Here is a 223,248-nt window from a genome sequence, read left to right as displayed (position 1 = left end):
TGATGCAGAAGGCCCAGGACGAATGCGCCGCCGCACAGGCCGCCATGACCGACAGAGACGCCGAAAATGTTGACGCGCAACTGCGCTTTGTCACGGACCCGTTCAACGGGCAGCGATAGCCGCCCAGGACTCCCACAAGGCCCGTCAGAGGCCCGTCCAGGTTCCCGAGAGGGCAACCCACCTGAGGCCGGAGAGGGCCGCCCAGTGACTCTCTCCACGCTTCCCACGCAGTCCCTCGAAAATTCAGTGAGCTGCCCGCCGCCCCGAGGCGCGTGTTTCCCGTTCCTTGTCCGCGCCCCGAGCGGGCCAGTGGTGAGGCATGGGCGGCTCTCTCGATTGCCGGGAAGGCTCCACCCCGAACGATCACACCACCACGATGCACAGATCAAGGAAACGATCATGAACAACATACCCGCCGTCACGACCGCCGACACCCGCTTTGGCAATCTCCGCAGCGTGACCATCGACCATCAGGTCTGGTTCGTCGCCTTTGATGTTTGCAAGGCCCTCGGGTTGACACACACCACGAACGCACTCGCCAACTGTAATTCAAGTGATGTTGGGGAAGCCCGTCTCTCTGATCGCGGCGGACGCCCTCACAAGCTGGTCAGCGAAAGCGGCCTGAATGATCTGGTCCTACAGTCGCGCAAGCCCGCAGCCCGTGCGTTCCGCCGCCTCCTGACCTCCGAAGTCATCCCGTCCATCATGAAACACGGGGTCTACGTCGCTGGGCAGGGCACCATGACCGATGAACAGCTTCGCGCCGCCGTGGGCGAACGGGCCGAACGCCTGATCGAAGGCACCCGCGCCGAGCGCCACGCCCGGATTGCAGCCGACACAGCCCGCTTTGTCGAGATGCACGGCAGACAGCCGACCTCTCGGGAACGCTTCTTCCTGGAGAAGCCCTGACACCGCCCGCAGGACTCGCCCAGCGCCCATATAGGCCCCTTCCGTCTCTCCCTTGGGTGGCACCATGCCGGAGACCGAGAGGGGCCTCTGTAGGGGCACCTGGGAGAGTATTTGCGAGGAGGAGGACACGAGGAGGAGATTTCCCCTCAGCATCGGAGAGGGGGGTCCCCTAAACATGTTACTTAACGTTTATGGGGATGCTCAAAGTGGGAACCTAGACAAGCACCTCGGGGTGCAGCCTCGTCTACGTCTCTCCCTCTCGCGTTTCCTCGCTGGTCTGCCGCATATCGGCATCCGACAACGGAATGCCCAGCGCCTTCTTCATCGCCCGAGTGGTCTTGCGCAACTTGGCCAAGCTGCCGCCGTAGACGCGATCTCCGACTCCGCCCAATGCGTGACCCAGGATCAGGTTCTGATCGAGAGAGGGAATTTCGGCGAGGATGAAGTTATCCTTCATGTTGTGCCGCAGCGAGTTGACGACCAGCTTGGGGTCTGTGGTCACAAGCCGGACATGCTTCATCAGCGCCGCAGACGCCGCTGTCGGCCCACCTTTCCGGCCATATGATGGGAACAGCATGGTCCCTTCCCGGGCTACGGCGAGGGCAACCTTTGCGGCCTCAAGCGCGTCCCCAACGACCGGCACATGCCGAATTGACGCCTTGGTCTTTACCCTCCGGTTCTCATGCCACGCCACGCGGATATGCGGAAACTGCGCACCGATATCGCCGGTCAACTTAACATCATCGACGCGAAGTCCGGTTATCTCTGCGAGGCGGCAGCCGGTCCCTTCCAGCAAGCGCCAGATTAGCGCTAGTTCGGGGCTGGCACTCTCGCGAACACGCTCACACACGGACTTGAGCACCTTCGCAGGAAAGGGATGGCGCTTCTCGGATTCAGCTTCGTCGTTGTCACTCGCGCCCAGGTCCAGCTTGTTGAACGGATTTCGGGTCGTCTCTGGCAGATCAAATTCCGCGATCCCGAAATTGATCACCGCTTTGAGCGTCGTCATCTCCCGTTTGACCGAAGCAAAGGAAAGCTTCTCGCCGTTCGATTTTACCCGACCAAGCATTCGGTCACGAACCTTCCGGGCATCCTCGCGCGTCAGAGAGGTCATGAGCGGGTTCCTTCCCAGCGCTTCGACGGCGATCCCGACGACACGGTGGAGGCGTCCGACCGTCCTACTGTCAGAGCGCCCCTCGTCCCCGAGTTTCTCTGCGATGTATAGCCTCAAGGCGTCTTGGAGATTTGGCTCCGGGGCCTTGTAGCGGTCAGGCCCGAGGCGCAGAAGGTTGATCGTATGGTGCTCGACGGGTGGCACCCCGACAGGTTCCCATTCGTCCTGAGGGTAGGCGTCCGCCATGCTGTCCGCAGTCAGGGCCAGCCCTTCCTCTGATACGCCCGCTGAAATCAGGTCCGCCCGCCGTCGCAGCGCCTCCGCATAGGCTTCGCGTTCCGACGCCCCCGGCTGACTGGCAGCCACCGCACCGGCAAGCCGCAGCTTCGCGTCCGCAATCTCCCGCTCGACCTGAGCGTGATACCGGGGATAGGCGGCAAGGGCTTCGCGCTCGGAATCGCCCAGTTTCCGCTTGAACTCCCGCTTGGTGATGATTGCGGCAACGTCTCGCGGAACTCTCCGTCGATACTGAAAGCTGCCTGATTTGGTGCGCTCGACGTGCTTCAAGACTAGACCCATGTGTGCTCCGTGTGTGCCGCCTTGTGCACCGGAGGGAACGCCATGTCACGGAAGTCTTTGAATAATTTACCCTTGGTAGCAGGTAAATGGTGCCCAGAAGAGGACTCGAACCTCCACGCCTTGCGGCACTGGTACCTGAAACCAGCGCGTCTACCAATTCCGCCATCTGGGCCGATGTCGTGGGCCGCGATGTATAGGGGCCTGCTGGCGGTGTCAACGGGGTCCGATGCAAAATCGCGCGGCATCTTTGCGCCTTGTTTGACTGGGGCGTAGCCGCTAATCAGGGGCGCAAGCGGCTTTGCGGAGGTGTCCATGTCCAAGCTCGTCACCATCTACGGCGGATCGGGATTCGTCGGACGGCAGATCGCACGCAAGATGGCCAAGCTCGGCTGGCGCGTCCGCGTCGCCGTTCGCCGTCCGAACGAGGCGATCTTCGTGCGGCCCTACGGCGCGGTCGGCCAGGTCGAACCGGTTCTGTGCAACATCCGCGACGACGCCTCGGTTCGCGCGGCAATGCAGGGCGCGGACGCGGTGGTGAACTGCGTGGGCATTCTCAACCGGTCCGGCAAGAACACCTTCGACGCCGTCCAGGCCGAGGGCGCCGCGCGCGTGGCCCGGCTTGCGGCCGAGGCGGGCGTGACCAACCTCGTCCAGATTTCCGCCATCGGTGCGGATGCGAAAAGCCCCAGCGCCTACCAGCGCAGCAAGGCCGCGGGCGAGGACGCGGTGCGCGCGGCCTTCCCGGATGCGGTGATCCTGCGCCCCTCGGTCATCTTCGGCGCCGATGACACCTTCTTCAACCGCTTCGCCTCGATGTCGCGTTTTGGCCCGGTCCTGCCGGTCGTGGGCGCGGGCACCATGTTCCAGCCCGTCCATGTCGAGGACGTCGCCGAGGCGGCGGCGCGCGCGGCGACGGGTCAGGCCTCGGCCGGCGTCTACGAACTGGGCGGCCCGGATGTGCAAAGCTTCCGCGACTGGATGCACACGATGCTGCGCGTGATCGGGCGGCGTCGGCTGGTCCTGAACCTGCCGTTCTGGATCGCCCGCATTCTGGGCGGGGTCCTGGATTTCGTGCAGGTGGCGACCGGCGGGCTTTTTGAGAACCGCATGCTGACCCGCGACCAGGTGCGCAGCCTCGGCAAGGACAATGTCGTCTCCAAGGGCGCGCGGACGCTGGCCGATCTTGGGATCGAGCCGACCCCTGCCGCCGCCGTCCTTCCGGACTACCTGTGGCGCTTCCGCCCCTCGGGGCAATATGACGCGATCAAGGCCTCGGCCAAGAACCTGCGGAAGCATCCCTGATGTATGAAACCACCGTCGTTCCGCTTCTCCTGGGGTTCCTGGAGGGGCTGACGGAGTTCATCCCGGTGTCCTCGACCGGGCACCTGCTGATCGCGGGCCATTTCCTCGGGTTCGAGAATTCCGGGCGCACCTTCGAGGTTGTGATCCAGCTTGGCGCGATCCTTGCGGTGGTTCACCTGTACCTGGGTAAGATCGTCCGCACGGTCGGCGGCCTTGGCCATGACCCCCAGGCGCGGCGTTTCGCGGCATCCGTGCTGATCGCCTTCCTGCCTGCCGTCTTCGCGGGCCTGCTGCTGCACGACTTCATCAAGCACATCCTGTTCGAAAGCCAGGCCGTCATCGCGACCGCGCTGATCGTCGGTGGGGTCGTGCTGCTTTTGATCGACAAGCTTCCGATCCGCCCGCGTCACCTGGACGCTGAGCGGTTTTCGCTGCCCATGGCGTTGGGGGTCGGGATCGCGCAGTGCCTGGCGCTGATCCCCGGCGTTTCCCGCTCCGGCGCGACAATCGTCGGCGCGCTGCTCATGGGGGCCGACCGTCGCGCGGCGGCGGAGTTTTCGTTCTTCCTCTCGATTCCGACGATGGTGGCCGCGGTCGGCTATGACATCTGGAAGAGCCGAAGCGAGATCGACCTGACCGCCGTTCATGAGATCGCCATTGGTTTCGTCGCGGCATTCGTGACGGCAATCATCGTCGTGCGCTGGCTTCTGTCTTACCTTGGAAGCCACGGATTCGCGCTGTTCGGGTGGTGGCGAATCATCGTCGGCGTGGCCGTCTGGATCGCGCTTCTGGCGGGGTGACTTCTAATTAGTAAGTGTTCCTGACCTAAATTTTACTGAAACCACCACCGCACTGCGGTCCGTGTGTGAAAAATCGTGAAATTAGGTCAGCCGTGCTGACTTTTATTTCGTATCCCGCCAGAGTAGCAATGCGCACCCGGAATTTGCCCAAGGGAGGCGTTGTCATGGCTCAGGAACGGATGCTCAAATTCGTGACCGTCGCGAAGGAGATGCCCGAAAAGCGTGACGCGAGCGTGCGCGCCCAGGACTTCAACGAGATCTACCGCGAATACGCCGAGGCCAAGGCCGCCGAGCAGGCCAGCCGCTGCTCGCAATGTGGCGTGCCCTATTGCCAGACGCACTGCCCGCTGCACAACAACATCCCCGACTGGTTGCGCCTGACCGCCGAGGGCCGGCTTCAGGAAGCCTATGAGCTGTCGCAGGCCACCAATACCTTCCCCGAGATCTGTGGCCGCATCTGCCCGCAGGACCGGCTTTGCGAAGGCAACTGCGTGATCGAACAGTCGGGGCACGGCACCGTGACCATCGGCTCGGTCGAGAAATACCTGACCGACACCGCCTGGGATCGGGGCTGGGTCAAGCCGGTCCGCCCGCAGGCGGAGCGCACCGAAAGCGTTGGGATCATCGGGGCCGGGCCCGCGGGTCTCGCCGCCGCCGACGCGCTGCGCCGCGCCGGCATCCAGGTCACGGTCTATGACCGCTACGACCGGGCTGGCGGGTTGCTGACCTACGGCATCCCCGGCTTCAAGCTGGAGAAAGACGTGGTGATGGCGCGCATCGCGCAGCTCGAACAGGGCGGCGTGAGTTTCGTGCTGAACTGCAACGTGGGCGAGGACCTCAGCTTCGACGCGATCCGCGGCAAGCATGACGCCGTCCTGATCGCCACCGGCGTCTACAAGAGCCGCGAGCTTGAGGGCGACGGCGCCGGCGCCGCCGGCATCGTGCGCGCGATCGACTACCTGACCGCCTCGAACCGCAAGAGCTTCGGCGACGAGGTGGCGGAGTTCGACAGCGGGGAACTGAACGCCGAAGGCAAGCGCGTTATCGTGATCGGCGGCGGCGACACGGCGATGGACTGTGTGCGCAGCGCCATCCGCCAGGGCGCGCTGTCGGTGAAATGCCTTTATCGCCGCGACCGCGACAACATGCCGGGGTCCCAGCGCGAGGTGACGAATGCCGAGGAAGAAGGCGTGGAATTCGTCTGGCTGTCCGCGCCCAAGGGCTTCGTCGTCGGCGCGGGCGTCGAGGGTGTGACGGTGCAGAAGATGCGCCTGGGCGCCCCCGACGCCTCGGGCCGCCGCAGCCCCGAGGTCATCCCCGGCGCCGACTATGTCGAACCGGCCGAACTGGTCATCAAGGCGCTGGGTTTCGAGCCGGAGGCGCTGCCGAAGCTCTGGGGCGTCGAAGGGCTTGACGTGACCCGCTGGGGCACCGTGAAGGCGAACTTCGCGACCCACGCGACCAGCCTCCCCGGCGTCTACGCCGCCGGCGACATCGTGCGCGGCGCAAGCCTGGTGGTCTGGGCGATCCGCGACGGGCGCGAGGCCGCCGACGCGATCCTCGAATACCTGTCGCAGCCCGCACAGGTCGCAGCCGAATAGACCCGGCACAAGGTTCATCCCGGTTCGGCGGAGCTCCGGCGAACGGCAGCACGAAGAGGAGATCGACATGACGTTCCTGCGCACCGTCCTCGTCCTTGGCGCGTGCAGCCTGTCGTCGGCCGCGGCGGCGGGGCAGTTTCCGCTGCCCCAGGGCTGCACCGCCTTTGCCACCGTGCAGATGCGCTCCTGCCTCGTGTCGCAGCACTACCGCTGCGCGGGCGAGCCCGAGGGCAACCAATGGGCGGTCCAGTCCGACGGGCAGGGCCCCTATTTCGCCAATCTGATCGACGCCGAGACGCGCTGGCTGCAAAGCTACGACCTCTACACCGGCGAACAGGACCAGCTGGCCGAAGAGAAAGACCCGGCCTCGTTCAGCGAATTGCTCGAACGCGGGCAGGACGACTTCGACTTTTTCACCGAAAGCTCCTTCGGCGAACTGCGCCGCTATGTCGGGCAGGACCGGCTGACCGGCCGAACCGAGACCATCGACGGCATCGTGCTTGAGCAGACCGCGTTCGAGCTGTCCGCCTTCGACGCCGACGGCGGGCTGATCTGGACCCGCAAGGGCAACCAGTACATTCACCGCGGCTGGCGGATCTTCTTCCCCGGCACCGAACATTTCGAGAATTCCTTCGGCGACAAGGTCGACACGGTCGAAACCCCCGTCGACTTCGCATTGCCAGGCGACAAGGGCTTTCTCGAAAACGAACCGAAATACGACTGCGACGTGCTGAGCGCTTCGTTGCAGCTTCCCCGCATGGATGGAGGACCAAGGCCATGACGATCTATGACCAGGACTGGGTGCAGGCCGAGGAAACCAAGCGCCGCTGGATGAACGAAAACAGCCTCTGGCGCGAAGAGGACGAGCACTCCTCCTGCGGGGTAGGGCTCGTGGTTTCGCTCGACGGGCGCGCTTCGCGCAAGGTGGTGCAGAACGGGATCGACGCGCTCAAGGCCGTCTGGCACCGGGGCGCGGTCGATGCCGACGGAAAGACCGGCGACGGCGCGGGCATCCATGTGCAGATCCCGGTCAAGTTCTTCTACGACCAGGTCCGCCGCACCGGCCATGAGCCCGACATGGAGAAGCTGATCGCGGTCGGCCAGATCTTCCTGCCGCGCACCGATTTCGGCGCCCAGGAACGGTGCCGAACGATCGTCGAAACCGAGGTCCTGCGGATGGGCCACTACATCTACGGCTGGCGCCACGTTCCGGTCGATACCTCGGTGCTGGGTGAAAAGGCCAACGCCACCCGGCCGGAGATCGAGCAGATCCTGATCCGCTGCGAAAAGGACATCGACCAGGTCCAGTTCGAGCGCGAGCTTTACATCATCCGTCGGCGGATCGAGAAGGCGGCGCTGGCCGCCCATATCGCCGGCATGTATCTCTGTTCGCTGTCCTGCCGCTCGATCATCTACAAGGGCATGATGCTGGCCGAACAGGTCGCGGTCTTCTATCCCGACCTGCTGGACGAACGCTTCGAAAGCGCCTTCGCGATCTATCACCAGCGTTATTCGACCAACACTTTCCCGCAATGGGCGCTGGCCCAGCCCTTCCGCATGCTGGCCCATAACGGCGAGATCAACACACTGAAGGGCAACATCAACTGGATGCGCAGCCACGAGATCCGGATGGCCTCCTCGACCTTCGGCGAGATGGCGGAGGACATCAAGCCGATCATCCCCGCCGGAACCTCGGATTCGGGCGCGCTTGACGCGGTGTTCGAGGCGCTGGTGCGCGCGGGCCGTTCGGCGCCGATGGCCAAGACGATGCTGGTGCCGGAAGCCTGGTCCAAGACCGCGGTGGAAATGCCGCAGGCCTGGCAGGACATGTACGCCTATTGCAACAGCGTGATGGAGCCCTGGGACGGCCCCGCCGCGCTGGCGATGACCGATGGCCGCTGGGTCGTCGGCGGGCTTGACCGCAACGGCCTGCGCCCGATGCGCTACGTTCTGACCGGTGACAACCTGCTGATCGCGGGGTCCGAGGCCGGCATGGTTCCGGTGGACGAGATCACCGTGCGCGAAAAGGGCGCCCTGGGTCCGGGCCAGATGATCGCCGTCGACATGGCGGAGGGGCGGCTTTACCGCGACACCGACCTCAAGAACCGTCTGGCCGCCAGCCAGCCCTTCGGCGAATGGGTCGAAAAGGTGGTCGAGCTGAACCAGCTGATGCGCGATGTGCCGGAAAAGGCGCTGTTCGAAGGCGCCGAGCTGCGCCGCCGCCAGATCGCCGCGGGCTACACGCTTGAAGAGCTTGAGCAGGTGCTGGCCCCGATGGCCGAGGACGGCAAGGAAATGATCGCCAGCATGGGCGACGACACGCCGCCCGCTGTGCTGTCCTCCAAGTACCGGCCGCTGTCGCACTACTTCCGCCAGAACTTCAGCCAGGTGACGAACCCGCCCATCGACAGCTTGCGCGAAAGCCGGGTGATGAGCCTCAAGACCCGTTTCGGCAACCTGACGAACGTGCTGGCCGAGGATTCGAGCCAGACCGAGATCCTGACGCTCGACAGCCCCTTCATCGCCAATGCCGAGTTCGACGAGATGGTGCGCCAGTTCGGCGACCGCGTCGCCTTCATCGACTGCACCTTCCCCGGCAATGCGGGCGACGACACGCTGCGCCACGCGGTCGAACGGGTGCGCGCGGAGGCCGAAGATGCGGTGCGTTCGGGCGCCGGGCATCTGGTCCTGACCGACGAGCATCAGGGTGAGGGCAAGGTCGCCATGCCGATGATCCTGGCCACCTCGGCCGTGCACAGCTGGCTGACCCGCAAGGGGCTTCGCACCTTCACCTCGGTCAACGTGCGATCCGCCGAATGCATCGACCCGCATTACTTCGCGGTGCTAATCGGCTGCGGGGCGACGACCGTCAACGCCTACCTCGCGCAGGATTCGATCGCCGACCGCATTCGCCGCGGGCTGATCGAGGGCAGCCTTGTCGAGGCGATGCGCCGCTACCGTGCCGCCATCGACGCGGGTCTTCTGAAGATCATGTCGAAGATGGGGATTTCCGTCATCTCCTCCTACCGCGGGGGCCTCAACTTCGAGGCCGTGGGGCTGTCGCGCGCGCTGGTGGCGGAATACTTCCCCGGCATGCAGAGCCGCATCTCCGGCATCGGCATCACCGGCATCCAGCACAAGGTGAGCGAGATCCACGCCAAGGGCTTCCAGGGCGGCGCCGACGTGCTGCCGGTCGGCGGCTTCTACAAGGCGCGCCGCTCGGGCGAAAGCCACGCCTGGGAAGCGCAGACGATGCACATGCTGCAATCGGCCTGTGATCGCGCGTCCTATGACATGTGGAAGCAGTATTCGGCCCGGATGCGGGCGAACCCGCCGATCCACCTGCGCGACCTTCTGGACATCAAGCCCATCGGCCGCTCGGTTCCGATCGACGAGGTGGAATCCATCACCTCGATCCGCAAGCGCTTCGTGACGCCGGGCATGTCGCTGGGGGCGCTGAGCCCCGAGGCGCACATGACGCTGAACATCGCCATGAACCGCATCGGCGCCAAGTCCGACTCCGGTGAAGGCGGCGAGGATCCGGCGCACGCGCACCCGCTGCCCAACGGCGACAACCCCTGCGCCAAGATCAAGCAGGTGGCCTCGGGCCGATTCGGCGTGACGGCGGAGTATCTCAACGCCTGCGAGGAGCTGGAGATCAAGGTCGCCCAGGGCGCCAAGCCCGGCGAGGGCGGCCAGCTGCCCGGCATGAAGGTGACCCAGCTCATTGCGCGGCTTCGCCATTCGACGCCGGGGGTGACGCTGATCTCTCCGCCGCCGCACCACGACATCTACTCGATCGAGGACCTGGCGCAGCTGATCTACGACCTCAAGCAGATCAACCCGCGCGCCAAGGTGACGGTGAAGCTGGTCGCGTCCTCGGGCGTCGGCACGATCGCGGCGGGCGTGGCCAAGGCCAAGGCCGATGTGATCCTGATCTCGGGCCACAACGGTGGCACCGGCGCCAGCCCCGCAACCTCGATCAAATACGCGGGCCTGCCGTGGGAAATGGGCCTGACCGAGGCGCATCAGGTCCTGGCGATGAACAAGCTGCGCGACCGGATCACGCTGCGCACGGACGGCGGCCTGCGCACCGGGCGCGACATCGTCATCGCGGCGCTGATGGGGGCCGAGGAATTCGGCATCGGCACCGCCGCGCTGATCGCGATGGGTTGCATCATGGTGCGCCAGTGCCAGTCGAACACCTGCCCGGTGGGCGTGTGCACCCAGGACGAGCGCCTGCGCGCCAAGTTCACCGGCTCGGCCGACAAGGTGGTGAACCTCATCACCTTCTACGCCCAGGAAGTGCGCGAGATCCTGGCCGAGATCGGCGCGCGGTCGCTTGATGAGGTCATCGGGCGCGCCGACCTGCTGACCCAGGTCAGCCGCGGGCACGCCGACCTTGACGACCTCGACCTCAACCCGCTGCTCATCACCGTCGACGGGTCGGACCGCATCGTCTACGACCGCTCGAAGCCGCGCAACGCGGTGCCCGACACGCTGGATGCGGAGATCATCCGCGACGGCGCGCGCTTCTTCGACGACGGGGAAAAGATGCAGCTGTCCTATGCGGTGCGTAACACCCACCGCACCATCGGGACGCGCGCGTCGAGCCACATCGTCAAGAAGTTCGGGATGCGCAACAACCTTCAGCCGGACCATCTGACGGTAAAGCTGACGGGCTCGGCCGGGCAGTCGCTAGGCGCCTTCGCGGCGCCGGGACTGAAGGTCGAGGTCTCGGGCGATGCCAACGACTACGTCGGCAAGGGCCTTTCGGGGGGCACGATCGTCGTACGCCCGCCGATGGCCTCGCCGCTGGACGCGGGTCAAAACACGATCGTCGGCAATACCGTGCTTTACGGGGCGACCGACGGCCATCTCTTCGCCTCGGGCCGCGCGGGGGAGCGCTTTGCCGTCCGCAACTCCGGCGCGAAAGTGGTCGTGGAGGGCTGCGGCTCCAACGGGTGCGAATACATGACCGGGGGTGTGGCCGTGATCCTGGGCGGGATCGGCGCCAACTTCGGCGCCGGGATGACCGGCGGCATGGCCTATGTCTGGGACCCGGAGGGTGAGGCCGAGGAGCTGATGAACCTCGATTCCATCGTCACCTCGGCCATCGGCCACCCGCACTGGGAGGCGGAGCTGAAGGGCCTGATCGAGCGCCATCTGGCCGAAACCGGCAGCCGCCGCGCGGCTGGCATCCTCCAGCGCTGGGAGACGGAGCGGGCCAACTTCATCCAGATCTGCCCGAAAGAGATGCTCGCGCGCATCCCGCACCCGCTGAGCGACGAGGCCCAGGCCGTTCCGGCGGAATAACGCGGCCGCAAAACGCCGCCCAAGACAAAAGGCCCGTGTCGGAGTTCCCGATACGGGCCTTTTGCGCCCTGACATGCTGATCTCTCCGGGGCAGTCCCGGTCTGGCGGGGCATCCTGGCCGAGATCATCTTTGACGATCGGCTCGATCTGTTCGACCCGCCACAGCCCCCACCAACCGGGGCACATCTCAGCGTCTACGGCACGCTTCTCTACCTCGCAGATGGCCGCGTGATGTTCGCACCCACTGACGGCAGCGTGCTTTTTTGGCGCAAGCTTCGACAGCTCCACCCGCCAGCCCGTCACCAGCATCCGGTATTCCGGCAAGACCAGGGTCTGGTGGCGGCCAAATACGGGGTCGGCCAGCCCCGCGTGCATCGCGCCCCGCAGGCGCAGATCGACAAGCTGCACTTCATGCCTGACCGGCACGAGATCGTGCTGGCCGCGGGCGCGGGCGGCGAAAGCTTTCATCCCGTCGGAGACCAGATCGTGGGCGACGCGGCGTTGCGCCCGGAAATCCTCGCCATCTTTTCGGAGGTCGCGACGCTTGCCGCAACCTTCCTTGCCCCGGCCGCGCGCATCGTGACGGGGCGCGAGGCCGGGGTTCTGCGCGGCTGATCCGGAGCAGGGCCGGTCTGGCCCTTGACCCCGGTGCCGAAGCCATGGCTAAGGTCGGGCGATGGCGAAGAAGGCGACAAGATCCCGGGCGAAGAAGGGCCGCAAACCTGCGGCCACAGCGGCGCGCGTGCCGAGCGCGCGGCAGATCCTCAGATGGGGAACACGGGCGCTTGGCGGTCTCGTGGCGCTGTTTCTGGCGTCTGTGCTGGCCTACAGCGTCATCAACCCGCCGACCACCGCCTATATGCTGGCTGAAAGCATACGCTACGGCGGCATCCGGCACGACTGGGTGGACCTGGAGGAGATGTCGCCCGAGGTGCCCCGCGCCATCGTCGCGGCGGAGGACGCGAACTATTGCCTGCACTGGGGCTTCGACATGGCGGCAATCCGCGAGGCGATCGACCAGGGTGGCACTCGGGGCGCCTCGACCCTGTCGCAGCAGACCGTGAAGAACGTCTTTCTCTGGCAGGGACGCAGTTGGCCGCGCAAGGCGCTTGAGGCCCTGATGACCCCGGTGGCGGAGCTCGTCTGGACCAAGCGGCGGATGCTTGAGATCTACCTGAATGTCGCGGAATTCGGGCAGGGCGTGTTCGGGATCGAGGCGGCCGCGCAGCATTATTTCGGCACCTCCGCCAAGGAGCTTTCTGGCGGGCGCGCCGCGCTGCTTGCCGCGGCGCTTCCCAATCCGAAGGAGCGCAATCCCGCCGAACCCTCGGCCTTTCTGCGCAAGCGCGCGCGCCAGATCGCCGAGGGCGCCGATACGATCCACGCGGATGGCCGCGCCGACTGTTTCCAAGGTTGAACGCCGCAAGGGGCGCGGCTATCACGGGATCAAACCGAGGCCCCCGCGATGACACGTCTTTATCACGTTCCCCTGTCCCCGTTCTGCCGCAAGGTCCGCCTGACGCTCGCCGAGAAGAAGGTCGAGGTCGAGCTGGTCGAGGAGCGCTACTGGGAACAAAGCCCCGAGTTCCTGCGGCGCAGCCCCGCGGGCAAGGTGCCGGTGCTGAAGATCAACGGCCGCTTCCTGAGCGAAAGCCAGGCCATCTGCGAATACCTTGAGGAAACCATCCCCGAGCCCCGCCTGATGCCGCGCGAACCCGAGGCGCGTTGCGAGGTCCGGCGGCTTTGCGCCTGGTTCGACGACAAGTTCCATGAGGAAGTGACCTCCAAGCTGCTTTACGAGCGGGTCAACAAGAAGCTCATGGGACAGGGCTATCCCGAAAGCCGGAACGTCAAATCCGGGGCCCAGAAGATCAAGTTCCACCTCGATTACCTCAGCTGGCTTCTGGAGCAGCGGCGCTGGCTGGCGGGCAACGAGATGACGCTGGCCGATTTCGCGGCGGCGGCGCATCTGTCGAGCCTCGATTACATCTCGGACGTGGACTGGAACCGCAGCCAGAACGTCAAGGACTGGTACGCCAAGATCAAGTCGCGCCCGGCCTTCCGGTCGATCCTGGCCGACCAGGTGCCGGGCTTCCCGCCGCCCGCGCATTACGCCGACCTGGATTTCTGAACGGAAGCCGCCGGGGGCGCTGCCCCCGGACCCCCGGGATATTTGCGAAAAGAAGAAGGAGGAGGCGTGGAGTCCGGCATGCTCAGCGCGCGGCTGGTCGAGGTGGCGCAGGCCGAAGGGTTTTCGGCTGTGGGCTTCTGTCGGCCAGATGCGATCCCGGATGCTGCGGGCCGGCTGGAGGCCTTCGTCGAAGCGGGGCGACACGGGCAGATGGCTTGGATGGCCGAACGGATGCACTGGCGGGGCGACCCATCCGCGCTTTGGCCGGAGGCGCGAACCGTGATCATGCTGGCCGAGCTCTATACCCCCAAGGACGATCCCCTTGCGGTGCTGAGCGAGAGGGACTGCGGTGCGGTTTCGGTCTATGCCCAAGGGCGCGATTACCACGACCTGGTCAAGAAGCGGCTGAAGCGGGTCGGGCGGTGGCTGATCGCGGAGGCCGCGCGGCAGGGTGTCGAGGCGGAGATCAAGGTATTCGTCGATACGGCACCGGTGATGGAGAAACCGCTCGCGCAGGCCGCCGGCCTTGGCTGGCAGGGCAAGCACACGAACCTTGTGAGCCGGGACTTGGGAAGCTGGTTCTTCCTGGGCGCGATCTTCACCACGCTCGATCTGCCGAAGGACGCGGCGGAGCGCGATCATTGCGGGTCCTGCCGGGCTTGCCTGGATATTTGCCCGACCGGGGCGTTCCCCGCGCCCTATCAGCTCGATGCGCGGCGCTGCATTTCCTACCTGACCATCGAGCATTCCGGGCCGATCGATGAGGCCCTGCGCCCGCTTCTGGGCAACCGGATCTATGGCTGCGACGACTGCCTCGCCGTCTGCCCGTGGAACAAGTTCGCCCAGGCGGCGCGGGAGGCTGGCTATGCCGCCCGTGTGGGGGCACCGCCGCTTGCGGAACTGGCGGCGCTGGATGATGCGGCATTCCGCGCGCGGTTTTCCGGCAGCCCAGTCAAGCGCATCGGACGCAACCGCTTCGTTCGCAACGTCTTGTACGCAATCGGCAATTCCGGATCCCCGGCGCTGAGGCCGGCCGCCGCGGCGCTGACCGGTGATCCCGACCCCGCAGTCGCGGACGCAGCACGCTGGGCCTGTGCGCGGCTGGAACAGTGATGACCCGTTGCCCTGCGGGCGGAAAAGCGGCCGAACTTCGCTCATTTCACGGCCTCTTGTCCCACGGGTAGCCAAAGGACGCATTTTGTTTCATGCTGGAAGAATCTTCGAGAGGAAGACAGACAAGAACCGCAAGGAGGATAGCATGAGCCGGCATATCACCGACCGTCGCACCCCATCCGAAGGGGGGCGTCTCAAGAAATTCACCGAGGTCGAGCGCGTGTCGGGCGACGACCGCCATCCGGCAACCCGCGCCCTGCACGAGCGGGCGGGAACGCGTGATGACGCGGTGAGGATGCGGGAGTATCTGCGGATCGAACGCGGCGAGACCGCCTGAATGAAAACGGCGCGCCCGAAGGCGCGCCGCCGATCCCCGGATGGGGGGTCCGCTTAGCTGCGAACCAGCTTTTCGTATTCGGTCGCCACACGCCGGGTCAGATCGCCGACTTCGAAATTGTAGGTGCCGATCTGGCCCACGGGCGTCACCTCGGCTGCGGTTCCGGTCAGCCAGCACTGTTCAAAGCTCTCAAGCTCTTCGGGCATGATGTGGCGTTCATGCACCTTGATCTGCATGTCCTTCAGCATCTGGACCACCGTCTGGCGGGTGATGCCGTTGAGGAAGCAGTCGGGCTTGGGCGTGTGAACCTCCCCGTCCTTGACGAAGAAGATGTTGGCGCCGGTCGCCTCGGCCACGTAGCCGCGGTAATCGAACATCATCGCGTCCGAGCAACCCTTCGCCTCCGCGGCGTGCTTTGACATCGTGCAGATCATGTAAAGGCCTGCGGCCTTTGCCTCGCACGGGATGGTGGCCGGGTCGGGGCGGCGCCACTTCGCGATGTCGAGCTTGGCGCCCTTCATCTTGGCGTCACCGTAATAGTTGCCCCATTCCCAGGCGGCGATCGCCACGCGGACCGGGTTGCGCTTGGCCGCGACCCCCATGTCCTCGCCCGAACCGCGCCAGGCGATGGCGCGCACATAGGCGTTGTCCCAGCCGTTGGCCTTCAGAACCGCGTCCTTGGCGATGTCGAGTTCTTCGGCCGAATAGGGGATTTCCATGTCCAGAAGCTCGGCCGAGCGGCGCAGGCGCAGGGAATGTTCGTGGCCCTTGAAGATCTTGCCGTCGTAGCAGCGCTCGCCCTCGAACACGGAGGAGGCGTAATGCAGCGCATGCGTCAGGATATGCACCTTGGCATCGCGCCATTCGACAAGCTTTCCGTCCATCCAGATCTTGCCGTCGCGATCGTCGTAAGCACCGGCCATGTCGTCCTCCTCGGGTGGTCCCGTTTTGCGAAAATTGCGCCCATTTGGTCCGAAGCGGACATAATATTGCGCGAAATCTGGGATTCGCTATCAGTTGAGACTTGGAAAGTCAACAAGGCTGACATAAAATCACTCCGGGCCTCAGGCAGGGGCGTGGAGGGGGCATGTCGGTAAGCGGCGGTGCGGCGCAGGGGGGCGAAAGCCTTCTGTTCCTGACGGACGAGCAGCTGCGCAAGGGGATCGAGGCGATGTTCTTCGCCTATCGCGGCTTCACCGCCGATCCGGATCGGATTCTCGAAAACTACGCCTATGGCCGCGCGCACCACCGGGCGATCCATTTCATCCATCGCCAGCCGGGATTGACGGTCAACACGCTGCTGAGCGTTCTGGGCGTCACCAAGCAGTCGTTGAACCGCGTCCTGCGGGCGCTGGTCGAGGATGGGCTGGTCGAATCCCGCGTCGGCCGGCGCGACAAGCGCGAAAGGCACCTGTTCCTGACTGAGAAGGGCGCGGCGCTGGAACGCGAATTGTCGGATGCGCAGCGGGCACGCATGCGCGCGGCCTATCGCGCGGCCGGGCCGGCGGCCGTGGCCGGGTTCCGCCAGGTGCTTGAGGCGATGATGGACCCCGACCTGCGCCGCTTTTACCAGACCATGAAGGACGGCGGTGCATGAGCGACCAGCCCGACACCCATCTTCTGATCGTCGATGATGACGAGCGCATCCGGGGCCTGTTGCAGAAGTTCCTGGCACGTCACGGCTTCTGGGTCACGGCGGCGCGCGATGCGGCCCATGCCCGCAGGCTTTTAGCGGGGTTGGAGTTCGATCTGATCGTCATGGACGTGATGATGCCAGGCGAGGATGGCGTCACGCTCACGCGCGAGCTTCGCGGCAGCATGGACACGCCGATCCTGCTTCTGACCGCGAAGGGGGAAACCGCCGATCGCATCGCGGGGCTTGAGGCCGGGGCAGATGATTACCTGACCAAGCCGTTCGAGCCGCGCGAGCTTCTGCTCAGGATCAATGCGATCCTGCGGCGCGCGCCCGCACCCTCGGTCACCGAGAAGGTGCCAAAAGTGCTGCAACTGGGTCCGGTCCGCTACGATATCGACCGCGGGGAGATGTGGCGCGGCGATGCCCTGGTCCGGTTGACCGCGACCGAGGCCGCGTTAATGCGGATCTTCGCCGCCCAGCCGGGCGAGCCGATCAGCCGCGCCAAGCTGGTGGAGGATCTGGGCCGCAGCGCCCCGGACGGGGGCGCGCAGGAACGCGCGGTCGATGTCCAGATCACGCGCCTGCGCCGCAAGTTCGAATCCGACCCCAAGCAGCCCCGCTACCTTCAGACCGTGCGGGGCGCGGGCTACATGCTGGCACCGGAATAGCGGCCCGGCCCCTTGCCGATCCGGCTTGGCCCTCGCCGATCCGGCTTGCCCTTGCCGCCAAGACCAATATGGTGCGGCGATGGCAACGCTGTTCTTCACACATCCCCAGGCGCTTGAGCATGTGAACCCGCCCGGCCACCCCGAACAGGTGGCGCGGCTTGAGGCGATCTACGAGGCGTTCCGGCACCCGGATTTCGACGCACTCGACCGGCGCACGCCACCCCTTGCCGCCGAGGCAGAGGTGCTGCGCTGCCACCCGCAGGACTACCTCGACCGGGTCAAGGCAGCACGTCCGGCCGAGGGTTGGTCGCGCCTCGACGGCGACACTTTCATGGCGCCCGGGTCCTTTGATGCGGCCCTGCGCGCGATCGGCGCGGCCAACGCGGCCGTGGACGCGGTTCTGGACGGCGCGGCACGGAACGCCTTCGTCGCGATGCGCCCGCCCGGACATCACGCCGAAACCGCGACCGCGATGGGCTTTTGCCTGTTCGGGACGGTTGCGATCGCCGCGAAATATGCGCTGGACCATCACGGGCTGGCGCGCGTCGCGATTCTAGATTTCGACGTCCACCACGGCAACGGGACACAGGACCTGCTGTGGAGCGAGCCGCGCGCGATGTTCGTGTCCTCACATCAGATGCCGCTTTACCCCGGTTCGGGCTACGCCAGCGAGCGCGGCGCCCATGGCCAGATCCTGAACCTGCCGCTGCCACCCGGCTCGGGTCGGGCAGAGATGCGCGCGGCCTGGGAGGGTGCCTTGACCCACGTCCGGGCCTTCGCGCCCGAGCTGATCCTGGTTTCGGCGGGTTTCGACGCCCATCGCGCCGACCCTCTTGCGAACCTCGACTGGACCGAGGCGGACTTTGCCTGGATCACCCATGCCATCTGCGACCTGGCCGACGATTGCTGCGGGGGGCGGGTGGTATCGTCGCTGGAGGGCGGATATGATCTGCCCGCGCTCGCGGCCTCGGTCGCCGCGCATGTCAGGGTTCTGTTGGAGCGGGGCGAATGAGCGATATTGCCGCAATGAGTTTCGAGGATGCGATGAAGGCGCTGGAGGACTTGGTCCGGCAGCTGGAATCGGGCAATGTCGAGCTGGAAAAGTCCATCGCGCTCTATGAACGCGGCGCGGCCTTGAAGGCGCATTGCGAAAAGAAGCTGAACGAGGCGGAGGAGAAGGTGCAAAAGATCACCCTTGCCGCCGGGCAGCCCGTGGGCACGACGCCGGCCGAAGGGTTGTGAGTGTTTCCCGATCGTCTGAAACAGGTCCAGGCCGGGGTTCAGGTCGCGCTGGATGATGCGCTGGCCCGGCTTGCCGACGTCCCTGTGGTGCATGCGATGCGCTACGCGCTTCAGGGCGGCAAGCGCATCCGCGCCTTCCTGGTGATCGAGGGCGCGGCGCTGTTCGGCATCTCCATGGCGCAGGCCATGCCCGCCGCCGCCGCGGTCGAGGCGCTTCACGCCTATTCGCTGGTGCACGACGATCTGCCCTGCATGGACGACGACGATCTGCGCCGGGGTCAACCCACGGTGCATGTCAAATGGGACGAGGCAACGGCGGTGCTTGCGGGCGATGCGCTCCAGACGCTGGCGTTCGAGCTTTGCTGCGATCCGTCGCTGGGGCCAGCCGACCGGCGGCTGGACCTTGTACGGGCGCTCGCGCGCGCGTCTGGCGCCGAAGGCATGGTGCTGGGCCAGGCGCTGGACATCGCCGCCGAAACGGCGGACGCGCCCTTATCGCTGGCCGAGATCACCGCGCTTCAGGCCGGAAAGACCGGGGCGTTGATTTCCTTCGCGGCAGAGGCGGGGGCGATCCTTGCCGGGGCCGACCGCGCGCCGCTGGCGACCTACGCGAAGGCGCTGGGGCTTGCCTTCCAGATCGCCGACGACATCCTTGATGTCGAGGGCGATCCGGCCAAGGCGGGCAAGCGGCTGGGCAAGGACGCGGGCGCCGGCAAGGCGACCTTCGTGTCGCTTCTGGGGCTCGAAGGCGCGAAATCCCGGGCCCGCGCGCTGATTGAAGAGGCCGAATCCGCGCTTTTACCCTATGGTGCGACAGCGGAGAACTTGAGACAGGCGGCGCGCTTCGTTATCTCGCGCGAGATGTAGCCTCTGGAATCCCGATGAGCGACCGACCGATCACACCCGTCCTGGACCGCGTAGACGTCCCCGCCGACATGAAACAGCTGTCGGACCGGGAACTGCGCCAGCTTGCCGACGAGGTGCGCGCCGAGACGATCAGCGCGGTCTCCGTCACCGGCGGTCATCTGGGCGCCGGGCTTGGCGTAGTGGAACTGACCGTCGCGCTGCATGCCATCTTCGACACGCCGCGCGACAAGATCATCTGGGATGTCGGCCATCAGTGCTACCCGCACAAGATCCTGACCGGACGGCGCGACCGGATCCGCTCGCTGCGCCAGAAGGGCGGGCTGTCGGGCTTCACCAAACGTTCCGAAAGCCCCTTCGACCCGTTCGGGGCGGCGCATAGCTCCACCTCGATCTCGGCCGCGCTGGGATTTGCCGCCGCGCGCGATCTGGGCGGCGCGCCCGGCGACGCCGTGGCGGTCATTGGCGACGGCTCGATGAGCGCGGGAATGGCCTATGAGGCGATGAACAACGCGGGCCATCTGGGCAAGCGGCTGTTCGTGATCCTCAACGACAACGAGATGTCGATCGCCCCGCCGGTCGGCGCGATGTCGGCCTACCTGTCGCGGCTTTACGCGGGTGCGCCCTTCCAAGAGTTGAAAGCTGCCGCCAAGGGCGCCATCAGCCTGCTGCCGGAGCCGTTCCAGGAAGGGGCGCGGCGCGCGAAGGAAATGCTCAAGGGCATGACCGTCGGCGGCACGCTCTTCGAGGAACTTGGCTTTTCCTATGTCGGCCCGATCGATGGCCATGACATGGACATGCTGCTGACCGTGCTGCGCACGGTTCACGCGCGGGCGACCGGCCCGATGCTGATCCATGTGCTGACCAAGAAGGGCAAGGGCTACGCCCCGGCGGAGCGCGCCGCCGACAAGGGTCACGCGACCGCCAAGTTCGACGTGCTGACCGGCGAGCAGAAAAAGGCGCCGTCAAACGCGCCCGCCTATACCAAGGTCTTTGCCCAGAGCTTGGTCAAGCAAGCCGAGCGGGACGACAAGATCGTGGCGATCACCGCCGCGATGCCGGACGGCACGGGGCTGAACCTGTTCGCCGAACGCTTCCCCAAGCGCTGTTTCGACGTGGGGATCGCGGAACAGCATGCCGTGACCTTCGCGGCCGGCATGGCGGCGGCGGGGCTGAAGCCCTTCTGCGCGCTCTATTCGACCTTCCTGCAACGCGGCTACGACCAGGTCGTCCACGACGTGGCGATCCAGCGGCTTCCGGTGCGCTTCCCGATCGATCGCGCGGGGCTGGTGGGGGCCGACGGGGCAACGCACGCGGGGTCCTTCGACATCGCCTTCCTTGCGAACCTGCCGGATTTCGTCGTCATGGCCGCCGCGGATGAGGCGGAGCTGGTCCATATGGTCGCGACCGCCGCGGCGATCGACGACCGCCCCTCGGCCTTCCGGTTCCCGCGGGGCGAGGGTGTGGGCGTCGACATGCCCGAACGCGGCACGCCGCTGGAGATCGGCAAGGGCCGCATTGTGGCCGAGGGCGGGCGCGTCGCGATCCTGTCCTTCGGCACCCGCCTGGCCGAGGTCCTGAAGGCGCGCGAGGCGCTGGCCGCGCGCGGGCTTGCCCCGACGGTCGCCGACGCGCGTTTCGCCAAGCCGCTCGACCGCGACCTGATCTTGCGGCTTGCGGCCGAGCATGAGGCGCTGATCACCATCGAGGAGGGCGCCATCGGCGGCTTTGGCAGCCACGTCGCGCAGCTTCTGGCCGAGGCGGGCGTCTTCGACCGGGGGCTCAAGTTCCGATCGATGGTGCTGCCCGATATCTTCATCGACCAGGCCAGCCCCGAGGACATGTATGCCGTCGCCGGCATGAACGCGCCCGAGATCGAGGCCAAGGTGCTGGAGGTTCTGGGCGTGGCGCGCGTGGGCGCCAAGCGGGCCTAACCCTCGTCAACCTCGTCGGCCAGCAGCGCCCGAAGCCCGGCATGGTAGTCGGGATAGGCAAGCCGCACCCCCAGATCGCGCTTCAGGCGGTCGTTCCGAACGCGCTTCGATTCCGCGTAGAAGCTGCGGGCAAGCGGCGTCATCTCCGCATCGTCGAAGGCGACCTCGGGTGGGGGCGGAAGGCCCAGAAGCCGCGCCGCCTCGGTCAGGACATCCTCGGGCGGGGCGGGGTCGTCGTCGGCCACATTGTAGATCGCGCCCGGATCGGGCCGCGTGATCGAGGCCTGTAGGGCTGCGGCGATGTCATCGACATGGATGCGGCTGAAGAACTGGTTTTCGCGGATGATACGCCGCGCGGTGCCGTTCTTGACCTTTTCAAAGGGTCCACGGCCCGGCCCGTAGATGCCGGCCAAGCGGAAGATGTGAAGTGGAAGCCCCGCCCGCGCGGCCAGCGCCTGCCACTGCCCTTCGGCCAGCACCCGCGCCTTGCCCCGCCGGGTCGAGGGGGTCAGGGCCGTCGACTCATCAACCCAACCCCCGGCATGATCGCCGTAAACCCCGGTGGTCGAAAGATACCCCACCCATTGCAGGTGCGGCGCGGCGGCGGCGATCCCGGCCGCCAGCGTCCGCAGCACCGGGTCGCCGTCGTCATCGGGGGCCACGGAAACCAGGATATGGCTCGCCGCGGCGATGGCCGGACCCAGATCCTCGCCCGGCCACATCAGCGCCTCAAGCCCCGCGTTTCGCAGCCGTTCGGCCTTTTCCGCGCGGCGCGTGGTTCCGATGATGCGCCAGCCGGAAAGCCGCCGGGCGAGTGCTGCGGCCGAATAGCCATGGCCGATGGAAAGCAGGGTCGAAGTCATGGCGTGACTATCCGCCGGAAGCGTGCCCTCTGCAAGGCCGCTTGACGCGGGGCCCGCGCCGTGGCCCCATGGGGCATGGGCAACAAGGACTTCGATCTGGACGATGCCTACGGGCTGAAAACGCCCGAGGAACTCCTGCGCTATTATCGCACGCTGGCGCCGAGCTACGACGCGGACTTCGCGGCGGCCATGGATTTCCGCGTTCCCCAGCTGATCGCCGAGGCCTATGCCGCCGAAGCCATCGGGCCCGTCCTTGACGTGGGGGCCGGCACCGGCCTTCTGGCGGCGGAGCTGCACAAGCGCGGCGTGACCCCGGTGGACGGGGTCGATATTTCGCCGGAGATGATCGCGGTGGCCCGCGGAAAGGGCGTCTACCGTGACCTGCACCTTGGCGACGTGACCACGCGGATGGACTTTCCCGACAGTTCCTACCTCGGCTGCGTCAGTTCGGGGACCTTCACCTTCGGCCATGCCGGGCCGGAGGCGATTGAGGAGATGCTCCGGGTAACCGAAAGCGGCGGGCTCTTCGCGCTGTCGGTGCATTCGGGCGTCTACGCCGCCGCAGGCTTCGCGGCGCGTTTCTCCGCGTTGGAGGAGGAGGGCAGTATCATGTGCTTCCGGGCCGCCGACATTGCCTTTTATGGCCCCCGCGCCACCGGGCCGCACGCCGGCGACCACGGGTTCCTGGTGACCTTCCGCAAGGTCTGAGGCCTAGACGATCACCGCCTGCGCCGCCTGTTCGCCAACGCCGAAGACGCGCTTGTAGCGCTCGATTTCTTCGGCGGGGCCCATGGCCTTGTTGGGGTTGTCCGACAGCTTGACGGTCGGGCGGCCATTGGCGCTGACCGCCTTGCACACCAGGCTGAAGGGCGAAAGCCCGTCATTGGGCGCAAAGCCCCGGAAGTCGTTGGTCAGAAGCGTGCCCCAGCCGAAGGACACCTTGACGCGACCTACGAAGCGGGCATGCAGTTCCTCGATCTTGTCGGTGTCGAGCCCGTCCGAGAAGATCACCAGCTTTTCGCGCGGGTCCTCCCCGCGTGACTTCCACCACGCGATCGCGGTTTCCGCGCCCGTCGAAGGGTCGCCCGAATCGATACGGATGCCGGTCCAGCCCGCAAGCCAGTCGGGCGCGTGGGCCAGGAACCCCTCGGTCCCATAGGTGTCGGGCAGGATGATACGCAGGTTGCCGTCGTGTTCCTCATGCCAGTCGGCCAGGACGCGGTAGGGCGCCTGGCGCAGGTCTTCGTCCGTGTCGGCAAGCGCGGCGAGCACCATCGGCAGTTCATGCGCGTTGGTTCCGATCGCCTCGATGTCGCGGCGCATGGCGATGCGGCAGTTCGAGGTGCCGACGAAGGCCGGGCCCAACCCCTCGATCAGGGCCTGGACACACCAGTCCTGCCAGAGGAAGGAATGCCGGCGCCTTGTGCCGAAATCCGCGATCCTGAGGCCGTCGATCTTCTTCAACCGCTCCAACTTTTCCCAAAGCCTGGTCATGGCGCGGGCGTAAAGCACCTGAAGCTCGAACTTGCCCATCGTGGCCAGCACCGCGCGCGAGCGCAGTTCCATCAGCACGGCCAAGGCGGGAATTTCCCAAAGCATGACCTCTGGCCAACTGCCTTCGAAGGTCAGCTCATACTGATCGCCGACCCGCTCCAGGTGGTAGGGCGGCAGCTTCAATGTCTCGAACCACTCCATGAAGCCGGAGGAAAACATCTGCCGCTTGCCGTAGAACGTGTTGCCGCGCAGCCAGGTGCTTTCGCCGCGCGAAAGCGAGAGCGAGCGCACATGGTCGAGCTGTTCGCGCAGCTCCCCCTCGTCGATGAGCCGCGCCAGCGGGATCCGCGTCGTCCGGTTGATGAGCGAGAAGGTGACCTGCGTATCCGGTCGATTCCTGAGAATGGACTGACACATCAACAGCTTGTAAAAGTCCGTGTCGATCAGCGACCGGACGATCGGGTCGATCTTCCAGTTGTGATTGTAGACCCGCGTGGCGATATCGACCATGTGACGATCCTTTCTGTCCGCCTCTTACGCGAGGGCAAGGGGGCGGGTCAAAGGCTGATCAGGCAAGCACGACGCCCGCGTCGGTCATCGCTTCGCGCTGTGCCTCCAGCGAGCCATCAAGGTCGATGGCCCGGCAGGCGCTTTCGATCACCGTCACGCCGAAGCCCAGGCGCGCCGCGTCGATCGCGGAATAGGCGACGCAGAAATCGGTGGCGAGCCCGACCAGCGTCACATGGCTGACCCCCCGGGTGCGCAGATAGCCCTCCAGCCCGGTTGGCGTGCTTTGGTCATTCTCGAAAAAGGCGGAATAGCTGTCGATGCTCGCGCGGAACCCCTTGCGCAGGATCAGGTCCGCGGGCGCGGTGCGAAGCCCGGCATGGAAGGCCGCGCCCGAGGTGCCCTGAACGCAGTGCACCGGCCAGAGAACCTGCGGACCGTAGGGCATATCGACCACGGAGAAGGGCGCGGCCCCGGGGTGGTTCGCCGCGAAGGAACTGTGGTTGGCCGGGTGCCAGTCCTGGGTCAGGACGCGGACCTGGAAGCTGTCCATCAGCGCATTGACCTCGGGGATGATCTCGTCCCCTCCGGTGACCGCCAGGGCGCCGCCGGGGCAGAAATCGTACTGGATGTCGATGGCGATCAGCGCTTCGGTTGCCGGGCGCATGGGAACCTCCATTTTTTTCAATGCGTAGGGGCGGCGGAGGCGCCGGTCAATCCCGCCCTTGCCGTGCGGGACCGCCGGGCGTATCAGCGCGCCATGCTCACGGTTGCCGCCCTTTATCATTTCACCCGCTTCGAGGACCCTGCAACCCTGCGCGGGCCGCTTCTGGACCTTTGTGCGCGCGAGGGGGTCAGGGGCACGCTGCTTCTGGCTCGAGAAGGGATCAACGGCACCATCGCGGGCCCGCGCGCTGGCATTGATGCGGTGCTGACGCATGTGCGCGCCTTGCCGGGCTGCGCGGACCTCGTCTGGAAGGAAAGCGAGGCCGAAACGATGCCCTTCGGCCGCATGAAGGTGCGCCTGAAGCGCGAGATCGTGACGATGGGAGAGCCCGAGATCGACCCGCGCGCCGCCGTCGGGCGCTATGTCGAACCGGCGGAGTGGAATGCGCTGATCCGCGCCAACGATGTCGCGCTCATCGACACCCGCAATGATTACGAGGTCGCCATCGGCACCTTCACCGGGGCGATCGATCCCGGCACGAAAACCTTCCGGGAATTTCCGGACTGGTGGCGCGCGAACGCCCATCGCTTCGAGGGCAAGCGCGTCGCCATGTTCTGCACCGGCGGCATCCGCTGCGAGAAATCAACGAGCTTTCTCGTCTCCGAAGGGGTGGAGGAGGTGTTTCACCTGAAGGGCGGCATCCTGAAATACCTGGAGGATGTCCCCGAGGACGAGAGCCTTTGGCAGGGCGGCTGTTTCGTCTTCGACGGCCGCGTCAGCATCGGTCATGGCCTGCGCCCGACGGGCCACGATCTGTGCCATGCCTGCCGCCGGCCCCTGAGCGAAGACGAAAAGGCCCGCCCCGAATACGAGGCGGGCGTCAGCTGTCATCGCTGCATCGGCGAATTCGACGACGGCGACCGGGCGCGGTTCCGAGAGCGCCAGCACCAGGTCGAACTGGCCGAGGCCAGGGGCGTGCGCCACATCGGCGGCTGATCACCAGAGCGCGACAAGATCCGCCGCCGTCGTTCCGGTGGCCAGCACCCGCCGGACCCGGATCGGCAGGGTCGAACCGGCGGCGACACCTCGCAGCGTCACCGACTGGCCTCCCGCCATGGTCACCGCGACATCGCCAGCGGTTCCGACGAAGATCGCGCGCGGAAGGCTCGCCAGATCGTCGCCATCGCTGGGCACGATCGCGGCAGCCTCGCGCGCCGGTGCGGTCAGGGTCGTGGGTAGGTCGGAATACTTGTCCATCTGGGGCCTCCGGTCGGAAATCAGGCTTTGGCGCGGCCCTCTTGGTCGCGCTTGCAGTCCGAGGTTCTGCGGCAAGCCGGTTAAGATTTCCGATGCGGGGCGAACGCTGGCCTAGTCGTAGTAGGCATACCCGGCGGTATCGTCGGGGTAGCGGCACTTGTTCAGGACGATCCCCATGACATTGGTCAGCTGCCCAAGTTCCTTTTCGCAGAAATCGACATTGGGCAGCTTGCTCATCTCTGCCGCGACGACGAGAAGCGCGCAGTCGACCCGGCCCATGAGGCTGACGTGATCGTCGGAGGCCATCATCGGCGGCGTGTCGAAGATCATCACGTCCGGTTGCCAGTCGCGCTGGATCAGGTCGAGGACCTCCCGGAAGCGCTCGCTCTGGAACAGTTCGGCCGGATTCTTGCCGGACTCCGCGTTGAGGCCCAAGATCAGGTTCTCCGTGATCCGGACCGCGATGTCGTAGAAGGGAACCTCGCCGTTCAGCACCTCGTGCATCGAATGCGGCGGGACATGGCCCACAAGCTTGTGCAGGTTCGGGCGGCGAAAGTCGAAATCGAAAAGCATCACGCGCAGATCCTTCTGCCGCGCGAGGCTGAGCGCGAGGTTCAGCGCGATGGTCGACTTGCCGCAAGCCGCTTCGGGCGAGGTGACCGCCAACCTGCTCCATTTGTTCTCCTGCATCAGCCGCAGCGCACGCGAGCGCAGAAGATCATAGGGCGTGGCGTCCCGCCCGCCCAGAAGCGCGCTGATGCGGAACCGCCGGGCGCGGGCGGCCACGAAGGGGATCTCCGGCACGGTCGACCAGTCCGCCGCCTGCCCGGAACGCTGGGTCACGGTGACCGAAGTCTTGCTGGAAGGCGCGGCCGCTTCACGCAGAACCGCCTTGCGCCGTTCCCGGGCTTTCGCCATTGCCGCTTCGAGCTTTTCCATCGTCCGCTCCGAGTTGGGGCTAGAGCCTTACGCCCAGCCGTGCCGCGATATTCGCCAGGATCTGGTCGAGCGGCATGTAATAGGTGTGAATAGCATAGACCGCGCCTGGCAATCCAATACCGACGATCACCAGCGTCATCGCGATGATCGTGCGCCGCGCCTGGATCTCTCCGGGCGTCTGCATATAGGGAATCGTCGCAATCGGCATGATGCCGAAACTGTCGATCAGGTCCTTTGGCCGCCGGACCGAACGATTCAGGAGTTCGATCAGCAGCACCAGGCCAAGACCCGCGCCAATCCCGCCGACCAGGCCCATGAGGGCGATGCGCCGCCGCTTGGGCTTGCTCGGACCGTCGGGCCTGGTCGCGGGTTCCAGAAGCGACACGCGGGCACCCTTGGACAGAACCTCGATCCGCTCCCCTGTCGAGGCCGAGGCCAGGTTGGCCACGGCCGTGTTGTACTGCTGCTGGATATTGGCGTATTCGCGCTCCAACCCATCAAGGCCGATCTTGACCTCGGGGGTACGGTCGATCGTGTCCTTCAGGGCTTCGATCTGCTTGCTCAGCTCCTGCTTCTGGGTCTCAAGCTGGGTCAGCTTGGTCTCGATATCGGCGATCTGGAATTTCAGCGTCGTCGTCGCCCCGCTGGGCCCGGCGTCGGAAGCGCCCGTTTCCGTCTGCCGACGCACCGTATCCTCCAGCACCTTCACCTTTTCTTCCAGGATGCGGACGCGGGGGTTGCTTTCGGAGTAGATGATCCGCGCCTGCGCAAGCTGATCACGCAGCAGCGACAGTTGGCGCGCCTCGTCGGTCTGGGGCAGGGCGCCGATCCCTGCGGAAACCGCCGCATCGAAAATGGCGTTCAGCCGACCTTTCTGGTCACTGGATAGTTCGATCTCGCGTTCTGATGCGGCCAGCCGTTCCTGAAGTTGCGCGAGCTGGGTCATCCGGAATTGGAGGGTGTCGGGCAGGGCGTCGGCGTTGGCGTTCTGATACTGCAGGATCTCGGCGCTGAGCTGCGACAGAAGACCCGACAGGCGCGTGGTTTCCTGCTGGAAGAAGTCCAGCGTGTCCTTCGCCGCCTCGACCCGCACATCGACATCCGCGCTCAGCACCAGCTCGACATAGTCACTCACCACCGCCGAGGCGACTTCGCTCGAACGGGCGGTAAAGTTGATGAGCATTAATGTGGCCTGCTGCTGGCCGCCGCGAATGCTGATGTCTGTTTGCCTGATCATCGCTCCGACGATCTGGTTCGGGGTCATCTCCTCGATGTCCTTGAAGACCTCCCGCGCCCGCGCGATCTGAAGCAGGTTTTCACGCGTCATCAGCCGCTGTTCGAGAACCTGGAGCTTTTCGAGCGAGGCGGACTGGACGGTCGGGGCCGCCATCGCATCCGGAATCTGCGAAGATTCCAGGAGCAGCTTGGCCTCGGATTCATATTGCGGCGGCAGCACGATCGCGACGGCCAAGGCCGCTGCCGTGATGACGATCACCGTCGCGAGGAAGTAGGGCAGTCGCCTGCGGAAAACCGCGAAGTAGAAGGCCAGGTCCAGGTTCATCGTCTTTTCTCGTCCTCTGCCTGGATCTGTGCGGCGAAGAAGACGCCGTCATCCAGAACCGATTGGACGACATGTTCGTCCACGCGGTGATTGTCCGTCGTCCAGGCATAAAGCAGGGCCATGTCGCAAAGCTGGTTCATCAACCGCGGAACGCCATGGGTCACGGCGAAAATCCGCCGGATGGCCTGATGCGTGATTTCTTTCCCGGTACCACCGGCGGAGATGAGCCTGTGCGCGATCAACTCGCCGGCGCCCTCTTCGTCCAGGGGTTTCAGGTGGAAGCTGGCGGCAATCCGTTGCGCCAATTGCCGCAACGCCGGATCGAGCACCATTTCGCGCAGCTCCGGCTGACCGACCAGTACGAGCTGGATGACCTCGTCCTTGCCGGTGTTGATATTGGTGAGCATCCGAAGCTCTTCGAGGCTTTCGCGCGACAGGTTCTGCGCCTCGTCGAAGATCAGAACCGCCCGGCGGCCGGCGGCATATTCCTCGATCAGGAAATCCTGAAGGCGCTGGAACATCTGCACATAGCCCTCAGACGGGTCGAACCTGACGCCGAGGGCGTTGAGCACCCACTGGATCAGCTCTCCCCGCCCGCCTTGCGCGTTGGAAATAAGGCCCACGGTCGCGCGCGATTCGAACTGGCGCAGAAGCTCGCGCAGAAGCGTGGTCTTGCCGCAGCCGACCCCCCCTGTGACTAGCGTGATCGGTGCCCGCGACATGATCCCGAATTCCAGCACCGAATAGGCGCGGCGGTGCTGCGGCGACCAGTAAAGGAAATCCGGATCGGGAACGAGCGTGAAGGGTCGTTCGCGGAAGCCGAAGAAATCGAGATAGAACCCGATTGCGTGACCATCGTCGGCGTTGCTGCCCGTCATCTCTTGCGGTCGGCTCATCTTGGTCAACGTCTTTCACTCATCACGCGGGACGGTGCGGGAGGGTCCGTCTGGCCGACCTCTCGCGTTCCCAGGCACAGGAATCACTCTCTCCTTGTTAGCTTGGATTCGAATCGAAGTCTCCTGTCTGCAAGCCGTTCAGAATCCCATACGGAAACAATAACGATCATGTTAGGATCGGTGTTCCAGAATAAGAAACGAGCATGCCGTGCGGCCCTCCGCCGGATCTTGGGCACCTGTCTCAAACTGGCCTCATTGCCGCCTTTTTTTTGACAAAATTAGCCGTGCGGGCAATTGGCGATTTGTTGCCGACGCCGTCGATGGTAAGAGTTGAGTCAGGCCGAGACCGGCTGTTCTTGGGTGTAACGAGTAACGGGCAACTGCCGCCCAGAGGATCCGGGAGCTGCCACCGGATGTGTGCTGTATGACGTTGCAAATGAACAATCTTTCCGAGGCCATGGCGCATAAGGTTGCGCCAGCGGGCTTGGTTCACGTTCCGCCTCAGACCGGGTTTTACAGAAACCGACTGAAGCGTGCGCTCGACATTCTTCTTGTGGTTTTTGGGTCCGTCGTGGCCCTGCCCTTGATCGGCTTGCTGGCGGTTCTGGTCGCCCTTGACGGTCATAGTCCGTTCTACCGGTCCGACCGTGTCGGACGCAACGGACGGACGTTTCACATGCTGAAACTGCGCACCATGGTTCCCGGCGCCGACAGGATGCTACGGGACTATCTGGCGCAGAACGAGGCGGCGCAGCTGGAGTGGGACTGCAAGCAAAAGCTCGCGCACGACCCCAGGATCACCCGCATCGGACGGTTCCTCCGCAAAAGCTCGCTCGACGAACTTCCGCAGCTCTGGAACGTGCTGATCGGGGACATGTCGCTGGTCGGCCCCCGTCCGATGCTGCCCGAGCAACGCGATCTTTACAGCGGCCTGTCCTACTATGCGCTGCGTCCGGGCGTGACCGGGCTTTGGCAGGTGTCCGAGCGCAATACGTCGGAATTCGCACGCCGGGCCGAGATCGACAGGTTGTATGAGCGCGACCTGTCCCTGTCCGGGGATCTGCGCATTCTCGCCGCCACAGTTCAAGTCGTCGTCAAAGGAACCGGCTGCTAGCCGCCTGTCGCAACGGCCGGGGCCTGACACTTGGCGCCGGCCCGATCGTGAGGGCCCGCCATGTCTTTTCGTTCGTCCGCCTTGTTGCTCTCGGCCTCCGCACTGTTGCTAGGCGCCTGCGAAGAACGGGGCGGCTCGGTTTCGAACCTGCGTTCCGCCGTCGCGTTCGTGCGAATGGCGGACCTGCGCGATACGATTTCGGCCGCCCGCGCCGCCGTTGACCTGAAGGCCGCGGGCCTCGCCCTGAATTTGCGCGCCGCCGGAATTCTTCGTCACGCGGGCCGGACGGATGAAGCGCGCGGGCTTTACCTCGCCCTGGCCAGGCAGAACCCGAACGACGCCGAGGCGCCCGCCGCACTCGCCGAGATCGCGGCGGAGGCCGGAAACTGGGCGGAGGCAGACCGCTACGCGGCAACCGCGCTGCAGCACGAAGCGGCGAATGTCCCGGCCCGGATCGTCAGGCTGATGCTGGATTACACGCGCGCCCTGAACGAGGGAAACCAGACGGCGCTGAACGCCGCGCTCGCCCGGATACCCGACCTGCGCGCCGCTCGGCCCAACGACGCGATACTGCGCCGGGTCGTGATCGCGGAACTGCTGCGCCAGAAGGACCTTGCGGGGGTACTGGCCGAGGTCGACCTGGCGATCCGCCAATCCCCCGAGGATCGATCATTATATGCGCTGCGCCTCGCGGTTCACATGCAGGCCGGGGACATGCCCGCGGTGGATGCGGAGCTGGCCCATATCACCGCGACCTTTCCGGACGATCCCGGCGTGACCACCTCGGTGGTCGCCTGGTACGAGGAACACGGCGCGTCCGGCAAGGCGGAGGGCTACCTGCGCCAACGCGCCGATGCGCTGCGCGACGACCCGGCCGTTCTGGGCGCCCTTCTGCAGTTCCTGGTTGAACGGCGCGGTCCCGAAGCCGCGCTTGATGAGTTGAACCGCCGCATTGCCGAGGACGGCCCGCAGACCTTCCTGCGCGCGGCGCTTGCCTCGCTCCGTTTCGATCTGGGTCAGTACGACGGAGGCCTGCGGGAACTGCGCGCAGCGATCGCGGGCGCGGGTCCGCAAGAGGACGTGGTCACGCTCAAGCTGACCCTGGCGCCGATGCTGAAGGCCGTCGGGGATGAGGCCGAAATGCGCGCCGTCATCGAGGACATCCTGGCCGCCGCGCCGAACGAGACCGAAGCGCTGAAGCTGAAGGCCGAGTGGCTCATCACCGACGACCGGACGGCGGAGGCGATCGTCACGCTGCGCCGGGCGCTTGCCCTGGCACCGCAGGACACGGGCGCGATGGCGCTTCTGTCAGAGGCCCATCTGCGCGACGGCGAGCGCGACCTGGCACGGCAGTCGCTTGCCTTGGCTGCCTGGACATCCGACGCCGCCCCGGCGGAGTCGCTGCGCTACGCCCGGTTCCTGCACGACGACGGGGAACTGCTGACGGCCGAAACCGTCCTGATCGCCGCACTCCGGCAGTCGCATGGCGACACAACCCTGCTGGAGGAGCTTGGCCGCGTCTACATCAACATGAAGGATTGGCCCCGCGCCGGCGATGTCGCCCGCGCGATCGAGCGATCCGCTACCGACGAGGCGCGCGCGCGGGCAGTGCCGATCCGGATGGCGGTGCTGCGGGCGCGCGGCGACACGGAGGGGTTGGCCGCCTATGTGGACGCCTTCGACAACGGCACCCACACCGGGCACCACCTGCAGATCGCCGCGCTGCAAGCCCTCCTGGACAGCGGCGGCGCCGCTCAGGCGGTCGCGGTGGCCGAGCGACTGCTGGCGGCGGCACCCACAGATGTCGAACTGCGCTACCTCGCGGCCATGGCGCGCGAGCGGGCCGGAGAGCTTGAGGCCGCAGCTTCATCCTACCGCGCGATGGTGACGGATGGCAGCGCCGGCCCCCAGGTCTGGACCGGACTTGCGCGCGTTCTGTCACAGATGCCGAACCGGCTGGAGGAGGCCGCGAGCGTGCTTGACCGCGGGCTCGGGGCCTATCCAGGCAACCTTTTGCTGCTTTGGGCGCGCGCCGGTCTGCACGAACACATGGGCGAATTCGACGCGGCCATCGCGATCTACGAAAACCTCTATGCCCGCGACAGTTCCAGCGCGATCGCCGCGAACAACCTGGCGAGCCTTCTGTCAGCGCGCCACGCCGACGATCCCGACAGCCTTGCACGGGCCCGCGTGGTGGTCCGCCGCCTGCGCGGCAGACCGGAGGCACCCTTCCGCGAGACCTATGGCTGGATCGCCTATCTCTCGGGAGACTATCAGACTGCCCGGCGGGAGCTTGAGGTCGCGGCAGCCGCCCTGACGGGCGATCCGCAGGTCCATTACCGGCTTGCGATGACCTACCGGGCGCTCGGGCAGATTCGCGAGGCGCGCGAACAATATGAAATGGTGACCGATATTGTCGCGCCGACTGACACGCGTGAGTTTGTTTTGAGCACACGCGCCTACCTTAGCACCACCGGCGAAGCGGTGAAGGTGGAGTGAAAGTATAGCGGTGTCAGTGGCTTGCGGGGAAATTCATCCGGCGGCGCGTCTTTCAGGCCAAAACTTTGCGGTTTCTGTCCCCCGCGCGATGCCGTAATCTTGACATAGTTCCTGTCAGATTGGGTGCCCTCATGTATAAGCTTCTTCTTGGCCTCATCGTGGCCGCACTGACTGCCCCGGTTGCCTGGGCACAAAGCTCCTACACCATCCGTTCGGGTGATGTCCTCCAGATGGAGGTGGTTGAGGATCCATCTCTGAACCGCAGCCTTCTGGTCCTGCCCGACGGCAGCGTCTCGGTTCCCACGGTCGGGACCGTCCGCGCCGCCGGTCAATCCGTCGAGTCCGTGCGCTCCGCGATCCAGGGGGCGCTCTCTCCGAACTTCGCCGCCGCGCCCACGGTCTATCTTGCCATCGGCCAGGTGGCCCCGGCCGTCGCCTCGGGCGGCGCGACGATCCCCGTCTACATCATGGGCGAAGTCGCCAATCCGGGTAAGGTCAAGGTGTCCAAGGGCACGACCCTTCTTCAGTTCCTCGCCGAAAGCGGCGGCATGACGCGCTTTGCTGCAACAAAGCGGATTCAAGTTCAAAGGACGGATCGCAAAACCGGCGAAGTCACGGTATATGCGTTTGACTACAAGGCGGTTCAGAACGGTGGCCTCGTCAAGAACATCGTGCTGAGCAGCGGAGATGTGATCGTCGTGCCGGAACGCCGACTGTTTGAATAGAACGAGGACAGAGTGGGGAATACGAGGAAACGGACCGCGGCTGCCGCGGCAATGATGGCCCTCGCACCGACAATCGCCGCTGCCCAGACGGGCGGCGGCGAAGCCAATCCGGGCGGTCTGCAAATCGATATCGGGGTTTCTTCGGGCCTGACCTATGACAGCAACCTGTCGCTCGATCCCGGCGGCGAAGATGCGGCCGTGTGGGATACGGGGCTGACTTTCGCGCTGTCCAGCGTAACCGGAGCCCAACGCTTCGACGTGACCGCAAGCGGCGTGCTGCGTTACATCGACACCGGTAGCGACAGCGACTTCGGGTTGGAGGATACGCGCCTGCGCTTCGGCTACCAGCGCGAAAGCCTCAACAGCCGCCTGACGCTTTCGGCCAGCTACAGCGATGTCGATCGCGACTTCATCGACCCCTTCGCCGATTCCTCGGATTCTAGCAGCAGCAGCGGGTCGATCGCCACCACGAGCGCGGCCCTGCGCTACGAGACCGGGCTTCAGGATCCGCTGGGGTTCTGGATCGACCTGAGCCATCGCAAGGTCGACTACAGCGACACCGACCCGACCGACACCGACCTGACCGACAACCAGACCGACCGGGCAGAGATCGCTACGCGGATGCGGCTGTCTGCGGTCAGCACGGTCACGGTCTCGGCCACCGGGACCTGGTACGACGAAACCGGCGCGACCCCGCTCGACCGTACCACGACGGAATATCTGGCCCGGCTTGAGCATGAGATTGACCCGGTGCTGAGCCTGGACCTGGGCATTGGCCATGACCGGATCGAGGAAACCGAATCCGGCGTGACAACCGTCACCTCCGGCGCGGTTGGCTTCATCGGCCTTGAGCGCGCGATGACCAACGGCACCGCGAATGCGCGGCTCGCTACCACGCTCGACGACGAGGGCCGCCGGACCGAGCTGACGTTCGGCCGGGAAATGGAGCTGCCGCGCGGGACCTTTGCCGCGTCGATCGGCGCCAGCCGCGCCCCGGACGGGGAGGTCGATGCGATCGGCAGCGTCACCTATACGCGGAGCACCCGGACCGGCGAACTTTCCGTCGGGCTCGAACGCACCGCCTATACCGATGACGGCGACAACACGACTGACACCCGGGTCAGCCTCGGTTACCGGCACCAGATCAACGAGGTTTCCCGGCTGGACCTCGGGCTGGCGTGGAGCCTTGTTGATGCCAGCAACGGCGGCGTCGAGGACGAAACCGAGTATGCCCGGCTGAGCGCAGCCTATTCCCGCGACCTGACCGCGGACTGGGATCTGACCAGCGGCGTGACCTACCGTACCCGGTCCGAGTCCGGGATCGACGATGCCCATTCGACGGCGATCTTCGTCACGCTCTCGCGCAACTTCAGCTACCGGCCCTGACCGGTCCGCGCCCGACCCGGAACCCGGGTCGGGGCTAACGATCTCCGGCGGCGGGATCGCGGCCGCTTTCTCTCAGCATGCGCTCGTAATAGGGCATCGCCTGGTCGATGAGCCGCCGGTAGTCCTCTGGTAGGTCTGGCAAGGGCCCTTCCGGCGCGCCAAAGCCGGTCGAGGCATGGACGGCATTGTACCAATGCGACGCCCAGACCCCGTCGAAGGGCTTGGGCCCAGCAGGCCAGGACAGCATGCGGTCGGTGAAGGGCACCTCAATCGCCGCGCACAACGCCTTGAGCGAGGCTTCAGGGTTCGCGCGGATCTCATGGCTGTCGATCACGGTCGGCGCGCGACCGAGCCAATCCGCGACCTCGTCGAACAGCGCGGCTTGCTGCACGAAGCCGATATCGGCCAGCGTCGGCCCCTCGCGCTTCTGCGCATAGCTCGCCACGACCCGCGCCGGGTGGCGGATCAGAAAGACATTGACGCAGTCGCGCATGAAGCTGCGGTCGATCCCCTCGATCATATGGACGGTCATGTGCTTCTGATAGAAGAACGGCTCGCCCCCCGGCGACGGCCCGCGGCAGGCGGCGGCGACGCTTTCCGGGTCGGCATCATGCGCCCGGATGATCTCGTCCCGCATCGGATGGTCGATACCCGTCGCCTTCAGGTAGGCAGCATAGAAGGGTTCGTCCCAGGCCGCGCAATCCCCGCGCGCGGCGAAGGCATACATCATGGCGGTGGAAAGGTTGCGCGGGCCGGACCACATGGCGATGCGGCGGGTCTCGTTGGACGGTCTTGCCATCTGTCCTACCCCTCCGCCGCGACCAGCGCCTTGTAAAGCGCGCGCAGACGTTCGGTCATCGGGCCAAGTTCGCCGGTTCCGATGACCCGCCCGTCGATCTGTCCCACAGGGGTCTGGGCGCCGAAGGTGCCGGTCAGGAAAGCCTCATCCGCCGAATAGGCCTCGACCAGGCTGAAGTTCTTCTCACGCAGCGGGATGCCGTTGGCGCGGCACAGGGCGATCACCTTGGCCCGCGTGATCCCGTTCATGCAGTAGTCGCCGGTGGAGGTCCAGACCTCCCCCCCGCGCACGATGAAGAAGTTGCAGGCGTTGGTGGTGTTCACGAAGCCATGAACATCCAGCATCAGCGCCTCGTCCGCGCCCGCCTTTTCGGCGGCGATGCAGGCAAGGATGCAATTGAGCTTTGAATGCGAGTTCAGCTTGGGGTCCTGCGTCATCGGCAGGCCGCGCATGTGGGGCACCGTCGCCAGCCGGATCGGGCGCGGCAGTTTCGGGCGCGAATGCTCCATGATGATCGCGACTGTGGGGCCGGAGCGGGACAGCGCGGGGTGCTGGAAGGGCCGCGCCTTGACCCCGCGCGTGACCATCAGCCGAGCATGGGCGTCGGTCGTCATGCCGTTGGCGGCCTGCGTGTCGAAAAGCGCCTGCCTCACGCCCGCGCGGTCCAGCCCGATATCGAGGTCGATGGCCTTGGCGGCCTCGAACAGGCGGTCAAGGTGTTCGTCGAGAAACGCCCAGCGCCCGTCGTAAAGCCGCAAGCCCTCCCACACCCCGTCGCCCAGCATGAAGCCGGAATCGTAGACGCTGACCGTTGCCTCCCGCTTCGGGACGATGCGGCCGTTCAGATAGATCAGGATGGTCTCGTTGCGGGCGTCTTCTTCGGCCTGGTGCGTGCTGACATGATCGGTCATGGCGGTCCTTTCGGTTCTGCCCGGACCCTATCGGGGGCCACGGCGCGGGGAAAGGGGCGTTCACGCATGCATGAGTTCACGCGAAGATGAGTTGCGTCGCGGGGGCCACTCCGCAGGATGGAGGCAACGGAAGGAGAATATCATGCGACTGATGGTTCTGGCCCTTGGGCTCGCGCTGGCCGGTCCGGCATCGGCGGCGACCGAAACCGCGATCGTCGCCGGCGGGTGCTTCTGGTGCGTGGAGAGTGATTTCGAAAGCGTCCCCGGCGTCAGGGAAGTGATCTCGGGCTATACCGGCGGCACGGTCGACAATCCGACCTACAAGCAGGTGAGCCGCGGCGGGACCGGGCATTACGAGGCGGTGGAGATCCGGTTCGACGATAGCAAGGTCAGCTATGGCCACCTGATGGAGCTGTTCTTCCGCTCGATCGACCCGACCGACGCGGGTGGGCAGTTCTGCGACCGGGGCGACAGCTACCGCACCGCGATCTTCGTCAAGAATGCCGAGCAGCGCGCGGCGGCGGAGGCAGCCAAGGCAGAGGCAGAGGCCGCGCTTGGCCAGAAGATCGTGACCCCGATCCTGGATGCAAGCCCGTTCTGGCAGGCAGAGGACTATCATCAGGACTATTACAAGGGTTCGAGCATCGTGCTGACGCGGCGCGGACCCAAGGTGCAGTCAAGCGCCTATGAGTTCTACCGCGAGGGCTGCGGGCGCGATGCGCGGGTGAAGGAACTTTGGGGCGCGGCGGCTCCGTTCGTCCACTGACCGGATCGCGCGCACCCGGTGCGACGGGCGGAAACGAGGGGGCCTCTGCCCCCTCGCGCTCCCCCGAGGGTATTTCGGCAATGAAGAATTGGTGAAGATCAGGGCCGGAAAGCCGCGACCTCGGCCGCGGAGGGGATGGCGTCCGCGGTGCCGTGGCGCGTGACCTTGAGGGCTGCCGCCGTCGCCGCCCAGGTGAGGGCGTCTTGCGGTGTCCGGCCAAGGTCGAGACCGGCACAGAAGTAACCCGCGAACGTGTCACCCGCCCCGGTCGTATCGACCGCCTTGACGGCAAGGGCCGGCGCGAAGGCGCGCGACCCGTCGCGCCCGCGCCATTCCGCCCCGTCGGCCCCGCGCGTGATCAGAAGTTCCGGCACGTCGAGGGCGTCAAGCGGGGTCTGAAGGGCCGCGCTCAGTTGCAGCGCTTCGACCGCGTTCAGGATCAGAAGCGTCGTGAAGGGCAGAACCGCGCGCACCGCTTCGGCGTCGAAGGGTGCGGCGGAGTAGACCACCCGGAGGCCGAGGTCCCGCGCCTGACGGGCGGCTTCGGCCTGATGCGCGGTCTCGTTCTGAAGCAAAAGCGTATCGCCCAGGCGGGCTGCGGCGAGGGCGGCCTCGACATGGGAAAGGGGAAGCGCACGATTGGCGCCGGGGAAGAGGACGATGGCGTTTTCCCCGGTTGCATCGACATTGATGATCGCATGACCGCTGGGCGTATCGAGCGTTGCGACCGGGGTTGTGTCCACGCCCCAACCCTTGAGCCGCGCAACCGCCCAGGCGCCGTCCGACCCGACGGCGCCGATATGACGGGTTCGGGCACCTGCGCGGGCCGCCGCCGCAGACTGGTTCGCGCCCTTGCCGCCCAGCCCCATCCGGTATTCCGTCGCGGCCAGTGTTTCCCCGGGTTCGGGAAGATGAGGCACGCGGTAGAAGTGGTCGATATTGATGGAGCCGAGGTTGTGGATTGCCATGACCTAGTGTCCGAGCCGACAGGCCGCGATCACCGCCATGTTCAGGATGTCGTTGACGGTCGATCCCGTGGAACAGATCTGGATCGGCTTGTCGACGCCGGTCAGGATCGGGCCGATCACCGTGGCCCCAGCCATTTCCTGCATCAGTTTCACCGAGATCGAGGCGGAGTGCCGCGCGGGCACGACGAGTACATTGGCCGGACCGGTCAGGCGGCAGAAGGGATAATGCGCCATCTGCTCGGGGTTCAGCGCCACGTCGACGGTCATCTCGCCGTCATACTCGAAATCGACCCCCCGGCGGTCGAGGACCCTGGGCGCCTGGTGCATCTTGTTGGCACGTTCGGAGACTGGGTAGCCGAAGGTCGAGAACGACAGGAATGCCACCCGGGGCTCCAACCCCAGGCCGCGCGCGACCGAGACGCCACGTTCGGCGATATCGGCCAGGTCTTCCTCTTCGGGCCATTCATGCACCAGCGTATCGCCGATCAGTACGATGCGGCCCCGGTTCAGGACCGCCGTGATACCGACCGCGCCGTCCGACGGATGCGCATCGAAAACGTGGTTGATGAGTTCGAGCACATGCGCCGACTTGCGGGTCGCCCCGGTCACCAGACCATCGCCATGGCCATGCGCGAGCATCAGTGCGGAAAAGACATGCCGGTCGCGCGCCGCAAGGCGATGAATGTCGTGGCGGTCGAAGCCCTTGCGCTGGAGCCGCGCATATAGGAAGTCCTTGTAATCGCTCAGGTGTCGGGTGTTTGCGGCGTTGACGACCTCGATCTCGCGCACCGCGTCGGCGAGACCTTCGGCCGAAAGCTTGTCCTTCACATCCTGTTCGCGCCCCACGACCAGCGCCTTGCCGAGGCCCGCGCGCTGATAGGCGACCGCAGCCCGCAGCACCCGGGGGTCGTCGCCCTCGGCGAAGATCATCCGGGCCTGTGCCTGGCGCGCGCGGGCGTGGATGCCCTGGAGGATCGAGGCCGTCGGGTCCATCCGCGACTTGAGGCTGAGCTCATACCCGGCCATGTCGATGATCGGGCGGCGCGCGACGCCGGTATCCATCCCTGCCTTGGCAACCGCCGGCGGGATCACGTAGATCAGGCGCGGATCGAAGGGCGTGGGGATGATGTAGTCGCGTCCGAAGCTCAGCTTGCGGCCATAGGCCATGGCGACCTCGTCCGGCACGTCCTCTCGCGCCAGCCGGGCCAGCGCCTGGGCGCAGGCGATCTTCATCTCGTCATTGATCGCGCGGGCATGGATATCGAGCGCGCCGCGGAACAGGTAGGGAAAGCCCAGGACGTTGTTGACCTGGTTGGGGTAGTCCGAGCGGCCAGTGGCGACGATCGCGTCGGGGCGGACGGCCTGCGCCTCCTCGGGCGTGATCTCGGGGTCCGGGTTGGCCATCGCGAAGATGACCGGGTTCGGCGCCATGCTTTCGACCATGGCCGGGGTTACCGCGCCCTTGGCCGAGACGCCCAGGAACACGTCCGCGCCCCGCATCGCGTCTTCCAGCGTGCGCGCATCGGTCCGCGCGGCATGCGCGGATTTCCACTGGTTCATCCCCTCGGTCCGGCCCTGGTAGATGACCCCCTTGGTGTCGCACATGATGCAGTTGTCGTGCCGCGCGCCCATGGTCTTGATCAGTTCCAGACAGGCGATGCCCGCCGCGCCCGCGCCGTTCAGGACGATGCGGCAGTCCTCGATCTTCTTGCCGCTGATCTCCAGCGCGTTGATCAGGCCGGCGGCACAGATCACCGCCGTGCCGTGCTGGTCGTCATGGAACACCGGGATGTCCATGATCTCTTTCAGGCGCTGCTCGATGATGAAGCATTCGGGCGCCTTGATGTCCTCAAGGTTGATGCCGCCGAAGGTCGGGCCCATCAGGCTCACGGCCTTGATGATCTCGTCCGGGTCCTCGGTATCAAGCTCTATGTCGATGGCGTTCACATCGGCGAAGCGCTTGAAGAGGACCGCCTTGCCCTCCATCACGGGCTTCGAGGCCAGCGCGCCCAGATTGCCCAGCCCCAGGATCGCTGTCCCGTTCGAGATGACGGCGACCATGTTGCCCTTGGTCGTGTAGTCATAGGCCGTCTCGGGCGCCTCGGCGATGGCCTCGACGGGCACCGCGACGCCCGGCGAATAGGCCAGCGACAGGTCCCGCTGCGTGGCCATCGGCTTGGAGGCGTTGATCTCGTATTTCCCCGGCGTGGGGTTCAGGTGGTACGAGAGCGCCTCTTCCGGGGTGATGCGGTTCTTGCTGGCCATTTACGACGTTTCCTTGTGCCTTTGCGTCGTCATAGCGAGCGCGGCGTTTGTCCACAATAACGGCACTTCCCAAGTTAGCGCAAAAAGACTTGCCCCTTTCGGCCCCCGCCCGGCTTTTGTAGGGTCGCCACGGACGAGGGGGACACCGTGAACGCAAGCGACGGCATCGTAACGCCCATGATGGCGCAGTATCTGGAGATCAAGGGGCGCTATGCCGACGCGCTTCTCTTCTACCGGATGGGCGACTTCTACGAGATGTTCTTCGACGACGCCGAGGCGGCGGCGGCGGCGCTCGACATCGCGCTGACCAAGCGCGGCCAGCACCTGGGGCGGGATATCCCGATGTGCGGCGTGCCGGTCCATGCCGCCGAGGGTTATCTTCTGACGCTGATCCGCAAGGGTTTCCGCGTGGCCATCGCCGAACAGATGGAGGACCCGGCCGAAGCGAAGAAGCGCGGCTCCAAATCCGTGGTGGCGCGCGATGTGGTGCGGCTGGTCACCCCCGGCACGCTGACCGAGGAGTCGCTGCTGGAAGCGCGGCGCCACAACTACCTGGCCGCCTGGGTCGAGGTGCGCGATGCCGCGGCGCTGGCCTGGGTCGATATCTCGACCGGAGAGTTCCGCGTGGTGCCCTGCCCCGCCCCGCGCCTTGGGCCGGAACTGGCACGGCTGGCCCCGCGAGAGCTTCTGGTGAGTGAGTCCCTGGCACCCGAGCGGGCAGAACTTCTTGCCGACATGGGCCTGCCGGTCACGCCGCTGGCGCGCGCGGCCTTCGACAGCGCCGGGGCCGAACGGCGGCTTTGCGCGCTTTTCGATGTCGCCACCGCCGAGGGCTTTGGTACCTTCGACCGGGCCGAAACCGCCGCAATGGGCGCGATCGTTGAATATCTGGACCTGACCCAGCGCGGCAAGCTGCCGCTTCTGCGCCGCCCGGTGAAGGAGGCGCCCGGCGGCGTGGTCCAGATCGACGCGGCGACCAGGCGTAACCTCGAGATCACGCAGGCGCTTTCCGGCGGGCGCGAGGGTTCGCTGATCGCGGCCATCGACCGGACCGTGACCGCCGCCGGTGCGCGGCTGCTGGAACGGCGGCTGTCCGCGCCCTCGCGCGATCTGCCGGTGATCCGGGCGCGCCTGGAAAGCGTGCGCTACCTTTCCGAAGAGTCACGGCTGACCGAGACCCTGCGGGCCGATCTGCGCCGGGTCCCCGACATCGACCGTGCCCTGTCGCGGCTGGCGCTCGAACGCGGCGGCCCGCGCGACCTGGCCGCGATCCGCGCGGGCCTGACGGGCGCCGGGCAGATCGCCGGTCGGCTGGATGGCGAGGTGCCAGCGCGGCTGGCTGAGGCCGCGCGCGACCTGGTGGGCTTTGTCGATCTGGTCGGGCTTCTCTCCGCCGCGCTGGTGGATGAGCCGCCGCTTCTGACCCGTGACGGCGGCTTCATCGCCGCTGGCCACGATCGGGATCTTGATGACGCGCGCGAACTGCGCGACCGGGGACGCGGCGTCATCGGACGCATGCAGGCCGAGTATGCCGAGCTGACCGGCATTCCGAGCCTGAAGATCAAGCACAACAACGTGCTGGGCTATTTCGTCGAAACCACCGCCACCCATGCGGAGCGAATGCTGTCGGCGCCGCTGAACGAAACCTTCATCCACCGCCAGACCACCGCCAACCAGGTCCGCTTCACCACCGTCCCGCTGTCTGAGATGGAGACCCGGATCCTGAACGCGGGGAACCTCGCGCTCGAGATCGAGAAGCGCCTGTTCGAGGAGCTTCGGGCGCAGATCCTCCAGGCCGCGCCGCTGATCTCCCAGGCTGCCCGCGCGCTCGCCGAGATCGACCTGGCCACCGCCTTCGCCGATCTTGCGCGCGGCGACGACTGGTGCGAGCCCCAGGTGGATGACAGCCGCGCCTTCGCCGTCGAGGGCGGTCGTCACCCGGTTGTCGAACGCGCCCTGCGCCGTGCGGGCGAAAGCTTCGTCGCCAACGACTGCGCGCTGACGACAGGTGAGACGCCCGCGATCTGGCTTCTGACCGGGCCCAACATGGCGGGCAAATCGACCTTCCTCAGGCAGAACGCCCTGATCGCGCTTCTGGCACAGGCCGGCAGCTTCGTCCCCGCCCAAAGCGCGCATATCGGGCTTGTCAGCCAGCTTTTCAGCCGTGTGGGCGCCGCCGACGACCTGGCGCGGGGCCGCTCCACCTTCATGGTGGAGATGGTCGAAACCGCCGCGATCCTCAATCAGGCCGATGACCGCGCGCTTGTGATCCTGGATGAGATCGGCCGCGGCACCGCGACCTACGACGGCCTTTCGATCGCCTGGGCCACGCTTGAACACCTGCACGGGGTCAACCGCTGCCGTGCCCTTTTCGCCACCCATTACCACGAGATGACCGGGCTTTCGGCCAAGCTGCCCGGCGTCGAGAACGCGACCGTCGCCGTGAAAGAATGGGAGGGTGAGGTCATCTTCCTGCATGAGGTGCGCAAGGGCGCCGCCGATCGCAGCTACGGAGTGCAGGTCGCGCGCCTTGCCGGATTGCCCGCGAGCGTGGTCGAGCGCGCGCGCGTCGTGCTTGAGGCGCTGGAGAAGGGCGAGCGCGAGGGTGGAACGCGCAAGCACACCCTGATCGACGACCTGCCGCTTTTCAGCGCCGCCCCGGTCGCGCCGCCCCGCCCAGCGCGCGGCCCCTCCCCGGTCGAGGACCGGCTGCGCGCCCTGCATCCCGATGAAATGACCCCGCTGGATGCGCTGAGGGCGCTTTACGACCTGAAGGGCCTGCTTGAGGGCTAGTCCGGGTCGCCTGCACAGAGCAGTTTGGTCAGCATCGACCATTGCCTGGGCGATACCGCGTCTTTGCCTGCGAGAATCCAGTAGGTTTCCCGGGGGCGCAGGATGGTGTCGTCAAGCTGGACCAGCCTGCCCGCCGCAATCTCAGGCGCGGTGAGCGGCAAGGAGGCCAGAAGCACCCCGGCCCCGGCGCGGGCCGCCGCGAGGGCCGCCGCAAAACTGTCGAAACGCAGCCCCGGGGCCGGCAGGCCCGGCCCCCCGGCGTTCGCGGGCCACTCCTTCCAACCCGCCCGCGGCCCGGTCAGCCCGATACGCGGCAACTGTCGCCAGTCGGTGGCGCGCGCCAACAGCGCCGGGGCGGCGACGGGGGCCAGCGCCTCTGCGTAAAGCGGGGTCTGAAAGGGCTCCTTCCAGCCGCCCGCGCCGTAGCGGATGCGGACAGGCTGCGGCCCCGGCCCCGCCGCTTCTGCGCCGAGAACCATGGTGTGAAACACGAGGTCAGGCCGCCGGTCTGCGGCCAGACCCGCCAGACGCGGCGCGATCCAGAGCTCGGTGATCGAGGCGCTGGCCGAAATCGCGATGCGCCGGCGCCGAGAGGAGAAGAGATCCTGCGCGCTTTGACGCAAGGCGAGCAACGCATCCGTAACTGCGGGAAGCCAGGTTTCGCCCTCGACCGTCAAGACCACCCGGCGGGCCTGGCGCAGAAAGAGCGGCGCGCCCAGCCGTGCCTCAAGGTTGCCGATCCGCTGGCTGATTGCGGCCTGCGTCAGCCCAAGGTCGCGCGCGGCCGCCGAAAAGCTTCCAGTGCGGCCGGCTGCCTCGAAGGCGCGGATCCACTCAAGCGGCAGATTGTCGAATTCGCGGTTATCCATAACGAAATCTGGGTTAGATATGGGTTATTGCTAAGTTGCCATAATGCGTTGTCCAACAAAAGATGCCGTCGAACAGGATTGCAGGAGAGCTTCATGCCAAACGTCTCTGTCAGCGCCGACGGCGGCTATCTGACGCTATCGGAACCCAGTCGCAGCGCCCGGTTTCACGCCATCTGGCTCCGTGACAACGCCTGGGACGCGCAGACCCGCGCGCCTGGGAACGGCCAGCGGCTGATCACCCTGTCCGACATTCCACGGGGAACGCGCATCGCGGCCGCCGCCATCGCCGGGTCCTCCCTGCGCGTCACCTTTGCACCCGAGGGCAAGAGCGTCGACTACGACCGCGACTGGCTTTTCGCGCAAAGCTACGACCACCCGCAGGATCGCCAGGCCGGTTGGACTGCGGAAGGCGTCGAGACCTGGGACGCTTCGCTGATGCAAAGCGTTCCGTGCGGCGATTTCACCGAGGTGTCGGCAAACCCGGCGGCGCTGCAGCGCTGGCTGGCCGGGGTGGCGCGTTACGGCTTTGCAAAGCTCGTGAACGGCCCGGTGGAGGATGGCGCGCTGATGAAGGTCGTGGAGCTTTTCGGCTACGTCCGCGAAACCAACTACGGCCGCCATTTCGAGGTTCGCACCACCGTCAACCCCACCAACCTTGCGTATACCGGGCTTGGCCTCCAGGCGCATACCGACAACCCCTACCGGGACCCGGTGCCGACGGTGCAGGTTCTCTATTGCCTGGAAAGCTCCGCCGCTGGCGGTGAAAACATGGTGGTGGACGGGTTTCGTGCCGCAGAGCGGCTGCACGGCGAGGATCCGGAGGGTTTCGGCATCCTGACCCGTTACTGCGCCCGCTTCGAATACGCGGGCGAGGCGGGCGTCCGGCTCCGCTCGCGCCGCCCGATGATCGAGCTTGCCCCGGACGGGGAGATGATCGCGGTGCGCTTCAACAACCGCTCCGCCGCCGCGATCACGGATGTGCCCTTCGACCAGATGGAGCACTACTACGCCGCCTATCGGCGCCTGGGGGAGATCATTGACGACCCCGCGATGGAGGTGACCTTCCGCCTCAACCCCGGCGAGTGCTTCGTGGTGGACAACACCCGCGTTCTCCACGCCCGCAAGGGATATTCCGGAACCGGGACACGCTGGCTTCAGGGCTGTTATGCGGACAAGGACGGGCTTCTGTCCCGCCTTGCCGCGCTTGAGACGATGGAGGCGGCGGAATGACCCGGCCCGATTTTTCCCGGCTGACGCGGGACAACATCGTCGCCTTCATCGGCGACATCTTCGACCGGCGCGGGGACGAGGAATACCTGGGCGAGCCCGTGACCATGGCCCAGCACATGCTTCAGGGCGCCACCATTGCCGCCGAAAATGCGATGCCCGAGGAAATCGTCGTTGCCGCGCTTCTGCACGACATTGGACATTTCACCTCCGAGTTCGGTACCTTCAGCATGGACGATACCGAGGACCGCTATCACGAAGAGGCGGGCGCGGAACTGCTGGAGCAGTTCTTCCCGAGCGTGGTGACGGATTGCGTGCGCTACCACGTCGCGGCCAAGCGCTACCTCTGTGCGACGAAACCGGATTATTTCAAACGGCTGTCGGAAGCCTCGATCCACTCCCTGAACCTTCAGGGCGGCCCGATGAGCGCCGAGGAGGTCGCGGCGTTCGAACGGAACCCCAACCTGAAGCAGATCGTGCAGGTCCGTTACCTGGACGAGGCCGGAAAGCGGCCAGACATGGACACGCCGGATTACTGGCATTTCGCACCGATGGTGCAGCGTGTCGTGGATCGGCATTGCGCCAAGACCGCGACCGCATAGGCCCCGCCGAAAGTGGAAACGGGGGCCGAAGCCCCCGTTTTACCGTCACGATTTCGGGGTAGAGCTGACCCCCACCTGCGCCGGCCGCAAAAGGCGCTCGTGCAGCAGGAAGCCCTCGGTCATCACCTGGATGATGTCGCCGGCCCGGGTGCCGGGCACCGGCGCCTCGAACATGGCCTGGTGGAGTTGCGGGTCGAAGGCATCGCCCACCGCCGGGGTCACCGGCGTCACACCATGCCGGGTCAGCACGTTGACCAGCTCGCGCAGGGTCAACTCGACGCCCTCGATCAGGGCCTTGGCGGCCTCGCGCTGCTCCTCCGACGCCGCGTCAAGCGCCCGCTTGAGGTTGTCGTAGACCGGCAGCATGTCGCGGGCGAGCTTCGAGCCGCCATATTGCTCCGCCTCGCGGCGGTCCCGCTCCCCGCGCTTGCGGGCATTCTCGGCATCCGCGAGCGCGCGCATGAAGCGGTCGCGGTAATCGTCGCGCTCGGCGCGCAGCGCCTCGATCTCCGCCGCCGCGGGCTCCGCGTCGATCCCCTCATCGCCCATCAGGGCCTGATCCTCGGCAATCTCGTCTTTCTTCATATCGCTCATAAGTCTTGTCCCTTGCGCCCGCCGGACAGAAGTCGCCCGACAAGCTGCGCCGTGTAGTCCACGATCGGCACGATGCGCCCGTAATTGAGCCGCGTCGGTCCGATCACGCCCACGGCGCCGATGATCTTACGGTCAGCGTTCATATAGGGAGAGACCACCAAAGAGGAACCGGAAAGTGAGAAAAGTTTGTTCTCCGACCCGATGAAAATGCGCACCCCATCGCCGGATTCGGCCAGTTCAAGGAAATCCGCGATGTCGCGCTTGCGTTCAAGGTCGTCAAAAAGCGTACGGATCCGTTCCAGATCCCCCGCCTCGGTATGATCCACGAGGTTCGAACGCCCGCGAACGATCAGGCGTTCGTGGGATTCGCCGGCGTTTTCCCAAAGCGCCAGCCCGCTTTCGACAAGTTCGCTCGCCAGGCTGTCCAGTTCCTGCCGGCGCGCGGCGATCTGTTTTCGGATGTGACTGCGCAATTCCGAAAGCGTCCGCCCCTCCGCCAGCGCATTCAGGAAATTCGCGGCCTCCCGCATTGAGGACGGGGTCTGGCCGCGCGGCGGGGTGAAGATGCGGTTCTCGACATGGCCGTCGGCAAAGACCAGCACCACCAGCGCGCGGTCCGGCGCGAGGGAGACGAACTCGATATGGCGGATCGGCGCCTCATGCTTCGGCGTCAGGACCAGGCTTGCGCCATGGGTGATACCCGAGAGTGCCGCACCGACCCGGTCCAGCATGGCGCTGACACCAGGTTCGTTGCCGCCCAGCGTCGCGTCGATCGTCTGGCGGTCCTGGTCGGAGACGGAGCCGACCTCCATCAACCCGTCGACGAAAAGCCTGAGGCCAAGCTGCGTCGGAACGCGGCCAGCCGAAACATGCGGGCTGTCGAGCAGACCCAGGTATTCCAGGTCCTGCATCACGTTGCGAACGGTTGCCGCCGAAAGCTTTTCGGACATCGTGCGGGTAAGCGTCCGCGATCCAACGGGATCGCCGGTATCAAGATACCCCTCGACCACGCGGCGAAATACCTCGCGCGAGCGTTCGTTCAGTTCCGCCAGGATTTCCGGTGTATTCTGCATGTCCGATCGTGCTTCCCGCCTTGAAAATAAGGAGTTGCCGGGGCGCGCGTCAATCGGGGTTGCAACCGCGCGCGGACGGGCGATATGTGACGGCAAGCAAGGAAAGGACGATGAGATGAGACCCTCTGGCCGCAAGCTGGACGAAATGCGCGCGATTTCGATTGAAACGGGTGTCACCAAGCACGCCGAAGGGTCGTGCCTGATCCGCTGCGGGGATACGCATGTGCTGTGCACCGCCACGATCGAGGACAAGGCGCCCTCGTTCCTGAAGGGCACGGGGCTCGGCTGGGTCACCGCCGAATACGGGATGCTGCCGCGGGCGACCAACACGCGCAACCGGCGCGAGGCCGCGGCGGGCAAGCAGTCTGGAAGAACTCAAGAAATCCAAAGGCTTATTGGTCGGGCGCTGCGCGCCGGCATCGACCGCGTGGCACTGGGAGAGCGGCAGATCGTCGTCGACTGCGATGTGATCCAGGCGGATGGCGGCACCCGCTGCGCCTCGATCACCGGGGGCTGGGTGGCGCTGCGTCTTGCGGTCAACAAGCTCTTGAAGGCCGGGGTCATCTTCTCCGACCCGATCGTCGATCACGTCGCGGCGGTGTCCTGCGGGATCTACGCAGGCCAGCCGGTGCTGGACCTGGACTATGCCGAGGACAGCGAGGCCGGAACCGACGGCAATTTCATCCTGACCGGGCGCGGCCGCCTGATCGAAGTGCAGATGTCCGCCGAGGGCGCGACCTTCAGCCGCGAGGAGATGGGCAAGCTTCTGGACCTGTCCGAGGCCGGGATCGCGAACCTTGTCGAGGCGCAGAAGGCGGCGATCTGATGCGACGGTTCACGGGCGACCGGCTTTTGGTTGCGACCCACAACAAGGGCAAGCTGGAGGAGATCGCGGCGATGCTTGCGCCCCATGGCATCGCCTGCGTGGGCGCGGCCGAGATGGGCCTTGGGGAGCCGGAAGAGACCGAAAGCACCTTCGTCGGCAACGCCCGGATCAAGGCCCATGCCGCCGCGCAGGCGACCGGGCTTCCGGCGCTGGCTGACGACAGCGGGATCGAGGTGGATGGGCTCGACGGCGCGCCCGGCGTCTATACCGCGGACTGGGCCGAAACGCCGACGGGACGCGACTTCGTTCTGGCGATGACGCGCACCTGGACCGCGCTTGAGACCGCTGAGGCCCCCTACCCCCGCAGGGCGCGCTTCCGCTCGACCCTGGTGCTGGCCTGGCCGGACGGCACGGATGCGGTGTTTGAGGGCAAGGTTGAAGGCCAGGTTGTCTGGCCGATGCGCGGTCGGCAGGGCCACGGCTATGACCCGATGTTCCAGCCCGAGGGTCACGACATCACCTTCGGCGAGATGGACCCGGATCTGAAGAACCGGATCAGCCATCGCGCCGACGCCTTCCGCAAGTTCATGTCCTGTATCGGAGACGCCAGATGACGACCAAGCTGATCTCGACCGGATCGCCTTTCGAGAAGACATTCGGCTACAGCCGCGCGGTGGTGAAGGGCGGCTGGTGCTTCGTGTCCGGGGTCACCGGCTACGACTACACCACCATGACGATGCCGGAAGGCATCGGCGATCAGGCGCATAACTGCTTCGCGACCATCGCCTGGGCGCTGAACGAAGGCGGCTTCGCCCTGGAGGACATCGTCCGCGTGCAGTACACGGTCACGGATGCCGCGCTCGTCGATGCGGTGGTGCCGGTTCTGGGCGCCCACATGGGCGAAATCCGACCCGCCGCGACGATGGTCATTGCCGGTCTCATCAAGCCCGAGATGAAGATCGAGATCGAAGTCACGGCCTTCAAGGGCTAGGCCCATGGAGGATTGGCGGCACGGCGGGTTCGGGCTTTATCTGCATTGGCCCTTCTGTGCCTCAAAATGCCCCTATTGCGACTTCAACAGCCATGTCGCCGCAGCGATCGACCAGCGGCGATGGCAAGCCGCCTATCTGACCGAACTTGAGCGGATGGCGGCCCAGACCGGGCCGCGCGTGGTGAACACGGTGTTCATTGGCGGCGGCACGCCGTCGCTCATGGAACCCGATCTGGTCGCCGCAATCCTGGAACGGGTGCGCAGCCTCTGGTCGCCCGCGAACGATATGGAAGTCACGCTGGAGGCAAACCCCGGCTCCGTCGAAGCGGGACGGTTTCGCGGCTATGCCGATGCCGGGGTCAACCGGATCTCCATGGGGGTGCAGGCGCTGAACGATGCCGATCTGCGGCGCCTCGGGCGGCTTCACTCGGTCGCGGAGGCACGAGGGGCGTTTGAGATCGCGCGGACCACCTTTTCGCGTGTCAGCTTCGACCTGATCTATGCGCGGCAGGACCAACGCGCCGGTGATTGGCGCCTGGAACTGCGCGAGGCGCTGGGCATGGCGGTCGATCACCTGTCGCTTTACCAGCTCACCATCGAGGATGGGACCGCCTTCGGCGCGCGTCACGCTGCTGGCAGCCTGCGCGGGCTCCCCGAAGACGACTTAGCGGCGGATATGTATCTGGAAACACAGGATATCTGCGCGGAGGCGGGAATGCCTGCCTATGAGGTTTCCAACCACGCCGCACCGGGCTCTGAGAGCCGCCACAACCTGATCTATTGGCGTTGTGGGGATTACGCTGGGGTGGGTCCGGGCGCGCACGGCCGGTTGACCCTTGACGGGCAGCGCCTTGCAACCGAAACGCTGCTTTCCCCCGCTGCCTGGCTGGAAAGCGTCGAGGTGCGCGGGACCGGCGAAAGCGCGCGCGAGGCAATCAGCCAAGCGGATCAGGCCGCAGAGTATCTGATGATGTCCCTCAGGCTTGAGGAGGGGATGGATATGGCGCGCTATGGCACCCTTGCGGCGGCGCCCTTGGATCAGGCGGCGATCGAGCGGCTGGGTGACATCGGCCTTGTGAGCGGCGACGGTGGGCGGCTGCGGGCGACGCCTGCGGGGCGCGCGATCCTGAACGCCGTGATCCGGGAGCTTCTGGCGTGATCCGGCCGCTGTGGGTCAGTGCGGGGCTGCTCTCTCTCGGGCTTGGGCTTCTGGGGCTGTTCCTGCCGCTTCTTCCGACCGTGCCCTTCTTGTTGCTGTCCGCCTTCTGCTTCGCGCGCTCCTCCGAACGGTTGCACGATTGGCTGGTCAACCACGATCGGCTCGGCCCGCCGATCCGTGACTGGCGCGAACGCGGCGCAGTCAGCCGCCGCGCGAAGCTGTTCGCGACAGCTTCGGTCCTGGCTTCGCTGGGGCTGGCGGTTTGGCTCGGGTTCGGAACGGTGGTTCTGCTGGTGCAGGTTGCCGCCCTTTCGGGGGTGATGGCCTTCCTTTGGACACGGCCAGACGCCTAGGCGAAACCCGAGAGTTTCTGGCAGAGATCGTCCAGTTCTTCGAGTGAGCGGTAGGTGATCACAAGCTCACCACCATCCAACCCCTTGTGGTTAATGCTTACGCGCATACCAAGATTTGCGCTAAGATCCCCCTCAAGCGCCCGGGTGTCGGCGTCCTTGCCCTCCGCTTTGGCACGCGGCTTCTGCGCCTTTGCGCCTTGGCTCTTCCGCGCCAGATCTTCGGTCTGGCGCACCGAGAGACCGCGCGCCATCACGTCGCGCGCCATCGCTGCGGGGTCGTCGCAGGGGATGAGCGCCCGCGCATGTCCGGCCGATAGCTTACCTTCGCGCAACCATGTCAGCACCTCAGCCGGCAGCTGCAGAAGGCGGAGGAGGTTGGCGATGTGGCTGCGACTTTTCGACAGCGCCTCCGCCAGCTTTTCCTGGGTGTGACCAAAGCGATCCATAAGCTGGCGATAGGCCATCGCCTCTTCCACCGGGTTGAGGTCGGCGCGCTGGATATTCTCGATGATCGCGATCTCAAGGACTTCGGTATCGTTCAGATCGCGGATCAGAACCGGAACTTCGTGAAGCTGAGCGGCCTGGGCCGCGCGCCAGCGGCGTTCGCCCGCGACGATTTCATAAGTACCTGGCTTGGCAGGGCTTTTTCGAACAAGAAGCGGGAGGATCACACCCTTTTCGCGGATGGACTGGGTCAGCTCCTCCAAGGCCTCGGGCGCGAAGTCGCGGCGCGGCTGGTTTGGGTTGGGCTCGATCTTCTCGATGGGAATGAAGGCCTCGGCCCGGCGCGGTTCCGACGGCGTCTCCTCGCGCTGCGGCGCAAGGTTAACATCGGCCATGAGCGCGGAAAGCCCCCTGCCCAGACCCCGGCGTTCGGATTTCTTGTCGCTCATCATACCCTCTCAGACTGCGCGGGCGTGCCGCGCCAGAAGCTCCTGCGCGAGCGCGCGATAGGCGAGGCTTCCCTTTGATGTGGTGTCATAGGTCAGCACCGGGATCGAGTAAGACGGCGCCTCGCTGATGCGGACATTCCGCGGGATGATGGTGCGGAACACCAGTTCGCCCAGGTTTTCGCGCGCGTCTGCCTCTACCTGTTGTGCCAGGTTGTTCCTGCCATCATACATCGTGAGGACGATGCCCTCGATCCGCAAGTCCTTGTTGGCGCTTTGACGAACCTGGCGCACCGTCAGCATGAGTTGCGAGAGACCTTCGAGCGCGAAGAACTCCGCCTGGAGCGGAATCAGCACCGAGTGTGCGGCGATCATGGCATTGACGGTCAACAGGCTGAGCGACGGCGGGCAGTCGATGAGCACATAGTCGAAGGCGAAAGTGTCGATCGCGGGCTGCCGGAGCGCGTCATACAGCAAGAAGCTGCGCTTCTCATTGGAAACAAGCTCGATATCAGCGGAAGAAAGATCGGTCGTGGCGGGGCAAATCCAGATCCCCGGGACCTCAGTCTTGCGCACGACGTCTGAGAGCGCCGCATCCTCGATCAAGAGGTCATAGGTCGTCAGGCCCCGCTGTGTCGGTTCGATGCCCAGCCCGGTCGAGGCATTTCCCTGCGGATCCAGATCCACGAGCAGCACACGCAGCCCATCCTCCGCCAGGGACGCCGCCAGATTGATGGCCGTCGTCGTCTTGCCAACGCCGCCCTTCTGGTTGGCGATGGCGATTATTCTCGGCCCCGGCGGACGCGTGGGATCAGACATGCGCGATCTCCCCAACTGTCAGGATGACGGCGTCAGGATCCGTCACGCTTGGACGCTTCTCGTATGAAAAGCGCCATTCTTCAAGGGCCTGGTCTATTTCCACCTGGTATTTGGCCCCCTTGGGGAAAATGGCGAGACCGCCCGGGCTGAGGTGCCGATCCGCAAAACCCAACAGCACGTTCATCGGCGCAAGCGCGCGGGCCGACAGGACATCCGCCCTCAACGCGGGCAGGTTCTCGATCCGCTCCGCGGCAACTCTCGGCACAATTCCCAGCTCTCTTGCGACGGTCGTCAGGAACGCCGCCTTGCGTCCATCCGATTCGACCAACGTGAATTTCAGGTCCGGACGCTCGTCGGCCGCAAGAATTGCCAAGACCAGGCCTGGGAACCCGCCCCCCGAACCAAGATCAGCCCAATGCCCGGAATTGATGCGCGTCAGGTCGAGTATCTGCGCAGAATCAAGAAAATGGCGCGTCCACACCTGCCCCAACGTCGCCGCAGAGACGAGGTTGATCGCAGGATTCCACTTGTCGAGCAGCGCCTTGTAGAAACTGAGCCGCTCCAATGTTTCACGTGAAACATTGCGCCTGGCAAGAAAGTCCTGTGCACTCATCCGATTGACCGCCGCCGCTCGGTCTGCTTGAGGCGCGCGAGGATAAGGGTCAGGGCCGCCGGGGTCATCCCGTCGATTCGCGCGGCTTGCGAAAGGTCGCGCGGCCGGATGCGCGAGAGCTTGGCCTTGAGCTCGGATGACAGGCCGGACAGGGCCGTGAAATCGAAATCTTCAGGAATTGCATGGCCTTCGTCGCGCTTCATTTGTGCGACGTCCGCCGATTGCCGGTCGAGGTACTGTGCATAAAGCGCGTCGCGCGAGATCTGCTCTTTGATCTCGGCAGGGATGGTGGCGAGCGGCGGATGGATGCGCTCCAGGTCCGCGAAAGTCACGTCCGGGAACGAGAGTAGCGTGAAGCCGTCGCGCCGAACTCCGTCCTGGCTCACGCGGATTCCACGCTCGGAAGCCTCCTTAGGCGTCAGGCACAGATCGGCCAAAGCAACGCGGCCTGCCCCAATCGCCTCCATCTTCTCGGAGAACGCCTTCTCGCGATCCGCGCCCACACACCCCAAGGACAGCCCCAAAGGTGTCAGCCGCTGGTCGGCGTTGTCTGCCCGCAAGGAGAGCCGGAACTCCGCCCGCGACGTGAACATCCGGTAAGGTTCGGCTACCCCACGCGTGACGAGGTCGTCGATCATCACCCCGATGTAGCTACCCGATCGGCTGAAAACCGTCGCGTCGCGTCCCTGAGCGGCCAATGCCGCATTCAGACCCGCGACCAGGCCTTGCGCGCCAGCTTCCTCATATCCGGTAGTGCCATTGATCTGACCCGCAAGATATAGTCCTGCGAGTGCCCTCAACTCAAGCGTGGCGCGCAAGGCACGTGGATCGACATAGTCGTATTCGATCGCGTAACCGGGCTGCAGGATCGTCGCGCACTCCAGCCCGGCGATGGTACGAACGTAGGTTTCCTGAACATCAGCCGGAAGCGAGGTGGAAATTCCGTTGGGATAAACGGTGTCGTCATCCAAACCCTCGGGTTCAAGGAACACCTGGTGAGAGGACTTGTCCGCAAAGCGCACGACCTTGTCCTCAACCGATGGGCAGTAGCGCGGCCCTACCCCCTCGATATGCCCGCCGTACATCGCGGAGCGTCCAAGATTGGCGCGGATAACCTCGTGCGTGCGCTCGTTGGTGTGGGTAATGCCGCAGGCAATCTGCCGGGCAATGGGCGCGCGGTTCAGGAACGAAAACACCACCGGCTCATCGTCGCCCGGTTGCATCTCCAACCGCGCCCAATCGATAGTTCGCCCGTCGAGGCGCGGGGGCGTTCCCGTCTTGAGCCGGCCCAAGGGTAGCGCAAGCGCCTCAAGCCGCTCCGCGAGGCGGATCGAGGGCTGATCCCCGATGCGGCCACCCGGGCGCCGCTGGTCGCCGATATGGATCGTGCCGCGCAGGAAGGTGCCGGTCGTCAAGACGACTGACTTCGCAGAAACCTCGCTCCCGTCCGCGAGAACGACGCCGCCGACCCGCCCATCGCGCATCAGGAGGTCGGCAACCTCGCCCTCGATCACACTCAACCCTTCCCGTACGCGCAGCATTTGCTGCACCGCCAGCCGATAAAGCTTCCGGTCTGCCTGCGCCCGCGGACCCTGCACCGCCGGCCCCTTGCGGCGGTTCAGAAGGCGGAACTGAATACCCGCGCGATCGGCAGCCTGGCCCATCAGGCCGTCCATGGCATCGATCTCGCGGACCAGATGTCCCTTGCCGAGGCCCCCGATGGCAGGGTTGCACGACATGACGCCGATCGCATCGGCGCGGAGTGTCACCAGAGCGGTCCGGGCACCAATCCGGGCGGCCGCGTGTGCAGCCTCCGTGCCGGCGTGTCCGCCGCCCACCACGATGACGTCGAATTGTTTCACGTGAAACACTCCCTACTTGCCGATGCAAAAGCTGGAGAAGATCTGGTCCAGCAAGTCTTCCACATCAACCCTGCCCACAAGCGAATCGAGCGCCCGAATCGCTCCGCGCAGATTCTCCGACGCCAATTCGGCACGGTCCGGGCCGTTCCTTACCTCAAGTTCTGCGGATTCCAAAGCCACAAGCGCCCGGCCGATCGCCGCCCTGTGCCGCTCCCGTGTGATCAGACCGGCCCCCGACGCGCGTTCCGCCGCCCGGCTACCAATCTCGGCGACGAGCGCGTCCAGCCCCTCGCCCGTCTTGCCGGACACCGAAAGCCCGCCAGTCATCACGCCGGCAAGGTCGGATTTGCCCTGCACCATGATATCGCCTTCCCGGGGCTGAAGAAGCGGCGTTTCCTCACCATCCCCCAGAAAGACCCTCAAATCGGCAAGTTCCGCCCGCTCCAAGGCGCGCTCAATGCCGATCCCCTCCACGACGTCCTCGGTCTCCCGCAGCCCAGCGGTGTCCAGAAGCAGCACCGCGAAACCGCCAAGATCCATCCGGACCTCGATCACATCGCGGGTGGTACCGGCGTGTTCCGAGGTGATCGCGGCCTCGCGCCCGGCAAGTGCGTTCAGCAGGGTCGACTTGCCCGCATTGGGGCGACCGACGATGGCCACTTCGAAGCCCTCGCGGATCATCTCTGCGGCGCCGTAGCCAGCAAGCTGCCGGGTGAGATCCGCCCTGACATCGGCGATCAGAGACAGAACCTCCGGGGCGACATCCACCGGAACATCCTCATCCGCAAAGTCGATCGTCGCCTCGATCAGAGCCGCAGCACGGATGAGGGCGCTGCGCCACTCCTCCGCCTTGGCGCCGACCTTCCCCGACAGCACGCGCAGCGCCTGCCGGCGTTGAGCTTCGGTCTCGGCCTCGATCAGGTCTGAAAGACCCTCGACCTGCGCCAGGTCGATCCGCCCGTTCTCCAGCGCCCGGCGCGTGAACTCCCCTGGCTCTGCCAACCGCAAACCGGGTAGTCGCGATAGCGCTGCGAGGACGGCGGCAACCGTCGCGGTTGCGCCATGAACGTGAAGCTCGACCGTTTCCTCGCCGGTAAAGCTCGCGTCCGCCGCGAAACAAAGCACCACCGCCTCGTCCAGGATGTCACCATCCTCGACAAGACGGCGTAGTCCCGCCCGGCGCGGCTCCGGCAGGCTGCCGGCCAATGACCGCGCCGCTGGAAACGCGTCCGGCCCTGAGATCCGAATGACCGCAACACCCGATTTTCCCCTTGCGGAAGCAAGGGCATAGATCGTGTTCATTTCCTATAACCTATTGTTTTATAACAACAAGTCAGGCGTTCATGGAGTCGAAGAACTCTCCGTTCGTCTTCGTCTGCTTGAGCTTCGAGATCAAGAACTCTATGGCATCCGTGGTCCCCATCGGGTTCAGGATGCGGCGCAGGACATAGGTCTTCTGCAGGTCCTTCGAGTCGACCAGCAGATCCTCCTTCCGGGTCCCGGACTTGAGGATATCCATCGCCGGGAAGACGCGCTTGTCGGCCACTTTGCGATCCAGCACGATCTCGGAGTTGCCGGTGCCCTTGAACTCCTCGAAGATGACCTCGTCCATCCGGCTGCCGGTGTCGATCAGGGCGGTCGCGATGATGGTCAGCGACCCGCCTTCCTCGATATTCCGCGCGGCACCGAAGAAGCGCTTGGGCCGCTGCAACGCGTTGGCGTCGACACCGCCGGTCAGAACCTTGCCCGATGACGGCACGACCGTGTTGTAGGCCCGGCCGAGGCGCGTGATCGAGTCGAGCAGGATGACGACATCGCGCTTGTGCTCCACCAGCCGCTTGGCCTTCTCGATGACCATCTCCGCGACCGCGACGTGCCGAGTGGCCGGTTCGTCAAAGGTCGAGGAGATCACCTCGCCGCGCACAGACCGCTGCATGTCGGTCACTTCCTCGGGGCGTTCGTCGATCAGCAGGACGATCAGGTAGCACTCAGGATGGTTCTTCTCGATCGAATGCGCGATGTTTTGCAGTAGCACCGTCTTGCCGGTACGCGGCGGCGCCACGATCAGCCCGCGCTGGCCCTTGCCGATCGGCGCCACGAGGTCGATGATCCGGGCAGAGCGGTCACGGATCGTCGGATCCTCGATCTCCATCTTAAGCCGTTCATCGGGGTAAAGCGGGGTGAGGTTGTCGAAGGCGACCTTGTGGCGCGCCTTGTCCGGGTCCTCGAAGTTGATGCGGGTGACCTTGGTCAGCGCAAAATAGCGCTCGTTCTCGCCCGGCGCGCGGATCACGCCCTCGACCGTGTCGCCAGTGCGGATCGAATACTGCCGGATCATGTCCGGGCTGACGTAGATGTCATCGGGACCCGGAAGATAGTTCGCTTCAGGCGACCGCAGGAAGCCGAAGCCGTCCTGAAGCACTTCCAGAACGCCGTCCCCGCCGACCTCATACCCCTCATCGGCGTATTCGCGCAGGATCGAGAACATCATCTCGCCCTTGCGCATGGTCGAGGCGTTCTCGATCTCCAGCTCTTCGGCCATCGCAAGAAGGTCGGCGGGGCTCTTGGCCTTCAGGTCGGCAAGGTTCAGGCGGTCCTGGTGCATGGAAAACTCACATCGCGGCGCCACGCATCGGGGCGCAAGGCAGTGTCAAAGGGGAAACGCCGGTGGCCGGACGGCCGGGCTAAGGCCGCACTTACACGCTTTGCCCGCGCGGAGTCAACAAACGCTCAGAATTTCAGGACCACAGAGAAGACAATCACGATCAGCAGAAGCGTCGGGACCTCGTTCATGATCCGGTACTGCCGGCCGGTGCGCGTGTTCTCTCCCGCCAGGAACTCCTTGCGGCGATAGCCCAGCCAGTGATGGAACCAGGTCATGCCGGTGATGCCGACGGCCTTCGTCCAGGGCCAGACCTCATCCCAGTAGACACCCGCCTGCGGGGTGAAGACCAGCGCGATGCCGAAGACCCAGGTCGCGACCATCGCCGGGTTCATGATCGCCCGCAGCAGCCGGCGCTCCATCGTCTGGAACAGTGCATCGGTCTCCGACCCCGCTGCCACCGCCTCGACGTGATAGACGAAGAGGCGCGGCAGATAGAACAGGCCCGCCATCCAGGCCACGACCGACACGATGTGAAGCGCCTTGGTCCAGGGATAATACGTTGCGAGCAGGTCGGTCATTTCAATGCATGTCCACAGGATCGAGATGTCTCTTCCTACAAAATCACAAATAGAAAAGAAAAGATGATGATGATGTAGGACCTGTGGAAAGGCTGGATAAGGCGCGTACGCGAAGGGTTTTCCACACCAGGCAGGCCCTGTGAATAACTAAGGGACAACTTATTGATTGCTATGAAATAACCAAAATAGCTATTATTTTCAATTGCTTGATACTCAAGTATCGCATCTGACTTGTGGATAATACTCCCTGAAAAGCGCTCTGTCGCCGTTACTCACAGTCCTGGGAAAAGAAAGCACACCTGTGGGGACATGGCCCCGGATGTCTTGACAAACCGGCCTCTTGGGCGACAACTCCGCCAATTGCTGAAGAAAGGGCGGGATTTCAGCCGTTTGCACAGGCGTCATCCCTAGATGTATCCACAGCCGATGACCGATCTCATCCTTGCCTCCGGTTCCCAGATACGCGCAGCGCTCCTGCGGAACGCGGGGCTTGCCATCGAAACCCAGCCCGCCCGCGTCGATGAAGAAGCCATCCGCGCCGCCCTTCAGGCTGAGGGCGCGAGCCCTCGCGATATCGCCGACGCGCTCGCCGAGGCGAAGGCCGCCAAGGTTTCCGCCCGCCATCCCGGCACCATGGTCCTGGGCGCCGACCAGGTACTGGAATGCGAAGGTCGGCTCTTCTCGAAACCCGAAAGCATCGAGGAAGCGCGGGCCCAGCTTAGCGACCTTCGGGGCCGCTCGCACCGGCTTCTGTCGGCCGCTGTCGTCTTTCGCGACGGCGAGCCGCTCTGGCGTCACGTCGGAACGGTCCGGCTGACGATGCGGAGCTTCTCGGACGACTATCTTGACGCCTATCTGGCACGGAACTGGGACAGCGTCCGGCACAGCGTCGGCGCCTACAAGCTGGAGGAGGAAGGCGTGCGCCTGATGTCACGGATCGAGGGAGATTACTTCAATGTCCTTGGCCTTCCTCTGCTCGAACTCTTGACCTGGCTTTCGGTTCGGGGCGACATCGCATCATGACCGACCATCCTCGCATCCCGCTTGCCGGCGTCATCGGGTCACCGATCGCGCATTCGAAATCGCCGCGTCTCCACGGCCATTGGCTCAAGACCTATGGCATCAAGGGCCATTACATCCCGATGGACGTCGCGCAGGCGGATCTGAAGGAGGTGCTCGGGGCGCTTCCTAAGGCCGGCTTCGTCGGATTGAACGTGACGATCCCGCACAAGGAAAGCGTTCTGGCGCTTGCCGATATCGTGACGGATCGCGCGGCGCTGATCGGGGCGGCGAATACGCTGATTTTCCGGGCGGACGGCAAGATCCATGCTGACAACACCGATGGCCACGGCTTCATCGCCAATCTTCGCCAGAACGCGCCGGGCTGGCGGGCCGAGGCGGGGCCGGCGGCGGTGATTGGCGCCGGCGGGGCCGCGCGTGCGGTAGTTGCCGCGCTACTGGACGCAGGCGCCCCGAAGGTTCGCATCGCGAACCGGACCCGCGCCCGCGCGGATGTGATCCGGTCCGAATTCGGCGCCCGCGTCGTCGTCTACGATTGGGTGAAGGCCGGAAACATGATGGAGGACGCGGCGACCGTCGTGAACACCTCCTCGCTCGGAATGGTGGGAAAGCCGGACCTTCGCGTCCCGCTTGACGCGCTTTCGCCCTCAGCCGTCGTCAACGACCTGGTCTACACGCCTCTGCGCACCGCCTTCCTGGACGCCGCCGAAGAGATCGGCTGCACCACGGTCGATGGCCTCGGCATGCTGCTGCATCAGGCGGCGCCCGGGTTCGAGCGCTGGTTCGGCAAGCGCCCCGAGGTCGACCAGATGACGCGCGATGTGGTCCTGAGGGGATGAACCGGCCCTTCCTTCTGGGGCTGACCGGGTCCATCGGAATGGGAAAGTCCACGACCGCCGCGATGTTTCGCGACGCGGGCGTATCGGTCTGGGATGCCGACGCGGCCGTCCACCGTCTTTATGCCGCGGGCGGGGCAGCGGTGCCCGCGATCGCAGCACTCTGCCCGGATGCCATCGTGGCGGGGGCGGTCGATCGGGCGCGGCTGAAGGACTGGATCGCCACCGACCCGACGGCGCTTCGCCAGATCGAGGCGGCCGTCCATCCGCTTGTCGCCGAGGATCGCGCGGCCTTTATCGCCCGGGCTGCGCACGCAGGCGCCGCGCTTGTTGTCCTCGACATCCCGCTGCTGTTTGAAACTGGCGCCGACCGCACGGTGGACGCGACACTTGTGGTCAGCGTCCCGGCCGATATCCAGCGCGCCCGTGTCCTGGCGCGCCCAGGGATGACCGCCGAGCAACTGGACCTGATCCTTGCCCGCCAGATGCCCGATGAGCAAAAGCGCGCCCGCGCGACGCATGTGATCGAAACACGCGACCTTGAAGAGACCCGTGAAGCCGTGCGAAACCTGATCGGGAAGATCGGGGCAGAAGATGCGTGAAATCGTTCTGGATACCGAAACCACGGGTTTCGAACCGGCCGAGGGCCACAGGATCGTCGAAATCGGCGCGATCGAGCTTTTCAACCATGTGCCCACGGGGCGCACCTATCACCAATACATCAACCCCGAACGCGGCATGCCGAACGAGGCGTTCGAGGTTCACGGGCTTGGCGACGATTTCCTGCGCGACAAGCCAAAGTTCGGGCAGATCGCCACGGCCTTCCTGGACTTCATCGGCGGCGATTCCCGCCTCGTGATCCACAACGCCGCCTTCGACATGAAATTCCTGAACGCGGAGCTGAACTGGGCCGGGCACACGATCATCGCGATGGACCGGGCGCTCGATACCGTGGCGATGGCGCGGCGGAAGTTTCCCGGATCTCCGGCGTCTCTGGATGCGCTTTGCCGCCGCTTCGGGATCGACAACTCGTCGCGTGAAAAGCACGGCGCGCTTCTCGACAGCGAACTGCTGGCGGAAGTCTACCTTGAATTGATCGGCGGGCGGCAACCCGACTTCGCGCTCTCGGTCGGACCGGCGGCAACCGAAGGGCCGCGCGCGCAGGCCGATTGGCGCCCGCGCGCCCGCCCGGTGCCTTTGCCGTCCCGCCTGACCGAGGCAGAGGCCGCCGCGCACAGAAACTTCGTGGCGGGGCTTGGCGATGGGGCGGTCTGGAAACGCTTCGAATAATCACGACAGGTTCAGCACGGCCGAGCTTCTTCGCGCCGTCTGGACCGCGACAGGGGATCGACACCTGTCCCTGATCGCGGCTGGCGTCGCCTTCTATTCGATGCTGGCGATCTTTCCCGGGATGGTGGCGCTGATCGCGCTGTGGAGCGTTTTCGCCGACCCGTCGGTCATCGACTACTACCTTGTGTCGATCCGTGACCTCATCCCCGCCGCGGCCTATGACGTGATCGAAGGCCAGTTGAGCGCGCTTTTGAGGACCGGCGGCACCACCACCGGCTGGACGACGACGCTGTCGCTTGTCATCGCGCTCTACTCGGTTCACTCCGGCGTTGATGCGCTCGTCGCCGGGCTTCACGCGGTCCACGATCAGCGGCGTCGGCCCGTCCTGCTGCGCCTCGTCGGGACCATTGCGCTGACGGCACTCCTCTTTGCGCTTCTCTTTGCCGCGCTTACGACTGTTGTCGCGGTGCCGATCGCGCTCAACTTCATTACCGTCGGCCCGTTGGAGAGCGCGATCCTGACCGTCCTGCCCTGGGTGGTCCTGACGCTCGTCGTCATGTCCGCGCTTCTGATTTTCTACCGTTTCGGCCCCAGCGCCTCCGATCGGGTTCGGACCTATGTGCTTCCCGGCGCAATCCTCGCGGCCGTGACCTGGGCGGCCGGATCGGTCGGATTCTCCGCCTACCTGACCTATTTCGCGAACTACAACCGCATCTACGGCTCGATCGGCGCGGTGATCGCGCTTCTGGTCTGGCTCTACATGTCGGCCTATGTCGTTCTTTTCGGCGCGGTGGTGAATGCGGAGCTGACGCGAAGCCGCAGGCGCTAATAGTCCTTCTCGAAAAAAATCCCGAGCCCGGTCGTCCCGTCCGATCCGACCGTGCCGCGCGCCTTCAGACCCTTGCGGATGTCGAGGTTCAGGTTGATCTCCGACTTGCCCTCGCTGTCGACGGAGAGATCCGTGTAGACTTTTTCCGAGATGTACTTGCCCGCGCGCAGCGTCGTGCCGCCGGTTTCGTCGGTGGACACATCAAGATCGTCCACACCAAGCGAGCTGCGCAGGCGCCCGATGATCCCCTCGCCGCCCTTACCCGTCAGCGTCGCGACCGCCGAGGCCAACTGCGCGGCCTGGAAGACCGAAAGCGTCTGAACGCCGCGGCCGAACAGCAGTTGCGACACGACCTCTTCCTCCGGCAGTTCCGGGGAGGAGGAGAAACGGATCTCCGGCGCCGTGGCCGGGCCCTCGATCGTGACCGTCGTCGTGACGGTGTCGCTCTGATGGGTTGCGACGAAGCGCAGATAGGGTTCCAGCGCGCCGCGCATCTCGACCAGCCCTTCGGTGATGGTCAGGCGCTTGGTCAGGATGTCGAGCCGCCCCCGGATCAGCTCGAACTGGCCCGCCGGGACGATGCTCGCTGTGGTCCCGCCCAGGAGGAGCGAACCGCCAAGCTCCGCGTCGAGCCCCCGGCCGCGCACGAATATCCGCTGCGGCGCGTTGATGCGCAGATCCATGCGCATGGCGTGGGCGGGACCCCTCGTCTCCGCCGCGGCCCCGGCAAGCCCGGCCCGCGCCCGGCTGGCGCGTACGCGGGCGGGTTCGGCCAGATGCGCGATCTCGGGAATGGATCGGGTCGCGCCGAAGCTCGCGGTTGCGACGCGGATATCGGTCTGCGCCAAGTCGATCGTTCCCTCGATGGCACCGCCCCGGGCCAGGGGCCCCGACAGCCGGACGGTGCCGCTGGCCTCGGTCTGGAAAAGCTGCGGATCGCGCAGCGCGGCCCTGTCGAGCGTCAGCGTCAGATCGGCATCAAGCCCCGGTGACAGGGCGATGCTGCCCTGCGCCTCAAGGCGGCCTCCATCGCGAAAGCCGCCCGCCGCGGAAAGCCCAAGCCTGCCTGCGGACAGATCCGCCTGCGCGGCAAGGCCTTCCACCGCGACGAAGACGGTGGGGTCGGCCAGTCGCATGCCCTCGGTCGAGATCCGGCCCGACAGCGCGGACAAGGCAGGCGGACCATCCATCGCAAGGTCGAAGCGCACGACGCCGGAGGCCGCGCGCGGGGCGATGAAGCTGTTGGCGGCCTCTGCCCGAAGCTGGCCCCGGGCGGCAAGCGTGGCGCGGGAAAGATCTGGCGCGACCTCACCCGCAAGGCGCGCGTCGATCCCGCCGGGCCCGGTCACGGCCATGTCGATCCCGAAGGTTTCACCCTGCCGGACGGTCCCGGACAGCGCCGTCGGCCCCGGCAGTTCCGGCACGAAGATCGTTGTGTCGGCCAGGCGCGCCTCTGCCCGCAAGGTCTCCGGGTCCTCCGGCAAGGGTGCAAGCGTGGCGGTCAATTCCCGCGTTGCAAGCTCCAGGCGGTCCAGGCGCAGACGTTCCCCGCGTTGGGTCAGGGCAATCTCGGCGCGCCCCTCACCGGCCATGACCCGGTTCAACGCGGGATTGCCAAGCCTTGCATCGACGGTTCGGAGCGTGGCTTCGATGTGACGTGCATCGACTTCCTCGGTGAGCCTGACCTTGGCCGAGGCCGCACCACCGAAGCGATCCCGCACCCGGCCCAGGTCATCGATCGACAGATCCGCCGACAGGTCCGTGGCGCCGGCCGCAATCCGGCCCGCCGCGCTGGCGGAAAAGCCCGTGGCCTCAATCGCCGCGCTTTTCAGGTCCAGATCCTCTGCCTGCCCGGCGATTTCGGCCGCAAAGGTCGTCGCGCCGGTCAGGAGCCGGTCAAGCTCCTCGATCCCCAGCCGAAGATCGGTGCCGGTCCCGCCCAGCCGCGCCGCGACCTCGCCCGTCCCCAGGTCAAGCCCGCCGGAGATTGCCAGCGTCGCGGAACCGCGCAGGTCCATCCCGCTGATCGCGGCAAACCGCGCAAGATCGCGGGCCGCGAGGTTTGCGTCGGTGGTGAGGCTTTCCCCCGCCAGCGCCGCGCGACCCGAGATCGTATAGTCCTCACCCGACAGGACAACGACCGGAAGGCGCAGCGCACCGCCTTTCTGCCAGGAAAACACCGTGCGGCCGCTCAGCGTCGCGCCAACGGCGGCGGACAGCCGGTCATCCCCCGCCGTGAGCCCATCGACCGCCAGCGTGACGGTCCCGCCCGCCCGCGCCGGGGCGATGCGGCCCGATCCGTCAAGCGTGATCTGGCCGACCGAAACCTCCGCCCGGCGCAGCCCGTTCACGGTCCCGTCCAGCGCCCAGCCCTCATCCCGGGCGGCGTCGAAGGCAACCCGCAGATCGGCCCCCGTCACCGTCGTCTCCGGTCCCGGAATCGGCAGCACGATGGCGCCGCCCTCGCCGCTGGTCAGGACGATCTCCGCCTTGACCCGGCGCGGGGCGCCATCCGCCGCCAAGGCCGCCTCGCCCGAAAGCGTCAGGGCCTGTGAGGCGATGTCGAGCATGGAGAGTTCGAGCCGGCCATCGCCAAGGCGTTGTCCCCTGGCGCGAAGATGCGCCTCGGCTCCGAAGAACGGGCGGTAGGCGGGCTCGAACAGGGGGGTGACATCACCCGAGAGATCCACGCTCACCCGCTGGCCCTTGTCGAAGTCGCCACCCCTGGCGCCGAAGCCGATCTGTCCAGTCAGGCGCGGCGCCCCATCCGTCGAAAGCGCCACATCGGCCAGGAAATCGGCCACGGGGCCGCCGCCGTTCAGGGCAAGAACGATCGACGGCTCCCCCGGCAATCCCGCAAGCCGCGCGACGATACCGCCCTTGCCCTCCGAGGCCAGCAGGTCGAGCGCGGCGCGTCTGGAGGCGTTCGAATAGCGCGCCGTCAGGGAAAAGGCGCCGGTCGTGCCGCCATCGGTGCGGGTGGCCTTGAACTCTGCCTCGCCATCCCCGCCTTCAAGGCTGGCCGACCCCTCCGCCTGGAAGGCCAGCGCCTCGCCCAGGATATCCGCGCCCAGTGCCACCCGGTCAGCCCGCAACTGGCCGATCCGGACCGCGACAGGCAGTTCGGGCAGCGCGAAGACTTGGCTTGCCGTGGGTTCCCCTGACGGCGCACCGCCCGGCCGGCGGGCCACATCGATATCGCGGGCGGTCATCTCCGCGATCTCGACCCGGCCGGACAGAAGTGCCGTCCGGTTCCAGGCGAGGGCCCCGCCCTCGATCGTCAGCCAGATGCCAAGATCGTCCGCGATGGTCAGCCGCTCGAACGTCGCGCGGGACGACAAGGCGCCCGCGAAGCCGTCGATGCGGACCTCCCGCCCGGCGCCCGACAGGTTGTCCTCCAGGAAGTTGGTCAGAAAGCCCTTGTCCTCGGCCGAGGCGGCGCTGTCCTGCGCGGGGGCAGCGAGGGGCCAGAGGGCCAGGGCCAATGCCAGAACACGCAGCCGCATCAGAACGCCTGCCCGATGCCGATATAGATCTGAACGCCGTTCCCGGTATCACCGGAAACAGGCGCGGCCACATCAAGCCGGATCGGACCCAAGCCCGTGTTGTAGCGCATGCCGAGACCCGCGCCGGAATGCCAGCGCCCGGCCCCGAACCCCTCGGCCCCGACGAAACCGGTGTCGTAGAATCCCACGACCGAGAAGGTTTCATTGATCCGCGCCCGGACCTCTGCCGAGAGCGCGGCGAAACTCTTGCCCCCGGTTTCGTAGCTGAGCGTTCCCAGCGTCTGGGTGACGCCCAGCGATTGGTAGGGCTGCCCGCGCACCGTTCCCCCGCCACCGGAGAAGAACAGATAATCCGGCGGCGTATCCTCAAGCGCCGGGCCGAAGACCGCCCCGATCTGCGCGCGCCCCGCGATCACCACGCGGTCTTCGGCACCGAAACCCCGGTAGGCCCGCGCGTCTGCCTTGACCTGCGCGCCCGATCCCGTTGTGCCGAAGCCCAGGAAGGGCGTGGTCCCGGCGCTGAGGTAGAAGCCTGAGGTCGCATCAAGCGTGCTGTCGCGCCGGTCCCATTCCAGCGTGACGGGAAGGGCAAGCTGCTTATAGTCGATGCTGGCGCCCAGAACCTCGGCGCGGGCATAGGTGTACTGAAGGCCGGCCTCGGCCTTCAGTTCGGGGCTGAAGATATGGCTCAGACCCGCCCCGACCGCGTAGCTGTCGATCAGCAGGTCGACCAGATTGTAGCGCTCCGCCTCTGCGGTCAGGAACAGCGAGGTGTCCGGGGTCAGCGTCGCCGGCCGGTCGAAGCGCGCCGCAAGGCGGTAGCCCGTTTCCCCCGCATCGCCCGCGATACTGGCAATCTCCCCGTCGATGCGCAGCCGTTCCGCGCCGCCGAGAAGGTTCCGGTGCAGCCAGAAGGCGCTCAGATCGACGCCTTGGGAGTTCGAGATCTCGGCCCCGAACCCGAAACGCCGGGGCGCCTCCTCGGCGACCGAGATCGCGATGTCGAGCGTGCCGTCGGGGTTGGGCTCTTCGGCCTCGCTTGTCGCGACGGAGCGGAAGACGCCCGTGCGCCTGAGCCGCGTCACGACCTTGTCCAACGCATCGGGATCGAAGGTCTCGCCCTCGGGGAAGCCCGCGATCTCGTACATCCGGTCGGTGCGCATACGCTCCTGTCCCTGGATGGCAAGTTTTCCGAACCTCAGTTTCGGACCCGGTTCCAGCAGGATCAGCGCGTCGAGCGTGCTTGCGCGGTGATCGGCCACGATCTCCTGATCCGCGATGCGTGCCTTGGCGTGGCCGATTGCACGCCAGCCCTCGACGCCGGCGTCCGCCGCATCCGCGATCGCGGTCGAATAGGCGGGCCGGGTGTCGCGATAGGCAGGCGGCAGCTTCGTGCCCCGGGCATAGGGCCGCATCCGCGCCGCGCCAAAATGGAACTGCGGACCCGGCTCCACCCGGATTGCCGCGCCAGAGATCTTTTCGGGCACGTCAAGCGGGGCGATCTCCGCCGCCTCGGATCCGTTCAGCGTGATATGGATGACGCCGCTGTAATAGCCCTGGGCGTAAAGCGCGCCGGTGATGCGGGCATAATCCTCGCGCGCGGCGGCAAGGATCTCGGACGGGTCGCCGCGCCCATCCTCGTGCAACTGCCGCAGTAGCGACGCCGACATCAAATCGCCGCGCAGGTCCCCGTCCGCGCCCGGGGTCAGGAACTCAAACTGTTCGAGCGCACCGGCCGGCAGGGAAGCGCCGGTCAAAAGCAGGGCCGAAACCGCGGCACCGGCGGCAAGGCGCCGAAATGGACGACGGGCGCGCAACGATCCCCCCTGACTCACTCGAAAGCACGCTTCCATCATGCAAGTTTCCGCCGGGATTACCAGAAGCGCCCCGGGAGAACGAGCGCCCTGCCGCCGATCACTTTTGCGACATGGCGGAGGACCACTCCTCCAGGAAGGCTTCCCGCTTGAGCTGGTCCAGGTAGACGAGCAGGCCCGCGTCCAATCGGATCGGGCGCAGATGCGGGCGCGCCGACAGCGCCGCCTCGTCAATGGGGGGAAGGCCCGCGCGGTCGCGGATCAGCGCCTGCCCCGCCGCGCTGAGGAGGAAGTCGAGGAACGCGCCCCCGCCTTCGGGGTTGACGGCGTTGGCGGGAATGAACCCGGTGCGCAACAGGGTCAACGTGAAGTCCGCGAACTCGACCACGACGCCATCGGCGTCGGATTCGAGCCGCGGCCCGGCGTAGCTGCCCAGCACGTTGTAGGCCAGCGCTAGCCTTCCCGCCTTCAGGTCGCGGATCATGTCGAGGGATGAGGAATAAAGCCGTGGCGAAAGCCCGCCCGCGACCTCGGCGAGCCGCCAGAAGCTGTCCGATTGCCGCGCCTCCTGCGTGGCGAACAGATAACCGGCACCCGAGGCGCGCGGGTCGTAGGTCCCGATCCGTCCGCGAAAGACCTCCGGGTGGTCGCGGAGCAGTTCGGTCAGGTCGCGCCGTGTCTGCGGGACCGGCAGCCCCTGAAGGCCGCGCCGTGAGGCAATCAGCACGACGCTTTCCTGCGCGAAGGCGAAGATCTGGTCGCGCCAGCGCGCCCATTGTGGAAGCCGCCCCGTCTGGGGCGATGTGTAATCGGCCGCAAAGCCGTCGTTGGCGAGCTTCATCTGAAGGTCCATCGCCGAGGAAATCACCAGGTCGAAGGCCGCCCCATCTCTGTCCAGGGCGGCAAAGACCTCCTGGCTGGAGGCCACGACATAGCGCAGCGCGGTATCGGGGTGGGCGGTCTGAAACGCCTCGATCGCGGGGCGCAGGACATCGGTATCCGTCGTGGAGAGGACCGAGACGCTGCGGGCCTCCGCCCCTCGCGCGGCAAAGACCTCCTCCTCCTCGGTCTCAAAGGCCGCAGCAGGGCAGGTCATCAGGACCATCACCGCAAGGGCAGTAGCAATTCGGCGCATGTGCCGCCCCCTTCCCGTTCTCTCAGGCGGAAGCTGCCGCCGTGAATCTCCGCGACCTCCTCGACGATGGTCAGGCCCAGACCCGATCCGACCACGTCGCCGACATTGTCGCCGCGCGCAAAGCGGCGGGTGAGGTCATCGGCGGGCCGCCCGCCCAGCCCGCGCCCGCGGTCCTTGACCAGGACCGAGACATTGTCCCCGCGCAGATCGAGGCCAAGTTCGATCACGCCCTCGGGTGGCGAATACTTGATCGCGTTGTCGATCAGGTTGCGCAGCGCGCTTTCCAACAAGAGCCGATCGCCCTGGACAAGCACTGGACTTTCGGCACCCTTGAGTTCCAGCGCCAGATCGCGCAACTCCGCCGTGGGGCCGTGGAAGCGCACGAGGCCGTGCAGCAGCTTCGCCAGGTCCACCGGTCCGTCCGCCAGCCGATCGGACCGGTAAACAACCGTCGCGTGATCCAGAAGCTGGCTGGCCGAGCGGCTGCTTTCCTCGACCGCCCGGATCACCGCGCGCAAGGCCGCGCGCGCGGCATCGGTCTCGGACTGGCGCAGCGCGATCTCGGCCCGCGTCCGCACCGTCGCCAGTGGCGTGCGGATATGGTGGGCTGCTTCGGCGATGAAGGTTTCCGTGCGGCTGAGCGCACCCCGAAGGCGTGCGATGAACCCGTTGAGCGACGCGATCAGTGGCCGCAACTCGATCGGCGCGGGGTGATCGACCGCGCGCAGGTCGTGGGGACCCCGGCGGCCGACGGCCTCGGCCAGCCGGTTGATCGGGCGCAGCACGCTACCGGCGGTCAGCATCGACAGAAGCGCCGCAAAGGCAAAGACCGCAAGCCCGATGGCGGCCGCGAGGTTCGCGGTGCGCTGGGCGATGGCCTCTTGCCCCTGCCGGGTCTGTGCGACGGCCACCGTCACCAGGATTGGCTTGCGGTTCACCAGCACCGTGCGGGAGGTTGCCGCCACTCGCACCGCCGCCGCGCGATAGGTCGTCGAATAAAAGGCGGGTTCGACCGCCGCGGCCTCGTCCGCGGGCATCGGAAGGTCGGGGTAGCCGGTCAGCGTCTCGCCATTCGCATCGACCCGGTAGAAGATCCGGTCGTCGCTGATGGAGCCGAGGATCGAAAACGCCTCATAGGGCAGATCCAGGCTCACGCCCGTTTCCGAACCCTGAAGGCGCTCGGCGATGGCGAGCGTCGCCGCGCCCAGGACACCATCCTGTGTCGCCTCGGCGGCGGAGTTCGCGACGGTTCGGACGGTAAGGTAAAGAAGGATCGCCAGGGCCGCCGCAATGCCCAGGAGCTGCAGGACCAGCCGCCGGCGCAGGGACAGCGGCGCGCCGGTCATTCCTGAACCAGCCGGTAGCCGATGCCGCGCACCGTTTCGATCCGCGCGCCCGACCCTTCAAGCTTCTTGCGCAAGCGCCCGACATAGACCTCGATTGCGTTGTCGGTGACAGCCTCGGCATAGGAGAAAAGCCGGTCGCAAAGCTGCGCCTTGGAAAAGATGCGGTCGGGCGCGGAGAGCAGGATCTCCATCAGCCGAAGCTCGCGGTTGCGCAGTTCGCGCACGTCCTCGCCGACGCAAAGCGTGGCGGTCAGGGGGTTGAAGGTCAGGCCCGCGAAGCTTCGAACGGTCTGAAGCGCGCTGCCCCGGCGGCGCAGGACGGCGCGGCAGCGCGCCTCCAGCTCGGCGAAGTCGAAGGGTTTGGTCACGTAATCGTCGGCGCCGAGGTCAAGGACATCGACGCGGTCCGACACCGCTGCGCGCGCCGTCATGACGATGATCGGGGTATCGCGGCCGGCGCGGCGCTCGGATTTCAGGAAGTCGCGCCCGTCGCCGTCCGGCAGGGAAATATCCAGCAGGATCAAGTCGTAAGTGGCCGCGCCCAGGCAGTCACGCGCATCCGAAAGACAGGCGGCCGGGTCGACCGCATGCCCGTCCAGCCGCAGCCGTTCGGCGACCGAGCGGGACAGTTCCGGATTATCCTCGACAAGCAGGAAACGCATCGCTCCTCCGGGGTGACAGGTTCGTGTCAGCTTTCCCGCGAATCGTTTGCTCCGCAAGGGGAGGGAACCGTCCAGGGTGACGGAAACCCGAACCAGCGGAATATGTCTGGGAGGACAGCATGAAATTCACCGCTCTCAAGGCGCTGGGCACCAGCGCCGTCATCGCTCTTGTCTCGACCTCGTCGGCCTGGGCGACGGAATGCATCGCGCCGGCCAACCCCGGCGGCGGCTGGGACTTCACCTGCCGCCAGGTCGGCAAGCTGCTTTACGATCTCAAGCAGGTCGATGCGCCCGTGCAGGTCACCAACATGGCCGGTGCCGGCGGCGGTCTGGCCTATAACCACGTCGTGACCGAGCGGAACACCGACGCCGACCTGCTGGTGGCGGCCTCCTCCGCGACGACCACGCGCCTGGCCCAGAAGGCCTTCGGTGACGCGACCGCCGACCAGGTCCGCTTCGTCGGCGCGATCGGCGCCGATCCCGGCGTGATCGTCGTGGCCAAGGACAGCCCCTTCCAGACGCTGGGCGACATGGTTGACGCGATCAAGGCCGACCCGGGTTCGGTGGCCTTTGCGGGCGGCTCGGCCGCGGGCGGGTTCGACCACATGAAGCCGCTTCAGGTGCTGAAGGCCGCGGGCTTCACCGATATCGGCAAGGTCAAGTACATCGGCGTCGATGGCGGCGCGGACGCGATCACGCAGACGGTCGGCGGCTTCACCCAGGCGATGACCGGCGACATGTCGGAAATCGTGGGCTTCATCCAGTCTGGCGAAGTGCGCGCGCTGGCGGTGCTGAGCGAGGACCGCGTGCCGGGCTTCGACGACATCCCGACCGCCCGCGAACAGGGCTTCGACGTCGTCGCGGTGAACTGGCGCGGCTTCTACGTCCCCAAGGGCATCTCGGATGACGAGTTCAGCGCTTGGGCCACCAAGATCCAGGCGGTCGCCGACAGCGCCGAGTGGAAGGAGGCGATGGCCGCCAACGGGCTTGCGCCCTTCACCAAGGTCGGCGGCGACTTCCAGTCCTGGGTTGACCAGGTCGTCGCCGACACCGAGGCGCTCTCGAAAGAGATCGGTGTGATCCAATGATCAGAACCGACCGCATCTTCGGAGTGGTCGTGATCCTCGTGGCGCTCGCGTTTATCGCGAGCGCCTACAATCTGCCGGCTGGAAACATGTTCGACAAACTTGGGCCCAAGGTGTTCCCGATCATCGTGGGCATCGGGATGGCGGCCAGCGCGGCAGCGATGATCGTTCGGCCTGACGCGGAGCCCGACTGGCCCGCCATGAAAAGCCTCGCGGCATTGGTCTTCGCCACGGTGGTGATGATCGCCTACGCCTATATGCTGCGGCCGTTCGGCTTCCTGGTCCCGACCGCCATCGTCGCGGCGATCCTGAGCTACCAGATCGACCCCAAGCCCGCCCGCGCCGCGCTGATCGGCGTCGGCCTGTCGGCGGGTCTTTACGTCGTTTTCAAATATGCGCTGGGACTGGGCCTTGTCGCCCTGCCGCGCGCCCTGATGGGCTGAGGATATCTCATGGAACTGCTGTCCAATCTCGCGCTTGGCTTCGGGGTCGCGTTGACGCCGCTGACGCTGACGCTGGCCGTTATCGGCTGCTTTCTGGGAACCATCATCGGCGCGCTGCCGGGGCTTGGGCCCTCGAACGGCGTGGCGATCCTGATCCCGATCACCTTTTCGCTGGGCCTCGATGCCACGGCGGCGCTGGTGCTGCTGACCTCGGTCTATTACGGGGCGATGTATGGCGGGCGGATCTCGTCGATCCTGCTCAACATTCCCGGCGACGAGCCGGCGATGATGACGACGCTCGATGGCTATCCGATGGCCAAGGCGGGACGCGCGGGCGACGCGCTGGTGATTTCGGGCGTTGCCTCGTTCGTGGGCGCGCTTCTCGCGACGATCGCGCTGGCCATGGTCGCGCCCTACCTTGCGCGCATCGCCTACAAGTTCGGACCGGCGGAATATTTCGCGCTTTACGCGCTGGCCTTCGCGACGCTGGGCGGCATGGCTTCGAACAACCAGGCCAAGGCGGCGCTGGCCTCCTTCATCGGGCTGGCGATCGCGCTGATCGGGCTCGACAACAATTCCGGTTTCTACCGCTTCACCGGGGGCAACCTGCACTTGGCGGACGGGATTGACTTCCTCGTGGCCATCGTCGGCCTCTTCGCGGTGTCGGAGGTCTTCGTCTTCATCGAGACCCATGGCAAGTCGAGCGCGGTGGGCGTGAAACTCGGCAAGGTCACCATCCCCTGGGCCGAGATGTGGTCGACCCGCTGGACGATGCTGCGGTCCTCCGCAGTGGGCTTCATCGCCGGGGTGCTGCCGGGTGCGGGCGCGTCGCTGGGTTCCTTCATGACCTACATGATGGAAAAGGGCATCGCGGGCGACAAGGGCGGCTTCGGGACCGGGGTGGCCAAGGGCGTCGCGGCGCCCGAGGCCGGGAACAACGCCGCGGCCGGCGGCGCGCTGGTGCCGATGCTGACGCTGGGCGTGCCGGGGTCGGGCACGACGGCGGTGCTGCTCGCCGTGTTGATGACGCTGAACATCACCCCGGGGCCGACGCTTTTCGCCGACCGGCCGGAGGTCGTCTGGGGCCTGATCGCCTCGCTCCTGATTGCGAACTTCGTCCTGCTGGCGATGAACGTGCCGATGGTGAAGATCTTCGTGAAGATCCTGACGGTGCCGCCCGCGGTGCTGCTTCCGGGGGTCACGATGGTGTCCTTCGTGGGGATCTATTCGCTTTCGGGCAGCTATTTCGACCTGGTGCTGATGATCGTCTTCGGGGTCATGGGCTATGTCTTCCGCAAGATGGACATCCCCACGGTGCCGGTGATCCTTGGCATCCTTCTGGGCTACCAGATGGAGAACAACCTGCGTCACGCGATGACCCTTTCGGACGGCGACTGGACCTATCTTTTCTCGTCTCCCATCGCGGCGGTTCTGTGGATCGCGGCGGCGACGGGCTTCATCGCGCCGATGTTCCTGCGCGGCCTTCTGAAGCGTCCGCCGACGCCCGAAAGCGCAATCGAGGACTAAGGTGGTGCGTGTACTCATCCCGACGGGGGCCTTGGGCCTTGCCTATGACCGCGACGCGCTTTCGCGCGGCGTGGCCAACCGGCCCGATATCATCGCGGTGGACGGGGGGTCCACGGACAGTGGACCCTCTTACCTCGGGCGCGGGGTGTCGAAATATTCCCGCTCGACCACCAAGGCCGAATGGCGCGATCTCATGCGCGCGCGGGCCGAGGCCGGGGTGCCCCTGGTCATCGGGACCGCCGGCACCTGCGGCGCCGACAGCGCGGTCGACTGGCTTTACGAAATCACGACCGAACTGGCGGCGGAACTCGGCCAGAAGGTCCGGGTTGCACGGCTTTATTCGGGCCAGGCGCCCGAGATGGTGGCAGGGGCGCTGCGCGCGGGCCGGATCACGCCGCTAAGCGGCGCGCCTTCGGTGGACGAGGATACCCTGCGATCCTGCACGAACATCGTCGCGCTCGCGGGCGCCGAGCAGATCCGCGCCGCGCTCGACACCGGCGCCGATATCGTGATCGCGGGCCGTACGACCGACACCGCGATCATCGCGGCGCTGCCGATCGCCGCGAGCTGCGACCCCGGCGCGGCCTGGCACGGCGCCAAGGTCGGGGAATGCGGCGCATTGGCCACGACCAACCCGGCCTCCGGCGTGATCCAGATCGACTTCGACGAAACGGGCTTCACCCTGGAACCGCTGGGCCGGACCGCGCGGGCCACGCCCTACACCGTTTCGGCGCATATGCTTTACGAAAACACCGATCCCTTCATCCTTTACGAGCCGGGCGGACATCTCGACGTGACCGGGTCGCGCTATAGCGCGCTCGACGACCGGCGGGTCCGGGTCGAAGGGTCCGTCTGGGTGCCCGGTCCCTATACCGTCAAGCTCGAAGGGGCGCGCGTTGCGGGGTATCAGGTTGTCAGCCTGACGCTGCTGCGCGACCGCCGCTACGTGGAGAACGCGCGCGCCTGGGCCGAGGATGTCGCCAGCCGCTGCCGCAAGGTGGCGATGGAGCGAACCGGCCTGACCGCGAGCGAATTCACGATCGAGATGCGGCTGATCGGTCAGGACGCCACGCTGGGGCTGCTAGAAACCGGGCGCGTCACGCCGGTGGAGGTCGGCGTCCTTTGCATCGTCACCGCGCCCTCCGAGGCGCAGGCGGCCGAGATCGGCAAGATCCTGAACCCCTATCTGCTGCACCACGCCCTGACCGAAGACGAGCCGATGCCGACCTTCGCCTTCCCGTTTTCCCCGGCCGAGATGACCCGGGGCGCGGTCTATGAGTTCTGCCTGCACCATATCCTGGCGCTGGACGATCCGATGGCAGCCTTCCGGCTAGAGGTGACGGAGATCGGGCATGGCTGAACTGGGCCAGATCGCGCAGAAGGTCCGGTCGAAGAACGCCGGCCCCTTCTGGTTGACCGTCGATATCTTCTGCGGCGATCCCGTGACCTTTGCCCGCGTGTCTGGGGCGCTCGACAGCGCGCGGGTCGCGGCTCTTTACCGGGTGGCGGAGGCCGAGATGCGCCGCTTCGACATCGCCGATCTGAACGTCGTGAAGTTCTCCTTCCCGCGTCCGACGGTGCAGGGAACGGCGGCCGACCGCGACATGCATGGCGCGGGCTGGGCGGTCCTGCTTGAGGAAATGGAGATCGGCTGAGGCGTCTAGCCCGTCCCGAAGATCCGGTCGCGATATTCCGCCAGGTAGATGCGGAGCCAGGGGGTAAACCGGGTTGGCTCCGCTACGACCTCGGCCGCGAGGGCGTCGAGCGTCAGCCAGCGGGTCTCCATCACCTCATCCGGGTTGGGGCGCAGCGCCAGGTCCGCCGGGGCGCGGGCGATGAAGATGTCCACGACCTCGTGTTCGACCATGCCGCCGCCCACATCGGCGCGGTATTCCACCTGGTCGGCCGCGACAGGGTCGAGCCCCTCGATCCCCAATTCCTCGCGCAGGCGGCGGACGGCGCAGTCGCGCGGGTCCTCGTCCCAATGGGGATGGGTGCAGCAGGTGTTCGCCCAGAGCCCAGGCGTGTGATACTTGCCAAGCGCGCGGCGCTGGATCAGCACGCGCGCACCGCCATCCAGCACGAAGACCGACACCGCCTTGTGGCGCACGCCCTTCAGGTGGACTGCGAGCTTGTCCATGGGAACAAGCGCCCCGTCCACCCAGGCCGGGATCGGATCGTGAAGGCCGGTGGCCACGCCTGGCGCGCCTCAGTTCGTGGGCTGGTCGGCCGGCTTCTGGATATGGGCCGCGCGCCGCGCCAGTTCCTGCCGGTAAAGCGCCACGAAATCCACCGTATCGAGGTTCAGCTGCGGGAAGCCGCCGTCGGTGGTCACGTCGCTGACGATGCGGCGTACAAAGGGGAACAGCATCCGCGGGCATTCGATCATCAGGAAGGGATGCATCTGCTCTTCCGGAATGCCCTCGATGTGGAAGATCCCGCCATATTCCAGCTCCAGGATGAAGAGCGGCGACTTGTCGGCGGCATTGGCGGAGGTGACCTTGAACTTGGTCAGCACTTCATACTGGTTCTCGACCGTGCGCTTGCGGGCGTCGAGGCTGACCTGGACCTGGATCTCGGGCTGGACCTGCGCGGCGCCGATGCCCTTCTGGACGAGGATATTCTCGAACGAAAGGTCACGGATGAACTGCCCCAGGATCTGCATCTTCAGCTGCGGGGCCTGCTGGGGTGCGGCGCCGTTGGTGTCGTCGGCCATGTCTGTCTCCTGGAAATCTCGAAAAACTCGCGGGCGGGTGTAGCACCTTGCCCCACGCGCCTCAATGCCGGGTCCAGCCCGAGGGCCCGTGCGTGGGCCGTTTTTCCGGGTCGACCACCGTAAATTCGCCGTCGATCACGTCATCGGGGGTCTGCGGCCGCGCCGGTCGGCCGCCCATGGTGAAGCGTTCGACGCGAACGCGCGTGGCCAGATAGCGCAAAAGCGCCGCGCGCACCTGCGGCAGCAGCAGCAAAAGCCCCATCGTGTCGGTGAAGAACCCGGGCGTCAGAAGCAGTGCGCCCGCGAAAAGGATCAGCGCGCCATGGGCGATGGGCTCGGTCGGGTCGCGCAGTTCGTTCAGCGATCCGCGCAGCTCCGCCAGCGCCTTCAACCCCTGCATACGGACCAGCCAACTGCCCGCGATCGCCGTCGCCAAGACGATCGCCAGCGTCCAGCCGATGCCGATCAGGCCGCCGACCTTGATGAACAGCCCGATCTCGATCATCGGGACCAGGACGAATGCGATAAGAAGCGACATGGCATGCTCCGATCTTGCCGGGCGCGGTGGACTTGACCACACCCGTCCCCTACATAGGTGAGGAGCGGGAAAGTTACCAACCCCGCGCGCATTGAGGTCCTGAGGCAAATGAACGGTTCGATCATCCAGCTGCTTGTTCTTGCGGGAATAGCGATCTTTCTCATCCTGCGGCTGAAAAGCGTCTTGGGTACCCGCGAGGGCTTCGAAAAGCCGCCGGTTCCGGCGCCGCTGCCCGAACGCGGCGGCAAGCGCGGCTTCGAGGTGATCGAGGGCGGTCCGGACCGCGACATCACCGATCATGCGCCCGAGGGCAGCGAGGCGGCGCAGGCACTTGCGGCAATGAAGCAGGCGGAGCCGAGCTTCAATGTCTCCGGCTTCCTGCAAGGCGCGCGCGGCGCCTATGAGATGATCCTGATGGCCTTCGAGAAGGGTGAGCTTGACACCGTCCGCCCCTTCATCTCGCGCGATGTCTACGAGGCGTTTTCCGAGGCGGTCAGCGCGCGTCGTAGCCGCGGCCTGACCGTGACGGCCGAGTTTCTGGGCCTGCGAGAACTGGCGCTCGACTCCGCCGCGTTCGACCACGACACCCGTGAGGGCGAAATCAGCGTGCGCTTTGTCGGAGAGCTGATCTCATCCGCGCGCGACGCTTCGGGCGAGGTCGTCGAGGGCGATCCCAAGCGCCCGCGCAAGCAGCGCGATATCTGGACCTTCGCGCGCAAGATGGGCGCCAGCGACCCGAACTGGCAGCTGGTCGCGACCGGCGAATGACGCCGCCCGGCGGCTGGGGGGCTCCGGCGGGGGGCGGAGCGTGATGCGGCGCCCCCGTCCCGTCACGCCCGAGGAGCGTGACCTTTGGCACAAGGTCGCGCGCACCACCCAGGCCCTGCACTCCGAACAGCCGAAAAAGCCGGACCACGCACCGAAACCCGTCGCGCCCGAGGTGCGCAAGCCCCTGCCCGATTTCAGGATCGGAGAGACCGCGCGCCCCTTCCGCCGTCACGATCTGGCGCCGACGCTGGAGGAGGCGCTGGCCGCTCAGCCCGTGCGGATGGACCACTCTGCCTTCCGATCCATGACGCGCGGCAAGCTTCACCCCGAGGGGCGCATCGACCTGCATGGCATGACGCTCGCCGAGGCACGCCAAGAGCTTGTCTATTTCATCCTCAATGCGCATGCGGAGGGACGGCGACTGGTGCTGGTCATCACCGGCAAGGGCAAGCGCAAGGATGACGACGGCCCGATCCCGGCGCGCATCGGCGCGCTGCGGCACGAGGTCCCCCATTGGCTGAGCCTGCCGCCGCTGCGGCCGCTGGTCCTGCAGGTCGCGACCGCGCATCTGAAGCACGGCGGCAGCGGGGCCTATTACGTCTACCTCAGGCGGGCGCGCTGACGGACTCTAGAGGTTCGACATTGCGGCGACCGGGGCCATGATGATCTGCGTCGCATTGCGCACCGTGATCACTGTCCCCGCCAGGAATCCCAGACGGCCCTCGCCTTCCAGGATGCCGCCCGCGGCGGCGATCTGGCTCAGGATCAGCAGAAGGCTCGCCGAAGCGGCGGCGTCGAAATGCCCCGCGCCGGTCGAATAGGCGGTGGTATCCATGACCGTCACGGACAGATCCGCGACTTCCGCCGCGCTCTCGATGTTTCCAAGCCGCTTCCGCTCCCCCGTCAGACGCGCGGACAGCGCCAGCGCCTTGTCGCGTTTCGAGGTGAAGATCACGAAGGGCTGGGGCAGCTTTCCGATGGCCGCGACCTGGGTGTGAAACACATCCACGTCGATATCGGGCGAAAACAGCACCACGCCCGAGATCTTGCGCAAAAGGTCCGACCGGCCCGACAGCGCCATCTGGCGCAGGGTCTCCATCGTCAGGAGCGAGCCGATGGAATGGGAGGTGATGAGGATCTGATCCGCGCCCGATGCCGCCACCTGTTCCAGGAGCGTCTGGAGGCCGTCGCGGGCGAAAAGCGCGCTGTCGCGGTCATAGGCATAGCCCAGCGGATGGGCGCGCGATGGCCAGGAATAGTGCACGAAGGCCGCGTCAAGCTTCAGGTCATGACCCAGTTGCGCAAGACGGTAGGCGCCCTCGGCATAGGTGGTGTTGTAGCCGTGGACGAAGACGACCGCATCGCGCCGGCCTGCGGGCTTGCGGCGCAGTTCGCGCGCAAGCTCCGCCCGGAACGCGGCCGGGCCGGTCATGATCTCCTGCGCGCTCGCCACGAAGTCATGGGCCAGATCCGGCGCGCGCCGGGCGGGCGGCCAGTCGATGCTGCCCGGTTCCCGCTCTGGCGGGATGGCGACGTCGAGGCGAAGGTAGCGCGCCTGCTTGCTTCGCCCGTGCCCGAAGGGCTCGCCCGTGCGGGGGTCAGGTGCGCGCGTCGTCGCGATGAAGACGCTTTCCACGGTTCCGGTCCGTGCCGCAGCGGGGTCCACCGTCACCGCGCCGCGGGGAATGCAGCCTGCGGTCACTCCCACGATCATCAAGGCAAGGCAAAGCCGCCGCATCCTGCGCTCCGATAGGCCATGGCCCCTGCCGGACCATGGACGAACATAACCCGGAACCCGCCGCTAGAGTACGTATCGTGACAGGTCGGCGCTACGGGACAGATCGCCCAGGTGCCGTTCGACAAAGGCCGCATCGACATTGACGGCCTCGCCGGCGCGGTCAGGGGCGTTGAAGCTCAGTTCCTCGAACACGCGCTCCATCACGGTGTAAAGCCGCCGCGCGCCGATGTTCTCCACGCTGCGGTTCACCTCTGCCGCGATCCGGGCGAGGGCCGCGATGCCGTCCTCGCTGAAGGTGACGGTCACCTCCTCGGTCCCCATCAGCGCGGTATATTGGCGCGTCAGGGCGTTGTCGGTCTCGGTCAGGATGCGAACGAAGTCCTCCTCCGTCAGCGCGCGCAGTTCCACGCGGATCGGCAGGCGGCCCTGCAATTCCGGCAGCAGGTCCGAGGGCTTGGCGATGTGGAAGGCGCCCGAGGCGATGAAGAGGATGTGGTCGGTCTTCACCGGCCCGTATTTTGTCGAAACCGTCGTGCCCTCGATCAGCGGCAGCAGGTCGCGCTGCACGCCCTCGCGGCTGACATCGGCGCCGCGGGTTTCGGCGCGGGCGCAGACCTTGTCGATCTCGTCGAGGAAGACGATCCCGCTTTCCTGCACCGCCTCAAGTGCGATGTGCTTTACCTGCTCGTCGTCCAGAAGCTTGTCGGCTTCTTCCGAGATCAGGATCTCGTAGCTTTCGGCAACGGTCATCTTCTTGCGCGTGCGGCGCCCGCCGAAGGCTTTTCCGAAGATGTCGCCCAGGTTCATCATCCCCATGCCGGGCTGGCCCGGCATCTCGAAGGGCATCTGCGGCGCGGCTTCGGCCACCTCCAACTCGATGACCGTGTTGTCCAGTTCGCCCTTTTTCAGCCGCTGGCGGAACATCTCGCGGGTCTGCTCGCGGGCGTCGGCACCTGCGATCGCCTCGATCACGCGCTCCTCGGCGGCCTTGTGGGCGCGGGCCTTGACCTCTTCGCGCATGCGCTCGCGGGTCTCGATGATGGCGGCGTCGGCCAGGTCGCGGATGATCTGCTCCACATCACGCCCGACATAGCCCACTTCGGTGAACTTCGTCGCCTCGACCTTCAGGAAGGGCGCGCGCGCCAGCTTCGCCAGACGGCGGGAGATCTCGGTCTTGCCGACCCCGGTCGGGCCGATCATCAGGATGTTCTTGGGGTAGACCTCTTCCCGGATGTCGTCAGGCAACTGCTTGCGCCGCCAGCGGTTGCGAAGGGCGACCGCGACGGCGCGCTTCGCGTCCTTCTGGCCGATGATGAAGCGGTCAAGCTCGGATACGATCTCGCGCGGGGTCAGGTTGGTCATGTGCGCTCCGAATAGGGGGGCAGGCGGGATTTGCCGGGAAAGTCCGGCAGCGCGCGCATCACGCGGCGGCGCAACGGAATCCACCAGGTGCCCAGGATGGTGAAGAAAAGTCCCAGAAGGATCAGGATCAAGGCCCAGTCCCGGGCGCTGGCGCCCCGGTCCCCGGCGACGGCCCAGTAGATGATCGCGGCGATGTAGACGATGCCCGCGGTCAGGAAGGATCGCCGGTCGATCACCAGCGCGACCAGCGCGAAGGCGGCCAGAACCAGTATCGTCGGCACGATGTTCGCCCCGCCGCCTTGGCCCCAGATATTGCCCGCGACCGCGTTCACCAGCGCGCCCGCCGCCAGGAGGTGCAGCCAGAACGCCGTGGCGGAGTGGCGCCCGGTCCGGTGCGGGTCGGCGAGGTCGAAGGACATGGCCCCGGCGAAGGCCGCCAGCCCGAACACGACCGAGGCGAGCGTCAGGTTGGCGCGCGGCACGAAGCTCTGGGCCCAGCCGTCGATGTCGTCGAAACTGCCGCCGGGGTTGTAGCGGGTGAAAAGCGCATAGGTCGCCATCATCGCGAAGCCGCCCAGGATGAACATCGCGAAGGGCAACTTGAAGCGCCGGAACCAGAGCGCGGTCGCCCCGGCGGCAATGGCGGCCGACAGGAAAGCCACCGCCTTCAGCCCCATGTCCGACTGGCCAAGCATCGTCAGCGCAGAGACGTAGATCCCGCCGGAATAGGCGCCCACCAACACCATCGAGGGCAGGTTCATCCGCCAGCGCAGCGTGAAGAACCGCGCCATCCACCAGGAAATCGCGGCGATGATCGCGGGGATCGCGATCAGGATGCCGACGCCGCCGATCACCCCCAGCAACAGCGCGATGCCCCCCAGAAGAATGGCGAGGCCAATGGCGACAAAGATCTCGGCGAAGCCCTTGAAGAACTCGAAGGGCTCATCCTCGCGCGTGCGGGCCGCGCGGTCGTCGGCCCGCCGGTTGCTGAGCGCGTTCAGCTCGGCCGCCTGGGCCTCGGTCAGGATGCCGGCCTTCGCCGCGGCACGAATGTCCGCGGGGTCCATGCCTTGGGGCGCGCCTTGGGGGGCGTCAGCCACGGATCGACTCCACCGTCAGGTTGCCGTTGGTGTAGACGCAGATGTCGGCGGCGATGGCCATGGCCTTGCGCGCGATATCCTCGGCCGGCAGGTCGGTCTCCATCAGCCCGCGCGCGGCGGCCAGGGCGAAGTTCCCGCCCGATCCGATGGCGGCCACGTCGTGCTCAGGTTCCAGCACATCGCCCGCGCCGGTCACGACCAGAAGCGTCTTGCCATCGGTGACGATCAACATCGCCTCCAGCTTCTGAAGGTATTTGTCGGTGCGCCAGTCCTTGGCCAGTTCCACGCAGGCGCGGGTCAGCTGGCCCGGCGCGGCATCGAGCTTCTTTTCTAGCCTTTCGAGCAGGGTAAAGGCGTCGGCCGTCGAGCCGGCAAAGCCCACGACCACGTCGCGCCCGCCGGGGCTCAGGCGCCGGACCTTGCGGGCGGTGCCCTTGATGACGGTCTGGCCCAGGCTCACCTGCCCGTCGCCTGCCACCACGACCTCGCCGCCCCTGCGCACGCCGATGATCGTCGTGCCGTGCCAGCCGGGAAACCTGTCTTCGGACATGCGCGTCCTCCCTCTCGTTCACCGCCCTATATGGCGGGCCGGGCGGCGCCTCGCAACCGTCCCAAACAGAAGGGGCGCCCGAAGGCGCCCCAGTTTTGGAGACGTCTCGTCGATCAGATCGAGGATTCGATCCAGTTCTGAAGCGCGGCCTTGGGCGCGGCGCCGACCTTGTTCGACACCACCTGACCATCCTTGAAGAGGAACAGCGCCGGGATGCCGCGCACGCCGAGCTGCGCGGGCGAGCTCGGGTTGTCGTCCACGTTCACCTTGGCGATCTTGATCTTGCCGGCATATTGCGTGGCAAGCTCTTCGAGCGCCGGACCGATCTGCTTGCACGGGCCGCACCATTCGGCCCAGAAGTCCACGACGACCGGAATGTCGGACTGACGCACTTCCGCGTCAAAGGTTGCATCGGTGACGGCAACGGTGGCCATGATCTTGCTCCATTCGGGGAATGCGTTGGCCAGAAAGTAGGAAGCTGGGCCTCCGGCGTCAAGGTGTAGTGGTGGTTTGCAAGGCTGCCCTCACGATATCGCCGGGTAGCGGCATGATTTCCCCGCTCGCCGTCCACAGGATCGCGGTTTCGATCCGCCGGTCGGGATAGATGCAGCCCAGCATCGCCGCGTAGGCCCCCATCTGGCGCAGGATGCCGTCGGGAACGACCCCCACCCCCTCCGGGATGATGGCGTTCGACTTGTAGTCGATGGCAAGGACGCGGTCCGCCTCGACCAGCAGCAGGTCGATGGTGCCGTGCAGGCGCCGCCCGCCAAGCTCCGGCGGCGCAGCGGTCAGTTCGACCTCCCGCAGGGCGCGCGTCAGGATCGGGGCCAGCGCGGGGTTGTCGAGGACGCGGGCGGCCTCGGCCAGAACGGCTGCGGTTTCGGCTGGGTCCGCGTCCATCTCGGCGCTCAGGAGCGTTGCGGCGATCTCCGGCCAGTCGGCCCTGGGCCAGAGCGGCAGATGTTCCAGCGCCAGATGGATCATCGTGCCGCGCCGCTTGGCCGCCTCCTCGTCAAGCCCCGCCTCTCCGGGCAGGGCTTTGGCGCCGCCGAGGGCCGAGGGCGACAGGGTCGCCGGAAGATCCGGAGGGGGCGGGGCGGGCGCGGTGATCCAGGGGGCAAGCGCGGGGGGCGTCGGCGCCGCTTGGTCCGCGCCGTCGGCATCTCCTGGGGCGGGCGCGGGCCAGTGGCCAAGCGCGAACCGCTTGCCCGGGCCGAAATCCCAGGCCTCACCCATCAGCGGACTGCTCTCCGCCCCGGCCTTGTCCATCGCCGCGTCGATCAGCGCGTGCCAGCTCTCCTCGCCCGTGCCCGTGTCGCCCGCCGCGCAGACGATGAGCCAGCTTTCCGCCCGCGTCATCGCCACGTAAAGAAGCCGCATCCGTTCCTGCCGCTGCCGGTCCTTCAGGCCGTCGCGCAGATCCGCGACCAGACCCGGGCTTTCCGCCGCGGGCACCTGCCACAGCGCAACGCCCTCTTCGGTCACGTAGATTTCGTCGCGCACGGTGTCGGGGCGCTTGGCGGTGTCGGGCAGGATGACGATCGGCGCCTCAAGCCCCTTGGCGCCGTGGACCGTCATCACCCGGATGGCGCGGGTGGCGCTGTCGAGCCTGCGCTTCACCTCGACCTCGTCGGTCTGCATCCAGACGAGGAAGCCGGTCAGGCTGGGCACCTCGGTCCGTTCATATGCGAGCGCCTGCGCCAGAAGCGCGTCGATCCCGTCCTCGGCCTCCGGCCCCAGCCGGGCCAGCAGGTTCCGGCGGCCGCCGTGGCGGGTCAGGATCCGTTCCAGCAACTCGTAGGGTCTCAGGAAATCCGCCCATCGGCGCAGGTCGTGAAGCATGGCGAGCGTCTGGGGGAAGTCGTCGGCCCGGTCGCGCAGCGCCTGCCAAAGATAGGTCTTGTCGGCGCGGCCCTGCGCCAGGTCATAAAGCTGCCCCTCGCTCCAACCGAAGAGCGGCGAGCGCAGCGCGGCGGCGAGCGAAAGGTCATCCTCCTGCAGCGCGAGGAAGGAGAGAAGCGCGGCTAGGTCCTTGACCGCAAGCTCCCCGCCCAGCTTCAGCCGGTCGGCGCCCGCGATCTCAAGCCGCTCCGCCTTGCAGGCGCGGATGATCTCGGAAAAGAGCGGCCCGCGCCGCTGGACGAGGATCAGGAAATCGCCCTCATGCACCCGGCGCGCGCCGCCCCGGTCCGCGATCGTTACGCCGGTATCGATCATCCGCCGGATCTCGGCGGCAATCTTGCGGGCAAGGACCACGTTTTCATGCGCGTCCGGCAGGATGTCGATGGGGGCGTACCATTCGTTCGGCTCGACCTTGTCGGGCTTCGGGATGGGCGCCCAAAGGTCGACGCGCCCCGGTTTGTCGATGTGGAAGGCTCGATGCTTCGGCGTCCCGCCAAGGCCGCGGTTCACGCGTTCGTCGAAGGTCAGGTCCACGACCCGCAGGATCGCGTCGGCCGACCGGAAGGAGTGCAGAAGTTCCAGCCCCTGCATCGCGCGGCCGACGGCGGCGAACTTCGCCGTGAAATGCCCCTGCATGCTGTCGAACTCGTTAAGGTCCGCGCCCTGGAACGAATAGATCGACTGCTTCTTGTCGCCCACGACGAAGATCGTGCGCTCGGTGCCGCGCGCGCCTTCGCCTGCGGTGAACTCCTCCGTCAGGCGCTCGATCACCTTCCATTGCGCCGGGCTGGTGTCCTGCGCCTCGTCAACCAGGACGTGGTCGATCCCGCCGTCGAGACGAAAGAGCACCCAGGCCGCTACGGCGCGGTCGCCCAGAAGCGCCGCCGCCCGCCGGATCAGGTCGTCGAAGTCGAGCCAGCCCTGTCCCGCCTTGCGCGCCGCGTAGCGCGGCAGGAACGCCCCGGCGAAGCGGTGCAGCGCCAGCGTTTTCTCAGCCGCGGCGAGGGCAAAGAGTCGTCCCTGTGTTTGTGCGACGCGGTCCATCAAGGCCTGAAAATCCGCTAAGAGATCGCCAAGTGCGCCTTGAGCCTTTTTTGTCGGAACAGTGGCGAACTTTGCTTCAGCTCGAAAATGACTTTCCTTTCGATAGAGGAACTCTTCACGCAGAGCTTTGAATGCCAGTTCGGAATTCTGCTCAGGATTGAGTAAACGAAGCCTGCCAGCGAGCGCGACCATGGTTGGTGATTGACGCTCCAGAACAGGCACTGCTTCGGCGAAGAGGGCACGCTCCGAGCCGTCGAAGGTATCATGATAAGCGGTCTCGGCATCGAACCCCGCAGGCAGACCGAACAGCGCGAAGGCCTCGTCCCGCGTCAAGGGCGAAGCGAAAAGCTCGCCGTTGCGGCTCAGATCGGCCAGAAGCGCGTCAAGGTCCTCTCCCGAAACGAAGGCCGCGAGCGCATCGACGGCGCCGATGTCGGCACCCGCCGCCAGTTCCTCCACGATCTCGGCGCGCAGGAGCGCGGCGGTGCGGTCGTCAAGCTCGGTAAAATCGGGCGAGGCGCCGGCCTCGACCGGGAAGCGGCGCAGAAGCGCCGCGCAAAAGGAATGGATGGTCTGGATCTTCAGCCCGCCCGGCGTCTCGATCGCGCGCGCGAAAAGCCGCCGGGCGCGGGCCAGCGCATCGACGTCGATCGGGCCGGGAACGCCCAGGTCGGCCAGAGCGCCGCGCAGGAGCGGCTCGGGCAGCATCGCCCATTCGCCGAGCCGGTTGAACAGGCGGTTCTGCATCTCGCTTGCCGCGGCCTTGGTGTAGGTCAGGCACAGGATGCGTTGTGGCTCGGTTCCCCCCAGCAGCAGGCGCGCCACCCGGTCGATGAGCACGCGCGTCTTGCCCGACCCGGCATTGGCCGACAACCAGGTCGAGGCCGCGGGGTCGGCGGCGCGCACCTGCGCGCGGGTGGCGTCGTCCATCATCCGACATCCTCCGGCGCGGAAGGATCGGCCATCTCCCATTCGCCATAGCGTGCGAGGTGGTCGAAATCGCCCTCGAACCGGCTTTCGAAGACGGCGCGGCGGGCGATGTAACCCTTTTCGCGGCGGCGGTATTCGCGGATCAGCTGGCCCAGCCCTTCCCAGGTCTGGGCCATCAAATCCGCTGTCAGCTCCGTCGGCCTGTCCGTGCCATCGCCGCCGAGGTGGATGTAGGTCGCACCCTCGACCTCGCGCGGACCGAGGGGCGCGAAGGCGCCACGTTCAGCCATCAGCGCCTCAAGCAGCAACTGCTTGTCGAAGGCGGCCTGTTGCTTGTCACTGGGCGGGCGACCGGATTTGTAGTCGTAGATGTGGACCCTCCCGTCCTCCAGAAGATCGATCCGGTCGGGCTTGGCCGTGAGGGTGAAACGAAGTTCCGGGATCGGCAGGCGGTGTTTTTCCTCCATCACCACGGGGGCGCCGCGGCCCGCCCGCTGCTCCTCCGCGCCGACGAAGCGGTCGGCGATGCGGGCAAGCTTGGCCAGCCACAGCCGCTGCGCGGAGGGCCAGGGGATTTCGCGCGAAAGGATCTCCTCGGCGCCCGCCAGCAGGCGCGAGCGGGCGGCCTCGGGTGTCTCGCCCTCGGGGCGGTCCTTGATGAAGGCGTGCACGATCTCATGCAGCACGTCGCCGCGCTTGCGCGCATCGGGCTCGGCGCGCAGCGGGTCGAGCTTGCGCAGCCGCAGGATACGCCCGGCATAGACAGCGTAGGGGTCGCGGATCAGGGTCCGGATCGCGGTCACCGGCAGTTCGGACGGCCGCGCCTCGACCGGCGGGCGGGGTGCGGGGCGGGGTGCGGGTGTGACGCGGCCGGGCTCCTCAAGCGCCCCGGCAAGGCGCAGCAGCCCATCGCCGCGCGCGGTCATCTCCGCCAGCGCGTCGGGGCCGCGATTGCCGGGCAGGCCCGCCAGCAGGTTCGTCAGCCGCGCCAACCAGCGCGAGGGGATGGTTTCCGCCTCATCATCGCGCGCGGCGCGCGAGAGGACGACCGAAGGGGCGGCGGCGGCCTGCTGGAAGTCATGCGCCGAAAGGCCGACCCGGCGCTCGGGCAGAAGCAACCCGGCCTTCAGCCGCATCTGCCGCGACAACCAGGGATCGGGGGCGGGCAAGTCGGGCCAGACGCCCTCGTTCAGGCCGCCCAAAAGGACCAGGTCGGCGCCCTGCACGCGCGCCTCCAGCGTGCCCCAGATCGCGACAAGCGGGTGCGTGCCCTCGGCCTTGCGCGCCATCTCCGAGGATAGAATGCCCGCGACCAGATCGGCGTAGTGTTGCGCGGAATAGGCGCCCGCATGCCCTGCTTCGCGCAAGAGGCCGTCCATGGCGCGGCGGGCGGCGCGGCCGGGCTCGTCGCGCCAAAGCTCGCTGGCCGAGGCGCTGCCCCCGGGCCCTGCCGCCAGCGCCTCGGCCAGGGCCAGATGCGCGGCGACCCGGTCGCCCAGCGGCAGCGGCGCGGGGTCCTCATGCCCCTGAAGCGCCGCCGCAAGCCACTCGGCCCAGGCGATGCGTTCGGCATCACCCTGCGCGCTGGCCCAGGCGATCAGATCAGCACCGGTCGGAAAGGGCGGGCCGGAGCGGCGGATCTTCAACTCAAGATCCCGCGCGAAACGCAGGTGGTTGCCGCGATCGCCCGCGCCCGTCGCGGTCAGCGGATGCTTGAGCAGAACCAGCAGCGCTTCCGCGCCAAGCTTGCGGCCGAAGACCCCCGCGACATGCCGCAGGAAGCGGCCCGGCGCGGTCTGGTTCAGCGGCTGGCCGGCGCTGTCGTCGGGCAGGATGCCCCAACGGTCGAGCGCCGCGCCGACCCGCCGGGCCAGAACCCTGTCGGGGGTGATCAGGGCCGCTCGGGTGCCACTCTCTGCCGCCTCGCGCAGACGCAGCGCCAGCGCCAGCGCCTCGGCCCGGGGCGAGGGGGCCTCAATCAGCGTCAGGCCGCTCGTCGCGGCGGGCAGGTCGCCAAGCCCCGCGCCCTCGGCCATCCATTGGTCGGTGACCGGCGCGGGCCGCAGCGCAAGCGAGATCAGCCGGTTGCGCGCCGGATCGGGCGCGGTCCCGTCGGCCCAGAGGCGGATCCGGGTCATCGGCAGATCAAGATCGCGGGCCAGTTTCAGGAAGCGGTACTGCGGGTGGTCCTCTGCCGGCATGGGGCCGTCGGCGAGACTTTCCCAGGCGGCGGTGGGCATGTCGAAGTCGAAGCCTGGCAGGACAACCGCCCCCTGCGGCAGCCGCGCGACGGCCGCCATGAAGAGCGCCGTCGTCCCGCGCGAGGCGGTCGAGCCTGCGACGATCACCGGATGATCGGGCGGCGACAGATGCCAGCGCTGCGCAAGGGCGGCGACGATCTGGCGCTGCCGCGCCTCGGCGCTGGGCGGGGCCTCGCTGGGATCGGGGGCGAAATAGCGCCCGATGATGCGCAGGAAGGCCAGGCTGCGTTCCCAATGCGCCGCGTGGTTCTCGGCCAGTGCGGGGCTTTCCAGCGCGGCGGGCGCCACGCCCTCGCCCTCCATCTCCTCCAGAAGGCGGGCGAGGCTGTCGGCGAGGCCGAAGACCGGGGTTCCAGGCGCGAAATCGGGCAGCCGTTCCACCAGCCCGCGGACCAGCTCCGCCAGTTCCAGCCGCCGGCGCAGCGCGGGCGCGGCCGGCGGCAACCCGGCAAGCGGATCGCGGCCAAGGTCGGTGACCAGCCGCAAGCGGGGCAGAAAGCGCGCGCCGTGGTCGTCGAACAGCGCCCGCACCCGGCGCTGCATCCGCGCGGTGTTGAGGTAAAGCTCCACCCGCGCCATCGCCTCGGCGGGCTTATCCGCCATGCGCGCGATCAGCCCCTCGACCAGGCGCGCCGGGAAATCGGCACCGGGGGGAAGGGCGAAAAGGCGGGGCGATGTGCCGGGGTCAAACATCGGGGCAGGGTTCAAGCATCACCGGCAGACTGGAGCATCGACTCGGCCAGTGCAATGCTTTCCGGCCGCCCGACATCGCACCAGCCGCCGTCGTGGACGGCGCCGAAAAGCGTACCCGCGCCAATCATCTCGTCCCAGATCGGGTTGATGGAAAAGGCACCGGGGGCGCGGGCGGCAAAGCGCGGTGTGCGCAGGATTTGCGCCCCGGTATAGACATAGGCCGTGCCTCGGGTCAGCCGGCCCTGGGCGTCCAGATCAAAGTCGCCCGGTCCGCTGTGCCCGATGGCAGCCGCGCGCGGAACCAGAAGCAGCAGTCCCTCGGCCCCCGGCCCTTGCGCGCCCTGCCAGGCTTCACGCAGTTGCGCCAGGGGGTTGGCGCCGGTCCAGACCGCGTCGGTGTTCAGGGTAAAGACCGGATCGGCCGCCAGCAGGGGCAGCGCGCGGGCCAGCCCGCCCCCGGTCTCCAGAAGCGCATCGCTTTCGTCCGAGAACAGCACGCGCTGCCCCTCCAGATGGGCGCGAATCTGCGCCGCACGGTAGTGGAGGTTGATGACGATGCGCCCCACCCCGGCCTCCCAGACCCGGTCAAGCGCATGGTTCAGAAGCGCGCGGCCCGCGACCTCGATCAGCGGCTTGGGGCGGTCGCGGGTCAATTCGCGCATCCGGGTGCCCAGCCCGGCGGCGAACAGCATCACGGCGTCGGGCATGGCGAACGCTCTCTCAAGCGGGCCAGGGCGGCCGGTGTCGGTTCGCGCAGGTCCGCAAGCAGGGTGGCGAGATTACCCAGCGCCGGATGGGCCAGGTTGCGGGCCAGATGGCCCCAGACGCGCGGCATGAAGTCAAGGTAGCGGGTCCGGCCGAGGTGCAGGCAAAGCCGTGCAAAAACCGAAAGAATGCGCAGCGCGCGCTGGGCGCCCAGAAGTGCGTAGATCGCGCAAAGGCGATCGCGGTCCTGCCCGGTGGAACGGGCGAAGCGATCGATCATCGCGGCCTCGACCGCCGGGCTGACATCGCGGCGCGCGTCTTGCAGAAGGGACACGAGGTCATAGGCGGGATGCGCCGCCACCGCGTCCTGAAAATCCAGCAAGCCCAGCCGCGCATGCCCCGAACGGCCGGGCAGCCAGATAAGGTTCTCGGCATGAAAGTCCCGGAGCGACAGCACCCCGGGCCCGTCGCCCGCCAACGCGCTGTAAAGCCGTCCGAACGCCGCCGGAAGGGCCGAGGCGGCGGCCGGGTCGGCCCCCATCGCGGGCAGGTACCATTCGCCGACCCAGGCCAGCAATGCTTCCAGCGCCGGTCCATCGAGGGGCTGCACGAAATCCGGCACCGGGCGCTTGCCGAGGTCGGCCAGAAAGTCCGCCGCCGCCGCGTAAAGCATCTGTTCCTGCGCCGGGTCGGTCGCAAGCAGACGGGCGAACAGGTCGTCGCCCAGATCCTCCAGCAACAGAAAGCCGCCCGCCGCGTCCTCGGCCAGCAGGCGCGGGGCCGAGTAGCCCTGGGCCAGCAGCCAGGCGGCCATGCGGGTGAAGCGGGTCACGTCCTCGCCCTTTTCGGGCGGCGCATCCATCAGGATGGCACTCCGACCCGCGAGCGCAAGCCGCTCGTACCGCCGGGCGGAAGCGTCGCCCGCCAGGGCCTGGCGCGATGCCGCACCCCAGCCCGCGGCGGCGAGGAAGCCCGGAATGGCGGCTTCGCGCGGGGTCATGCCCCCGCCCCGGCAAGAAGATCGCGCAAAAGTGCCTGCGCCCTTGGGCCGCTGGCATGAAGGCCGAGGCGCCGGCTGTCGTCCTGTTCGGCCGCGAAGCGGAGGGTGAGGGCGTCACTGGGGCGGAGGCTTCCCAGCCGGTCCGGCCATTCGACAAGGCAGATCGCGGTGCGAAAGGCGTCCTCCAGCCCCAGTTCCCAGATCTCCTCCGGGCCGCTCAGGCGGTAAAGATCCGCATGCCAGATCTCGGCCTCGCCCGCCTCATAGGTCTGGACGATGGTGAACGTGGGGGACGGGACATCTTCATCGAGGCCAAGCGCCGCGAGCCGCGCCCGGATCAGGGCGCGGGCGAAATGGGTCTTGCCCGCGCCGATCTCCCCCTCAAGCAGGATCGTGTCGCCCGCGCGCAACGCAGGCGCGAGGCGGCGCGCCAGCGCGTCCGTCGCGCCGGGGTCCGGCAGCCGGAGGATTGCGTCGGGGTGGTCGTCGTGCGGGTCCATGCGCCGACTTTTAGCTGAGCGCGCCGTGGCGGCAAGGCGATTGCTGCGGAGGGACGCGCTAGACGACGGGTTGCGAGGCGCGCTTTGCCACGGTCGGCGGTGGGGGCGGCGCTCGATGCGCCGTATGGAAGGCCAGCATGACCGAACCGCCGCCAAGGGGTGTCGCCCGAAGCTGCACCTGCGCGCCGGAAAGCTGGCGCAGGTCGGCCGACCAGGCCTCGCGGCCCGAAAGGTCGGACATGTAGCCCGTCAGCCGTTCCCAGGCCGGTGTCGGCTCTGTCTGCGCCTGCCACAGGGCGATCATGTCGGCGGTCTCGACCGGGGCCGCCGCAAGGGTCGCATCGAAGGACCACAGGTCCGAGAACGCGCCGTTGGACTGCGTCATGACCCCCGCCGGGGAAAAGACCGCGATCGCCACGTCGAGCTGGTCGAAGATATCCTGGCAGGTCTGCACCTCGGCGCGGAAGCGGCGCGTCAGCGACATGTCCGCGCTGACATCCGCAAACCAGAGCGCCAGCGCGCCGTCGGGATGCGGATGCGCGGTCACCCGGTAAGTCGCGCCCGAGGGCATGTTCCAGGTATCCTCGTAATTGCCGGTGGCGGCGGCTTTCTCGATATCCGCGATCTCCTGCCGCCATCCGTGGTAGTCGCGCGGTTCCGGGATCATGCGCAGGTCGCGCAGACGGTCGAAGAAGGCATGAAACGGTGGCCGGGACATCAGGAAATCCGGCCGCAGCCCGGTCAGGTCCGAAAGCGCGGGGTTGAAGAGGGCAAGCTGGCGGCGACGGTCGAACACGGCCAGCCCGATCGGCAGTTCTGCGAAGGTCTTGGCCAGGGTCTGCATCATCTCGTCGCGGCTCGTCTCCGCCTTGACCAGCGCACCGGCTGGGGTCGCGACGTGCAGCCGGCATTCCCCGAGCGCCACGGTCTCGACCTCGAACCAGCGCGGCGGGTCGCCCGGAAGGCGCAGCCGGGGCGGCGCATTCCCGCGCGCCGGTTGCAGGTGGTCCAGAAGATTGGGTGGCGGCCAGGAAAGCTCGTCCTCCGGCTGGCCGGCGTTGGTCGCGGATTCCGAGAGATAGGCCCTGTTGACCCAAAGGACGGTCCCATCCGCCGCGCTCTGCCATACCGGCATCCGCAGCGCGTCGATCGTCCGGCGCAGGCACTCCAGTTCCTGCGTCTGGGCGCGCTGGCAGTGAATGTCGAGCGCGGGCGCCTCCGCGGCTTCCGCCGGAAGGAAGGCAAGCCTGAGCGGCAGGGCGGGACCGCCCGTCGCGCAAAGCGCGCTGCCATCCGATCCCCGAAGCGTCACCCCGCCTTCGGCAGGGGGCGATGCCAGCGCCTGCGCCAGGCCGGGAAAGCGGGGGCCGAGATGGGTCAGAAGCCGCTGCCAGTCGTCCGGACCGCCGGGCAGTGCGCGCAGAAAGACGCGCGCCGCCGCGGTGGCATCCATCAGGCGGTGGTCGTCGAAGAGGAAGACATAGGGTTCCGGCCCTGCGCCGGGCGCGGCGGCCCATCTGGCATCCCGACGCCGATCCTCGACCAGCCACAGCGCCAGAACGGCGACCAGCGCCGCCGCGAAGGCGGAGCCCGCTACCAGAAAAGCGAAGACCAGCGACGGCGGCATGGGCCCAATCCCGATCAGGAGACACCGCCGCCAGAGTTTCCGCGAAGGGTTAACGGGGTCTTAATCGAATGGGGCAGTTTCTTGTTATTTCAGTGTCTTATGTTCTCTCCCAGAGGCCCGCTCGCGGTGCTTTCGACGCGCGACAGCGGCCAGGTGAGTTCAATGATGGCGCCGCAGCGCTCGGGCCGCTCGGATTCGGCCAGGAATGGATCGGTTCCGTTGGCGAAGGTGATTTCGGCGCCGGTGCGCTCCAGCAGGGTCTTGGCGATGAACAGGCCAAGGCCCATCCCATCATACTCCGCACGGCCCGGCACGGCCTCCGACGGGCGGCTGCGGATGAACGGGTCGCCGATCCGGCCCAGAAGGTGCGCGGGAAAGCCCGGGCCGTCGTCCACGATCCGGACGATCAGGCGCCCCTCGGTCCAGCGGGCTTCGACCCAGACGGTGGCGCGGGCGAAGTCCACGGCGTTCTGGATCAGGTTTCGCAGCCCGTGGATAAGCTCGGGCTGCCTGCGGATCGAAGGCTCGCGCGCGGCGCCCCCCGACCCCGGCGCGAGGTCGAAGCGCACGTCGCGCGCGCGGTCCAGATGCGGTTCGGCCGCTTCCCGCAGCACTGCGGAAACGGGGGCGGCGCGCAGATGCAGGTCGTCCTTGCCGGCGCGGCCCATCGAGCGCAGGATTTCCGCGCAGCGGTCAGCCTCGCGCCGGATCAACAACGCATCCTCATGCTGTTCGGGGCGGTCTTCGAGGTCATCCGCCAGCTCCGCGCTGACGAGCTTGATCGTGGCGAGCGGCGTTCCAAGCTCATGCGCGGCGGCGGCCACCACGCCGCCAAGGTCGGTCAGTTTCTGTTCCCGCGCCAGCGCCATCTGCGCCGCCAGCAGCGCGCGCCCCATCGCGCGGATCTCGGAGGCGACGCGCCCGGCATAGACCGACAGGAACGTGACCCCGATGACGATCGCCAGCCAGTGGCCGAAGCCGAGGATGGCGGGTGTCGCGATCTCTGCCCCCGCCTCGGTGCGCAGTGGCAGGAACACATAGGCCACCGTGGTGACCACCGCGATCGTCACCAGCGCCACGGCGACGCTGGACCGGGCGCCCAGCACCGTGGCGCCAATTGTCGCAGGCGCCAGGATGAGAAAGGCGAAGGGGTTCGACAGGCCCCCCGTCAGCGACAGAAGGATTGCCAGCTGGGCGATGTCGAAAAGCAGGCTCGCCAGGGTCTGCCGCTCGGACAGGCGCTGGGTTTGGGGAAAGATCGTGACCGCCGCCATATTGGCCGCGATCGCAACGCCGACGACAAGAAAACAAGGGCCAAGCGGGATCGCGAGATTCAGCGGCCCGGAGGCGACGGTCAGTGCTGCGATCTGGCCCGCGATGGCGGCCCAGCGCAGAAGGATCAGTGTTCGCAGCCGAACCCGTCCGCCATGGAGATCGGCCGGAAGGTCGCTGTCATGTCCTGGGTGTGAAAGGGCCATCCTGCCCCCCGGCTCTGGAAAACGGGTCAGGAGCTTGATAGTTGCAGAGCGCAAGACGATCAACTCAGCCAAGGCGGATCCCATGCCCATTTCCACGCGCCGCATCGCCATCGCGTCCGGTTCGGCCCTCGCGATCCTGCTGGTCGGGATCTTCGCCGTGACCCAGCAGCGCGGCAACGACCCCTTCGCGGCCTGCCGCCAAAGCGTCATCGCGGGCGGCGCCGGCGCGATCGGCGGCGCCTTTACCCTGGTGGACGAGGATGGGCGGACGGTCACCGACCGCGATGTGCTGACGAAACCCAGCCTGGTCTATTTCGGCTATACCTTCTGCCCCGATGTCTGCCCGGCGGACATGGGGCGGAACGTGGCGGCCATCGATGTGCTGGATGAGATGGGTTATGACGTGACGCCGGTCTTCATCTCGGTCGATCCGCGGCGCGACACGCCCGAGGTGCTGAAGGAATGGACCGATTACCTTCATCCGCGCCTGATTGGCCTGACCGGAACGCCGGAACAGATCCGGGCCGCCGCCAATGCCTACAAGACCTATTACAAGGCGCCGGACAATCCCTCGGACGATTTCTACCTGGTCGATCACATGACGCAGACTTACCTGATGCTGCCCAACCACGGGTTCGTGGAATTCTTTTCCCGTGAAACCTCGCCCGAGGCACTGGCGGAAAGCGCCTCTTGCTTCGTGGATGCCGCCGGCTAAGGGGATTTGACCCTATCGGCCATATTCCCTAGAACGAGACCGACAGCAGCAATCGGGGGCGGCATGGCCAACGACGAATTCGCCGAACTGGGGCCGGACCGGACCCTGCTTCTAGTCGATGACGATGTGCCCTTCGTGACGCGGCTTGCCCGCGCGATGGAGAAGCGCGGCTTTCAGGCGCAGACCGCCGAAAGCGTCGCCGCCGGCAAGGCCGCGGCGATTGCCCGCCCGCCCGCCTATGCCGTCGTCGATCTGCGGCTTGAAGATGGAAACGGGCTCGACGTGGTCGAAACGCTGCGCGAACGGCGGCCGGATTGCCGTGTGGTCGTGCTGACGGGTTATGGCGCGATCGCGACGGCGGTCGCGGCCGTCAAGATCGGGGCCACGGATTACCTGTCGAAACCCGCGGATGCCAACGATATCACCAACGCCCTTCTTTCGCGCGGGGACAGCTTGCCCCCGCCCCCGGAAAACCCGATGTCGGCCGACCGTGTCCGCTGGGAACATATCCAGCGGGTTTATGAACTTTGTGACCGTAATGTTTCTGAAACGGCGCGGCGCCTAAATATGCATCGCCGGACGCTTCAAAGAATTCTCGCGAAGCGCAGTCCAAAGTAAATATCCGGCTTTTAGGTTGCAAAACCTCCTGATTAATGAAAACCCTGAAAACGGCTCGTAAAAAGAAGCCGAACAGGAGGATAAGTCTTGTCTGTAGATCTTGGCAATATGTCGCTCAAGGAACTCAAGGCTCTTCAATCCCAGGTGGCGCGCGCCATTGAGGGTTTTGAAGAGCGTAAAAAGAAAGAGGCTTTGGCGGCAGTTGAGGAAACGGCGAAATCGCTTGGTTTTTCGCTGAATGAACTGGTTGGCGCCGCGCCGGTGCGCAGCCGTGCGCCCGCGAAGCCGAAATACGCCAATCCCGCCAATCGCGCGGAAACCTGGACCGGACGTGGCCGAAAGCCCCGCTGGATGGAAGCCGCGCTCAAGTCCGGGAAATCGCTTGAAGATCTCTTGATCTGAACGGCAAAACGGGGCGCCCTCGATCGCGGGCGCCCCGTCAGCCCTCCGCAAGGAGGCGCGCGAAACGTTGCAGGAATTGCGCGCGGACCTCGACCGGGGGACGCAGCAGGATTTCGACCGGCCCGGTCAGCGGCAATTCCGGCCCGCCGAAGAGCTTCGTGGCCTCGCCATCGGTAAAGCCCGCGATCTTCACCGCCTCGTGCCAGGCAGAGATACGATCCGCGCGCTTGATTTCCTTCTTGATCGGCCCGGGAAGCGTGGCGGGCAGGCCGAAACGCAGATGGACCGCGGCCGTCAGCCGATCGTCGAGTGCGCCGTAACCCGGCCCCACCGCGGCTTTGACCGGGCTGATCATGTCTCCGATCACATATTCCGGCGCATCATGCAAAAGTGCGGCCAAACGCCAGCGCAGGGCGATGCCGGGATTGAGGCGGGCGAAGATCTCCTCGACCAGAAGAGAATGCTCGGCCACCGAATAGGGCCAGTCGCCCAGGGTCTGCCCGTTCCAGCGTGCGACGAAGGCGAGCCCGTGGGCGATGTCCTCGACCTCGATGTCCATCGGGGTCGGGTCCAGAAGGTCGAGCCTGCGGCCCGACAGCATCCTTTGCCATGCGCGTGGGGTCTTGGCCATGGGATCCTCCGTTCCCGCGATGACTAGGCGCTTGTCGGGGCCAAGTAAACTGGCGGGGAGAGGGAAACCGCCCCGGCGATTGCCCGCAGGCGGTCCCGGTGGTATGGGACCCGTCAAAGAGATTTTCGGGAACGCTGGGACATGGCCAAGGACTACATCATCAGGGACATCGCTCTTGCCGGCTACGGCCGCAAGGAGCTGGATATCGCCGAAACGGAAATGCCGGGGCTGATGGCCCTGCGCGCGGAATTCGGCGCCGCGCAGCCGCTGAAAGGCGCGCGCATCGCCGGCTCGCTGCACATGACCGTGCAGACCGCCGTGCTGATCGAGACGCTGACGGCGCTGGGCGCGGATGTCCGCTGGGCCTCGTGCAACATCTTCTCCACCCAGGATCACGCGGCGGCCGCGATCGCCGAAGCGGGCATCCCGGTCTTTGCCATCAAGGGCGAGACGCTGGAGGAATACTGGGCCTATACCGACCAGATCTTCCAGTTCGCCGAAGGCACCTGCAACATGATCCTCGATGACGGCGGGGATGCAACGCTTTACATCCTTCTGGGCGCACGGGTCGAAGCGGGCGAGACGGGGCTGATCGAGGTTCCGTCCTCGGAGGAGGAGGTTTGCCTCTTCAACCAGATCAAGAAGCGGCTGAAGGAAAGCCCCGGCTGGTTTACCAAGCAGCGCGACGCGATCCAGGGCGTGTCGGAGGAAACCACGACCGGCGTGCATCGCCTTTACGATCTGCACAAGAAGGGCCTGCTGCCCTTCCCGGCAATCAACGTCAACGACAGTGTCACCAAGTCGAAGTTCGACAACAAGTACGGCTGCAAGGAAAGCCTGGTGGACGGCATCCGCCGCGCGACCGACGTGATGATGGCGGGCAAGGTCGCGGTCGTCTGCGGCTACGGCGACGTGGGCAAGGGCTCCGCCGCGTCCCTGCGCGGCGCGGGCGCCCGCGTGAAGGTGACCGAGGTCGATCCGATCTGCGCCCTTCAGGCGGCGATGGACGGGTTCGAGGTCGTGGTGCTGGAAGACGTCGTCCACGACGCTGACATCTTCATCACCACCACCGGCAACAAGGACGTGATCCGCATCGAGCATATGCGCGAGATGAAGAACATGGCCATCGTCGGCAACATCGGCCACTTCGACAACGAGATCCAGGTCGCCGCGCTGAAGAACCACAAATGGACCAACATCAAGGACCAGGTGGACATGATCGAGATGCCCTCGGGCAACAAGATCATCCTGCTCTCGGAAGGCCGGCTGCTGAACCTCGGCAACGCCACCGGCCACCCGTCCTTCGTGATGTCGGCCTCCTTCACCAACCAGGTGCTGGCACAGCTCGAGCTTTGGACCAAGGGCGCGGAATATCAGCCGGGCGTCTACATCCTGCCCAAGCATCTGGATGAAAAGGTCGCGCGCCTGCACCTGGCCAAGATCGGCGTCAAGCTGACCCAGCTGCGCCCGGATCAGGCCGACTACATCGGCGTGACCGTCGACGGCCCCTACAAGTCGGATCATTACCGCTACTGAGCGGTCCTTTCGCGGACCTCCGTTTCGGCGGGGGTCCATTTCCTGCCGGGCATGGATCAGTGGGCCGTCACGAGTGACAGCCCCGAATACGACGATGCGAGGATCACCGCCCTCACGGATTACGTCGCCGATAACCTCAGGTAAGCTGGGCGTATCTCGCGCTGCGCTTGAGGAGACCCCGGGCCCGCAGGCCGGAGTTTTCTTTTATGGCTGTGAACCGGGTGTGAAAAAACCGGGGCAGAGTTTCCCTGCCGCCGGTCATGCGCATGGCCTTGGTCGCGCGCTCAGTACTGCGCGTCCCGGGCCGTGCCCTCCACGGCCTCGCCCGCGATCTGCATATCGCGGCCTGCGCCCTTCACGGTTTCGCAGGCGCTCAGCACCATCATCGACAGCGCAGCGAGGGCGGTGAAAGTCTTGCGGGTCATGGGTCCTCCATTTGCAGCCTAACACGGACGGAACGCACGAATCCGGAAGCGGCTCCACAGGTCCGTCGTGCACTCATCATAACACAGACCGGCGCGGGCCGCCGCCCAATCAGGCGGACGGCACGCGCTGTCCCGGGGCCTGCGCGGGGGGACCGCTCAGAGCTTGCCGTGGCAGTGCTTGAACTTCTCGCCGGATCCGCAGGGGCAGGGATCGTTGCGGCTGGGATTGCCCCAGGTCGCCGGATCGCTTTCCACGAAGCCCGCCGCAGCACCGGCGCCGACGGTCGCAAGAGCGGGCGCGGGCGCTGCTTCCGGGGCAGGTGCCTCCACGGGCGCGCGCTGCGCCTGCTGGGCCGCGACCATCTGCTGGACCATCGCCGCCTGCTCCTCCTCGGTCAGCGGCCGGACCTTGGAAAGCTTCTCCGTCACCTCGACGCGTAGACCGTTGAGCAGGCTTTCGAACAGCGCGAAGGCCTCGGTCTTGTATTCCGACAGCGGGTCGCGCTGGGCATAGCCGCGGAAGCCCACGACCGAGCGCAGATGTTCGAGCGTGACGAGGTGCTCGCGCCACTTGCCGTCGATCGTTTGCAGAAGGAACTGCTTTTCGATCTGGCGCATGGTCTCGGCGCCGAAGGCCTCGGACTTCTCGGCGGCAAGCTTGTCGCTGGCCTCATACATCCGCTCGCGGATGACCTCCTGGTCGACGCCTTCTTCCTCCGCCCAGGCCGCCAGCGGCAGGTCGAGCGCGAGCGCATCGAGCGACCGCTTCGCAAGCCCGTCGATATCCCACTGTTCGGCATAGGACTTGGGCGGCAGGTATTCGTCGACCAGGTCGTCGATGACCTGGTGGCGCATGTCCTGGACGATGTCTTCCAGGTCCTCGGCCTGCATGATCTCCAGCCGCTGGCCAAAGATCGCCTTGCGCTGGTCGTTCATCGTGTCGTCGAATTTCAGCAACTGCTTGCGGATGTCGAAGTTGCGCCCCTCGACCTTGGCCTGCGCGCGTTCCAGCGACTTGTTCACCCAAGGGTGGATGATCGCCTCGCCCTCTTTCATGCCCAGCGTGGACAGAACCTTGTCGAGCCGCTCGGACCCGAAGATCCGCATCAGGTCATCCTCAAGCGAGAGGTAGAAGGAGGACCGCCCGGGGTCGCCCTGGCGGCCCGAGCGACCGCGCAGCTGGTTGTCGATACGGCGGCTTTCGTGGCGCTCGGTCGCCAGAACGTAAAGCCCGCCCGCGTCCAGGACCTTCTGCTTCTCGTCGGCGTGTTCCGCCTCGATCCGGGCGCGCACCTCGTCGGGGTGGGCTTCGGGATCGGCGGCCAGCGCCTGCATCACCTTGATCTCGACATTGCCGCCAAGCTGGATGTCGGTGCCGCGGCCAGCCATGTTGGTGGCGATGGTCACGGCGCCAAGCTTGCCGGCCTCGGCAACGATCAGGGCCTCGCGTTCATGCTGGCGGGCGTTCAGCACCTCGTGCTTGATGCCCTCCTTGGTCAGCATGTGCGAAAGCATTTCCGACTTCTCGATCGAGGTGGTGCCCACCAGGATCGGCTGTCCCTTCGCATTGGCTTCCCGGATGCGCTCGACGATGGCGAGGTATTTCTCGCGCGCCGTGCGGAAGACCTGGTCGTGATCGTCGATCCGCTGGACCGGGCGGTTGGTCGGAACCTCGACCACGCCCAGCTTGTAGATCTCCATGAACTCCTCGGCCTCGGTCGCGGCGGTGCCGGTCATCCCGGCAAGCTTGTCGTAAAGGCGGAAGTAGTTCTGGAAGGTGACGGAGGCGAGCGTGACGTTCTCCGGCTGGATCTGGACGCCTTCCTTGGCCTCGATCGCCTGGTGGAGCCCGTCCGACAGGCGCCGGCCCTTCATCATGCGGCCGGTGAATTCGTCGATCAGGATGATCTCGCCGTCGCGAACGATGTAGTGCTGGTCCTTCTGGAACAGCTTGTGGGCCCGCAGCGCCTGGTTGGCGTGGTGGACGATCGTCGTGGATTCCGGATCGTAAAGGGTCTGGCCCTCGGGCAGGACCCCGGCTTCCCAGAGGATGTTCTCAAGAAGCTCGTTACCCTCTTCGGTGAAGGTGGCGTTGCGGGTCTTTTCATCCAGCGTGTAGTGTTCCTCGGTCAGCCGCGGGATGAAGGTGTCGAGCGTCTTGTAAAGCTCTGACCGATCCTGGCTGGGGCCCGAGATGATCAGCGGCGTGCGGGCCTCGTCGATGAGGATGGAGTCGACCTCGTCCACGATCGCGAAATAGTGACCGCGCTGCGACATGTCCTCGATCCGGCCCTTCATGTTGTCGCGAAGGTAGTCGAAGCCCAGTTCGTTGTTGGTCGCATAGGTGATGTCGGCGCGGTAAGCCTCGCGCTTTTCCTGATCCGGCTGGAAGGGATAGACCACGCCCGTGGTCATGCCGAGCGCGCCGAAGACCTTGCTCATCCATTCGGCGTCGCGTTTTGCCAGATAGTCGTTGACCGTGACGATATGCACGCCTCGCCCGGTCAGCGCGTTCAGATAGGCCGGGAAGGTCGCGACGAGCGTCTTGCCCTCGCCGGTCTTCATCTCGGAAATATTGCCCTGGTGCAGGAAGATCCCGCCCTTCAGCTGCACGTCGAAGGCGCGCAGGCCCAAGGCCCGGCGTGCGCCCTCGCGGCAGTTCGCAAAGGCTTCGGGCAGCACCGAGTCCAGGCTTTCGCCGTTTTGGACGCGCTCCTGCAGTTCGCGGGTCTTTTCCTTCAGCCCGTCGTCGGAAAGGCTCTGAAACTCGGGCTCCAGCGCGTTGATCTTGGCGACCAGCGGACGAACCGATTTGACCTTGCGATCGTTCGGCGTGCCGAAGACCTTCTTCGTGAGTGTTCCGAGGCCCAGCATATTTTCTCCGCTCGGGTAGGACTGACGGTTCCTGCGAATGCGGCTTGCCGCCACCCCTCGCGTTGCCTAGAAGTGCAACGAAACCTGGGCAGGCGCGGCCCCCGCAGGACCCCACGCGATGTAAGGGGCTGAGGCGGGATAGTCAACGCCGCAGGGTCTTGCGGCACGAGCGGGAGGCATCACGATGTCGAAACAGACGAAACTTTGGGCCGCGGCCCTGGCGCTGGTCCTGGTGGGCCCCGCGGCCGCCGACGAGCCTGTGGCCGACACCGTGGTGGCGACCGTGAATGGTACCGACATCACGCTTGGCCAGATGATCGCCCTGCGGGAGGCGCTGCCCGCGCAATACCTGTCGATGGAAGACCAGCAGCTTTTCGACGGCATTCTGGAACAGTTGATCCAGCAGACCGCGCTTGCGCAGGAAGTGCCGGAGCCGCTCTCGCCGCGCGACAGCCTGACGATCGCGAACCAGCGCCTGGCCTATCTCGCGAACGAGGCGCTGAACGACATCGCCGATGCCGCCGTGACGGATGAGGCGCTTCAGGCCCTTTATGACGAGAAATACGGCAAGGCCGATCCGGGCACCGAGTATCACGCGGCCCATATCCTTGTCGCGACCGAGGAAGAGGCCAAGGCGATCCGGGCCGAGCTGGACGGCGGCGCCGATTTCGCGGCACTGGCCACGGAAAAATCGACCGGCCCCTCGGGTCCGAACGGTGGCGACCTGGGCTGGTTCGGCCTTGGCATGATGGTAAAGCCCTTCGAGGACGCGGTTGTCGCGCTGAAAGCCGATGAGCTGTCCGATCCGGTGCAGACGCAATTCGGCTGGCATGTGATCAAGCTGATGGAGACCCGCGCCGCCACCCTGCCGACGCTGGAGGAAACCCGCGACGAACTGGCGGGCGAGTTGCAGCAGAAGGCCGTGGAGGCGCAGGTCACGCAACTGACCGAAACCGCCGAAGTGACCCGGAACGTCGAGGGGATGGACCCGGCGATCCTGAAGAACACCGCACTGATCGACAACTGACCAAGCGCTGAGGGGGGGGACCGACATGGCCAAGAAGGATGCGGAACTGAAGGCCGATCTCAAGAAGCTGAAGGAAAAGGTCCAGAAGCTGCGCAAGAAGGTCAGGAAGTCCGCCAAGGTCGAGGCACCGGCGGGCAAGGCCCCGAACCCGGTTTCCCCCCTCGCCCCCAAGGACGGTTTCCCCGCCCTGCCCCGGATCGCTGGGGTGGAGTTCGCCGCCGTCGCCGCCGGCGTCCGCTATGCCGGGCGCACCGACGTGATGCTCGCGCGGCTTGCCCCAGGCACGGCGCTTGCGGGGGCGTTTACCCGGTCCTCGACCCGCGCGGCCTGCGTCCTGGATTGCCAGGCGAAGCTCAAGGGCACCCCCTACAGCGACGCGGGCGCGGCGATCGTCGTGAACTCCGGCAATGCCAACGCCTTTACCGGCAAGGCTGGCCAGGCGTCGGTGGATGCCGTGACCGGCGCTGTCGCGGCGGCCTTGGGCATGCCTGCGTCGCGTGTGCTCTCGTCCTCGACCGGCGTGATTGGCGAGCCGCTGCCGCATGACCGCATCATCGCGAAGCTACCCGATCTGACCGCCGCGCTGGACGAGGGCGGGATCGAGATGGCCGCCCGCGCGATCATGACCACCGACACTTTCCCCAAGGGCGCCGCGGCCGAGATCGCGGGCGAGGGCGGCACGATCCGCATCGCCGGGATCGCCAAGGGCTCGGGCATGATCGCGCCCGACATGGCGACGATGCTCGTCTATGTCTTCACCGATGCCGCCATCTCGGCCAAGGCGTTGCAGAAGATGGTGTCGCGCCAGGTGGATGACACGTTCAACGCGATCACCGTGGACAGCGACACCTCGACCTCCGACGCGCTCGTCGTCGCGGCGACCGGCATGTCGGACGCGGCCCCGATCACCGATCTGCGCGGCAAGGTTGCCCGCGCCTTCGAGACCGCCCTGCGCGGCGTGATGATGGACCTCGCGCATCAGGTCGTGAAGGACGGCGAGGGCGCCACCAAGTTCGTCGAGGTGCGCGTGACCGGCGCCACCGATGCCGCCGATGCCCACAAGATCGCCATGGCCATCGCGAATTCACCGCTGGTCAAGACCGCGATCGCGGGGCAGGACGCCAACTGGGGCCGCATCGTTGCCGCCATCGGCAAGTCCGGCGGGCGCGCCGACCGGGACCTGATCTCGATCCGGTTCGGCGATCTGCTGGTCGCGGAAAAGGGCTGGCGGGTTCCTGATTACAGCGAGGAAGCGGCCTCGGCCTACATGAAGAGCCAGGAGCTTCTGATCCATGTCGATCTGGGCCTTGGCAAGGCGGCCAAGAGCGTCTGGACCTGCGACCTGACGCATCGCTACATCGACATCAACGCCGACTACCGGTCGTGACGCGCGTCATTCTGGTTTCGGCCGTCGCGCTGATCGACGCGGATGGGCGGGTTCTGCTTGCGCAGCGCCCGGAGGGCAAGTCATTGGCCGGCCTGTGGGAATTTCCCGGCGGCAAGGTCGAGCCCGGCGAAAGCCCCGAGGCCGCGCTGATCCGGGAGCTGCATGAGGAACTGGGCATCGACACCTGGAAAAGCTGTCTGGCGCCCCTGACCTTCGCCAGCCACGCCTATGAGGATTTCCACCTGCTGATGCCGCTTTTTGCCTGCCGCAAATGGCAGGGCATCCCACAGGCGAACGAAGGTCAGAAGCTTGCATGGGTGCGCGCGCAGGACCTGCGCAACTACCCCATGCCGCCTGCCGATCTGCCGCTGATCCCGATCCTGCGCGACTGGCTCTGACAGGGTGATGGCATGCCATGAGTCATTTTGTTTCCAAAATGACCCGAAATATGGCAGAAATTTTATCACTCGAGTTAAACAGGCAACGAATCGAGACAGATAGACAGCAGCCCAACCAGGGGAGACGGGGCAATGCTGAGGACAATCGTCATCGGAAGTTGCGTTCAGGTTCAAGGAACCTTTGAACGGGAGTTGTCCGACGGGAAGATCCAGATCCGCGTCGGCAACAAGATCTACGAAGGATACCCGGTATCAAAAAAGGCCGCCTGAAGGGGCGGCCTTTTCCTTGTTCCTCGGTCGGATCCGTCAGCTGAGCTTGCGCTCAACCTCCTCACGCTCGAAGATCTCGATGACGTCGTCCTTGCGGACGTCGTCGTAGCTCTCGAACGCCATGCCGCATTCCTGGCCCGACTGCACTTCCTTGACCTCATCCTTGAAGCGCTTGAGCGTCTTGAGCGTGCCCTCGTGGATGACGACGTTGTCGCGCAGAAGGCGCACGCCGGCCGAACGGCGCGCGACGCCCTCGGTGACGAGGCAGCCGGCGACCTTGCCGACGCCCGAAACCTTGAAGACTTCGAGGATCTTGGCATAACCGATGAAGTTTTCGCGCACCTCGGCCTTCAGCAGGCCCGAGGCCGCCGCCTTGATGTCATCAACCAGGTCGTAGATGATCGAGTAATACCGGATCTCCACGCCCTTCTGGTTGGCGGCATTGCGCGCGGGGGCGTTGGCGCGGACGTTGAAGCCGATGACCGGCGCACCGGAGGCTTCCGCCAGGCCGATGTCGCTTTCGGTGATCGCGCCGACACCGTAGTGCAGGACGCGCACGCGAACCTCGTCGTTGCCGATCTTTTCCATCGCCTGGACGATCGCCTCGGCCGAGCCCTGCACATCCGCTTTCACGAGGATCGGCAGTTCGGCGACGCTTTCGTCCGCCTTGGCCTTGGCCATCAGCTGTTCCAGCGTGGTCGCGGCGCCGGCGGCGGCGCGCTTGTCCTTGGCGGCCTGGATCCGGTATTCCGCGATCTCGCGCGCCTGGGCTTCGGTTTCGACGACGTTCAGAACGTCGCCGGCCTCGGGCGTGCCGTTCAGGCCCAGAACCTCGACCGGGACCGAGGGGCCGGCGTCCTGAACGCGCTCACCCCTGTCGTTGAGAAGCGCACGGACCTTGCCCCACTGTTCGCCGACGACGAAGATATCGCCCTGACGCAGGGTGCCGTTCTGGACGAGGACGGTCGCGACGGGGCCGCGGCCGACGTCAAGCTTCGCCTCGATCACGGCGCCGGAGGCCGCCCGTTCGGGGTTGGCCTTAAGCTCCAGGATCTCGGCCTGGAGCGCGATCGCGTCCAGAAGCTCGTTCAGGCCCTTGCCGGTCAGCGCCGAAACCTCGACATCCTGCACGTCGCCCGACATCGCCTCGACCACGACCTCATGCAGAAGCAGGTCGGTGCGGACCTTCTGCGGGTTCGCGCTGGGCTTGTCGCACTTGTTGATCGCGACGATCATCGGAACCTTCGCGGCCTTGGCGTGGTTGATCGCCTCGACGGTCTGCGGCATGACCGCATCGTCGGCCGCAACCACCAGGACCACGATATCCGTGACCTGGGCGCCGCGGGCGCGCATCGAGGTGAAGGCCGCGTGGCCCGGCGTGTCGAGGAACGTCACCAAGCTGCCGTTCGGTGTCGTGACCTGGTAGGCGCCGATGTGCTGGGTGATGCCGCCGGCCTCGCCCGAGACCACGTTGGTCTTGCGGATCGCGTCCAGCAGCGAGGTCTTGCCGTGGTCGACGTGGCCCATGATGGTCACGATCGGCGGGCGCGGCAGAAGATCCTCGTCCTTGTCCTCGACCGTGTCGATGACCTGTTCGACGTCCGCGTCCGAGACGCGCACGGCGCGGTGGCCGAATTCCTCGATCACGATCTCGGCGGTGTCGGCGTCGATGGACTGGTTCATCGTCACCATCATGCCCATTTTCATGAGCGCCTTGACCACGTCTGCGGCCCGTTCGGCCATGCGGTTGGCAAGTTCGGAGACGACGATGGTCTCAGGCAGCTGCACGTCGCGGCTTTGCTTTTCGGCCTTCTGACCGAAGCCCATGGCCTTCTGGCGCGCCTTTTCCTGCTTGCGCTTCATCGCGGCGAGCGAGCGCTGGCGACCGCCTTCGCCCGAAAGCGCCTCGGTCAGCGTCAGCTTGCCGGCGCGGCGCGATTCATCGCGGGCGCCGCGGTTGCGGCTGTCGCGGTCGGCCGCTCCGTCACGTTCGCGGTCGGTCTTGCGCGGGCCGACGGCGGCCACGCCCTTGGTCGCGGCGCGCGCGGCGGCGGCTTCCGCCGCGGCCGGATCGGCCGGCGCCGCCGGTTTGGCAGCTGCTGCGGGCTTGCGGACCTCTTCCTTGCGGGCGGCGCGGGCCTCGGCCTCGCGGGCGCGGCGCTCGTCTTCCTCGGCCTTCATGCGAAGCGCTTCCTCGCGCTCGCGCTCCTCGCGTTCCTTCGCCTCGGCCTCGGCCCGGCGGCGCTCACGCTCTTCCTCGCGCGCGCGTTCTTCGGCGGCGCGGGCTTCGGCCTCCTCGACCTCGCGGGCCTTTGCGGCCTGAAGGGCCTTCAGACGGCGCTCCATCTCGGCGTCGGAAATTCCGGCGGGGCGGCGCGAGGGATCGCCGCCGCCAAGGGCGGGTTTGCCGGAGGCCGCAGGCGCGGCCCCGGGCTTCGGCACGACGACGCGCTTGCGCTTCGTCTCGACCACGACGCTTTTCGTGCGGCCATGGCTGAAGCTCTGCTTCACCTGACCGGGACGACCGCCACCGAGGCCGAGAGGTTTTTTACCGTCTGTATCGCTCATGCCGACTTCGTTTCCTTTCCGGCGGGCGAACCGCCGTCGTTTTTCCGCAAGCCATCAAGCTTTGCGGCTTCCTCTACAACACGGATGCTGAGTCCGCCAGACGCAAGCGCGCCGTGTATCACATAATCCCGCCCGAATGCCAGACCGAGCTCCGAGGAGGTCAGGCAGCCGAACCACCGCCCCCCCTGCGGTGTCCAGAGCTTGCCCTTACCCCGGTCCGATCCGTCAGAGGCCTGAAGCAGCACCTTGGCCCGCCCTTCGGCGAGCCAACCCTTCACCTTCTCGAACCCGGCGACGGCCAGCCCGGCCTTGCGGGCCAGCGAGACCAGTTCGACGACCCGCTTGGCAAGCCCGTCCTCGACCATATCGGCAAGGTTGGGCGGAACCGTAACCTGAGCGCGCGCCGCGCGGGCGAAAAGGCCCTTGGCGGCGGCTTTCACGATCGCGCCCCGGTCAGCCGTCACCCAGATGCCCCGTCCCGGCAGTTTCGAAGCCAGGTCGGGCAGCACCTGCCCGTCGGGCGAGACGACGAAGCGGACAAGCCCGGCCTTTGGCTGCACGTCACCCGTGACGATGCAGCGCCGTTCCGGTTCGTCCCTTGTCTTCTCGGTGCCCCCACGGGTCATGCGTCACACGTCCCGAGGCTCAGGCCTCGGCCTCCTCTTCGCCGTCGTCTTCCTGGGCTTCCGCTTCGGCTTCCAGTTCCGCCGGATCGACCCAGCCAAGCTGGATGCGCGCCGTCATCACCAGATGCTGGGCCTCCTCAAGGCTCACGTCGAACTTCTCCAGCAGGCCTTCGTCCTTGACGCGCTCGCCGTTGACGGTCGTCCAGCCGCCGGCCAGCTCCCAGTCGGCGCAGGTGGCGAAGTCTTCCAGCGTCTTGACGCCGTCCTTGGCCAGCGCCTCGATCATCTGCGGGGTCAGGCCCTCGAATTGCACCAGGCTGTCCTCGACGCCAAGCGCGCGGGCGGTTTCGAGCGCCTTGCGGTTCTGCTCTTCGATGAAGTCGCGGGCGCGGGCCTGAAGCTCTTCGGCCGTGCCCTCGTCGACGCCTTCGATCGACAGAAGCTCGTCAAGTTCGACATAGGCGACCTCTTCGAGGCTGGTGAAGCCTTCGGCGACCAGCAGCTGGGCAAAGAACTCGTCCAGATCCAGCGCCTCCATGAAGAGCTTGGTGCGCTCGGCGAACTCGGCCTGGCGGCGTTCGCTTTCCTCGGCCTCGGTCAGGATGTCGATGTCGAGCCCGGTCAGCTGCGAGGCAAGGCGCACGTTCTGGCCCCGCCGTCCGATGGCGAGCGAGAGCTGCTCGTCCGGCACCACGACCTCGATCTTGCCGCCCTCTTCGTCGATGACGACCTTGGAGACTTCGGCCGGCTGCAGCGCGTTCACCAGGAAGGTCGCCTGATCCTCGTTCCACGGGATGATGTCGATCTTCTCGCCCTGAAGCTCGTTCACGACGGCCTGGACGCGGCTGCCGCGCATGCCGACGCAGGCGCCGACCGGGTCGATCGAGTTGTCGTAGGAGATCACGCCGATCTTGGCGCGGCTGCCCGGATCGCGGGCCACGGCCTTGATCTCGATGATGCCGTCGTAGATTTCCGGCACTTCCATCTTGAAGAGCTCGGCCATGAACTGCGGATCGGTGCGGCTGAGGAAGACCTGCGGGCCACGGGCTTCGCGGCGCACGTCCTTGATATAGGCGCGGATGCGGTCGTTCGGGCGGTAGCTTTCGCGGCCGATCTTCTCGTTCCGGCGCAGGATCGCTTCGCCCCGGCCAATGTCGACGATGATGTTGCCGTATTCCTCGCGCTTGACCACGCCGTTGATGATCGAGCCCTTGCGGTCCTTGAATTCCTCGAACTGGCGGTCGCGCTCGGCCTCACGGACCTTCTGCAGGATGACCTGCTTGGCCGATTGCGCGGCGATGCGGCCCAGATCGACCGGGGGAACCTCGTCCACGATCTCGTCCCCGACCTGCGGGTCGGCCATGTATTGCTTGGCCTGCTGGACGGTCAGCTGCGCCTGGTAGTTCTCCACCGCGTCATCCTCGACCACCGTGCGCACACGGGTGAAGCTCGCCCGACCGGTCTTGCGGTCGATGCTCACGCGGATGTCCATTTCGGAGCCGTAGCGGGACTTCGCCGCACGGGCGAGGCTCTCTTCCATCGCCTGGATCACCAGATCCGGGTCGATCATCTTTTCCCGCGCGACCGCCTCGGCTGTCTGCAGAAGCTCGAGCTGGTTGGCAGAGGTAATCGCCATGTCACTCCTCCTCGGAAGTCTCTTCTTCGATGTCGTCGAACTGCGAGCCGTCGGGCGCGGGCTGCGCCTTCTTCTGCCGCAGCATTTCTGTGATCAGCTCGTCGGTCAGCACGAGCTTCGCGTCGGAAAGCCAGTCGAACTTGAGCCCGATGGTGCCTTCTTCGATCTCGATCAGAACCTCGTCGCCCTCGGTTCCCGCGATCTGGCCCTTGAAGCGCTTGCGCCCGTCGATGAGTTCCGAGGTCTCGATCTTGGCCTCGTAGCCCTTCCAGGCCTCGAAATCCTTCAGCCGGGTCAGCGGCCGGTCGATCCCGGGCGAGGAGACCTCAAGATGATAGGCGTCCTCGATCGGGTCCTCGACATCGAGGGCCGCCGAAACGGCGACCGAGATGCGGCCGCAGTCATCCACGTCGATGCCGCCCTCGGGCCGGTCGGCCATGATCTGGAGCGTCTTGGTATTGCCGCCCATCAGCCGGATGCGCACAAGCTCGAATCCCAGACCCTCGATGGTCGGGGTCACGATCTCGGCCAGGCGGCGGTCGATGGCGGTTTTCGCGATCAGGTCTGTCATGGCTTCCAAGCAACAAAAAACGGGCCCTGCGGCCCGTCGATCTTTCCCGGTGGGTTTCGAGTTTGGACCCCGAAACGCCGCTGTTGACGCGGATATACGGTAAGGCGGGCGAGTCTGCAAGCGTTATGAAACGGCGCGGCCGTTATGGCGCCAGATCCAGAAATTCAGCGCTGCCGCGACACCGAGCCAGGCCAGGTAGGGAAGCATCACGAACCCCGCAATCCAGTCGATCGCAAAGAAGGCCCGGACAGTCAGCGCGACCACCACAACCAATGTCACCAGCACGACAAGCCCAAGCCCGATGCGATGGGCGCCGAAGAAGACCGGCGTCCAAAGCGTGTTGAGCGCGAGTTGCGCCGCGAAGAACGCCATGGCGACACCGTTCTCAGGCAGGACAGCGATGCGTGACGCGGCCCAGGCCATCAGGATGTAAAGCGTGGTCCAGACGACGGGAAACACCCATTTCGCCGGGGTCCAAGCGGGCTTCTTCAGGGCCTCGTACCACGTACCGGGCTTGAAGATCACACCGGTTGCCGCCGCCGCGCCACAGGCCAGGAGGAAGATCACGAAGATCCCCCCGCTGCTCATCCCCTCAGCCCGTCCATCACCCGGACAAGCTCGGAACTGATCCCCGGCTCCGACAGGGCGTGGCCCGCGACCGGGATCATGCGCAGCGCCGCCCGCCGCCAGACCTGGGCCAGCGACCAGGCGGTGACCGGCGGGCAGATCATGTCGTAGCGCCCCTGCACGATGGTGCCGGGGATGTCGCGCATGCGCGGCAGGTCGCGCAGGATCTGGCCGTCGGTTTCCAGGAAGCCGTGATTGACGAAGTAGTGGTTTTCCAGCCGGGCGAAGGCGCGGGCGTAATCTGAGGGCGCGTCACCGGCGCAGCCGCCGCTGCCGATGCTCGCAAGGGCGTTTTCCCAGCCCGACCAGGCGCGGCCAAAGCGCGCCTCCTCGGCGTAGTTCCCTGAAAACAGCCGCTTGTGATAGGCAGCGATGAGGTCGCCCTGTTCGTCCTCGGGGATCATGCCCGCGAAGCGTTGCCAGAGATCGGGCCAGAAGGCCCCGGCGCCGCCGCCGTAGAACCAGTCTAGCTCTGCCTGAGTCATCAGGAAGACCCCGCGCAGGACAAGGTGCATCACACGCTCGGGATGCGCCTGCGCGTAGATCAGCCCTAGCGTCGCGCCCCAGCTTCCGCCGAAGACGATCCAGCGGTCGATCCCCAGCGTCTGCCGGATCCGCTCGATATCCGCGACAAGGTGCCAGGTCGTGTTGGCCTCGACCGAGGCGTGGGGTTCGGAGCGCCCGCAGCCGCGCTGGTCGAAAAGCACGACGCGGAACACCGAAGGGTCGAAGAACCGGCGCATCGCGGGTGAGGAGCCGCCACCGGGCCCGCCGTGCAGCACCAGGACCGGCAGGCCGTTGGGCTGGCCGGATTGCTCGACATAGATGCGGTGGCCGTCGCCGACGTCCAGATAGCGCCGGTCGAAGGGTTCGACCTGCAAATAAAGATTGGCGTCTGTGCGCTTTTGCCCTGCGGACCGATCCATGCTTCAACTATATACCGCAAACGAGGCGCCCCGCCATGGGGGGCGAACAAGACCGGAGCAACCGATGCAAAGCGCTGCCAGTACCGTCGATCCCGCCGAAGTCGCCAAGTTCGAGGCGATGGCGGCGGAATGGTGGGACCCGCACGGCAAGTTCAAGCCGCTGCACATGATGAATCCGGTGCGGCTTGACTACATCACCCGCCAGATCGCGGCGGAGTTCGGGCGCGACCTTGCCACGGCCCTGCCCTTCGCGGGCCTAAGGCTTCTCGATATCGGCTGCGGCGGCGGGCTTCTGTCGGAACCCATGGCGCGGCTTGGCGCCGAGGTCGTCGGCGCCGACGCCGCCGAGCGCAACATCCCGGTCGCCCGGCTTCATGCCGAGGCTCAGGGCCTGGCGATCGACTACCGCCACACCACCGCCGAGGCGATGGCGGCGGCGGGCGAGGCCTTCGACATCGTGCTTTGCATGGAGGTGGTGGAGCATGTTGCCGACCCGGCGGCGTTCCTGGCCACCTGCCGCGCGCTCCTGAAACCCGGCGGGCTGATGATCGCCTCGACCATCAACCGCAACACCAAGAGCTTCATGGCCGCGATCGTTGGCGCGGAATGGGTGATGCGCTGGCTTCCGAAGGGCACGCATGACTGGGCAAAGTTCATCACCCCCGACGAGCTTGCCGCGCTCTTGCGCGGGGCCGGGGTCGCGCCCCTTGACCGCAAGGGCTTCGCCTTCAACCCGATCAGCTGGCAGTGGTCGATCTCGGACCGCGACCTTTCGGTGAACTACGTCATGGCCGCCCGGCGGAGCTGAGCGCAACCCTGCCTTAGCTGCCGGCGCCCAGACGGACCCGCAGTTCGCGCAGCACCGGAATCACGGTGCGGACCTTGTCCTGGCCGATCGCTCGCACCAGATCCGTCAGGATCGGCGCGATGGAGGCAAGGGCCGCGTCGCGCGCCGACCGCCCCGCGGGGCTGAGTGAGACGAACTTGCGCCGGGCATCGTCCCAGTCGGGCCGGATGTGGATGTGGCCGGCCCATTCGAGCTTCGCCAGCGTGTTGGTCATGGCCCCGCGCGTCACATGGAACGAATCCGCGAGCTGCGCTGGCGTCCGTTCCTCAGCGAGGTTGGCAAGATGGTTCAGGACCGAGAAATGCGACAGCTCCATCCCCTTGGGCAGCGCCCGGGAAATGCGGTTGCGCGCCAACTGGTCGGCCATGAAGACCTCCGAGAAGAGCGCGATGGCGAGGGGTTCGTTCGGGTCCGCCATCTCAGGGCCCCTCGAAGGCGCGGTCGTGGGTGAGTGAAGGCACCCGGTGGCGCGCCCGTGCGACCGCGGCCAGGTCGATATCGGCCAGGGTGACGCCGACATCGGTTCCGCCATCCGCCAGGACCTCGCCCCAGGGGGCGACGACCATGGAATGGCCCCAGGTGCGGCGGGGCCGCCCGTTGTGGGCCGCGTGGCTTCCGCTTTGCGCGGGTGCGAGGACGAAGGCGCCGTTTTCGATGGCGCGCGCGCGCAGCAGGCTTTCCCAATGCGCCGCCCCGGTCGTGTCGTTGAACGCGGCCGGGACCGTCAGGATCTCCGCCCCCGCCTGCGCCAACCGGCGGTAAAGCGCGGGGAACCGCAGGTCATAGCAGACCGTCATGCCGATCTTAGCGAATGGTGTCGTCGTCATGACCGCGCGCGTGCCCGGACGGTAGCCCGCCGATTCGCGGTACTGCTCGGTCTCCGAGACGTTCACGTCGAACATGTGGATCTTGTCATAGCGCGCGACGATTGCCCCGTCCGGCCCGACCAGGAACGAACGATTCGCAAACCGCCCGTCAGCATCCCTGGTCCTGAGCGCGAGCGACCCGATCAGGAGCCAGACACCAAGCGCCCGCGCCTCTGCCACAAGCCCGGCAAGCGTTTCATCTGCCTCCTCGGTCCGAAGCACCGCCTCCTGATGTGCGCGGTCGGAGGAAACGCAGTTCGTCACCTCCGGCGTCAGGATGAAGGACGCGCCCTTCGCGGCGGCCTCGCGCACCAGCGTCCGCGTCGCGGCCAGATTTTCATCGGGCCGGTCGGAGGAACACAGCTGGACGAGGCCGACTTTCATGCCTCAGCTCGCCAGAAGCTCGTCAAGCTGGCCGCGGTAGTCCAGCGCATGAATATCGTCCGATCCGCCGACATGGCGGCCATTGATGAAAATCTGCGGCACCGTGCGGCGCCCGCCTGCACGGATCATCATCTTTTCGCGCAACTCGGGCTGACCCGAGACATCAGTTTCATTGTAGCTCACACCCTTGTGGGTCAAAAGCCGCTTTGCCGCGACGCAGTAGGGGCAAAACGGGGTCGTATAGATCTCGATAACGGCCATGGGTTTCCTGCCTGAGTTTGGCGCAACTATAGGGATCTAGGCATCCTTCGCAACTCGTGCCACAGCAAGAATGCAGACCTCTGTTGCGCCGGCTGCAAGGCAGGCCTCCGCCGCCGCCGCGAAGGTCGCGCCCGAAGTCATCACATCATCGACCAGAAGGACAGGGCGGCCAACAAGCCGAGCGCTGCGCCGGGGATGGGTGGCGATCGCGCCCGCGAGGTTGGCGAATCGCGCGTCACGGTCGCGATGGTCCTGCGACGGCGTGCGGCGCCGCCGGATCAGGAGGTCGGGGCAATGCTCAAGCCCTGCGCGCGACGCCAGGGCGCGCGAGAGGAGCGCGGACTGGTTGTAGCGCCGGCGGATGAGACGCGACCAGTGCAGCGGGACCGGCGCGACCAGCATGCCGGGGGAGAGGATCGGTCGCGCCGCGCGCTCCAGCCAGGCCGCCATCGGGCGCACGAGGTCAAGCCGGTCAGCGTGTTTCAGCGCCAGCACGAAGCTGCGTCCCAGATCCTTGTAAAGGATCGCGGCCCGCCCGCGCGCCCAGGGCCGCGCAAGGGCCAGGCAGTCGTCGCAATATTCCGCGTGGCCCTGATCCTCGCCTACGAGCGGTGTGCCGCACCGGTCGCAGACCAGCCCGGTGATGAACGGCGTTTCGCGCCAGCAGGCGCCGCAGAGGCCGAAGGGCTCGGCCGTGGCGGCGCCGCAGTTCAGGCATTGCGGCGGAAACACCAGGCTTGCCAGATCTTGCAATCCCATAGGGAACCCCTAGGGTCGCGCCATGCAGACGCCACCCCTGATGACCGATGCCGCCGCCCTGGCCCGCAACCGCGCCCGCGCCCTGAGGCAGGGTGCGGAGCTGTTCCTCCAGGAAGAGGCAGCCGACGAGATCAAGGAAAGGCTGGGCGAGGTTAACAGACGGTTTACGAAACCGCTGATCGTGAGCGGTTTCGCCGAACCCTGGCAAAGCCTCTGGCCGGGCGTGCCGCGCGTCGCGGATGCCGACCTGCTTCAGGTGGAACCGGGCGCGCATGACCTTGTCATCCATGCCTTCGGGCTTCATTGGGCCAACGACCCGGTGGGCCAGCTTGTGCAGTGCCGCCGCGCGTTAAGCCCCGACGGGCTCTTCATGGCGGTCCTCTTCGGCGGCCGCAGCCTGAGCGAGTTGCGCGCGGTCCTGGCGGAGGCCGAGTCCCGCGCAAGCGGCGGGCTTTCGCTGCGTGTGCTGCCGATGGCCGAGATCCGGGATCTTGGCGGACTGCTGCAACGTGCCGGCTTCGCACTTCCGGTCGCCGATTCGGCGGTCAAGACCGTGACTTACCGCACGGCCTTTCACCTGATCGCGGACCTGCGCGCGATGGGGGAGGGCAACGCGCTTGCCGCCCGCAGCCGGCGCTGGCCTGGCCGGGCGCTCTTCCCCGAGGCCGCCCGCCTTTACGCCGAGACCTTTCCGGCGGACGACGACCGCATCCGCGCGACCTTCGAGATGATCTTTCTGACCGGCTGGGCGCCGCACGAAAGCCAGCAAAAGCCCCTGCGGCCCGGATCGGCGGTGCAAAGACTGTCCGAGGCGCTGGGCATTGGCGGCGACAACGGCGCCAAGAAGGTTTGACGCGGCCGGAAAACCGATTATCTCCGAGCCGAGCGACAGGAAGGGAACCCGATGACCGCGACAATCGACCGGCCCGGTGAAGGCCGCCTGGCACATGCACCCAAGGACCATCCGCCCCAACCGCGCCGCCGGATCGGCATCCTGGTCGCGAACCTCGGGACGCCGGACAATTACGACTACTGGTCGATGCGGCGCTACCTGGGGGAGTTCCTGTCCGACAAGCGGGTGATCGATTTCCCGGCCTGGAAGTGGCAGCCGCTTCTGCAACTGATCATCCTGAGTAAGCGGCCCTTCACCTCAGGCGCGAACTACAAGTCGATCTGGAATCACGAGGCGGGGGAAAGCCCGCTGATGACGATCACCAAGGCGCAGGTCGAGAAGCTTCGCGCCGCCGTGGCCACCCGCTACGGTGCCGAGGTGATGGTCGAGTTCTGCATGCGCTACGGCAACCCCTCCACCGAAAGCGTGCTGCGCCGGATGGTTGAGGCGGGCTGCGAACGGCTTCTATTCCTGCCGCTCTATCCGCAATATGCAGGGGCGACCTCGGCCACCGCCAATGACCAACTGTTCCGCGCGCTGATGAAGGAAAAGCGCCAGCCCGCCGTGCGTGTGGCGCCGGAATATTTCGATCACCCGCTTTATATCGAGGCGCTGGCGCAGTCGGTCGAGCGGGCCTATGGCGCCCTTGACCATCGCCCCGACGTGCTCGTCGCCTCTTACCACGGCATGCCGAAACGCTACCTGATGGAAGGCGACCCCTACCATTGCCAGTGCCAGAAGACATCGCGCCTGCTGCGCGAAAGGCTGGGATGGGGCGCGGATGCGATCGACACGACCTTCCAGTCGGTCTTCGGCCGCGAGGAATGGCTGCGCCCCTACACGGTTCAGCACGTCGCCGCTTTGGCGAAAGCTGGCAAGAAGCGCATCGCCGTCATCTCGCCGGCGTTCTCGGCCGACTGCATCGAAACGCTTGAGGAGATTCAGGGAGAGATTCGCGAGGCGTTCGAGCACGCCGGGGGCGAAAGCTTCACCTATATCCCATGCCTCAACGACGACGCGGCGCATATCGATGCGCTGATGGCTGTCATCGGTGACAACCTTGCGGGTTGGGCCTGAAAAAGCTGGGCCCGAAAAAAGAAAAAGGGCGGTGGAGTACCACCGCCCTTTTCCTGATAGCTTTCCGGATCAGTTCGAAGCCGCAGCGGCAACGAGGACCAGGAGCAGCAGCGGAACGATGATGCCGCCAGCCGACGAGGAAGCTTCCTCGACAACCGGAGCCGGTTCCATGACGGGTTCAGCCATGCCGCCAGCGAACGCGGAGGTCGCGGCGATCGAGAGGGCAGCAGCAAGAGCAAGCTTTTTCATTTGAGAGTCTCCAAGTTCACCCGGCGCAGTTTTCATGAGGATGCCCGGGCATTCATTCAGTACCTCGCATCGCTCACTAACTCAAAAGGGCAAAATTTTGCAACGCCCCTCATGCAGTGAGCACAAAGCTTTCAGGCCTGTCGTCAAATAAGCAACACCTGCGTACCGATTTTCGTCAGCCCGAAAAGTTCCGCTATGTGCTCGTTGTAGAGGCCCACGCAGCCGTTCGAGGACCGACGCCCGATCTTGCGCGTGTCATGGGTTCCGTGGATCCGGTAGAACTCCCACGAAAGGTAGAGCGCGTGGGTCCCCAGCGGGTTGTCGGGGCCCGGCGGTACGTATTCCGGCCATTCCGGATTGCGTTCGCGCATCGCGGGCGTCGGGCGCCATTCGGGGCCGACGACCTTCTTCACGATCTGGGTGCGGCCGCGCCGGGTCAGGTCCTCGGTCAGCGGCACGCTGGTCGGAAAGAGGCGGTAGGTCGACTGGTCCTCGGACCAGAAGTGCAGCGCGCGCGAGGTGATGTCCACCAGGATCGCGCCGCCGCGGGTGTTGTCGAAATACGGCCGCCAGTCCAGCGCGCGGAAGCTGGAGATGTTGCGGCGGAAGTTCGAGGACGGGTCGGACTCATATTCGGTCGTCTCGGCGCCGAACTGCGCGCGCACGGGGGTAGCGGCCACGGCGCCCAGAAACGCGGCGGCGCCCAGAAAGCTGCGTCGATCAAGCCTGCCTAGCTTATCGGAGCTCATGTCGGTCTCCTTGGTGGTTGGGCGCCTCGGGGCGCCGGGATGCGCGGGAACCTACTCTTGCTTTCGGTGTTCGGCAACTCACGCCCCTGTCAGCGACCCAGACAGCGTCGTCGTCGGCTATCCGCCGATCGCTGCAGATGTGGTTTGAAGCGCCGGGGCGGAGCCTGTAAAGAAGGGGACCGTAGAACCAGGGAACCACCCAGATGATACGTCCACTCGGACTTATTCCAATCGCGATCCTGTTGCTTTCCGCTTGTACGCCGCCGCCGGTGCAGCGCGGCCCGGACGGCAAGCCGCTGCCGAAGGTCTATCTGATCAAGGCCGCGGACGACTCGCGTGTGACCTATTCAATGGTTGACTCGATCAACACGCTGCGTGCCGCCGCCGGGGTGCCGCCGCTGGCGCTGAACGCCGAGCTGACGGCCGCCGCCGCGACCCATTCGCGCGACATGTCGGTCCAGAACCGCCCCTGGCATTTCGGCTCCGACGGATCCTCCCCGGTCGAACGGGTCCGCCGTTCGGGCTATGCGGGCCAGCTGCTCGGCGAAAACATCTCCGAGACCTACGAGACCGAGATCGAGACGCTTTCGGCCTGGATGGACGTGCCCGACACCCGCGCCGTGGTCCTTGATCCGGCGGCGCGGCAAGTCGGTTTCGCCTGGTTCCAGGAACCGGGCGGAAAGCTTTGGTGGACGCTGGTGACCGGCGTCTAGGAGATTGAAAAGAAAGGCGGCCACTGGCCGCCTTTTTCATGGTGCGATGTAGATCGGGGTTCCGGTCCGGACCATGGAATAGACTTCCTCGATCTCATCGTCGGTGACCGCGATGCAGCCGGCGGTCCAGTCCGGGCTGGTGCCGCGGTTCTTGCCCGCGCGGCCGTGAATGAAGATGTCGCCGCCGGGTGGCTTGCCCAGCGCCTTCGCCTCCTCCACGTCCCGTGCATTGGGATAAGAGATACCGAGCGACAGGTGATAGGCGGAATTGGGGTTGCGGCGGTTGATGACATAGGCGCCCTCAGGCGTCTTCATGTCGCCCTCGATCTTCTTGTCGCCAACGGGATCGCCGCCCAGCGCCACCTCATAGGTCTTCAGCGGGCGGTTGCCGTTCAGAAGGTACATGGTCCGCTTGTCCTTCAGTACCAGGATCTGCGTGACCTCCGGGCCGTCATAGCTGCGGAACTTGGGTTTCTCACAGGCCGACAGGGTCATTGCCGCAACGACCGCCAAGCCTGCACCGATAGCCTTCATCGTCTGTCCTGCCTCAGATGTTTTCCTGCGTGATACACCCGTTGCGATGTGCCGGGAAGTGCGCAAATTTCCGCCTACATCCGACCGCCGGGCCGTGACAGTCGGGCCACAAGCTCCACATGCGGCGACCAGCGGAACTGATCGACCACTTCGACCCAGTCGATGGCGTAGCCGCCCGCCACCATGATTCGTGCGTCGCGGGCGAAGGTCACCGGGTTGCAGGACACCGCCGCGATCACCGGAACGGCGGATTTCGCGATCTCCGCCGCCTCAGCTTCGGCCCCCGCGCGGGGCGGGTCGATCACCACGGCGTCGAAGGCGGCCAGCTCATCGGGCATCAGCGGACGGCGGAACAGGTCCCGCGTCTCCGCCGTCAGGCGGCGCAGGCCTTCGGCCTGGCGCCAGGCCGCCGTCAGCGCCGCGATGGCTGGGGCCTCCCCCTCGACGGCATGGACCTCGGCGCGCTCCAGAAGCGGCAGCGCGAAGGTGCCGGAGCCCGCGAAAAGGTCCGCGATCCGCCGCGCGGGTCCGATCGCCTCCGTCACGAGCGCGAGCAGTGCCGCCTCGCCCTCGCCCGTCGCCTGAAGAAATCCGCCGGCGGGCGGCGCGACGCGCGCGCGGCCGAAGCGTTGCAGGGCCGGGCGGGCGGAGATGACGGTCTCCCCCTCCCAGGTCAGGCGGGCGAAGCCGGCCGTCCCGGCGATCGCGGCAAGTGCTGCGAAAAGATCCGGGTCCATCGGTTTGCCGCCGCTGACGGCCAGGTCGATTCCGCCCTCGGTCAGCGTCGCGGTCAGTGACAGTTCCCCCTTGCGGGAGGCCCCTGCGACCGTGACCTCCTCCATCGCCGGGATCGCGGCCAGAATCTCCGGCCGCAGCAACCGGCATTCGGGGATCGCGGCGACGGTGTCGGAGCTGCGGCCGTGGAACCCCACCACAACCCCCTTCTTCAACCGCCGTCCCGACAGCGCGGCACGGCGGCGCGAGCGCGGCGGAGAGGTCACGATGCCCCGGATCGGGGCGTCGAGGCCCTGCCCCTCCAGCGCGGTGCGCACGACTTCGGTCTTCCACCGCGCGACGAAATCGTCGGTGGCATGCATCAGGCTGCACCCGCCGCAGGCGCGGTAATGCGGGCAGGCGGGCTTCACCCGGTCCGCCGAGGGCGTCAGGATGCGGGGCGCTGCCATGCGACCCTCCGCGACCTCGCCCTCGACAACCTCGCCGGGTAATGCGCCCGCGACGAAGACCGGGCCCGCAGCGATGCCGTCGCCCAGATGGCCCAGGCGTTCGACCGTCAGCTTCACTCCGCTGCCTCCTCCTCGGTTCCGATGAAACCACCGGATTGCCGGTTCCAGTAGCGCGCGTAAAGCCCCCCGCGCGCCAGAAGGCTGTCGTGGCTGCCAACCTCGACGATGCGGCCGCGGTCAAGGACGATGATCCGGTCCATCGCCGCGATGGTCGAAAGCCGGTGCGCGATGGCCAGCACCGTCTTGCCCCGCATCACCCGGTTCAACGCCTCCTGGATCTGCGCCTCGACCTCGCTGTCGAGCGCCGAGGTCGCCTCATCCAGGACCAGGATCGGGGCATCCTTCAGGAAGGCGCGGGCGAGCGCGATCCGTTGCCGCTGCCCGCCCGAAAGCCGCACGCCGCGTTCGCCCAGTTGGGCGTCATAGCCCGTCTTGCCCTTGTGATCGATCAAGGTGGTGATGAACTCGTCCGCCTCTGCGGCCTTGGCCGCGGCGACGATCTCCTCCTCGGTCGCGTCGGGCCGGCCGTAGAGGATGTTTTCGCGCGCGGACCGGTTGAACATCGCGGTTTCCTGCGTGACCATCCCGATCTGCCGGCGCAGACTTTCTTGCGTGACCGTGCGTACATCCTGGCCATCGACCAGAACCTGGCCCTTTTCGGTGTCGTAAAGCCGCAGAAGCAAGGCGACCAGCGTCGACTTGCCCGCGCCCGAAGCGCCGACGATGCCGATCTTTTCCCCCGGCCGGATCTTCAGGCAGATATCCTCGACCCCGCCGATCCGGCGGCCATAGGCGAAGCTCACATGGTCGAAGGTGACCTCGCCGGTCGAGCGCGGCAGCGTGACCGCGCCCGGCGCGTCGGTCAGGGTATGGGGCGGCGTGAGCGTCCGCATCCCGTCCTCGACCTCGCCCACGTTCGAATAGATCGCCATCAGCGTGAAGCTGACCCAGCCGGTCATCTGTGCGATGCGGATCGCGATGGCACCAGAGGCCGCGATGTCGCCGGCGGTGGCCTGCCCATGGCTCCACAGCACCAGCGTCCCGCCCACCAGGATCACCGGCAGCGATCCGGCCAGCGTCATCAGCGCCAGCCGGAACCAGGCGGAGATCACGCCAAACTCCAGCGCGCGTTCGCGGAAGACGCGCATGGCCGAGAGCGCCGCGCGGTCCTCATGCTCCGCATGGGCGAAAAGCTTGACCGTCTTGATGTTGGTGATCGTGTCCACGACCTGGCCCGAGACCATGGCCCGCGCCCCTGCCCGCGCGGCGGAGTTCACCCGGACGCGTGGAATGAAGAAGCGGATCAGCCCGGCATAGGCCAGAATCCAGACGCAGAGCGAGAGCGCGCCCCAGAAGTCGATTGCCAGGAGGAAGATCGCCGACCCGATGAGCGAGGCGAGCGCGAAGCACACCGTGTTGATGAATTCGGTCGCGACATCGGTGACGGCGCGGGCGGTCTGCATCTGCTTTTGCGCGATGCGTCCTGCGAAGTCGTTGTCGAAGAAGGTGACCGCCTGCCCCATCGTCCAGCGGTGCAGCCGCGACAGCACGAGTGGCGTCAGGTTCGGCCCGACCGCGATGGAGTTCGCCGCCGAGGACGCCCCGAACGCGAGCGGCCGCAGGATCACGAAGAAGACCACGATCCCGGCGATCATCCAGATGTTGTCGGTCAAGAAGCTCTCCGGCCCCGAGGCATTGGCCGCGTCGATGACCTGGCCCAGGAAGAAGGCGGTGACGACCTCCATCACGCCGGCGACCGAAGAGGCTGCGGCGGCGAGCATCAGCGTTGGCCAGGACCCCGACAGGCACCAGCCGAAGAACGGCAGAAGCCGGTTCGGCGGCGCCCCGTCCGCGGGCGCGAAGGCATCGAACAATGTGGCCAGCTTCATCCCGCCGTCCCTTCGTTGTGATCGTCCAGGCCGATGAAGCCACCCGACTGGCGGTCCCAGAAGCGTGCGTAAAGTCCCTTCATGGCCAGAAGCTGGGCATGGCTGCCCTCTTCCGCAACCCTGCCGTCTTCCAGAACCACGATACGGTCCATCCGCGCGATGGTGGAGAGGCGATGTGCGATGGCGATGACGGTCTTGCCCTCCATCACGCCATATAGCGTGTTCTGGATCGCGGCCTCGACCTCGCTGTCGAGCGCCGATGTCGCTTCGTCCAGCACAAGGATCGGGGCGTCCTTCAGGATCACCCGCGCCAGCGCGATCCGCTGGCGCTGGCCGCCCGAAAGCTTCACGCCGCGCTCACCGACCTGCGCATCGTAGCCGCCGTGCCCGGCAGGGTCGCGCAGGGCCTCGATGAACTCATGCGCCTCGGCGCGTTTGGCGGCCTCGATCATCTCGGCCTCGGTTGCCTCGGGGCGCCCGTAAAGGATGTTGTCGCGCACCGAGCGGTGCAGGAGGCTGGTTTCCTGCTGCACCATCCCGATATGGCGCCGCAGGCTGGCCTGTGTGAGGCAGGCGATGTCCTGCCCGTCGATCCGGATCGTGCCCGCCTCGGCGTCGTAGAAACGCAACAGAAGCTTGACCAGCGTCGACTTGCCCGCGCCGGAGCGCCCGACGATCCCGACCTTTTCGCCGGGCCGGATGGTCAGGTCGATCGCCGCAAGCCCGCCCGACCCGCGCCCGTAGTGATGGCTGAGACCCTGGATTTCGATCCGCCCCTCGCGCAGGTCAAGCGCGCGCGCACCGGCGCGGTCCACCAGGCCGATCGGTTGGGCGATGGTCTCCATCCCCTCGGCGACGGTGCCCAATGCCTGCACCAGCGCGGTCGAGGCCCACATGATCCAGTAGGTCATGTTGTTGAGCCTGAGCGCCATGGCCGTCGCGACCGCGACGATCCCGATACTGGCCGTGCCGGCGTACCAGAGCCAGACCGCCAGCGCCGAAAGCCCCACGATCAGCGCCCCGTTCAGCGCGGTCAGCAGAATGTCCATCCGCGTGATGATGCGCATTTCCCGCTGCAGCGCGATCCGCGCGTTCTCGATCGCCTCTCCGGCATAGGCGATTTCGCGGTCGTCATGGGCGAAGAGCTTGACGGAATGGATATTGGCATAGCTGTCCACGATCCGCCCCGTCACCGCCGAGCGCGCGCCCGAGGCTGCCTGCGCCGCCGGTGCGACGCGCGATACCGAAACGCGCAGCAAAAGCACATAGCCCAGGAACCAGACCACCAGCGGCACCATCAGCCGCGCGTCGACCGCCGACAAAAGCGCGACCGACCCCAGGAAGGTCGTGAAGGCGAAGGCCAGGGCGTCCAGAAGCTGGAAGACCGCATCGCTGGTTGCCGGGGGGGTCTGCATGACCCGGTTCGCGATGCGCCCGGCGAAGTCGTTCTCGAACCAGCCGACCGGCTGGCGCAGGATGTGCCGATGCGCCCGCCAGCTGACCAGCGTGCGCAGGTTCGGCACGATGGTGTTGTGCAGAAGCGCCACGTCCAGACCTGCTATGAAAGGGCGCAGGACCAGGACGAAGACGGCGGCGGCGGTCAGTTCCATCCAATGCGCCGCCAGCGCCGCGCGCGGCTCCTCGCCCGCCAGAAAGTCCACGATCCGCCCCATGTACCACAGAAGCCCGACCTCGGTCAGGGCGGTCACGACCTTGACCGCGATGGCGGCGGCGAAGACCTTGCGGAACGGCCGGGCGTAATCGCGCAGGAAGGCAAGCAGGCGGCGCGGGGGCGCATCCTTTTCCTCGTAGGCCACATAGGGATCAACAAGGTTCTCGAAGAACCGGAACATGAAACAGCCTTTTCGAAGTCCCTCCCGGTATATCCCGAGGCGGGCGAAAGGGAAATGTCAGTGCCAGAGAAGTTGCGCGACGGACAGAACGATCAGCCCCGCCATACTCAGGTTAAAGATCCGCCGCCGGGCGGGGGAGGTCATGAAGCGCGCGATCGCCTGGCCGGCAAGCGTCCAGGTCGCCGATGACATCAGCCCGCCGCAAAGGAACGTCAGCGCGACGACGGCGGCCGCGAAAGCCGGTGCCGGGCCGGTCACGAATTGGGAGGTCGCGGCAATCGCCATGACCCAGGCCTTGGGGTTGATCCACTGGAACGCCGCGGCGGCGGGAAATCCCATCGGACGGCCCGACCCGCGCCCGACCGAGACCCGGCCCGACAGCGCGATCTTCCAGGCGATCCACAGCAGAAGCGCAGCCCCGCCCCAGCGCAGCGTTTCCTGGATGATGGTGCTTGTCTGGAAGAGGCCTCCCAACGCGAGTCCGACGATCAGCACCATCGCGGGAAAGCCGATCGCAACGCCCAGCAGGTGTGGAACCGTCCGGCGAAAGCCGAAAGTGGCCCCGGAGGCCGCCAGCATCGCGTTGTTGGGCCCCGGCGTGAACAGCGTCCCGGCGGCGAGCGCAAGAAGGGCAAGGAAGGTTTCGGGTGTCATCGCAAGACTCGGACCAGGATCGGAAGGCAAAGTGTTGTCGGGTGGGCGGAAAGCTTCAAGCCAGCAATTGTTCCCGTGACAATTCGAACCCGGAGGCGATCCATCGGTCCTCCAGCGCGCGCAGACGTGCGCCGAGGTCCGGGCCGGAATAGGCGGGCATTAAGTCCGCCGCCCTGAGCGGAAAGACCGCGCCCGCGCCTTTTGCAACCGCATCCTCCCACCCGGCGGGCGGCGGCTGGCCCAGCGATGCTGAGGTGATCAGGACCGCGTCACGGGCGATTTCCGCGCCGCTGCGGTAGGCGGTCACCGCCGGGGGTTCCGCGCCCGACAGGGCCGAACGGAGCAGCTCGATCCGCCGCGCCTCGGCCCGGGAAAGCCGGAGCCGTTCTTCCGGACCTGCGGCGCCCAGCACCATCAGGCGGCGCAGCCAGTCCGGCGCATAGGGCGGTTCCAGATGCACCAGCGGCGCCAGTGCCCGCGCGTCGGCGCCGGGCAGGACCAGCGCCAGGATGCCCGCGGCCTGCATGGCCGCCACGGCCTGGGACGGATCGGGCGCGGCCAGAAGCCGGCGCATCTCATGCCCGATCCGTTCGCGCGAAAGCGCCTCCATTCCCGCCGCATTGGCCGCGCAGGCGGCATATCCCGCGGGGTCCAGCCCCTCGTCCGCGTCGCCGTACCAGGCATGAAAGCGAAAGAACCGGAGGATGCGCAGGTAGTCCTCGCGGATGCGCTGGTCGGCATCCCCCACGAAGCGCACGCGCCGGGCCTTCAGATCCTCCAGACCGCCCATCGGGTCGATAACCCGGCCCGAGGCGTCGGCGTAAAGCGCGTTCATGGTGAAGTCGCGCCGTGCCGCGTCCTCCTCGATCCGGGTGGAATAGGCCACCACCGCGCGCCGCCCGTCGGTTTCCACGTCGCGGCGGAAGGTCGTGACCTCATGGCCCACGCCATCGGCCACGACGGTGATGGTGCCATGCTCGATCCCGGTCGGGACCGCCTTGAGCCCCGCGGCCCGCGCCAGATCCACGACACGTTCGGGCACGGCATCGGTGGAGATGTCGATATCCGCGACCGGCTGTGACAGCAGCGCGTTGCGCACGCAGCCGCCGACCACATAGGCCTGATGCCCCGCGTCGCTCAGCAGGGCCAGGACGCGCTGCACATGCGCCGCCTCGAACCAGTCGCCGCTGATCCTCATGTGATCCTCATGTGTCCAGCCGGTCTGCCAGCGCGCGCAGGATACGCGCGGTCGCGCCCCAGATGTAATAGGGGCCGTAGGGGACCGCGTAATAGCGCCGCCACTGGCCGCGCCAGCGACGCCCCTCGATGCGGTAATTCGCCCGATCGGCCAGATGCGCAAGCGGCACCGCAAAGACCTCCTCGACCTCGCCGGCCTCGGGTCGCGGATCGAAGGGGGCAAGGATGCGCCCCAGGACCGGCGTCACCGTGAACCCGGTAACCGTTTCATGGGCCTCGGTCGTGCCCAGCACCGCCACGTTGCCGCGCGCCAGGCCGATCTCCTCTTGCGCCTCGCGCAGCGCGGCGTCCACGGGCCCGGCATCGGTCGCATCGACCTTGCCGCCGGGAAAGGCGATCTGCCCCGCGTGGTGCTTCAGATGCGAGGCGCGCTTGGTCAGGATGATCTCGGGCCCGGACGGCCCGGCCTGAAACGGCACGAGGACGGCCGCCGGTTTCAGCAGCCGCCCCTCCGGCAAGACCGTTCCGGGGTTGAGGTCATAGTCGGATGTCGGCCGCCCCGGCATCCCGAGTGCGGCCACAAGACCGGGCAAGGGGTCAGGCGTTGTCATCCCGACGCTCCTGCGCCTCGAACCCCAGGGTTGTGGGATCGAACTCGTAATGCGCGCCGCAGAACTGGCAGTCCGCCGTCACGATCCCCTCGTTCGTGGTCATATGCGCGATGTCCTTGGCCGAATAGATCGACAGGCTTTCGCGGACCTTGTCGGCCGAGCAGGTGCAGCCGAACTGGACCGCCTGCGCGTCGAAGACCCGCGGCCCCTCCTCATGGAACAGCCGGACCAGAAGGTCGGTGGGCTGGACCGAGGGGCCGATCAGTTCCAGCTCCTCGACAGTGTCGAGCAGCAGGTTGGCCCGGTTCCAGTTGTCGCCCTCTTCGCCCTCAAGGATGTCGCGCGCCGCCAGCAGGCCGCCCTCGCCCGTCGCATCGTCGCGCGCGACCAGCGGTGAGGCCTTGGGCATGTGCTGAAGCATCACGCCGCCGCCACGCCAGTGTTCGTCCTGCCCCGGCAGACGCGACCGGCCGAAGGCCAGCGAAAACCGCGTGGGCAGCTGTTCGGACTGCGCGAAATAGGTCTCGGCGCAGGCCGCCAGCGACCTGCCGGCGATCGGCGTAATCCCCTGGTAGGGCACATTGCCCGCGCCCTGGTCGATCAGGATCGCGAAATAGCCCTTGCCGATCTGGCTGAAGGCATGGCCATCGGGCACGACGCGTTCGGCGTCGAAACTGGCCCAGCCGCGGATCCGCGCCGGGGCGCCGTCGCTTGCGGGGGCGTAGTAATCGGTCGCGATGATGCGGATCGGGCCGTCGCCCCGGATCTGGAGCGAGAGCTTCCACCTGAGCTTGATCGTCTGGCCGATGAGCGCGGTCAAAAGCGCCGCTTCTGCCACCAGCGCCTCGACGGCGGCGGGGTAGTCATGCTGGCTCAGCACCCTTTCGAGCACCCCGTCAAGGCGCGCGACCCGTCCCCGGATATCGGAGCGGTCGAGTTGAAAAGGCAGGACTGTATCGTCCCAGACGATCTGCGACAGGCTTGTCATGGGGTTTCCTTTTGGCCGAGGCCTTGGCATACCGCTTCCATATGGGGACGGCAACCTGTGCGCCAAGGGGGCGGGCATGATCAGGCGTTTCGGCGAAGCGGTACGGGCCGATCAGAAATATCGCATCCGGCACGGTGTTTACGCGGTCCTGGCGCTCGGCGGGGACGTGCTGATCACGCATCAGGCCGAACCGGAGCCCGAATTCCAGCTGCCCGGCGGCGGCGTGGACCCCGGCGAATCGCCGCTGCGCGCCCTTCACCGGGAGGTCTATGAGGAGACCGGCTGGTCGATGGCCGCGCCGCGCCGGCTGGGGGCCTTCCGCCGCTTCACCTACATGCCCGAATACGACAAATGGGCCGAGAAGCTCTGCACCATCTACCTCGCCCGCCCGGTCCGGCGCCTTGGCCCGCCGCTGGAGCCCGGCCACCAGGCGCTGTGGGTGCCCGCCCGCGACGCCGTCCGCATCCTGGACAACGAGGGCGACCGCCACTTCCTTGCGCGGGCAATCGGGCGCGCTCAGGGCTGAGCGCGGCCCACGAACTCGATCAGGGCACCCGACACGTCGTCCGGGAACTCCCCGTCCGAACAGGCTTCGAGCCGCATCATCAGCGATGCCATGAACGCATCGCCGCGAAGGTTGCGGCAGGCCGTCAGGATCTCGGCCAGGCCGCCGGGCCCAAGCTGGCCGCCATCCGGCCCCGGTGCCTCAGAGATCCCGTCGGACATCAGGAACAGCCGGTCCCCCGGCGCAAGCGCGAGTTCGGTCGTCTCATAGCCCGCGCATTCGATCAGGCCGATGGGAAGGCCGCCCGCGCCCACGAACTCCACCCGGCCATCGCGGCGCTGGACGGCGGGGTGCGGATGCCCGGCCTGGACCAGCCCGACGCGGCCTGTGACCAGGTCGATGTCGGCATAGGCGAGCGTGAAGTAGGTCTCGGTCTGCATTTCGCGCAGGACGATCCGGTTCAGGAGCCCGGCAAGCTCCCCCGGAGGCCGCGCACCATAGCCCCTTTCTGCCGGCACAAGCGCGAGGTTCTGTTCGGGCGTGTTTCCCGACAGGAAGCCCGCGAGCCGCGCGGTCATCAACGCCGAGGTGATCCCATGGCCCGAGACGTCGATCGAAAAGACGCCAATCCGCCCCTCCGCGATCTGGAAGAAGCCCACAAGGTCGCCGCCAACGTGACCCGAGGGACGCAGCAGCAAGGTCACCTCGGCCGGGCCGAACCGGCGGAAGCGTTCCCGCACCAGGCTTTGCTGAAGCTTTCGCGCCTCGATCAGGTCGCGGTCGATCGAATCATAAAGCAGCTGAAGCTTGCCCAACGTCGTTTCCAGAAGGCGGTTCTTGTCCTTCAGTTCGCGTTCCATGCGAAGGATCCGCTCGCCCGCGACGATGCGGGCCCTGAGCTCGTCGCCTGACACGGGCTTCGTGAGGAAGTCGTCAGCCCCGATGTCGAGGCCCAGCGCCACCTCGGCCGTCTCGGTCTTGGACGTCAGCAGGATGAAATAGACGTAGCTGTCCGAGGGCAGCGCGCGCAGGGACCGGCAAAAGTCCAGCCCGCTCATCCCGGACATCATCCAGTCCGAGATCACGAGATCCGGCGCCCCGGCGCGACAGATCTCCAGCGCCTCCTCGGCGGAACTGGCCTCGATGACGTCATGGCCCGCGCGGGCGATCTGGCTTGCCAGGATCTTGCGCTGCACGCGGCTGTCATCGACGACCAGAATCCGGCGTGCCGTCGCGGCGGAAGAAGCGGCCACCGAAACGCCGCGTGCTGTCTGTGGAAGGGCTGAATTCACGAAAGGACCAGGCGTCTAATGCGGCCCCGAGCCTAACCGCCGCCGCGTTAACGCGGGCTGAATCGCCTTTGGCCTCCGATCGTTAACCGGGCATCAACACCTGCGTTGCTACCCTTGACGCGGGGAAGCGAAGGGGCGGGTGCGATGATCGACTGGGCACGGGTGAGCAGCCTCAGGGCTGAGATAGGGGATGAAAGCTTCGACGAGGTCGTGGAGCTTTTCCTCGACGAGGTGGAATCCGTGATCGCGCGCCTGCGCGCCAGCCCAGAGCCGCGGCATTTCGAGCAGGACCTGCACTTCCTCAAGGGCGGCGCCTGGAACCTCGGATTCGTCGATTTCGGCGCCATCTGCCAGGAAGGCGAGCGTCAGGCCGCCCACGGCGAAGCGGCCGCTGTCGATATCGGCGCGGTGATCGAAATCTACGTGCGATCGCGGGCCGCCTTCATGGCGGGTCTTGCGTCGGAGGCGGGGCGAAGCTCGGTCGCCTAGATCAGGAATTCGGCGAGCGTTTCGTCCTCGGTGATGTCACGGTAGACAAAGGCCGCCGCGTCAAGCTTTTCGCAGAACCGGACAAAATTCTCCGCCGCGTTGGTTTCGATCCCGATCAGGACGGAACCGAAGTTGCGCGCCGACTTCTTCAGATACTCAAAGCGGGCGATATCGTCGTCCGGGCCTAGCATTTCCAGGAATTCCCGCAGGGCGCCAGGGCGCTGCGGCATGCGCAGGATGAAATATTTCTTCAGCCCTGCGAAGCGCTGGGCGCGTTCCTTGACCTCGGGCAGGCGCTCGAAGTCGAAGTTGCCGCCCGAAGTCACGCAGACCACCGTCTTGCCGGCGATCTCCTCGGCAAGCTCGGGCAGCACATCGACGGACAAGGCCCCGGCGGGTTCCAGAACGATGCCTTCGACGTTCAGCATCTCCAGCATCGTGATGCAGATGCGGTCTTCCGGGGCGGCCAGAACCTGTTCGGGCCTGGCGCCTTTCAGGCGCTCGAAGGTCAGCGCGCCGACGCGCGCGACCGCCGCGCCATCGACGAAGCTGTTGATCCGTTTCAGCGTGACCGGGGCACCCGCGACAATGGCGGCGGCAAGGCTCGCCCCGCCCGCAGGCTCGACATAGCGGATCTGCGTGGCCGGCGCGGCGTCCCGCAGGTAGGAGGTGACGCCTGCCGAGAGGCCCCCGCCCCCCACGGGCAGGATCACGAGATCCGGCGCGCGGCCGAGCTGGTCCAGGATCTCCACCCCGACGCTCGCCTGACCCTCGATCACGTCCTCGTCGTCGAAGGGCGAGAGGAACCAGGCGCCGACATCCCGGCAATAGGTCTGCGCGGCCGCCAGCGTCTGGTCGAAATAGTCGCCGGTCAGGCGAATCTCGATATTGCCCTCGCCAAAGGCGCGGGTCTTGTCGATCTTCTGTTGCGGTGTGGTGACGGGCATGAAGACGGTGCCGGACACGCCGAAATGGCGGCAGGCATAGGCCACGCCCTGCGCGTGATTGCCTGCCGAGGCACAGACGAAATGCCGCTGGCCCGGGTCGCGCGCCAGAACCTTGCGCATCGCGTTGAAGGCGCCGCGCAGCTTGTAGCTGCGCACCGGTGTCAGGTCCTCCCGTTTGAGGAAGACCTCGGCCCCGTAGCGCTGCGAAAGGTGAACGTTCAACTGCAGGGGCGTCTCGGGAAACAAGGCGCGCAGGGAATTGGCCGTTTCGACGGCACGATCGGTAAAGGAGGTCACGGTCCGGTATCCCGAATGGCGAAAAGCGCGCCCTTTGCCGCATCCGGTGGCGGCGATGTCAAGCCCGATCGGGGATGCGCAGCGACGTGCGATCTTGCGAAGCGCCGATGGTTGGCCCGACTTTGCCTTATTTTTGACAAGTCGCTCTGGCTTCATTCAGGGGAAATCAACCAATTTGCCCCTCCGGGCGCACCATCGGTGGATACCATGTCTGCTGGACTTCCAAAGACCCTCTTCACGGCGCTTGCCATCGCGGCCCTGCTTGGCGGCCCGCTTGCTCCGATCGCCTCGCTGGCCGGCCTCGATGCCGCCTATGCGAAGAACGATGGCGGCAACGGCGGCGGAAACGGCGGCGGAAACGGGGGTGGTAACGGCGGCGGGAATGCTGGTGGCAACGGCAAGGGCAGCAACGGGAACAACGGAAAGGCCAAGGGCAAGGCGAAGGCCGCGTCGGTCCAGTCCATCAAGATCTCTGTCACCGCGAACTATGGACTGCTGGCCTCGGAGTTGAAGGCGCTGGAGGCGGTCATCGCGGATTCCTCGGCGCTGGCGCGGGCCAGCAAGCGCAGCCAGATCGGGCGCTACCGCACCTATCTTGCCGCCGCCGAAGCGACGATCGAGGCGCAGGCCGCTTACGATCAGGGCGACATCGATAAGACGGTGCTGAATGCCGCGATCGAGAACGAGGCGATTGCGCTGGCTGCGGCCTCCAACGGGCGCACCCTTTCTCCGGAGGCGGTGGAACTGATCCGAACGGTGCTCGGCATCAGCGCCTGACCGCTGTTTGGCATTCTGCGGCCCTCCGCCCTTGCCCGGCACGCGGAAACCCAATAAACGGCAGCCGAATTGACTCATTGAATGAGGCTGCCCCATGTCTGCCCCGAAGAAAGTCGTCCTTGCCTATTCCGGCGGTCTCGATACCTCGATCATCCTGAAATGGCTTCAGACCGAATACGGCTGCGAAGTCGTGACCTTCACCGCCGACCTCGGTCAGGGCGAGGAGCTTGACCCCGCCCGCAAGAAGGCCGAGCTTCTGGGGATCAAGCCCGAGAACATCCATATCGAGGACGTGCGCGAGGAATTCGTGCGCGATTTCGTTTTCCCGATGTTCCGCGCCAACGCGCTTTACGAAGGGCTCTACCTGCTGGGCACCTCGATCGCGCGGCCGCTGATCTCCAAGCGGCTGGTGGAAATCGCGGAGATGACCGGCGCCGATGCGGTGGCCCACGGCGCGACCGGCAAGGGCAACGACCAGGTCCGGTTCGAGCTTTCGGCCTATGCGCTGAACCCTCATATCAAGGTGATCGCTCCCTGGCGGGAATGGGATCTGACCAGCCGCACCAAGCTTCTGGAATTCGCCGAGGCGAACCAGATCCCGATCGCCAAGGACAAGCGCGGCGAGGCGCCGTTCTCGGTCGACGCGAACCTTCTGCACACCTCCTCCGAAGGCAAGGTTCTGGAAAACCCGGCCGAGGAGGCGCCCGAATACGTCCTGCAGCGCATCACCCGGCCCGAGGACGCCCCCGATACGCCGGAATTCGTGGAGATCACCTTCGAAAAGGGTGACGCGGTTGCCATCAACGGCGCGGCGATGAGCCCGGCGACGATCCTGACCAAGCTCAACGAGCTGGGCGGCAAGCATGGCGTCGGCATCCTCGACCTCGTGGAAAACCGCTTCGTCGGCATGAAGTCGCGCGGCGTCTACGAGACGCCCGGCGGGACGATCCTGCTGGAGGCGCATCGCGGCATCGAGCAGATCACGCTGGACGCAGGCGCGGGCCACCTGAAGGACTCGATCATGCCGCGCTACGCGGAGCTGATCTACAATGGCTTCTGGTTCAGCCCGGAGCGCGAGATGCTCCAGGCGCTGATCGACAAGAGCCAGGAGCATGTCTCCGGCACCGTTCGCGTGAAGCTTTACAAGGGTTCCGCCCGCACCGTCGCGCGCCGGTCGGATCATTCGCTTTACAGCGAAAAACATGTGACCTTCGAGGAGGACGCCGGCGCCTACGACCAGAAGGACGCGGCGGGCTTCATCCGGCTGAACGCGCTGCGCCTGAAGTTGATCGCCACGCGGAACGAACGCGTCAAGGGCTGAACTATTCGTCCTCGACCTTGCCACGCAGCGCCTTGACGGCGCTGCGTTCGCTTTTCGCCTGAAGCCTGCGGCGCTGGCTGCCCAGCGTCGGCTTGGTCGCGATACGCCTTTTGGGGGCGATCAGCGCCTGGCGGATCAGCTCGGCAAGACGTTCGCGCGCGATTTCCCGGTTCTGGGCCTGGCTCCGGCTTTCCTCGGCCCGGATCACGATTGCGCCGCCTTCGGTCCAGCGACGGCCCGCCAGACGTTTCAGCCGGGTCTTGACCGGCGCCGTCAGGTTCGGGCTGCGCTCCGCCTCAAAGCGCAACTCGACCGCGCTCGACACCTTGTTCACGTTCTGCCCGCCGGGGCCGGAGGCCCGGATGAAGCTTTCGCTCAGCTCCCAGTCGGCGATAGCGATGGTGTCATTGATCCAGAGCATGCGGGGCGTTCTGGGCGCTTGGCGGCCCGGGGTCAAGGGTGGCGGCCGGAAACGGAAAGGGCCGCTCCGGGTTGGAGCGGCCCTCCGAGATCTAAGGAGATGGACCAGTTAGGGTGCCGGTGTTCGGCATGGCCCAGTCATGGGTTGAAACCTTCGGGTTTGCCCTCAGGCCACGGCCTCCATTACTGTCCTGACACCTCTCTCCAATATCACTCTAGACACTGGATCACCTCCTTTCGCTGGGTTGCCGTTATCCACAGGCTGCCACAGATTTTGTGTTTGTCAAAACCTTTCACGCAAGCTTTGCGGTCAATTTTCCGACAATCATGCGGAATGGCACCAATGCGACAGCCGCCAAAGACAATTTCACCAGCCAGTCGGCGAAGCCGAGCGAAACCCAGAGCGGGACCATCGGGCCGACGCCCATCAGCGGCAGCGTTTCGCCCGCCCAGCTCACGTCGGTCGCCGGGTCGATGAACGCAAGAGACGCCGAAAATGCCACCGTGAAGAACAGCGCGGTGTCGAGGGACGAGCCCGCGAGCGTCGAGACGAGCGGCGCGCGCCACCAGCTTCCCTCGCGCAGGCGATTGAAGACGCTGATGTCGAGAAGCTGCGCGAGCAGGAACGCCAGCGCCGAGCCGATGGCAACGCGCAGCGTGACCAGGGGGCCGAACTCGCCCATGATCTGGCTGCCGATGAGCGAGCAGATCAGGCCGATGACGAAGCCCGCGACGACGACCTTGCGGGCGGCGGCGGCGCCCTGAAGGCGGTTGGTCAGGTCGGTCACGAGGAAGGCGAAGGGGTAGGTGAAGGCGCCCCAGGTCAGCCATTGGCCGAAAAGGAACTGCACGAGGATGTTCGAGGCCACCACGATGGCGGCCATGGCGAGAATGCCAGGGATCAGATTGCGGGTCATGACTGGTCCGTTTTTTACAAGGTCGCGGAGACTTGGTCCCGGCCCATCCGGAACGGGCGGGCTTTATGTGCCCAAGGCGCGGCGGTCAAGTCATTCCGTGATCCGCAGGTCCACGATCTCGGTCTTCTGAACGGGAAGGAAGTTGTCGTCCGAGACCAGCGTGAGGCGGATCGCGCCCGTGCTGTCCCGCCAGGCGGCCAGCCCCTCAAGGTTGTCGAACGCGCCCGCGCGGGTCTCGAAGAGGACGGTGGCGGGCGAAAGACCCGCATCGCTCAGATCGAAGCGCAGCACCCGCGTCATGAATCCGATGAAGGGCCAGAAGTCGCGTTCCAGCAGATAAAGCCGCCCGTCCGGTCCGAAATCGGCGCCGACGGGATGCCAGCCGCCCTCAGCCGGAAGCGCCAGGGGTGTCTGCCAGGCGCCTTCGGCTAAGCGCAGCACCGCATGTACGCCCCCGACCGCGCCCTCGGCCAGCGCCCAGAGCGTCCCGTCGGGCGCCGCGGCGAGCGCCTCCATCCCCTGGTTTTCCCACCAGTCGAGCGAAAGCGCGGGGGCAGGTCGGATCCTGGCGGGCGCGTCGGGGCGCGGCTGGAAGGACAGCCGGTGGTCCTCCTCGAAGCTTACGACGATCGTCTCGTCGGGCAGCACGGCCAGGCCCTCGGAATCGGCGTCGCTGTCGTCAAGGGGGGCACCCTCCGGATCACGCAGCGGGAAAGACCTCTCGATCCGGGCACCGATGACCCGGCCCGTCGCGTCCCGCTCGAACTGCCCGGTGAAGAGCCGTCCCCGGTCCGAGGCGGTCAGGAAACCCAGGCCGTCGGCGGCAAGCTCAAGCGACGACAGGCCGCCGAAGTCCGGATCGTCGTGCCGCCAGACGAAGGCCCCCAGCAGGTCGGCGCGGGGGGCGGCCTGCAGCGGCGCCGCCAGGACCGCAAGCGCCCCGCTCAGTCCGAGGAGAGCACGAGCGCGCATTGCTTTGGCAGGTCCGACATCGTGAATTCGCGCGCGGTTTTCTTGCGCTTGCCCTTGGGCTTTTCCTTGCTGGGGGGCTTCTTCAGCTCTTCAAGATAGGTCGTCACCCACCAGTTCAGGCTTTCGTCGCAACCGTCGCCACCCTTGGAAAGCTCGGCCACGGTGGGTTTCTGGGTCTCACAATAGCGCGCGCCCTTGGGGCATTTCAGGCGGACGTGGAAATGGGTGTTGTGCCCATAAAGCGGGCGGATCTTCTGGAGCCAACCCTTGTCGCCCTTGGTGGCGGTCCGGCAGAGCTCGATCTTGACCGCCGCGGCGACGAAGATGCGGTCCACCCGCGGATCGGAGGCCGCCAGCCGCAAAAGCGCGCCATGCGCGGGCGTCCAGTTGCCGTTGATCCGGGTCTGGTCGTCGGTCCGGACCGAGACGGAGCTGATCTTTTCCCGCTCCGCCGCCGACAGGGTCAGCCGGCGCGGCGGCAGCATCCAGATGTCGGCGTCGAGCCCGATCTGGTGGCTGGCGTGGCCAGAGGTCATCGGCCCGCCGCGCGGCTGGGACATGTCGCCGATGTAAAGGCCGGGCCAGCCGACGGATTGCGCGGCCTGCGACAGGTCTTCAATATAGGCGACAAGCTCCGGCTGGCCCCAGTTGCGGTTGCGCGACAGGCGCATCGCCTGCCAGGTCGGCCCGGTTTCGGGCAGTTGGACCATGCCGGCGCCGCAGCCCTTGGCATAGGAACCGATCGGTTCCGGCGGCAGGGCCGCAGCCGCGCGCTTGGCCCCGAAAAGCTGGTTGGCAAGGTCCTGGGCATCCGCAGGCGCGGCCGCAAGAAGCGCAAGAAGCAGGATAGCGGTGCGAAACATCAGCGGTCTCCTTTCGGGGCGACCCAGATCAGCAGGACAAGACCCAGGCCCAGAAGCGGGATGAGCGGCGCGATGCCAAGCCGGGCGCTGCCCGTCATCGCCGTGGCCGCCGTGATCAGCGCCGGGGCCAGAAAGCTCGTCGCCTTGCCCGAGAGCCCGTAAAGCCCGAAGGCCTCGGCCGCGCGGTCAGGGTCGGCATGATAGACCATCAGCGTCCGGCTGGAGGCCTGGAGCACGCCGCCCGCCGCCCCGATCAGCGCGCCGCAAAGGTAGAAGATCTGGTCCGGCAGGGCCGATCCTTCGGCCAGGGCGACGCCGAAGAGGGTGTCGCGCGACAGGCCCATCAGTGTCACGCAAACCGCGATCAGGACCAGGATGCACCCGATGATGACCGGCTTGGGCCCCAGTCGGCCGTCAAGCCGCCCCCCCGCCCAGCAGGCCGCCGCCGCCGTGATCGCCGCGATGACGCCGAAGGTGCCGCTTTGCGTGACGCTCCAGCCCAGCACGTTCGAGGCGAAGGCCCCGCCCAGCCCATAGATCGCGTTCAGCGCATCGCGGTAGAACATCGAGGAGGCAAGGTAGGCCGCAAGGCTCCTGCGCCGCGGCAGCGCCTTCAGGCTGTCCCAAAGCCGGGCCAGCGCCCGGCGGGCGGGATGGGTCTTGGGCCGAAGCGGCTCAGCCACCCAGAGGAAGAAGGGGATCATGAAAAGCGCGTACCAGATCGCGGTGAAGGGGCCGACGGCGCGCGTCCCCTCCCTGAGCGCCGGGTCGAGGCCGAGGACCGGCGGGATCTTCAGGAAGGTGCGCCCGGTTTCGGCGTTCTCGGCGAAGAAGCCCAGCACCAGGAACAGCGCCAGCACACCCCCCGCATAACCGAAGGCGAAGCCCGACCCCGAAACACGGCCAAGCTCTTCGCGCACCGCCAGATGCGGCATCAGCGCGTTGGTGAAGATCGTCGCGAACTCCATCGCGATCAGGCCAAGGCCGAAGAACACCACCGGCCAGAAAAGACCGCCCGTGGCGCCCGTCCACCAGAGCGCGAAGGCCGCGAGGATGTAGAGCCCCGAGAACCCGCGGATCCATCCCATGCGGTTGCCGCTGCCGTCCGCGACCGCACCAAGGATCGGCGCGAGGATCGCGATCACGATCCCGGCGGCCGTCAACCCGCCGGTCCAATAGGCTTGGGCTTGGGCCGCCGCGGCTTGCGGGCCTGCGCCGGCGGCGGTGAAATGGGCGCGCGCGACCTCGGCAAAATAGGGCGCGAAGATGAAGGTCAACAGAAGCGTGCTGTAGGGCTGGCTGGCCCAGTCGAAGAAGAACCAGCCCCAGATGCGTTTGCGTGCCGAAACGGCCATGCCTGCTGCGCCCCATTGGTTTTTCCTGATGAAGCCCGAAAAGGCCGGGGGGCGCAAGGCGGCTCAGAGTAAGCCCGGCTCAGCGCACGGGCGGCCAGGGGCGCTGTGCGTCGGCCTCGATCCAGGCGGTGACCCAGCCCGGCAGATCGGGGCTGTCCACCCCATGACCCATCGCCGAGAGCACCTGTGCCGGCGGGACGATGCCGCTGGCGGAGGTGATGGCCGAGCGCAGCAGCATGTGGCTGGTGCAGTCGTCCCCCCGCCACATGCTTTGTTCCATGTAGAAGAAGCGCGCGTCCCAGCCGATGCAGCGGCTGTGCATCTCCAGCCGGTCGAACATGCGGACACGGCGGCGGTAGCGCAGCGTGTTGCCCGCGACCGTGATACCCCAGCCATTTGTCGCCAGAACCCCGATCAAGCCGGTGCGGATCGCCAGCGGCAGACGGCCCAGGTCAAAAAGCGTCAGCGTGCGGCCGTTGTTCAACTCGACCCAGGGGTCCAGGTCCCAGGGCCAGCAGATGTGATGGGAAACATGCGTTTCCGTCAGCCCAAGCGGCGCGGCGCGGCGGGCCAGGAAGTTTTCCTTGAACATGCGGACGAAGGGATACATGGCGGCTCCTGCAAGGCGTTGGCGCATGGGCGCCCTGCCGCCGGGGAAGGTCAACCCCGACGTTGCGTTAGATGGTTGCGCCCCGGGCGGCGACCGCTTACCTGTGGTCCGACCCTGAATTACCGGAGGCCCGATGAAGTCGCTTTATGACATCCTGACGCTGATCCTTGACGTGGTCTGGTTCGTCATGATCGCGCATATCATCATGTCCTGGCTGATCAGCTTCCAGGTGCTCAACACCCGCCAGCCCCTTGTGGCGCAGATCTGGTACGGTCTGAACGGTATGCTGGAGCCGATCTATGCCCCGATCCGGCGCTTCCTGCCGCGCACGCCGGGCTTTGACCTTGCGCCGCTCGCGGCCTTCATCGCGCTGATCGCCATTCGCATCGTGCTTCAGAACAACGCGGGCCTCTTCTACGGCTACTGAACCTTGCCGCGCCCGGCCCTTCGTGAAAGGGTCCGGGACAACGAGCAGAGACAAGAGCAACGATGCAGCGCGCCGAGGAGATCCTTTCCTCCGTCTTCGGATTCTCGGGCTTCCGCCCCGGCCAGGCAGAGATTGTCGAGGCAGTGGCCGCGGGGCGCAACACGCTTGCCATCATGCCGACGGGCGGCGGCAAGTCTCTCTGCTACCAGTTGCCCGCGCTCTTGGGGGACGGGGTGACGGTCGTCATCTCGCCCCTTATCGCGCTGATGCGCGACCAGGTGCGGGCACTCCGCGAAACCGGGGTCGAGGCGGGGGCGCTGACCTCCGGCAATACCGAGGCGGAGACGGAGGAAGTCTTCGCCGCTCTGGACGACGGGCGGCTGAAGCTTCTTTACATGGCGCCCGAACGGCTTGCCTCTGGTGGCACGCTGCCACTTCTCCGCCGGATTGGCACCCGACTGATCGCGGTCGATGAGGCGCATTGCGTCAGCCAATGGGGCCACGACTTCCGCCCCGATTACCTGAGGATCGGCGAACTACGCCGTGCGCTGGGCGTGCCGCTGGCCGCCTTCACCGCCACCGCCGACGAGGAGACGCGCGCCGAGATCGTCACGCGGCTTTTCGACGGCACGTCGCCCGAAACCTTCCTGCGCGGCTTCGACCGGCCGAACATTCACCTCGCCTTCGCGGTCAAGAACCAGCCACGGCGGCAGATCCTCGACTTCGCCGCTGCCCGCCGGGGCCAGTCCGGCATCGTCTATTGCGGAACGCGCGCCAAGACCGAAACCCTGGCCCAGGCGCTGCGCGAGGCCGGGCATGTCGCCTGCCACTACCACGGGGGCATGGAGCCCGACGACCGGCGCGAGGTCGAGGCGCGTTTTCAGCGCGAGGACGGGCTGATCGTGGTGGCGACCGTCGCCTTCGGCATGGGCATCGACAAACCGGACATCCGCTGGGTGGCACATGCCGACCTGCCGAAATCGATCGAGGCCTATTACCAGGAAATCGGCCGCGCCGGTCGCGACGGGGCGCCCGCCGAGACGCTGACGCTTTACGGCCCCGACGATATTCGCCTGCGACGGGCACAGATCGACGAGGGCCTCGCCCCGCCAGAGCGCAAGGCGGCCGATCATGCGCGGTTGAACGCGCTTCTTGGCCTGGCGGAGGCGACCTGCTGCCGCCGCCGCAGGCTTCTGTCCTATTTCGGCGAAGAGGCCGAACCCTGCGGGGCCTGCGACCTTTGCGACAGCCCGCCTGACCTCTTCGACGGGACCGAGGCGGTGCGCAAGGCGCTCTCCGCGGTACTCCGGTCGGGCGAAAGTTTTGGCGCGGGGCATCTGATCGACATCCTCACCGGGCAGGCGACCGACAAGGTGCGCGAACGCGGGCACGATGCCTTGCCGACCTTCGGCGTCGGGCGGGATCGGGGCAAGGCGGAGTGGCAGGCGATCTTCCGGCAGATGCTGGGCCACGATCTGGTCCGGCCCGATCCCGAACGCCACGGTGCGCTGCGCATGACCGACGCCGCCCGTCCGATCCTGCGCGGCGAGGCCGGGATCACCCTGCGCCGCGATACGATCCGCGCGCCCTCAGGCCCCGTGGCGCGCGCATTGGTCTCGGAGGAGGACGCGCCGCTTCTCTCCGCGCTGAAGGCCAAGCGGCGCGCGCTGGCGGAGGTCGCCCGCGTCCCCGCCTATGTGATCTTCCCCGATCGCACCCTGATCGAGATGGCAGAGCGTCGGCCCGAAACGCTGGACGCGATGGCGCGGATCAGCGGCGTCGGCGCCAAGAAGCTGGAAAGCTACGGCCGCGCGTTTCTTGAGGTGATCACCGGCGCCCCGGATGCCGCGCCCCATCCGGCGCGGCGGCGCATGGCCGGGCGCGCCGAGGGCGGCGTCTTCGACCGGCTGATGATGGCGCAGCAGGATCTGTCGCGCGGCACTGACGGCACAGGCAAGTTCCTGACCTGCAACCCCGCGACCCTGGCCCGCATCGCCGAAAGCCGCCCCCGCACCCGGGATGAGCTTGAGCGCATCGGCGGCATGGGCGCGCAGAAGGCCGACCGCTTCGCCGAGGCCTTCCTCGCGGTTCTCTGGGACGGTTAGGCGGGATTGCCCGGCACCGGATCGGCGGTGCCGTCCGGACGGAAGGCTGCCAATGTCGCGGCCAGCGTGATCTTCTGCAGCGGCTTTTTCAGGTATCGGTCGATCCCGTCCGGGCAGCTGGCCGTTTCCTCCCCGTCGAGCGCCTGGGCGGTGAGGGCGATGATGGGCACATGGGCGCCGGTGCCCCGTTCCTGGGCACGGATGCTCCGGGTCGCCTCCCGCCCGTCGACCTCGGGCATGGAGATGTCCATGAAGATCACGTCGGGGCGGAATCTTTGCCAAAGTGCGACGGCCTCCCGCCCGTTGGCCGCCAACTCAAGCTCGATGTCGAAGCCCTGCACCATCTTGGTGAACACGAGCTGGTTGGTGCGATTGTCCTCCGCCACCAGGACCCGCATCCGACGGCCCGATCGGCCCCCGCAGTCGGTTGCCTCGTGGGAGAGATCCGCCGCCCGCGACACTGAGAGTGCGCGCAGGTGATGGTAAAGCTCGCTGCGCAGGACGGGCTTTTGCAGCCGCCCAGCATAGGGCAGGTCCAGGCCCTGCGCGGCGGGGTCCGCGAAAAGACCGAGCAGTGGCACCTTGGGCCCGGCGGCACGGAGCGCGGCGCACAGCGGCTGCCCAGCGACGGGGGCGATGTGTTCGTCGATCAGCACGAGGTCGATGCCGGTGCCGCCGCCGAAGGCCGCCAGGGCCTCGGCCGCCGATCGGCAGTGGGTGACGGTCAACCCATAGGTCTGCAACTGCCGCTCGATGATCTTCCGGTTCATCGGCAGTTCATCCACCACGAGGGCCGAGCGCAGAAGGATCGGGCGGTCGGGATGATCGACGACGATGGGCTCCGCGGCCCTCAGCGTCAGCTTGAAGCCGAAGCAGGTCCCCTGCCCAAGCTCGCTATCGACCCAGACCGACCCGCCCATCAGCCCGACCAGCTGGCGGGTGATCGCAAGGCCGAGACCGCTGCCCTCGAACTTGCGGTTCGACTGATCCTCGACCTGGTTGAACTCACCGAAGATGTGGTCGAGGTGCTCTTCGGCGATGCCGATGCCCGTGTCCTCCACCGTCACATGCACTTCGTAATCGTTGCCCTCCAGGGCCATACCGACCACGCGCATCAGCACATGCCCGCTTTCGGTGAACTTCACCGCGTTGCCGATCAGGTTGGTGAGGATCTGCCGGAACCGGCCCGGGTCGGTAAGATAGCGGGTGGGCAGGAACATGTCGAAATCGACCATCAGACGAAGGCCCTTGTCGCGCGCCGAGGGTTCCAGCAGCAGCATCACCTCATGCAGGCAATGTTCGAGGTCGAAGGGCTTCGCCTCCAGGCGCAATCGCTGTGCCTCGGCCTTGGAATAGTCGAGGATGTCGTTGATGATCGAGAGCAGCGCCGCGCCGGAGGAGCGGATGGTTTCGGCATATAGCCGCTGTTCGTCGGTCAGCGCCGTTTCGCAAAGCAGTTCCGCCATGCCCACGATCCCGTTCATGGGGGTGCGCAGTTCATGGCTCATGTTGGCGAGGAAGGTCGACTTCGCGCGGCTTGCGGCCTCTGCCTTCTGGCGCGCGTCGCGCAGTTCGGCCTCCCGTTCGGTCGCGCGGGTGATGTTCTGTGCAAGGCTCACCAGGTCGCCCGAGTCGCAGCGCCGGTCGAGCAGGCGGATGCGATGCCCGCTCAGGAGCCGGATCTCCCGGGGCGCGATGACCTCGCGCACCATGCGGGCGGTCATGTCGTGGCGCCAGTCGTCGGCGTCCATCCCCTCCAAGTCCGCGATGCCGCCTTCGGCCAGCGTCCGCAAGAGCGCGTCGTAGCTGGTGCCCGGGCCGACCCCCTCGACCCCCTCGAACGGAGCGAGATAGGCGCGGTTCGCGACCACAAGCCGCAGGTCGCCGTCGAAAAGCGCGAAGCCGTCGCGAATCGTGTCGAGCGCGTCCCAGAGCCGGTTCCGGGCGATCCGCATTTCGGAATGGGCGGTTTCAAGGGAGCTGCGTTGCTCGACGATCTGGTCTGACAGGTTGAGCGCGTGTTGCGCGAGCTGTTCGTTGGCCGCGAACAGTTCGCGCTTCTTCTGTTCCAGCAGGCGTTCGGCCGCCAGCCGGGCCCGGGTTTCCCTGACAAGCTTGTCCGCGATGTTCACCCCAAGCCTCCGCCCCGCGCATCCCGGGCAGGATGGGTCAAAGGCGTGAAACAAGGTTTAACCCGACAGGTTTAGCCCGGCCTTCAAAGCCCGCCTTGCCAGTCCCGCACGGCCTCAAGCGGGTAAAGCAGCATCAGGATGTTGAGGGCGAGCCCGTCGCGGATCACCCACATGGTCAGCGCCTCGAACCCGATGACGATCAGGACGCTCGCCCAGACCGGCAGCGCCCGCGCCAGGTAAAACCCCAGCACCATGGCCATGATGTCGGCGAGCGTGTTGATCACGCTGTCGCCGTAATAGTCGAGCGAGATCGTGACCGCCCGGTAGCGTTCGATGATCCAGGCGGAGTTCTCGACGATCTCCCATGCGGCCTCGATCAGCGTGGCGATCACCAGGCGCCAGCCGAAAGACATGCGCCGCGCGAAGAGCCAGAGCGCCGCGTAGAACAGGATGCCGTGCAGGATATGCGAGGGCGTGTACCAGTCCGTCAGATGCTGGGAATTCTCCGAGCTCATCGTCTGGCCGTGCCAGAGCTTCACATAGCCGCATTCGCAGATCGGCACCCGCCCGGCCCAGAGGAGCCAGAGGCCGGTCAGGGCCAGGATGGCGACGACGATCCAGTAGGGGCGGGCGATCCGGCTCATGCCCGCAGGCAAGCACGCGGGCAGGTCCGGGTAAAGCGGGGTTATTCGTGACGTAGCGGCACACGGCCCCGTGGCGTCAGAAGCCAGGCCACTTGGCCCTCGACCACGATGGCCGAAAGCGCCTTGCCATACCCCGCGCCGGTGTCGACGTTCAGCCGGTTGCCATAGTGGGTGACCTGCTCGACCGGGGTATGGCCATGCACGACAAGCACCCCGTGATCGCGTGTATCCTCAAGAAAGGGCGCGCGAATCCAGACCAGGTCGGTTTCCGTCTGCCGCTCAACCGGAACACCCGGACGGATGCCCGCGTGAACGAAGAGCGCCTGGCCCCGCGCGAAGGAGGTCTCAAGCCCCGCGAGGAAATCGCGATGCGCAACGGGAACCTTGAGCCGCGCCTGCGCCGCGATGTCGGACAGGAACGTCTCGCCCACGCCGGTCACCCCGTAGGAGGCCAGCGTTTCCGCCCCGCCCAGGCGCGGGTGGGTCCAGTTCAGTTCCGCGCGCAGGCCGGGGTCGTGGTAGTCGGGATCGTCGAGAAAACCCGAAAACATCCGGTCATGGTTGCCCTTCAGCACCACCCAGGGCTCGCCATGTTCCAGCCCCGCCAGCAGGCAATCCACCACCCCCCGGCTGTCGGGGCCGCGATCGACCAGATCGCCCAGATGCACGACCGGGGCATTCGCATCGCCTTGCTCGGCACGGTCTTTCGCAATCAGCCGGTGCGCCGCCTGAAGCTTGTCGCGGTGGCCGTGAATATCGCCGATCACATAGGTTCGCATGTCTTGGCCCCCTTTTCGCCCCGGACCCTAGCCCGGTGCGACAGGGGCTGCAACGCAGCGTTCCCGCTACGGTCTTCAGGCGGCGGCATCCGGCAAGAAGGCGTAGGAATGCGTGTTCACATCGCCGCTCCAGCGCCAGAGCGCAAGCACGCCCTCCTTCCCGGTCCGGAAGGCGTGGGGCATCAGGCTCGGGTGGTGGATATAGTCGCCCGGTCCGCGCACCCGGATGTCGTCGCCTGCGGTCCAAAGCGCGCTGCCCGCCAGGATGACATAGGTTTCGTCGGCGTCGTGGTTGTGAAGCGCGTAATAGGTATCGGGCCGCTGGTAGAAGAGGCCGAGCCGGAGGTCGGGCGCGGGAATCGGCCCTTCCGGTCCCATCAAGGTGGTCACCGCGCAGATGGCGGCGGCGGTTTCGCTCATCCGGTCGGCCACCGGGTTGGTCCCCCAGGGAATGAGGCTTTGGGCGGCAAGGATCGCGGCCGCGGCGGGGTGCGCCGAGCTCGCGAGCAGGTCGCGCATCATCGCGTCAAGTGCGCAAGGGTCCTGTGGCAGGAAGGCCGCCGGCGCGGGCGTGGTCGTCAGGGCCTGCGCGGTGCGATCGGCCGCCTCGCGCCCCTCGGCTAGATAGACATCGGCAAGGGCGCGCAGCAGAGCGTCGAAGTCAGGATGATTCATGGGGGCCCCCGGCGGCAGAATTCAGCAGCGCGGAATTTGCCTGAGAGCATCGGCCCCGACTGGGTTCACGGCGACCTGTTCACGTCGTTTTTGGGCAGAAGACGGGGCTGGCAGGCCGTTTTGTCCGCCAGCCCCGTCTTTGATGTGCCGCGGTCAGGCCACGTTGAAGTTCAGCGGCCGGACCTGGGTGAACTTGCCGGTGGACTCCAGCGCCTTGATCACCGCGGGGGCGGGCTCTTCGTCAAGGTAGAGAAGGGCGATCGCGTCCTTGCCGACGCCCGACCGTCCAAGGGTGAAGTTGGCGATGTTCACGCCGGCCTCGCCCATCGTCTGGCCGAGCGTGCCGATGATGCCCGGCACGTCATCGTTGGTGGTGTAAAGCATGTGCGCCCCGATCTCGGCGTCGATGTTGATGCCCTTGATCTGGATGAAGCGCGGCTTGCCGTCCGAAAACACCGTGCCCGCGATGGAGCGGTCGCGCTTGTCGGTCACGACCGTCAGCTTGATGTAGCCGTCGAAGACGCCGCTTTTCTCCTGCCGCGTGGTCGAGATCTGGATGCCGCGTTCCCGCGCGATCACCGGGGCGGAGACGAGGTTCACGTCGGGGTTCTGCGCCTTCATGATCCCCGCGATCGCCGCGCAGTTCAGCGCCTGCAGGTTCATCGCCGCGACCGTACCGTCGTAAAGCACGTTGATGGCCTTGATCGGCTCATCGGTCATCTGCCCGGCGAAGGCGCCCAGGTGATCGGCAAGCTTCAGCCAGGGGCCCATGACGGCGGCCTCTTCGGCCGTGACCGACGGCATGTTGAGCGCGTTCTGGACCGCGCCGGTCAAGAGGTAGTCCGACATCTGTTCGGCCACTTGAAGCGCCACGTTTTCCTGCGCTTCGGTGGTCGAGGCGCCCAGGTGCGGCGTCACCACGACATTCGGCAGGTGGAAGAGCGGCGAGGCGGTGGCCGGCTCGACCTCGAACACGTCGAAGGCGGCGCCGGCGACCTGGCCCGATTGCAGTGCCTCGGCCAGCGCGGCTTCGTCCACAAGGCCGCCACGGGCGCAGTTGATGATGCGCACGCCTTTCTTGGTCTTGGCGATGGCCTCACGCGAGAGGATGTTGCGGGTCTTGTCGGTCAGCGGAACGTGGAGCGTGATGAAATCCGCCCGCGCCAGCAATTCGTCCAGTTCGACCTTGGCCACGCCCATCTGCTTGGCGCGTTCGTCGCTTAGGAAGGGATCGTAGGCGGCGACCTTCATGTGGAGCCCCAGCGCCCGGTCGCAGACGATCGAGCCGATGTTGCCCGCGCCAATTACGCCCAGCGTCTTGTTGAAAAGCTCCACCCCCATGAAGCGGTTCTTTTCCCACTTGCCCTCATGGGTCGAGGCACTGGCCTCGGGCAACTGCCGGGCCACGGCGAACATCATCGCGATGGCATGTTCGGCGGTGGTGACGGAGTTGCCGAAGGGCGTGTTCATCACGATCACGCCGCGCTTGGAGGCCGCCGGGATGTCGACGTTGTCGACGCCGATCCCCGCCCGGCCGATGACCTTGAGGTTGGTCGCCGCGGCCAGGACCTTGTCGCTGACCTTGGTGGCCGAGCGGATGGCGAGGCCGTCATACTGGCCGATCACCTCAAGGAACTTGTCCTTGTCCTTGCCGAGGTCCGGCAGGTAATCGACCTCGACCCCGCGGTCGCGGAAGATCTGGACGGCGGTTTCGCTGAGCTTGTCGGATACGAGAACTTTGGGTGCCATGTCAGTCGGCTCCTTGATATGCAGTCAATTCGGGAGGAGAGGGGGCGACCCTTCAGGCCGCCGCAGCCAGCGCTTCGATCTCGGTCGTGAATGCCCATTCGACCCAGGGCATCAGAGCGGTCACATCGGCGGTCTCGACCGTCGATCCGCACCAGATCCGAAGGCCCGGGGGCGCATCGCGGTAAGCGCCGGCATCCAGCGCCACGCCTTCCTTCTCAAGCCGCTTCGCGACGGCCTTGGCAAAGGCCGCGCCGTCGGTGATGCGCGCGTCCGTGAATTTCAGGCAGACGCTCGTCGTCGATCCCGTGGCAGGATCGGCCGCCAGATCGGCAATCCAGGGCTTGTCCGCGATGAAGTCGCGCACGGCTTTCGCATTGGCCTCGGTCCGCGCGATCAGGCCCTGAAGGCCGCCGATCCCCTGCGCCCATTTCAGCGCGACAAGGTAGTCCTCGACACAGAGCATGGACGGCGTGTTGATGGTTTCGCCGATGAAGATGCCCTCGATCAGCTTGCCGCCCTTGGTCATGCGGAAGATCTTCGGCAGCGGCCAGGCGGGCGTGTAGCTTTCCAGCCGTTCCACCGCGCGCGGGCCAAGGACCAGGACGCCATGCGCGCCCTCGCCGCCCAGCACCTTCTGCCAGGAGAAGGTGACGACATCGAGCTTGTCCCAGGGCAGGTCCATCGCGAAGGCGGCCGAGGTCGCGTCGCAGATCGTCAGGCCCGCGCGGTTTGCGGGGATCGCGTCGCCGTTCGGCACCCGCACGCCCGAGGTCGTGCCGTTCCAGGTAAAGACCACGTCACGCGCGAAATCGACCTGGGCGAAGTCCACGATCTCTCCGTAAGGGGCCTTGCGGACGGTCGCGTCGAGCTTGAGCTGCTTCACGACATCGGTGACCCAGCCTTCACCGAAGCTCTCCCAGGCCAGCATTTCCACGGGGCGGGCGCCCAGAAGCGACCAGAGCGCCATTTCGACGGCGCCGGTGTCGGAGGCGGGGACGATGCCGATGCGGTAGTCCGCCGGCACGCCCAGAATTTCACGGGTAAGGTCGATGGCTTCTTTCAGCTTGGCCTTGCCAATGGCGGCACGGTGCGACCGGCCCAGCGGCGCGTCGTCAAGCATATCGAGGGAGAAGCCGGGGATCTTCGTGCAGGGGCCCGAAGAGAAGCGCGGATTGGCCGGCCGCGCGGCCGGGGTCGTGACATCGGTCATGGTATCCTTCCAGATAGTCGCCCCTCGTTGGGGAGGGGTGTCCCGCCGCAAGCGATATTCGGGCACCGGGTCTGGCGCAAGCGGGAAAACTGCCCTAAAGCGCCGCTTGAGACACAATTTGCGACGCCCGCCGTCCACTATCGGAAACAGACCCATGTTCATCGCCACCCTTCTTGCAAACCCCAGCCGGGCCAATCTGGAGCGCAGCGCGGTGGAGGCGCTGCGCGATGCCTGGGGCGGGGGCGAGGCGCAGTGGCTTAGTCCCGGCATCGCCGCCGAATTCGCGGTGGCCGAGGTTCCGGCCAACCGGTGGGACGTCTGGCAGGGGCTTCAGGGGATCGGGGTGGACCTCGTCGTGCAGAACGCCGAGGGGCGGCGCAAGCAGATGCTGCTGGCGGACATGGATTCGACCATGATCGGTCAGGAATGCATCGATGAACTGGCCGACATGGCGGGCGTCGGCCCGCGCGTGGCCGAGATCACGGCGCGCGCGATGAATGGCGAGCTGGATTTCGAGGGCGCGCTGATCGAACGGGTCGGCCTTCTGAAGGGTCTGCCCGAAAGCGTGATCGGCCAGGTGCTGGCCGAGCGCATCACCTTCACCCCCGGGGGGCGCGAACTGATCGTGACCATGAAGGCGAACGGCGGTTACGCGGCGCTGGTTTCCGGTGGGTTCACCGCCTTCACCACGGCGGTCGCGGCGGCACTGGGCTTTGACGAGCATCGCGCCAACACGCTTCTGGCCGAGGGCGGCGCGCTGACCGGCGATGTGGCCCGCCCGATCCTGGGGCGCGAGGCCAAGATCGCCGCGCTCAAGGACATCTCGGCCCGGCTGGGCATCGGCCACGATGCGGTCATGGCCGTCGGCGACGGGGCGAACGACCTGGGGATGCTGCACCTTGCCGGGGCCGGCGTGGCGCTGCACGCCAAGCCCTCGGTCGCGGCCCAATGCGATATCCGCATCAACCACGGCGACCTGACCGCGCTTCTCTATATCCAGGGCTATTCGGCGAACGAGTTCGCCTGAGATGTTCGAACTTTCGGTGGAACTGGCCGCGCTGCTGGTGGCGGCGGCCTTTCTCGCGGGTTTCGTCGATGCGATCGCGGGCGGCGGCGGGCTGATCACCGTGCCTGCGCTGATGCTGGCGGGTCTTTCGCCGCTTGAGGCGCTGTCGACCAACAAGGTTCAGGGCGTCTTCGGCGCGGCGACCGCCGCGCTCAGCTACGCCCGCGCGGGCCATGTGAACCTGCGCCGGCAGATCCGCGCGGCGGCCGTCGCTTTCGGTTGCGGCATGGCGGGGGCGTTTCTGGCCGGGCTTGTTCCGACCGAGGGCCTGCGCATGGCGCTACCCGTCGTGCTGATCGGGATCGCCGTGTTCTTTGCGGTGAAGCCCGGCCTTGGCGATCTGGACCGGGCGGAGCGGATCGCGCCCGCGATGTTCACGCTGGGCGTGGTGCCTTGGATCGCCGCCTATGACGGGCTCATCGGCCCGGGGGCGGGGTCCTTCTACATGATCGGCTTCGTGACGCTGGCGGGTTACGGGGTCCTGCGCGCGACCGCCCACACGAAGCTTCTGAACTTCGCCTCGAACCTCGGCGGGCTGGTCGCCTTCGCGGCACAGGGCGCACCGCTTTGGGGTCTGGGCCTGGCCATGGGGCTGGCGCAGATCGCCGGGGCGCGCCTGGGGGCACATGTGGCGATGCGGCGCGGCGCGCGGATCATCAAGCCGTTGCTGGTCGTGACCTCGGGCGCGCTCGCGGCACGGCTTCTTTGGCAGATGGTCTAGCGGTTCGGCCGCTGCGCCTGGGGCGAGGCAAGTTCCGAGATCACCGCCTCGGCCGCCGCGCGCGGGTCGGGCGCGCGCCAGATCGGGCGGCCGACGACAATGTGGTCGGCGCCATCGGCAACCGCCTGCGCGGGGGTCGCGACGCGTTTCTGATCGCCAAGCTCGGCGCCCGCAGGGCGGACCCCGGGGGTGACGATCAGGCGGCCGGCGGCCTCGGGCAGCGCGCGGATCGCCACAGCCTCGTTTGGGCTGCAGATGACGCCATCCGCCCCGGCCGCGAAGGCCCGCGCCGCGCGCTCGATCACGATGCTGCGCAGGTCGCCCGGCACGATCAGCCCCGCGTCGAGGTCGGCCCGGTCAAGCGAGGTCAGGATCGTCACCGCCAGGATCTTCAGATCCTTGGCCGCCGCCCCTTGCTTGGCCGCGCGCACCACATGGGGGTCGCCATGGACGGTCAGGAAATCGAGGTCGAACTGCGCGATCCCGCGCACCGCCGCCTCGACCGTCGCGCCAATGTCGAAAAGCTTCATGTCGAGGAAGATCCGCTTGCCGCGGTCCTGCTTCAACTCGTTGGCCAGCGCCAGCCCGCCGCCCGTCAGCATGCCGAGCCCGATCTTGTAGAAACTGACGGAATCGCCCAGCCTGTCGGCGAGTGCGAGCCCTTCGATGGCATTCGCGACGTCGAGCGCGACGATCAGGCGGTCATCGGACGGGGTCATGGGCCTCTCCCTTGCGGTTTGCGGGGGTTTGAGGCGGCGGGGCGCCGCTGTCAAGGGAGCCGGAGGGGGAATGAGGCTCGAAGTCTGCGTGGACAGCGATGAGGGGATGCGTGCCGCCGTCGAGGGGGGCGCGGACCGGATCGAGCTTTGTGCCGCGCTGGCGCTCGGAGGGCTGACGCCGTCTGCCGGGCAGATGGCGCGGGCGGCGGATTTGCCGATCCCGGTGCATGCGCTGATTCGCGCGCGGCCGGGCGACTTCCGGTTCGCGGCTGGTGATGTGGAGGCGATGCTGGCCGATGTGCGCTGGGCGCGGCAGGCGGGGCTGGCCGGAGTTGTTCTGGGGGCGGCGCTGCCAGACGGGCGGCTGGATCGCGCCGTCCTGTCCCGCCTGCGTGAGGCCGCGGGGACCATGAGTGCAACGCTCAACCGTGTGTTCGACCTGGTTCCCGACCGCGAAGAGGCCGTGGAAACCGCCGTCGCCATGGGGTTTGACCGCATCCTGAGTTCCGGCGGGGCGGTTCTTGCATCCGAAGGGACCCTGGCGCTGGCCGCGACATGCCGCGCGGCGGCGGGGCGGATCGCGGTCCTGCCGGGCGCTGGGATCAGTGAGCAAACGGTTGGCGCCCTCCTTGAGTGTTTGCCGGTTGAGGAGGTCCACAGTTCCTGCGCCCTGCCGGTTCCGCTCGATCCCCGGGCCGCCGCCCTCGGGTTCGGGCCGCCGGAGCCGCGCCACACCAGCGCCGAGCGCGTCCGCGCGCTCAAGGCCGCGATGGCGCGTGCTCAGGCGGCGCGGGACGCGCGGCAGGGGCTGCGGTAAAGACCCGGATCGATGGCATAGGCCAGTTTCGCCGCCGCCAGCAGGCGCGCCCGCAAAGGCGCCGCATCCCGTGCCCGTGCCGGTGCGGTGACCGCGACCTCCACCCGCTCGATGTCGGCGCCGGGCCGGGGCTCGCTCAGCAGCCGGACCAGCGCCTCGATCCGATCGGAGGCCGGGACCCTTCGCGCATGGACGATTCGGGCCGAAAGAATGCGCATCACGCGATCCTGCGCAGGCTGCCGAACAGTCCCGGTCGCCGCCGGGGAACGTGAAGGCGCGATTGCCAGGCAATGGCTAGCAGTTGCGTGCCGCCGAACCGCGATCCCCGGTGCGCGAGAGCCCGGCACGTGGCAAGGGCGGATTGGGCAAGGCTGGGCATCATCGACCTCCGGTCCTGATTTGCGCCCAGCATCGCCGCGCAGGGTTACCATCCGGTTCACGGAATGAGATCCCGGGCGAAATTTTCCGGCCAACTCCGTGGAAGTTCCTTCGCGCGAAGTACTTGATGGGGCCGGTCTGCCTCCCCAAGTAAACTTCAGGCCCAGGAAGGTGTGCCGCAAAGCGGGCGCCGACGGATGGGTGCTTTGTATAGGAGTGTGCCGATGAACATGGAAAAGTTCACGGAACGGTCGCGCGGTTTCCTTCAGGCCGCCCAGACCATCGCGATGCGCGAGGGGCATCAGCGCGTGATGCCAGAGCATCTTCTCAAGGCGTTCATGGATGACGAACAGGGGCTGTCGGCCAACCTGATCCGCCGCGCGGGCGGCGCGCCCGAGCGTGTGACCGAGGCGGTCGAGGCCGCGGTCGCCAAGCAGCCCAAGATTTCGGGCGGCACGGGCGAGGTCTATGTGGACACCTCGCTGGTGCGCGTGCTGGACGAGGCCGAGAAGCTGGCCAAGAAAGCAGGCGACAGCTTCGTCCCGGTCGAGCGTATCCTGATGGCGCTCGCCATGGTGAACACGCGCGCCAAGGACGCGCTGGATGCGGGCGCCGTCACGGCGCAGGCGCTGAACGCTGCGATCAACGATATCCGCAAGGGGCGCACCGCCGACACCGCTTCGGCCGAGGAAGGCTACGAGGCGCTAAAGAAATATGCGCGCGACCTGACCGCCATGGCCGAAGAGGGCAAGATCGACCCGATCATCGGCCGCGACGAGGAGATCCGCCGCACCATGCAGGTGCTTTCCCGCCGGACCAAGAACAACCCGGTCCTGATCGGCGAGCCCGGGGTTGGCAAGACTGCCATCGCCGAGGGCCTGGCGCTGCGCATCGTCAACGGCGACGTGCCCGAGAGCCTGCGCAACAAGAAGCTGATGGCGCTGGACATGGGCGCGCTGATCGCGGGTTCGAAGTACCGCGGCGAGTTCGAGGAGCGCCTGAAGGCGATCCTGAAGGAAATCGAGGCCGCTGCCGGAGAGATCGTGCTTTTCATCGACGAGCTTCATACGCTTGTGGGCGCGGGCAAGACCGACGGGGCGATGGATGCGGCGAACCTGATCAAGCCGTCGCTCGCGCGGGGTGAATTGCACTGCGTCGGCGCCACCACGCTGGACGAATACCGCAAGTATATCGAGAAGGACGCGGCCCTTGCCCGGCGCTTCCAGCCGGTGATGGTCGAGGAACCGACGGTCGAGGATACCGTTTCGATCCTGCGCGGCATCAAGGAGAAATACGAACTGCACCACGGCGTGCGGATCTCGGACTCTGCCCTTGTTGCGGCGGCGACGCTGTCGCACCGCTACATCACCGACCGTTTCCTGCCCGACAAGGCGATCGACCTCGTGGACGAGGCCGCGTCCCGGCTTCGGATGGAGGTCGATTCGAAACCCGAGGAACTCGATGCGCTGGACCGCGAGATCCTGCAAAAGCAGATCGAGGCCGAGGCGCTGAAGAAGGAAGACGACGCGGCCTCCCGCGACCGGTTGGAAAAGCTGGAAAAGGAACTGTCGGACCTTCAGCAGCGCTCGGCCGAGATGACGGCGAAGTGGCAGGCCGAACGCGACAAGCTCAATCAGGCCCAGGCCCTGAAGGGCGAGCTGGAGCAGGCGCGCAATGAACTGGAACACGCCAAGCGCGAAGGCAACTTCGGCCGTGCGGGCGAGTTGCAGTATGGCCGCATCCCGGAGATCGAGCGCAAACTGGCCGAGGCCGAGGCGCAGGAAGACGGGCTGATGGTCGAGGAGGCCGTGCGTCCCGAACAGATCGCCGAGGTCGTCGAGCGCTGGACCGGCATCCCCACCTCGAAGATGCTGGAGGGCGAGCGCGAGAAGCTTCTGAAGATGGAGGAGGAGCTTGGCCGCCGCGTGGTCGGGCAATCCGCCGCCGTGGTCGCGGTGTCGAACGCCGTGCGGCGGGCCCGGGCGGGGCTCAACGACGAGAACCGGCCGCTGGGCTCGTTCCTCTTCCTCGGGCCCACGGGCGTCGGCAAGACCGAACTGACCAAGGCGCTGGCTGAATACCTCTTTGACGACGAACACGCGATGGTGCGCATCGACATGTCGGAGTTCATGGAGAAACATTCGGTCGCCCGCCTGATCGGCGCCCCTCCGGGCTATGTCGGCTATGACGAAGGTGGGGCCCTGACCGAGGCGGTGCGGCGCCGGCCCTATCAGGTCGTGCTGTTCGACGAGGTCGAAAAGGCGCATCCCGACGTCTTCAACGTGCTGTTGCAGGTGCTCGATGACGGCATCCTGACCGACGGGCAGGGCCGCACGGTCGATTTCAAGCAGACACTGATCGTGCTGACCTCGAACCTTGGCAGCCAGGCGCTGAGCCAGCTGCCCGAAGGGTCCGACAGCGGCCAGGCGCGGCGCGATGTCATGGATGCGGTCCGGGCGCATTTCCGGCCCGAGTTCCTGAACCGTCTGGACGACCAGATCATCTTCGACCGGCTGACGCGGGCCGACATGGACGGGATCGTCACGATCCAGTTGCAGAGGCTCGAAAAGCGCCTGGCTCAGCGCAAGATCGCGATGGACCTCGACCCGGCGGCGCGGACCTGGCTGGCCGACGAAGGCTACGATCCCGTCTTTGGCGCCCGCCCGCTGAAGCGGGTGATCCAGCGCCACCTCCAGGACCCGCTGGCCGAGATGATCCTGGCCGGCGATGTTCGGGACGGCGACACGGTGCATGTCAGCGCCGGGGCCGATGGGCTGATCGTCGGCGAACGGGTGTCGAAGTCGTCGCGGCCGAGGCCCGAGGACGCGGTTCTGCACTAGGACGGGCCAATGGCAATGCAGGGGTGCCGGGGCAATGCCCCGGCCCTTCGCGGTAAATGGTGCAAATGCCGTCGGCAGCCCCGGCGGCATTTGTGCTTTAACGACGCGAGATCTGATCTTTCCTGAAATGCATCGATCCGTGCTTTGGGTTGATCTGACTCCGGACCCATTTCCATCCCGTCAACGGACGGAAACCGGAAAACGCACATCCTCACGAATCGTGTAACTTATTGCAAAGATTTAGGAAAGAGACCTGAACGCGCCAAAGCCTGTTTTCAGGGGGTCACAAATGCCCAGAGAGGGACCGGAAGAGGGATTATACCAACAAGAAACCCCGTAACCCATTAGGACTACGGGGTTTTCTTGCTGGAACTGGTGCCGGTGAAGGGACTCGAACCCCCGACCCCATCATTACGAATGACGTGCTCTACCAGCTGAGCTACACCGGCACTTTCCATCACAAGGCATGGGCCTCGTGACGTGGGGACCCGCGGCGCTTGCAGGCTAGGCGGGACCGTGGGCGGGCTGATAGCACCATCGCGCTGAAGTGTGTAGCCCTATTTTTCGTCTTCTTCCTCGCCATCATCCGCCGCTTCGCTCGCCTCATCTTCGATGACGTAGTCCGCGACCGGGGCGATGAACGAGGCGCTTTCCGGCGGGCGCTCCGCGCGTTCTCCGACGATCAGTGGCAGGACTGCCGCGCCGCTCGACATGCCGGCGCCCCGCTCTTGCGGTTCACGCCAGGTGAAGGTGTCGAAGCCGCCGCAGTTGCCGCAGACAGGCGCCCATTCGGCCTCGATGTTGTGGCAGTTGTCGCAGACCCACTGGGGGCCGCGGCTTGCCGTCAGGGCGCGCGCCAGCCAGCCGCGCACCACCGCTTCGGGCGACCCCTCGCCGCGCTCGATCGCGGCCATGATGGTGAGGGTCCGGGCCGTCGGATGCGCTTGCGCCAGCGCGCCCATCGCGCGGCGGGCGGCCGGGAAATCCTCGGCAGCGATGTTCAACTCGGCCTTCAGCAGCCGGCTTTCCTCATGATCCGGTCGCGCCGCCATCAGCGGCTCGAATCGCTTCAGCCGCTGCTGCGGGGTTTCGTCGGGCGCGATGGCGGCAAAGGCCGCGGCCAGATCCGGATGCGGCTGCGCGCCCCAGGCCTTGACCAGAAGCCGCTGCGCCAGTTTCGGCTTGCCCTTGGCGATATAGCCCCGCGCCGCCATGGCCGCCGCCGGGATCAGGTCGGGCGAGGCCTTGTTGGCGGCGATCGCAGCCTCCCGCGCCTCGATCGAGGCCTCTTCGTCAAAGACCTCCCGCGCTTCCTGAAGCGCCAGGACGGCGTCGCGGCGGCTGTGAACGTCGCGCGGCAAGAGGCCCTGCTTGTGCTTCGCGCTCAGAAGCCTGCGCGCGCCGCGCCAGTCGCCGGAGCCGGTCTGAAGCCGGAAGAGCGTGTTCTGCACATCCTCGTTGCGGGGATTGAGCGAGAAGGCCTTTTCGGCCAGCTTCATCGCGGTGTCGGTATCGCCTTCGGCCAGCTTTTGCATCATCAGGCCACGCACGCCGACGAACCGGGTCCGGTCGTCTGCCAGGAGCCGCTTGTAGATCGCCGTCGCGCGGCGCGTGTCACCGGCAAGCTCGGCCGCCTGTGCCGACAGCAGATTGGTCAGTTCGGGCCGGCCAAGGAATTTTTCGGCCCGCGCCGCCTTGGCCAGGGCCACCCGCCCGTCGCCGGAGGCAATGGCCATCATGCCCTCGGCCAGCGCCTCGAAGCCCTTGCGTTCCCGGTTGCGGTTGAAATAGCGGCTGATCGCCGTCTCGTCGCCGTTCAGGAAGCGCAGCGTCGCGACCAGCAGCCCCAGGACCTTCAGCGCGATCCAGACCGCGAGCACCAGAACGGCGGCGGCGATCGCGGCCTGAAGCGGGCCAAGGGAGAATTCGGTATTGGCGATGATGAGACGCAGGCCGCTGCCCTCATCGACCAATCGGCCCGCCAGAAGCGTCAGCACCGCAACCAGCGCCACGAAAGCCACGATCTTGATGAAGGACCAGATCATCGCGCGCGCCTCACTCAACGTCCTGGGCCAGGGCCGAAAGAGCGGAGAGGGCCGATCTGCGCCGATCCGCCAGCCCGATCCATTCGGCCATGACCGTCTGCCCCGCCTCCGGCAGGGCCTTTATTTCATCAATCGCACCGGCAATGTCGCCGGCCTTGAGCGCCGCCTCGGCGCGCGACAGGATGGCGTCGGGATCGTCGCCCGCCCGCGGCGTCAGGGAGCGCGCGCCCGACTGGCTGCGCAGGAACGCGGTCGCGCGGTCAAGCCAGCCTTCGCCCGCGGTTTCACGCAAGGACGCGGAGAGCGCGTCCCGCGCCGCGCTTTCGAACCGGGTCTGAAGAAGCTGGCTTGTCGGGATGCCCTTCGCCTGCTCGCCCAGTTCCGGCGGCACGGTGACACCGGCGCTTGCCAGGTCAGAGAGCGCCCCGTCGATCGCGGCGCCGCTTTCCAGCGCCGCCCTGAGGTGGCTCAGCGCGGCGCGCGCCAGGCCGTGCCGGGCCTCGGCTTCGGCCTCGGCGCGGATGCGCGACGCCTCCTCCTCAGCCGCGCCAAGACGGCTTTCGGCCTCCGTGGCCATCTGGGCCACACGCGCCTCCATGGCCGCGCTTTCGGATTTCTGACCCTCGATCTGGGCCCTGAGCGTGGCAATCTCCCGCTCGAAGGACTGGATCGCCGCCGCCGAGGCGCCGTCGCCCGATACCGGGGCGCGTTCGATCAGGGCCAGGCGTTCCTCGAACCCGTCGATGCGTTGCGAGAGTGCCGAAAGCTCTGTCGCAACGGCCCCACGCGCGGCCTCGGCCTGCGCCAAGGCGGCCATTACCCGCGCGTCGAGGGCGGCAAGGTCGTCGGACGTGGCGCCTGGGGCGATCGCGCCGACCCGGGTTTCAAGCGCCGCCATGTCGGCGTCTTGTGCCCCCAGCTGCGCCTTGAGGGCGGTCAGATCCGGTTGCAGATCCGGGCCGCGCTGCGCCTGCGGCAGCCCGTAATAGGCCGCAGCAAACCCCAGTCCCGCGGCGACAGCACCGCCCAGGACGGTTCCGGCCCAACCGCCACCCCCGCGTTTTCCGGTCGGTTCGGGGATAACCTGTGCTTCTTCGGTCCGCTCTTCGGGCATATCGGCCGCAGCAGGCTCCTCAACGGCTGGTTCCTCGACGATGGGCTCATCGACGGCTCCGGGCGCTTCTGTCGGTGCCTCGGGCGCGGCGTCTTCGATGTCCGGCGTCTCTGGCGTCTGCGCATCGCCCGGATCTTCGGAGTTCTTCTTTCTTGCCACTCAAGCCTCCCGATCGCTGCGCGCGCTTTCGCCTGCATTCTTCAATCTAGTCCCCACCGGCTAAGGCATTCAAGCCGAACCGGATGCGGCAATCAGCGCACCCAGCGTCGCCAGCATCGCCGGGGCGTCCGGGCGCGCGGCGATGCGCATTGCCGCCGGGTCCAGCGCGAGGGCCGCCTTGGCCACCCGCTCGCTCATCGCGGCAACCAGAAGCGGCGCCCTGGCGCCTGCCATCACCTCGGCCGCACGGCGGGCCGACGCGGGCGAAAACAGCGGCAGCAGCAGCGGCGTCCCCGCCCCCAGGGCTGCCAGAAGCCTGTCATCCGCGCGGCAGGGAACCTGATCGTAAACGATGGTCGAAACGAGATCGATCCCGGCCTTCGCAAGCTGTCCTTCCATGTCGAAGGCGATCTCCGCCCCGTGCGGATAGACAAGGCGACGGTGGCCGCCGTTGGTGACGATCTGCCGGGCCAACCCCTCCGCATCGCCGGGGCCTTCGCTGGCCGCGAAACCCGCGCGGCGCGCGACCTCGGCTGTGCGCGCGCCGACGCAAAGTGCCTCCAGATCGCGCCTCGGGCTCAGGCGGCAGAAGCCGGTGACGGCATTGGCCGAGGTGAAGATCACCGCCGTGCAGCCCGTCAGCTCCATCGCCGCGTCAAGGTACCGGGTTTCGGTGAGCGGGGAGGCGATGACGGGCCAGTCCTCCCCGAAGCGATCGCGGAAGGCGCGGGCAAAGGCCTCTGCCTGCGCGGCGGGGCGTGTCAGGATCAGCGTCGGACGGGTAATCGCGCCCCCCTTCCGGCCCCGCGGGATTGTCTGGAGCCTGTCTGGGTGTTACCTGCCAGAGGCAAGGGGCGCAACCGGCAGGACCATGGGCGAAACGATCACCATTCTCGGGCTTGAGAGCAGCTGCGACGATACCGCGGCCGCCGTCGTGCGCCTGACGGATGGCGCGCCGGTGATCCTGTCCTCGGTGGTGGAGGGGCAGACGGCGCTCCATGCCGACTTCGGCGGCGTGGTGCCGGAAATCGCCGCGCGCGCCCATGCCGAGCAGATCGACCACTGCGTGGAGCGTGCGCTGGCGGAGGCCGGCGTTGCGCTTACCGATCTCGACGCGGTCGCGGTGACGGCCGGACCGGGGCTGATCGGCGGGGTGCTGGCAGGGGTGATGTGCGCCAAGGCGATCTCTGTCGCGGCGGGTCTGCCGCTGATCGGGGTCAACCACCTGGCCGGGCACGCGCTGACCCCGCGGCTGACCGACGGGCTTTCCTTTCCCTTCCTGATGCTCTTGGTTTCGGGCGGGCATTGCCAGTTCCTGCTGGTGCGCGGGGTCGAAGACTTCACCCGCCTCGGCGGAACAATCGACGACGCGCCGGGCGAGGCCTTCGACAAGACGGCCAAGCTGCTGGGCCTGCCGCAACCCGGCGGCCCCTCGGTCGAGGCCGAGGCGGCCACGGGCGACGCCACGCGCTTCGCTTTTCCGCGACCGCTGCTGGATCGCCCCGGGGTGGACCTGTCGTTCTCGGGGCTGAAGACCGCGCTTTTGCGGGCACGCGACAGCGTGGTGGCCGAGAAGGGCGGTCTGACCCGTCAGGACCGCGCCGACCTTTGCGCAGGGTTTCAGGCGGCGGTGGTGGAGGTCCTCGCGGCGAAGTCGGCACGCGCACTGGACCTTTACCTGCAAGAGCGGCCCCGAGCGCCCGCCTTTGCCGTCGCGGGCGGGGTGGCTGCGAACCGCGCCATCCGCGCGGGGCTTGAGGGCGTCGCGCGCGACCGCGGCGTGCGCTTCCTCGCCCCGCCGCTGGCGCTTTGCACCGACAACGCGGCGATGATTGCCTGGGCCGGCATCGAGCGGTTCCGCCTCGGGCTTCGCGATGGCCTCGACCTGCCCGCGCGGCCGCGCTGGCCGCTCGACCGGCAAAGCGCGCCGATGCTGGGCGCGGGCAAGAAGGGGGCCAAGGCATGAGCGTGGCGGTCCTCGGCGCGGGCGCCTTCGGGACGGCGCTGGCAATTGCGCTGGCGCGCAACGGCGGTCATGTCGGGCTTTGGTCGCGTGACCCCGATCATGTGGCCACCATGCGCGCGACCGGGCGCAACGACCGGCGGCTGCCGGGGGCGGATCTGCCGGCCAATATCACCGTCTCGGACCAGCTTGCCGATTTCTCCGGGGCGGGCACACTGCTGCTGGCGGTTCCCATGCAGCGCCTTGACGGCTTCGTGCGCGACCACGCCACGGTGCTTGACGGGCGCGCACTGGTGGCCTGCTGCAAGGGGATCGACCTGACCTCCGGCCGCGGACCGACGGCCATCGTGGCGGCGGCCTGCCCGCGCGCAACCGTCGCAATCCTGACCGGCCCGAGCTTCGCCGCCGACATCGCGCGCGGCCTGCCAACCGCCCTGACACTGGCCTGCGCGGACGCCGCCGCCGGCGAGTCCTTGCAAGCCCAACTTTCGACGCCCGTCCTGCGGCTCTACCGGACCGAGGATGTGGCGGGCGCGGAACTTGGCGGTGCGCTGAAGAATGTGATCGCCATCGCCGCCGGTGTCGTCATCGGCGGCGGCCTCGGCGACAGCGCCCGTGCCGCGCTGATGACCCGCGGTTTCGCCGAGATGAGCCGCCTTGCGCTGGCGCTTGGCGGGCGGGCGGAAACGCTGGCGGGCCTTTCGGGCTTCGGCGACCTGGTTCTGACCTGCACCTCGACCCAGTCGCGAAACTTCCGCTTCGGCCAGGCATTGGGCGCGGGCCAGGCCTTCGACACCACGACCACGGTCGAGGGCGCGGCCACCGCCGAGGCGGCCAGCGCGCTGGCCGAACGGATGGGCGTCGATGTACCCGTCACCCGGATGGTCGCGGCCCTGGTCCGCGGCCAGGTCTCCGTTCCGCAGGCCGTCGAGGCGCTGCTTTCCCGTCCACTCAAGAAGGAATGACCATGCATTTCGCCGTTATCTGCCGTGACAAGCGCGGCCAGCTTCAGACGCGCCTCGACAACCGGGCGGCCCATCTTGGCTATATCGAACAGACCGGAATCGTGGCCCTGGCCGGCCCGCTGATCGAAGACGGGCAGATGTGCGGCTCTCTCGTCATTCTCGACTGCGCCGACCGCGCGGCGGCGGAGGCCTGGGTGGCGGGCGATCCCTACGGCCTTGCGGGCCTCTTCGAAAGCGTGACCGTCACCGAATGGAAGCGGGTCGTGGGCTGATGGCTTACTGGCTTTTCAAGTCCGAACCCGACACCTGGAGCTGGGACCAGCAGGTCGCCAAGGGTGCGGCGGGCGAGGAATGGACGGGCGTGCGCAACTACCAGGCCCGTAACAACATGCGGGCGATGAAGCTCGGCGACAGGGGCTTTTTCTACCACTCCAACATCGGCAAGGAGATCGTCGGCATCGTCGAGGTTTCGGCCGAGTGCCACCCCGACAGCTCGACTGACGATCCGCGCTGGGAATGCGTGGATATCCGCGCCGTCCAGCCCTTGCCGCGCGCCATCACGCTTGAAGAGGCGAAGGCGGAGCCCCGCCTGGCCGAGATGGCGCTGGTCAAGAACACCCGCCTTTCGGTTCAGCCGGTCTCTGAGGCCGAATGGGCCGTGATCTGCGAGCTTGCTGGCCTGTAGACCGCCCGCCGCCGAAAAGGCATGATGGCGGAACGAAACAGTGTCGGGGGTCCATCATGTCCTTTTTCAGCGTACTCGTCGCAGCGGCGGCGGGCTATGCGCTTGGCGCGGTCTGGTACATGCTTCTGTCGCGTCAGTGGATCGCGGCGGCCGGCGTTGCCTGTGATGAGGCAGGCAAGCCGTTGAACCGCAGCGCCACGCCCTTCATCCTTTCCGCCATCGCGATGCTGCTGGTTGCGGGGATGATGCGGCACGTCTTCGGAATGACCGGAATTCACGGGTTTGGCTCCGGCCTCGTCGCCGGGTTCGGGCTGGGCGCTTTCGTGGCCGCGCCCTGGATCGTCATCAACTACGCCTACGCGGGCCGGCCAAGGGCGCTGACCTTCATCGACGGCGGCTATGCTGTGCTGGGCTCGGCCGTCATCGGCGCGGTTCTGGGGCTTTTCTGACCGTCAAAGGGGCCCCGGGCGCACGGTCCGGGACCCCTGCCACCCCGGCGCACCCCTGCACCATCCGTGACATGTTCGGTCTCGGCCGTCCTGGCCTGTCAGGGGCAAGCTAGCCCGCGCCGGGGCACCTCCGCAAGCGGCCTCTTCTTTGCTTTTATCTCAAAAACAACGGGTTGCATTCAGGTTTCGGTGAGAATGCCCTGGCGCCAAGGCACCGCCTCGCCGTCGTGGGGAGAAACCTTGTAATGCCGTGGCTGGCATGGTGAAGAAGATTGATGAAGAGCGCAGGTCCAGCGGGCGGCAGATTGCCTTCATCCCAATGTTCGTCTCCCGTTTTGCTTCGTTTTCCAAACATCGCCGTGGACCATTTCATTGGGGCACGCTCAGCAAGGGCTTGACAATCTACGCCTCCCCGACCTCTTCGGAAGGATCAGGCTTGCCGTGCCGGCGCGCGGGGGAGCCAGGAGGGTCATGAAATACGGGGGGAGCCAGGATGAAGGCGCTATTCAACATCGCACGCGGCAGCGCCCGGGACACGCTGCGGATTTTGCCTGCCGAGATCCCGGAGCCGGGGCCGGGCCAAGTGCGTGTCAGGGTTGCCGTTTCGGGGGTCAACCCCTCGGACGTGAAGCTGAGAAGCGGGGCCCAGGGCCCGATGGTTGCCGACAAGGTCATCGTTCACAACGATGGCGCAGGGGTCATCGACGCGGTCGGCGCGGGCGTCGATCCGGGGCGGGTCGGTGAACGGGTCTGGCTGTTCAACGCCAACCGCAGTCCGTCCGGCGTGTCGCAGGGGACCGTGGGCACCGCGGCCGAATATGTCTGCGTGAACAGCCTCCAGGCCGCGCCCTTGCCCGAGGGGGTCAGCTACGAGATCGGCGCCTGCCTGGGTGTTCCCGCCATGACCGCGCATCGCGCCGTCCTCGCCGCCGGTCCGGTGCGTGGGCGAACCCTGCTGGTGACGGGCGGCGCCGGGGCGGTCGGCCATTCCGCGATCCAGATCGCGACCGGCCTGGGCGCGCGCGTCATCGCGACCGTCAGTTCCGCCGAAAAGGCGGAGATCGCGCGGGCCGCGGGCGCGGAGGTGACGATCGACTATCGCACCGAAGACCTTGGCGCGCGCCTTCTGGAGGTCGCCGGCGACAGCGGTGTCGATCATGTCGTCGATGTCGATCTGGCCGCGCATGTCGGTCTCTATCCCCGCATCATCCGGCCTGGCGGAAGTGCCGCGGCCTATGCGACGGCGACCAACCTGACCCCGTCGATCCCGTTCTATCCGCTGGCGATGCGCAACATCTCGCTCCACCCGGTCTACGTCTATTCGATTGATGAGGGTGCGAAGATGGCGGCCATTGGCGACATCAACGCGCTGCTGGCCGAGGGGCGCCTGGCGCCGCGCATCGCCCGGGTGTTCGCCTTCGACGACTTTGTCGCAGCGCATGAGGCACAGGAAACTGGCGCACTTTCCGGCAATGCCGTTCTGCGCCTCTGACGCCTCATGTCCGCGGAGGGTTCAGATGAGCCCCGACCGTCATGACTTGGCCGGCTCCGATCCTCGAAGCCGGCCAGGTCTGAGTGTCTGAAGGCCCGTCGCCCATCGGTTTGAAAACCGGACTGCCCGGTTGGGCCAAGTCGATGCGGGCCTTGGGTCTTACCGTCCGTCGAAACGCGACAGCGGTCCCGACCCTTCGAGTTCGTTGAGCTTCGTCCCGGCCTGCGTCGGCATACCCTTCGGCGTTCCCGGGTTGTCCCCGTCCTCGCCATTGCCCCAGCCGTTGTCGGCATGTTCCCTGGGCTCGGGGTCGCAGCCGCTGAAGCATTCGCCGTCACCGTTCGCGAGAACCGGGCCAGCGGCGGCAAAGGCCGCGAACGTCACAAGAGCAAGAATACGTTTGTCGATCATCTGAACCTCCGGATACTGGTTAATATGCGTCAGTATGACACAGTTTTGCCGCATTTTTGCCGCTTTATTGTCCCGATTTGAGGGTTTGTCCGTTCCGCCCAAGGAAAAAGTCGCCGGGCTTCGCGCCCTGTGGCCGGGCCTGATGCAAGGCCGAAGATTGCCTTGGCCAGACCCCCTTTGCGCTGCCGTCCCCCCTTGCCATCCGGGGCCACCCCGGCTATAGGGCGCCTCTCGAATACCCCGCGCGGCCGGCCAAGTGGCATTGCCGAGTCGTGCGCTCACGTCTGAAGATGGAGATGAAATATGCCCAAGATGAAGACCAAATCGGCCGCGAAGAAGCGGTTCAAGATGACGGCCTCGGGTCGCGTCAAGGCGGGTGTCGCCGGCAAGCGTCACGGCATGATCAAGCGTTCGACGGACTTCGTCCGCAAGGCCACGGGCACGATGCTCCTGGCCGATGCCGACGCGAAGATCGTCAAGAAATACATGCCGTATAACCGCTGATTAGGAGACTGACCCATGTCCCGCGTTAAATCCGGCGTCGTCACCCACGCCCGTCACCGCAAGGTCATCAAGAAGGCGAAAGGCTACTACTCCGCCCGTTCGCGCAACTTCCGCACCGCCACGCAGGCCGTCGACAAGGCCCAGCAATACGCCACCCGCGACCGGAAGGCGCGCAAGCGCAACTTCCGCGCGCTCTGGATCCAGCGCATCAACGCCGCCTGCCGCGCCATCGACGAATCGCTGACCTACTCGCGCTTCATCAACGCGCTTTCGAAGGCCGGCATCGAAGTGGACCGCAAGGTTCTGGCCGATCTCGCCGTGCATGAGCCGGCGGCGTTTGGCGCCATCGTCGAAAAGGCGAAGGCCGCGCTCGCGTAATTCCTCTCTCCGAGGGACAGTCGGAACCCCGCGAGTGCCGGAAAGGCGCCGCGGGGTTTTGTTTTGGCGGCCGCCGCTCGGCGGCTTGCAATCGGAGGCTCCTGTGGTAGCACGGAGCCCGGATTTTCGAAGGGCCGAGAGATGGACGGTTTGGACGCGCTGAAGGGCAAATATCTGGACGGGATCGCCGCGGCGGGCGACGAGGGCGCGCTGGAGGATCTGCGCGTCGCGGCGCTGGGCAAGAAGGGCGAGATCAGCCTGAAAATGCGGGAGCTTGGGCAGATGGACCCGGCCACCCGTCAAGCCGCTGGCGCCGCGCTGAACCGCCTCAAGGATGAGATCGACGCCGCGCTGAGGGCCAAGAAGGCGGGGCTTGCCGACGCCGCCCTTGACGCGCGCCTCAAGGCCGAATGGCTGGACGTCACCCTGCCGGGCCGCCCGCGCCGCCAAGGCACCATCCACCCCGTCAGCCAGGTGACCGAGGAGATCACCGCGATCTTCGCCGACATGGGCTTTGCCGTCGCCGAGGGCCCGCAGATCGAGGATGACTGGCACAACTTCGACGCGCTCAACATCCCGCCGGAACACCCCGCCCGGCAGGAACACGACACCTTCTTCATGGCGCGCGCAGAGGGCGACAACCGCCCGCCCCACGTCCTGCGCACCCACACCTCGCCGGTGCAGATCCGCGCCATGGCCTCGCAAGGCGCGCCGATCCGCGTCATCGCGCCGGGCCGGGTCTACCGCATGGACATGGACCAGACCCACACGCCGATGTTCCACCAGGTCGAGGGGCTGGCGATCGACCGCGACATCTCCATGGCCAACCTGAAATGGGTGCTGGAGGAGTTCTGCCGGTCCTTCTTCGAGGTCGACAGCGTGGAACTGCGCTTCCGCGCCAGCCACTTCCCCTTCACCGAACCCTCCGCCGAGGTCGATATCCGCTGTTCCTGGGCGGGCGGCCAGCTGAAGATCGGCGAGGGCGACAAGTGGATGGAGATCCTGGGCAGCGGCATGGTCCACCCCAAGGTCCTGGCCGCGGCGGGCGTCGACCCGAACGAGTGGCAGGGCTTCGCCTTCGGCATGGGCATCGACCGTCTGGCGATGCTGAAATACGGCATCCCCGACCTGCGCGCCTTCTTCGAGTCCGACCTGCGCTGGCTGCGCCACTACGGCTTCGCGGCGCTGGACATGCCGACGGTCGCGGGGGGGTTGAGTAGGTGAGTACTCTGCTAGACCAGATTTGGCAGTTTGTGCTTGGCAATGGCGCCCAGTTTACCGGGCTGCTGTTCTCGCTACTCGGAGCGTTCATCTTTTATCTCTTGCGGGTTCGCCCGAAACTCGTCTTCGGTCGTGCGCATGCCAGTCTTCACTTGCTGAATCTTGCGGACAAGACGGCGGAGCCGCCTCAGCCCGATAACCTCTTGGAAGTATACAATGAGCAGTTCTTTGTGCTGAATGAAGGGCGTAGGGCAGCCAAAGATGTGAGCGTGGTGCTTAGCCACTTTCCGCGGAACGTGTCTATAAACCCTCCGCAGAAAGTCTCTTATGAAAACGTTGAGTCTGGGAAATGCCTTGTCAACATTCCGTACATCGGCGCGAAAGAGCTAATCACGCTCGACTGCATCTATCTAAATCAGAGAGCGGCGTTCATCGCGTCAGTTCGATGCGATGAAAGCGTTGGGCGAATGGTTGATTTCTTCACCGTTCGGCGGTTCCCGAGTATTGTTTATTGGGCCGCGTGGGCTCTAATCATTCTTGGTTCCGCATACTTGCTTCAGTTTGCACTTCAGTACATCGGTGGAGCCCCACTATGAAATTCACCCTCTCCTGGCTGAAAGACCACCTCGACACCACCGCCTCGGTGGATCAGATCGCGGAGGCGCTGACCGATCTGGGGCTGGAGGTCGAAGAGATCTCGAACCCCGCCGCGCGGCTTTCGACCTTCACGCTCGCCAAGGTGCTCCATGCCGAGCAGCACCCCGACGCCGACCGGCTGCGGGTCTGCCGCGTGATGACGGACGAGGGCGAAAAGCAGATCGTCTGCGGCGCGCCGAACGCGCGGGCGGGGATCACGGTCGTCCTGTGCAAGCCCGGCGACTATGTCCCCGGCATCGACGTGACGCTGGGCGTGGGCAAGATCCGGGGCGTCGAAAGCCACGGCATGATGGCCTCGGAACGCGAGCTGGAGCTCAGCGACGAACACAACGGCATCATCGAGCTGCCCTCGGGCGAGGTGGGCGAGAAGTTCGTGGACTGGCTGGCCGCGAACCGTCCCGGCGCGGTCGATCCGATGATCCACATCAAGATCACCCCCAACCGCCCCGACGCGCTGGGCGTGCGCGGCATCGCCCGCGACCTGGCCGCGCGCGGCCTCGGCACGTTGAAGCCGCTGAGCGTCGATCCGGTCGCGGGCACATTCGACAGCCCCGTGGGCGTGGTCATCGACGCGGCCCTGAAGGACAAGGGCTGCCCGCTGTTCACCGGGCGCACCATTCGCGGCGTGAAGAACGGCCCCTCGCCCGCCTGGCTTCAGGCGCGGCTGAAGGCGATCGGGCTGCGACCCATTTCGGCGCTGGTGGATATCACCAACTACTTCACCTTCGGGCTGAACCGTCCGCTCCATGTCTTCGACGTGGCGAAGGTCAGGGGCGACCTGCGCATCCACCCCGCCAAGGGCGGCGAGGAACTGCTGGCGCTGGACGGCAAGACCTACAGCGTGCGCGAAGGCATGATGGTGATCTCGGACGACCAGGGGCCGGAAAGCCTGGCCGGGATCATGGGCGGCGAGCATTCGGGCTGCACCGAGGACACGGTCGATGTCTTCCTTGAAAGCGCCTATTGGGACCCGATCACGATCGCCACGACAGGCCGCGCGCTGCGGATCAATTCGGACGCGCGCTACCGGTTCGAACGCGGCGTGGACCCGGCCTTCACCCTGCCGGGGCTGGAGCTTGCGACGCGGATGGTCCTTGACCTGTGCGGCGGCGAGCCCAGTCATGTGGTCGTCGACGGCGCGGTCCCGGACACCACGCGCGCCTACCGGCTGGACCCCGCGCGGGTCGTCAGCCTGGTCGGCATGGAGATCCCCGAAGCCACCCAGCGCGCTACGCTTGAGGCGCTGGGCTTCACGCTGGCCGCCGACATGGCCACGCCGCCGTCCTGGCGCCCCGATATCCTGGGCGAGGCGGACCTGGTCGAGGAAGTGGCGCGGATCGCCTCGCTGACGAAGCTGGTGGGCAAGCCGATGCGGCGCGCCCGGCCCGGTGTCCCGAAACCCATCCTGACCCCGATGCAGGTCCGCGAAAAGGCCGCGCGCCGGACGCTGGCCGCGCTGGGCTACAACGAATGCGTGACCTATTCCTTCATCGACAGCGCCTCGGCGGCGCTGTTCGGCGGCGGGTCGGAGGCGACGCGGCTGGAAAACCCGATCTCCTCCGAGATGACGCATATGCGGCCCGACCTTCTGCCGGGGCTCTTGCAGGCGGCGGCGCGCAACCAGGCGCGCGGGTTCATGGATCTGGCGCTGTTCGAGGTTGGCCCTGCCTTCGCCGGTGGTGAGCCGGGCGAGCAGGAGGTGCAGGCCGCGGGCCTTCTGGTCGGCGCATCGGCCCCGCGTGACCCGTTCGGGTCGCGCCGCGCGGTCGATGTCTTCGATGCCAAGGCCGATGCGGAGGCGGTTCTGGCCGCCCTTGGCGCGCCCGCCAAGGTCCAGATCAACCGCAAGGTGGCGGGCTGGTGGCATCCCGGGCGGTCGGGCGTGATCGGGCTTGGCCCGAACGTCCTTTGCACCTTCGGCGAGGTGCATCCGAAGATCCTGCGCGAGATGGACGTGAAGGGGCCCGCGGTCGCCTTCACCATCCAAGTCGCGCGCGTGCCCTTCCCGAAGGTGAAGACCGCGACGCGCCCGGCGCTGGCGATCTCCGACCTGCAGGCGGTCGAGCGCGATTTCGCCTTCGTCGTCGATGCCTCGGTTGAGGCGCTGACGCTGGTCAACGCCGCCCAGGGTGCCGACAAGGCGCTGATCGAAGAGGTTCGGGTCTTCGACCAGTTCACCGGCGACAAGGCCGAGGCGCAGATGGGGGCGGGGAAGAAATCGCTCGCCATCACGGTGCGGTTGCAGCCTCGCGACAAGACCCTGACCGACGAGGAGATCGAGGCCGTTGGCGCGAAGATCGTCGAAAAGGTCGCCAAGGCCACGGGCGGAAGCCTGCGCGGCTAAGGCCGGACAGGGGGGGGCTGCCTGCCCCCGCACCCCCGGGGGTACTTTGACAATGAAGAACTAGGCCTTGGCCCTTTCGTGCCGCTCTGCCAAACTGGCGGCGGAGCGAGCGGGAGGGCGACATGTTTGCCGACCGTGCCGAGGCGGGGCGGAAGCTTGCCGACAGATTGACGGATATGGCGATCGCGAAGCCGGTGGTCTTCGCGCTGCCAAGAGGCGGCGTGCCGGTCGCGGCCGAGATCGCGGCGGCGCTGGACGCCCCCCTGGATCTGATCCTTGTGCGCAAGATCGGTGTTCCGGGTCATGAGGAGCTTGCCGCGGGCGCGGTTGCCGAGGGCACGGCGCCCGTCTTCAATGCGGGGGTTCTGGCCGAGATCGCGATGCGGAAAGAGGATTTCGCCGGGCGGGTGGCCGAGTTGCGCCGCGAGATCGCGGGGCGGCGGCGGCGCTACCTCGGCGACCGGCCGGTCGCGGGACTGACCGGCGCCACCGCGATCGTGGTCGATGACGGGATCGCGACCGGCGCGACGCTGAGGGCCGCCCTGGCCGCGCTGCGGGAGCGATCGCCAGCGCGGATCGTGCTGGCGGTGCCGGTGGCACCCCGCGAGGCGCGGGCGGACTTCGAAGGCACGGCGGATGAAATCGTCATTCTTGAAGAGCCCGCCAGTTTTTATGCCGTCGGCGCGCATTACCGCGCCTTCCCGCAGACCTCGGACGAGGAGGTGATCGCGGCGCTGGCCGCCGGGCGCGCGCCGGAGCCGTGATGTTCGGGTGTGGCTGCGGGAAAACGCTCCTCAAACCCGGCGCTTGTGGTACAGTCGACCATCCGCGCCCGGCACCCGTCCGGGCGCGGCGTTATCATCAGTGGGGAAATACATGATCAAGGAATTCAGGGATTTCATCGCGCGCGGCAACGTCATGGACATGGCTGTGGGCATCATCATCGGGGCCGCATTCACGGCGATCGTGACATCGCTCGTGTCCGATCTGATCAACCCGATCATCGGGGTGATCACCGGCGGGATCGACTTTTCAAACCTCTTCGTAAACCTTGGCGAGGGGGAGTATGCCAGCTTGGCCGCAGCCCGTGACGCCGGGGCGGCGGTCTTTGCCTATGGGTCCTTCATCACCGCGATCATCAACTTCCTGATCATCGCCTTCGTCGTTTTCCTGCTGGTCAAGGGGGTGAACAAGATCAAGGACGCCGCCAGCGCCAAGGAAGAGCCCGCGCCCGCGGCCCCTGCGGGTCCGAGCGAGCTTGATGTCCTGAAGGAGATCCGGGACGCCCTGCGCAAGGCATGACCGGACGCGCAGCATGGGCCTGAAGCTTATCGGAACGGGATTTGGCCGCACCGGCACAGAGTCGATGCGGATCGCCCTGAACCGGCTGGGTTTCGGGCCCACCCACCACATGTTCGAGGTCATCGCAAACCCCGAACAGCAGGCGATGTGGCGGGCGCTCTACCGCGGGGCACCCCCCGACTGGGAGCGGCTTTTCGCTGGCTATGGTGCCTGCGTCGACTGGCCATCGGCCTATTGGTGGCGCGAACTAATCGCCTATTACCCTGAGGCGAAGGTCCTTCTGACCCACCGAAGCGCCGAAAGCTGGTGGGAGAGCTTCGAGAAGACCATTCTTCGGGTCTATCGCGACAGCACGGACGCGGAGTCCTTCACCGGCTTTCTGCCGACCGTTCTTGGTGGCGATCCGGCCGACCGGGCGGTGGCGATCGCCGCCTACAGGCGCAACGTGGCTGATGTCCTGGCGACGGTGCCGAAAGAGCGCCTGCTGGTTTATGAACTGGGCAGCGGATGGGCACCGCTTTGCGGCTTCCTTGGGGTCGAGGTTCCGGAGGAGCCTTATCCGGTCAGCAACAATCCCGAAGCGTTCCGCGCGCGCAATTGAGCGGTGGGGCCCGGAGCCAATGGATACGAAAAGGGCCCGCCGGTTGGCGGGCCCTTTGCACGATCGGCGGGTCGATCAGATCTTGAGCGCCTCGGCGGCCGCGATCGAGGGCAGGCCAAGCGCCTCGCCGACGGCGGCGTAGGTCAGTTTGCCGGCATGGACGTTCAGGCCGTTCAGCAGGTGCACGTCATCGGCGCAGGCCTGCTTCCAGCCCTTGTTGGCGAGCGCCAGCATGAAGGGCATGGTCGCGTTGCCAAGCGCCAGGGTCGAAGTGCGCGCAACCGCGCCCGGCATGTTGGCCACGCAGTAGTGCATGATGCCGTCGACCTCGTAGATCGGGTCCTGGTGGGTGGTGGCGCGGCTGGTCTCGAAGCAGCCGCCCTGGTCGATGGCGACATCGACAAGCGCCGCGCCGGGCTTCAGCTCGGACAGCTGCGCCTTTGAGATCAGCTTCGGCGCGGCGGCGCCGGGGATCAGCACGGCGCCGATGATCATGTCGGCCTGGCGGGCAAGCTCGATCGTGTTGCCGGCCGAGGCGAAGCTGTTCTTGAAGGTGCCGCCGAAAACGTCGTCGAGGTAACGCAGCCGAGGGATCGAGCGATCGAGGACGGTGACATCCGCGCCCATGCCGGCCGCGATCTTGGCCGCGTGGGTTCCCACGACGCCACCGCCGATGACCAGGACCTTCGCCGGGCCCACGCCCGGCACGCCGCCCAGAAGGACGCCGCGGCCGCCATTGGCCTTCTGCAGGGTCCAGGCGCCGACCTGCGGGGCAAGACGGCCCGCGACCTCGGACATCGGCGCCAGAAGCGGCAGGCCGCCATTGCGGTCGGTCACGGTCTCATAGGCGATGCAGGTCGCACCCGAGGCGAGCAGGTCGTGCGTCTGCTCCGGGTCCGGCGCCAGGTGGAGGTAGGTGAACAGGATCTGCCCATCGCGCAGCATTTTGCGCTCCACCGCCTGGGGTTCCTTGACCTTGACGATCATGTCGGCGGTATCGAACACCTCTTTCGCGGTGCCAAGGATCTTGGCGCCGGCCGCGGTATAGTCCGCGTCGGTGAAGCCCGCGCCCATGCCGGCGTTGGTCTCGATATAGACGTCATGGCCGCTGCGGACGGCCTCGTTCGCGGCGTTCGGCGTCATGCCGACGCGGAATTCCTGCGGTTTGATTTCCTTTGGGCAGCCGATCTTCATGGGGTCCTCCAAAATGCGTTGGCGCAAGAATGCATGCGATGGTGCGCAATTGCTTTGAATTTACGGCTGGTCCGGGCGAGAGTTTTCGAAGATAATTCGGAGAAAGTCGGAATCTGATCAAGAAAGTTATGCCGCGGTGCAGCTAGACGCAACGGATCGACGAATCTTGGGGATCTTGCAGAAGGAGGGACGGCTGTCGAACGCCGAGCTGTCCGAGCGTGTCAACCTGTCACCCTCGGCCTGCCACCGGCGCGTGGGGCGGCTTGAGGCGGAGGGCTTCATCCAGGGCTACGTCGCCCTTCTTGATGCGCGGCGGTTGGACCGGCCAACGACGGTCTTTGTCGAGATCACGCTGTCGGGGCAGGCCGACGAGGTTCTGGAGGCGTTCGAGCGGGCCGTGAAGCTGGTGCCGGACGTGTTGGAGTGTCACCTGATGGCGGGCTCGGCGGACTATCTGCTGAAGGTCGTGGCGCAGGACACCGACGATTTCGCCCGCATCCACCGGCAGTACCTGGCAAGGCTGCCCGGGGTGGCACAGATGCACTCCTCCTTCGCGCTGAGGACCGTCCGGCAGACGACGGCAATTCCTGTCTGACAGGAAAGGGGGCTTTCCGCCCCCTCTGCCCCGGGCGCGCCCGGGGCATTCACCCCCGAGGGTATTGGGGACAATGAAGAAGATCAGGCGCGCAGCCCGGTTTCCTTGAGCAGGCCCATGCGCTTGGCCTCGTAATAATAGCCGCGGGAATACCACATCACGGCCGCGTCGCGGTCGCCGCGCGCCACAAGCCAGGCGCCGCGCAGATACTTGACGCCGAAGCGCAGGTTCGTGTCCGCGTCGAGCAGGCCCTCGGGCGCGCCGCGGTAGCCCATGGTGGCTGCGGTCTGCGGAAGGATCTGCATCAGACCGTAGTAGGGGCCGTTGCGCGCGGCGGGATTATAGCTGCTTTCGCGGCGAACAACGCGATGCACGAGGTCTTCCGGCACGTCGTAGAAGCGGGCGTAATGGGCGATCAGGCGGTTCACCTCGGCTGGGCCGGTGGGGCCGCGCGCGCGTTCGCGGCGTCCGCAGGCCGCGAGGCCCAGGGCAAGCAGGCCGAGGCCCAGTGTGCTGCGGCGAGTGATCATCTGCGCGTTCCTTTCCTGCCCCCAGAGGCTTCCCTATCACCCGCGCCGGGGGGTGAGAATAGCGTGGGCAAGAGAGAGGGCGGTTTTCCGCGCGGGTCGCGTAGGAAAAGCAAAACCCCCGGGGCCGGGCCGCGGGGGTTCCACTTCGCGGGTTGCCCCGCCAGACGTTCCAGTCGCCTCTTAGAGCGCGCCTTCGCGCTGGGCCTTCTTACGCGCCAGTTTACGGGCGCGGCGGACGGCCTCGGCCTTTTCACGGGCTTTCTTGACGGACGGCTTCTCGAAATGCTGCTTGAGCTTCATTTCACGAAACACACCCTCGCGCTGAAGTTTCTTCTTGAGCGCGCGAAGCGCCTGTTCGACGTTGTTGTCGCGAACGCTGACCTGCATGTGGTTGTCACCACCTTCCTAAGTTAGAGTTGCAAGAGTTTGCAGGAGGCGCTTCTGTAGCAGAGACGGCGGATTTTGTCCACCGTCGCGACGAAGAGGAATTGAGTATGGAAAACAAGGGGCTGGATGCGGAGGCGGTGAGAGAATCGCTTCTCGACGCGGCGCTCTTGCATGTCGTTTTCGACGGGTGGAGCGCTGCGGCCTTTGCCGCCGCCTGCCAGGACGCGGGCGTGGAGCCTGCGGTCGCGCGGGTGATCTGCCCCGGCGGGGCGGCGGCACTTGCGGCCGATTACCACAGGCGCGGCGACCGGCTGATGCTGGCGCGGCTCGCGGCGGAGGATGTATCTGCCCTTCGGTTTCGCGACCGGATCGCCGCGGCGCTGCGCTTCCGGCTGGAGGTGGCGGACCGTGAACTGGTGCGGCGGGGCGCCTCGCTCTTCGCGCTACCGCAGCATGCCGCGGCGGGGGCCGCGCTGATCTGGGGCACGGCGGACGCGATCTGGACCGCGCTTGGCGACACCTCGCGCGACATCAACTGGTATTCGAAGCGCGCCACGCTGTCGGCGGTCTATTCCGCCACGGTTCTCTACTGGCTCGGCGACGAGAGCGAGGGGAACGCGGCGACCTGGGACTTCCTCGACCGTCGGATCGAGGATGTGATGCGGTTCGAGAAGTTCAAGGCGCAGGCGCGGGAAAACCCGGTGCTGAGCAAGGTGCTGGCGGGACCGCTGCGCCTGTTGGAAAGCGTTCGGGCGCCCCAGGCGCGGACGGACCTGCCGGGAAAACACGGCTGAGAGGAGAGACAATGACCCTGCCAAAGACGATGCGCGCGGTGGAGATCACGAAGCCGGGCGGGCCGGAGGTTCTGGCGCTGTCGGACCAGCCGGTGCCGGTTCCGGGCGCCGGCCAGATCCTGATCGAGGTTGCCTATGCCGGCGTCAACCGGCCCGATGCACTGCAACGCGCAGGCGCCTATGCCCCGCCGCCCTCGGCCTCGCCGCTTCCGGGCCTGGAGGCATCGGGCCGCGTCGCCGCCCTGGGGCCGGGTGTCACGGATTGGGCTGTGGGCGACGAGGTCTGCGCCCTGCTTCCCGGCGGGGGCTATGCGGAATATGTGGTGACGCCTGCCGCCCATGCGCTTCCCGTGCCGAAGGGGCTGGGCTTGAAGGAAGCGGCCTGTCTGCCGGAGACCTTCTTCACCGTCTGGACCAATGTCTTCGAACGCGGCGGCCTGAAGGCGGGGGAACGGTTCCTGGTCCATGGCGGGTCCTCCGGCATCGGGACGACCGCGATCCAACTCGCCAGCGCCTTTGGCGCGCGTGTCTTTACGACCGCCGGATCGGAGGAGAAATGCGAGGTCTGCCGGACCCTTGGGGCCGAGCGGGCGATCAACTACCGCGAGGAGGACTTCGTCGAGGTGCTGAAGACGGAGGGCGGGGCGGACCTGATCCTCGACATGGTGGGCGGCGACTACCTGCCCCGGAACGTCCGGGCGCTGGCCGATGACGGGCGGCTGGTGCAGATCGCCTTCCTTTCCGGCCCAAAGGTGGAGTTGAACTTTGCCCAGGTCATGACGCGGCGGCTGACGATCACCGGATCGACGCTGCGCCCGCAGTCCGACCTGGCCAAGGCGCGCATCGCCAGCGCCCTGCGCGCGCAGGTCTGGCCCTTGATCGAGGCAGGGCGCGTGGTGCCCGTCATGGATTCGGAATTCGCGCTGGCGGACGCCGCTGCCGCGCATGCGCGGATCGAAAGTTCCGGCCATGTCGGCAAGATCGTGTTGAAGGTGCGCTAGATTAAGGAGTCCGAAGCAGCCGCGTTCATGTCGTTTCCCGAATTGCATTTGCGCCGCTCATGGCTCAGGGTCGCCACGTAACATTTGAAGGAAAACGGGAGGATCCTCATGCGTACCCGCGCAGCGGTGGCCGTTCAGGCCGGCAAACCGCTTGAAATCATGGAAGTCAACCTGGCCGGTCCGAAGGCGGGCGAGGTCCTGGTCGAGATCAAGGCCACGGGCATCTGCCACACCGACGAATTCACGCTGTCGGGCGCGGACCCGGAGGGGCTTTTCCCCGCAATCCTCGGCCACGAGGGCGCGGGCGTGGTGGTCGAGGTCGGCCCCGGCGTCACCTCGGTCAAGCCAGGCGATCACGTCATCCCGCTTTACACGCCGGAATGCCGGGCCTGCCCGTCCTGCCTGAGCCAGAAGACCAACCTGTGCACCTCGATCCGGGCGACGCAGGGCCAGGGGCTGATGCCGGACGGAACCTCGCGTTTTTCCACGCTCGATGGCGATCCGATCCTGCACTACATGGGCTGCTCGACCTTCTCGAACTACACCGTCCTGCCGGAGATCGCGGTCGCCAAGGTGCGTGAGGACGCCCCCTTCGAAAAGATCTGCTACATCGGTTGTGGCGTGACCACCGGCATCGGCGCGGTGATCAACACCGCCAAGGTGGAGATCGGCGCCAAGGCCGTCGTCTTCGGTCTGGGCGGGATCGGTCTGAACGTGATCCAGGGCCTGCGTCTTGCCGGTGCGGACATGATAATCGGCGTGGACCTGAACCCGGCCAAGAAACCGATGGCCGAACGCTTCGGGATGACCCATTTCGTCAATCCCAAGGATTGCGAGAACGTCGTCCAGGAAATCGTCAACCTGACCAAGACGCCTTTCGACAAGATCGGGGGGGCCGACTACTCCTTCGACTGCACCGGCAACGTCAAAGTCATGCGCGACGCGCTGGAATGCACCCACCGCGGCTGGGGCCAGTCGATCATCATCGGCGTGGCACCGGCGGGGGCGGAGATCTCCACCCGGCCGTTCCAGCTTGTCACCGGCCGCGTCTGGAAGGGCACGGCCTTCGGCGGCGCCCGCGGCCGGACCGACGTTCCGAAGATCGTCGACTGGTACATGGACGGCAAGATCGAGATCGACCCGATGATCACCCATACGCTGAAGCTGGATGAGATCAACAAGGGCTTCGACCTGATGCACTCGGGCGAATCGATCCGCTCGGTCGTCGTCTATTGACGCATCGGCCCGCGTCCCGGCACAAATGACCGGGGCGCGGGCAATACGAAGGACGGCCGATGCCGGAAAAGCGGTTCGAGCGGTTGCGGGAGCTTTACGAGGGCGATAGCCCGCGGGCACACCGGTTCCGTTACTGGCTTCTGGCGTTCGACCTCGTCACCATCCTCTTCGTCATCGCGACATCGTTCACCCGCCATGGTCCCTGGATCGAGGCGGTGGATGTCCTGTTTGGTGTCGTTATCCTGACCGATTTCGCGGCGCGCATCGTGCTGGCGGAGCGGCGGCTCAGGTTCCTGATCCTGCCGGTGACGCTGGCCGACATCGTCTCGATCATCTCGTTCCTGGCGCCCCTGGCGGGCGAGGGGCTTGGTTTCCTGCGGGTGGTGCGCACGCTCCGGCTTCTGCACACCTACCAGTTGCTGGATCGTCTGCGGGCTGACTTCCCGTTCTTTCGCCGCAATGAGGACGTGATTCTCGCCACGATCAACCTGATCGTCTTCATGTTCGTGATGACGGGCCTCGTCTATGCCACCCAGTACCGGACCAATGCGCAGATCGCGAACTATGCCGATGCGCTTTATTTCACCGTGACGGCGCTGACCACGACCGGGTTTGGCGACATCACGCTGACCGGCACCACGGGCCGGATGATCTCGGTCATGGTGATGATCTTCGGGGTCACGCTTTTCCTGCGGCTCGCGCAGGTGATGTTCCGACCGCCGAAGGTGCGCCAGACCTGCGAACACTGCGGGCTGCGCCTGCACGACCCCGACGCCATCCACTGCAAGCACTGCGGCGCCGTGATCCGGATCGAGACGGAAGGGTTGAGCTGAGTTTCGCGACCAGCGACGCGCTCATCCGGCCTCGGGGAACCTGCGCCCGATGGCCGCGCGGAAGGACCGGGGATAGGCGGGCTTGAGTACCCCCCAGCTTTCGGCGAAACCCGGAAAGACCATGTAGCGTCCGACGGCGTTCAGATAGGCCTCCCAGATCTCATCGTCCATCAGCCCCTCGCCGTGTTGAACGAAGGCGCTGTAGATCAGCGACATCTGCGCGCCGACGACCCGGTCGAAGCGGAACCGTTCTTCGCGCGTCAGGTCCTCGATGGTTTCGCAGCCCCTGAGAAAGAGTTCCGCGTTATCGGCGAGGAGCGCGAAGACATCGCGTTCGAGGCTCATCAGCGATTGGACCGTGGCCCCTTCGATGGCATGGGTGTTGTGGCGGACCTCGAAGACCAGAAAGCCGACCGACACGATGCCGCCGACGACACCGATGACGGTCGCGATCGCGGTGATCAGGTTCCAGTCCATGAGGAGACCCGCCCTTAGACGTGGCTGGATTCATAATCGCGCGACTCCGACCTCGGGCAAAACGGAATCTGGGGGTCCCCGCGATTGTCCGGGTTACATTTCATCGCGTGTCAGCCGTTCCCCATCCGGGTAGGAAGGCAAAAGAGGTGGCCCATGCATCCCAATCCCGTCTATCGCCAGGAAACAGCCGAGCGGAACCTTGCCTTCGCGAGGGATCGCGGCTTCGGGGCGCTCGCCGTCAACGGCCCCGACGGGCCGCTGCTGTCGCATGTGCCTTTCGTGCTGGGCGACGGGTTCGCCGAAATGCATCTCGTGCGTTCCAACCCGATCGCGCGGGCGCTGGGCGCGCCGGTGCCCGCGCTTCTCGCGGTGTCGGGGCCGGATGGCTATGTCTCTCCGGACTGGTACGGGCTGGCGGATCAGGTGCCGACCTGGAACTATGTCGCGGTGCACCTGAGAGGGACGCTTCACCTTCTGACGGGGGACGCGTTGCGCGGCCATCTCGACAGGCTGTCGGCCACGTTCGAAAACCGGATCGCCGGCAAGGCGCCCTGGCTGGTGGACAAGGTGGACGGCGAAGCCCTTGACCGGCTGATGCGCATGATCGTGCCCTGTCGGTTCGACATCGCCTCGATCGAAGGCACCTGGAAGCTTGGGCAGAACAAGCCCGGCTCCGCGCGGACTGGCGCCGCGGAAGGAATGGAGGCCGCAGGCATCGGGGCGGAGGTTTCGGTGCTGGCAAGGCTGATGCGCGAAAGCCTGGCCTGACGGGTTCGCGTTGCCCATCGGGTCCGACCCGCGCATAGTCCGGAGCAAAGACATAGGAGAATGACCACATGGCTGCGGGACATCCGCCCCATCTTGCCGTCCTGATCGACGCCGACAACGTCCCGGCCCAGTTCGCCACGGACATCCTCAAGGAGATCGCGACGCTGGGCGAGCCTTCCGTGCGCCGCGTCTATGGCGACTGGTCCAACCCGGCGCTCGGTTCCTGGAAGAAGCAGGCGCAGGAGCTTGGGCTGGTGATGCACCAGCAGTCGGCCAATACGCGGGGCAAGAACGCCTCCGACATCGGGCTGGTGATCGACGCGATGGACATCCTGCACCGGGGCAAGGTCGGGGGCTTCGTCCTCGTGTCCTCGGACAGCGACTTCACCCGCCTGGCAAGCCGCATCCGCGAGGATGGGGTGCTTGTCTACGGGATCGGAGAGCAGAAAACGCCGCTGGCGCTGCGCCAGGCCTGCAACCGTTTCCTGTTCATCGAGAATATCGTCGCGACCGAAGGAGAGGGCCGGGAGGCCTCTGCCCGGCCGAAGGATGGCCAGCCCGCGACGCCCAAGCAGTCGCCGTCCGGAGCCGTCCCGCTCGTGCGCCGGGCCATGAAGCAGATCAACCCGGAAGAGACCGAATATTCGCTGGGCCTGCTCGGCCAGGTCATCAACCAGCTCCAGACCGATTTCGACACCCGCAGCTACGGCAGCCAGAAGCTTTCGGACCTCTTGACGAAAACCGGGGTCTTCGAAGTCTTCGTGGACGCAAGCAACCACTGGAAGGTGCGCGAACGCAAGGCCCCGAAGCCCCGGAAGGGCGCCGATCCCGCCGCTTGACAGGGCCTTTCGCCTCACGTCACCTGTCGCCGGAACCCAGTGAGGGAGAGCACGATGCGCCTTTATCATTCGCCCACCACGCCCTTTGGCCGCAAGGTCATGGTGCTCTTGCTGGAAACCGGCCAGGCGGGCGATGTGGAGGTCGTGCAGGCCGGGGGCACGCCGCTTGATCCCGGCAACCTGCCGCTAGGGGACAACCCGCTGGGCAAGATCCCGGCGCTGATCCCGGACGACGGCCCCGCGATCTACGACAGCCCCGTGATCTGCCGCTACCTGGATGCCCGCGCGGGCGCCAGCCTTTACCCCGAAGCGCCGCGCCTCTGGCGGACCCTTACGCTTGAGGCGACGGCGGACGGCATCCTGGATGCCGCCCTCCTCATGGTCTACGAGGCGCGGCTGAGGCCGGAGGACAAGCGCTTCCCCGGCTGGGTCGAGGGCCAGTGGGGCAAGATCGCCCGCGCGCTCGATGCGCTTGAGGCGCGCTGGATGGACCATCTGGGCGGGCCCCTGGACATGGGGCAGATCGCGCTGGCCTGCGCGCTCGGCTATCTCGACTTCCGGCACGGTGCGCGGAACTGGCGCGCGGGCCATCCCGGCCTTGCCGACTGGTACGCGGGCTTTGCCGCGCGCGACAGCATGCGGGCGACGGAACCGCCTGCCGCGTGATCGCATGGTGCTTTCGCCGTTGGCGCCTCGGGGGAATCGCCGCGCGGCACCGTTCTTCGTGTGAGGATTCGCTTGGCGCCGGGGCCGATTCCCCGCGCTGCGGGGTTTTAGGGCGCGTGCTTCCCGCCCCGCGCCGCGAAACCGCCCTGCAACGCCTGAAAAAGAACGGCCGCTGCGCTCGATTGTCCGCTGGACGGGCTTGAAATTGGCCGCTAATAACCGCCCGGGAAGGTCGCGGGAAACCGCTGCCCTATCGTCGCATGGCCGGTCCGCTGGCCGAGGAAGGGAGAATAACTCGTGTCTCACGCAGAAGAACACGCAGGCACCCGGAGGGATTTCCTCTACTATGCCACCGCCGGAGCCGGCGCGGTCGCGGGCGGCGCCGCCGTCTGGACGCTGGTCGATCAAATGAACCCCTCGGCTGACGTCAAGGCGCTGTCGTCGATCTTCGTCGATGTGAGCGGCGTCGAGGTCGGCACCCAGTTGACCGTCAAATGGCGCGGCAAGCCGGTGTTCATCCGCCGCCGCACGGCGGATGAGATCGCCGCGGCGCGCGACGTCACGATGTCCGACTTGATCGACGCCAAGGCCGAAAACGCCAACATCGCCCCGGAAGCCGATGCCTCCGACGAAAACCGCGCGCTCGATGAAGCGGGTGAGTGGCTGGTGATGATGGGCGTGTGCACCCACCTCGGCTGCGTGCCGCTCGGCAACGCCTCGGGCGATTTCGGCGGCTGGTTCTGCCCCTGCCACGGTTCGCACTACGACACGTCCGGCCGCATCCGCAAAGGCCCCGCGCCGCGCAACCTCGACGTGCCGGTCGCGGCCTTCGTCGACGCCACCACCATCAAACTCGGCTGAGGGGGACGACCATGGCTGGTATTCCGCACGACCATTACGAACCCAAGTCGGGCTTTGAGCAGTGGCTGCACCGGCGTCTGCCGGTCGTCGGCCTGATGTACGACACGCTGATGATCCCGACGCCGAAGAACCTTAACTGGTGGTGGATCTGGGGCATCGTCCTGGCCTTCTGCCTCGCGCTTCAGATCGCGACCGGCATCGTCTTGGCGATGCACTACACGCCGCATGTCGACTATGCCTTCGCCAGTGTCGAGCACATCATGCGCGACGTGAACGGCGGCCACATGCTGCGCTACCTGCACGCCAACGGCGCGTCGCTGTTCTTCTTCGCCGTCTACATCCACATCTTCCGCGGCCTGTTCTACGGCAGCTACAAGGCGCCCCGCGAGGTGACCTGGATCGTTGGCATGATCATCTACCTCTTGATGATGGGCACCGCCTTCATGGGCTACGTGCTTCCCTGGGGGCAGATGTCCTTCTGGGGCGCGACCGTGATCACCGGCCTCTTCGGCGCGATCCCGGGCATCGGCGAACCGATCCAGACCTGGCTTCTGGGCGGACCGGCGGTGGACAACCCGACGCTGAACCGCTTCTTCTCGCTCCACTACCTGCTGCCCTTCGTGATCGCGGCGCTGGTCGCGGTGCATATCTGGGCCTTCCACACCACGGGCAACAACAACCCCGCCGGTGTCGAGGTGCGTCGCGGCTCCAAGGCCGAGGCGGAAAAGGACACCCTGCCCTTCTGGCCCTATTTCGTGATCAAGGACCTCTTCGCGCTGGCGCTGGTGCTGATGGTGTTCTTCGCCATCGTCGGCTTCATGCCGAACTACCTTGGCCACCCGGACAACTACATCGAGGCGAACGCGCTCGCGACCCCCGCGCATATCGTTCCCGAATGGTACTTCCTGCCGTTCTACGCGATCCTGCGCGCCTTCACCTCGGACGTCTGGATCGTGATGGCCGCGAACTGGCTCACCTTCGGCATCGTCGACGCCAAGTTCTTCGGCGTCCTGGCGATGTTCGGCGCGATCGCGGTCATGGCGCTCGCGCCCTGGCTCGACACCTCGACGGTGCGCTCGGGCAAGTACCGCCCGATGTTCCGCTGGTGGTTCTACCTCCTGGTCATCGACTTCGTCGTGCTGATGTGGTGCGGCGCGATGCCGGCCGAGCCCCCGTATTCGATCATCTCGCTGATCGGCGCGGCCTACTGGTTCGCCTACTTCCTGGTGATCCTGCCGCTGCTCGGCATCATCGAGAAGCCGCTGCCACAGCCGGCGACGATCGAGGAAGACTTCAAGGCGCACTACGGCGCGCATCCGGCCGAGTGATCGGAAAGGAAAGATTGAGATGCTGAAGAAAATCGCAATCACGGCCGCTTCCGTTCTGGCCCTGTCGACCGGCGCGGCGCTTGCCGCGGGAAGCGAAGCGCACATCGAGGACTTCGCCTTCTCGTTCGAGGGGCCGTTCGGCACCTATGACGAGCACCAGCTGCAGCGTGGGCTTCAGGTCTTCACCGAGGTCTGCTCTGCCTGCCACGGCATGAAGCAGGTGCGCATCGGCGAATTGTCGGAAGAGGGCGGGCCGAGCCTGCCCGAAGACCAGGTCCGCGCCTATGCCGCGAACCTGAGCGTCATCGACAAGGAAACCGGCGAGGAACGCCCAGCCACCCCGGCGGACAAGTTCCCCGCCAACACCGCCGCCGGCGCCCCGGACCTGAGCGTGATCGCCAAGGCGCGGGCTGCGTTCCATGGTCCCTACGGGCTGGGGATCAACCAGTTCTTCCAGGGCATCGGCGGACCGGAGTACATCCACGCGCTCCTGACCGGTTACAGCGGCGAGGAGAAGGAGGAGGCCGGAACGACCTTCTACGAGAACCACGCCTTCTCCACCGGCTGGATCGCGATGCCGTCGCCGCTGTCGGACGACCTGGTGACCTACCAGGACGGCACGCCCGCGACGGTCGAGCAGATGTCCGAGGACGTGGCCGCCTTCCTGATGTGGGCGGCGGAGCCGAAGATGATGGCGCGCAAGCAGGCGGGCTTCCTGGGCGTTCTGTTCCTGGGCCTGCTGACGGTCCTTCTGTACCTGACCAACAAGCGCCTCTGGGCCGGGGTCAAGGGCAAGAAGTCCGCAGCCTGAGCCTTCTGGGCGAGGCCGGGGGCGCTGCCCCCGGACCCCCGGGGTATTTTTGGCAATGAAGAAACCAGGCGCGTCCCTTCGGGGGCGCGTTTTCAGTTTCCGAGATAGGCCGCCAGCGCCGCGGGCGGGGCGTTGAAAAGCGCCGCCGTGTCGGCGGGCGGGAATGCCTGCCCGTCGGCCACAAGGATGGTGCGGGGGGCGAAGCGGCGGGCGTCCTCCGGATCGTGGCTGACCATCAGCACGGTCGTCCCGTTCTGCGCGGCGATCGTGCCGACCAGATCGAGCATTTCGGCCTTGAGCGCGGGGCCAAGGGCTGCGAAGGGCTCGTCGAGGAGGAGGATTGGGCGGTCGCGCAGCAGGGCCCGGGCCAGTGCGACCCGGCTTTGCTGGCCGCCAGAAAGCGCGCCCGGCCGTCGCGCCCCGAAACCGCCGAGGCCCGTGCGTTCAAGCGCGGCCTCGACGCGGGAGCGATCGCTGGCGGTCAGGCGCAGATCGGGGCGCAGCCCGAGGCCCACGTTTTCCGACGCCGTCAGATGCGGGAACAGGTTCTGGTCCTGGAACAAGATCGAAACGGGGCGCGCCCCAGGGTGAAGCCCGGAGATGTTCTGGCCCTGCCAGAGGATCCGGCCGCCCGAAAGGCTCACGAAGCCCGCGATGGCGGCAAGCAGGGTGGATTTACCGGCCCCGGAGGGTCCAATGATGGCGACCCGCTCGCCTGCCGCGACGCTGAGGTCTGCGCGCAGGTGGAAATCGGTTTGCGAAATGGTGGCGCCCTCAAGAACCAGCATTCGGGTGGCCTCCCCTGTCGATGATCCAGAAAAGCGCGAAGGAAAGCCCCAGCAGCAGCACCGCGGCCCCGGCAGCATCGGCCATCCGGTAGGCCGCCATCAGCCGGTAAAGCTGGAGCGGGAGCGTTGCCGTCTCCGGGTCCGCGAAAAGGGCGATGACGCCGAGATCGCCCATCGACAGCGCCGCCGCCAGCCCGCCCGCGAAGCGAAGCGGCCGTGTCAGGCGCGGTAGCGTCAGCAGCCGAAGCCGGGCAAGCCCCCGCAGGTCGAGACTGTCGGCGAGGCGGCCGAAGTCGGCCTCGCAGGTGCGGGCGGCGGGCAGCAGGATCCGCAGTGCGAAAGGGAGCGCGAGCGTGGCGTTGGCCGCCGCCGTGACCGGCAGCGCAAGTGTCGCGGGATCGGCGTAGGGCCGCAGCAGCAAAAAAAGCCCGGTGCCAAGGACGAGGGGCGAGGTCGCGAGCGGCAGCATCGCAAGCGCCTCAAGCGTGCGGGCCGGGGCCGGGCGGGCGCGCGCGATGGCCAGCGCCATGGGCAGCGCCAGCAGCAGTGTCAACGTCGCCGATGCCAGGGCGACCAGGAGCGAGCGTAGCGACGCGGCCCAGACCGGCCCGGGCAGACCCGGCAGCGCCGGAAGCCCCCTGAGCGTGATCATCGCGAGCGGCAGCAACAGAAAACCCGCCGTCAGCAGCAGGATCGTCGCGTCCTGCGCCTTCAACCAGCGGCTCGACGCGTCCCAGCGAGCGACCCGCCGGTCGAGACCGGCCCCAAAGGCCGACGGCGCTGCGACGCCGATTGCTACAACCGAGGCCGCAAGGCAGAGCGCCACCTGGAGCAGGCCCAGCATCGCAGCGCGGCCAAGGTCGAAGTCGAAGCGGAACGCCTGGTAGATCGCAAGTTCGACGGTGGTCGCCCGCGGCCCCCCGCCGAGCGTCAGCGCGACCGCGAAGCTGGTCAGGCAGATCAGGAAGATCGCGAGGAAGATGCCGGGCAGGGCCGAGCGCAGCATTGGCCGTTCCAGAAAACGCGCGACCTCGGACGGCCCCATCCCGAGCGATGCGGCGAGCCGGAAGCGCTCGGCCGGGATGTCGAGCCAGGCTTGCACCAGGAGTCGGGTGGCCAGCGGCAGATTGAAGAAGACATGCGCCAGAACGACGCCCTGAAGCCCGTAGATCGACACGGCGGGAAGCCCCAGCGCGCCAAGGCCCGCGTTCAACACGCCCGCCCGCCCGAAGACCGCCAGAAGGCCCATCACCGCGACGATTACGGGAAGAATGAAGGGCGCGCCGAGCAGCGCGATCAGCAGACCCCGGCCGGGAAAGCTGCGCCGGGCAAGGGCGCGGGCCACGGGAACGGCCAGAAGGGTGGAGAGTGACGCCGACAACAGGGCCTGCCAGAGCGTGAAGCGGACCGCCGCCCAGTCGGCGGGACCGAGGCTGCCCATCGCTCGCGCGCGCAGGAAGACCGCGCCCAGCGTCCCGAGCGTCAGCAGCAGGAGGAGCGCGGCGGGCGCTCCTCCGACCGCGAGGGTGCGGCTTACTGGCTGAGCGCGGCCTGCCATTCGGCAAGCGCCTCGTCGCGGATGGCACGCGCGTCCTCGGCGTCGTAGATCAGCGCCTTGGACGGTGTGACGAGCGTGCCGAAACCCTCCGGCAGGCCGGCTTCGGGGGTCTTGGCCGGGTACATCCAGTTGGTTTCCGGGATCACGGACTGGAAGGCGTCGGTGGTCATGAACGCGAGGAACCGGTCGGCAAGCTCCGGCTGGTCGCTGCCGGCAAGCTTGCCCGCGACCTCGACCTGCAGGTAATGGCCTTCGCTGAAGTCCATCGCGGCCTTGCTGTCATCGCTTTCGGCGATCAGGTGATAGGCGGGCGAGGTCGTGTAAGACAGGACCGCGTCGGCCTCGCCGCTCAGGAACAGGCCATAGGCCTCGGACCAGCCGGGGGTGACGGTCACGATATTATCGGCCAGCGCCGACCAGACCTCTGCGGCCCGCTCGCCGTAAGCCTGCTTGACCCAGAGCAGCAGGCCAAGCCCCGGCGTCGAGGACCGCGGATCTTCGATCACGATCTTGAGGTCGGAAGCGGCAAGCGCCTCGAAGTCCGCCGGAACGGTGGCGGTCTTGGTCTTGTCGTAGACGAAGGCGAAATAGCCCCAGTCATAGGGCAGGAACAGCGGATCGGACCAGGCCACGGGCAGGTCCAGCGCCAGAGCCTGCGCATGCGGGGCGAAAAGACCGCTGGCTGCCGCTTCCGCCGTCAGGTTGGTGTCGATGCCCAGCACGATGTCGGCCGGGCTGTCCTTGCCCTCGATCAGGAGCCGCGCCAGGAGTGCGGCGCCATCACCCGAACCCACGAACTGCACGTCGCAGCCGCAGTCGGCCTCGAACGCCGCCTCGACCGCGGGGCCGGGGCCCCATTCCGAGACAAAGCTGTCGTAGGTATAGATTGTCAGGACGGGCTTATCCTGCGCCACTGCCGAAAACGGCGCCGCGACTGACAGGAGACCCGCGATCATCAGGGATTTTCTCATCTCTCATCCTCCAATGGTCAGGCGGGCGGAGATGGGGGGTGCTTGTGCGACCTTCCCTCCGCCGGTTCTAACCGGTTCAGGTTCAACGGGTTCGCTTTCGCATCTCAGCCCTGAGAACAGGGCACCCCGAGGTGGGCGCGAACCTAGCCCTGCGTTTGAGGAAACTCAAGAGCGCACGAGACGCGGGGCGCACGCATTTCCTTCCGATTGCGGGCCAAGGCGCTTGAGCGCGGCCGCGCGCTTCGCTATGCCCCCTGCAAGAGCAGGAGCGAGCCCATGAGCCTCAACACCTTCGGACATCTTTTCCGGGTCACCACCTGGGGCGAGAGCCACGGGCCCGCCCTGGGCGCGACGGTCGACGGCTGCCCGCCGGGGGTGGAGATCGACGAGGCGACGCTTCAGCACTGGCTGGACCGCCGCAAGCCGGGTCAGAACAAATACACCACGCAACGGCGCGAACCCGACGCGGTGCGCATCCTTTCAGGCGTGTTCGAGGGGCGCACGACCGGCACCCCGGTGCAGCTGATGATCGAGAACACCGACCAGCGCTCGAAGGACTACGGCGAGATCGCCGAACGCTTCCGCCCCGGTCATGCCGACATCACCTACTGGCAGAAATACGGGATCCGCGACTATCGCGGCGGCGGCCGGTCCTCGGCCCGCGAAACCGCGGCACGGGTGGCGGCGGGCGGCCTGGCGCGGGCTGCGCTGGCGGCGCTTGCACCGGAAGTGAAGATCACCGGCTACATGGTCCAGATGGGCCGCCTGAAGGCCGACCGCGACCGCTTCGACCTGGCGGAGGTGGCGCAGAACCCGTTCTGGTGCCCCGACGCCGCGGCCGCGGCGATCTGGGCGGAGCATCTGGACGAGCTGCGCAAATCCGGAAACTCCGTCGGCGCTGTGGTCGAGGTCGTGGCCTCGGGCGTGCCGGCGGGTCTGGGCGCGCCGATCTACGGCAAGCTCGACACCGACCTGGCGGCGGCGATGATGTCGATCAACGCGGTCAAGGGCGTGGAGATCGGCGAAGGAATGGCGGCGGCTGAGCTGACGGGCCTGGAGAACGCCGACGAGATCTTCATGGGCAATGACGGAAAACCGCTGTTCTCCTCGAACCACGCGGGCGGGATTCTGGGGGGCATTTCGACCGGGCAGGATGTCGTCGTCCGCTTCGCGGTGAAGCCCACCTCCTCGATCCTGTCGCCGCGCCGGACGATCGGCGTTTCCGGCGTGGAAAGCGAGATCGTGACCAAGGGCCGCCATGACCCCTGTGTCGGCATCCGCGCGGTGCCGGTGGGCGAAGCGATGATGGCTTGCGTGATCCTCGATCACCTGCTTCTGGATCGCGGCCAGACAGGCGGCCTGCGCGGCCCGATCGGCGGGACCTGACCGGCGCCGTCTAGCGGGCGGGGCTGGCGACGACGGGCGCCTGCTTGGACAGTTGCACCGCCAGAATGCCGGCGGCCACGATCCCGACGCCGATGATGTCGGCCAGGCCAAGCTGTTCGCCCAGGAAGACGGCCGCGACCGCGACCCCGAAGAACGGGTTGAGGAAGTGATAGGTCGCGGCGCGCACCGCCCCGATGCGGCCCACCAGCCGGAACCAGACCCAGGTCGCCAGCAGCCCCGGGACCAGCGTCGTGTAGCCAAAGGCAAGGATCAGCCGTGGCGTCCAGTTGACCTGCCAGGGCTCGGTCAGAAACGCGGCGACGCCGAGGATGGCGGACCCGACGAACATCTGAAGCCCGACGATCATCAGGACATTGCCCTGGGACGACGCGCTGCGCACCGTCAGCGTGGCGATCGCCAGCGCCAGCGCGCCGAGCCCGCAGAAGATCAGCCCCTCGACGCTGACCCCGCCCGAAAAGCGCGACCCCATGATCAGGGTGACGCCCACGACACCGGCGACAAGGCCCGCCACGCCAAGCGGGCGTACGGTCTGGCCCAGGAACACCCAGCCCAGAAGCGCGACGAGAAGCGGCATGGTGGAGGCGATGATCGCGGCAAGCGAAGCCTCGACCCATTGCATCGCGACGAAGTTGAGCCCGAGATAGAGCGCATTCTGGCAAAGGCCAAAGATCATGACGGAACGCCACTGGCCCCGGCTCAGCCGCCAGGTTTGCCCGACGGCCGCAGCGATGCACACGCCGATGAGGCCAGAGATCAGGAACCGGAACGCGAGGGCGGTCAGCGGCGGCGCATCGGCGACGATCATGCGCGCCGAGGTGAAGGCCGAAGACCACATGAAGGCGAAAGCCAGGCCCATGAGGATCGCGCGCAGGTCCATCGTTCATCCTTCCGCTCTGGGCCGACTGTGGTCCAACCGTGGCCCGACATGGCCGGGATGCTGATTGCCATGTTCCGGCGGCGAAGGGAAGCGACCCCGCCCAACGCGGCGAGGCGAAAAGAAAATGAGCGTCTTGGCACATCGCGTTGGCCGCGATGCGGCCACTGAACCCCTTTCGCAGGCGCTCAGTCCAGACCCGCGTGGCTGGCGTTCGGAGTGCCGGGCGGCGTCAGCCGGGTTTTCGGCACGTTATCTGAACGGGATGGGTTCGCCCCTCCTCGATATTCCGGGCCGCATTCCTGACGATTTCGGGGGCCTGTTCGCCCAGAAGGACATGCGTGCCCAAAACCGGAAGCTGCCCCTTCTGCGCTAGGGCGATCGCGGTGTTATAGGCGTCGACGTACTTGTCGCCGGTATCCTTGACCTCGACCTGAACGAAACCTTCGGCCTCCAGAATGGACACCGTTTGCGACGGCCGCATCAGAAAGGCACCGGTTCCATCCTTGGACCAGGGCAGCGGGTGATGCGGATTCCCGGTTGCTCCAAGACCGTGTTCGGTGATCGCGAAGAAGGCGCCGGGCTTCAGCACGCGAAACGCTTCGCGAAAGAAGGCCCCTCGGTCGGGAACATTCATCGTGACGTGCTGGCTGTAGCCGCCGTCGAACACGGCGTCGTCAAAGGGAAGGTTCTGACCGTCGCCGACCACAAAAGAGACAAGGTGGCTGAGCCCGACAAGCTCGGTCAGCTTGTTGGCGGCCTCGACGAAGGGTTTGGTGATGTCGATCCCGTCCACATGGCACTGGAACCTCTGCGCGAGGTATCTTGCAGGTCCACCGACGCCGCTTCCTATATCGACGATGCGCTGCCCCGCCTTGAAGGGCAGCGCATCCGCAAGCTCCTTGGTCGCGGGAAATCCCCGCGCGTGGAAATGATCGACGGGGGCGAGTTGTTCGACCGTGACGCTCGCCGGGTCGAGCCCGGCGGACTTCATGGCCGCGACTATTCGGGAATAGACGTCCCCCGTCCCCCAGTGGTCGGCGATCGAGGCTGTGTCGGACATGATCGGGGCTCCTCCGTTTCGGGCACGATACCACGGCTCGGCGCGTCCGGGGAAACGCCACGTCAAAGGACCGCAACGGATGTGGTGCGGCGATATCGTTGCGGGACCTGAGAAAAGAAAAGGGCCGCCCGAAGGGCGACCCCGTTTTGGTCCAGCATGCCCGTGCGGGCCGCCGGTCAGCCGTTGACGCTGTCCTTCAGCGCCTTGGCGACCGAGATCTTGACGACCTTGTCCGCGGGCTTGGTGATGGATTCACCGGTGGCGGGGTTGCGCACCTGGCGCTCGGGGCGGGTGCGGCAGACGACCTTGCCGATGCCGGGCAGCGTCACCGCCCCGCCGCCGACGACTTCCGTCGTCACGACCGAGGCGATCGCATCGAGCGCGGACGAAGCGGTTTTCTTGTCAGCGCCCATCGCTTCTGCCACTGCGGTCACCAGCTGGGTCTTGGTCATGGGTTTGGACATGTCTGTCTCCTCGTTGGCCCCCTCTGTTGGGGCTAATTCGTCTTCAATCACTGTCTGTTGCGGTCAATCGCATCAGATTGTGCGCTAAGGCAAGCCATTTTCGACCATTTTCGGCGTTTTTCGCAGCGTCACAGGAAGGCTGTTTCCTCGAAGCTACGAAGCTTGCGGCTGTGTATACGCTCCACCGGCATGTCGCGCAGCTTTTCCATCGCGCGCACCCCGATCTGAAGGTGCCGGCTGACCTGCGTCCGGTAGAAATCCGTCGCCATGCCGGGAAGCTTCAACTCTCCGTGGAGCGGCTTGTCGGAGACGCAGAGCAGCGTTCCGTAGGGCACGCGAAAGCGAAAACCATTGGCCGCGATCGTGGCGCTTTCCATGTCGAGCGCGATGGCCCGCGATTGCGAAAGCCGCTGGACCGGGCCGGACTGGTCGCGCAGTTCCCAGTTGCGGTTGTCGATCGTGGCGACGGTTCCGGTGCGCATGATCTTCTTCAGGTCGAAGCCATCCATATGGGCGACATCCGCGACGGCCTCCTGCAAGGCGATCTGAATCTCTGCCAGGGCCGGGATCGGCACCCAGACCGGAAGATCCGCGTCCAGGACGTGGTCCTCGCGCACATAGGCGTGGGCCAGCACGAAATCGCCCAGCGACTGCGAATTGCGCAGCCCCGCGCAGTGGCCAACCATCAGCCAGGCATGGGGGCGCAGCACCGCGATGTGATCCGTCGCGGTCTTGGCGTTCGACGGGCCGACGCCGATGTTGACCAGCGTTATCCCCTGGCCGCCGCGCCGCTTGAGGTGATAGGTCGGCATCTGCGGCATCTTGGCGGGGTCCCGCAGGTCGCCGTCGGGGGTGGTGATCCTCACGTTCCCCGGACCGACAAGGGCTGTGTAGCCCGATGCGGGATCGCCCAAGGCCTGCCGCGCATAGGCCTCGAACTCCTGCACATAGAACTGGTAGTTGGTGAACAGGACGAAGTTCTGGAAATGCTCCGCGTCCGTCGCGGTGTAGTGGCTGAGACGCGCCAGCGAGTAATCCACCCGCTGCGCCGTGAAGGGCGCCAGGTGGTCGGAGCCGTCGGCATTGCGCCGCGCGGTCCCGTTGACGATGTCGTCGTTGGTCGTGGACAGATCCGGCACGTCGAAGACATCGCGCAGCGAAAAGCCCAGGACGCCCTCTTGCGGGACGTTGACATGGGGGCTGGAGGCGACGGCGAAATGCACCGGGATCGGTGTGCTGCTGGGGCCCACGGTGACCGGCACGCCGTGGTTGCGGATCAGGTGCCCGATCTGCTCGATCAGGTAGTTCCGAAACAGGTCGGGTCGGGTGATGGTCGCGACATAGGTTCCAGGCACCGGAACATGGCCGAAGGACAGGCGGCTGTCAGCCTTGGCATGGGTGTTCGTGGTGATCCGCACCTCGGGGTAGAAGGCGCGCACGCGGGCGGTCGGACGGTGGCCCCCCAGCGCACGGGTGAACTGGTCGAAGAGAAAGCCCGTGGCCTGGGCATAAAGCGCCTCAAGCCGCGTGACGGCGGCCGAGGCCTCGGTGAATTGCTCCGCCGCGGGTGCGCGCGGGGTCAGGATGGCGGTTTCTGTGTTCATGCAAAAAGCTCGGTGAATTCAAACTTGGTGACATCGACCAGCCCGAGGTCGGAGATCCTGAGTTCGGGGATCACGACGAGGGCCAGGAAGGAGTGCTGGATCGAGGCGTTGTTCAGGTCGCAACCGCAGTCGCGCATCCGGGCGACGAGGTTCGAGGCGCGGGCGGCCATCTCGGCGGCCGGCGCATCCGACATCAGCCCCGCGACCGGCAGGGGGATGTCGGCGATCTCCTCCCCGTCCTTCCAGAGCGAGAAGCCCCCGCCCATCCTGGCGATGGCGTTCGCGGCCTTGGCCATCAGCGCGCGATCGGTTCCGACGACGATGATCTGGTGGCTGTCATGCGCGACGGTTGAGGCCATGGCCATCCGGCCCTTGTAGCGGAAACCGTTGACGAAGCCGTTGACCATCCGGCCCGACCCCTTGTGGCGTTCGATCACCGCGCATTGCGCGACATCCTGCGCCGCGTCGGGCTCGACGATACCGTCCCTGACGGTCAATTCGGCGGTCAGGGCGCGGGTCGGCGCCTGGTTCTCGACGATGCCGATGACCCTGACCCGCACGGTGTCGGCACCCGCCGGCGCCGGGATCTCGAAATCCTTCGCAGTCTTGTCTCGTCCCATCCGCACCGTGTCCCTGGCCGCCGTGGGCCAGTCGTAATGGGGGCATGTAACGGTCAGACGACCGTTCTGCGCAACGGTGCGGCCACGGGCGATCACCTGCTCGCAGGGCAGCGTCCTCAGATCCGAGGTCAGGATCAGGTCGGCCCGGCGTCCCGGCGCGATCGAGCCCAGTTCACGCTCCAGCCCGAAATGGGTCGCGGTGTTGATCGTCGCCATCTGAAGCGCGACCAGCGGATCGCAGCCCTTTTCGACCGCGCGGCGATAGGCGCGGTCCATGTGCCCTTCTTCGACCAACGTGCCGGGGTGGCAGTCGTCGGTGCACAGGATGAAGTTGCGCGGATCGAGCCCCTTTTCGGTCACGGCCGTGATCTGGCGGTCAACGTCGAACCAGGCGGAGCCGTGGCGCATCATCGCCCGCATGCCCTGGCGCGCGCGCACGACCGGGTCCATCTCGGTCGTGCCCTCATGATCGTCGGCCGGACCGCCCGCGACATAGGCAAGGAAGGCCGGCCCGAGGTCGGGGCTGGCGTAATGCCCGCCCACCGTCTTGCCCGCGCGCTGGGTCGCGGCGATCTCGGCCAGCATCTGCTGGCTGCCCGCGATCACGCCGGGGAAATTCATCATCTCCCCCAAGCCGATGATGCCGGGCCATGTCATGGCCTCCGCCACCTCGTCGGGGCCGATCTCGTAGGGCGTCGTCTCCAACCCCGGCGCCGAGGGCGCGCAGGAGGGCATCTGCATGAACATGTTGACGGGTTGCATCAACGCCTCGTCATGCATCATGCGCACGCCCTCGATCCCCAGCACGTTGGCGATCTCATGCGGGTCGGCGAACATCGAGGTGGTGCCATGCGGGATCACGGCGGCGGCGAATTCGGCCGGGGTCAGCATCCCCGATTCCACATGCATGTGCCCGTCGCAGAGCCCCGGCACCATGAAGCGTCCCTCCGCCTCGATCACCTCGGTCTCGGGGCCGATGGCGTAGGAGAGGTCGGGTGCGATCGCGGCAAATCGCCCTTCGGCGATGGCGATGTCATGGCCGGGCAGGACCTCGCGGGTGTGGACGTTGACCCATTGGCCGCCCCGGATCACGAGGTCGGCGGGGCTGCGGCCTGCCGCGACCGCGACAAGGCGGGGGGCGACATCGGACCAGGGCGAAGGGGAAAGGTTTTGCGTTTTCATGCCCGACCGTGCCAGATCGCCGGAACACCCGCAAGAGGGTCCGCACCCGCCCGTAATGCGGCACGGAGCGAGGCGAAATTTCGCAGCACTTTCCGCGAGAAACCGGCTAGGATCGCCCCGCACCCGAGGACCGAGCCGACCAAGGAGAACGCCACTTGCCCCTGCCCAGTGTCACGATCACCTACTGCACCGGCTGCAACTGGCTCTTGCGGTCTGCCTGGATGGCGCAGGAGCTTCTCTCCACGTTTCAGAACGATCTGGGCGGCGTCACGCTGTCGCCCGGCTCCGGCGGCGCATTCGAAATCACGCTGGACGGCGAGGTGATCTGGGAACGCAAGCGCGACGGTGGATTTCCCGAAATCAAGGCCCTCAAGCAGCGGGTGCGCGACCGGATCGATCCCGAAAGATCGCTGGGCCATGTCGACCGCGCGGGGGGGCAGGGATGAGTATTTCCGACATGCTCTGGGTGTTCATCATCCTGTCGATGCTGCAACCCGTGATCGCACGCAAGATGCTTGATCTGCGCCGGATGCAGATGATCGACCGTTTCCAGAAAAAACGCGGCAGCCGGGTGATCCTGATGGTCCACCGGCAGGAGACGATGCGCTTCCTGGGCTTTCCGCTGATGCGCTACATCGACATCCAGGACAGCGAGGACGTGCTGCGCGCGATCCGGATGACCGACAAGGACATGCCCCTCGATATCGTGCTGCACACGCCCGGCGGCCTCGTGCTCGCCGCGCTACAGATTGCCCGCGCGGTCGAGGCGCATCGCGGAAAGGTCACGGTTTTTGTCCCGCACCACGCGATGTCGGGCGGAACCCTGGTTGCGCTGGCCGCGGATGAGATCGCGATGTGTGACCATTCGGTCCTGGGGCCGATCGACCCGCAGATCGGCCAGTTTCCCGCGGCCTCCATCCTGAAGGCGGTCAGCGCCAAGCCGGTGGCCGAGGTCGATGACGAAACCCTGATCCTGGCCGATGTCGGGCAGAAGGCGCTGGATCAGGTGCGCCGCGCCGCGACCGAGATCCTGTCTGCCCAGATGCCGGAGGAGAAGGCGGCCGGCATCGCCGAACTGCTGTCCTCGGGCACCTGGACGCATGACTACCCGATCTCCGCGCGTGAGGCACAAGAGATCGGGTTGAATGTCGTCACAGAGATGCCCGAAGACGTTCTGACGATGATGATGCTTTATCCGCAGCCGCTGCGGCAGTCGGGCGGGGTGGAGTTTCTGCCCGGCCCGCAACGCCCCACGCCGCGCCCAACGCGCAGATAACCCTCAGGCGGGCCTGAGGACCAGGGCGTTGATCGAGGCTCTGCTGACGCCCTGATCGAAGCTGCACGTCACCGTCCGCATCCCGGCGGCGATCTGGAGCTCCGCGCCGCAATGCACGCCGTAATAGCCGCCCGAATAGGAGCCCGATACGGATTGGCTGAGGTCGATCACGCCGGTTGCGAGCGCCGGGGAATAGGCCGCCGCCGCCGCGAAGACCAGATCGCCCGGCTGAACGGAAACCGGGGCCGAAATGCTGAAGATCCCCGTGGTTTGCAGCGCCGTCGTCGCCTGACCCAGGGCGTTTGCCAGATGCGGCCGGGCGCCATGGACCGGGAGGACCGCGATTGCCGATTGTCCGGACCCGGGCAAGCTGTCGAGCTTCACCGTGACCGCGGCCGACGTCCCTTCGGGCACCCGGCCGTAAAAGAGGGAGGTGCCGCTGAGGCCGGCGTCGGTTGCATGCGTCCCGGCCCGGGTCAGGGCCACGCCGCCGACCGTTACCGAAAGCGGCGTGACCGCTGCCGCGGCCCGCGCGGACACCGCGATCAGGATCAGCCGGTCCGGCGACGGCGTGCCGAGCGACACGCCGGACAGGGTGGACTGGGTGAGCCGGGGCAGCGCATATTGCGTGATGGTGCCAAGCGTGATCGCCCCCCCGGACCCGAGTGGCGCGTTCCCCGCCGCCTCCGCCAGCCCCGCGACGTAGCTTTGGCCAAGCGCCGCCACCGTGGGCGCGTCGGCCTCGGTGAGAGAGGCCAGCGTGCCCTCCGATGGGGTCGAAGGGTCCGCGTAGCCGGTATGGCTCACCTGGTTGGGACGCGATTGGCAGACGTTCTGGATCGCGGAATGGTAAAGCGTCGACTTGGGGAAATGCCCCCCGAGTACGAACGGCGTCGAGGCGCCGGCCCCGGTGACATCCGCGCGAAGATCGGTGATCAGCTGGTTCAGCGCCGCCTCGTAGCTGTCCCGTGCAGCCTGGGTCTGGCTGTCGGCTTCCCCCTGGTGCCAAAGGATGCCCTTCAGGATGGCGCCCGCCGGGGCCTCGGCCATCGCGGCGTTCACCCGCGCAATGGCGGCGTTGTACTCCGCGCTGCCCTTGACCCATTGGGAGGTGGCGAAACCCGAACCTGCGCGCGCCACCCCGACCAGGTGGACCGGGTTCTCAGGGTGCGCCGCCTGATAGGCGCTGGCGAAGGCGCGCGCCCAGCCGAAGTTGGCCAGCGGATCGGGCCGTGCGATCGCTGCGGTTTCCCAAGGCCCATGGCAAAGGCGGCTTCCGATCGGCTCCCACGCGTTGGCGGCGGACCAGTGCCGGGCGATTGCGGGAAATGCGGTGGCGTCGTCCTCCGGTGCGCGGCCCGAGGCGTTGGCCTCGCCCGCGATCACGAAGACATGTGGGGCGGGGCCGGGGGTGGCACCGTGCGCATGGGGCTTGTCGCCAAGGTTGATACCGATCTGAAGCATTGCGTCATCCTTGCTCTGGCAGGCGCCGGGGGCTGAGAACGATCGGCCCCGCGCGGCGTCCTGTCGGGTTGCCGAATGGCGCGGACTCTACGCGCCGCGCGCGAAGCGTTGCGGATCGGCCGGATCGGCCGTGCGCAACACCCCGTTCGCGGCGGCGCCTCAGAAGTAGCTGCGCACAAGCGCGCCGGTCAGGAGCGACCAGCCATCCGCCACGACGAAGAAGGCCAGCTTGAAGGGCAGCGCGACGACCGCGGGCGGCACCATCATCATGCCCATCGACATCAGAACGGCCGAAACGACCAGGTCGATGATCAGGAACGGCAGGTAGATCAGGAAGCCGATCTGGAAGGCCCGCGCCATTTCTGAAAGCATGAAGGATGGAACCAGAAGTGAAAGCGGCGCATCCTCGGCCCGCGCAAAGGCCGGGGTCTGCGGGCGCAGGGCCGCAAGCTCCGCCAGCGTGTCGGGGTCCAGCCGGTGCGCCATGAAGATGCGGAAGGGCGCCAGCCCCGCGTCGAAGGCGGCCGCCGCGTCGATCCGTCCCGCCATCAGCGGAGAGATCGCATCGGCCCAGGCCTGAAGGAAAACCGGCTCCATCACGAACCAGGTCAGGAACAGCGCCAGCGTGACGATCAGCATGTTGGGGGGGGACTGCTGCAAGCCGATCGCCTGCCTGAGGATCGACAGGACCGTCACGATGAACGGAAAGCAGGTGATCATCACCGCGAGTCCCGGCGCCAGCCCCAGGAGCGTGACAGTGGCGATCAGGAAAAGCGACTGCCCCGTCAGCGTGCTGCCGTCGAGGGAGAGTGTGACCTGCTGAGCCAGGGCCGGATATGGCAGCCAGACCGTGATCGCGGCAAGGATCAGCCGGGGCTCCATCTCAGCCCTCTGCCGGGCGTTCGGCGATTTCGGTCAACCGGACGCCGAGCCGCCCGGTCCCCTCGCCGTCCAGCTCCACAAGTTCGCCGCGCGCGATCAGCCGTTCCCCGACGTGCAGTTCCACCGGGTCCTCGATCCGGCGGTCCAATGGCAGGACGGCATCGCGCCGCAGCTTCAGCAGGTCTTTCAACTGGATCCGGCTCCGCCCGACCGAGATCGTGACTTCGATCGGGATTCCGGTCAGCGGGCTCTCTGCGGTGTCCCGCTCCGGGATGCTGTCAGTCATGCGCGGCCTCCTGTGGCTCATCAGCTTGGAAGAAGTCCGTGACCGCCGCGCCGATCTCCGCGATCGCGCGGTCGAGGTCGATGTCGACCTCGCGCGGGCCGGCGATCAGGCGCACCTGTCCGCGCGACAGCGAGGGCTCGGCTTCGAATACCAGCGGGAAGTCGGCCCTCGGGATCACGATCTCCTCGACCGTGCGCTGGTTCTCGGGGTGGGCGCGCAGTCGTACGGGCACATCGAGCAGCCGTTCCGTCTCGGGGCGCAGGGCCTCCAGAACCAGGTGGCCAAGCGCCTCCTGCGCCATCTTCGGAAGGACCTTGGCCACCATCTCGACCAGCAGCGGCTCAAGAGCGTGCTGGATGTGGCCGCGGGCCTCGGCGTAGGTCAGGGACAGCTCGCGCAGGCTTTGGCCGAGATCGGCGCGCAGCCGCGCGATCTCCTCGTCCTGGGCGTTGATCGCATCGTCCCAACCGGCCGTGAAGCCGCTCTCATAGGCCTGAAGCCTGGCCTCCTCCAATTGGACGGAGGACACGTCGCGCCGGACTTCCCCCTCGGGGGCCTCGTCGAAACATTCGAGCGAAACGGGGCGGGTCACCGCGCCTCCTCCTGTTCGCCTTCTTCCATCCAGCTGCGCAGGATCTCGGCCGTTTCGTCGCGCTTCTCGACCATCAGCGCGCGCAGTCTCGCGACCGGGTCCGGCGGGTCATCCGAGGCCTCGCGCGGCGGGCCGAGCGTTCGGCTCGGCGACGCCGGGCGCGCGGTGACACCGGCAGACGCATCGTCGTCCTCGATCTCTCCGGTCAGGGCGTCGGGATCGGGCGCCGCGCCCAGTCGCGCGACCGCTGCTGCGGGTGGAACGGGCCCCGCGGCGCGCGCGCCAGCCAGAATGGGGCGGACGACGAAAAGGCCGAGCAGCAGCGCGACCAGCGCGGCCACCCCCGCCTGAACCAACTGCGTCACGTCGATCGCGGTCGGCCTGATCCAGCCCGCGCCCGGCGCCTCGGTCCCTGCCAGAAAGGGTTCGAACGGCAGCGAGCGGATGGAGATCACGTCCCCGCGGCCCTCGTCAAAGCCAACCGCCGCCGCCACGAGTTCGCGCAGCGCCGCCAGTTCCTCCTCGGATCGAGGCTCGGGCGGCTGCCCTTCGGCGGCAGGTGCGGCGTTCAAGAGGACCGCAACCGTTTGGCGGCGCACGGCACCGGGCGTGCGCAGCAACTCCCGCGTGGTCTCCGAGACCTCGAAGTTTACCCGTTCGCGCGATTCGTTTGACTGGCTGGAACTGCCTTGCCCGCCGTCCGAGTTGCCGGATGGAAGGTTGGAGGCGACGGTCACGGGAGCGGCCCCGCTGTCGGACCCGGCCTGCGAACGCTCCTCGTTGTCGGTCGATATCGCGATCCTGCTCTCCGGGTCGAGCCTGCGTTCGCTGATCGTCTCGCGCTCCGTCACGATGTCCACGGCGACCTCCACCACCGCGTTCCCGGCCCCGACGCGCGCTTCGAGCAGGCGCTGGACCGAGCGGCGCAGATCCTCCGCGCGCGATGCGGCTGAGACGCCGGGGTCCGTGTCGCCCGGCACGAGATTGCCCTGGCCGTCCAGGATGGAGACGTCCGCAGGCTGCAGGCCCGCGACGGCGGAGGCGACGAGAAACCTTAAGGCACGGGCGTGCTCCGGCGGGACGGTGCCCAGTGTCGTCGCAACCATGACGGAGGCCGTCGGAGGCGCGGCGCGACGGAACCCGGCGGGTTCCACATTGGCGATATGGACGCGGGCGAAACGCACATCCGGAAGCGCCGCGATGGTGCGCGCGATCTCGCCTTCCTTGGCGCGCAGATAGGCCGCGTCGAACATCTGCGCCGTTGTCCCGAAGCCCGACAGCCCGTCCAGCAGCTCATAGCCCGCGCCGCTGTTCGCAGGCAGCCCTTCCGAGGCCAGCAGCATCCGCATCTCATCGCGCCGCGCGCCATCGACGTAGATCGATTCGCCTTGGATCTCGTAGGGGACGCCGTGCCGGTCGAGGGCCGCCAGGACCTCCCCCGCGCGGGCCTGGTCGAGCCCGGCGTAAAGCAGCGCCAGGGACGGATTGCGCGCAGCCCCCGCCAGAAGAAGGACCGCGGCGAAAATCAATGCCGCGGCGCCGGCGACGATGACCCGATGCGTCGGGCGTAGGGCCTGCCAGAGCGTCAGGAACTGCTGCAAGGGATGTCTCCGACTTTCGGGGGCGTCCTGCCCCGGTGATCGATCAATCCCCGATCGCATTTAAGAATTGGTTAGCCGTATTCGGGTTATCCCGTCCCTGAAATCGGGAGGACACCGGATGTCGGACGCGGAGACCGTGGCGGTCAAGAAGAAAGGGAAGGGCCTGATCATCGGTCTTGTGCTGGCGCTGATCGCGGGTGGCGGGGGGTTCTTCGCCGTCTATTCGGGCCTGATCCTCGGGCATGGCGACGCCGCGCCCGAAGCCGCCGAGGAGGCCTCGATCGCGGAGCTCCCCGAGGTTGCGTTCGTCCCGGTGGACCGGATCGTGCTTCCCGTCGGACCGGGCAACAGCGGCCGCTTCCTTCACTTCGCCGCCCAGATCGAGGTGCCGAAGGCGCATGAGCAGGAGGCGCTGCATTTCCTACCCCGCGTCACCGACGTGCTGAATACCTACCTGCGTGCGTTGGAGCCGGAGGACCTGTCCGAAAAGACGGCCCTGATCCGACTGCGCGCGCAGATGCTGCGGCGGGTTCAGATCGTCCTGGGCGAGGGGCGCGCGCGCGACCTCCTGATCACCGAGTTTGTCATCAACTGAGGCGGCCATGGAACTTCTGTCAAATCTTCTGCTGTTCGCCGCCGCGCTGGGCGCGGGTTTCTACTGCCTGATCCTGTCGCGCCGCCTCAAGCGGTTCAGCGGGCTGGAAACCGGAATGGGCGGGGCCATCGCAGTCTTGTCCGCACAGGTCGATGACCTGGCGCGCGTCCTCGGGCAGGCGCGCACGGCGGCGCAGGATTCCGCAGCGCGGCTGGAGGAACGGACCCAGCGCGCAGAGAGCGCCGCACGGCAGCTGGAACTGATGCTGGCGGCCCTGCATGACCTTCCGCCCGAGGCAGATCCGTCTGCGGGAGCGCGCGCGCGCTTCGTTCGACGCAGGATGTCCCCGCAGGACGGGGAAATGGGATGAGCCCGCCGCCCCGATCCGCGTCTCGCCGCCGCTCCGGCCGCCGCGCGCTGGCCTTGATCATGGCGCTTTTCCTGGGCTCGGCCGCCCTGCGGCTCGCGGGGGCGATCCCGGCCGCGATGGCCGAGGCGGGGCCAGGCACGCCCTCTGACGAAGCGGCAGTGGCCTGCGAGAGCGAAGACGGGGTGATGGAGCTCTTTCAGGCCGTGCGCGCCCGCGAAGCCGCCGTCGAGAGCCGGGAGGCAAACCTGTCGGAGCGCGCGCGGACGATCGAGTTGGCGATGGCGGCGATGACCCGCCAGAAGGACGCGCTTGCGGCGGCGGAGGAGCGGCTCACCGCAATCCTCGCAATTGCGGACCAGGCGGCGGAAAAGGATGTCTCGCGTCTCGTCAGCGTCTACGAAAGCATGAAGCCGAAGGAGGCCGCGCCGCTCTTTGAGGCGATGGACACGGACTTCGCCGCCGGTTTCGTCGCCCGGATGAAGCCCGAGGCGGCGGCGGCGGTGCTGTCGGGGATGGACACCGAGAAGGCCTATTTGATCAGCCTAGCGCTCGCCGGCCGCAATGCTCGCGCGCCCACCGAATGACATGATCTGCGCGATGGGCCGGGCAGGGGGAAATCTTAACTCTCGGCGGGCTAGCCTGCGTCGACCGAGACGGGCGTTCGGACAGGGATCATGATCGGTATCATCGGCATCGCCATCATCTTCATCATGGTTTTCGGCGGCTACACGCTGCACGGCGGCAGCATGGGCATCATCCTGGAGGCTCTGCCCTGGGAGATGATCATGATCGGCGGCGCCGCGGCGGGGGCTTTCGTCGTTGCGAACGACATGCCCGCGATCAAGCAGACGCTCCGGGATATCGGAAAGGTTTTCAAGGGGGCTAAGTGGAAGCCGCAGGACTACCGCGACCTGCTCTGCCTGCTCTACGAGTTGATCCGGCTGGCCCGAGCGAACCCGGTCGCGGTCGAAGAGCACATCGAAAATCCGGAAACCTCGGCGATTTTCTCCCGCTATCCGAAGATCCAGCGCGACCACGAGGCTTGCGAACTGATCTGCGACACGATGCGCGCGGCCTCGATGAACTACGACGATCCCCACCAGGTCGAGGAAGTTCTCGAAAAGCAGCTTGAGGCCAACCTGCATCACGCGCTGCATTCGAGTCATGCGCTGCAATCCGTGGCCGACGGCATGCCCGCGCTCGGCATCGTCGCGGCGGTCCTGGGGGTGATCAAGACGATGGGGTCCATCGATCAGCCGCCCGAGATCCTGGGCGGTATGATCGGCTCAGCGCTTGTCGGGACCTTCATGGGCGTCTTCATGGCCTATGGCCTCGTCGGCCCCTTCGCCTCTAAGGTGAAGGCGGTGGTGGAGGAGGACGCCCAGTTCAGCAAGCTGATCCGGGAAGTGCTGGTGGCGAACCTGCATCGCCACCCGCCCAACATCTGCATCGAGGTCGGCCGCCAGAACACGCCGCACCCGTTCCGTCCAAGCTTCGCCGACCTCGAACAATCTCTCAAGGATCTGAAGGCGGAGGCCGCATGAGGCATCTTCTGCGTCTCGTCATGCTGCTTCTGTTCGCCTGCCCCGCGTGGGCGGAAACGGTGCCGGTCCGTTCCGGTGAGCATGGCGCGTTCACTCGGATCGCCATCGACCTGCCCGGGGCGGTGGGATGGGATCTTGGGCGCACCGCCGACGGGTATGAGCTTCGCCTTGATCGTCGGGACATCGACTTCGACCTTTCAGACGTCTTCCGCGCGATCTCGCGCGAGCGGGTCGCCGGCATCGCCGCGCTTGACGGGGGCGGGCGACTGGCCGTGACGCTCGGCTGCGACTGCGCGGCGAGTGCCTTTGCAACAGCCGCGGGGGCCGTCGCAATCGACCTGAGCGACGGCCCGGCTGACCCCGGATCGGCTTACGAACGCGCCTTGCCGTCTTTCGAGGGCGGGCACCAACCCCCCACCTCTGGGACGCAGGCGGCGCTTTCCCCGGGCCTTCCGGACGCGACCTCTCTCGGTGGCGAGCGCCGACCTGACCTGGCAGAAGATCTAAGGGCACAAATCTCGGCGCCGGCTGCGATCCTGCCGCTCGGCCCGCCTGCGGCGCCACCCGCGCGCCTTTCGACGACCCTCCCCGCACCGCGAGCGGGCGCGTCCGAAGAAACGATGGAGCGGGCGAAGGAATTGCTGATCGAGCAACTCGCCCATGCAGCGGCCCAGGGGCTGGTTCAGGTCGAAACGGACCTGCCACCGCGGCCCGGCGGAACGCGCGCGATCGATGAAGCCGCTCCCGAGCCGACCCTGATGCCCGCAGCTCCCGAGCTGCCCCTGCGTGCCATGACGAGCGTGGAGGCCGCAACGCCGCTTGAGCCGCCCGGTGCCGACGTCACCCCGAACGGGGCGGCCTGCCCCGATCCTTCGGATTTTGCGGTTCAGGACTGGATCGGCGACGCGCCGGTGGCCGATCAGATCGCGCAAGCGCGCGCGGCCTTGCTGGGGGAATTCGACGTGCCGGACCCCGACGCGGTTCGGCGCCTGGCGCGGCTCTACCTCGCGCTTTCGATGGGGCCCGAGGCAGCATTGGTCATGCGTGTTCTCGGGGGCGGCGGGGACGCGCCGCTGGCCGCCATGGCGCAGATCCTGGAGGATCAGCCCGTTATGCAGCCTGAGGATCTGACACGCTATTCTGATTGCGGTTCTGCTGTCGCGCTTTGGGCGGTGCTCGCTGCGGCTGAGCCGGACCTCATCAAGACCTATGACGCCGGCGCCATTCTGCGCGGATTTCGCGCCTATCCCGACCCCGTGCGCCGCGCGCTCGTGCCCGGTCTGACGCGGTTCTTCGTTGCCCATGAAGATCGGGAAAGCGCCGGTATCCTGCGCAACTCGCTGAGCCGCGCAGTTCCCGAGAATGCGGCTGCGGCTGCCCTGGCCGGTGCGGGCCTGACGCAGGATCTGCAAGGCGCTGAGCCGGATGCCGGTCTCGACGCCCTGGCGCTTTCCAATGACCCGCTGTCCGCCCAGGCAACGCGTGCCGCGATCGAGGCCCGCCTTGCAGCCGGCGATCCGGTGCCCGAACGGCTGGCCACCCATGCGGAGGCATTGGCCTTCGCGTCAGGTCCCGACAGCAGCCTGGCGGCCGAGGCGGCGCTGGCCTTCGCTTCCGCCAGCGACTTTGACAGGGCCTGGGATCTGCTTGACCGGGCCGAGGACGGCCTTGATCCACGGCAACAGGCGCGAACGCTGTCGCGGTTCGCGGATCTTATGACTTCGCGCGCGGACGACGGATCCTTCCTGCGCCTGGTCTTCGCGCGCCCGGACCGCTTTTCGGCCAGCTTTCTCGACCCGCGCACCAACAGCCGGATGGCCGCGCGGCTGTCCGGCCTTGGTTTTCATACGCAGGTCGCCCGTCTTCTGGATGGCGCGGCATCGCCCGACGAAGACGCGCGGCTTGTTCTGGCCCGGCGGGACCTTGCCGAGGGGCGCGGCGATACCGCGCTGGCGTACCTTTCTAATGTGGAAGGTGAGGCCCCGCTCCTGCGCGCCCGCGCCCGCGAGCTTGAGGGTGATGCCGACGGGGCGGTCGCGGACTACCTTCAGGCGGGCGCAGCGGAGGACGCGATGGCCGCCGCCTGGCGCAACGGGCTCTGGCTCCGGGCAGGGAAACTCGCGACAGGAGCCCGGCGTCACGCGATCGATCTGGCGCAAGTGGCGCCGGGCGGCGACGGCGATGTCACGCTGGCCTCTGCCCGCGCGCTTGTGGAACAGGCCCGCGACACCCGCGAGACGTTCGAGATGCTTCTCGCTGAACCGGAATCGTGACGCCGGTTACCAATTCTCAAGACCCCTGACCTAGCCTGCGCGAAGGCGGCAAGAAATGCGGCGGTTGGCGATGCGGAATGCAGGAAACCCAGATGAACGGGGCGGCTCTCAGGGATGGATCCTGGTCGGGCTTCTGGCGCTGCTCTGGGCCGGGCCGGCGGCTTCCGCGCCCGATCCGTCGTCCCTTTGTGATCGTGCGGCGGAGGCCGCCGCCCGTGAAACCGGCGTCCCGGTCAGCGTGCTTTACGCGGTCTCGCGCGCCGAAACGGGTCGCCGACGGCAAGGGACACTGGCGCCCTGGCCCTGGACCGTGAACATGGAGGGCGCCGGGCGCTGGTTCGATACGGTGGCGGAGGCGCGGACCTATGTCGAGCAACGCCGCGAAGCCGGCGCGCGAAGTTTCGATATCGGCTGCTTCCAGATCAACCACCTTTGGCATGGCAAGGCCTTCGCCTCGGTCGAGGAGATGTTCGAGCCGGGCAGCAACGCGCGCTACGCGGCTACGTTCCTGAAGTCTCTGTTCGCGGAAACCGGGTCCTGGACCGAGGCGGCCGGGGCTTACCATTCCCGCACGCCAGCGCTTGCAGGCCGCTATGCCGAGCGTTTCGCGCGCATCCACGACACGATCCTCGCCGGCGCGCCGACCGAGGCGGCACCCGCAGGGGATGATCCAGACGCGCCGCCTGTGCGTGCCAATCTTTTCCCGCTGCTTCTGGCGGGATCGACACGGGGCCGCGGATCGCTTGTCCCGATGCCTGTGGACGCGGCGCCGATCCCGTTGTTCGCGGCGAATCCCCGGGTGATGTATTGATGCCGGCGGGTGCCGGAGACCGGCGCGCCCGGGCCACGGTCCTGCTCGCGGGCGCGCTGATGGCGGTGATCGTGATGATGGTCCTGCCGGTGCCGGCCTGGATCGTCGATGTCGGCCTTGCGGCCTCCTTCGCCCTGGCGATTCTGATTTTCACACTCACGCTCTTCATTGAAACGCCGCTTGATTTCTCGTCGTTCCCGATGGTGCTGCTCGGTTCGCTGATGCTGCGGCTCGCGCTCAACGTCTCCTCGACCAAGCTCATCATCGGGCAGGGTCACACCGGCACCGCCGCCGCCGGCAACGTGATCGAGGGGTTTGCGATGTTTGTCATGTCGGGCTCGGTCCTGATCGGGCTCGTCGTCTTCGGTGTGCTGATGATCGTCAACTTCATCGTGATCACGAAGGGTGCCGGCCGCATGGCCGAGGTCGGCGCGCGCTTCGCGCTCGACGGCATGCCGGGCAAGCAGATGGCGATCGACGCCGACATGAACGCCGGCGCCATCGGCCATGAGGAAGCCCGCCAAAGGCGAGAGCGCGAACAGGCGGAGACGACGTTCTTCGGCTCGCTCGACGGGGCGTCGAAATTCGTCAAGGGCGATGCCGTCGCCGGGCTGATGATCACATTGCTGAACCTGATCATGGGGATGTCGATCGGAATCGGCTTTCACGGGATGCCTTTCGGGCGCGCGCTGGAGACCTATGCGATCCTGACCGTCGGTGACGGGCTGGTCAGCCAGATCCCGGCGGTGATCATCTCCATCGCCGCGGCACTGCTGTTGGCGCGGGGCGGCTCGAAGGGGGCGGTGGATCGCGCGCTCTTGGACCAACTCGGCAAGCACCCGGCGGCGCTTGCGACGGTTGCCGGGCTGATGGCGCTGTTTGCCCTGGTTCCCGGTCTGCCCTTCATCCCGTTCCTGAGCGGTGCGGGCGTCCTTGGCCTCGCCGCCTACGGCGTTCGCAGGACCGTCGCCCGGCGGCGGGCGCTGGAGGCCTCGCGCATCACGCCGCCGCTGCCCGAAGCGTCGGCAAGACCTCTGGGCGACATGCTCGATGTCGATGAAATCCACCTAGAATTCGCGCCCGATCTGGTCGGGATGGTGCTTGATCCGGCAACCGGGCTTGAGGCGCGGATCGGCAACATGCGCAATCATGTCGCCCGGGGCTTCGGCCTGATCCTGCCGGAGATCCGGCTGACCGATGACCCATCGCTGAGACCCGGCTCCTACCGGATCCGCATCCAGGGGGTGGAGGCGGCGCAGGACCGGCTCTACCCCGGCCAGGCGCTGGTGCTGAGGGGCGAGGGCGGGGAGGGCCTGCCGGACGGGGTCGATGTGCGCGAACCCGTCTATGGCGCGGCGGCCCGTTGGATCGTGGCCGACCGGCGCGAAGAGGCGGCCCTGGCGGGCCTTACCGTGGTCGGGCCGACGGAAGTCCTGGCGACCCATCTCCTGGAAGTGATCAAGCGCAATTTCGCGCGGCTTCTGACGCTTAAGACCCTGCGCCGCCTGCTTGATGAAACCGTCAACCTTTCAAACCCGCAGCGCGCGGAGGCAAACCGCCGCCTGTTGGAGGAGCTGATCCCCGACAGGGTGCCCATGGATCTGCTCCTGGCCGTTCTGCGACTGCTCCTGGAGGAGCGTGTCTCGATCCGCAACCTGCCCCTGATCCTCGAGGCGATGGCGGAGTTGCGGGGCGTCGCGAATCCCGAAACGGTCTGCGAATATGTGCGGCGCAGGCTCGCCTTCCAGATCGTCGCGGAGCTGCGGCGGCCGGATGGCACCGCGCCGCTTGTCCAGCTTGCGCCGGAGTGGGAACGCCACTTCGCCGCGCACGAGGTCTCCGAAGGGGGTGGCCCGGCGGATGTGGCGCTGCCGCCCGATCTTTTTGCACGCCTTGCCGCGAACCTAGCCGAAGCCCTGGGCCGCGCGAGCGAGGGCGGCATTCATGCCGGGGTCGTCACCACCGGCCGGCGTCGGCGGTTCCTGCGCGCCCTGGTCGCGGCCAAGGGGCTTGCGGCACCGGTTCTGTCCTATGAGGAGGTGGCGTCGGAGGCACGACCGGCCGTGGTGGGCGTGGTCCCGTCATGACCGACCTGCTGGCCGAACTTCAGCGCCTCGGCGGTGGCGCGGCCCTGACCGCCGCCCTTGTCTTTGCGCGGGTCGGGGCCGCGATGGTCGCGATGCCGGGCTTTTCGCAGGGGTTCGTGCCTGTCCGTATCCGCCTGGGGGCGGCGATTGCCTTTACCGCAGTTATCCTGCCGGCCGTTCAGGCGATGGTGACGCCGCCCGGGCAAGCCCTGGACGCCGCCGCTATGCTGTTGGGAGAGGTCGTCGTGGGCGCCGTGCTGGGCGCATTCTTGCGGCTTTTCACCCAGGCACTGGAGGTCGCGGGCATGACGATCGCGCAATCGACCTCGCTTGCGCAGATGTTCGGGGGCGGCGGGGCGGAGCCTTTGCCGGCGATCTCTCATCTTCTCCTGATGGCGGGGCTTGCGCTTGCCGCGATGGCGGGGCTGCACCTGCGGCTGGCAGAGGCTTTGATCCTGTCCTATCAGGCCCTACCTGCGGGGGGCATTCCCGACGCCGGGGTGCTGCGTGACTGGGGTGTCGGGGGCGTGATCCGCGCCTTCTTGCTGGCCTTCGGCCTTGCCGCACCGTTTCTGATCATCGCGACCCTCTACAATTTCGCGCTGGGCGCGATCAACCGGGCGATGCCCCAGCTCATGGTGATGATGGTGGGCGCCCCCGCCGTGACAGGCGGGACGCTGCTGTTACTGGGCGCGGCGGCACCGGCGCTGGTCGCCGTCTGGCACAACGCTTTTGCCGGGATCCTGGCCGATCCCTTCGCGGTGCGGCCATGAGCGGTGAGGACAAGGACGACAAGCAGCACGACCCGACGCCCCAAAAGCTGCGCGAGGCGCGCGGGAAAGGCGATGTCCCGCATTCGTCTGAGCTTGTGAGCGCTGCGGTCCTGGCGGCTTTCCTGATCGCGGCAAGCGCGCTTGGGCCGGAGATCCTGGATCATTTTGGCACGCGCGCCGGCGCGATGCTGGCGCTTGGCCCGGCGAGCGCCCCGCAGGCCGCGCTGTCTGCCGTCGCGGGAATCCTCCCGATCTTTGTCTTCGCGGCCCTTGTGGCGCTTGCAGCCTATGGGGCCCAAGGCGCTATCGTTTTCGCACCCGACCGGATCGGGCCGAAGCTCTCGCGGCTTGACCCGCTGTCGAACGCGCGGCGGCGCTTTGGGGCCACCGGCCTTTTCGAATTTGCCAAGACCCTCTCGAAGCTTTTGCTTTTCTCCCTCGCGCTGGGGGTCTTCGTCTGGTCGCGCCTGCCCAACACGCTGGCCCTGATCGGGGCAGACCCCCGGCTTGCCAGTGCGGCGCTGTTCGGCGATCTGCGCGATTTCCTGGTGCTCACCGCGCTTGTCCTGGCCGCGACGGGGGCGGCGGATTTTCTGTGGCAGCGCCACGAACATATCCAGCGCAACCGGATGACCCGTCAGGAACTGACGGACGAGTTCCGGCAGTCCGAAGGTGACCCGCATATGAAGCAGGCCCGGCGCGCCATGGCGCAGGCGATCGCCAACGACCGGATGATGGCGGATGTGCCGACGGCGGATGTGGTCATCGTCAACCCGACCCATTACGCCGTGGCGCTGCGCTGGAAACGGGGCAGCAAGCGGGCGCCGCTCTGCGTTGCGAAGGGCGTCGATCATGTGGCCGCGCGCATTCGCGAGGCTGCCGCTGCGGCGGGTGTCCCGATCCGCGCCGACCCGCCCGTGGCCCGCGCGCTTCACGCCAGCCTCGAGATCGGGCAAGAGGTCCGGCCGGAACATTACGCTTCCGTGGCCGCGGCGATCCGTTTTGCCGATGCCATGCGCAAGCGGGCCGGGGGGCGGCGATGACGGACGCCGCGTCGCTGCGAAGGCTCTTGGAGGTTGCCGAACTCTTGCGCGCGCGCGCGCTTGGGCGGCTCGCGGAAGATCAGCAGGCGCTAGCCGCAGCCCAGGCGCGCAAGGACACACGGGCGTCTCAGGTAGAGCAGGCCGCCGGGCTTTTTGCGACCGGCGCGCTGCCCGCTTCGGCCCTCGCCGCCTTGCAGGAGGCCCAGCACTGCGAGGCGCCAGCCCTGGCCCGGCAGATCGTGACGCTGGAGGCGCGAACCGCGCAGGCGCGAACGTCGGCGCTGCGGGCTCTGTCCCGTCACGATATCCTGCGAAGGCTGGCGGAACGCTAGGTTTCAGGCCAAGGCGCGCTCAGAAAGGCCCTAGATGCGGCTCAAGCAGCGCCCGGCAGGCAGCCTGCGCCGTCCCGGCCGGCATGGAGTCGGGATCAATGCCGTGCTGAACGTAGAGGCCGTCCAACAGGGGAACCAGCGTCTTCGCGAGCATCATGGCGTCCACGGTCCGGCCGTTCCGCCGCGCCGCGTCCGTGATCGCCGCCGCGATCCTCGCCAGATAGGTCGCGTATTGCGCCTGGTGTTCGGCCCGCAGGTCCGCGTCGGTCGCAATCTGACCCCAGAGCGCCAGCCAGACGTTCACGCTGTCCTTGTTGAACGCCTCGGGGGAGAACTGTGCGTCGAGGAACAGCGAGAGATGGGTTGCATCCGCCCTGATCGCGCCCGACGGCATGTCGACGCCTTCGTACATCTTGACATAGACCGCGCGCAGAAGGGCGCTCATGGTGCCGAAGTAATGGGTGATCAGCCCGCGCGAAACGCCGGCCTCCGCACAGATCCGGTCCACGGTGAATTCCGTGATGCCGCCCCGCGCCATGCAGGCGAGCCCTGCTTCGATCAGCTTGGCGCGCCGCTTCTCGCCCGGCATGCGGTTGAACCTTGGTACGCTCACTGTCCTGTCCATCATGCGCTTGCGGCCGTCAGGCCGGCGGCGGCATCATTGCGCGCGGCCTCTTTGCACGATTTGGAGCGTACAGGCCCCGGGCGCCCGTCCGCAAGCGTTCCTTGCCGGATCTGGGCGAGGAGTAGCGGCGTCTCGCTCGAGGTAGCAGGCGGCGCCCAGCGCCTCGGCCACGGTGGGGGCGAGCGCCGGTTCCTCGTAATCCTCCGCCAGCGCCTTCCGGAGGCTATTGGCCCGCGTCCGTGTGTCAATCCCGGCCTTTTCGCGCCCGTCGGGATGACTGTCCCAGTTCGAGAGGAGCGGGCATGGACCGCGCTTTCTTAGGGCGCCATGGTATGGGCGGGGCCAAAGGCGCGACTGCCGGAGAGCATCTCGACGTTCGAGGTGAAGCCTCCGTAAAGCACGGGCGCACCGGTGCGCACGATCTGGGTCAGCACGATCCCGTCTAGGGTGTGGGCCCGCCCCCGGGTCTGCCCCTGCCTGGTCTTATCCAGAGGCCCGATCCGCGCGCGATCGATGTCCAGGCGCCGGGTGTGCATGGGCGGGTTCGCGGGCGCCTGCGGGCCGCCATGGCCGTTCTCCAGGCTGGGCGGCGCTCCGACGTGCCGCCGATGCGGCTGCGGTCCTTGTTCTTCGCCTCAGGGCTGGGCCTACCCGCCGAGATCTCCGCTCATGCCAAATCGGCATGCCGCTGATGACGATACGGCAGGACGGGCCGGAAGCAGCACGGGTGACGGCCCTGACCGTCGGGATCGGACGGACCGAAGCGCGCGGCCTATTCCGGGTCGGTGCGGAAGATCAGCCGTTCGTCGCAGGGCGCGACGCGCAGAATGTTCGTCGTGCCCTTGACGTTGAAGGGTACGCCCGCGGTCACGACGATCTGGTCGTGTTCGGTGGCAAAGCCGCCTTCGCGCGCAACCCTGGCGGCGCTGACCACCGCCATCTTGAAGCGGTCGATGACCTCATGCGTCAGGGCGCAATGGACACCCCAGGTCAGGCAAAGCCGCCGCGCCGTCGCCTCGATCGGGGTCAGCGCGATGATCGGCACGTTCGGGCGTTCCCGCGCGACGAGGCTCGCCGTCATGCCGGACTGGCTGAAGCAGCAGATCGCGTGGATGTCGGTCGCCTCGGCGATCTCGCGCGCGGCGGCGACGATGCCGTCGGCGATGGTCTTGCGCTCAACCCGGCGGCTGGCCTCGATCACCTCGCGGTAGGTCGGGTCAGCCTCAACCGATTTGGCGACGCTGTCCATGGTCGCCACGGCCTCCACCGGGTATTGGCCGGCGGCGGATTCCGCCGACAGCATCACCGCATCGGCGCCCTCATAGATCGCGGTCGCCACGTCCGACACCTCGGCGCGCGTGGGCATCGGGCTTTCGATCATGCTTTCCAGCATCTGGGTCGCCACGATGACCGGCTTGGCCGCAGCCCGCGCGCCACGGACGAGCCGCTTCTGGATCGGCGGAACGGAGTGGACGGGAAGTTCGACCCCAAGGTCGCCCCGCGCCACCATGATCCCGTCGGACGCGGCCAGGATCGCCGGATAGGCCTTGACCGCCGCGGGCTTCTCGATCTTCGACAGGATCGCGGCGCGCCCCTTGGCAAGGCCCCGCGCCTCCTCCACGTCTTCGGGGCGCTGGACGAAGGACAGCGCCAGCCAGTCCACCCCAAGCTCGCAGGCGAATTCCAGATCCGCCTTGTCCTTGTCCGAAAGCGCCGCCAACGGCAGCACCACATCGGGCACGTTCACCCCCTTGCGGTTGGAGATCGTCCCGCCCGTCGTCACGGTGCAATCCGCGAAATCCGCCCCGCAGGCATCCACGACCAGCCGGATCTTGCCGTCGTTCACCAAGAGCGTCGTGCCCGGTTCCAGCGCGTCGAAGATTTCCTTGTGCGGCAGGCAAACGCGTGTCGCGTCCCCTTCGGCCTTGTCGAGATCAAAGCGGAAGCGTGCGCCTTCGGCCAGCTCCTCCGATCCGTTGGCAAAGACGCCGACCCGGAGCTTGGGGCCCTGAAGGTCCGCGAGGATCGCGATCGGGCGGCCGGTGTCGGCCTCGACCTGGCGGATGATGTCGTGGCGGGCTTTCTGCTCGGCATGGGTGCCGTGGCTCATGTTCAGCCGGAACACGTCCGCCCCGGCCTCGAACAGCGCCCGGATCGTCTCGTAGTCGCTCGATGCCGGGCCGAGGGTCGCCACGATCTTCACATTGCGCGTCCGTCTCATCCCGGGCCTCCTGTTTGCGGTAACATAATTTGCACCGCTTCTATCGCCTATTCCCCTTTTCAGGGCAACTGGTGCTTTGCCGCAAGACCCACTAAACCGATGCCCGTATCAAATTCGCGATGGAACGATGACATTTCCCGCCTATGAGATCCTGGGTCCCGACCGCCCCTCGCGCTGGCTGGTGACCTGCGATCATGCCGCGAACACGGTGCCCGACTGGGTGGGCGGCGGCTCGCTCGGCATCTGCGCGGCCGACATGGACCGCCACATCGCCTATGACGTGGGCGCCTCAGGCGTCACCCGAGCCTTGGCGGACCGGCTCGACGCCCCGGCCATCCTGTCGTGCTTTTCGCGGCTCGTGATAGACCCCAACCGGGGAGAGGACGACCCGACGCTCTTGATGAAGCTTTATGACGGCACGATCATCCCGGCGAACCGCAACGCCGGGCCGGAGGAGCTTCAGCGGCGGCTTGACGCCTGCTACCGGCCCTATCACGCCGCTTATGCGAAGCTTGCGGCGCGGCGCGCCGACACGGTGATTTGCGCGGTCCACAGCTTCACCCCGCGCCTGAACGGCCGCCCGCCCAGGCCGTGGGAAGTGGGGGTACTCTATTCCCACCGGGACACGCGGCTCGCGCGGCCGCTCATCGACCGGCTTCGGGCGGAAGGCTACGTCACTGGCGACAACGAGCCCTACCTTGGCCATCTCGATGGCGACGCCATCGACCGCCATGCCCTGACCCCCGGCCGCCCCAATGTGTTGATCGAGGTGCGCAACGACCTGATCCGCGCGCCCGAGGGGCAGGTCTTGTGGGCCGCCCGCCTTGCCCCCATTCTTGAGGATGTGCTGGCCGCATCCGGCCTGTGAGGACCCCAATGGACGAACAAACCCGCATTGAGATCGAAGCCGCCGCCTTCCGCACCCTGCGCCATCACCTGATGGAAACGCGCACCGACGTGCAGAACATCGACCTGATGAACCTCGCCGGCTTCTGCCGCAATTGCCTGGCCCGCTGGTACCAGGAGGCCGCGAACGAACGCGGCATCGCGATGTCGAAGGAGGAGGCGCGCGAACTCTACTACGGCATGCCCTACGATGATTGGAAGGCGCAGACCCAGACCGAGGCCGATGAGGCGAAGAAGGCCGCCTTCGAGGTGGCCTTCCGCGAAAACGTCGGGCCGAAGGACGCTTGAGACCGTAATAAGAAGGCTCGCCGGGTGGCGGGCCTATGCAAATTGATACGCGTCCCGCGCTCAGATCGCCGCGCGGCGGCTCTCTTCCAGGTAGATCTCCCGCAGCCGCGTGGCGACCGGGCCCGGCGTGCCGGCACCTAGTTTTGCGCCGTCGATCTCCACCACCGGCATCACGAAGGCCGAGGCCGACGTGATGAAGGCTTCGTCGGCGCCCTTCGCCTCCTCCAGCGTGAAGGCGCGTTCCTCGACCGTCATCTGCGCCTCGCGCGCGAAGCGAAGGACGGCGGCGCGCGTAATCCCGTGCAGGATGTCGTTCGACAGGTTGCGGGTGATGATGCGACCGTCCTTGACGATATAGGCGTTGTTGGAGGTGCCTTCGGTCACCACGCCCTCTTCCACCAGCCAGGCATCGTCGACGCCAGCCTTCTTGGCCATCATCTTGCCCATCGAGGGGTACAGCAGCTGCACCGTCTTGATGTCGCGCCGCCCCCAGCGGATGTCGGGGATCGAGATCACACGCCAGCCGGTCCGTGCCGCCGGGCTTTCCGCAAGGCCCGGTTTCGACTGCGTGAACAGGACGATGCCCGGCTTGACCACCGCCGGATCCGGGAAGACGAAATCCCGGTCGCCCGGATTGCCGCGCGTGACCTGAAGATAGATCAGCCCGTCCACGATCCCGTTGCGAACCACCAGTTCGCGGTGGATCGCCAGAAGCTCCTCGTCGGTCACGGGGCAGCCCATGTCGAGCTCCGACAGCGACCGGTGCAGGCGCGCGGTGTGGCCGGGAAAGTCCAGGAGCTTGCCACCCAGGACGCTCGTCACCTCATAGACCGCATCCGCCATCAGGAAGCCACGGTCAAAGACGGACACCTTCGCCTCCTCCTCCGGCACGTAGTCCCCGTTCACATAGACGATGCGGCTCATGTATCGACTCCTTTGCCCTGCCTGCGTTTTCTTCCGCTCAAGCCGGGCCGAGGTCAAGACCACGCGCCGATCTTCTTCATTGCCTAAATACCCCCGGGGGCGTGGGGGCGCTGCCCAGCCGTCATTTGCATGCGGGAACGGGCTGCGAACTTGACATATTTCCAGCACACGCGCGAACAGGCAGATGGGCGGATTCCGGGCATCTGCTGCAGCAGCGAGCAGACCCATGGTCTACTACGGAAGCAAAAATTCAGCCGAGAAGCCTTGCTTGCGTCCGGTCGATCGAAATGTAGGGCAAGCTGCCGATCTTCATCGTGATGTTGGCGACTGGTATCGTTCCCTTGCTATTGTCGTGCGCACTGGATCGAATGAATTTTATTTATGCGCACGTTCGAGATGCCGAGGCATGGAATGAACCATGCATCGGCTGCTCTCAATCCCTGGTTCGCGCAAGCCATCCCAAGATCATCGACGCGATTTCGTCTGAATTGTCGTCCATCATGGGCATGTGCGAATTGCCCAAGATCCCGTGTTTCGGCAGGTCGAGGGTATCGACGGTCCCGCCCCGCGAGCGAAGCGATTCAGAGTAGGCTGTCGCGTCGCTCTTGTAGGGTCTCCATGCTGGGTGGCTGTCGCAGTTGTCGCCCCATACATAGAGGTGGGGAACCCGGGCCGCGCGGGCCATCTCCTCCGGAGCCAGGTTCGGTGCCCCCGCCGGTTCCAGAAGGACGACGGCAGCGACACGGTCGGGCAAACGGGCCGCGAGGGATTGCGCGAACCAGCCTCCCTGGGAATGGGCGACGATGATAACCCTGTCGAAGCGTGCGACAAGCTGCATGTAGGCCGCGATGGTGGCCTTTGCGTTCGTGGTCCAGCGCGGCACGAACTGGGCGCAAAGCTGATCGAAGCGTGCGATCGGGAAACGCTGCCCGGCAAACGGACGTCGCCGGGCAAAATCCTCGGCCGCGCCCATGCGGAACAAATACCAGGCGTCCTCGGCCGTCCGGAACAGCGGCGGGCTGTCGTAGATTTGCGGAAAGGGCGCCCACGAGGCGCGCCCCCGTTCCACCGCATCCGAGACAACCACATCGTGGCCGTGGCGCAGGAAGACCTGCGACCAGCCGGGTCGGTCGTCCGGTGTCGTCTCCCACGTCACGCCGGTCATCGCGCCGCCATGCCAGAACAGGATAGGCACGTCGCTGCGCGGCCGGTCCAGCACGAAGTGCTGGGCGTAAAGCTGCCCGCTGACGTAATGGCCATTCAGGTCCACGGTGCGGGGGGCCGCATCGGGGGACACTCGAACGTCTTGCCGGGGTTGGCCTGTCAGTTCGACCGTCGCGCCGCCGACATGGAACGAACGGATGTCACGAAGCGAGATTGCGTTGCAGGTCACGACAGGGCCTCCGGACTGTCACAGGCGGCGATATGCGATGGCTCTGTCGCGATCAGTCGGACCCGCACCGTGGCGTTCGTGGCCTCGCGCAGGATGTCGTGCAACTGGCGGGCGGTTGCCTTGCGGATGTCTTGGGTCCGCGAGTCCGCGGCGCGGTGATGCACGAGGCACAGCGTCTCGCAGCCCTCGGGCGGGCAGAGCGCGGCGGTGATCGTGACCTGCACCAGGCGCGGATCGGTCGACAGGCCTTCGACAAGGGCCGCCTTCAGATCGGCACTGATCCTGTCGGCATACGCCGAGATGGTCCGGGCCAGGTGCGGCGCGACGATGATCTGGGCTACGGGCATGGTTATTTCCTATCTTGCGCCGAAGACGAGGTCGGGCAGCCAGGTGGAGACCGACGGCACCAGCGTGATGAATACCAGCAGCACCAGCATCAGTCCGATGTAAGGGGTCACACCCCGGATCACCTTGTCGATGCCGGTGTCGGCGACGGATTTCAGGACGAAGAGGTTCAGCCCGACCGGTGGCGTCAGCAGCGCGATTTCCATGTTCACGACAAGGATCACGCCGAAGTGGATCGGGTCGATGTCCAGCCTCAGCAGGACCGGAACGATCAGCGGCACGAAGATCAGAATGACCGAGATGACCTCAAGGAACATGCCCAGGATGAACATGATGATGTTCGCTGCGATCAGGAATTGCAGCGCGGTCAGGTCCATCCGCTCGATGAAGGTGACAAGCGCACGGGTCACGCCCGCCCCGGTCAGCCAATGGGCAAAGGTCAGGGCCGCAAGCACGATGAAGATGATCACGCCCGTCTGCCGCACCCCGTCGGCGAGGATCGGCAGCACGTCGCGCAGCCGGATCTCGCGGTAGAAGGTCAGCGACACGATCATCGCGACCACGGCGGACAGACCGGCCGCTTCGGAGATGGTGACAAGGCCCGAATAGATGCCGCCAAGGATGATGGTCGGCACGAGCAAAGCGGGCATCGCGTGCAGGTTCGCGCGGATGAACTGCTGCCGGTCCATCGGGTCCTCGACGGGCAGATCGTGGCGGACGGCATAGTAGCGGACATAAGCCATCAGCAGCGCGGCCTGGATCAGTCCGGGGACCACCCCGGCAAGGAAGAGGCGTGGCACGGACTCATCGACGATGATGCCGTAGATCAGCATGGCCAGCGAGGGTGGGATCAGGATGCCCAGCGTGCCGCCCGCCCCGATGGTGCCGGTGGCGAAGGTGATCGGGTAGCCGCGCTGTTTCATGGCGGGGATCAGCACCGCGCCGATGGCCAGCGCCGTGGCGACCGAAGAGCCGGAGATGGCCGCAAAGACGGCGGTGGCGAGGATGCAGACGATCCCGAGCGCCCCGCGCGCCCGGCCGACCCAGGCGGAGGCCATGGCGATCAGGGCACGGGCGACGCCGCCACGCTGCATGAAGGTCGCAGCGATCACGAACAGCGGCACCGCCACCAGAGTGTAGGAATTAAGGTGGTTGGCGTATTGCTGCCCGAGCGAGACCAGCGGATTGCCCTCGACCGTCCAGACCAGAACGGCAAGGCCGGACAGCACCAGGTAGATCGGCACGCCGATCAGCAACAGGATGAAGAACAGGGCCAGGACGACAGAAAGAAGCATGCTCAGCCCTCCTGCCCGGTGGCGATCATCGCGATCTGCCAGAAGTATGTCGCCGCGGACAGGCCAAATCCCACGGGAATCGCGGCGTAGTAGGCCCACATGGGAAAGCGGATCGAGCTGTCCGAGCGTTCGCCCAGCAGGATCGCGAAGTCGACCATCAGCCAGCCGGCCCAGGCGATACAGCCCGCCACGACCACCCCGAAGAGACAGGTAAACAGCCTGAGCGCGACTTGGGTGCGCTCCGGAAGCTGTTCTGCCAACATCTCGACGCTGACGTGCATCCTGTCGCGGATCAGGCGGCCCGCGCTTAGCATGACCGCCCAGCCGACAAGGTAGACGGTCACTTCGGCGCCCCAGTCGGGCAGTTTCGTCGGCGCGACATAGCGCAAAACGGATTCGCTGACCGTCAGAAGGGCAGCCGCGAGGGCGAGCAGACCGGTTGCCCCGGTCTCCAGCCCGACAAGGAAGGACTTCATGGCCGGGCCCGCCCAGTCACTCGCCGGTCACGGCTGCGATCCGGTCGATGAAGGCCGGGTCGATGCCCAGTTCCTCGACCAGCGCAGGCTGGACCGCCATCAGCGTCTTTCGCATCTCGGCCAGCGCTGCGGCGTCGGGGTCGGAGGTCACGATGCCGTTCTCGGCATTCAGGTCGCGGGCCCTCTGCTGACGCTCAGCGGCGAAGTCGCGCTGCGCGTCGACCATCGCGTCCCAGGTGTCGACCAGAACGGCGCGCAGGTCTTCGGGCAGCTTGTCGAGGGCCTGCTGGCTGATCAGGGGAACATACTGCACGATGGCCTGCCGGTCCTCCATCGCGTACTTGACCCCGGCGTCCCACAGCTTGGCCGAGGCGACGGATTCCTGCGTCGACCAGAGCGACGAGATCGTTCCGGTCTGCAACGCCTGGGGCACGTCCGGCCAGGCGATCTGAACCGGCACCGCCCCCATGTTTTCATACCGCTGCACGGTCGCGGGGCCACCGGGCACACGCACCTTCAGCCCGGCCAGATCGGATGGGGTCTTCAGTTCGACGTCCGTGGAGAATACCGTGCCAAAGCCAAGGTCGATCGGACGGCCCAGCACCTTCACGCCAAGTGTATTCTCGATCTTCTCGTGCAATTCGTCGCCAACTTCGCCGTCAACCACGGCATAGATCTGGTCACGCCCAAGACCGTAGAACATCGGCAGCTGCTCAAAATCCGACTCCGGCACGAAACGCGAGATCAGCTGGTACTGCGGGATCGCCATGTCGATGGCGCCTTGCGCCACTGCAGCGGCCGCTTCACTGTCCTTGTATTTCGCAGCGGCCTCGAAAATCTCGAGCTCGAGCTTGCCGCCGGACTTTTCCTCGACCGCCTGCGCGAAGTCCTTGAGCCAGACATTGCGGACATGCTGCGGGCTGGTGTCGAGCGTGACCGTGATGGTGAAGTCGGCGGCGAAGGTCGCACCGGCGAAAAGGGCGCCTGCGGCGGCGGTCGCGATGAGTGCCAGACGTTTCATGTATTCCTCCCAGAGAACTGCCGAGCCTTGTTAGCCTGCTCTGGCAAAAAAATCTCATATGGATTACGTCTATCGCCATATGATAAATTGTATGGATTATGGCTCAGCTCGTTCATCAGTTCGATCTTGTCCGGCTTCGTGCCTTCATGACGGTGGCCGAGGAGGGCTCCATCACCGCGGCCGCGACACGACTGGGCGTGGCGCAACCGGCGCTTTCAGCGTCGATCCGGCGGCTTGAAACCGATCTGGGCCAGCCGCTGTTCGATCGCTTGCCGCGCGGTGTGGTGCTGACGCGGGCGGGCCGCCACCTGCTGCCCAAGGCCTATGAGGTCTTCGGGATTCTCGGCACACTTCAGACCGATCTTCAGGACATCGGGTTCGAGCCGTCAGGCGACGTATCGATCGGCCTGCCGCCTTCGGTCTCCGTGGTGATGACCCAGCCACTCTTGCACAGGCTGTCCACCGTGTTTCCCAAGGTGTCGTTGCGGATCGTCGAGGCGATGTCGGGTTATCTTTACGACTGGGTCGAGGCAGGAGAGCTTGACATCGCCGTCACGTTCAATGCCCACGACACCGAAACCGTCATCTCGCGGCCGCTCATGCGGGAAGAAATGATGCTCATCGGAGCGGCGGACAAGATGCGGGACATCCCGACACCCTTTCCTGTCAGCCGTATCCCGGAGTTGCCGCTGATCGTCACCTCCGCCCGGCACACCCTTCGATCGAACCTGGAACGGCAAGTCGAGGCGTTGGGGCTGAAGCTGAACATCCTGTACGAGATCGACGCAGGCCACCAACTGGTCAAACTGGTCAGTTCCGGGGCGGGTTTCGGCGTTTTTGCGCAAAGCGCCTTTGCGGGCGAGTTGGCCAGTGGACAGGTTGCCGCCGTCCCTCTCGAACCACGGTATCTGCGAACGGTGGGCCTGAGCCATCATCGCCGGATGCTTGGCGACCCGGCCCTATCCCGGGTTGTGTTGGCGGTTGAGAAACTCACGCAAGACCTTCACGGCTCTGGCGCCTGGCCGACGTGAGCTGTCCCGGGGCGGCGCCAAGTTGGGCGTTTTTGTCTACCGACGTGTGCTGATCATTGCCTTAACCCGAAACGCGGCCGTCGGATGCGGTGCCTTTGCGCAAGTGCAGACCGTTCATGGCGCTAACGAATGCCGTGCCAAGAATCTTGTGAATAGATGGTGTGCCGGACGTTGCTCCATGATCCGACGAAAGTCCGGTTCGGGGAAGCCGCACCGCAGCGATCATCAGCGGCTCCCTCATCCAGCGTGAAATCAACTTTCGGGTGCTTTCGGTGATCTCGAACCGGACCGGGCGCTGGGTCTTGCCCTGTATGATGGAAGCGCGTTCCGTGACCTGAGCTGACGCATAGACATCCGCCACTCTGCGCTGCACCAGGTCGCAGCCGCGGAGTTTGCTGTCGATGGCCTGGTTGAACAAGGCGAGATCCCGGTGGTTCTCGGCAATCTCCAATCGGACGCGAAGAGCCCAGACGTGTTTGGGTTGAAGCGGCCGCTCCTGGCTGGCGACACGCCCCTTGTTCCAGGAAGGGCCGCAGGCACGAATGGCACGCAAGTTTGCGGTTGGCATGGGGCTTCCTCTTGTCCGCCACGCCCTGCCACGACACCAACGCGACGTTGGTGTTCCACGATATCACAATGTTGCTTCCGCGCGGCGGAGGGCGGCCACGAGACCCGGAGCGGACTTCACCGACAGGAGCGGCACCCACAGTGGCGCGACACGCGAGCGCAGTTGCCTGAGCAATTGATCTGGCCATACTCTGATATTTCTTACTTGATCTGCACCAGCCAATCTTGGGGCGCATATGTATTTGAAGGGTATCATGATTTGGAGCGGGCGCCGGGCCGGCAAGGGGAAAATTCCTGGCATGCACGCGAAATTCGCATTGGCGGCGATGTCTTTGCTGGGACTACTGCTGCCGACGACCTTGTTCGCTCAGGTGAGCTTTGAGGAACGGCTGACGCCCGGCAAGCCGCCTTTGGTGATCGCACATCGCAGTGCGGTCATGGGCGGAGCACCAGAGAACTCGCTGGCCGCGATTCAATACGCCCTCGATCGTGGAATTGAGGCCATACATATCAACCCCCAGCTCACCGCTGACGGCCAATACGTGCTCATGCACGACCACACGCTAAACCGAACCACCGACGTTGAAAGCGTGTTCCCGGAAGGGCCGCCGGGTGGGCCCTCACGCGAGAGCCGCGGCGGCAAGGACTATGTTCGTGACTATTCCCTGGAACAGGTCAGGCAACTGACGCTCGTCGACGCCGCTGATGGTGGCGACCTCCATGTGCCGACGCTTGCAGAGGCACTCGATCTGGCAGACGGTCGGCTGCTGGTGCTGTTGGGGCTGAAAACCTACGAGGTCGACAGTCTTGCGGCAGCGCTTCAAGGCCGCGACACGCGGAACTTGCGGCTCTTCGAGCTCTATTACTCCGGTACCGATCAGAGCAAATTGCGCGATGCGACCTTGGCCACGGGCATCGACGTCGCTGTCTCCCTGTTCCAGTCGCGGGACTATCTTTCGGATTTCGAGGAAGTCTTCGCGCAGGTCGGCTCAGCGCTCAGGATGGTCAATGTCCGCAGTACGCGACTGACACCGGAGTTTGTTGCTCGATTGAAGGCATTGGGCATTTGCCTCGCCATCGGCGCGGGTGGTCCGGAGGATTCGGCCTTGGTCAACAATAGCGACCCGGCCCCTTGGCGCGAACTGCTTGATCGCGGCTTTGCGGCAGCGACCGATCAGCCAGACTTGGTGCTCAAGGCTTTGGGAAAGTGAGTCCGGCTTTCAGGCGAAGACCTTCGGCCCCGGAAGGTGGCAATAAGATGAGACACGCGTCCGGCATCTTTGTCTCGCGTTGCCGTCGTTTGTATTCCCACAATGCTGCGTCGACGACCGAACGGCCGGTTTGGTGAAGCTTTGCGGCGGCGGCGTCAGGCAGCGGACGGCCGCTCCGCGCCGTTTTCGGCCCCCGCTTTTGCGCGGGGGCCGAGCAAGTTGACCAGTTCGCCATCAATCCTTCGCCTGTCAAGCTTGGGCCTTGGCCTTCAGCTTCTCGACCATGGCAGTGACCTCGTCGCCACGCAGGGGATGCGTTGCGATCTTGCGGGCGTTCGGGTTGGTGGCCAGCGCCTCGATCTGGGCGAAGAAGCGGGCGCGGTCAGCCTCGGGCTGCATCTCGAGCCAGGTGTCGATCGTCG

General features: G+C 66.6%; 222 protein-coding genes, 2 tRNA genes and 1 riboswitch (1 of these 225 only partly in view). Of the genes, 108 read left to right on the top strand and 116 right to left on the bottom strand.

Annotated elements, in window-relative coordinates:
* Together OE647_RS01120 and OE647_RS01115 are read left to right on the top strand one after the other, a co-directional pair.
* Positions 1–119, top strand: partial view of a hypothetical protein gene (locus tag OE647_RS01120; protein ID WP_263719742.1) — the 3' portion only. Its footprint begins 91 nt before the window's first position; only the last 119 of its 210 coding nucleotides appear in the window; its start codon lies off the left edge, out of view; its stop codon occupies positions 117–119.
* A gap of 280 nt (positions 120–399) precedes the next feature.
* The gene (locus OE647_RS01115; protein WP_263719741.1) at positions 400–909 is read left to right on the top strand and encodes a BRO-N domain-containing protein; all 510 of its coding nucleotides are present in this window, start codon (positions 400–402) and stop codon (positions 907–909) included.
* A 244-nt stretch (positions 910–1,153) separates the two neighbouring features.
* Here the strand turns inward: OE647_RS01115 and OE647_RS01110 are convergent, their stop codons facing one another.
* A complete protein-coding gene (locus OE647_RS01110) occupies positions 1,154–2,590 on the bottom strand; it encodes a tyrosine-type recombinase/integrase (protein WP_263719740.1) in 1,437 nt (478 codons plus the stop codon).
* Between the two features lie 99 nt (positions 2,591–2,689).
* Positions 2,690–2,774, bottom strand: a tRNA-Leu gene (locus OE647_RS01105).
* Positions 2,775–2,914: 140 nt separating this feature from the next.
* Between OE647_RS01105 and OE647_RS01100 the strand changes: the two genes are divergently transcribed.
* From OE647_RS01100 to OE647_RS01055, 10 genes are all read left to right on the top strand, one after another.
* On the top strand, positions 2,915–3,904 hold the full coding sequence (locus OE647_RS01100) for a complex I NDUFA9 subunit family protein (RefSeq protein WP_263719739.1): 990 nt from the start codon (positions 2,915–2,917) through the stop codon (positions 3,902–3,904).
* On the top strand, positions 3,901–4,704 hold the full coding sequence (locus tag OE647_RS01095; RefSeq protein WP_263719940.1) for an undecaprenyl-diphosphate phosphatase: 804 nt from the start codon (positions 3,901–3,903) through the stop codon (positions 4,702–4,704). Before OE647_RS01100 ends, OE647_RS01095 begins: the two co-directional genes overlap by 4 nt.
* Positions 4,705–4,868: 164 nt before the next feature.
* Complete coding sequence (locus OE647_RS01090; protein ID WP_263719738.1) at positions 4,869–6,305, top strand: NAD(P)-dependent oxidoreductase; 1,437 nt, start codon at positions 4,869–4,871, stop codon at positions 6,303–6,305.
* A 67-nt stretch (positions 6,306–6,372) separates the two neighbouring features.
* Positions 6,373–7,086, top strand: a complete 714-nt coding sequence (locus OE647_RS01085; RefSeq protein ID WP_263719737.1) for a hypothetical protein — start codon at positions 6,373–6,375, stop codon at positions 7,084–7,086.
* Positions 7,083–11,621, top strand: coding sequence for a glutamate synthase large subunit (gltB, locus tag OE647_RS01080; protein WP_263719736.1), 4,539 nt, complete (start codon positions 7,083–7,085; stop codon positions 11,619–11,621). The genes OE647_RS01085 and gltB overlap by 4 nt, the downstream gene beginning before the upstream one ends.
* Positions 11,622–11,852: 231 nt before the next feature.
* Entirely contained in the window at positions 11,853–12,236 is a 384-nt protein-coding gene (locus OE647_RS01075; RefSeq protein ID WP_263719735.1) for a Hint domain-containing protein, read from the top strand.
* A 61-nt stretch (positions 12,237–12,297) separates the two neighbouring features.
* Positions 12,298–13,038, top strand: a complete 741-nt coding sequence (gene mtgA, locus OE647_RS01070) for a monofunctional biosynthetic peptidoglycan transglycosylase (protein ID WP_263719734.1) — start codon at positions 12,298–12,300, stop codon at positions 13,036–13,038.
* Positions 13,039–13,086: 48 nt separating this feature from the next.
* Positions 13,087–13,752: an FtsZ-binding protein FzlA gene (fzlA, locus tag OE647_RS01065; RefSeq protein WP_263719733.1), complete on the top strand. Its 666-nt coding sequence runs from the start codon at positions 13,087–13,089 to the stop codon at positions 13,750–13,752.
* 78 nt (positions 13,753–13,830) lie between these two features.
* Entirely contained in the window at positions 13,831–14,865 is a 1,035-nt protein-coding gene (gene queG, locus OE647_RS01060; RefSeq protein ID WP_263719938.1) for a tRNA epoxyqueuosine(34) reductase QueG, read from the top strand.
* Positions 14,866–15,010: 145 nt separating this feature from the next.
* Positions 15,011–15,202 (top strand): hypothetical protein, encoded by a 192-nt coding sequence (locus OE647_RS01055; RefSeq protein WP_263719732.1) that lies wholly within the window; start codon positions 15,011–15,013, stop codon positions 15,200–15,202.
* Between the two features lie 53 nt (positions 15,203–15,255).
* Here OE647_RS01055 and OE647_RS01050 read toward each other — a convergent pair whose 3' ends face one another.
* On the bottom strand, positions 15,256–16,125 hold the full coding sequence (locus tag OE647_RS01050; protein WP_263719731.1) for a branched-chain amino acid aminotransferase: 870 nt from the start codon (positions 16,123–16,125) through the stop codon (positions 15,256–15,258).
* A gap of 164 nt (positions 16,126–16,289) precedes the next feature.
* On the opposite strand from OE647_RS01050, the gene OE647_RS01045 reads away from it, so the two are divergent.
* The 6 genes from OE647_RS01045 to dxs all read left to right on the top strand — a co-directional run bounded on the left by OE647_RS01045 (position 16,290) and on the right by dxs (position 21,546).
* Complete coding sequence (locus tag OE647_RS01045) at positions 16,290–16,799, top strand: MarR family winged helix-turn-helix transcriptional regulator (RefSeq protein ID WP_263719730.1); 510 nt, start codon at positions 16,290–16,292, stop codon at positions 16,797–16,799.
* The gene (locus tag OE647_RS01040) at positions 16,796–17,506 is read left to right on the top strand and encodes a response regulator (RefSeq protein ID WP_263719729.1); all 711 of its coding nucleotides are present in this window, start codon (positions 16,796–16,798) and stop codon (positions 17,504–17,506) included. The genes OE647_RS01045 and OE647_RS01040 overlap by 4 nt, the downstream gene beginning before the upstream one ends.
* A 79-nt stretch (positions 17,507–17,585) precedes the next feature.
* A complete protein-coding gene (locus tag OE647_RS01035; protein WP_263719728.1) occupies positions 17,586–18,518 on the top strand; it encodes a histone deacetylase family protein in 933 nt (310 codons plus the stop codon).
* Positions 18,515–18,748 (top strand): exodeoxyribonuclease VII small subunit, encoded by a 234-nt coding sequence (locus tag OE647_RS01030; RefSeq protein WP_263719727.1) that lies wholly within the window; start codon positions 18,515–18,517, stop codon positions 18,746–18,748. Before OE647_RS01035 ends, OE647_RS01030 begins: the two co-directional genes overlap by 4 nt.
* A complete protein-coding gene (locus OE647_RS01025) occupies positions 18,749–19,615 on the top strand; it encodes a polyprenyl synthetase family protein (RefSeq protein ID WP_263719726.1) in 867 nt (288 codons plus the stop codon). It abuts the gene before it with no gap.
* A gap of 14 nt (positions 19,616–19,629) precedes the next feature.
* A complete protein-coding gene (gene dxs, locus OE647_RS01020) occupies positions 19,630–21,546 on the top strand; it encodes a 1-deoxy-D-xylulose-5-phosphate synthase (RefSeq protein WP_263719725.1) in 1,917 nt (638 codons plus the stop codon).
* Here the strand turns inward: dxs and OE647_RS01015 are convergent.
* Positions 21,543–22,409, bottom strand: a complete 867-nt coding sequence (locus OE647_RS01015) for an SDR family oxidoreductase (protein ID WP_263719724.1) — start codon at positions 22,407–22,409, stop codon at positions 21,543–21,545. The genes dxs and OE647_RS01015 overlap by 4 nt on opposite strands.
* A gap of 60 nt (positions 22,410–22,469) precedes the next feature.
* Between OE647_RS01015 and OE647_RS01010 the strand changes: the two genes are divergently transcribed.
* The gene (locus OE647_RS01010; protein ID WP_263719723.1) at positions 22,470–23,117 is read left to right on the top strand and encodes a class I SAM-dependent DNA methyltransferase; all 648 of its coding nucleotides are present in this window, start codon (positions 22,470–22,472) and stop codon (positions 23,115–23,117) included.
* A 3-nt stretch (positions 23,118–23,120) separates the two neighbouring features.
* Here the strand turns inward: OE647_RS01010 and pncB are convergent, their stop codons facing one another.
* Positions 23,121–24,413 (bottom strand): nicotinate phosphoribosyltransferase, encoded by a 1,293-nt coding sequence (gene pncB / locus OE647_RS01005; protein WP_263719722.1) that lies wholly within the window; start codon positions 24,411–24,413, stop codon positions 23,121–23,123.
* 58 nt (positions 24,414–24,471) lie between these two features.
* Positions 24,472–25,077 carry a bifunctional nicotinamidase/pyrazinamidase gene (pncA, locus tag OE647_RS01000; RefSeq protein WP_263719721.1) on the bottom strand — a complete coding sequence of 202 codons (606 nt, stop codon included), beginning with the start codon at positions 25,075–25,077 and terminating at the stop codon, positions 24,472–24,474.
* A 93-nt stretch (positions 25,078–25,170) separates the two neighbouring features.
* Between pncA and trhO the strand changes: the two genes are divergently transcribed.
* The gene (trhO, locus tag OE647_RS00995; RefSeq protein ID WP_263719720.1) at positions 25,171–26,073 is read left to right on the top strand and encodes an oxygen-dependent tRNA uridine(34) hydroxylase TrhO; all 903 of its coding nucleotides are present in this window, start codon (positions 25,171–25,173) and stop codon (positions 26,071–26,073) included.
* Here trhO and OE647_RS00990 read toward each other — a convergent pair whose 3' ends face one another.
* The 5 genes from OE647_RS00990 to OE647_RS00970 form a co-directional block, all read right to left on the bottom strand.
* Positions 26,074–26,334 (bottom strand): spike base protein, RCAP_Rcc01079 family, encoded by a 261-nt coding sequence (locus OE647_RS00990; RefSeq protein WP_263719719.1) that lies wholly within the window; start codon positions 26,332–26,334, stop codon positions 26,074–26,076.
* Between the two features lie 111 nt (positions 26,335–26,445).
* Positions 26,446–27,273 carry a CpsD/CapB family tyrosine-protein kinase gene (locus tag OE647_RS00985; protein WP_263719718.1) on the bottom strand — a complete coding sequence of 276 codons (828 nt, stop codon included), beginning with the start codon at positions 27,271–27,273 and terminating at the stop codon, positions 26,446–26,448.
* 19 nt (positions 27,274–27,292) lie between these two features.
* Positions 27,293–28,834: a GumC family protein gene (locus OE647_RS00980; protein ID WP_263719717.1), complete on the bottom strand. Its 1,542-nt coding sequence runs from the start codon at positions 28,832–28,834 to the stop codon at positions 27,293–27,295.
* Positions 28,831–29,730 carry an ExeA family protein gene (locus OE647_RS00975; RefSeq protein ID WP_263719716.1) on the bottom strand — a complete coding sequence of 300 codons (900 nt, stop codon included), beginning with the start codon at positions 29,728–29,730 and terminating at the stop codon, positions 28,831–28,833. The genes OE647_RS00980 and OE647_RS00975 overlap by 4 nt, the downstream gene beginning before the upstream one ends.
* Positions 29,731–29,971: 241 nt before the next feature.
* A complete protein-coding gene (locus tag OE647_RS00970; RefSeq protein WP_263719953.1) occupies positions 29,972–30,355 on the bottom strand; it encodes a hypothetical protein in 384 nt (127 codons plus the stop codon).
* Between OE647_RS00970 and OE647_RS00965 the strand changes: the two genes are divergently transcribed.
* From OE647_RS00965 to OE647_RS00950, 4 genes are all read left to right on the top strand, one after another.
* Complete coding sequence (locus tag OE647_RS00965; RefSeq protein WP_263719936.1) at positions 30,284–30,844, top strand: sugar transferase; 561 nt, start codon at positions 30,284–30,286, stop codon at positions 30,842–30,844. The two genes, OE647_RS00970 and OE647_RS00965, sit on opposite strands and share 72 nt — an antisense overlap.
* Positions 30,845–30,904: 60 nt before the next feature.
* Positions 30,905–33,343 carry a tetratricopeptide repeat protein gene (locus OE647_RS00960; protein ID WP_263719715.1) on the top strand — a complete coding sequence of 813 codons (2,439 nt, stop codon included), beginning with the start codon at positions 30,905–30,907 and terminating at the stop codon, positions 33,341–33,343.
* Positions 33,344–33,474: 131 nt separating this feature from the next.
* Positions 33,475–34,068, top strand: a complete 594-nt coding sequence (locus tag OE647_RS00955; protein WP_263719714.1) for a polysaccharide biosynthesis/export family protein — start codon at positions 33,475–33,477, stop codon at positions 34,066–34,068.
* A 54-nt stretch (positions 34,069–34,122) separates the two neighbouring features.
* Positions 34,123–35,454, top strand: a complete 1,332-nt coding sequence (locus OE647_RS00950; RefSeq protein WP_263719713.1) for a hypothetical protein — start codon at positions 34,123–34,125, stop codon at positions 35,452–35,454.
* A 34-nt stretch (positions 35,455–35,488) separates the two neighbouring features.
* On the opposite strand, the gene OE647_RS00945 is transcribed toward OE647_RS00950, so the two are convergent.
* Both OE647_RS00945 and OE647_RS00940 read right to left on the bottom strand, forming a co-directional pair.
* A complete protein-coding gene (locus OE647_RS00945) occupies positions 35,489–36,253 on the bottom strand; it encodes a sulfotransferase-like domain-containing protein (protein ID WP_459542703.1) in 765 nt (254 codons plus the stop codon).
* 5 nt (positions 36,254–36,258) lie between these two features.
* Complete coding sequence (locus OE647_RS00940; protein ID WP_263719712.1) at positions 36,259–37,164, bottom strand: D-amino acid aminotransferase; 906 nt, start codon at positions 37,162–37,164, stop codon at positions 36,259–36,261.
* A 142-nt stretch (positions 37,165–37,306) separates the two neighbouring features.
* Between OE647_RS00940 and msrA the strand changes: the two genes are divergently transcribed.
* Positions 37,307–37,930: a peptide-methionine (S)-S-oxide reductase MsrA gene (gene msrA / locus OE647_RS00935; protein WP_263719711.1), complete on the top strand. Its 624-nt coding sequence runs from the start codon at positions 37,307–37,309 to the stop codon at positions 37,928–37,930.
* A 98-nt stretch (positions 37,931–38,028) separates the two neighbouring features.
* Here the strand turns inward: msrA and OE647_RS00930 are convergent, their stop codons facing one another.
* The gene (locus tag OE647_RS00930; RefSeq protein ID WP_263719710.1) at positions 38,029–38,898 is read right to left on the bottom strand and encodes a ribokinase; all 870 of its coding nucleotides are present in this window, start codon (positions 38,896–38,898) and stop codon (positions 38,029–38,031) included.
* Positions 38,899–38,901: 3 nt separating this feature from the next.
* Positions 38,902–41,163: an NADP-dependent malic enzyme gene (locus tag OE647_RS00925; protein WP_263719709.1), complete on the bottom strand. Its 2,262-nt coding sequence runs from the start codon at positions 41,161–41,163 to the stop codon at positions 38,902–38,904.
* Positions 41,164–41,340: 177 nt separating this feature from the next.
* Between OE647_RS00925 and mutS the strand changes: the two genes are divergently transcribed.
* Entirely contained in the window at positions 41,341–43,956 is a 2,616-nt protein-coding gene (mutS, locus tag OE647_RS00920) for a DNA mismatch repair protein MutS (protein ID WP_263719932.1), read from the top strand.
* Here mutS and OE647_RS00915 read toward each other — a convergent pair.
* Complete coding sequence (locus OE647_RS00915; RefSeq protein ID WP_263719708.1) at positions 43,953–44,825, bottom strand: LysR family transcriptional regulator; 873 nt, start codon at positions 44,823–44,825, stop codon at positions 43,953–43,955. The two genes, mutS and OE647_RS00915, sit on opposite strands and share 4 nt — an antisense overlap.
* Before the next feature lie 93 nt (positions 44,826–44,918).
* Between OE647_RS00915 and tmpA the strand changes: the two genes are divergently transcribed.
* The gene (tmpA, locus tag OE647_RS00910) at positions 44,919–46,055 is read left to right on the top strand and encodes a 2-trimethylaminoethylphosphonate dioxygenase (RefSeq protein ID WP_263719707.1); all 1,137 of its coding nucleotides are present in this window, start codon (positions 44,919–44,921) and stop codon (positions 46,053–46,055) included.
* The gene (tmpB, locus tag OE647_RS00905) at positions 46,052–46,654 is read left to right on the top strand and encodes a (R)-1-hydroxy-2-trimethylaminoethylphosphonate oxygenase (protein ID WP_263719706.1); all 603 of its coding nucleotides are present in this window, start codon (positions 46,052–46,054) and stop codon (positions 46,652–46,654) included. Before tmpA ends, tmpB begins: the two co-directional genes overlap by 4 nt.
* 45 nt (positions 46,655–46,699) lie before the next feature.
* Here the strand turns inward: tmpB and OE647_RS00900 are convergent, their stop codons facing one another.
* Together OE647_RS00900 and hrcA are read right to left on the bottom strand one after the other, a co-directional pair.
* Entirely contained in the window at positions 46,700–47,203 is a 504-nt protein-coding gene (locus OE647_RS00900) for a nucleotide exchange factor GrpE (RefSeq protein ID WP_412174915.1), read from the bottom strand.
* Positions 47,204–47,244: 41 nt separating this feature from the next.
* On the bottom strand, positions 47,245–48,321 hold the full coding sequence (gene hrcA / locus OE647_RS00895; RefSeq protein WP_263719704.1) for a heat-inducible transcriptional repressor HrcA: 1,077 nt from the start codon (positions 48,319–48,321) through the stop codon (positions 47,245–47,247).
* A gap of 115 nt (positions 48,322–48,436) precedes the next feature.
* Between hrcA and rph the strand changes: the two genes are divergently transcribed.
* Genes rph through OE647_RS00870 form a run of 5 tightly spaced genes read left to right on the top strand, consistent with a single transcriptional unit; the run spans position 48,437 to position 51,650 of the window.
* Positions 48,437–49,147, top strand: coding sequence for a ribonuclease PH (gene rph, locus OE647_RS00890; protein WP_263719703.1), 711 nt, complete (start codon positions 48,437–48,439; stop codon positions 49,145–49,147).
* Complete coding sequence (gene rdgB, locus OE647_RS00885) at positions 49,144–49,761, top strand: RdgB/HAM1 family non-canonical purine NTP pyrophosphatase (protein WP_263719930.1); 618 nt, start codon at positions 49,144–49,146, stop codon at positions 49,759–49,761. The genes rph and rdgB overlap by 4 nt, the downstream gene beginning before the upstream one ends.
* Positions 49,758–50,138: a RidA family protein gene (locus OE647_RS00880; protein WP_263719702.1), complete on the top strand. Its 381-nt coding sequence runs from the start codon at positions 49,758–49,760 to the stop codon at positions 50,136–50,138. Before rdgB ends, OE647_RS00880 begins: the two co-directional genes overlap by 4 nt.
* 4 nt (positions 50,139–50,142) lie before the next feature.
* On the top strand, positions 50,143–51,297 hold the full coding sequence (gene hemW / locus OE647_RS00875) for a radical SAM family heme chaperone HemW (protein WP_263719701.1): 1,155 nt from the start codon (positions 50,143–50,145) through the stop codon (positions 51,295–51,297).
* Entirely contained in the window at positions 51,297–51,650 is a 354-nt protein-coding gene (locus OE647_RS00870) for a YbaN family protein (RefSeq protein WP_263719928.1), read from the top strand. The genes hemW and OE647_RS00870 overlap by 1 nt, the downstream gene beginning before the upstream one ends.
* On the opposite strand, the gene OE647_RS00865 is transcribed toward OE647_RS00870, so the two are convergent.
* From OE647_RS00865 to OE647_RS00835, 7 genes are all read right to left on the bottom strand, one after another.
* Positions 51,647–52,543, bottom strand: coding sequence for a ParB/RepB/Spo0J family partition protein (locus OE647_RS00865; protein WP_263719700.1), 897 nt, complete (start codon positions 52,541–52,543; stop codon positions 51,647–51,649). The genes OE647_RS00870 and OE647_RS00865 overlap by 4 nt on opposite strands.
* Positions 52,544–52,552: 9 nt before the next feature.
* Positions 52,553–53,359 carry a ParA family protein gene (locus OE647_RS00860; protein WP_263719699.1) on the bottom strand — a complete coding sequence of 269 codons (807 nt, stop codon included), beginning with the start codon at positions 53,357–53,359 and terminating at the stop codon, positions 52,553–52,555.
* On the bottom strand, positions 53,352–53,972 hold the full coding sequence (gene rsmG, locus OE647_RS00855) for a 16S rRNA (guanine(527)-N(7))-methyltransferase RsmG (protein ID WP_263719698.1): 621 nt from the start codon (positions 53,970–53,972) through the stop codon (positions 53,352–53,354). The genes OE647_RS00860 and rsmG overlap by 8 nt, the downstream gene beginning before the upstream one ends.
* Positions 53,969–55,843 (bottom strand): tRNA uridine-5-carboxymethylaminomethyl(34) synthesis enzyme MnmG, encoded by a 1,875-nt coding sequence (mnmG, locus tag OE647_RS00850; protein WP_263719697.1) that lies wholly within the window; start codon positions 55,841–55,843, stop codon positions 53,969–53,971. Before mnmG ends, rsmG begins: the two co-directional genes overlap by 4 nt.
* A 3-nt stretch (positions 55,844–55,846) precedes the next feature.
* Positions 55,847–57,136 carry a tRNA uridine-5-carboxymethylaminomethyl(34) synthesis GTPase MnmE gene (gene mnmE / locus OE647_RS00845; RefSeq protein ID WP_263719696.1) on the bottom strand — a complete coding sequence of 430 codons (1,290 nt, stop codon included), beginning with the start codon at positions 57,134–57,136 and terminating at the stop codon, positions 55,847–55,849.
* Between the two features lie 31 nt (positions 57,137–57,167).
* Positions 57,168–58,439: a transcription termination factor Rho gene (rho, locus tag OE647_RS00840; protein ID WP_263719695.1), complete on the bottom strand. Its 1,272-nt coding sequence runs from the start codon at positions 58,437–58,439 to the stop codon at positions 57,168–57,170.
* Positions 58,440–58,564: 125 nt separating this feature from the next.
* Positions 58,565–59,017, bottom strand: coding sequence for a CopD family protein (locus OE647_RS00835; protein WP_263719694.1), 453 nt, complete (start codon positions 59,015–59,017; stop codon positions 58,565–58,567).
* 426 nt (positions 59,018–59,443) lie between these two features.
* On the opposite strand from OE647_RS00835, the gene OE647_RS00830 reads away from it, so the two are divergent.
* From OE647_RS00830 to OE647_RS00810, 5 genes are read left to right on the top strand one after another with little or no spacing between them, the layout of a single operon-like run.
* Positions 59,444–60,040, top strand: coding sequence for a Maf family protein (locus tag OE647_RS00830; RefSeq protein WP_263719693.1), 597 nt, complete (start codon positions 59,444–59,446; stop codon positions 60,038–60,040).
* A complete protein-coding gene (locus OE647_RS00825) occupies positions 60,037–60,876 on the top strand; it encodes a shikimate dehydrogenase (RefSeq protein WP_263719692.1) in 840 nt (279 codons plus the stop codon). The genes OE647_RS00830 and OE647_RS00825 overlap by 4 nt, the downstream gene beginning before the upstream one ends.
* Positions 60,873–61,475: a dephospho-CoA kinase gene (coaE, locus tag OE647_RS00820; protein WP_263719691.1), complete on the top strand. Its 603-nt coding sequence runs from the start codon at positions 60,873–60,875 to the stop codon at positions 61,473–61,475. Before OE647_RS00825 ends, coaE begins: the two co-directional genes overlap by 4 nt.
* Positions 61,468–62,163, top strand: a complete 696-nt coding sequence (dnaQ, locus tag OE647_RS00815) for a DNA polymerase III subunit epsilon (protein ID WP_263719690.1) — start codon at positions 61,468–61,470, stop codon at positions 62,161–62,163. The genes coaE and dnaQ overlap by 8 nt, the downstream gene beginning before the upstream one ends.
* Positions 62,135–62,992, top strand: a complete 858-nt coding sequence (locus tag OE647_RS00810; RefSeq protein ID WP_263719689.1) for a YihY/virulence factor BrkB family protein — start codon at positions 62,135–62,137, stop codon at positions 62,990–62,992. The genes dnaQ and OE647_RS00810 overlap by 29 nt, the downstream gene beginning before the upstream one ends.
* Here OE647_RS00810 and OE647_RS00805 read toward each other — a convergent pair.
* From OE647_RS00805 to OE647_RS00785, 5 genes are all read right to left on the bottom strand, one after another.
* On the bottom strand, positions 62,989–66,498 hold the full coding sequence (locus OE647_RS00805; RefSeq protein ID WP_263719688.1) for a translocation/assembly module TamB domain-containing protein: 3,510 nt from the start codon (positions 66,496–66,498) through the stop codon (positions 62,989–62,991). The two genes, OE647_RS00810 and OE647_RS00805, sit on opposite strands and share 4 nt — an antisense overlap.
* On the bottom strand, positions 66,498–68,315 hold the full coding sequence (locus tag OE647_RS00800; protein WP_263719687.1) for an autotransporter assembly complex protein TamA: 1,818 nt from the start codon (positions 68,313–68,315) through the stop codon (positions 66,498–66,500). Before OE647_RS00800 ends, OE647_RS00805 begins: the two co-directional genes overlap by 1 nt.
* Positions 68,316–68,412: 97 nt before the next feature.
* Complete coding sequence (locus OE647_RS00795; protein ID WP_263719686.1) at positions 68,413–69,447, bottom strand: ABC transporter substrate-binding protein; 1,035 nt, start codon at positions 69,445–69,447, stop codon at positions 68,413–68,415.
* Positions 69,417–70,793 (bottom strand): sensor histidine kinase, encoded by a 1,377-nt coding sequence (locus OE647_RS00790; protein ID WP_263719685.1) that lies wholly within the window; start codon positions 70,791–70,793, stop codon positions 69,417–69,419. The genes OE647_RS00795 and OE647_RS00790 overlap by 31 nt, the downstream gene beginning before the upstream one ends.
* Positions 70,790–71,455, bottom strand: coding sequence for a response regulator transcription factor (locus OE647_RS00785; RefSeq protein ID WP_263719684.1), 666 nt, complete (start codon positions 71,453–71,455; stop codon positions 70,790–70,792). The genes OE647_RS00790 and OE647_RS00785 overlap by 4 nt, the downstream gene beginning before the upstream one ends.
* 119 nt (positions 71,456–71,574) lie before the next feature.
* On the opposite strand from OE647_RS00785, the gene OE647_RS00780 reads away from it, so the two are divergent.
* The 5 genes from OE647_RS00780 to OE647_RS00760 are packed head-to-tail and all read left to right on the top strand — an operon-like array spanning position 71,575 to position 76,165.
* Positions 71,575–72,543, top strand: coding sequence for a Bug family tripartite tricarboxylate transporter substrate binding protein (locus OE647_RS00780; protein WP_263719683.1), 969 nt, complete (start codon positions 71,575–71,577; stop codon positions 72,541–72,543).
* Complete coding sequence (locus OE647_RS00775) at positions 72,540–72,983, top strand: tripartite tricarboxylate transporter TctB family protein (protein WP_263719682.1); 444 nt, start codon at positions 72,540–72,542, stop codon at positions 72,981–72,983. Before OE647_RS00780 ends, OE647_RS00775 begins: the two co-directional genes overlap by 4 nt.
* Positions 72,984–72,992: 9 nt before the next feature.
* Positions 72,993–74,510 (top strand): tripartite tricarboxylate transporter permease, encoded by a 1,518-nt coding sequence (locus OE647_RS00770; RefSeq protein ID WP_263719681.1) that lies wholly within the window; start codon positions 72,993–72,995, stop codon positions 74,508–74,510.
* Positions 74,511–74,514: 4 nt separating this feature from the next.
* Positions 74,515–75,870, top strand: coding sequence for a DUF1446 domain-containing protein (locus OE647_RS00765; protein WP_263719680.1), 1,356 nt, complete (start codon positions 74,515–74,517; stop codon positions 75,868–75,870).
* Positions 75,863–76,165, top strand: a complete 303-nt coding sequence (locus tag OE647_RS00760; protein WP_263719679.1) for a DUF4387 domain-containing protein — start codon at positions 75,863–75,865, stop codon at positions 76,163–76,165. The genes OE647_RS00765 and OE647_RS00760 overlap by 8 nt, the downstream gene beginning before the upstream one ends.
* Positions 76,166–76,170: 5 nt before the next feature.
* Here the strand turns inward: OE647_RS00760 and idi are convergent, their stop codons facing one another.
* The 3 genes from idi to OE647_RS00745 all read right to left on the bottom strand — a co-directional run bounded on the left by idi (position 76,171) and on the right by OE647_RS00745 (position 77,764).
* A complete protein-coding gene (idi, locus tag OE647_RS00755; protein ID WP_263719926.1) occupies positions 76,171–76,650 on the bottom strand; it encodes an isopentenyl-diphosphate Delta-isomerase in 480 nt (159 codons plus the stop codon).
* A gap of 69 nt (positions 76,651–76,719) precedes the next feature.
* Positions 76,720–77,226 (bottom strand): protein-export chaperone SecB, encoded by a 507-nt coding sequence (gene secB / locus OE647_RS00750; protein ID WP_263719678.1) that lies wholly within the window; start codon positions 77,224–77,226, stop codon positions 76,720–76,722.
* Between the two features lie 61 nt (positions 77,227–77,287).
* Positions 77,288–77,764, bottom strand: a complete 477-nt coding sequence (locus OE647_RS00745; protein ID WP_263719677.1) for an FxsA family protein — start codon at positions 77,762–77,764, stop codon at positions 77,288–77,290.
* A gap of 108 nt (positions 77,765–77,872) precedes the next feature.
* On the opposite strand from OE647_RS00745, the gene OE647_RS00740 reads away from it, so the two are divergent.
* Positions 77,873–78,532 carry a Tim44/TimA family putative adaptor protein gene (locus OE647_RS00740; RefSeq protein WP_263719676.1) on the top strand — a complete coding sequence of 220 codons (660 nt, stop codon included), beginning with the start codon at positions 77,873–77,875 and terminating at the stop codon, positions 78,530–78,532.
* Positions 78,533–78,575: 43 nt separating this feature from the next.
* The gene (locus tag OE647_RS00735; RefSeq protein ID WP_263719675.1) at positions 78,576–79,154 is read left to right on the top strand and encodes a Smr/MutS family protein; all 579 of its coding nucleotides are present in this window, start codon (positions 78,576–78,578) and stop codon (positions 79,152–79,154) included.
* Positions 79,155–79,160: 6 nt separating this feature from the next.
* Here OE647_RS00735 and OE647_RS00730 read toward each other — a convergent pair whose 3' ends face one another.
* The 12 genes from OE647_RS00730 to regB all read right to left on the bottom strand — a co-directional run bounded on the left by OE647_RS00730 (position 79,161) and on the right by regB (position 95,422).
* The gene (locus OE647_RS00730) at positions 79,161–80,270 is read right to left on the bottom strand and encodes an alpha/beta hydrolase (protein WP_263719674.1); all 1,110 of its coding nucleotides are present in this window, start codon (positions 80,268–80,270) and stop codon (positions 79,161–79,163) included.
* Between the two features lie 63 nt (positions 80,271–80,333).
* Positions 80,334–81,632: an ATP-dependent protease ATPase subunit HslU gene (hslU, locus tag OE647_RS00725; protein ID WP_263719673.1), complete on the bottom strand. Its 1,299-nt coding sequence runs from the start codon at positions 81,630–81,632 to the stop codon at positions 80,334–80,336.
* Positions 81,629–82,732, bottom strand: coding sequence for a hypothetical protein (locus OE647_RS00720; RefSeq protein WP_263719672.1), 1,104 nt, complete (start codon positions 82,730–82,732; stop codon positions 81,629–81,631). Before OE647_RS00720 ends, hslU begins: the two co-directional genes overlap by 4 nt.
* On the bottom strand, positions 82,725–83,282 hold the full coding sequence (gene hslV / locus OE647_RS00715) for an ATP-dependent protease subunit HslV (protein WP_263719671.1): 558 nt from the start codon (positions 83,280–83,282) through the stop codon (positions 82,725–82,727). Before hslV ends, OE647_RS00720 begins: the two co-directional genes overlap by 8 nt.
* Positions 83,283–83,395: 113 nt before the next feature.
* Entirely contained in the window at positions 83,396–83,716 is a 321-nt protein-coding gene (gene trxA, locus OE647_RS00710; protein WP_263719670.1) for a thioredoxin, read from the bottom strand.
* Positions 83,717–83,774: 58 nt separating this feature from the next.
* The gene (gene addA, locus OE647_RS00705) at positions 83,775–87,161 is read right to left on the bottom strand and encodes a double-strand break repair helicase AddA (protein WP_412174910.1); all 3,387 of its coding nucleotides are present in this window, start codon (positions 87,159–87,161) and stop codon (positions 83,775–83,777) included.
* Entirely contained in the window at positions 87,158–90,112 is a 2,955-nt protein-coding gene (gene addB / locus OE647_RS00700; protein ID WP_263719668.1) for a double-strand break repair protein AddB, read from the bottom strand. Before addB ends, addA begins: the two co-directional genes overlap by 4 nt.
* A gap of 11 nt (positions 90,113–90,123) precedes the next feature.
* Positions 90,124–90,819 (bottom strand): nucleotidyltransferase family protein, encoded by a 696-nt coding sequence (locus tag OE647_RS00695; RefSeq protein WP_263719667.1) that lies wholly within the window; start codon positions 90,817–90,819, stop codon positions 90,124–90,126.
* On the bottom strand, positions 90,804–91,817 hold the full coding sequence (locus tag OE647_RS00690; protein WP_263719666.1) for an aminoglycoside phosphotransferase family protein: 1,014 nt from the start codon (positions 91,815–91,817) through the stop codon (positions 90,804–90,806). Before OE647_RS00690 ends, OE647_RS00695 begins: the two co-directional genes overlap by 16 nt.
* Positions 91,814–92,317, bottom strand: coding sequence for a tRNA (adenosine(37)-N6)-threonylcarbamoyltransferase complex ATPase subunit type 1 TsaE (gene tsaE / locus OE647_RS00685; protein WP_263719665.1), 504 nt, complete (start codon positions 92,315–92,317; stop codon positions 91,814–91,816). The genes OE647_RS00690 and tsaE overlap by 4 nt, the downstream gene beginning before the upstream one ends.
* Before the next feature lie 58 nt (positions 92,318–92,375).
* Positions 92,376–93,944, bottom strand: coding sequence for a PAS-domain containing protein (locus tag OE647_RS00680; RefSeq protein WP_263719664.1), 1,569 nt, complete (start codon positions 93,942–93,944; stop codon positions 92,376–92,378).
* Positions 93,945–94,033: 89 nt separating this feature from the next.
* Positions 94,034–95,422: a sensor histidine kinase RegB gene (regB, locus tag OE647_RS00675; RefSeq protein ID WP_263719663.1), complete on the bottom strand. Its 1,389-nt coding sequence runs from the start codon at positions 95,420–95,422 to the stop codon at positions 94,034–94,036.
* Between the two features lie 82 nt (positions 95,423–95,504).
* Here regB and OE647_RS00670 point away from each other — a divergent pair, with 82 nt between their 5' ends.
* The 3 genes from OE647_RS00670 (at position 95,505) to OE647_RS00660 (ending at position 97,157) form a co-directional block, all read left to right on the top strand.
* The gene (locus OE647_RS00670; protein ID WP_263719662.1) at positions 95,505–96,137 is read left to right on the top strand and encodes an SCO family protein; all 633 of its coding nucleotides are present in this window, start codon (positions 95,505–95,507) and stop codon (positions 96,135–96,137) included.
* 63 nt (positions 96,138–96,200) lie between these two features.
* A complete protein-coding gene (locus OE647_RS00665; RefSeq protein ID WP_263719661.1) occupies positions 96,201–96,755 on the top strand; it encodes an ActR/PrrA/RegA family redox response regulator transcription factor in 555 nt (184 codons plus the stop codon).
* 87 nt (positions 96,756–96,842) lie between these two features.
* The gene (locus OE647_RS00660; RefSeq protein ID WP_263719660.1) at positions 96,843–97,157 is read left to right on the top strand and encodes an H-NS histone family protein; all 315 of its coding nucleotides are present in this window, start codon (positions 96,843–96,845) and stop codon (positions 97,155–97,157) included.
* Positions 97,158–97,194: 37 nt separating this feature from the next.
* Here the strand turns inward: OE647_RS00660 and OE647_RS00655 are convergent, their stop codons facing one another.
* Complete coding sequence (locus OE647_RS00655; RefSeq protein ID WP_263719659.1) at positions 97,195–97,788, bottom strand: HD family hydrolase; 594 nt, start codon at positions 97,786–97,788, stop codon at positions 97,195–97,197.
* A gap of 141 nt (positions 97,789–97,929) precedes the next feature.
* On the opposite strand from OE647_RS00655, the gene ahcY reads away from it, so the two are divergent.
* Positions 97,930–99,324 (top strand): adenosylhomocysteinase, encoded by a 1,395-nt coding sequence (gene ahcY, locus OE647_RS00650; protein WP_263719658.1) that lies wholly within the window; start codon positions 97,930–97,932, stop codon positions 99,322–99,324.
* 284 nt (positions 99,325–99,608) lie between these two features.
* Here the strand turns inward: ahcY and OE647_RS00645 are convergent, their stop codons facing one another.
* Positions 99,609–99,749 carry an entericidin A/B family lipoprotein gene (locus OE647_RS00645; RefSeq protein WP_263719657.1) on the bottom strand — a complete coding sequence of 47 codons (141 nt, stop codon included), beginning with the start codon at positions 99,747–99,749 and terminating at the stop codon, positions 99,609–99,611.
* A gap of 156 nt (positions 99,750–99,905) precedes the next feature.
* The gene (gene secA, locus OE647_RS00640) at positions 99,906–102,623 is read right to left on the bottom strand and encodes a preprotein translocase subunit SecA (RefSeq protein WP_263719656.1); all 2,718 of its coding nucleotides are present in this window, start codon (positions 102,621–102,623) and stop codon (positions 99,906–99,908) included.
* Positions 102,624–102,807: 184 nt separating this feature from the next.
* Between secA and OE647_RS00635 the strand changes: the two genes are divergently transcribed.
* From OE647_RS00635 to OE647_RS00625, 3 genes are read left to right on the top strand one after another with little or no spacing between them, the layout of a single operon-like run.
* Positions 102,808–103,650, top strand: a complete 843-nt coding sequence (locus tag OE647_RS00635) for a peptidylprolyl isomerase (protein WP_263719655.1) — start codon at positions 102,808–102,810, stop codon at positions 103,648–103,650.
* 25 nt (positions 103,651–103,675) lie between these two features.
* Positions 103,676–105,037, top strand: coding sequence for a bifunctional glutamate N-acetyltransferase/amino-acid acetyltransferase ArgJ (gene argJ, locus OE647_RS00630; RefSeq protein WP_263719654.1), 1,362 nt, complete (start codon positions 103,676–103,678; stop codon positions 105,035–105,037).
* A complete protein-coding gene (locus tag OE647_RS00625; protein ID WP_263719653.1) occupies positions 105,034–105,435 on the top strand; it encodes a (deoxy)nucleoside triphosphate pyrophosphohydrolase in 402 nt (133 codons plus the stop codon). The genes argJ and OE647_RS00625 overlap by 4 nt, the downstream gene beginning before the upstream one ends.
* A 306-nt stretch (positions 105,436–105,741) precedes the next feature.
* On the opposite strand, the gene infB is transcribed toward OE647_RS00625, so the two are convergent.
* From infB to pip, 6 genes are all read right to left on the bottom strand, one after another.
* Positions 105,742–108,273, bottom strand: coding sequence for a translation initiation factor IF-2 (gene infB / locus OE647_RS00620; protein ID WP_263719652.1), 2,532 nt, complete (start codon positions 108,271–108,273; stop codon positions 105,742–105,744).
* Positions 108,270–108,899, bottom strand: a complete 630-nt coding sequence (locus OE647_RS00615; protein ID WP_263719651.1) for an RNA-binding protein — start codon at positions 108,897–108,899, stop codon at positions 108,270–108,272. The genes infB and OE647_RS00615 overlap by 4 nt, the downstream gene beginning before the upstream one ends.
* A 19-nt stretch (positions 108,900–108,918) precedes the next feature.
* Positions 108,919–110,535, bottom strand: coding sequence for a transcription termination factor NusA (nusA, locus tag OE647_RS00610; RefSeq protein WP_263719650.1), 1,617 nt, complete (start codon positions 110,533–110,535; stop codon positions 108,919–108,921).
* A gap of 1 nt (position 110,536) precedes the next feature.
* Positions 110,537–111,106 carry a ribosome maturation factor RimP gene (gene rimP, locus OE647_RS00605; RefSeq protein ID WP_263719649.1) on the bottom strand — a complete coding sequence of 190 codons (570 nt, stop codon included), beginning with the start codon at positions 111,104–111,106 and terminating at the stop codon, positions 110,537–110,539.
* Between the two features lie 123 nt (positions 111,107–111,229).
* Positions 111,230–111,694 (bottom strand): tryptophan-rich sensory protein TspO, encoded by a 465-nt coding sequence (gene tspO, locus OE647_RS00600; protein ID WP_263719648.1) that lies wholly within the window; start codon positions 111,692–111,694, stop codon positions 111,230–111,232.
* Positions 111,691–112,659 (bottom strand): prolyl aminopeptidase, encoded by a 969-nt coding sequence (gene pip, locus OE647_RS00595; protein WP_263719647.1) that lies wholly within the window; start codon positions 112,657–112,659, stop codon positions 111,691–111,693. The genes tspO and pip overlap by 4 nt, the downstream gene beginning before the upstream one ends.
* Before the next feature lie 64 nt (positions 112,660–112,723).
* Here pip and ubiG point away from each other — a divergent pair, with 64 nt between their 5' ends.
* Entirely contained in the window at positions 112,724–113,467 is a 744-nt protein-coding gene (gene ubiG, locus OE647_RS00590) for a bifunctional 2-polyprenyl-6-hydroxyphenol methylase/3-demethylubiquinol 3-O-methyltransferase UbiG (protein ID WP_263719646.1), read from the top strand.
* Between the two features lie 13 nt (positions 113,468–113,480).
* On the opposite strand, the gene OE647_RS00585 is transcribed toward ubiG, so the two are convergent.
* From OE647_RS00585 to OE647_RS00570, 4 genes are read right to left on the bottom strand one after another with little or no spacing between them, the layout of a single operon-like run.
* Positions 113,481–113,924 (bottom strand): MarR family winged helix-turn-helix transcriptional regulator, encoded by a 444-nt coding sequence (locus tag OE647_RS00585; protein WP_263719645.1) that lies wholly within the window; start codon positions 113,922–113,924, stop codon positions 113,481–113,483.
* A 1-nt stretch (position 113,925) separates the two neighbouring features.
* Positions 113,926–114,756, bottom strand: coding sequence for a carbon-nitrogen hydrolase family protein (locus OE647_RS00580; RefSeq protein WP_263719644.1), 831 nt, complete (start codon positions 114,754–114,756; stop codon positions 113,926–113,928).
* Between the two features lie 3 nt (positions 114,757–114,759).
* A complete protein-coding gene (grxC, locus tag OE647_RS00575) occupies positions 114,760–115,017 on the bottom strand; it encodes a glutaredoxin 3 (protein ID WP_263719643.1) in 258 nt (85 codons plus the stop codon).
* 36 nt (positions 115,018–115,053) lie between these two features.
* Positions 115,054–115,776 carry a ComF family protein gene (locus tag OE647_RS00570; protein WP_263719642.1) on the bottom strand — a complete coding sequence of 241 codons (723 nt, stop codon included), beginning with the start codon at positions 115,774–115,776 and terminating at the stop codon, positions 115,054–115,056.
* Between the two features lie 22 nt (positions 115,777–115,798).
* Between OE647_RS00570 and OE647_RS00565 the strand changes: the two genes are divergently transcribed.
* The gene (locus OE647_RS00565) at positions 115,799–116,629 is read left to right on the top strand and encodes a methyltransferase domain-containing protein (RefSeq protein ID WP_263719641.1); all 831 of its coding nucleotides are present in this window, start codon (positions 115,799–115,801) and stop codon (positions 116,627–116,629) included.
* A 51-nt stretch (positions 116,630–116,680) separates the two neighbouring features.
* A complete protein-coding gene (gene hemH, locus OE647_RS00560) occupies positions 116,681–117,745 on the top strand; it encodes a ferrochelatase (protein WP_263719640.1) in 1,065 nt (354 codons plus the stop codon).
* A gap of 69 nt (positions 117,746–117,814) precedes the next feature.
* On the opposite strand, the gene OE647_RS00555 is transcribed toward hemH, so the two are convergent.
* Both OE647_RS00555 and OE647_RS00550 read right to left on the bottom strand, forming a co-directional pair.
* Positions 117,815–117,994, bottom strand: a complete 180-nt coding sequence (locus tag OE647_RS00555; protein ID WP_263719639.1) for a hypothetical protein — start codon at positions 117,992–117,994, stop codon at positions 117,815–117,817.
* A 143-nt stretch (positions 117,995–118,137) separates the two neighbouring features.
* Complete coding sequence (locus OE647_RS00550; protein WP_263719638.1) at positions 118,138–118,743, bottom strand: L,D-transpeptidase; 606 nt, start codon at positions 118,741–118,743, stop codon at positions 118,138–118,140.
* A gap of 203 nt (positions 118,744–118,946) precedes the next feature.
* On the opposite strand from OE647_RS00550, the gene dalA reads away from it, so the two are divergent.
* Positions 118,947–119,456: a divisome-associated lipoprotein DalA gene (gene dalA / locus OE647_RS00545; protein ID WP_263719637.1), complete on the top strand. Its 510-nt coding sequence runs from the start codon at positions 118,947–118,949 to the stop codon at positions 119,454–119,456.
* A 36-nt stretch (positions 119,457–119,492) separates the two neighbouring features.
* Here dalA and OE647_RS00540 read toward each other — a convergent pair whose 3' ends face one another.
* From OE647_RS00540 to hslO, 8 genes are all read right to left on the bottom strand, one after another.
* Positions 119,493–119,990, bottom strand: coding sequence for a L,D-transpeptidase family protein (locus tag OE647_RS00540; RefSeq protein WP_263719636.1), 498 nt, complete (start codon positions 119,988–119,990; stop codon positions 119,493–119,495).
* Positions 119,991–120,064: 74 nt separating this feature from the next.
* Positions 120,065–121,291, bottom strand: a complete 1,227-nt coding sequence (locus OE647_RS00535; RefSeq protein ID WP_263719635.1) for a class I SAM-dependent RNA methyltransferase — start codon at positions 121,289–121,291, stop codon at positions 120,065–120,067.
* Positions 121,288–123,123 (bottom strand): ABC transporter ATP-binding protein, encoded by a 1,836-nt coding sequence (locus tag OE647_RS00530; protein WP_263719634.1) that lies wholly within the window; start codon positions 123,121–123,123, stop codon positions 121,288–121,290. Before OE647_RS00530 ends, OE647_RS00535 begins: the two co-directional genes overlap by 4 nt.
* The gene (locus OE647_RS00525) at positions 123,120–124,976 is read right to left on the bottom strand and encodes an ABC transporter ATP-binding protein (RefSeq protein ID WP_263719633.1); all 1,857 of its coding nucleotides are present in this window, start codon (positions 124,974–124,976) and stop codon (positions 123,120–123,122) included. The genes OE647_RS00530 and OE647_RS00525 overlap by 4 nt, the downstream gene beginning before the upstream one ends.
* A 57-nt stretch (positions 124,977–125,033) precedes the next feature.
* Positions 125,034–125,630: a LysE family translocator gene (locus OE647_RS00520; RefSeq protein WP_263719632.1), complete on the bottom strand. Its 597-nt coding sequence runs from the start codon at positions 125,628–125,630 to the stop codon at positions 125,034–125,036.
* Positions 125,631–125,685: 55 nt separating this feature from the next.
* Positions 125,686–126,828, bottom strand: coding sequence for a CCA tRNA nucleotidyltransferase (locus OE647_RS00515; RefSeq protein WP_263719631.1), 1,143 nt, complete (start codon positions 126,826–126,828; stop codon positions 125,686–125,688).
* 7 nt (positions 126,829–126,835) lie between these two features.
* The gene (locus OE647_RS00510) at positions 126,836–127,438 is read right to left on the bottom strand and encodes a CoA pyrophosphatase (RefSeq protein ID WP_263719630.1); all 603 of its coding nucleotides are present in this window, start codon (positions 127,436–127,438) and stop codon (positions 126,836–126,838) included.
* The gene (hslO, locus tag OE647_RS00505; RefSeq protein ID WP_263719629.1) at positions 127,425–128,426 is read right to left on the bottom strand and encodes an Hsp33 family molecular chaperone HslO; all 1,002 of its coding nucleotides are present in this window, start codon (positions 128,424–128,426) and stop codon (positions 127,425–127,427) included. The genes OE647_RS00510 and hslO overlap by 14 nt, the downstream gene beginning before the upstream one ends.
* 76 nt (positions 128,427–128,502) lie before the next feature.
* Here hslO and OE647_RS00500 point away from each other — a divergent pair, with 76 nt between their 5' ends.
* Positions 128,503–128,952, top strand: coding sequence for an NUDIX hydrolase (locus OE647_RS00500; protein WP_263719628.1), 450 nt, complete (start codon positions 128,503–128,505; stop codon positions 128,950–128,952).
* On the opposite strand, the gene OE647_RS00495 is transcribed toward OE647_RS00500, so the two are convergent.
* A complete protein-coding gene (locus tag OE647_RS00495) occupies positions 128,943–130,184 on the bottom strand; it encodes a PP2C family protein-serine/threonine phosphatase (RefSeq protein ID WP_263719627.1) in 1,242 nt (413 codons plus the stop codon). The genes OE647_RS00500 and OE647_RS00495 overlap by 10 nt on opposite strands.
* Before the next feature lie 183 nt (positions 130,185–130,367).
* On the opposite strand from OE647_RS00495, the gene OE647_RS00490 reads away from it, so the two are divergent.
* Complete coding sequence (locus tag OE647_RS00490) at positions 130,368–130,712, top strand: Hpt domain-containing protein (protein ID WP_263719626.1); 345 nt, start codon at positions 130,368–130,370, stop codon at positions 130,710–130,712.
* On the opposite strand, the gene ilvA is transcribed toward OE647_RS00490, so the two are convergent.
* Positions 130,709–131,956, bottom strand: a complete 1,248-nt coding sequence (ilvA, locus tag OE647_RS00485; RefSeq protein WP_263719625.1) for a threonine ammonia-lyase IlvA — start codon at positions 131,954–131,956, stop codon at positions 130,709–130,711. The two genes, OE647_RS00490 and ilvA, sit on opposite strands and share 4 nt — an antisense overlap.
* A gap of 207 nt (positions 131,957–132,163) precedes the next feature.
* Here ilvA and OE647_RS00480 point away from each other — a divergent pair, with 207 nt between their 5' ends.
* Together OE647_RS00480 and OE647_RS00475 are read left to right on the top strand one after the other, a co-directional pair.
* Complete coding sequence (locus OE647_RS00480; RefSeq protein ID WP_263719624.1) at positions 132,164–132,733, top strand: hypothetical protein; 570 nt, start codon at positions 132,164–132,166, stop codon at positions 132,731–132,733.
* A 94-nt stretch (positions 132,734–132,827) separates the two neighbouring features.
* Complete coding sequence (locus OE647_RS00475; RefSeq protein WP_263719623.1) at positions 132,828–134,054, top strand: argininosuccinate synthase; 1,227 nt, start codon at positions 132,828–132,830, stop codon at positions 134,052–134,054.
* A gap of 1 nt (position 134,055) precedes the next feature.
* Here OE647_RS00475 and arfB read toward each other — a convergent pair whose 3' ends face one another.
* From arfB to OE647_RS00445, 6 genes are all read right to left on the bottom strand, one after another.
* Positions 134,056–134,475: an alternative ribosome rescue aminoacyl-tRNA hydrolase ArfB gene (arfB, locus tag OE647_RS00470; protein WP_263719622.1), complete on the bottom strand. Its 420-nt coding sequence runs from the start codon at positions 134,473–134,475 to the stop codon at positions 134,056–134,058.
* A gap of 292 nt (positions 134,476–134,767) precedes the next feature.
* Positions 134,768–135,391, bottom strand: a complete 624-nt coding sequence (locus OE647_RS00465) for a queuosine precursor transporter (protein WP_263719621.1) — start codon at positions 135,389–135,391, stop codon at positions 134,768–134,770.
* Positions 135,392–135,481: 90 nt separating this feature from the next.
* On the bottom strand, positions 135,482–136,363 hold the full coding sequence (locus tag OE647_RS00460) for an esterase-like activity of phytase family protein (protein WP_263719620.1): 882 nt from the start codon (positions 136,361–136,363) through the stop codon (positions 135,482–135,484).
* Positions 136,336–137,226: a penicillin-insensitive murein endopeptidase gene (gene mepA, locus OE647_RS00455; protein WP_263719619.1), complete on the bottom strand. Its 891-nt coding sequence runs from the start codon at positions 137,224–137,226 to the stop codon at positions 136,336–136,338. The genes OE647_RS00460 and mepA overlap by 28 nt, the downstream gene beginning before the upstream one ends.
* Positions 137,226–138,581 carry an MFS transporter gene (locus tag OE647_RS00450; RefSeq protein ID WP_263719618.1) on the bottom strand — a complete coding sequence of 452 codons (1,356 nt, stop codon included), beginning with the start codon at positions 138,579–138,581 and terminating at the stop codon, positions 137,226–137,228. The genes mepA and OE647_RS00450 overlap by 1 nt, the downstream gene beginning before the upstream one ends.
* A 79-nt stretch (positions 138,582–138,660) precedes the next feature.
* Positions 138,661–139,191: an acyl-CoA thioesterase gene (locus tag OE647_RS00445; RefSeq protein WP_263719617.1), complete on the bottom strand. Its 531-nt coding sequence runs from the start codon at positions 139,189–139,191 to the stop codon at positions 138,661–138,663.
* A 133-nt stretch (positions 139,192–139,324) separates the two neighbouring features.
* Here OE647_RS00445 and OE647_RS00440 point away from each other — a divergent pair, with 133 nt between their 5' ends.
* A complete protein-coding gene (locus tag OE647_RS00440) occupies positions 139,325–139,618 on the top strand; it encodes a YggT family protein (protein ID WP_263719616.1) in 294 nt (97 codons plus the stop codon).
* Positions 139,619–139,680: 62 nt separating this feature from the next.
* Positions 139,681–141,723, top strand: coding sequence for a DNA helicase RecQ (gene recQ / locus OE647_RS00435; protein WP_263719615.1), 2,043 nt, complete (start codon positions 139,681–139,683; stop codon positions 141,721–141,723).
* Here recQ and OE647_RS00430 read toward each other — a convergent pair.
* From OE647_RS00430 to OE647_RS00405, 6 genes are all read right to left on the bottom strand, one after another.
* A complete protein-coding gene (locus tag OE647_RS00430; protein WP_263719614.1) occupies positions 141,720–143,855 on the bottom strand; it encodes a response regulator in 2,136 nt (711 codons plus the stop codon). The genes recQ and OE647_RS00430 overlap by 4 nt on opposite strands.
* Positions 143,856–143,938: 83 nt before the next feature.
* The gene (locus OE647_RS00425; protein WP_263719613.1) at positions 143,939–144,499 is read right to left on the bottom strand and encodes a DUF2585 domain-containing protein; all 561 of its coding nucleotides are present in this window, start codon (positions 144,497–144,499) and stop codon (positions 143,939–143,941) included.
* Between the two features lie 41 nt (positions 144,500–144,540).
* Positions 144,541–145,278, bottom strand: a complete 738-nt coding sequence (locus OE647_RS00420; protein WP_263719612.1) for a metallophosphoesterase — start codon at positions 145,276–145,278, stop codon at positions 144,541–144,543.
* 75 nt (positions 145,279–145,353) lie between these two features.
* Positions 145,354–145,953 (bottom strand): dimethylsulfonioproprionate lyase family protein, encoded by a 600-nt coding sequence (locus tag OE647_RS00415; protein ID WP_263719611.1) that lies wholly within the window; start codon positions 145,951–145,953, stop codon positions 145,354–145,356.
* A 153-nt stretch (positions 145,954–146,106) separates the two neighbouring features.
* Positions 146,107–147,702, bottom strand: coding sequence for a phosphoglycerate dehydrogenase (serA, locus tag OE647_RS00410; RefSeq protein ID WP_263719610.1), 1,596 nt, complete (start codon positions 147,700–147,702; stop codon positions 146,107–146,109).
* 52 nt (positions 147,703–147,754) lie between these two features.
* Positions 147,755–148,912: a phosphoserine transaminase gene (locus tag OE647_RS00405; RefSeq protein WP_263719609.1), complete on the bottom strand. Its 1,158-nt coding sequence runs from the start codon at positions 148,910–148,912 to the stop codon at positions 147,755–147,757.
* 154 nt (positions 148,913–149,066) lie between these two features.
* On the opposite strand from OE647_RS00405, the gene serB reads away from it, so the two are divergent.
* Positions 149,067–149,939: a phosphoserine phosphatase SerB gene (gene serB / locus OE647_RS00400; protein WP_263719608.1), complete on the top strand. Its 873-nt coding sequence runs from the start codon at positions 149,067–149,069 to the stop codon at positions 149,937–149,939.
* Between the two features lies 1 nt (position 149,940).
* Positions 149,941–150,699 (top strand): TSUP family transporter, encoded by a 759-nt coding sequence (locus OE647_RS00395; RefSeq protein ID WP_263719607.1) that lies wholly within the window; start codon positions 149,941–149,943, stop codon positions 150,697–150,699.
* On the opposite strand, the gene pyrF is transcribed toward OE647_RS00395, so the two are convergent.
* Positions 150,696–151,418: an orotidine-5'-phosphate decarboxylase gene (gene pyrF, locus OE647_RS00390; RefSeq protein WP_263719606.1), complete on the bottom strand. Its 723-nt coding sequence runs from the start codon at positions 151,416–151,418 to the stop codon at positions 150,696–150,698. The genes OE647_RS00395 and pyrF overlap by 4 nt on opposite strands.
* Before the next feature lie 70 nt (positions 151,419–151,488).
* Here pyrF and OE647_RS00385 point away from each other — a divergent pair, with 70 nt between their 5' ends.
* On the top strand, positions 151,489–152,235 hold the full coding sequence (locus OE647_RS00385) for a copper homeostasis protein CutC (protein ID WP_263719605.1): 747 nt from the start codon (positions 151,489–151,491) through the stop codon (positions 152,233–152,235).
* On the opposite strand, the gene OE647_RS00380 is transcribed toward OE647_RS00385, so the two are convergent.
* Positions 152,199–152,453 carry a hypothetical protein gene (locus OE647_RS00380; protein WP_263719604.1) on the bottom strand — a complete coding sequence of 85 codons (255 nt, stop codon included), beginning with the start codon at positions 152,451–152,453 and terminating at the stop codon, positions 152,199–152,201. The two genes, OE647_RS00385 and OE647_RS00380, sit on opposite strands and share 37 nt — an antisense overlap.
* A 384-nt stretch (positions 152,454–152,837) precedes the next feature.
* Between OE647_RS00380 and clpB the strand changes: the two genes are divergently transcribed.
* Positions 152,838–155,453, top strand: a complete 2,616-nt coding sequence (gene clpB, locus OE647_RS00375; RefSeq protein WP_263719603.1) for an ATP-dependent chaperone ClpB — start codon at positions 152,838–152,840, stop codon at positions 155,451–155,453.
* Positions 155,454–155,826: 373 nt separating this feature from the next.
* Here the strand turns inward: clpB and OE647_RS00370 are convergent.
* From OE647_RS00370 to OE647_RS00355, 4 genes are all read right to left on the bottom strand, one after another.
* Positions 155,827–155,902 (bottom strand) — tRNA-Thr (locus tag OE647_RS00370).
* Between the two features lie 108 nt (positions 155,903–156,010).
* Positions 156,011–157,498 (bottom strand): heme biosynthesis protein HemY, encoded by a 1,488-nt coding sequence (locus OE647_RS00365; protein WP_263719602.1) that lies wholly within the window; start codon positions 157,496–157,498, stop codon positions 156,011–156,013.
* A 10-nt stretch (positions 157,499–157,508) separates the two neighbouring features.
* Positions 157,509–158,771 (bottom strand): COG4223 family protein, encoded by a 1,263-nt coding sequence (locus OE647_RS00360; RefSeq protein WP_263719601.1) that lies wholly within the window; start codon positions 158,769–158,771, stop codon positions 157,509–157,511.
* Positions 158,772–158,840: 69 nt separating this feature from the next.
* Positions 158,841–159,461, bottom strand: a complete 621-nt coding sequence (locus OE647_RS00355) for a uroporphyrinogen-III synthase (RefSeq protein WP_263719924.1) — start codon at positions 159,459–159,461, stop codon at positions 158,841–158,843.
* A 181-nt stretch (positions 159,462–159,642) separates the two neighbouring features.
* Here OE647_RS00355 and tsaD point away from each other — a divergent pair, with 181 nt between their 5' ends.
* From tsaD to OE647_RS00325, 6 genes are all read left to right on the top strand, one after another.
* Complete coding sequence (tsaD, locus tag OE647_RS00350) at positions 159,643–160,737, top strand: tRNA (adenosine(37)-N6)-threonylcarbamoyltransferase complex transferase subunit TsaD (protein ID WP_263719600.1); 1,095 nt, start codon at positions 159,643–159,645, stop codon at positions 160,735–160,737.
* Positions 160,734–161,699, top strand: a complete 966-nt coding sequence (locus tag OE647_RS00345) for an NAD(P)H-dependent glycerol-3-phosphate dehydrogenase (protein ID WP_263719599.1) — start codon at positions 160,734–160,736, stop codon at positions 161,697–161,699. Before tsaD ends, OE647_RS00345 begins: the two co-directional genes overlap by 4 nt.
* Before the next feature lie 2 nt (positions 161,700–161,701).
* A complete protein-coding gene (locus OE647_RS00340; RefSeq protein WP_263719598.1) occupies positions 161,702–161,971 on the top strand; it encodes a YciI family protein in 270 nt (89 codons plus the stop codon).
* Positions 161,971–162,384, top strand: coding sequence for an EVE domain-containing protein (locus OE647_RS00335; protein WP_263719597.1), 414 nt, complete (start codon positions 161,971–161,973; stop codon positions 162,382–162,384). The genes OE647_RS00340 and OE647_RS00335 overlap by 1 nt, the downstream gene beginning before the upstream one ends.
* Before the next feature lie 56 nt (positions 162,385–162,440).
* Entirely contained in the window at positions 162,441–162,833 is a 393-nt protein-coding gene (locus OE647_RS00330; RefSeq protein WP_263719596.1) for a DUF1761 domain-containing protein, read from the top strand.
* A 493-nt stretch (positions 162,834–163,326) separates the two neighbouring features.
* A complete protein-coding gene (locus tag OE647_RS00325; RefSeq protein WP_263719595.1) occupies positions 163,327–164,325 on the top strand; it encodes an NADPH:quinone reductase in 999 nt (332 codons plus the stop codon).
* Positions 164,326–164,484: 159 nt separating this feature from the next.
* On the opposite strand, the gene OE647_RS00320 is transcribed toward OE647_RS00325, so the two are convergent.
* Entirely contained in the window at positions 164,485–164,736 is a 252-nt protein-coding gene (locus OE647_RS00320) for a hypothetical protein (RefSeq protein ID WP_263719594.1), read from the bottom strand.
* A 303-nt stretch (positions 164,737–165,039) separates the two neighbouring features.
* Here OE647_RS00320 and rpmI point away from each other — a divergent pair, with 303 nt between their 5' ends.
* From rpmI to OE647_RS00280, 8 genes are all read left to right on the top strand, one after another.
* Entirely contained in the window at positions 165,040–165,240 is a 201-nt protein-coding gene (gene rpmI, locus OE647_RS00315; RefSeq protein WP_263719593.1) for a 50S ribosomal protein L35, read from the top strand.
* A gap of 15 nt (positions 165,241–165,255) precedes the next feature.
* Entirely contained in the window at positions 165,256–165,618 is a 363-nt protein-coding gene (gene rplT / locus OE647_RS00310; RefSeq protein ID WP_263719592.1) for a 50S ribosomal protein L20, read from the top strand.
* Positions 165,619–165,759: 141 nt separating this feature from the next.
* On the top strand, positions 165,760–166,842 hold the full coding sequence (pheS, locus tag OE647_RS00305; RefSeq protein WP_263719591.1) for a phenylalanine--tRNA ligase subunit alpha: 1,083 nt from the start codon (positions 165,760–165,762) through the stop codon (positions 166,840–166,842).
* Entirely contained in the window at positions 166,839–167,435 is a 597-nt protein-coding gene (locus OE647_RS00300) for a hypothetical protein (protein WP_263719590.1), read from the top strand. Before pheS ends, OE647_RS00300 begins: the two co-directional genes overlap by 4 nt.
* On the top strand, positions 167,432–169,840 hold the full coding sequence (pheT, locus tag OE647_RS00295) for a phenylalanine--tRNA ligase subunit beta (protein WP_263719589.1): 2,409 nt from the start codon (positions 167,432–167,434) through the stop codon (positions 169,838–169,840). The genes OE647_RS00300 and pheT overlap by 4 nt, the downstream gene beginning before the upstream one ends.
* Before the next feature lie 122 nt (positions 169,841–169,962).
* A complete protein-coding gene (locus OE647_RS00290) occupies positions 169,963–170,604 on the top strand; it encodes a phosphoribosyltransferase (RefSeq protein ID WP_263719588.1) in 642 nt (213 codons plus the stop codon).
* 112 nt (positions 170,605–170,716) lie between these two features.
* Positions 170,717–171,142 carry a large conductance mechanosensitive channel protein MscL gene (gene mscL, locus OE647_RS00285; protein ID WP_263719587.1) on the top strand — a complete coding sequence of 142 codons (426 nt, stop codon included), beginning with the start codon at positions 170,717–170,719 and terminating at the stop codon, positions 171,140–171,142.
* 13 nt (positions 171,143–171,155) lie between these two features.
* Positions 171,156–171,743: a sulfotransferase family protein gene (locus OE647_RS00280; protein ID WP_263719586.1), complete on the top strand. Its 588-nt coding sequence runs from the start codon at positions 171,156–171,158 to the stop codon at positions 171,741–171,743.
* 75 nt (positions 171,744–171,818) lie between these two features.
* Here the strand turns inward: OE647_RS00280 and ald are convergent, their stop codons facing one another.
* Entirely contained in the window at positions 171,819–172,937 is a 1,119-nt protein-coding gene (gene ald / locus OE647_RS00275; protein WP_263719585.1) for an alanine dehydrogenase, read from the bottom strand.
* Between the two features lie 136 nt (positions 172,938–173,073).
* Between ald and OE647_RS00270 the strand changes: the two genes are divergently transcribed.
* On the top strand, positions 173,074–173,532 hold the full coding sequence (locus OE647_RS00270; RefSeq protein ID WP_263719584.1) for an Lrp/AsnC family transcriptional regulator: 459 nt from the start codon (positions 173,074–173,076) through the stop codon (positions 173,530–173,532).
* Positions 173,533–173,615: 83 nt separating this feature from the next.
* Here the strand turns inward: OE647_RS00270 and OE647_RS00265 are convergent, their stop codons facing one another.
* Positions 173,616–174,062 carry a lytic transglycosylase domain-containing protein gene (locus OE647_RS00265; protein ID WP_263719583.1) on the bottom strand — a complete coding sequence of 149 codons (447 nt, stop codon included), beginning with the start codon at positions 174,060–174,062 and terminating at the stop codon, positions 173,616–173,618.
* 180 nt (positions 174,063–174,242) lie between these two features.
* On the bottom strand, positions 174,243–174,449 hold the full coding sequence (gene rpsU / locus OE647_RS00260) for a 30S ribosomal protein S21 (RefSeq protein WP_011748553.1): 207 nt from the start codon (positions 174,447–174,449) through the stop codon (positions 174,243–174,245).
* A 107-nt stretch (positions 174,450–174,556) separates the two neighbouring features.
* Between rpsU and OE647_RS00255 the strand changes: the two genes are divergently transcribed.
* From OE647_RS00255 to OE647_RS00240, 4 genes are all read left to right on the top strand, one after another.
* Positions 174,557–175,243 (top strand): COQ9 family protein, encoded by a 687-nt coding sequence (locus OE647_RS00255; RefSeq protein WP_263719580.1) that lies wholly within the window; start codon positions 174,557–174,559, stop codon positions 175,241–175,243.
* 11 nt (positions 175,244–175,254) lie between these two features.
* Positions 175,255–176,244 (top strand): NAD(P)H-quinone oxidoreductase, encoded by a 990-nt coding sequence (locus OE647_RS00250; protein ID WP_263719579.1) that lies wholly within the window; start codon positions 175,255–175,257, stop codon positions 176,242–176,244.
* Positions 176,245–176,352: 108 nt separating this feature from the next.
* Positions 176,353–177,480, top strand: a complete 1,128-nt coding sequence (locus tag OE647_RS00245; RefSeq protein ID WP_263719578.1) for an S-(hydroxymethyl)glutathione dehydrogenase/class III alcohol dehydrogenase — start codon at positions 176,353–176,355, stop codon at positions 177,478–177,480.
* Positions 177,481–177,539: 59 nt separating this feature from the next.
* Entirely contained in the window at positions 177,540–178,313 is a 774-nt protein-coding gene (locus tag OE647_RS00240) for a potassium channel family protein (protein WP_263719577.1), read from the top strand.
* 21 nt (positions 178,314–178,334) lie between these two features.
* On the opposite strand, the gene OE647_RS00235 is transcribed toward OE647_RS00240, so the two are convergent.
* Complete coding sequence (locus OE647_RS00235; protein ID WP_263719576.1) at positions 178,335–178,790, bottom strand: hypothetical protein; 456 nt, start codon at positions 178,788–178,790, stop codon at positions 178,335–178,337.
* Positions 178,791–178,943: 153 nt separating this feature from the next.
* Between OE647_RS00235 and OE647_RS00230 the strand changes: the two genes are divergently transcribed.
* The 6 genes from OE647_RS00230 (at position 178,944) to OE647_RS00205 (ending at position 184,063) form a co-directional block, all read left to right on the top strand.
* Positions 178,944–179,558 carry an FMN-binding negative transcriptional regulator gene (locus tag OE647_RS00230; protein ID WP_263719575.1) on the top strand — a complete coding sequence of 205 codons (615 nt, stop codon included), beginning with the start codon at positions 178,944–178,946 and terminating at the stop codon, positions 179,556–179,558.
* 68 nt (positions 179,559–179,626) lie between these two features.
* Positions 179,627–180,397 (top strand): NYN domain-containing protein, encoded by a 771-nt coding sequence (locus OE647_RS00225; protein ID WP_263719574.1) that lies wholly within the window; start codon positions 179,627–179,629, stop codon positions 180,395–180,397.
* A 54-nt stretch (positions 180,398–180,451) separates the two neighbouring features.
* Positions 180,452–181,063, top strand: coding sequence for a glutathione S-transferase (locus OE647_RS00220; RefSeq protein ID WP_263719573.1), 612 nt, complete (start codon positions 180,452–180,454; stop codon positions 181,061–181,063).
* 297 nt (positions 181,064–181,360) lie between these two features.
* Entirely contained in the window at positions 181,361–181,924 is a 564-nt protein-coding gene (gene petA / locus OE647_RS00215) for a ubiquinol-cytochrome c reductase iron-sulfur subunit (RefSeq protein ID WP_263719572.1), read from the top strand.
* An 11-nt stretch (positions 181,925–181,935) separates the two neighbouring features.
* Positions 181,936–183,252 carry a cytochrome b gene (gene petB, locus OE647_RS00210; RefSeq protein ID WP_263719571.1) on the top strand — a complete coding sequence of 439 codons (1,317 nt, stop codon included), beginning with the start codon at positions 181,936–181,938 and terminating at the stop codon, positions 183,250–183,252.
* 19 nt (positions 183,253–183,271) lie between these two features.
* Positions 183,272–184,063: a cytochrome c1 gene (locus OE647_RS00205; RefSeq protein ID WP_263719570.1), complete on the top strand. Its 792-nt coding sequence runs from the start codon at positions 183,272–183,274 to the stop codon at positions 184,061–184,063.
* Between the two features lie 92 nt (positions 184,064–184,155).
* On the opposite strand, the gene OE647_RS00200 is transcribed toward OE647_RS00205, so the two are convergent.
* The 3 genes from OE647_RS00200 to thiB are packed head-to-tail and all read right to left on the bottom strand — an operon-like array spanning position 184,156 to position 187,365.
* The gene (locus tag OE647_RS00200) at positions 184,156–184,851 is read right to left on the bottom strand and encodes a thiamine ABC transporter ATP-binding protein (RefSeq protein WP_263719569.1); all 696 of its coding nucleotides are present in this window, start codon (positions 184,849–184,851) and stop codon (positions 184,156–184,158) included.
* Positions 184,838–186,409 carry an ABC transporter permease family protein gene (locus tag OE647_RS00195; RefSeq protein WP_263719568.1) on the bottom strand — a complete coding sequence of 524 codons (1,572 nt, stop codon included), beginning with the start codon at positions 186,407–186,409 and terminating at the stop codon, positions 184,838–184,840. Before OE647_RS00195 ends, OE647_RS00200 begins: the two co-directional genes overlap by 14 nt.
* Positions 186,385–187,365: a thiamine ABC transporter substrate binding subunit gene (thiB, locus tag OE647_RS00190; RefSeq protein ID WP_412174914.1), complete on the bottom strand. Its 981-nt coding sequence runs from the start codon at positions 187,363–187,365 to the stop codon at positions 186,385–186,387. Before thiB ends, OE647_RS00195 begins: the two co-directional genes overlap by 25 nt.
* A gap of 51 nt (positions 187,366–187,416) precedes the next feature.
* Positions 187,417–187,519, bottom strand: a riboswitch (TPP riboswitch).
* A 137-nt stretch (positions 187,520–187,656) separates the two neighbouring features.
* Here thiB and aroC point away from each other — a divergent pair.
* Positions 187,657–188,766, top strand: a complete 1,110-nt coding sequence (gene aroC, locus OE647_RS00185; protein ID WP_263719566.1) for a chorismate synthase — start codon at positions 187,657–187,659, stop codon at positions 188,764–188,766.
* A gap of 10 nt (positions 188,767–188,776) precedes the next feature.
* On the opposite strand, the gene OE647_RS00180 is transcribed toward aroC, so the two are convergent.
* The 5 genes from OE647_RS00180 to ade form a co-directional block, all read right to left on the bottom strand.
* A complete protein-coding gene (locus OE647_RS00180; protein WP_263719565.1) occupies positions 188,777–189,664 on the bottom strand; it encodes a DMT family transporter in 888 nt (295 codons plus the stop codon).
* A gap of 229 nt (positions 189,665–189,893) precedes the next feature.
* Entirely contained in the window at positions 189,894–190,724 is an 831-nt protein-coding gene (locus OE647_RS00175) for a class I SAM-dependent methyltransferase (RefSeq protein WP_263719564.1), read from the bottom strand.
* Between the two features lie 176 nt (positions 190,725–190,900).
* Positions 190,901–191,188, bottom strand: a complete 288-nt coding sequence (locus OE647_RS00170) for an HU family DNA-binding protein (protein ID WP_263719563.1) — start codon at positions 191,186–191,188, stop codon at positions 190,901–190,903.
* A 128-nt stretch (positions 191,189–191,316) separates the two neighbouring features.
* The gene (locus OE647_RS00165) at positions 191,317–192,792 is read right to left on the bottom strand and encodes an AMP nucleosidase (protein ID WP_263719562.1); all 1,476 of its coding nucleotides are present in this window, start codon (positions 192,790–192,792) and stop codon (positions 191,317–191,319) included.
* A complete protein-coding gene (gene ade, locus OE647_RS00160; protein WP_263719561.1) occupies positions 192,789–194,594 on the bottom strand; it encodes an adenine deaminase in 1,806 nt (601 codons plus the stop codon). The genes OE647_RS00165 and ade overlap by 4 nt, the downstream gene beginning before the upstream one ends.
* A 155-nt stretch (positions 194,595–194,749) precedes the next feature.
* Here ade and OE647_RS00155 point away from each other — a divergent pair, with 155 nt between their 5' ends.
* Both OE647_RS00155 and OE647_RS00150 read left to right on the top strand, forming a co-directional pair.
* Positions 194,750–195,040, top strand: coding sequence for an Rdx family protein (locus tag OE647_RS00155; protein ID WP_263719560.1), 291 nt, complete (start codon positions 194,750–194,752; stop codon positions 195,038–195,040).
* On the top strand, positions 195,037–195,870 hold the full coding sequence (locus OE647_RS00150) for an SDH family Clp fold serine proteinase (RefSeq protein WP_263719559.1): 834 nt from the start codon (positions 195,037–195,039) through the stop codon (positions 195,868–195,870). Before OE647_RS00155 ends, OE647_RS00150 begins: the two co-directional genes overlap by 4 nt.
* A gap of 3 nt (positions 195,871–195,873) precedes the next feature.
* On the opposite strand, the gene OE647_RS00145 is transcribed toward OE647_RS00150, so the two are convergent.
* The 5 genes from OE647_RS00145 to fliF form a co-directional block, all read right to left on the bottom strand.
* Positions 195,874–197,334 carry a sialate O-acetylesterase gene (locus tag OE647_RS00145; RefSeq protein WP_263719558.1) on the bottom strand — a complete coding sequence of 487 codons (1,461 nt, stop codon included), beginning with the start codon at positions 197,332–197,334 and terminating at the stop codon, positions 195,874–195,876.
* Positions 197,335–197,493: 159 nt separating this feature from the next.
* Positions 197,494–198,216 (bottom strand): flagellar type III secretion system pore protein FliP, encoded by a 723-nt coding sequence (gene fliP, locus OE647_RS00140; RefSeq protein WP_263719557.1) that lies wholly within the window; start codon positions 198,214–198,216, stop codon positions 197,494–197,496.
* A 1-nt stretch (position 198,217) separates the two neighbouring features.
* Entirely contained in the window at positions 198,218–198,502 is a 285-nt protein-coding gene (locus OE647_RS00135) for a FliM/FliN family flagellar motor switch protein (protein WP_263719556.1), read from the bottom strand.
* Positions 198,495–199,094 carry a FliH/SctL family protein gene (locus OE647_RS00130; protein ID WP_263719555.1) on the bottom strand — a complete coding sequence of 200 codons (600 nt, stop codon included), beginning with the start codon at positions 199,092–199,094 and terminating at the stop codon, positions 198,495–198,497. The genes OE647_RS00135 and OE647_RS00130 overlap by 8 nt, the downstream gene beginning before the upstream one ends.
* On the bottom strand, positions 199,091–200,695 hold the full coding sequence (fliF, locus tag OE647_RS00125; RefSeq protein WP_263719554.1) for a flagellar basal-body MS-ring/collar protein FliF: 1,605 nt from the start codon (positions 200,693–200,695) through the stop codon (positions 199,091–199,093). Before fliF ends, OE647_RS00130 begins: the two co-directional genes overlap by 4 nt.
* Positions 200,696–200,813: 118 nt before the next feature.
* On the opposite strand from fliF, the gene OE647_RS00120 reads away from it, so the two are divergent.
* The 10 genes from OE647_RS00120 to OE647_RS00075 all read left to right on the top strand — a co-directional run bounded on the left by OE647_RS00120 (position 200,814) and on the right by OE647_RS00075 (position 210,523).
* Positions 200,814–201,290: a flagellar basal body-associated FliL family protein gene (locus OE647_RS00120; protein WP_263719553.1), complete on the top strand. Its 477-nt coding sequence runs from the start codon at positions 200,814–200,816 to the stop codon at positions 201,288–201,290.
* Positions 201,291–201,297: 7 nt separating this feature from the next.
* Positions 201,298–201,660 (top strand): hypothetical protein, encoded by a 363-nt coding sequence (locus tag OE647_RS00115; protein ID WP_263719552.1) that lies wholly within the window; start codon positions 201,298–201,300, stop codon positions 201,658–201,660.
* Positions 201,657–202,244 carry a MotE family protein gene (locus OE647_RS00110; protein ID WP_263719551.1) on the top strand — a complete coding sequence of 196 codons (588 nt, stop codon included), beginning with the start codon at positions 201,657–201,659 and terminating at the stop codon, positions 202,242–202,244. Before OE647_RS00115 ends, OE647_RS00110 begins: the two co-directional genes overlap by 4 nt.
* 90 nt (positions 202,245–202,334) lie before the next feature.
* A complete protein-coding gene (motA, locus tag OE647_RS00105) occupies positions 202,335–203,204 on the top strand; it encodes a flagellar motor stator protein MotA (protein WP_263719550.1) in 870 nt (289 codons plus the stop codon).
* Positions 203,201–205,477, top strand: coding sequence for a hypothetical protein (locus OE647_RS00100; RefSeq protein ID WP_263719549.1), 2,277 nt, complete (start codon positions 203,201–203,203; stop codon positions 205,475–205,477). The genes motA and OE647_RS00100 overlap by 4 nt, the downstream gene beginning before the upstream one ends.
* A gap of 70 nt (positions 205,478–205,547) precedes the next feature.
* Positions 205,548–206,288, top strand: a complete 741-nt coding sequence (locus OE647_RS00095; protein ID WP_263719548.1) for a transglycosylase SLT domain-containing protein — start codon at positions 205,548–205,550, stop codon at positions 206,286–206,288.
* Positions 206,288–208,375 (top strand): flagellar biosynthesis protein FlhA, encoded by a 2,088-nt coding sequence (gene flhA / locus OE647_RS00090; RefSeq protein WP_263719547.1) that lies wholly within the window; start codon positions 206,288–206,290, stop codon positions 208,373–208,375. The genes OE647_RS00095 and flhA overlap by 1 nt, the downstream gene beginning before the upstream one ends.
* Positions 208,372–209,148, top strand: coding sequence for a flagellar biosynthetic protein FliR (locus tag OE647_RS00085; RefSeq protein WP_263719546.1), 777 nt, complete (start codon positions 208,372–208,374; stop codon positions 209,146–209,148). The genes flhA and OE647_RS00085 overlap by 4 nt, the downstream gene beginning before the upstream one ends.
* Complete coding sequence (locus tag OE647_RS00080; protein ID WP_263719545.1) at positions 209,145–210,191, top strand: EscU/YscU/HrcU family type III secretion system export apparatus switch protein; 1,047 nt, start codon at positions 209,145–209,147, stop codon at positions 210,189–210,191. Before OE647_RS00085 ends, OE647_RS00080 begins: the two co-directional genes overlap by 4 nt.
* Positions 210,188–210,523 (top strand): hypothetical protein, encoded by a 336-nt coding sequence (locus OE647_RS00075; RefSeq protein WP_263719544.1) that lies wholly within the window; start codon positions 210,188–210,190, stop codon positions 210,521–210,523. Before OE647_RS00080 ends, OE647_RS00075 begins: the two co-directional genes overlap by 4 nt.
* A 19-nt stretch (positions 210,524–210,542) precedes the next feature.
* Here OE647_RS00075 and OE647_RS00070 read toward each other — a convergent pair whose 3' ends face one another.
* The 3 genes from OE647_RS00070 to pyk form a co-directional block, all read right to left on the bottom strand.
* Entirely contained in the window at positions 210,543–211,136 is a 594-nt protein-coding gene (locus OE647_RS00070) for a TetR/AcrR family transcriptional regulator (RefSeq protein WP_263719543.1), read from the bottom strand.
* A gap of 329 nt (positions 211,137–211,465) precedes the next feature.
* A complete protein-coding gene (locus OE647_RS00065) occupies positions 211,466–211,684 on the bottom strand; it encodes a trimethylamine methyltransferase family protein (protein ID WP_263719542.1) in 219 nt (72 codons plus the stop codon).
* Between the two features lie 236 nt (positions 211,685–211,920).
* A complete protein-coding gene (gene pyk, locus OE647_RS00060; protein ID WP_263719541.1) occupies positions 211,921–213,369 on the bottom strand; it encodes a pyruvate kinase in 1,449 nt (482 codons plus the stop codon).
* Positions 213,370–213,496: 127 nt separating this feature from the next.
* Between pyk and OE647_RS00055 the strand changes: the two genes are divergently transcribed.
* Both OE647_RS00055 and OE647_RS00050 read left to right on the top strand, forming a co-directional pair.
* On the top strand, positions 213,497–214,237 hold the full coding sequence (locus OE647_RS00055) for an N-formylglutamate amidohydrolase (RefSeq protein WP_263719540.1): 741 nt from the start codon (positions 213,497–213,499) through the stop codon (positions 214,235–214,237).
* A gap of 8 nt (positions 214,238–214,245) precedes the next feature.
* Positions 214,246–214,563 (top strand): DUF1244 domain-containing protein, encoded by a 318-nt coding sequence (locus tag OE647_RS00050; protein ID WP_263719539.1) that lies wholly within the window; start codon positions 214,246–214,248, stop codon positions 214,561–214,563.
* 60 nt (positions 214,564–214,623) lie between these two features.
* Here OE647_RS00050 and OE647_RS00045 read toward each other — a convergent pair whose 3' ends face one another.
* The 6 genes from OE647_RS00045 to dctP form a co-directional block, all read right to left on the bottom strand.
* Positions 214,624–215,487 (bottom strand): D-amino-acid transaminase, encoded by an 864-nt coding sequence (locus OE647_RS00045; RefSeq protein WP_263719538.1) that lies wholly within the window; start codon positions 215,485–215,487, stop codon positions 214,624–214,626.
* Positions 215,488–215,920: 433 nt separating this feature from the next.
* Positions 215,921–216,880: an alpha/beta hydrolase gene (locus tag OE647_RS00040; protein WP_318527920.1), complete on the bottom strand. Its 960-nt coding sequence runs from the start codon at positions 216,878–216,880 to the stop codon at positions 215,921–215,923.
* A complete protein-coding gene (locus OE647_RS00035) occupies positions 216,877–217,227 on the bottom strand; it encodes a hypothetical protein (protein ID WP_263719537.1) in 351 nt (116 codons plus the stop codon). Before OE647_RS00035 ends, OE647_RS00040 begins: the two co-directional genes overlap by 4 nt.
* Positions 217,228–217,236: 9 nt before the next feature.
* Positions 217,237–218,520: a TRAP transporter large permease gene (locus OE647_RS00030; protein WP_263719536.1), complete on the bottom strand. Its 1,284-nt coding sequence runs from the start codon at positions 218,518–218,520 to the stop codon at positions 217,237–217,239.
* Between the two features lie 2 nt (positions 218,521–218,522).
* Entirely contained in the window at positions 218,523–218,996 is a 474-nt protein-coding gene (locus tag OE647_RS00025) for a TRAP transporter small permease (RefSeq protein WP_263719535.1), read from the bottom strand.
* Between the two features lie 16 nt (positions 218,997–219,012).
* Positions 219,013–220,017: a TRAP transporter substrate-binding protein DctP gene (dctP, locus tag OE647_RS00020; protein ID WP_263719534.1), complete on the bottom strand. Its 1,005-nt coding sequence runs from the start codon at positions 220,015–220,017 to the stop codon at positions 219,013–219,015.
* A 98-nt stretch (positions 220,018–220,115) separates the two neighbouring features.
* On the opposite strand from dctP, the gene OE647_RS00015 reads away from it, so the two are divergent.
* Positions 220,116–221,048 (top strand): LysR family transcriptional regulator, encoded by a 933-nt coding sequence (locus OE647_RS00015; protein WP_263719533.1) that lies wholly within the window; start codon positions 220,116–220,118, stop codon positions 221,046–221,048.
* Between the two features lie 61 nt (positions 221,049–221,109).
* Here the strand turns inward: OE647_RS00015 and OE647_RS00010 are convergent, their stop codons facing one another.
* Positions 221,110–221,616 carry a site-specific integrase gene (locus OE647_RS00010; protein ID WP_263719532.1) on the bottom strand — a complete coding sequence of 169 codons (507 nt, stop codon included), beginning with the start codon at positions 221,614–221,616 and terminating at the stop codon, positions 221,110–221,112.
* 235 nt (positions 221,617–221,851) lie between these two features.
* On the opposite strand from OE647_RS00010, the gene OE647_RS00005 reads away from it, so the two are divergent.
* Positions 221,852–222,826, top strand: a complete 975-nt coding sequence (locus OE647_RS00005) for a glycerophosphodiester phosphodiesterase family protein (RefSeq protein WP_263719531.1) — start codon at positions 221,852–221,854, stop codon at positions 222,824–222,826.
* Positions 222,827–223,248: the final 422 nt, after the last annotated feature.

The sequence above is a fragment of the Albidovulum sediminicola genome (assembly GCF_025751575.1).
Taxonomy (GTDB): domain Bacteria; phylum Pseudomonadota; class Alphaproteobacteria; order Rhodobacterales; family Rhodobacteraceae; genus Albidovulum; species Albidovulum sediminicola.
This window is presented reverse-complemented; position numbering and strand designations above follow the sequence as displayed.

Bases quoted from the DNA above. Each gene is read 5' to 3' on its own strand.
- OE647_RS01090 (WP_263719738.1), top strand. From the start codon at position 4,869: ATGGCTCAGGAACGGATGCTCAAATTCGTGACCGTCGCGAAGGAGATG.
- OE647_RS00145 (WP_263719558.1), bottom strand. From the start codon at position 197,334: ATGCTTCAGATCGGTATCAACCTTGGCGACAAGCCCCATGCGCACGGT.
- OE647_RS00615 (WP_263719651.1), bottom strand. From the start codon at position 108,899: ATGACCCGTGGGGGCACCGAGAAGACAAGGGACGAACCGGAACGGCGC.
- OE647_RS00735 (WP_263719675.1), top strand. From the start codon at position 78,576: ATGCGGCGCCCCCGTCCCGTCACGCCCGAGGAGCGTGACCTTTGGCAC.
- OE647_RS00515 (WP_263719631.1), bottom strand. From the start codon at position 126,828: ATGAGGATCAGCGGCGACTGGTTCGAGGCGGCGCATGTGCAGCGCGTC.
- OE647_RS00980 (WP_263719717.1), bottom strand. From the start codon at position 28,834: ATGAACCTGGACCTGGCCTTCTACTTCGCGGTTTTCCGCAGGCGACTG.
- OE647_RS00950 (WP_263719713.1), top strand. From the start codon at position 34,123: ATGGCCCTCGCACCGACAATCGCCGCTGCCCAGACGGGCGGCGGCGAA.
- OE647_RS00530 (WP_263719634.1), bottom strand. From the start codon at position 123,123: ATGAAGCTGGCCACATTGTTCGATGCCTTCGCGCCCGCGGACGGGGCG.
- gltB (WP_263719736.1), top strand. From the start codon at position 7,083: ATGACGATCTATGACCAGGACTGGGTGCAGGCCGAGGAAACCAAGCGC.
- rimP (WP_263719649.1), bottom strand. From the start codon at position 111,106: ATGACAGACCTGATCGCGAAAACCGCCATCGACCGCCGCCTGGCCGAG.
- OE647_RS00645 (WP_263719657.1), bottom strand. From the start codon at position 99,749: ATGACCCGCAAGACTTTCACCGCCCTCGCTGCGCTGTCGATGATGGTG.
- OE647_RS00695 (WP_263719667.1), bottom strand. From the start codon at position 90,819: ATGCCCGACGCCGTGATGCTGTTCGCCGCCGGGCTGGGCACCCGGATG.
- OE647_RS00150 (WP_263719559.1), top strand. From the start codon at position 195,037: ATGAGTATTTCCGACATGCTCTGGGTGTTCATCATCCTGTCGATGCTG.
- OE647_RS00860 (WP_263719699.1), bottom strand. From the start codon at position 53,359: ATGTCTGATCCCACGCGTCCGCCGGGGCCGAGAATAATCGCCATCGCC.
- idi (WP_263719926.1), bottom strand. From the start codon at position 76,650: ATGGACAAGCTCGCAGTCCACCTGAAGGGCGTGCGCCACAAGGCGGTG.
- OE647_RS00510 (WP_263719630.1), bottom strand. From the start codon at position 127,438: ATGACAACGCCTGACCCCTTGCCCGGTCTTGTGGCCGCACTCGGGATG.
- ubiG (WP_263719646.1), top strand. From the start codon at position 112,724: ATGCAAAGCGCTGCCAGTACCGTCGATCCCGCCGAAGTCGCCAAGTTC.
- OE647_RS01115 (WP_263719741.1), top strand. From the start codon at position 400: ATGAACAACATACCCGCCGTCACGACCGCCGACACCCGCTTTGGCAAT.
- hemW (WP_263719701.1), top strand. From the start codon at position 50,143: ATGGAGGATTGGCGGCACGGCGGGTTCGGGCTTTATCTGCATTGGCCC.
- OE647_RS00770 (WP_263719681.1), top strand. From the start codon at position 72,993: ATGGAACTGCTGTCCAATCTCGCGCTTGGCTTCGGGGTCGCGTTGACG.
- OE647_RS00835 (WP_263719694.1), bottom strand. From the start codon at position 59,017: ATGACCGACCTGCTCGCAACGTATTATCCCTGGACCAAGGCGCTTCAC.
- trxA (WP_263719670.1), bottom strand. From the start codon at position 83,716: ATGGCCACCGTTGCCGTCACCGATGCAACCTTTGACGCGGAAGTGCGT.
- OE647_RS00985 (WP_263719718.1), bottom strand. From the start codon at position 27,273: ATGGAAAAGCTCGAAGCGGCAATGGCGAAAGCCCGGGAACGGCGCAAG.
- OE647_RS00580 (WP_263719644.1), bottom strand. From the start codon at position 114,756: ATGAAAGTCGGCCTCGTCCAGCTGTGTTCCTCCGACCGGCCCGATGAA.
- serB (WP_263719608.1), top strand. From the start codon at position 149,067: ATGTTCATCGCCACCCTTCTTGCAAACCCCAGCCGGGCCAATCTGGAG.
- OE647_RS00970 (WP_263719953.1), bottom strand. From the start codon at position 30,355: ATGACCGTCAAGGGCGACCAGAACCGCCAGCAAGCCGATCAAGGGCAG.
- OE647_RS00250 (WP_263719579.1), top strand. From the start codon at position 175,255: ATGACCCTGCCAAAGACGATGCGCGCGGTGGAGATCACGAAGCCGGGC.
- OE647_RS00220 (WP_263719573.1), top strand. From the start codon at position 180,452: ATGCGCCTTTATCATTCGCCCACCACGCCCTTTGGCCGCAAGGTCATG.
- OE647_RS00385 (WP_263719605.1), top strand. From the start codon at position 151,489: ATGAGGCTCGAAGTCTGCGTGGACAGCGATGAGGGGATGCGTGCCGCC.
- OE647_RS00635 (WP_263719655.1), top strand. From the start codon at position 102,808: ATGTCGAAACAGACGAAACTTTGGGCCGCGGCCCTGGCGCTGGTCCTG.
- OE647_RS00180 (WP_263719565.1), bottom strand. From the start codon at position 189,664: ATGGACCTGCGCGCGATCCTCATGGGCCTGGCTTTCGCCTTCATGTGG.
- OE647_RS00165 (WP_263719562.1), bottom strand. From the start codon at position 192,792: ATGAACACAGAAACCGCCATCCTGACCCCGCGCGCACCCGCGGCGGAG.
- rplT (WP_263719592.1), top strand. From the start codon at position 165,256: ATGTCCCGCGTTAAATCCGGCGTCGTCACCCACGCCCGTCACCGCAAG.
- OE647_RS00945 (WP_459542703.1), bottom strand. From the start codon at position 36,253: ATGGCAAGACCGTCCAACGAGACCCGCCGCATCGCCATGTGGTCCGGC.
- recQ (WP_263719615.1), top strand. From the start codon at position 139,681: ATGCAGCGCGCCGAGGAGATCCTTTCCTCCGTCTTCGGATTCTCGGGC.
- pip (WP_263719647.1), bottom strand. From the start codon at position 112,659: ATGGATCGGTCCGCAGGGCAAAAGCGCACAGACGCCAATCTTTATTTG.
- OE647_RS00655 (WP_263719659.1), bottom strand. From the start codon at position 97,788: ATGGCCAAGACCCCACGCGCATGGCAAAGGATGCTGTCGGGCCGCAGG.
- trhO (WP_263719720.1), top strand. From the start codon at position 25,171: ATGCTCACGGTTGCCGCCCTTTATCATTTCACCCGCTTCGAGGACCCT.
- OE647_RS00865 (WP_263719700.1), bottom strand. From the start codon at position 52,543: ATGAGCGACAAGAAATCCGAACGCCGGGGTCTGGGCAGGGGGCTTTCC.
- OE647_RS00255 (WP_263719580.1), top strand. From the start codon at position 174,557: ATGGAAAACAAGGGGCTGGATGCGGAGGCGGTGAGAGAATCGCTTCTC.
- secA (WP_263719656.1), bottom strand. From the start codon at position 102,623: ATGCTGGGCCTCGGAACACTCACGAAGAAGGTCTTCGGCACGCCGAAC.
- OE647_RS00135 (WP_263719556.1), bottom strand. From the start codon at position 198,502: ATGACTGACAGCATCCCGGAGCGGGACACCGCAGAGAGCCCGCTGACC.
- infB (WP_263719652.1), bottom strand. From the start codon at position 108,273: ATGAGCGATACAGACGGTAAAAAACCTCTCGGCCTCGGTGGCGGTCGT.
- flhA (WP_263719547.1), top strand. From the start codon at position 206,288: ATGCCGGCGGGTGCCGGAGACCGGCGCGCCCGGGCCACGGTCCTGCTC.
- serA (WP_263719610.1), bottom strand. From the start codon at position 147,702: ATGGCACCCAAAGTTCTCGTATCCGACAAGCTCAGCGAAACCGCCGTC.
- pyk (WP_263719541.1), bottom strand. From the start codon at position 213,369: ATGAGACGGACGCGCAATGTGAAGATCGTGGCGACCCTCGGCCCGGCA.
- OE647_RS00665 (WP_263719661.1), top strand. From the start codon at position 96,201: ATGGCCAACGACGAATTCGCCGAACTGGGGCCGGACCGGACCCTGCTT.
- OE647_RS00420 (WP_263719612.1), bottom strand. From the start codon at position 145,278: ATGCGAACCTATGTGATCGGCGATATTCACGGCCACCGCGACAAGCTT.
- OE647_RS00760 (WP_263719679.1), top strand. From the start codon at position 75,863: ATGGCTGAACTGGGCCAGATCGCGCAGAAGGTCCGGTCGAAGAACGCC.
- rpmI (WP_263719593.1), top strand. From the start codon at position 165,040: ATGCCCAAGATGAAGACCAAATCGGCCGCGAAGAAGCGGTTCAAGATG.
- OE647_RS01050 (WP_263719731.1), bottom strand. From the start codon at position 16,125: ATGGCCGGTGCTTACGACGATCGCGACGGCAAGATCTGGATGGACGGA.
- OE647_RS00925 (WP_263719709.1), bottom strand. From the start codon at position 41,163: ATGGCCAGCAAGAACCGCATCACCCCGGAAGAGGCGCTCTCGTACCAC.
- OE647_RS00325 (WP_263719595.1), top strand. From the start codon at position 163,327: ATGAAGGCGCTATTCAACATCGCACGCGGCAGCGCCCGGGACACGCTG.
- rho (WP_263719695.1), bottom strand. From the start codon at position 58,439: ATGCACCAGGACCGCCTGAACCTTGCCGACCTGAAGGCCAAGAGCCCC.
- tmpB (WP_263719706.1), top strand. From the start codon at position 46,052: ATGACCCGGCCCGATTTTTCCCGGCTGACGCGGGACAACATCGTCGCC.
- OE647_RS00120 (WP_263719553.1), top strand. From the start codon at position 200,814: ATGTCGGACGCGGAGACCGTGGCGGTCAAGAAGAAAGGGAAGGGCCTG.
- dalA (WP_263719637.1), top strand. From the start codon at position 118,947: ATGATACGTCCACTCGGACTTATTCCAATCGCGATCCTGTTGCTTTCC.
- arfB (WP_263719622.1), bottom strand. From the start codon at position 134,475: ATGCTCTGGATCAATGACACCATCGCTATCGCCGACTGGGAGCTGAGC.
- pheT (WP_263719589.1), top strand. From the start codon at position 167,432: ATGAAATTCACCCTCTCCTGGCTGAAAGACCACCTCGACACCACCGCC.
- mnmE (WP_263719696.1), bottom strand. From the start codon at position 57,136: ATGAACACGATCTATGCCCTTGCTTCCGCAAGGGGAAAATCGGGTGTT.
- OE647_RS01015 (WP_263719724.1), bottom strand. From the start codon at position 22,409: ATGACTTCGACCCTGCTTTCCATCGGCCATGGCTATTCGGCCGCAGCA.
- OE647_RS00085 (WP_263719546.1), top strand. From the start codon at position 208,372: ATGACCGACCTGCTGGCCGAACTTCAGCGCCTCGGCGGTGGCGCGGCC.
- OE647_RS00395 (WP_263719607.1), top strand. From the start codon at position 149,941: ATGTTCGAACTTTCGGTGGAACTGGCCGCGCTGCTGGTGGCGGCGGCC.
- ald (WP_263719585.1), bottom strand. From the start codon at position 172,937: ATGAAGATCGGCTGCCCAAAGGAAATCAAACCGCAGGAATTCCGCGTC.
- secB (WP_263719678.1), bottom strand. From the start codon at position 77,226: ATGGCCGACGACACCAACGGCGCCGCACCCCAGCAGGCCCCGCAGCTG.
- OE647_RS00005 (WP_263719531.1), top strand. From the start codon at position 221,852: ATGTATTTGAAGGGTATCATGATTTGGAGCGGGCGCCGGGCCGGCAAG.
- hslV (WP_263719671.1), bottom strand. From the start codon at position 83,282: ATGTCCGAAGACAGGTTTCCCGGCTGGCACGGCACGACGATCATCGGC.
- OE647_RS00365 (WP_263719602.1), bottom strand. From the start codon at position 157,498: ATGATCTGGTCCTTCATCAAGATCGTGGCTTTCGTGGCGCTGGTTGCG.
- dxs (WP_263719725.1), top strand. From the start codon at position 19,630: ATGAGCGACCGACCGATCACACCCGTCCTGGACCGCGTAGACGTCCCC.
- mutS (WP_263719932.1), top strand. From the start codon at position 41,341: ATGATGGCGCAGTATCTGGAGATCAAGGGGCGCTATGCCGACGCGCTT.
- OE647_RS00110 (WP_263719551.1), top strand. From the start codon at position 201,657: ATGAGCCCGCCGCCCCGATCCGCGTCTCGCCGCCGCTCCGGCCGCCGC.
- OE647_RS00990 (WP_263719719.1), bottom strand. From the start codon at position 26,334: ATGGACAAGTATTCCGACCTACCCACGACCCTGACCGCACCGGCGCGC.
- OE647_RS00380 (WP_263719604.1), bottom strand. From the start codon at position 152,453: ATGCGCATTCTTTCGGCCCGAATCGTCCATGCGCGAAGGGTCCCGGCC.
- petB (WP_263719571.1), top strand. From the start codon at position 181,936: ATGGCTGGTATTCCGCACGACCATTACGAACCCAAGTCGGGCTTTGAG.
- OE647_RS00035 (WP_263719537.1), bottom strand. From the start codon at position 217,227: ATGCCCGTAGCCCAGATCATCGTCGCGCCGCACCTGGCCCGGACCATC.
- OE647_RS00050 (WP_263719539.1), top strand. From the start codon at position 214,246: ATGGACGAACAAACCCGCATTGAGATCGAAGCCGCCGCCTTCCGCACC.
- addA (WP_412174910.1), bottom strand. From the start codon at position 87,161: ATGATGGACGACGCCACCCGCGCGCAGGTGCGCGCCGCCGACCCCGCG.
- tsaD (WP_263719600.1), top strand. From the start codon at position 159,643: ATGGGCGAAACGATCACCATTCTCGGGCTTGAGAGCAGCTGCGACGAT.
- OE647_RS00235 (WP_263719576.1), bottom strand. From the start codon at position 178,790: ATGGACTGGAACCTGATCACCGCGATCGCGACCGTCATCGGTGTCGTC.
- OE647_RS00730 (WP_263719674.1), bottom strand. From the start codon at position 80,270: ATGCGGCGGCTTTGCCTTGCCTTGATGATCGTGGGAGTGACCGCAGGC.
- pncA (WP_263719721.1), bottom strand. From the start codon at position 25,077: ATGCGCCCGGCAACCGAAGCGCTGATCGCCATCGACATCCAGTACGAT.
- mtgA (WP_263719734.1), top strand. From the start codon at position 12,298: ATGGCGAAGAAGGCGACAAGATCCCGGGCGAAGAAGGGCCGCAAACCT.
- OE647_RS00205 (WP_263719570.1), top strand. From the start codon at position 183,272: ATGCTGAAGAAAATCGCAATCACGGCCGCTTCCGTTCTGGCCCTGTCG.
- OE647_RS00960 (WP_263719715.1), top strand. From the start codon at position 30,905: ATGTCTTTTCGTTCGTCCGCCTTGTTGCTCTCGGCCTCCGCACTGTTG.
- OE647_RS01040 (WP_263719729.1), top strand. From the start codon at position 16,796: ATGAGCGACCAGCCCGACACCCATCTTCTGATCGTCGATGATGACGAG.
- hemH (WP_263719640.1), top strand. From the start codon at position 116,681: ATGACCGCGACAATCGACCGGCCCGGTGAAGGCCGCCTGGCACATGCA.
- OE647_RS00240 (WP_263719577.1), top strand. From the start codon at position 177,540: ATGCCGGAAAAGCGGTTCGAGCGGTTGCGGGAGCTTTACGAGGGCGAT.
- OE647_RS00460 (WP_263719620.1), bottom strand. From the start codon at position 136,363: ATGCGCGCTCGTGCTCTCCTCGGACTGAGCGGGGCGCTTGCGGTCCTG.
- OE647_RS00055 (WP_263719540.1), top strand. From the start codon at position 213,497: ATGACATTTCCCGCCTATGAGATCCTGGGTCCCGACCGCCCCTCGCGC.
- tmpA (WP_263719707.1), top strand. From the start codon at position 44,919: ATGCCAAACGTCTCTGTCAGCGCCGACGGCGGCTATCTGACGCTATCG.
- motA (WP_263719550.1), top strand. From the start codon at position 202,335: ATGATCGGTATCATCGGCATCGCCATCATCTTCATCATGGTTTTCGGC.
- OE647_RS00345 (WP_263719599.1), top strand. From the start codon at position 160,734: ATGAGCGTGGCGGTCCTCGGCGCGGGCGCCTTCGGGACGGCGCTGGCA.
- OE647_RS01075 (WP_263719735.1), top strand. From the start codon at position 11,853: ATGTTCGCACCCACTGACGGCAGCGTGCTTTTTTGGCGCAAGCTTCGA.
- OE647_RS00805 (WP_263719688.1), bottom strand. From the start codon at position 66,498: ATGCGGCTGCGTGTTCTGGCATTGGCCCTGGCCCTCTGGCCCCTCGCT.
- OE647_RS00195 (WP_263719568.1), bottom strand. From the start codon at position 186,409: ATGGCAGGCCGCGCTCAGCCAGTAAGCCGCACCCTCGCGGTCGGAGGA.
- OE647_RS00565 (WP_263719641.1), top strand. From the start codon at position 115,799: ATGCAGACGCCACCCCTGATGACCGATGCCGCCGCCCTGGCCCGCAAC.
- OE647_RS00290 (WP_263719588.1), top strand. From the start codon at position 169,963: ATGTTTGCCGACCGTGCCGAGGCGGGGCGGAAGCTTGCCGACAGATTG.
- OE647_RS00550 (WP_263719638.1), bottom strand. From the start codon at position 118,743: ATGAGCTCCGATAAGCTAGGCAGGCTTGATCGACGCAGCTTTCTGGGC.
- OE647_RS00025 (WP_263719535.1), bottom strand. From the start codon at position 218,996: ATGAAGTCCTTCCTTGTCGGGCTGGAGACCGGGGCAACCGGTCTGCTC.
- OE647_RS00880 (WP_263719702.1), top strand. From the start codon at position 49,758: ATGACGACCAAGCTGATCTCGACCGGATCGCCTTTCGAGAAGACATTC.
- OE647_RS00500 (WP_263719628.1), top strand. From the start codon at position 128,503: ATGATCAGGCGTTTCGGCGAAGCGGTACGGGCCGATCAGAAATATCGC.
- OE647_RS00785 (WP_263719684.1), bottom strand. From the start codon at position 71,455: ATGCGTTTCCTGCTTGTCGAGGATAATCCGGAACTGTCCCGCTCGGTC.
- OE647_RS00075 (WP_263719544.1), top strand. From the start codon at position 210,188: ATGACGGACGCCGCGTCGCTGCGAAGGCTCTTGGAGGTTGCCGAACTC.
- OE647_RS00790 (WP_263719685.1), bottom strand. From the start codon at position 70,793: ATGACCGGCGCGCCGCTGTCCCTGCGCCGGCGGCTGGTCCTGCAGCTC.
- OE647_RS00680 (WP_263719664.1), bottom strand. From the start codon at position 93,944: ATGCCGCCGTCGCTGGTCTTCGCTTTTCTGGTAGCGGGCTCCGCCTTC.
- addB (WP_263719668.1), bottom strand. From the start codon at position 90,112: ATGTTTGACCCCGGCACATCGCCCCGCCTTTTCGCCCTTCCCCCCGGT.
- thiB (WP_412174914.1), bottom strand. From the start codon at position 187,365: ATGATCGCGGGTCTCCTGTCAGTCGCGGCGCCGTTTTCGGCAGTGGCG.
- OE647_RS00425 (WP_263719613.1), bottom strand. From the start codon at position 144,499: ATGAGCCGGATCGCCCGCCCCTACTGGATCGTCGTCGCCATCCTGGCC.
- OE647_RS00280 (WP_263719586.1), top strand. From the start codon at position 171,156: ATGGGCCTGAAGCTTATCGGAACGGGATTTGGCCGCACCGGCACAGAG.
- OE647_RS00525 (WP_263719633.1), bottom strand. From the start codon at position 124,976: ATGTTCCGGTTCTTCGAGAACCTTGTTGATCCCTATGTGGCCTACGAG.
- msrA (WP_263719711.1), top strand. From the start codon at position 37,307: ATGCGACTGATGGTTCTGGCCCTTGGGCTCGCGCTGGCCGGTCCGGCA.
- OE647_RS00170 (WP_263719563.1), bottom strand. From the start codon at position 191,188: ATGTCCAAACCCATGACCAAGACCCAGCTGGTGACCGCAGTGGCAGAA.
- OE647_RS00740 (WP_263719676.1), top strand. From the start codon at position 77,873: ATGAACGGTTCGATCATCCAGCTGCTTGTTCTTGCGGGAATAGCGATC.
- dnaQ (WP_263719690.1), top strand. From the start codon at position 61,468: ATGCGTGAAATCGTTCTGGATACCGAAACCACGGGTTTCGAACCGGCC.
- rph (WP_263719703.1), top strand. From the start codon at position 48,437: ATGAGACCCTCTGGCCGCAAGCTGGACGAAATGCGCGCGATTTCGATT.
- OE647_RS00230 (WP_263719575.1), top strand. From the start codon at position 178,944: ATGCATCCCAATCCCGTCTATCGCCAGGAAACAGCCGAGCGGAACCTT.
- OE647_RS00930 (WP_263719710.1), bottom strand. From the start codon at position 38,898: ATGGCAATCCACAACCTCGGCTCCATCAATATCGACCACTTCTACCGC.
- OE647_RS00445 (WP_263719617.1), bottom strand. From the start codon at position 139,191: ATGTATCCCTTCGTCCGCATGTTCAAGGAAAACTTCCTGGCCCGCCGC.
- ahcY (WP_263719658.1), top strand. From the start codon at position 97,930: ATGGCCAAGGACTACATCATCAGGGACATCGCTCTTGCCGGCTACGGC.
- OE647_RS00475 (WP_263719623.1), top strand. From the start codon at position 132,828: ATGTCTGCCCCGAAGAAAGTCGTCCTTGCCTATTCCGGCGGTCTCGAT.
- OE647_RS00440 (WP_263719616.1), top strand. From the start codon at position 139,325: ATGAAGTCGCTTTATGACATCCTGACGCTGATCCTTGACGTGGTCTGG.
- rpsU (WP_011748553.1), bottom strand. From the start codon at position 174,449: ATGCAGGTCAGCGTTCGCGACAACAACGTCGAACAGGCGCTTCGCGCG.
- OE647_RS01030 (WP_263719727.1), top strand. From the start codon at position 18,515: ATGAGCGATATTGCCGCAATGAGTTTCGAGGATGCGATGAAGGCGCTG.
- OE647_RS00330 (WP_263719596.1), top strand. From the start codon at position 162,441: ATGTCCTTTTTCAGCGTACTCGTCGCAGCGGCGGCGGGCTATGCGCTT.
- OE647_RS00900 (WP_412174915.1), bottom strand. From the start codon at position 47,203: ATGGGCGATGAGGGGATCGACGCGGAGCCCGCGGCGGCGGAGATCGAG.
- pncB (WP_263719722.1), bottom strand. From the start codon at position 24,413: ATGGTCGATATCGCCACGCGGGTCTACAATCACAACTGGAAGATCGAC.
- OE647_RS00540 (WP_263719636.1), bottom strand. From the start codon at position 119,990: ATGAAGGCTATCGGTGCAGGCTTGGCGGTCGTTGCGGCAATGACCCTG.
- OE647_RS00095 (WP_263719548.1), top strand. From the start codon at position 205,548: ATGCGGAATGCAGGAAACCCAGATGAACGGGGCGGCTCTCAGGGATGG.
- OE647_RS00115 (WP_263719552.1), top strand. From the start codon at position 201,298: ATGGAACTTCTGTCAAATCTTCTGCTGTTCGCCGCCGCGCTGGGCGCG.
- hslO (WP_263719629.1), bottom strand. From the start codon at position 128,426: ATGACAAGCCTGTCGCAGATCGTCTGGGACGATACAGTCCTGCCTTTT.
- pyrF (WP_263719606.1), bottom strand. From the start codon at position 151,418: ATGACCCCGTCCGATGACCGCCTGATCGTCGCGCTCGACGTCGCGAAT.
- dctP (WP_263719534.1), bottom strand. From the start codon at position 220,017: ATGAAACGTCTGGCACTCATCGCGACCGCCGCCGCAGGCGCCCTTTTC.
- OE647_RS00480 (WP_263719624.1), top strand. From the start codon at position 132,164: ATGTCTGCTGGACTTCCAAAGACCCTCTTCACGGCGCTTGCCATCGCG.
- aroC (WP_263719566.1), top strand. From the start codon at position 187,657: ATGAGCCTCAACACCTTCGGACATCTTTTCCGGGTCACCACCTGGGGC.
- regB (WP_263719663.1), bottom strand. From the start codon at position 95,422: ATGGCCCTTTCACACCCAGGACATGACAGCGACCTTCCGGCCGATCTC.
- OE647_RS00775 (WP_263719682.1), top strand. From the start codon at position 72,540: ATGATCAGAACCGACCGCATCTTCGGAGTGGTCGTGATCCTCGTGGCG.
- OE647_RS01085 (WP_263719737.1), top strand. From the start codon at position 6,373: ATGACGTTCCTGCGCACCGTCCTCGTCCTTGGCGCGTGCAGCCTGTCG.
- OE647_RS00335 (WP_263719597.1), top strand. From the start codon at position 161,971: ATGGCTTACTGGCTTTTCAAGTCCGAACCCGACACCTGGAGCTGGGAC.
- OE647_RS00670 (WP_263719662.1), top strand. From the start codon at position 95,505: ATGCCCATTTCCACGCGCCGCATCGCCATCGCGTCCGGTTCGGCCCTC.
- OE647_RS00265 (WP_263719583.1), bottom strand. From the start codon at position 174,062: ATGATCACTCGCCGCAGCACACTGGGCCTCGGCCTGCTTGCCCTGGGC.
- OE647_RS00030 (WP_263719536.1), bottom strand. From the start codon at position 218,520: ATGCTTCTTTCTGTCGTCCTGGCCCTGTTCTTCATCCTGTTGCTGATC.
- OE647_RS00065 (WP_263719542.1), bottom strand. From the start codon at position 211,684: ATGCACACCCGGCGCCTGGACATCGATCGCGCGCGGATCGGGCCTCTG.
- OE647_RS00915 (WP_263719708.1), bottom strand. From the start codon at position 44,825: ATGGATAACCGCGAATTCGACAATCTGCCGCTTGAGTGGATCCGCGCC.
- hrcA (WP_263719704.1), bottom strand. From the start codon at position 48,321: ATGCAGAATACACCGGAAATCCTGGCGGAACTGAACGAACGCTCGCGC.
- OE647_RS00320 (WP_263719594.1), bottom strand. From the start codon at position 164,736: ATGATCGACAAACGTATTCTTGCTCTTGTGACGTTCGCGGCCTTTGCC.
- OE647_RS01100 (WP_263719739.1), top strand. From the start codon at position 2,915: ATGTCCAAGCTCGTCACCATCTACGGCGGATCGGGATTCGTCGGACGG.
- OE647_RS00450 (WP_263719618.1), bottom strand. From the start codon at position 138,581: ATGGCCGTTTCGGCACGCAAACGCATCTGGGGCTGGTTCTTCTTCGAC.
- OE647_RS00690 (WP_263719666.1), bottom strand. From the start codon at position 91,817: ATGACCCCGCGCGAAGCCGCCATTCCGGGCTTCCTCGCCGCCGCGGGC.
- OE647_RS00200 (WP_263719569.1), bottom strand. From the start codon at position 184,851: ATGCTGGTTCTTGAGGGCGCCACCATTTCGCAAACCGATTTCCACCTG.
- tspO (WP_263719648.1), bottom strand. From the start codon at position 111,694: ATGAGCAGCGGGGGGATCTTCGTGATCTTCCTCCTGGCCTGTGGCGCG.
- OE647_RS00940 (WP_263719712.1), bottom strand. From the start codon at position 37,164: ATGACCGATCATGTCAGCACGCACCAGGCCGAAGAAGACGCCCGCAAC.
- OE647_RS01035 (WP_263719728.1), top strand. From the start codon at position 17,586: ATGGCAACGCTGTTCTTCACACATCCCCAGGCGCTTGAGCATGTGAAC.
- OE647_RS00555 (WP_263719639.1), bottom strand. From the start codon at position 117,994: ATGAAAAAGCTTGCTCTTGCTGCTGCCCTCTCGATCGCCGCGACCTCC.
- OE647_RS00825 (WP_263719692.1), top strand. From the start codon at position 60,037: ATGACCGACCATCCTCGCATCCCGCTTGCCGGCGTCATCGGGTCACCG.
- fzlA (WP_263719733.1), top strand. From the start codon at position 13,087: ATGACACGTCTTTATCACGTTCCCCTGTCCCCGTTCTGCCGCAAGGTC.
- OE647_RS00225 (WP_263719574.1), top strand. From the start codon at position 179,627: ATGGCTGCGGGACATCCGCCCCATCTTGCCGTCCTGATCGACGCCGAC.
- OE647_RS00340 (WP_263719598.1), top strand. From the start codon at position 161,702: ATGCATTTCGCCGTTATCTGCCGTGACAAGCGCGGCCAGCTTCAGACG.
- OE647_RS00100 (WP_263719549.1), top strand. From the start codon at position 203,201: ATGAGGCATCTTCTGCGTCTCGTCATGCTGCTTCTGTTCGCCTGCCCC.
- OE647_RS00585 (WP_263719645.1), bottom strand. From the start codon at position 113,924: ATGGCGGACCCGAACGAACCCCTCGCCATCGCGCTCTTCTCGGAGGTC.
- queG (WP_263719938.1), top strand. From the start codon at position 13,831: ATGCTCAGCGCGCGGCTGGTCGAGGTGGCGCAGGCCGAAGGGTTTTCG.
- nusA (WP_263719650.1), bottom strand. From the start codon at position 110,535: ATGGCGATTACCTCTGCCAACCAGCTCGAGCTTCTGCAGACAGCCGAG.
- OE647_RS00015 (WP_263719533.1), top strand. From the start codon at position 220,116: ATGGCTCAGCTCGTTCATCAGTTCGATCTTGTCCGGCTTCGTGCCTTC.
- hslU (WP_263719673.1), bottom strand. From the start codon at position 81,632: ATGACCAACCTGACCCCGCGCGAGATCGTATCCGAGCTTGACCGCTTC.
- rsmG (WP_263719698.1), bottom strand. From the start codon at position 53,972: ATGAGTGCACAGGACTTTCTTGCCAGGCGCAATGTTTCACGTGAAACA.
- mepA (WP_263719619.1), bottom strand. From the start codon at position 137,226: ATGTTTCGCACCGCTATCCTGCTTCTTGCGCTTCTTGCGGCCGCGCCT.
- fliP (WP_263719557.1), bottom strand. From the start codon at position 198,216: ATGGAGCCCCGGCTGATCCTTGCCGCGATCACGGTCTGGCTGCCATAT.
- OE647_RS00780 (WP_263719683.1), top strand. From the start codon at position 71,575: ATGAAATTCACCGCTCTCAAGGCGCTGGGCACCAGCGCCGTCATCGCT.
- grxC (WP_263719643.1), bottom strand. From the start codon at position 115,017: ATGGCCGTTATCGAGATCTATACGACCCCGTTTTGCCCCTACTGCGTC.
- OE647_RS00520 (WP_263719632.1), bottom strand. From the start codon at position 125,630: ATGACACCCGAAACCTTCCTTGCCCTTCTTGCGCTCGCCGCCGGGACG.
- ade (WP_263719561.1), bottom strand. From the start codon at position 194,594: ATGAAAACGCAAAACCTTTCCCCTTCGCCCTGGTCCGATGTCGCCCCC.
- OE647_RS00045 (WP_263719538.1), bottom strand. From the start codon at position 215,487: ATGAGCCGCATCGTCTATGTGAACGGGGACTACGTGCCGGAGGAGGAG.
- OE647_RS00490 (WP_263719626.1), top strand. From the start codon at position 130,368: ATGATCGACTGGGCACGGGTGAGCAGCCTCAGGGCTGAGATAGGGGAT.
- OE647_RS00405 (WP_263719609.1), bottom strand. From the start codon at position 148,912: ATGACCGATGTCACGACCCCGGCCGCGCGGCCGGCCAATCCGCGCTTC.
- OE647_RS00175 (WP_263719564.1), bottom strand. From the start codon at position 190,724: ATGTCCGACACAGCCTCGATCGCCGACCACTGGGGGACGGGGGACGTC.
- OE647_RS00975 (WP_263719716.1), bottom strand. From the start codon at position 29,730: ATGAGCCGACCGCAAGAGATGACGGGCAGCAACGCCGACGATGGTCAC.
- clpB (WP_263719603.1), top strand. From the start codon at position 152,838: ATGAACATGGAAAAGTTCACGGAACGGTCGCGCGGTTTCCTTCAGGCC.
- OE647_RS00810 (WP_263719689.1), top strand. From the start codon at position 62,135: ATGGGGCGGTCTGGAAACGCTTCGAATAATCACGACAGGTTCAGCACG.
- pheS (WP_263719591.1), top strand. From the start codon at position 165,760: ATGGACGGTTTGGACGCGCTGAAGGGCAAATATCTGGACGGGATCGCC.
- OE647_RS00080 (WP_263719545.1), top strand. From the start codon at position 209,145: ATGAGCGGTGAGGACAAGGACGACAAGCAGCACGACCCGACGCCCCAA.
- OE647_RS00415 (WP_263719611.1), bottom strand. From the start codon at position 145,953: ATGAATCATCCTGACTTCGACGCTCTGCTGCGCGCCCTTGCCGATGTC.
- OE647_RS00955 (WP_263719714.1), top strand. From the start codon at position 33,475: ATGTATAAGCTTCTTCTTGGCCTCATCGTGGCCGCACTGACTGCCCCG.
- OE647_RS01045 (WP_263719730.1), top strand. From the start codon at position 16,290: ATGTCGGTAAGCGGCGGTGCGGCGCAGGGGGGCGAAAGCCTTCTGTTC.
- tsaE (WP_263719665.1), bottom strand. From the start codon at position 92,317: ATGGACCCGCACGACGACCACCCCGACGCAATCCTCCGGCTGCCGGAC.
- coaE (WP_263719691.1), top strand. From the start codon at position 60,873: ATGAACCGGCCCTTCCTTCTGGGGCTGACCGGGTCCATCGGAATGGGA.
- OE647_RS00570 (WP_263719642.1), bottom strand. From the start codon at position 115,776: ATGGGATTGCAAGATCTGGCAAGCCTGGTGTTTCCGCCGCAATGCCTG.
- OE647_RS01055 (WP_263719732.1), top strand. From the start codon at position 15,011: ATGAGCCGGCATATCACCGACCGTCGCACCCCATCCGAAGGGGGGCGT.
- argJ (WP_263719654.1), top strand. From the start codon at position 103,676: ATGGCCAAGAAGGATGCGGAACTGAAGGCCGATCTCAAGAAGCTGAAG.
- OE647_RS00010 (WP_263719532.1), bottom strand. From the start codon at position 221,616: ATGCCAACCGCAAACTTGCGTGCCATTCGTGCCTGCGGCCCTTCCTGG.
- OE647_RS00465 (WP_263719621.1), bottom strand. From the start codon at position 135,391: ATGACCCGCAATCTGATCCCTGGCATTCTCGCCATGGCCGCCATCGTG.
- OE647_RS00245 (WP_263719578.1), top strand. From the start codon at position 176,353: ATGCGTACCCGCGCAGCGGTGGCCGTTCAGGCCGGCAAACCGCTTGAA.
- mscL (WP_263719587.1), top strand. From the start codon at position 170,717: ATGATCAAGGAATTCAGGGATTTCATCGCGCGCGGCAACGTCATGGAC.
- OE647_RS00795 (WP_263719686.1), bottom strand. From the start codon at position 69,447: ATGCGCCGAATTGCTACTGCCCTTGCGGTGATGGTCCTGATGACCTGC.
- OE647_RS00830 (WP_263719693.1), top strand. From the start codon at position 59,444: ATGACCGATCTCATCCTTGCCTCCGGTTCCCAGATACGCGCAGCGCTC.
- OE647_RS00745 (WP_263719677.1), bottom strand. From the start codon at position 77,764: ATGTCGCTTCTTATCGCATTCGTCCTGGTCCCGATGATCGAGATCGGG.